The sequence below is a fragment of the Mixta mediterraneensis genome, assembly GCF_014946725.1.
Taxonomy (GTDB): domain Bacteria; phylum Pseudomonadota; class Gammaproteobacteria; order Enterobacterales; family Enterobacteriaceae; genus Pantoea; species Pantoea mediterraneensis.
This window is the reverse complement of record NZ_JACFXY010000002.1, coordinates 1-230,686: the sequence shown is the minus strand read 5'-3', so window position 1 is coordinate 230,686 and position 230,686 is coordinate 1. Positions and strand designations below refer to the sequence as shown.

Below are 230,686 nucleotides of genomic sequence, written 5' to 3'. Positions count from 1 at the left end.
GAGGAACAGCGGCGCAATTGTGAATAAATACACGTGGAGTGCGTATCCACATGCCAGTAAATCATCACGCCACGCCCGCCATAACGGGCATGCCATTCTGTCATCAGATTCTGATCATACGCACCAAACTTTCGGGAGTCGGCAGCACAGGATGTCGTCGCATTTCCCCAGATAGCGGGCTGACGAATACGGAAAATACCGTTCACAATATGTGAAATCGTTGAGCGTAAAGCATCTTTCTGAATAAACCGTCGTTTAACGTAGCGCAATTCATCATAGTTAACGCGGGGTTGCTGGCTGGCGATACGCTTCAGGCCTACATTGGTACCGAGGCCAAACAGACATAACAACAGGCGGCGTTGTAATACCCCGGGCTCAAGTACTTCCCGACTGGCAGATGTGCGAAATAACGACGAGAAATGTTCCCGTAAATCCACCTCCTTGAGTATGTCTATCAACTCCAGGTCGGCCCAGCGCTGGCCTATTTCCTGCTTCAGCGCTGCTGTGTTGGGTGGCTCCGCTTGTTTATCCAGCGGCGTCAGGTGGATACGATTTTTCCCCTGTTCCCTGATACGAAGTTTGGGATTATCCGGCAGTCCATTATTCAGCGTACCGAGCCAATAATGCATCCTGTCCTGGATTTGGTTAATAAAGGTTGTCGCATCAGTGGGTGCCTGCAACAGGGAATAATAATATGCGCGATTGGTGGCAAAATCGGCAGGGAGATCTTCTGCCGGATCACGATAACGATCAGCGCCGGTGACCCAGATTTCTTTGTTGCGCAGACTCTTGCGTAAGGCCCGTAACACACAGATTTCATAGTTGATACGATTAATACGCTCTTCACCGGACGGGCTCTGTACGATGACAACATCCCGCCATTTTTTCTGAATAATACCGTCAACAGGCACATCACCCACCGCATAGAAATGCTGATTGCTGGTCCTGTTTTCCTTAATAATCTGGATGGCATCAATCACAGGGCGATACAGAGCGTTGCCGGACTGAAACTCAAGCCGGTCCAGTACCGGCATCAACATCCGACGATAATGGCTACCGTAAGAAGAACGCATGGATTCATGTACTTCCTGTTCGGTATTTACCCCAAGTGTTTTGAATTCATCGACCAGATTTTGCAGCATTTTCTGTGAGACAACGGGATAGACAACGTCCTTTATGACGCCGTCCGGCTGATCAACAGTGGCCTCGGCCATGCGGAACAGCAGACGCGCCTTGCCCCTTACTTTTTTAAACGCCGCAAACTGCTTTTTATCGACCTTTTTTTCAGCCCGGGTGCCGAGGTTATGGATTAGCACCATCAACATCTCAATCAACGCATCGGTCAATTGCTGGCGGCGACGCCAGCAAAACATAGCGACCATGCTGTAACGGATCGCTGAAGGGTGGCGACGAAGATCCCTGATCGATTCACTGGCACACCGTTGTTGAAACTGCACGATGAATTTAGGGGATATTCCCTGAAAAATATTCGGCTGTAGCGCAACACTATCGAGACATTTTAGCTGGGCGATGACGGAAAGGACATTCTCCAGACTGGGCCTTCCCGGGTCAGCTTTGAGACCACTGAAGGTAACTTCGTTTATTCTGGCAGTGCCCGGTTCTTCGGCGGACAGTAAGTGATTGATGGCAACCTTACTGTCGAGTGAAAGTCGGGTAAATATGGTGTTTTGTTGTTTTATTTCAAACTGGTGTACGACTGAACGTATAATCCGATCCAGATGCTCGGCGGCGGGCCGTTCAATCTGCTGCTCCTGACACCAGTCAGTAACAAGTTCGCTGCCTTGTACAGCCTGCGGGTTTAACGGGAGGATAAATTCGGTTAACCAGGCGCTGAGCCTTGCTATATCAGCTTTATCTGGGAGCCTGACACCCAGATAGCGACGAATATTCTGGCGGTGCCGCTGAGCCTGCCGCCCCTGAAGCGGGTAGTTTTCAAGAGATACCGAAGTGCATCCGATCTGCCCGGCAATAGCATGCACAACACCTGAAGGGAAATCGTTTAATGATTCAGGGTAATGGCCCTGTACCTGTCGGAATTTTAGTTGAATGGCAAATCCCAGGCGCCCTGTATCGGTCATTCCTGGTAACAGGGAAAGTTCATCAGCAAGCAAACACCACTCGTCCCTGTTATCAAAAGTCTGCTCCGGTGACGACATCACAACTCCCTGGATCATCAGTGGTTAACCGCTATGGCAACCATTTCACAGGTGAGTAATTTTTACTCAGATCCAGTTCAAAAAAGTCAGATGTCGCATTTTGCAGCTTCGCTCCCACTAGGCCTTATTGCTGCGGCCCACGCCGCTTTGCAGTTCCGCTGCAAACTGCGCTTTGATCACCGCTTCCGAAAGTTCAGGACGATTATGAGACATAGCGGCTTACCTCTGTAATAGTCAAATCGCCGCTGGAACGATGGTAATAGCGGCGCAGCAAATTACGCGCAACCTGCAGGCGGTAATCGGCACTGGCCCGGAAATCGCTTAGCGGCTGAAAATCCAGCGCCAGCGCAGCGCAGGCTTGTGCAACCGTCACCGCATTCAGGGGTTGCCCCATTAATGTCTGTTCACAGGCACTGGCCCGCTTTGGCGTGGCTGCCATGCCGCCGAATGCGATACGCGCATCACTGACCACGCCGTGATGACACGTAATATTAAAGGCTGCAAAAACAGCAGATATGTCATCATCCAGCCGTTTGGAAACTTTCCAGGCCACAAAATCCGGTGACGCCGTCACTTTTGGCACTTTAATAGCACGGATAAATTCGCCTTCCTGCAAGACCGTTTGGCGATAACCGGTAAAAAATTCATCGAGCGCGACGTTCCGCTGCCGATCGCCCCGCTGCAATTGCAGCGAAGCATTGAGCGCTAAAAGCATGGGAGACGCATCACCAATTGGCGATGCATTGGCAATATTGCCGCCGAGCGTTCCCTGATGGCGAATTTGCAGCGAAGCGAAACGTTGCAGCATTTCACTCACGCCCGGAATGCGTGCAGCCAAAAACTCACTGACCTGGTTAAGGGAAGCCCCCGCCCCCAGTATGTAATGCTCGTCAGCTTCGCTGCACACCTTCAGCGCCTCAATGTGTTCGAGCGTAATGAGGATCGGCAGCGGTTTGTACTGCTGCGTAATATGCAAACTGAGATCGGTGCCGCCGGCCACCAGCCTGGCATTAGGGTGCTCAAGATAGATTTGAGCCAGCTGCTCTGGTGTTTTAGGCAGGAAACAGCGATGGCCGTTGCCGCTCAGCGCTTGCATCTCAGGCTGGATGAGCGCTTCAAGGCGTTGCACGACATTCGCAGCCGTTTGGTCGAATTTGTCGTGACATGGCTGAGAACAGACCTGCCTGGCCGCATCCATGATGGCGCGATAACCGATGCAGCGGCACAGGTTTCCCGCCAGTGCGATTTCTGCCTGATGACGGTCCCAGTCTTTTCTGTTTTTCTGCAGGCTAAACAGCGACATGACAAAACCCGGCGTACAGAAACCGCACTGAGAACCGTGGCATGCTACCATCGCCTGCTGAGCGGGATGCAGCTGGTTACCTTGCTTTAAATCTTCAACCGTAATCAGTTGTTTACCCTGCAATGTGCTAACCAGCGTCAGGCAACTGTTAACGGTTTCGTACTGCATTTTCCCCTCTACTGCTTTCCCCAGCGTCACACTACAGGCGCCACAATCCCCTGACGCACAACCTTCTTTGGTGCCGGTGCGTCGCAGACGGGTACGCAGATAATTCAATACGGTCAGATTCGGATCGATGTCATTTTCGGTAATCAGCGTATTATTGAGAAGAAACTGGATCATACGGTACTCTCCCCGGCGTCGCGTTGCCAGGCGGGGCGTCCATGTAGCCAGGTTTGAACAATATTGCGATCGTCTCCCAGCGTCATTAAGACAAATAGTTTTTCCCAGATGTCTTTGCTGTTGCCGATGCGCAACTTTTGTAGTGCCGAAGCTGCGGGATCGATTACCACAAAATCAGCTTCTTTACCGGCGGCAAAATTACCAATCACCTGGTCAAGATCCAGCGCATGTGCGCCGCCCAGCGTCGCATGATAGAAGGCTTCGGCGGCGTTGAGTTTGTAACCCTGTAGCTGACCGACCTTGTAGGCTTCGCCCAGCGTCTGCAACAGATTAAAGGTGGTTCCCGCTCCGACGTCCGTACCGATACCGACCTTAACGCCCTGCTGCCAGCTACGTTTGATATTAAACAGACCACTGCCAAGAAACAGATTGGATGTGGGGCAAAACGCAATGGATGAATCGGTATCGTGCAGGCATTGCCATTCATCATCTTCAAGGTGAATACAGTGCGCGAATACGCTGCGGCGGCCGGTAAGCTGATAATAATGATAAACATCCAGGTAACCGTCCCGTTCCGGGAACAGCTCTTTTACCCAGGCGGTTTCCTGCGCACTTTCACTGAGATGGGTATGTACCCAGGTATCCGGAAACTCTTTTCGCAGCTGACACACTTTTTCCAGCAAGGCATGTGAAGACGTCGGCGCAAAACGTGGCGTCAATGCATAGCTCAGACGACCGCGCTGATGCCAGCGCTCAATCAGTGCACGCGTTTGCTGGTAACTTTCTTCCGGCGTTTCGAGCAAATAATCGGGCGCGTTGCGATCCATCATCACTTTGCCTGCAATAAGGCGCATGTTCAGCGCTTCGGCGGCACTGAACAGTGCCTCAATCGATTGAGGATGCACCGTACCAAACACCAGCGCGCTGGTGGTGCCGTTGGCGAGCAATTGACGCAGGAAAAACGCTGACATCTGCGCCGCATGCTGCGGGCAGTGATACTGCGCTTCGATCGGAAAAGTATATTGATTCAGCCATTCAAGAAGCTGTTCGCCAAATGCACCTATCATTTCGGTCTGCGGATAATGAATATGGCTGTCGATAAACCCCGGCAGGATAAGCTTGCCGCGCAGATCGACAATATCCATGCCGTTTAACTGCTCGCTAATGTTTTGCCACTCATGCAAACCGACCACGCGCCCTGCACGCAGCAGCAGTACACCATCGTCTATAAAGCGGGCCTGAGCCAGAATGTCGTCTGGCTGGTCGGCTAAAGCTGTAAAGTCAAAAAAACTGGCGCGAATCGCCGTGTCTGTCATTAAAGGCATGTGATTTCCTTTTTGAGAAAATACCGAGCTTTCTCATTAATTATGCAGATGATTGTCTTAAAGCTAATTTGCAAAAGCTATGCTGTCAATACCGATCGAATTCTGACCCACCCTGCCAAAGTAAAACTGACCCACCCCCTTTGAATCATTCGAGCGTTGTTGCTTTCGTTTTCTTCTGGAGTTGACCGCTTTTCAGCTTATCTTTCAGTCGATAGCTTTGGCCGCTGATTTGGGCGATATGCGCATGGTTAAGCAGCCGATCCAGCATCGCTGCCGTCAGTGTCTCGTCATCACCAAACGTTCCGGACCACTGCGTAAACGGCAGGTTGCTGGTCAGGATCACGCTGCCTGACTCATACCGTTTAGCGACTACCTGGAAGAACAGGTTCGCCTCCATTTTACCGAACGGCAGATATCCCACTTCGTCGATGATCAACAGCTTAGGTTTACCTACGACGCGGTTCAGGTAGCCCTTCAGGTCACCCTGACGATGTGACGCCATCAGTTGCAGCATCATGTCGGCGGCGGTAATGAACCGAATGCTTAACCCCGCCATCGCGGCCTTATAGCCAATGGCGGTCGCCAGGTGCGTTTTGCCGACGCCAGAAGGCCCGAGCAGGACAACGTTCTCCTGACGTTCGATAAATGTCAGACCCGCCAACTCCTGGATCTGACTTCGTGGAACGCCACTGGCATAGGCGTAATCGAACTGCTCCAGTGTTTTTATCACCGGCAGGCCTGATAACCGCAAAATGGTCTGGCGACGCCGTTCGTTCTGGCCATCATGCTGGAGCTGCAAAACGGCTTCCAGGAAGTCGGCATGCGTGCCGCTGTTGTCGATGGTCGCCTGTGCCACACCCGGCCACTCTGCCGGCAGGCGGTCGAGCTTGAGTTGCTCGCAGAGCGCGGCAATACGATCATGTTGAAGGTTCATGCTGGCACCTCGAGCAAGGCCTGGTACGTTGCCAGAGGATGTTGCAGGCTCTCGGTCGGCACCGGACGCTGGCTGAGCGCTGGGACAGGTGCAGGCAATGCCAACGTGACCTTCGGTAACGGCAATAGCGCAGCACGCTCGCGCGGCATGCGCTGCTCAGGCGGTACGCCTGTGGTGCCATGCACTCGTGTGTTCGCGACGGTGACCAGCCACTCGCCGATGCGTGTGTTGGCAGCAGGTACATCCAGTACCAGCCCGGCCTGCCGGAAGGTCGCGGTAAGAGGCACGATAAAGCTGTTCTTGAGGTAATGGTTAAACCGCTCAACCTTACCCTTGGTCTTGGCGCGATAGGGTCGGCAGACCTTGGGAGTAAAGGCATACTTCTCGGCGACGTGCATCAACTGCGGGTTCCAGCGATGCTTACCGGGGCCGTAGACATCGCGCTCAATGATGATGGCCTTGGCGTTGTCGAACAGCAGCTGATGCGGCGTCCCGCCGAAGAACCTGAGCGCAGACTCAATGCCGTCACACCAGGCAGCGGAGTCCTGGTTGCTGTAAAACTTGACGAAAGTCGCGCGGCTCCAGCCCAGCGTGGCGACAAAGGCCAGCAATGGGTTATGACCGAGTCTGATGATGGTGAAATCAACTTGCATCTGAAAGCCAGGCTCGGTCTCGAAGCGTGTTACCTCTTCAGTGACGGGCTGCTTAATGGGGTGCAGGAAAGCGGTCAGCATGCTGTAACCACCCTCGTAACCACGCTGACGGATCTCGCGCAGCAGCACACTGGCGGGGATCCAGAGGGGCCTGGCAGCGGCCACGCGCTCAAGGATATAGGTCTTGAACGGGTCAAGCTTGCAGGGTCTGGGTGCGCGAGGCTTGTAGCGCATATCCGCTACGGGCAGCGGGCTACGAATATATCTGCGAACGGTCTCACGAGAGCATGAAAGCTGGCGCGCGATGGCGCGTATCGACATGCCCTGACGGTGTAAAACACTAATCTCCACTCTGGTCTCCAATGTCATCATTGGCAGTGCCTTAAAACTGCCATTTTTACCCTAGGTGGGTCAGATTTACATCGGCAGGTGGGCCAGTTTTACATCGGTAGCGACAAGCTGCTGCACGTTCCAGCGGCAACAGAGCGCGTCCCTGACTGCTGGTGACCATGAACGCTACGCTGTCAGCTTCACTGCCCACAAAGTCTTTACACTCAAGGCGTAGCGTGTAGCCTGCTTCCTGAGCCAGCTTTGCACCGTAATAGCGGTGATGGCCATCGATGATCTTAATGCCCTTCTCAGTGACCTTAACAGCCAGCGGAGGCACGTGCTCACCAGCGATAAAGGCGTCGCGGAACTCTTCGACATGGGTCTGATCAATATCACGAATGTTGTAATTGGTTTCGACATAGAGCTCATTAACCCCCAGCAGATAGGTTTTTCGGGTGGTGATGTCGGTATCGCTGTTTTTCTTATCGTCGTAAATGCGCGCTAAAGTACTCATGCTGTGGTCAGCTCCCATGTCAGGACAAAAATCAGGGCGGCAATCATCACTACTGCAGTAGGAATGGCCCGGTAGAAAATCTCATTGCGTTGGTAGTAGCTCTTCAGGTGCGCTTTCATAACAAATGCCTGTGCACGCTGGCTGAAATGATGCGACCTGTGTCGAGTCCACCGTAGCTGCCACAGTTGAGTGAGCCTTTTACGACGCAGCGGTCGCAATTCTCTTTGGCTTCGTTGCGTGATGCGTCGAACTTTGCCACCAGCATGGCTTCACGCCATACCTGTGCTGCACGTAGCCAGAACCCTTTGGCCTCAAGTTCGCTGGCCTGCTTCGCCAGGCGGGCAAATTTCTCGCTCTCAACTGGCAGCGGGTCAGTGTTGATCGAGTAGCTCCAGTCGCTTGCCCGCTTCAGCAGGCCCTTTGTGAACAGCGGTTTGATAAAGCGCTTCACAGAAGTTTCATGCAGGCCAGTGCGCTTGCAGAGTTCGCGGACCTTCAGCAGACCATTGCGGGTAATCAGTTCAAGAATTTTTGATTCGTGGTTAACCATGATTCTTCCATCCCTTATTGAAGCCTTCAGGAACTGTTGAGTAATCCACTTTGGAATAATCTGAAGCGAAACTCATTGCATCGCGCTGCCACTTGCCGTTGATGCACTTCGGGCGACCAGCCTTGTCCCATTTCTGAGCTGAGCCCAGATAACCCGGAAACTTACCCTGACGAAAAATGGTTTCCGGTCGTACGTACTCACGCATTTTGGTGTCTTCACCCCACTTAGCGATTGAGTAATCGACAGTGAGGATTAGCTCATCAGCAGTGAAATCTTCAGACAGGCGACCGCGAATAGGCCCCAGCGATGATTTTGATTTCTGGAAGCGCAGACCAGAAGCACGCACCAGATGTTCCAGCACAATGAAAGCATCCTGATTTGCGTCAGGGGCATGGTCGGGTTGCCCCGCAACCTGACAAGAAGGGGTTGTTGTAATCTCTGTAGTAATCTCTGTAGTAATCTCTGTTGTATTCTCTGTAACATTGGGACAATTTGACCCTATGGATTGGGACAAGTTGGCCTTATCCATAGGGACAGATTGACCTTTTCGATTGGGACAAATTGTCTCTCTCGATAGGGACAAATTGTCCTTATCGGTCAGCAAAGGGTTTACGTAGTTAATTGCGTAATAATTAGTCTGGTCATGCTGTCTTTTCTTAAGTTGCTCAACATGAATCAGACCCATCTTTTTCAATGAAGAAACTGTTCTTTGTATCGTCTTCCCGGTCCACCATGGAAACTGCTCATTCCAAGCATTAATGCTGTTATAAACCCATCTCTTGCCGTCATACTCAATGCCAGCTGTAGTGTCTTCCAGCCAGTAGCATATCTGCTGAAGCACAATGGCTTCATTCAAACCGATACGTTGCGCCAGCTCCGGGCTAATCACTAATGGTTTAACTTTCAGAAGTAGGCTCATGATCTACAGTGACCTCCCTGAAATATTGCTTGAACCGTTCGAGAGAGCTGAAACACTCGCCATGTTCGTAATTGTCACGCAGGTAGATAACGCGGTTTGTTTCGGGCTCCCAGCGAACGACACGGATGATAACGCCGCGCTTGTCTTTAAACCTTCGGTTGAGCTCGCGCATTTCGTTAACCCCAGTTGACGGTGTGACTCACCCACAGCCCACTCAACAAAGCTGTGGTTCACCTCTTCGCTGCATCCGGGTACATTAAGCACATACCGCAGCGGCTCCTGATTGAAATGGCCACCAGCCGATGGCAGGCATCTAAATTGCGGAACAGGATGGAATCTGTTTAAATTGACCATGCGATTATTTCTCCACACCAAGTGATTTGGTCGCAACTGAACGCTCCGGGCTGCAACCTGGGGCGTTCGCCTTATCTGGCGGGCAAAACACGCGATACAGCAGCGTCAGATGCTCCTGCCACTTAGCCATTACCTGATAGCTGTTCTCCTCAATCTGCTCCCTTTCGGCCGCATCAATCACGCCATCCTCTGTGGCTTTACGCAGATAGGCTGAATGCTTGCCGATCCACTCAACCGACTCCATCAGGCGCTCGTTGATGTCGGCATTATCAACATCTTCGATCTCCACCATCGGGACGTTTACGCTGTTCGACTGATGCGACACTGCGTCGGCGATATATTTAGTTCCGCTGGCCTGTTGAAGAACGATCGCCCAGCCCATAGGGAATATCTGGTCGCCCTCAAGACGCAGGCGGTTAAAGAGCGCGTTCTCTGTTATGCCAAGCCATTCAGCTGCTTCCGCATAACCGCCAGGCATACTGGTGATGGTTTTACGGATCGCAGCAACAAGCCAGGCTGGTTGCTTTTCTATTTGCCAGTCAGGTTTACCCACGGCTAAGCCCTCTCTACTGTGGTTTCGCTACGGGTGGCGTAGCTGTTAAAGTCTCGGTGCTGGTCAGGTAGCGCTGGGGATAAAGAATTTCCAGCTCGCTGATCTCGCCTTTAAAGAACAAAGCTAGGCGCTCTGCTACATCCAGTGATGCCACCTGCAGACCGCGTTCAATACGGCTCAGGTTGCCTACATCCAGATGGATGGCGCCGGCTACTTCACTTAGTGTTCTTCCTTGCGACTTGCGCAAGTTTCGTAACGGTGAAGACATTTTTAACCCCCTTAGTTGCGTAATTCGCATATTATTTCATGCTAGCGGATTGCGCAAGTTAATTTGCGTTTCATGCAAACCAGCCATTAAATAGGCACATGAACATAGGAAATCGAATCAGAGAACTGCGGCTTGCGCGCGGGCTGACAATGAATGATCTGGCTGATGCAGTAGGCGTCGACCAAGCGAACATTTCACGCCTTGAGACAGGAAAGCAAAAATCCTTTACCGAGCAATCGCTTAAAAAAATAGCGAATGAGCTAAATGTGAGCCTCGGTGAATTATTTATTCCCTCCGATCCAAAAAATACTGTATATAATAACAGTAATGATATGGTTAAGGTTATACAAGGGGGGGATGTGTATCGTGTGGATTTGCTTGATGTAAATGTAAGTGCGGGCCCAGGAGCGTTTGTTGGTAGTGACATAATCGATGTCATTCGCTCTATTGAGTACAACACAGAGCACGCCAAGAACTTCTTCGGCGGTAGGCCTGCGACTACGGTCAAGATGGTTAATGTCCGCGGTGACAGTATGTCAGGCACTATCGAGCCAGGAGATTTGGTTTTCGTGGATGTTTCAGTGAATCAGTTTGATGGTGATGGTATTTATGTGTTTGGTTTCGATGGGAAAATTCACATAAAGCGCTTACAGATGGTTCCCGATAAAATCGTCGTCATTTCTGACAATACCCGATATCGTGACTGGTTCATTGATGAATCGAATGAGCACCGCTTTTATATTTTCGGCAAGGTCATGATTAGCCAGTCGCAATCCTTCAAACGACACGGCTAAGCCCTCCTTACAAGCCCAATAAGCCCGGTTCTGCCGGGCTTTTTTGCGTCTTTAACATTTATAATTTGCATATAACGCATTTTACCACTTGCGTTATATGCATATCCGCATTATTGTTTCCCTCATCAGCGGTTACTTACGGATTTTGAGATGAGAATGGTCAAAAACATGAGCAACACCAAGTTTTGGGACCAGATTACCTTTCTGTACCTGTTCCCAGATGCCGATCTGATTTGTGATGGTGATGCGGGGATCGTGTTGTTGGAGTGCTGTGTAGATAGTCTGGCAGCCAAGCCGGTATTTTAAGGATGACGCTGTGTTGTTTGGCGGTTTCTTCAGTAACCCATTCTGATTAAACCGCCCTCTTTTTTCACAACGAAAAGGGCGTTTGCAAAGCGGGTGTTTTCGAACGCTTTAGAGACGTGGAGTAAATGCCCTTCTCGTTGTGATGAATGACGGATGATGACCGTCAAACGGTTGAGATTGATAAGCAGGCGAGACGTTCTAGGCGAGCATAAGGAATGATTGAACGCGGATGGAACGGGCGGCTACGATGGAAAACACCGCGCCACTGAGCTGGGTAATAGTCACCAGCCATCACAACTAATCTTCTGTAAGCCAAAAGCGAGACAGAGCCGGATCGGTAACCGGCACCCAACGTCTCGTTGAGAGAATTTTCACAAGTTCTTTGAACGAGACTGGATGGTTTACTACTTCAAGACGGTCTCCATAAATGTCCACCAAGTAGCGGTACTGCTACCGATAATAGCGGCGCCAAGATGATGCAAACGGCAAAGGGCGTAAAAACTCGTTAGGTGCTGGCGTGGCATACGCGACAACCGCGATAGAGCAGAGACGGCTCGGAGAGACGAGCACACAACGGTGAGAGCGTTGAGCGGTGATTGGCAAAGAACATCGCGCGCCTGGTTAGCCAGCGCTCTCAACCGTTGTGGTGAATGCGGCTAGCGCACGCGGAGAACTGGCATCGTAACTATCGTGCGATGCTGAAAGTCTAAAGGTCACCGCTCTGGAGTTTGCCAGTTCGGCCAGAGCACCGGGAGGCACCCGGCACCGCAGCAACCTTTCAAATGTGTGGAGTAATCGGGCTGTGGGTTATTGCAGTAGCTCACCAGCCAACTTAAACGAATCCCAAAAGTTTTTTATTGCCGTCACTGGCAAGGGATTCATGCAACCAAAAATCGTGTGTGGAGACAGAAATGAGTAACGAAAAAAATATAGCTAACAGCCTGGCAACAGCAATTGCAGCGCACTGCTCAGAGTTTGAAAAGTCACCTGAGTTTGCTGACATGGTACGCAAGCACGTCACCAGCCTGTATGAAGAAGCCATTAAAGACACGTTCCGCTGGGGCGAGTTCCCGCGAGCTGTGAAGAAAGCGCTGGAAGAGGCGCTGCCAGCCAACATCTCCGAACTGGTCGATCTACCACGCTACAACTTGCTGATGGCGAAGGAACTGGCCGCGACCTGGGAAGGCAACGCCGTTTCTGATCGACTAGTCACCTCGATGCGCGAACACGTTTTGGAGTTTGTGAAATCCCATGAGGTGCCTCAGTACATCAAGGCATCTGACCTATGGGCTGCGTTCGTCAAAGACCACGAGGAAGAAGCGGCGCAGCAAGGCTGGGAAGCCCCATCAGTACTTATGGCTTACAGCGACTATGGCTCATTCATGGTCGGACTGGAAAAGGCACCAAGCAGCTATAGCATCCGATCCCGTAGTAAAGACCACGCGTTCCAGTTCGACAACAACCTGTATTTCACTAAACAAACGGCCTACGAAGAGCGAGAGACGGTTGACGTGTTGCACGATGGAAAGCCCGTTTGGCAGCTCTTCTCCGGCGCGCTTGAGGGCGATGCGCTGGGCAAGAAGGTACACCAGTTCCGTGGCGACTTCGAAAGGCTGGTAGCGGCGCTTTACTACGGAGACAGCCTGCTTGTGCTGGACGCTGATGATGCAGACGAAATTGGTTATCCAGGAGTCTACTGAGATGCAAAAGCCAAACGACCATATCACCGTAGGCATTATCACCCTGCCCTACAGCCATATCCTCAACGGCTGGGTAATGCCTGACGGATCGGTAATCAGTAATCCGATTAAGGCGCAGCGTGAAGCTGAGCGCCTTAATAAAACCATCAACATCACCATTCACTGAGGCCGAAAATATGAAAACCGAAGCAACCAGCAAAGAACTGGTCTCGTCAGGACATCAACTGGCAAAAACACTCCGCTCATCACATAACATGCTGGATGTTGCAAACCTTATTTCTGACCTATCAACGCGTCTGGACTGTGCGTTCGTGCGTGGTAATGAGTTACAGCAGAAGTTGGACGAGCTGGCGGAGGAGAATGCTGTACTGCTGAAGTTGCTGACGGATATCAGTGAAAATCACGTCGAATATTTTTCTGAAGGTGAAGGATATATGTTTGCAGGCGTTCCGCTGGATTATGTTTCTGAAATCAACATGTATGCGAGCCGAGATGTAAACGCCGAAAACCCATTCCCGGCCACCGACTCATATATCAACTCTGTGCGGGCTGAGGGTGTGGAAATGCTGTCCGGAAAACTCCAACAACTGATTGATGAAGGGACGTTCGATGCGCGGGAAATTGGTGTCGCTGCTGGAGCTGTTTACACCGGCGATCAAATCTCCGCCCAACTCCGCGCCGGTAAGGATTGTGAGTGATGAAAACCACCATTTGCATCGACCAGATGAAACTCGTTGCTGCCATTAGCTTTGAACTTTCGCGTCAGTTCCCCGGTGTAACGGTTAATCCTGAACAGTTCAACGCCATCATCTCGGCGGCCAATAGCGTCAAGGCGGCCTACGATGGCACGGAAGTAGAGCATGTCGAGGAGGATGAAGAAGATGCATGAGCGTCCAATCATCTTTAACGCCGACATGGTGCGCAATACCAACACCAAATCTCGAATCTACCCAAGACGAGGAGCCGACCAAAATTCGCCGGAGCATTTGGCGCGCCGCCTTACAAATGGATGCAGCATCAATGAACAAACTGGATGCTGGGAATGGCAGCGGCACACCAATAATGCCGGTTACGGAAAACTAACCATCAATGGGCGTGGAGTTTATGCCCATCGGTTGGCTTATCAACTGGTGAAGGGGGAATTGCCTGAAGGTTTAGACGCTATGCATTCCTGCGACAATCCAAAATGCATTAATCCAGAACATCTCGTCGCAGGAACTCGATCGCAGAACATGAAGGACTGTAGCGCAAGAGGTCGTGCAAAAATTCCCACCTCAATAAAGCGCGGGGAAAGTAACGGCGCTGCGAAATTGCGCGAGGTCGATGTTCGTTCTATCAAGCGGCTTTTGGAAAAGGGATGCACGCAGCGTGAAATAGCTGATCGCTTTGGAATATCGCAAAGCCAAGTTAGCCACATAAAGCTTGGGAGGGCTTGGAAATGAAAGAGCGGCCGATCATTTTTAACCCTGAAATGATTAAAGCCATCATTGATGGACGCAAAACTATGACGCGCCGGATTATGAAGGTGCAGCCAGACTCGCCTAACTTTGGCTTGCTACGCATCACTGATTCGACTAAGCGCGCTGATATAGGCAAATACCATTGGGCAGAATCAAACGCGACTGGCACGCATACGCGTTCAGCGCTGTTCACCTGCCCATTCGGTGCAGTAGGTGATCGCCTGTGGGTGCGTGAGACGTGGCAAGCAATACACGACTCGCTTGATGAGTTTGGCAATGTCGATGAACGCACCTGGATGCCATCAATCCCCAAATCATCAGACAGCTACTGGCATGCGGTCTATGCCGAAACATCTGGGCAATCAAACCGAGAAGATAGGGGATTCCCTTGGCGGCCATCCACCCACATGCCGCGCTGGGCTTCACGCATAACGCTGGAGATTACCGGCGTTCGTGTGGAGCGGTTGCAGGATATTAGCCAGGCGGATGCGATTGCAGAAGGTGCGCCGCCGAGCCATCCATCCATTGATGCTGTTTCGCGTGACTACGGCTTTCCTGACTTTTCACGTTCATGGTTCGGTCAGACGTGGTGGAGCATCTACGGAGAGGAAAGCTGGCAGGCCAACCCGTGGGTGTGGGTCATTGAGTTTAAGCGCGTGGAGGGCTGACCATGAGCAACGTTCTCGCGCTGAAATTCAGTAATGCAGAGCCGGATCAGTTGCTCGGAACTCTGTCAGTTGAAGAGGTGATGGAGGTTCTTAAAGAAAGGGTTCGCTCTGAGGTTGAGGAAGAGGTGCGCGGCGACTATCAAGGGCAAATAGCTGACCTTGAAAGCCAGCTCGATGAGGAAGGCGACTGGAGAAGCGAAGCTGAAAGTTGGGAATGCGACGCTATCGGGCTCTATCGGACTATCGAAGCTGCTATTGAACTTCCTTGGACCGAAGGGTTACCACTTCTGCGCCAGGCGATGGCTGACTACGGGAAGGATATTGACTGATGCCTATCCGCCGCCGAACGAAAAGCCGCGCAGCGTGCCAGACAGGCCGCTGCCGGTGGTAAAAAGCTGGAGCTGGCGCTGGATAGTCAGGAACTGGAGATGCTGGCGCATAACTGCGCCGCACGCCGCCCCGGTCGTGAACCGTATGAGCTGAACGAGTACATCACCATGCTTATCCGCAAAGATAACGCGGAGCTGCAGCAGCAGCTTGCAGAGCTGGCAAAGCGCCAGTGCGGGAAGTGTGGCGATCGCCTGCCGGTCAGCGCCTGCCCGTGCCAGGGTGATTCGCAGTGCTGGGCCACCAGCGGTTGGCTTGAGACAAAATTAAATATCACGCCGTGACGTGTCACGGTTGCTTAACCTGTTGCAGCAGGAGTGGAGAAATAGCATGGCCAATACAGACTTGATTTCAGAAAAAGAGGTTATGGATAAGCTAAAGGTTTCATCCAGAATGACCATCTGGACTTACACGCATAAGATGGGGTTCCCTAAACCAGTAAGAAGCCGTCCAAAGCTTTACTTACTGGCCGAGGTTGATAGCTGGATACTTAACGGCGGCGTTAACCAGAAATCAGCTTAATTTGCTCAAAAATCTTTTCTGCATAGAGCTCATATGCCGCCTTCTGTTCTGCTAACCAGTCGTGCTTGTTATAAACGGCAAGCACGCCCCCTAAATCATGTCCAAGCATCTTCTCGATTACGTGCGGCGCAACGCCTTCCTCAGAAAGCCTGGTCGCCAGAGTTCGCCTGAAGTCATGAGCCGTAAAATCACCGATACCCAACTGATCACGCAATAGCCTGACATATCTTGTTGCCGAGCCAATCGACAAGGGAACATCGCGATCGTAAGCGCCCGGAAAAAGAATATCCTTTCCTGATGCTTTTGCCTCCTCAAGCAGTGGCAGCGCATGCTTGAAAATAGGACGCCTGATAATTTTATCTGTTTTGCTCTTTGCGGCCGGCAGAGTCCAAATGTTTTCTTCGAAATCGAATTCTTGCTTGAGAGCTTCGCGCATCTCACTATTTCGAGCGCCATAAAGTATGAGCAACTTAACCAGGCGCTTAGAGGAGGCGGTCGCCATGGTTTTTTCATTTTCCAGCCAAATTTGGGCCAGCTGGCGATAGGTCAGGACTGTTTCCCCTACCCTTGGTTTTTTGCCAAAGTCTTTAGGGTCAAGGCGAAGCAGGGTTGAATTGTCTATATATTGCCTTCGTGTACACCAGTCTACGGCACCACGCAGATTAACCAGAAGCCTCCGGGCCTTAACAGGATTTTCCTGCTCTTTTTTGGTAAAGAAATCTACCCATGTACTGACGTTTATATCCTCAAGAGGAATACCCTCAAACACGCCTTCCATTTCGTTCAGAACTACGCGGTTGTAAACTTCTTGCGTGCTTTCCCGGAGCGATTGCTGCACATAATTTTTCCACCAGTAGTTTATGCAGTCTTGAAGTGTTGGGCGGAATTTAACCTGTGGCTTATGGTGCTTAGGGTCTTTCCCTGCTCCAAGCGACTCCTTGAATTCTCCTACTTTTATTCTGGCATCCCTCAGCGAAATTTCCGGATACCGACCGATCCCGAGGCGATGTTGCTTGCCGTTAAATCGGTATCGGTACTGAAAGCTGATAATACCCTTTGGCGTGATGCGGATTCCCAGGCCATCTGCGTCAGTTAACTCAGGCGGTCCGTCATAGGGCTTGCCGTGCAAGCCTCTTAGCTTTGTATCACTGATGGCCATCTATGTACTCAACTTATTTTATTGGTACTCATATTGTACTTGATCATCGTTGGACAAAGAAATACGCCAAAGGACACGAAAATAACAAAGAATACAGACGGTCCATATTATCCATTTTAATTTCAATGACTTAAATACATTAATAGCCATATGAATACATAAAAATACCCATGGATACATGCAAGACAGAGCCGGCAAAATTATGGATAGAACAGGCAAAACTATGCGCAAGATTTACAACTGTCGGTGCGTGGTTTTGGTTCGCGCTCCACCTATGGCGTGCGCGGTTTGCGTATTTATGTCGATGGCATTCCCGCTACCATGCCCGATGGACAGGGGCAAACCTCGAATATCGACATTGGCTCGATCGATCATGTCGAAGTGCTACGCGGGCCGTTTTCGGCGCTGTACGGCAACGCGTCAGGTGGGGTGATCAACGTCAATACCCAAACCGGTCAGCAGCCCACCACCGTTGAAGCCGGGACCTGGTACGGCAGCTACGGTAGCTGGCGCAACAGCGTTAAAGTTAGCGGTGCAACGGGCGACGGGACCCACGTTGGCGACGTCAATTACACCGTGTCGGCCTCCCGCTTTACCACGCATGGCTATCGCGATCACAGCGCCGCACAGAAGAATCTGGGTAACGCCAAACTGGGTGTGCGGCTGGATGACGTCAGCACGCTGACGCTGCTGTTTAACAGTGTCCATATTGATGCGCAGGATCCGGGCGGTTTAACAGCGGATCAGTGGCGCGCTAACCCGCGTCAGGTCGTGAGCAATGTGTCGCTCTATAACACGCGCAAAACCGTTGATCAGACCCAGGGCGGCCTGCACTATCAGCGTCAGATGGGCGAGAACGATGATCTCAGCGTGATGATGTATGCAGGCATACGTGAAACCACGCAGTACCAGTCAATTCCAGCCAGCGTACAAAGCAGTGCGTCACATCCTGGCGGAGTCATTTCGCTGACGCGTCATTATCAGGGTATTGATACGCGCTGGACGCACCGCGATGCGCTGTTCTCAATTCCGGTGACGCTGACCGGCGGCCTCGACTATGAAACCATGACCGAATACCGTAAAGGCTTTGAAAATTTCACCGTCAGCAACGGGGGGTATGATTACGGTACGAAGGGCAATTTGCGTCGCAATGAGCGCAATTTGATGTGGAATCTCGATCCGTATCTGCAAACCTCCTGGCAACTCACCAATAAGCTGTCGCTGGATGCGGTCGTGCGTTTCAGTACCGTCAATTTCGATTCTAACGATCATTACATTACCGCCGGCAATGGCGATGACAGCGGCGATACGCGCTACCATAAATGGCTGCCAGCGGCCTCACTGAAATATGCGTTCGACAATAGCTGGAATGCCTATCTTTCCGCCGGTCGCGGTTTTGAAACGCCAACCATCAATGAGCTATCTTATCGCTCAGATGATCAATCGGGTTTGAACCTGCGCCTGAAACCCGCCACCAGCGACACCATTGAGTTGGGCACCAAAAAACGCATTGGCAATGGTTTGATCACCGCGTCGGTTTTCCAGACCGATACGCAGGATGAAATCGTGGCTGATACCAGTAGCGGCGGACGCACCACGTATAAAAATGCCGGAGAGACGCGTCGTCGTGGGCTGGAGTTAGGGCTGGATCAGCAATTCGCTTACGACTGGCATTTAAAAATGGCTTATACGTTGCTTGATGCGCGCTATCGGACCAATGCTTGTGGCGATGACAGCTGTGATGGCAATCGCATTCCGGGCATCGCACGCAATATGGCGTATGCCGGGCTGGAGTATGCGCCGGAACAAGGCTTCTATGCAGGTGCCGAGATGCGTTATATGAGCAATATTGCCGCCGATGATGAGAATGATGTGAAGGCTCCGTCTTACACGCTCACCGCATTGAATAGCGGTTATAAATGGCTGGTGCAAAACTGGACGCTGGATTTGTTTGGCCGCGTCGATAACCTGTTTGACCGCGATTACGTCGGTTCGGTCATCGTGAACGAAAGCAACGGACGCTATTTTGAACCTGCGCCGGGCCGCAATTACAGCGTTGGCCTGAATGTAAGTTACGCGTTTCAGTAAACGTGTCTCGCGGTAAAGGCTGAGGCGAGGCGCGTTCCAGTACTGGCTGGTTACTTTGTTCACGTCCAGGGTATCAGCCCCCCTTCTGCGTAGCAGGTGACAAAAAGGACGTTTGGCTTGCGTGCTTTACCCGTCAGCATCGCGGTAGCAGGTTATTGTGTTACCTGCGTGCCCAATAAAACGCTCTGAAACAGAGACGTTTATTGCGGCTACCGCGCTTTTTTCTGTGTCTCAATCCGAACAACGCTTACATTACAGACCCTTTACCAGCGCTACGATCGCTTCGGTGCTACCCGTTTCACCCAGGCGGGGGAAAATCAGTTTTACGCTATTGTTATGCGTATCACTATTCAAATCGGTCATAGCGTCAGTCGCCAGCGTGACGTTGTAACCTAACTCATAAGCCTGACGCGCCGTGGATTCCACACCAATACTGGTTGCAATACCGCAAATCACCACTTGCGTAATGCCGCGCTTTTGTAGCTCGTCGTGCAACGGCGTGTTATTAAACGCACCCCAGCTATGTTTGGTAATCGTGATATCCTCTTGCTGTGGCGTCATTTCTGCTACCAGCGTTGCCCAGTCAGCAGGCAGTTCACCACTGTGACGCGCCTGTTCATTACGGCCTGGCGCCCCTCCCGCCACATTTACCAATACTACCGGTAAGCCTTTGGCATGAAACGCGTCTTTAAGCTGTGCGCACAACGTGATTACCGGTTGCGGTTTATGCACAACCGGTAATGCGACAATACCCTGCTGCAGATCGATAATAAGCAGCGCGGTGTTTGCATCAAGGGTGGTTACAGCCATGTTGAGTCCTCTCAGGATTAGTCGTCAGCGAGACGTTGTAGTAAAGGAATAGCGTTGAGCAATTGCTGTTGTTCATCGCAGGAAAATTGCGTGTCGATAGTTTGCACCAGCCAGTCATCACGACGTGCCCGATTGGCGCTAATTAAATCTAAACAGGCTTGCGTGGCCGTGTAGCGTGTCTTACGCCCGTCATGGGCGTCTGGTTTTCCCTGCACCATGCCGGCATCCTGCAAACGGGCGACGGTTGCGCCCATCGACTGCGTTCGAACGCCTTCTGATCGCGCCAGTTCGGTAATGGTCATCGCGCCGTCACGCACCAGATAGCCGAGTACTGAAACCTGCGACCAGGTCAGATCTCCCGACGGAGCGGATTCACGCAAACGACGACCCAGCCTGCCAATCACACTGCGTAATTCTGCTGCGGATGCGTTCAAATCGCTCATTAGCCTGCTCCTTACCACGAAGGCGTTACTCTACAAACAGGAAGGCAGACTGTGTAGTTTACCTTCGTATCAAATTGTAATGTCAGGTACGCGCCAGATAATGGATCAGGCTATGGAAACGCAAGGGCGTTTTTAACGGATTGTGGTAGCTGTGCGCGACGTCGGCGGCAAACTGTATGGCTTCGCCGACCTGCAGTCGCCGCCAGATCCCGTCCAGACTCAGTAATAACTCTCCCTCCAGCACAACCACTTGCTCTATAACGCCCGCTTCATGTGCTGATGAATCACTTTGCGCGCCGGGTGCTAATTCGACAGCTAAAAAATCGAAGCGCAGTTTCGCGTCATAGGGCAACAGTGGACGCACACTCATCTGCGCATTCGGTTGGTTAAATGCCACCGTTTCGCCAGGCTGCAACCTACCGTCATGGATAAAAAACGAGAAAGGAACATTAAAGCCAGTCGCGATTTTCCATAATGTCGCCACTGTTGGGCTGGATTCGCCGCGCTCGATTTGGCCCAGCATCGCTTTGCTTACGCCGGTACGTTGCGCGGCTAACGTCAGGCTCCAGCCGTTGGCCTGTCTGAGTTGCTTCAACGCTTCACTAAGATGGTGGTGCAGATATTCCATAGTTCCTCCTGCTTGCTGACTAGCAGTGTATCACTTGTGCGTTATAGCGCATCATGCGACCATGTGCGCTATAACGCACAACGGGATATTTAACATGCTCATCGCTATTCCTTGCCCTCGCTTTACCTTACCGATGCTGGTCTCCGGTTTTGTCGCTGTGCTGGTAGGTTACAGCAGCACCGGCGCGATTATTTATCAGGTCGCGCAAGCGGCGGGAGCCAGCCCCGTCCAGGGTGGTGGCTGGCTGTCGATGATCGGCATTGCGATGGGCATAGGATCGCTTGGGCTTTCCCTGTTCTACCGCATGCCCATTCTTGCCGCCTGGTCAACGCCCGGCGCTGCACTGCTCGCCACCAGCTTTCACAGCATTTCCATCAACGAAGCGGTGGGCGTTTTTGTTTTTACTAACGCGTTAATCGTGCTAAGCGGCATAACCGGTTTGTTCGCCAGGCTGATGAACTCTATTCCGTCCTCGTTAGCGGCGGCGATGCTGGCCGGTATTTTATTGCGTTTTGGTCTGCAAACGTTTGCCGATCTACAAAGCAATTTCACGCTGTGCGGCAGTATGTGTCTTGCCTGGCTGCTGGCCCGCCGCTGGCTGGCGCGCTATGCCATTCTGGTGACATTGATCGCCGGCGTGGCTGTCGCGATGGCCCAGGGTGCGATCCATTTTCCGCCGCATCCCGTTGGCTTTACTTTGCCGGACGCGGTAATGCCGCACTTTACCTTAACGACTTTGATCGGCATCGGCTTACCCTATTTTCTGGTGACGATGGCTTCGCAAAATGCGCCTGGCATCGCTACGTTGCAGGCGCATGGCTATGCACCGTCCGTGTCATCGTTGATGAGCTGGACCGGTTTGATCGCTTTGGTATTGTCGCCGTTTGGCGGTTTTTCTGTCTGCGTCGCCGCGATTACCGCAGCGATTTGCATGGGCGAAGATGTGGACCCCGATCCGCGCCGCCGCTGGGTAGCGTCTGCCATTGCGGGCGTGTTCTATCTTATCGCGGGCTTCTCCGGCGCACTGATTGGCGTATTGTTTAGCGCCCTGCCAGCGGTGTTGATTCAGGCACTGGCTGGTCTTGCGCTGCTGGCAACGCTCGGAGGCAGTCTGCAACGCGCCCTGGCGCATCCTGCTGAGCGTGACAGCGCACTTATCACCTTCCTGATCACCGCGTCGGGCGTAGCGCTGCTCGGCATCGGTTCTGCCTTCTGGGGATTAGTGGGAGGCCTGATCGTTCATCTGCTGCTGGTAAGAAAGTCAGCCTGACCGCTTTACGCGCTGCTGTTTTTACGGCAGCGCGCGAAAAACCCACCCATTTATCCCCTTTTTCCACCGTTTGACTGGCCCTTGTTCCACGTAAAATTACCGTAATAGCCGATAACTCACGATTTTCTGCCTCAGACAACGACCGATAAGGGCCCAACAGGTGGCAAAAACTTTTCTGCGTAGCGGTAATCTCGACGCGGTGCTGGCTTTAGGTGAAAACGGCCAACCGGTCTATGCCTCTGCCCTGCAAATTCGCGAAACCCTGCGGCTGCGCCGCCAAAACGCACTGGCAAACTGCCTTGCCATTCCACAGGCCAACGAGCGTGGTGACCGCCTTGACTGGTATTCGCCCTTTTCCGGCAAGGTAAAATCCTGGCTGGGTGCCAGTGAGCACGAACGTCGTCAGGCGCTGCAACAGCTTACCGTTTATCAACAGGATATGAACGATCTGAGCGCACGCGCGCGCGAAGCTGAGAATCCGGCGATGCGCTTGTTTGGTGCCTTGCTGAGCAAAACCGTGCAATTTCCTGATCAGCAATATGTTTACCTGGTGGATGGCAAACCGGTCATTACCTTTTGGGGCTTTGTCAACGCACAGGCACGTAGCCGCGAAGATGCCCTTTCCTGCCTGCGCGACAGCATTGAAGCGTCGTTACCAAAAATACGGGTTGAACCGTCGTCAGAACCGGTGATTAAGAGCGAACCTGTGCCCGTTGAACAGATTGCCGCCGAGCCGGTTATCGCTGAACCCGTTCGCGTTGAACAAGCCATCTCGCGTCGTTCAACCTTCCGTCCAGGGTACGTGATCCTACCCGTTGCAGTGGCTGCAGCTATTGTCACGGCTGTTTTACTGCATACCTCGCCCTCGCCTGCGCCCGTCACACCGGCTACGTCTGTGACACAATCGCCGATCAAATCTCCGCCGATCGTCGCTTCAGCAGAAAAACTGGCCGCTACGCTGCCACAAAAAACAGCAACAGTAGCCGCTGCTGTATCAGTTGCGCCGTCAGCTACCCTCGCTAGTGTGATTACGCCACCTGTCCCGACGGTATCTACCCAAAGCAGCGAACTGGTGATAAGCAGCGATGATGTACGAACCGGCGCGGTAAAAGTGGTTGATGGCAGCTGGCGCGTAGTTATGCAAAATTCCCTGCCGGGTGGCGCTTCCCCCGTGTTGCATTATGCCTTCAATAACGGTAAAGGCAGCGCCATCGTTACGTTAGGCAATAATGTGCGCTGTGAAGCGGACGAGGTCAGTGCCGCGATGGTCAGCAGCGGACAAATGGTGATCCGCAGCCGTTATACCGCTAAGTGCAGTGACGGCTCGCGCTATCGTATGCCGCGATTGATATGTAAACCCGGCCTGGAGGCAGCGGTATGCGAAGCCCGGTTCAGTGGTGACAAAGCCTTTCCAATGACGATTAAGCGTGAGAATAAATAACCATGCTGGCTCCCCTGATCGATGACAAACAAAAAATCACGCTGATTCAAGACAGCGGCGTACAGTTCCTTGACTTTGGTCTGCAATTTTCGGCAACCCAGGCGCGCCGCCAGTTTGTGCGCCAGACGGCAAACGGTCCACTGCTGCGCCTTAATCTGGACGGTAACAGCGGCAAATTCCGGCTCTATCCCAAAGACGGAGGCGCCCCGGAGGTCGTGCGTCCTGAATCTGACATTGCGCTGGCCGATTCGCTGGCACTGCTGTCTGCCTGCTGGTTGCCGTTGCCAATACTGCGTTGTGCCAGCGGACGCCGCTTTATTGGCGGGCCAGAAAACTGGGCGCGCATGCGCCTGGTGGCGCTGGATACCCCTGACGCGGCAGGCAATACCCATCGCGTGAGCCTGGCGTTTGACACCCGCTGCGTGGCAGAGGAAGAAGGTGGCGAACAACTTGGCCTGTCCCCCGCTGACGCGCAAAACGGCGTAACCTTTGCGCTGGCGTGGCACAACTATGAGCTGGGTGAATTTCTCGATCATACCTGGGTTGATGGCTGGCTGCGTGAAGCGTTTACCGAGCGTGTTCAGGATCGCCGCGAACAGGCAATTAACCAGGCGCTGCGCGAATTTGAATATCAGGCGCACTATCTTAATCTGTTGGAAGTGCTCGGTGAGCAGCTGAATCTCACTGATATTCATATTCAGGCCACCACGCTGCAAACCCCGGCGGTGAATGTCGACATCATTCTCGACGTCGGTAATTCCCATACCTGTGGCATTCTGGTGGAAGATCACCCCGAAGAGACTAACGGCCTGAAACAGACCTATGAGCTGCAACTGCGCGATCTCACGCAGCCACATCGGGTCTATAACGAGCTATTCGACAGCCGCCTGGAGTTCGCCGAGGCGCGTTTCGGTAAAGCTAACTTTTCGCTGGAAAGCGGACGTGAATCGGCCTTTATGTGGCCCTCGTTGACCCGCGTTGGTCGTGAAGCCAGCCGCATGGCGCTGCAACGCGCCGGGCTGGAAGGCAGCACCGGATTATCCAGTCCGCGCCGTTACTTGTGGGATGAAGCGCGCTATCAGCCAGGCTGGCGCTTCAATCAGCAGAATGGTCAAGGCGAGCCGCTGGCCTGCGCTGCGCCTTTTACGCTGTTGCTTAATGATGAAGGCCAGCCGCTGCATACGCTGCCTGTTGATCAGCGCCTGCCGGTTTTTTCTGCTCATTACAGTCGCAGTTCTCTGATGACTTTTATGCTGTGTGAGCTGTTGGCACAGGCAATGATGCAAATGAACAGTGCCGCACAGCGGCAACGCATGCCGCAAAGCCACGCGCCGCGTCAACTGCGTCACGTCATTCTTACGCTGCCTTCGGCGATGCCAAAACCAGAACGTGAGATATTCCGTCGCCGGATGCAGGAAGCCATTGCGCTGGTGTGGAAGGCTGAAGGCTGGCATCCCGCCGACGAAGCCTTTTCGCCACAAAGCCTGGCGCAAAGCCGCAAACCTGTGCCAGATGTACAAATGGAGTGGGATGAAGCCACTTGTGGGCAAATGGTTTGGCTGTTTAACGAAACTCAGGTCAACTTCGCCGGTCGCGCCGGGGATTTTTTCAGCAGCATGGCGCGTCCGGACTGCCCGCGTGAAACCGATGAGCGGCCGGGCAAAAGCCTGCGCATCGCCTCCATCGACATTGGCGGCGGCACCACTGATTTAGCGATAACCCAATATCGTCTTGATGACGGCCAGGGCAATAATGTCAAAATCACCCCACGTCTGCTGTTCCGTGAAGGGTTTAAAGTGGCCGGCGACGACATTCTATTGGATGTGATCCAGCTATGGGTTTTACCTGCCTTACAGCAAAGCCTGCAAAAAGCTGGATTGACGCTGGCAGAGCCGCTGATAACGAAGTTATTTGGCCATGACAGTCGCATGGATGGACAAGCGACGCTGCGCCAGCAAGCCACGTTGCAGCTGTTCATTCCACTGGCACAGGCGGTTTTGGAACGCTACGAAAACTGGGACCCGCTGGGGAGCCACGCCGAGATTAACGCGTTGTTCGGTGAACTGGTGGGACAGCGGCCTGGCGATGCGGTACTGGCGTTTATAAATGGTGAGATTCAGCGTGAATTAGGCGGCAACAGCCGCTTCGATCTGCTCGATGTGCCGCTGGTGGTCAGCATGACGCAGCTACATGCAGAGTTCATGCAGCACCGCATGGCGATCATTCCCGCGCTGCGTTCAATGTGTGAAGTGGTTTCACTTTATCAGTGCGATGTGCTGCTGCTCACCGGACGTCCATCACGTTTCCCTGGCATTCAGGCACTGGTGCGTCACCTGCAACCGTTGCCGGGCAGCCGCATTTTGTCGCTGGAAGGCTATCATACCAGTGACTGGTATCCTTTTAACAAACATGGCCGCATTGACAACCCTAAATCCACCGCCGCCGTCGGCGCAATGCTCTGCCTGCTGGCACTGGATTTACGCCTCAGCAGCTTCTGGTTCCGCGCGGGTGACTTTGAGCCTTACTCAACGATTCGCTACCTTGGGATGCTCGACGAAAACCAGGCGCTGAGCGATGAAAATCTCTGTTACAGCGAGATTGACCTTGATGACAACAGTTTTGTGCTGGATCGCAAAAGCAGTTTCCGCATTCGCGGCAATGTCTGCCTTGGTTTCCGCCAACTGGACAATGACCGCTGGCCAGCATCGCCGCTGTATAGCCTGACGCTGAACGACGCCGCGCTTGCCCGTAAGGTTGCTGGTGAAAGCGTGTTGCGCGTGAAGCTTGCGGTCAAAGCAGGCGCGGATGCTCAAGGCCCGGAAAACCTGATATTGAGTGATGCGCAACTTGACGACGGCACACGCGTGCCGCTCGACCATTTGAGCCTGAAATTAAATACCCTCTCGGCCACTGGCAACGCCAATGCGCAATACTGGATTGATAGCGGGAGCGTATGTAAATCATGAAATCGGTAAAACCGCGCCAGCCACAAACGCTGGCAAAACGTCTTAGCCTGTTACAGGACGCGCTGAACGCCAGCCTTGACTGGATTGATAACAGCCGCCAGCATTCACCACGTCTGGCGCTGGAAGCTGAAACGCTGACGCTGCAACTACGCCAGGCGCGCGTGCAAACTGAAACGCTGGCCCAGCAAATAGCGCGACCGGTTACGCTGGCCCTGTTTGGGCAATCACAGGCAGGAAAAGCCTGGCTGCTACGTGAAATGGTTGCCGACGCGCAAGGCCAGTTAATGACTCGCCTGAACGATAAATCGCTGAACTATTTTCAGCATATCAATCCCGATAACCTCGATTTTGCCATTGCGACCCGTTTCAGCCACCAGCGTGAGCCGCTGTCTGGCGAATGGCCAGTGGAATTAGCTCTGCTGAGCGAAGCGGAAATTTTGCTTCTGGTCATCACCTGCGGCGGCGGTATTGCACAGCCGGATATTCCTCAGATCGACAGCGAACTACGCCGTTTGCAGCGTCATCGCCTGACCACGCCGCTGGCAGGATCAGAAACCGACGCGTTAGTCAGCGTATGGTCGTGGTGCCGTCGCCATCACTTATATGATGCATTGCTTGATCGCCATTTTTGGCCGCAGGCGATTGAACTGGCTCCCTGGCTCAGCGTTGACGATCGCGTGCAGCTATTTTCGCTGCTGTGGCCTGCCGAACCGGCATTAAATGAAGTGCTGCGCGACCTGCTGCATTTGCGTCATCAGCTGCGTAACAGCAACCGTGTGCTGGTGCCGCTGAGCGTATTGACCGATACCGCCTTTTTGCCTGCCGAACAGCTGATCGTACCGGCCAGCGAGCAAGACCAGCAACGGCTAATCGAAGTTTGTCCACTGAACGGAAATCGCATCGCCAAACCGCAAAGCGTGGCGCTGGGCCTGCTGGCGTTATTAACGCTGGAAGTGTCGATTCCGCTAAGTTCAACGCCGCGTACCGCGCTGTACGATGACGCCGACATGCTCGAACTGCCTGCGCCTGGTCTGCCAGCAGACCAGACAATTCGGGAAGAGCGTCTGCGCCTGCAACAGCAGGATCCGCTGCGAGCGCGGCTACTGGACCACAAACGCGCCCTGCTGCCCGGCTTTTATGCTGCACGTCAGGCTATCGATCTGTTACTGGTTTGCACCGCTGCCAGCCAGCGCCAGGATGCCAGCCTTGCCAGCCAGACGCTGCGTGAATGGCTGCGTTACCAGCCCGTGCATAAAAACGGTGAAAAGCCTCGGCTGATCTGGGCGATCACCCCTTACGATGCACGCCATCAGCAGATCAATGTAGATGAAGCGGTACAACGTCAGATTGGTCAGCCGGGACAGCACTGGGGTTCAATGCTGGCGCTGGATCGCGCAGGGGTTGATCGTATGGCCGCCTGGTTACAGGACGAGATGCAGCCGGAGGCGCGTCGCGATCGACTTGTCGCCCAACTGGCTCAGGTTCAGCATGCCGTAGTTGAGCGCCGCTTGCAGCCGTGGACGGAAGCCGAAGCCAGCCCGGAACAGGCGGCACGCAAACAGACTATCGCGGACACCCTGCTGAAGTGTCTGCAGCACCGCACCGGTTTGCACGGTGAACTGCTGGAACGTCTGCAACCCCCGCGTGAGACGTTACGTCAGCTCTGGCTGAATCAAACCGCCGTACCCGCCAGCAGCAGTCTCCCGGCGGCAGAAACGCAGTTTGGCATTGGGTTTGAGTTTGATCTGTTTAGCAGCACTGAAACAGCGCAAGCGCCGGTACAGCAAAGTCAATCGGGTCAGAGTGGTCAGCAATTTCCGCAGCAGGTATTCCGTTTATGGCTCGATCACTTACGTCAGCTGCCCGAAAACCGCAGCTTACTGGCGCTGCTGAATATCGATAAAGCTACAATGGAATGGTTGGTTGAAGAGTTGATCACCGCCAGTTTCCGCACCGATATGACGCAAAAATTGCAGCAGGCGCTGCATGAATCCGATTCGCATGCGGTGACGCATGGATCGCGCGCCGATCGGCAGGTAACGCGGGCAATGACGGTACTGGGCGATTTTGTCGCCTGGCTGGGTTTCTTGCAGCGCCCGGAGCCGGAGCGTCCACCAAGCCGCGTCAATCGCGGTCAACCTATTTTCTCGCGCCCCCCCGCGCCAAGCGTAAGCTTTGGTGCCGGGCAACGCCTGACCAGACTTGCTGCCGCGCCCGCTAATCATACGGCTTATTATATCTATGACTGGTTAGTCGGACTCAATACGGTGATTATCGAAAATAACGGCTACACCGGCGGCAGCGATTTACCCGCTGCTGCGCGTGAAGCGCTGATTGCTTTGCTGAAGCCGCTGCGCAGCTAATGTATTACCAGGCGCAGCTCTCCTTTTAGCGACTGCGCCGCTTCTTCTAACAGCGCCAATACCGGTACAAGCGCATCACGCTGCTTATCAATGTGGTGTAAGTGTATTTCCGCAGGCAGTGCCATTCCACCGGTCAGCCAGTCCCATAGCGCATCAAGGTTATTGCCAAACGGAAACGGGCAATGGCTTTGCTGTGCCAGCTGATGATAAAACGCATCGCGATCGGCTAACTGGCAAAAATCAAAGGTCAGAATCAGCATGCTTACGGCACCTGTTTAAAGCTGCGATAGTGATCGGTTGAGAGATAAACCAGGCCATCGGAAGAGTAGACCAGACGATCCGCTTCGCGATGACCGCAGCGATAATTTACGTCAGCCTCATACCACTGACGGTTTTTGCGTTGCGGCAGTCGCTTCTCGCGGTTTGAAAACCGATCGCCGCCTATGGCTTTACCCGGCAAGACTTGGCACAGATCCCCTTTAGCCGGGTTCCTGCCACGTTGCCGCGCTTCATTTTTAGTCAGGTAATAATCGGGCAATTGCTGATTTTGCAAAATATAACGGGCCACAAGGCGCGCATCGGTCAGCGAAGTAATGTCGCCAGCAGCAGGCGCCAGTGATGAGTTCAGATAAGGTTTAAGACCAGTCCAGCAGGCGGCAAGGACAAAAAAGAGTCCAATCCAGAGTTTTTTTGACATGATGACATCCGTGACGACAGGATGCTGATAATAACAGTTTTCATGCGCAGAAACAGCGCGGGCCAGTCAAGCTGGCCCCAGCGGCGTTAAGCAGCGTGTGAATGCGTGTTTGCGCTATGACGACGCCATGTCCCCGGCGCAACACCATATTGCCGTTTAAAGCTGCGGTTAAACGATTGCTGTGAATCGAAGCCTAACGAAATCGCCACGTTAAGGATCGGTTCATTGGTGCTGGTCAAACGATCAGCGGACTTTTTCAGCTTTTTCACGCGAATATATTCACCCAGCGGATAGCCGGTGTGTTCTTTGAACATCCGCTGCAAATGCCACTTCGAATAGCCTGCACGCTCAGAAACGGTATCCAGATCCAGACGTGCTTCGATGTTGTTATCAATCCAGTCGATTAGATCATGAATAAAGGCGTCGCTCATCATTCCAGTCTCTCCCGTCGCGGTGAAAAATAGTATCAGTATCAATTGCAGTTACACTTAAAGGGTGAGTGACTATGCCATTTAATGCAAGTTTTATTGGTACATTAAATGCCGCACAGCTTGTAGGGTTTTTATCGCCTGCTGACGAGTAAGGCAGGCAAAAAAGCTGTAACGCAGTGAAGTGCATAAACGGGAGAGCAATCTTCCGATTGCTCTCGATTCAGCGGGGATCAGAAATGAAAAAAAGCCACATCAGCGGCCTTTTTTGCAGCAATCATCCGCCTCGTCAAGTACAGGTACAGCGGTGCAATTGCTGGTGTCACGTTTTTTAAGCTCATTGAGCGCATCGGCGACAGTACGTTTAGCTAATACATTCAGCGAAGCCTGTTCAGCCTCATCTGCAATGGATTTAAAATACCAGCAGAGATTGGCGCTAACCAGACAACGCGGCGTAACATCAGGGCGGGAAGCCCAGATTTTTTTATCTTCGATGACGGAGATATAGATGTCACGAAGCGTGATTTCTGCGGCCGGACGGCCCAGATGAATCGATCCGGTGCGACCCAGCGTTGAGACAATAATGCCGTCGCGGGTTAAAGGGACCATCAATTTCCTGATAAAACTGGGATTCGCTTCAAGCCCATAAGCCAGAATCGCGCTGGTTGAGCGTTTTCCCGTTTGCTCCGCCATCGCTACGCTCAGAACCATCTGCAAAGCTGTCGGGAAGCGGTAATCAAGCATTTATTTATCCTGAGTTGCGGTGCATCTTGTTGTTTTATCGCCGCTTAAGAGAACAATGAATAAGCAATAAATATAATAAACACTGTTGCTTTTTAGAAGCAAGGCGACAGTGACAAGGCACGTTTTCCCCAAAGCCTACGGCACGATAGCACAAGGTGCTTAGCCGACTAACCGCCAGATTATTCTGCTATTAGCTGAAAGCGGCCGAAGGCGTGGGAAGTTTTTGTTTTAAAATAATCACCAGCAGCACGTTAATAATTGCCAGCACGCAAAGCAACCCTAACGTAGCGGGTGCGCCCATAGTTTCAAACACATATCCACCCACCAGCGGCGTCAGTGCCTGTCCGATGAGGGCCGGACGCGCCATTCGTCCTACCACAATGGCATAGACCTCCGGTTTGACCATCGCCAGCGGTAAAGTTCCACGTACGATGGCACGTAAACCGTTTCCGGCTCCGTAAAGCACCATGCTGAGCAGCGCCAGCTGTGGGAAAAAAAACAGCAGTAACAAGCCCGTTGCCACCAGTCCAACGGAGAAAAAAGTGGTCCAGATGGGATGCCCTCGCTTAAAGGCAATATCAACCAGCCGTGAAGCGACCTGACAAGGACCCAGTATGGCGCTTAACGCCAGCGCTGAGGTTAAGCTATGGCCGCTGGCTTGCAACAGGCTAATGAGTTGCACCGAAATCGCCGTCATAATCACCGATGCCAGGGTAAAAATGGCGCACAACAGCCAAAACAGCATCGGTGCGATATCGGCATCATTCTGCAATAAGGATTGAGGTTTTATAGTGTGGATCGGTTTACTCTGCGGTAACGCATAGCAGTACGCCGGTAAAACGCAGAGTACAAGCATGGCTGCAAGCGCAAAGCAAGTGCCGCGCCAGCCCAGCCAGTGAATTAATAGCGCCGTGCCGGGCCAGACCAGGGGGGTACAGAACCCTGAAATCAGCGTAATACCCGTAATTGCTGAACGTGCCTGGCTGCCATAACGCGTGCCGAGCGTAGCAAAAAGCGCATCATATAACCCCATCGCCATGCCCGTTCCGATAATCATCCATGCGCCTAAAAATAATGCCAGCGTGTGGCTTAGTCCCATAAGCACCAGTCCCAGCGCCATCACTGCCCCGCTTGATGCCAGTAACAGGCGCCCACCGGTTTTGGCGATAATGCGCCCACTGAGCGGAGCCAGCAATCCAGACACTAAAATACCCGTCGATAACGCACCGTAAACCCATTGCTGCGACCAACCGGTTTCGGCAACGATGGGATCTGCCATCACCGCCATTAAATAGAACGATCCACCCCAGGAGAGAATTTGCACGAAACCCAGCGTGATAATAGCGGCAGCGCCAGGTTTGTTTTTTTGATTCACGTTTGTAATCCATTCGCTAACAAAGCATTTTTATAACACGTTATGAGACAAGGAAAAACGTTGCCAGTCGTGAGGCCGTCCTTTTGTTCTGCTTTGCAAAACCGCGGGCCTGATTTTGGTTGATCACTAAAAGTATGTTGTAACTATAACCACGCTTGCGCCTCTGTTTTTCTTCTGCCACATTATGGATGTTGTAATTAAGGAGAAAAATTATGTCGCGTTACGATTTAGTGGCTGATTTACACCAGTGCATAAACGATTTAGAACGGGCGCTCGCTTCCTTAAGGCAGATGACTGAATCCCAACCGCTGCTGATTGCGCGCGTGTTTAGCTTGCCGCCAGTTGAAAAAGGCCGCGAACATGACGCCATCACCCAGATAGCCGTTGAGCAACATCTCGGTGAAACGGCGCGTGAAATGGCGCTGAACCATTACTGCCGCCTGTTTATGCAGCATCAGTCTGAAAAGCTCAGCACCAAAGCGGCAGTACGTTTGCCTGGCGCGATTTGCATTGAATGTGACGATGCAAGGCAACAGCAAATCACGCTGCAAATCGATGAGATTAATCAATTAAAAGCCCAGCTGGAGAAACTAATCACCGTGGATTCGGGCTTACCCAGTGAAGCGCGCTTTGAATTTGTCCATCAGCACTTACGTGGCCTAATCACGCTAAACGCTTACCGTACCATTACTTTGCTACAGGCACCGGACAGCCTGCGTTTTGGCTGGGCTAACAAACACATCATCAAAAATGTGACGCGCGAAGAGATCATGGCAAAACTGGAGAAAAGCCTGAAGGCTGGACGCTCGCAAGCGCCCTGGTCACGTGAGCAGTGGGCGCAGAAAGTGCAGGAAGAGTTAGAAAGTGTGCGGGCACTGCCTGCATCGGCACGTTTGAAAATTAAGCGCCCCGTAAAAGTACAGCCGATTGCCCGCGTCTGGCGCGCCGATGAAAAAAAGCAAACGCAGCTTGCCTGCCCTTCGCCGATTTTGGTGTTATGTCGTGACCGTACCCAGGTTCCGCTGCTGGGCGAACTGCTTAATTATGACGCCGATAACATCACTTATCGCCATAAACCTGCCGCTGAACCGCTTTATCTGCTGATTCCGCGCCTGCATCTTTGGGTCGATTCGCCGGTGTAGCACAGTAAAAAGGCCAGCTAATATAAGCTGGCCTCGTTGTGACGAATGACTTATTGCTTCATGCTGCCGACCATCTCTTCAGGACGGACCCATTCGTCAAACTGCTCCTCGGTCAGATAACCCAGTTTCAGCGCCGAACCTTTTAGCGTCAGCCCCTCTTTATGGGCCTTTTTGGCAATTTCCGCCGCTTTGTCGTAACCGATATGGGTGTTCAAAGCCGTAACCAGCATCAGTGATTCATTCAGTAACTGCTCGATACGTTCGTGCACAGGTTCAATACCGACTGCACAATGGTGATTAAAGCTGTCCATGCCATCTGCCAGCAGGCGTATCGATTGCAGGAAGTTATGGATCACCATCGGACGGAACACATTTAGTTCAAAGTTACCTGAAGCTCCTCCCATATTAATCGCCACGTCGTTGCCCATCACCTGGCAGCACAACATGGTCATGGCTTCACACTGTGTTGGATTGACCTTGCCCGGCATGATGGAGCTACCCGGCTCGTTTTCCGGGATCGCAATTTCGCCGATGCCGCAACGCGGGCCTGAAGATAACCAGCGCACGTCGTTGGCGATTTTCATTAAGGATGCGGCCAGCCCCTTCAACGCACCGTGTGCATGGACTAAGGCATCACAGGTTGCCAGCGCTTCGAATTTATTTGGCGCGGTGACAAAGGGCTGTTGGGTTAATTCGGCCAGGGCTTTTGCTACGCGAACCGCATATTCAGGATGGGTATTTAAACCGGTGCCAACTGCGGTGCCGCCCAGCGCCAGCTCGGCTACGTGCGGAATACTGTGTTCGATGTGCTTAAGGTTGTGCTCCAGCATTGCCACCCAGCCGGAAATTTCCTGACCCAGCGTCAACGGCGTCGCGTCTTGTAGATGGGTTCGGCCGATTTTCACGATGTCTTTAAAGGCTTCTGACTTCTCGCTCAGGGTCTTCTTCAGGACATGAATCTGCGGTATCAGCTGTTCGCGCAGAGCAATAACCGCAGCCACGTGCATGGCGGTTGGGAATACATCATTCGAACTTTGGCTTTTATTTACATCATCGTTCGGATGCACTAAGCGCGACATGCCGCGTTCGCCGCCAAGAATTTCATTGGCGCGATTTGCCAGCACTTCATTCATGTTCATGTTGGTCTGCGTACCGGAACCGGTCTGCCAGATGGCCAACGGGAACTCTTCGCTGTGTTTATCAGCAAGGACTTCGTCCGCTGCGTTAACGATCGCGTCTGCCCGCTCGGCCGGGAGTAAACCTAAATCACGGTTAACGCTGGCAGCAGCGCGTTTAGTCAATGCCAGCGCATGTACCAGCGCTGTCGGCATTTTTTCAGTAGAAATACGAAAATGTTCCAGCGAGCGCTGTGTTTGCGCGCCCCATAACTTATCTGCCGGTACATCGATGGGCCCCATTGAATCTTTTTCAATGCGATTGGCTGCCATGACTACTTCTCCTTTAGCACAGGTTTTGGGATTGAAACGCCCGACGAATTCATCTGGGCGGGCGAGATTCTTACATACAATAATTTAACATTATGCAAGCCTGCCATCCTTATTGCACTTGATATGTATTTTCATTAATACTTTCTGCTTTAATAAGCACATTAACTTCCCGTGAATAAGGGCAAATAATGTATAAACTGAACAATTCGCTGCAAAATTATGCATGGGGCAGCAAAACGGCCTTAACGGAGCTGTATGGCATTGCCAACCCCAAAGGTTTACCGATGGCCGAGATGTGGATGGGCGCGCATCCTAAAAGTCCTTCAACCCTGGACGACCAGGGTAAAACCCGCTCTTTACGCGATATAATTGCGGCTAATCCTGCTTCCGTCCTTGGTGCCGCCGTTGCGCAACGCTTTGGTGAATTGCCTTTCTTATTCAAAGTATTGTGTGCAGATCAGCCGCTCTCTATTCAGGTTCATCCCAGCAAAAGCGCAGCCGAAGAGGGTTATTCACGGGAAAACGCCGCGTCAATTCCGCTCAACGCTGCCGAACGCAATTATAAAGATGCTAATCACAAGCCCGAGCTGGTGTATGCGTTAACCCCTTTTCAGGCGATGAACGGTTTTCGTACCTGTTCGGAGATCGTTTCCTTACTGGAGCCGGTTGCCGGGGCGCATCCGCAAATTGCCCACTTTCTGCAACATCCTGATCAGGATAATCTGGCGAAACTGTTCCTCACGCTGCTGTCGCTGAAAGATGAAGCCAAATCACTGGCGCTCGGCGTATTGAAATCGGCCCTGAACACGAATGAAGGTGAACCGTGGCAGACGGTCAAAAACATTGCAGCCAGTTATCCTGACGACAGCGGTTTGTTTTCCCCTTTGCTGCTTAACGTGATTACGTTGCAGCCAGGCGAAGCGATGTTCCTGTTTGCCGAAACGCCGCATGCCTACTTAAAAGGCGTAGCGCTGGAAGTGATGGCCAATTCGGATAACGTATTGCGTGCCGGTTTAACGCCTAAATACATCGATATTCCTGTACTGACGGCGAACGTTAAATTTGTCGAGAAACCGGCGGATCAGTTACTGACGCAGCCCGAACAACAGGGTAATGAGCTGCGCTTCCCCATTCCGGTTGATGATTTTGCTTTCGCTATTCATACCCTGAATGCTGAGCCGCAATCGGTGAGCCAGGAAAGCGCTGCCCTGCTGTTTTGCATTGAAGGCCAGGCGATTATTGCCAGAGGCTCACAGCAGTTAACGCTGCGTCCGGGTGAGTCATGCTTTGTTGCTGCGAATGAGGCCCCGATTACCGTCGCCGGAACGGGCCGTCTGGCACGCGTGTTCAACGACTTACCGTGATGCGGCTGACGTTCTCGCGCGTAACTGCTATTATTTCAATCTATTAGCTAAAAAACACCTGCGGGTGTTTTTTCTTCACTCGCCGGATACGATAAGCGGCGTAGGCGGACTCAAGGATAAGGACGACTCAGTAATGAAAAAGACTAACGTTGCCGTGGGTGTAATTGTAGCCTTGGGCGTAATCTGGACTGGCGCAGCCTGGTTCACCGGCAAGCAACTGGAAACGCACATGGATCAGCTGGTGCAAAACGCCAATACCCAGCTGAACGCTTACGCACCAAACAGCCGACTGAAGATTAGCTATCAGGATTATCAACGCGGCGTGTTTAGCAGCCAGACAAAACTGGTGATCCAGGCAACCTCGCAGACGGAAGATAATTCGCTGTTGAAGCCCGGCCAAAGTATCGTCTTTAATGAAAAGATCAGCCACGGCCCTTTTCCGTTTGCCCAGCTGAAGCATGGCAATCTGATCCCCAGCATGGCGTCAGTTCATACCGAACTGGCGAATACCAATGCGGTGAAGAAACTGTTTGAACTGACCAATAATCACTCGCTGATCAATGCTGAAACGCGCATTGGCTACAGCGGTGCAACCGATACCGCGCTGAAAGTTTTACCGATCGATTATCAAAATGTGCAAAGCGGAGAACGTGCGGCTACCAATGGCGGCGTGCTGAACGTCAGCATTGACAGCAAAGGCGATAGCGTGTCGCTGGACAGTGATATTGGCAGCGTGGCATTGACCAGCAAAAATGAAATGGGCCAGCCGGTCTTGTTCACGCTGAATAACTTAAACGTCAGCGGCAAAACTCATCTCAGCCCTGAAGGCGTGCGTATCGGTGATCAAGCGATTGACGTCGAAAAAGTCAACGCAAGCATCAATGGTCAGGACGCCCTGACCCTGCTGAAGCTGAAAGGCACCTCCTCCTTTGATAATCATTCCGGCAAAATTGGCGGCAATATCGATTATCACGTCGCTAGCGTTCAGTTGCAGCAACAGGATTTCGGCCAGGCGACATTAAAGATGAAGCTGTCACAGTTTGATGCGCAGGCGGTGAAAACCTTCTCCGATAATTACAACGCGCAGTTGCAGGACCTGCTAAATCAACAGGGGCTGGCGGACGATCCTATCCGCTACCAGGCTGGCGTTCATACTATTTTGCTGAACAACTTACCTACCTTGCTGAAAGGCTCGCCTTCCATCAGCATTGCGCCGCTGAGCTGGAAAAATGATAAAGGCGAAAGCACATTTAATCTGACCGCTAACTTTAACGATCCGGCTACCGTGAGCGGTGAACCACAAAGTCTGAGCACAATGATTGATCGGATTCTGAAAACGCTGGATGGCAAATTAATTATTAATATGCCGATGGCGACTGAAACGATGCGCCATGTTGGTTTGGCAGAAGGTTATCAGGCTGAAGATGCACAAAAACTGGCTGACCAGCAGGTTAAAGGCCTGGCGGCAATGGGCCAGATGTTCCGTCTGACCCAGCAGCAAGACGATAATATTGTTACCACGCTGCAATACGCCAGGGGCCAGGTGAACATGAATGGCAATAAGATGACGCTTGAGCAATTTATGTCACGCTATATGCTGGGTATGCCAACCAGTGATGGGATGCCGCAATAGCGTTTTCGGTTTACCTCCCGCTACAGGTAAACAGTGCCAAAAGCGAACAGTGCCGACCCCGCCATAGGTCGGCATTTTTATTCAATACGCTAAAGTGAAACGATAAAACATCGCAACCCCTGTTTAAGCGCCCGCGTTCGGGCAATGTTTTCTCCCCTGAGCGATCACGCCGGGCAAGGTGTCTGCCTTTTACAGCGCGATCTTGCAGCAAACTTTCTTAAAGGCGCGGTTAAGCCACCATTCAACCAGTCAGCGGCGAACGCTCACGCCTAAATATGACGTTGTCACTTAAAGCGACCATGTTTGATTTTATCGAAACAGTGACTCGCCACGGCAGCAGGTAAATGCAACTGGAAAATGGCATGTCGCGTCAACGCGCGGTTATCCGATCGTAAACCGGGTAAGCGTCCAGACAGAAGCGGCGCCTTTTTCCGCACAATTAAGCAGCATCTGAAACGGTTGTTGCGCAAACCACTGGCACAGTTGCGTACGTTGTTTTTATACTACTCTGCACTCCCCGCCAACGCATACCGACAACTAAGCGAGTGCACCATGATTGATTCAAAGATCCCCCTCACTGATATTCATCGTCATCTTGACGGCAACATTCGTGCACAAACTATTCTCGATTTAGGCCGCCAGTTTAATTTTACCCTGCCTGCTGACACCTTATATTTGCTGCGCCCACACGTACAGGTCACACAAAGCCAGCCGGACCTGGTCAGCTTTTTACAAAAACTGGACTGGGGCGTAAAAGTCTTAGGTGATCTGAATGCCTGCCGACGTGTCGCCATGGAAAATGTTGAAGATGCCGCGCGCGCCGGTATCCACTATGCTGAACTGCGTTTCTCTCCTGGCTACATGGCGATGCACCACAATCTGCCCATTGCCGGTGTCGTTGAGGCGGTCATTGATGGCATCAAAGCAGGCTGTCAGCAGTACGATATTGAGGTGCGTTTGATTGGCATTATGAGCCGCACCTTTGGTGAAGAAGCTTGCCTGAATGAACTTGATGGCTTGCTGGCGCATCGCGACCATATCACAGCGGTAGATTTAGCAGGCGACGAGGCTGGTTTTCCTGGCAGCGAATTTCTCAGCCACTTTAACCGGGCACGTGATGCGGGTTTCCGCGTCACGGTGCATGCCGGAGAAGCCGCTGGTCCGGAAAGTATCTGGCAAGCCATTCGCGAACTGGGCGCTGAGCGCATCGGCCATGGCGTCAAGGCGATGGAAGATCGCGCACTAATGGATTTCCTTGCCGGGCACCGCATTGGCATTGAATCCTGTCTGACCTCCAATATCCAGACCAGCACCGTGCCATCACTGGCGCAGCATCCACTGAAAACCTTCCTTGAGCATGGCATCCTGGCCACCATTAACACCGACGACCCGGCGGTTCAGGGCATTGAGCTGGGGTATGAATATGAGCATGCCGCGCCAGCTGCGGGGCTGAGTCAGGCGCAAATGCGTCAGGCTAACCATCGCCTTTTTGAGCGAGGATGAAAAAGCCGCGATCAGGGCAAAAGTACAGTAATGGCAGGTAAAAAAACGGGCCATTCAGGCCCGTTTGCTTAAGCTTGTTATTTCAGCGACATTGTCTGGCGCTTTTCAGCTGATTGCAGGCCGAGCTCGATCAGCTCCATTACCTGAATCGCCTCTTCCGCTGTCACCGGATTGCTGCCCCGTCCGTTAATCGCGTCACGTACTGCCGCGTAGTAAGCCGGATAATTGCCTGGCTGCGTCATCAGGGGTTTTTCCGTCATGCTGTCACCTTCAGCCAGCGTCAGCGTGCCGTCGCGCATGTCATATCCCCAGTCTTCTTTTGGCGGAAAATCGCCTGCTTTCAGCCGATCTTCCTGCGGATCAAGGCCGTATTTCACATAGCTACCTGCGGTGCCATGTACCACATAACGGGGAGATTCTGCGGCCGCCAGCATGCTGCCGTGCAGCACCACACGGCGCTGCGGGTAGGTCAGCGTGGCATGGAAGTAATCGGTAGTTTGCGCACCTGGGCGCATTTCAGCCAGATCCACATTGATAGCAACCGGCGAACCAAACAGCTGTAATGTTTGATCCAGTAAATGCGGGCCTAAATCGTACCAGATACCGCTGCCTGCGCCTTTCATTTCACGCCAGCGCTGACGAACCTCCAGGCGGAAACGGTCATAATGCGATTCCAGATAGCGTACTTCGCCCAGCGTGCCATCCGACAGCAGCTGTTTTAACGTCAGAAAATCGCTATCCCAGCGGCGATTATGGAATACAGAAAGCAGTAACCCTTTTGCTTTCGCCAGCGCATCCAGCTCGCGCGCTTGTGACAACGTCACGGTAAACGGCTTATCAACCACCACATGTTTACCGGCATTAAGCGCTGCCTTCGCCAACGGAAAATGGGTGTCATTAGGGGTGGGGATCACTATCAGTTGCAGCGTAGGATCGTCCAGTAGCGCCTGAGGATCAGTCGCAACCTGGACGGATGGCCAGTCGGCGTGAACTTTGCTGGCGTCACTGCTGGAAATCGCCGCCAGCTCGACGTCAGGGGTACCCGCAATCAGCGGTGCATGGAACGTTTTACTGGCAAAGCCATAACCTATCAGACCAACACGAAGTTTATCGCTCATCTTTATTCCTCTTGTTCGCTAATCCGATTGATTTAAGACCATTAACCCGGCCAGAACAAGGTGGAATTTCCCTAAAAATCAGGAGATAGCACGTCGTGTCGCTGGCCAGGCCGTTTGCGCCGCCAGACTGTCAGGTACATCCAGATTGCGTCGACGGAAATCACTGGGGCTGATGCCAACCCGTTTACGGAATACGCGTGAGAAATAGAGTTGATCGTCGTAACCCACTTCACGTCCGATGGTGGCAATCGGTTCCTGCGTGGTTTGCAGCAGCAGTTTGGCACGGATAACGCGTTGATCTTCACGCCAGCGCAGCAAATTGACACCCATTTGTTCGCGAAACAGATGCGCCAGGCGCGATGGCGACAGACAAACATGACGGGCCACATCCTCAATTTTCACTTCGCTGGCTAAATGGTTTGTGACGTACTGGCAAGCTTCAATCACCCGCGGATCACGCACCTGCTGGTGGCTACGCGGATCTTCTTCCACTGCCCGTAATAACAGGCGTTCAAGCAAATTCATCGCCAGCTCTTCGGCAAAGCGCCGCCCCGACGTGTGCGTTTGTTCAATGCTGGCAAACAGGCGATCAAATTCACCGCGTAACGATTCCGGTAGCTGCAGCCGCCCGACGCCCTCTTTCTCATCCTGCCATTGCAGCCAGTCATTCCAGTAAGCGCGCGGGCGAAAATAGACCCAGCGGTGAAACCATTGCGGGCTTTCCGGTGAACGGCCATAATAATGCGCCGTTTTTGGCTGAAACAACAGCATCTCACCCGGCTCACAATCGAACGCCCTTTCGCCATCAAATACCCGCCCTTTTCCTTTGATGGTCAGATTCAGAATGTAGCCTTTCATGCCGTGCGGACGATCGATAAAGAAATCCAGCGGGCCTTCAGCAGTAATGGGCGTTAACCCCGCCACCAGCCAGGCATTAAACGCGTAACCCGGCAACAGGGGATTGTGTTGTTCCGCAGCTAATTCACGGTGATACATAATATCCTCACTCTGTCGATGTTTGATCAAACGCGGACGCCGACGTCCGCGTGGTTACTGCGACTTAATCAGGCTTTATGCTTTTGTTTGTAGCGGTCAAAAATTACCGCTGCTAACAGTATCAAACCGCGCACGACATACTGTGAGAATGGCGAGATATTCAATAAATTCATCGCATTTTCAACGGTGCCGAGAATCAAAACGCCAGCAACGACATAGGAGATTTTGCCAATGCCGCCCTTTAATGACACGCCGCCTAATACGCAGGCGGAGATGACGACCAGCTCATAGCCCAGCGAGGTCATTGGCTGTCCACTGGTCATACGCGACGCCAGTATGATACCCGCCGCCGCCGAGACTAACCCGGACAGGATAAAGATGATAATGCGGGTACGCACCACCGGCACACCGGCTAATCGCGCAGCTTCTTCATTACCGCCAATCGCTAACGTGTTGCGGCCAAACGTGGTTTTATTCAGCAGGAAACCAAAAATCGCCATGGTGGCGATGGTGAGCCAGATCGGCGCCGGCACCCCCAGCCAGTTGGTGAAACCCAACGCAAAGAAACGTTCATCCTCAATGCCCACGGCTTTACCGTCGGAAAAGATATAGGCCAGGCCACGCACGATTTGCATGGTCGCCAGCGTGGTTATCAGCGCATTAATTTTCAGTCGGGCGATAACAAAGCCATTGATAAACCCGGTCAGCATGCCCAGCACCAGGCCTGCCGCCACGCCAATCCACAGGCTTTCGGTCATATTGATCACCACAGCGGTGACCACGCCCGCGCAGGCAATCACTGACGCGACCGACAGGTCAAAATCGCCTGACGCCAGGCAGAACAGCATGCCACAGGCCACCATGCCGGACATGGACATCGCCAGCCCAAGCCCTTTCATATTGATGAACGAACCAAAGTTCGGCACGAAAACTGCACAGGCAACAAACAGCAGCGCAAACACTACCAGCATGCCGAAATTGTCCCAGATGCGACCAAACTGCAGCCCACTGCGTGATGTTGGCGGCGGCGTATTGGATGTCGTGGATGAAGCCATGATTGATCTCCTGTCAGGCCACGGCGGCCGCTTGAGTAGTTTTTGGCATCGCCAGGCTCAGCGTTTGCTGCTCCGTGGCGTCGTCATGCAGTAATTCACCGGCAATCGCCCCTTCTCGCATCACCACGATACGATCGGCAAGGCCCATCACTTCCGGTAAATCACTGGAAGCAAACAGCACGGCAATGCCTCTGTTTGCCAGCTGATAAATCAGGTTATAGATTTCGTGCTTAGCCCCTATATCGATGCCACGCGTCGGCTCGTCGAGCAGGATCACTTTCATCTCTTCCGATAACCAGCGGCCTAAAATGGCCTTTTGCTGATTACCGCCGGAAAGGTTCATGATTAGCTGTTCGGCGCCGGGGGTTTTGATATTCAGGGAACGAATATGGCTGTCAGCATTTTTCGCTTCCCAGCCATTTTTGATCAGGCATCCCGCCGTCAGGTTATGGCGTCGCGCGCTAATATTGATATTGTCACGCACCGAGTGCACCGGAATAATGCCCTCCGCTTTACGATCTTCCGGGCACAGCATGATGCCTGCGCGAATGGCATCAATCGGTTCCCGTAGCGTTAACGGTTTGCCATCCAGCAAAACCTGACCAGCACGCAGTCGTGTCGCGCCAAACAGCCCTTTAAGTAGCTCGCTGCGCCCTGCGCCCACTAAGCCAAACAAGCCAACGATCTCACCCGCATGCACATTCAGGGAGATCGGGGTGCGCACCCCCTTCGCTTCAACGTTGTCCAGCGTCAGGCGCACCGCACCTTTGGCACGCGGTGTATAGCCGTAAATATCCCCCAGATTGCGCCCCACCATCGCCTGCACCAGGTCGTCATGCTCAGTGGTTGCCATATCGGTAAAGGTGCGGACGTAACGGCCATCTTTGAATACCGTGATGGCATCGCTCAGGGCGAAAATTTCTTCCATCCGGTGTGACACATACAGCACCACGCGGCCTTCCGCACGCAGCTGACGGATGACGCGAAACAGATTGTCGATTTCACGTGCCGACAGCGAACTCGTTGGCTCATCAAAGGCGATAATATGGGCATCGCGTGTCAGCGCCTTGGCAATTTCCACCATTTGCCATTGCCCAAGCGACAGATATTTCAGCGGCATATCAGGATCAATATCTATACCGAGCTTTTTAAGCTGCAAACTGGCTTCGTGCCGCAGCAGTTTGCGATTCACCAGGCCGCGCTTGTGCGGAATCTGACCGAGAAAGATGTTCTCCGCCACGCTCATTTCAGGGATCAGATGCAGTTCCTGATAGATAATTGCCACGCCTGCATCAAGCGCATCCGTGGTGTGCTGGAAGTTGACCGGTTGGCCGTTGATACGAATTCCTCCGCCGCTCGGCTGGTAGCTGCCGCTGAGGATCTTTAACAGCGTCGATTTGCCGGCGCCATTTTCCCCCATCAACGCATGCACCTGGCCGCTGTGACAGTCAAACGAGATGTCCTGCAACGCTTTTACGCCGGGAAACGTTTTACTGATGCCATGAAACGACAGAAAGGCTTTATCAGTGTTCATGGAAGCTCCTTATCCTTCCTGTTTCGGCCCGCCGATAGAGAGGCTGCGTGCGTTGACTTCAGTAACTGACTGAAGGACGTTGCTGCGATCACGCGTTCGCCACTTTCATGCGGTCCGAACTATTTTGGCTATACGTCATTAAAATGCCGTTGTCGCAATGAACATCGGCACGCTCTGCGGGTTTACATCAACCCTTTCTTCGCCAGCTCAGTTTTGAAGTTATCGCGGGTGATCAGCACGACGTCAGTGACTTCGGTGAATTTTGGCGGTTCTTCCCCTTTGCTTACCCAGTTGTAGAGCATCTGGCTGCTCTTATAACCGTGCACATCTGGGCTTGGCAGCAGCGAGCCGTAGAACCCGGTGGCTTTGTCTTTCGACAATTCGCTGATCGCATCCACGCCATTAATACCAATGCCAATCACATCAGCGGCTTTAAAGTTCTGACCTTCAGTCGCACGCACGCCACCCAACACGGTGTTGTCGTTCATGCCGATAACCAGCCAGTGCTTCACCTCGGGATGCTGTACCAGCAGCGAATTACCCGCATCAAACGCGCCTGGGATGTCGTTGGATTTAGTCGGCACCTGATAGATTTGACCTGCCGGGAAGCCCGCCGCTTTGAGCGCTGCCATGGAACCACTGGTGCGACGACGCGCCGTATCCAGCTCATTCGCGGTAATCGCCATAACGCCCGTGGTTTTCACGTCCCAGCCACGTTTTTGCATCTCCTTATACAACTCCTGGCCCTGACGCTCGCCGATTTTCGTGGCGGCCATCATCACTAATGGCACGGTTTCCATCGGCTTACCTTTAGCGGTAACGAACTGATCATCGACAGCAATGACCTTTAAGTCGTAACCGCGCGCCTTCGCCACAATGGCAGAGCCAAGTTTGGGATCGGGCGTACAGATAACGAAACCTTTCGCGCCGTTGGCCGCCAGGCTGTCGATAGCGTTAAGGGTTTTTTCACCATCGGGGACGGCAATTTTGATCACTTCAAAGCCCAGATCCTTGCCCGCTTTATCGGCGAACTTCCACTCGGTCTGAAACCAGGGTTCTTCCGGCTGCTTGACTAAAAAGCCGAGCTTCATGGTCTCGGCGATAGCGGATTGTGACATAACCGCTGCCAGCCCAATGGCTGCGAACGCTTTAGTGAATTTATGCATGATGCTCTCCGGCGCTAGTTGTTTTATCGCTGTTAATAACGAATCGGTGTAAACGTTACCAATCAAATTTCTTTTTTAGGGTCAGATGTAAATCAGTACGTTAGAAAGCACGATAAGCCATGCCTGTTCAAACGCTGCGCTAGTTTTAGCTGGAATGAAGAAGAAAAATGTAGAGCGGTATCACAACTCACAATCACGACAAATTGGTCCATATATTTAGCAAATTTAACCGAGTTGTAACTTTTGCAATGGATCACAAAATCACTGCTGACGGCATAAAAGTGCATATTCTCAGCCAGCGATGACTAACCCTTCACGCACGCCAATTCCAGGATAGGAGCACTCACACACAACAGGAGATACCCGATGCGCGCCATCACCCTCGGACTGGATTTTGGCAGTGATTCGGTACGTGCGCTGGCGGTGGATTGTCAGAGTGGCAAAGAGCTTGAAAGCGCGGTAGTGAGCTATTCGCGCTGGCAGCAAGGTCTTTACAGCGATCCGCATGCCAACCGCTTTCGTCACCATCCGCAGGATTATATTGACGCTATGGAACAAGCGATGCTTGGCGTGCTAAATGCGCTGAGTGAAGAACAACGCGCCGCCGTCGTCGGGATTGGTGTGGATACCACCGGCTCAACCCCTGCCCCTGTCGATCGTGACGGCAACGTTTTAGCGCTGCGCCCTGAATTTGCCGATAACCCCAACGCGATGTTTGTGCTGTGGAAAGATCACACGGCCATAGAAGAAGCCGAAGAGATCAACCAACTTTGTCGCAGCGGACGCTTCCCGGATTACAGCCGTTATATTGGCGGAATTTACTCCTCTGAATGGTTTTGGGCCAAGATCCTTCATATATCCCGTGAAGATGCGGCAGTACGCGACGCGGCTGTTTCCTGGGTCGAATTGTGCGACTGGGTGCCTGCGCTGCTCAGCGCGACCACCGCCCCGGCGCAACTGCGCCGGGGTCGCTGTGCCGCCGGTCATAAAGCGTTATGGCATAGCGACTGGAGTGGCTTACCAGACACAGATTTCCTTAATGCACTTGACCCGTTGCTGACGCAGCAGCTTGATTCGCCCCTATTTAAACAGACCTGGACGGCGGATATTCCGGTTGGCACGCTCAGTGCGGCGTGGGCACAGCGCCTGGGTTTAACGCAACGGGTGACGATTTCTGGCGGCGCGTTTGATTGCCATATGGGCGCAGTCGGCGGCGGTGCCAAACCCTATACCTTAGTGAAAGTCATCGGTACATCCACCTGTGACATCCTGATCGCAGACAGCGAAAAGGTAGGCGATCGCGCAATCAAAGGCATTTGTGGTCAGGTTGACGGCAGCGTGATGCCGGGCGCGATTGGCTGTGAAGCCGGGCAATCTGCCTTCGGCGATATTTACGCCTGGTTTAGTCGCCTGCTTGGCTGGCCGTTAAAGCTGGCAGCAGAACAGCATCCTGAACTGAAACCACAGCTGGCAGACTTGCAAAAAGGGCTGATTAAAAATCTGACCGACGCCTGGGCCACCGATCCGCACCTGGATCACCTGCCCGTGGTGCTGGACTGGTTCAACGGCCGCCGCACGCCTAACGCGAATCAGCGACTGAAAGGGGTGATCGCCGATCTTAATCTTGGCACCGACGCGCCCGCGCTGTTCGGTGGGCTGATCGCCGCCACCGCTTTTGGTGCGCGCGCCATTATGGAGTGTTTCGAGCAGCAGCAGATCCCGGTGGAAAACATCCTGACGCTTGGCGGCATTGCGCGTAAGTCCCCCGCTATCATGCAAGCCTGCTGCGATGTGATGAATCGCCCGTTAGACATCGTCGCCTCTGACGAATGCTGTGCGCTGGGCGCAGCGATTTTTGCCGCCGTCGCCGCCGGTGTTTATGCCAGCGTTCCCGAGGCTCAACGCGTGATGGCCAGCCCGATTGCCGTCACTTTGCAACCCGACCCGGTGCGTGTCGCACGCTATCAGCAACTCTATCAACGCTATCAACAATGGTGCGTGACGGCAGAACCGCATTACGCCCCACGTCCCGCTTCCGCTCAATAATGGAGACATTTTATGGAACAGTTCAACACACACAGCGTGTGGTTTGTGATTGGTACACAACACCTTTACGGAGCGGAAACGTTACGTCAGGTAGAACAGCATGCACAGCAAGTGGTCGAGGGCCTGAATCAGCATGCAGCGTTACCCCTGCGTCTGGAGCTCAGGCCGCTGGTGAAATCACCAGATGAAGCGCTGGCGCTGTGTCGCGACGCGAATCACGACCCCAAATGTGTCGGCATCATTACCTGGTTGCACACTTTTTCTCCCGCCAGGATGTGGATCGGTGGTCTGAGCGTGCTAAACAAACCGCTGTTGCAGTTCCATACGCAGTTCAACGCTGAGATCCCGTGGAACAGTATGGACATGGATTTTATGAACCTGAATCAGACCGCGCACGGCGGCCGCGAATTCGGTTTTATTGGTGCACGCATGGGGCTGCAACATAGCGTAGTAACCGGTCACTGGCAGGATCAACAGAGCCAGCAGCGCATCGGCAACTGGATGCGCGCCGCAATCGCGAAACAGGCCAGCCAGCAACTTAAAGTTGCGCGTTTTGGTGACAATATGCGTGAAGTTGCGGTTACCGAAGGGGATAAAGTCGCGGCACAAATCCAGTTTGGTTATTCAGTTAACGGCTGGGGCGTGGGCGATTTGGTTGAGGTGATCAACAGCGTCAGCGATGGCGACGTTAATGCACTGATTGATGAGTATGAAAGTCAGTATCGCTTTACTGACGTGGCGGCAGTAGGCGGCGAAAAACGGCAAAACGTGCTGGATGCCGCACGGATCGAGCTGGGCCTGAAACGCTTCCTTGAAGCCGAAGATTGCCACGCCTTTTCAACCAACTTCCAGACACTGCACGGCATGAAACAACTGCCGGGCCTGGCCGTTCAGCGTTTGATGGGGCAAGGTTATGGGTTTGCTGGCGAAGGCGACTGGAAAACCGCCGCGCTGCTGCGTATTTTCAAAGTGTTAGCGGGCGATCGCCCAGGCGGCACTTCCTTTATGGAGGATTACACCTATCATTTCTCGCCGGGCAACGATTTGGTGCTGGGTTCCCATATGCTGGAAGTCTGTCCTTCCATCGCCATTGAAGAAAAACCGCTGATTGACGTGCAGTTCCTCGGTATCGGCGATAAAGCCGATCCGGCGCGGATGATTTTCTCAACGCCCGCAGGCCGTGCGATTAACGCCAGCGTGATTGATATGGGCGATCGCTTCCGTTTGCTGGTGAACGTGGTGGATGCCATTGAACAGCCGCAGCCCTTGCCGAAATTACCGGTGGCACGTGCGCTGTGGCGTGCCCAGCCTTCGCTGGCGACCGCATCAGAAGCCTGGATTCTGGCTGGTGGCGCGCATCATACCGTGTTCAGTCAGGCGTTGAGCCTTGATGATATGTATCTGTACGGCGAAATGAACGACACTGAGGTGTTAGTCATTGATGAACATACGCAGCTACCCGCCTTTAAAGATGCGCTGCGCTGGAATGAAGCTTATTACCGGATAACACGTTGACTTATTGTGTAATGATGCACGGATTCGTCAGGTTTAAAAACGGTGCTGTCCCGTCATAAATGATGGGCAGTTTCGTAAAAACGCGGTGAATCCTGACAGGCATCTTTCCGGCCAGCGCACTGTTTTTCAGTAAAAAGATACAGTAAAAAGAGAGGCAGAGAGCAACCTTCTGCCGGGTCGCCAGGGGGAGCGTTTAGGCTCCCCCGCTTGTTAACAGCCGTCAGGCAAGTTTTTAACACGCCCTCAGATGCCATCCCTTCGGTTTACTCAGTGTTTCTTATCTGCAACCTTACCTGCTTTGCCATTTTGCGGGCTTCACGTACCGCTGCCGGGCAATATGAAGCCCAGCCTGCTGAAAGCAGGCTGGGGAGCAAAGGAGGCATGATTTCGTTGATCCGGCAATAGCCTGATAAGACTGAATGAAAAACGCGGCGCTAACGAGCCGCCAGAGATTTACGAACTTAAGCGCTTAACCGGCGCGTTCTGCTGACGATCCCACATCACCGTTAATAAGCGTTGCAGAGCAATAAAAGCAAACAGCAGAATGCCGATGGCGATTTTGGTCCACCACGAACTCAGTGTGCCGTCAAAGTTGATCCAGGTTTGAATTAATCCCTGAATCAATACGCCAAACAGTGTGCCTAATACGGTGCCAACGCCGCGGGACAGCAACGTTCCGCCAATGACAACCGACGCAATGGCGTCCAGCTCCACGCCCAGACCCGCCAGCGCGTAACCCGCCGAGGTATAAATTGAAAAGACTATCCCTGCCAGCGTCGCTAACATAGTGGAGAGCATATAGATTTTGATGGTGGTCGCACGGGTCGAAATCCCCATTAACTGAGCCGAGGTCAGGCTGCCGCCAATGGCATAAACCTGATTACCAAAACGTGTCCGGTGCGCGAGAATAATCCCACCGACAACCACAACCAGCATAATGACGGCCAGCAAACTCAGCCGCCCCCCGCCTGGCACCTTCCAGGCGAGACTGGAAAGCATGCTGTAAAACGGATGATCAATAGGAATAGAATTTTCCGATACCAGATAACTACAACCGCGCAGAAAAAACATACCCGCCAGGGTGATGATAAATGCCGGGATTTTCAGCACATCAATCAGCCAGCCCATCATCGCGCCGAACAGCGCACCCAGCGCCAGGATCAGCGCGAACGCCAGCAGAGGATTCACATGGAGATCGCCAATCACGCGCGCCAGAAACACGCCGGTAAACGCGATCACCGCGCCAACGGATAAATCGATGCCACCAGACAAAATCACAAACGTCATGCCGACAGCAATAATGCCGAGGAAAGCGTTGTCGGTCAGGATATTGCAAATCACTCGCGTTGAAGCGAAGCCGGGAAACTGGCTCAGGCAGAACAGGTAGCCAGCGATAAACACCAGCAAAGTGATCATCAAAGGAAGATGACGTTTAATCATGATGGACGCCTCCGCTTAAACATTGCAATAAAGCGCGGCGATTGCAGTAACAGCACGCACATCACCACCACGGCTTTCACGACCTGATTCAGTTCAGGTTGAAAGCCGGAGAGCAAAATACCGGTATTCATTGACTGAATGATCAACGCGCCAATCAGCGACAGCACTAAATTGAACCGTCCGCCCATCAACGAAGCGCCGCCAATAACCACCGCCAGAATTGCGTCCAGCTCCAGCCACAAACCGGCATTATTGGCATCGGCACCACGAATATCGGCCGCGACAATTAAACCGGCAACCGCAGCACAAATGCCGCTGACCATATAGGTAGTCATCACCACCAGCCAGCCCGTCACGCCCGCGTTTCGTGCGGCACGCAGGTTAATTCCTACCGCTTCGATAAACAGGCCGAGCGCAGTTTTGCGTGTCAGCAGCCATACCAGCAGCGCCACAACCACGGTAATCCATACCGGCACTGGCAACATCCACAACGAACCATTACCAAACCAGCCTAAGCTGTCGCTATTGAAAGTGACAATCTGGCCCTGGGTAATTAACTGCGCAATACCGCGCCCGGCAACCATCAAAATCAGGGTGGCAACAAAGGGTTGAATACGCAAGAGCGCCACCAGCACGCCATTCCATAATCCACATAACAAACCGGTGCCCAGCGTGGCGAGGATAATAAACAGCAAACTGTGACCGGCGACCGTTAAGGTCGCGGCTGTAGCCCCGGCAATCGCCATGACCGCGCCAACGGATAAATCAATACCGCCAGTGGCAATCACCAGTGTCATACCGGTCGCCAGCAACGCCACCGGCGCGGCGCGATTAAGAATATCAATCGGGCTACCAAACAGACGGCCATCCTGCAGGTGCACGGCAAAAAAGTTATTCGCGACCAGACTATCCACCAGCAGGACCAGAATGAGCGCAGCAATTTGTGGCATACCCGGCGGTAGCTTCAGCTTACGCCGGTTCGATTTTTCAGGTGTCATATGGGATTCAAGCATGTTGTGCTCCTCCGTTAGCAATGGCGTTAACAATTGATGCCACCGAAAGCTGCTCCAGCGGGATTTCTGCCACCTGCTTCAGGTCGCGCATGATTAATACGCGGTCGGCATAACTCACCAGCTCTTCGAGTTCAGAGGAGATAACCAGCAGCGCAAGCCCATCCGCGCACAACGATTCGATTAAGCGAATGATTTCAGCATGAGCGCCCACGTCAATGCCGCGCGTGGGTTCGTCGAGGATCAAAAACTGCGGCCTGGTCACCAGCCAGCGCGACAGCAATACCTTTTGCTGGTTGCCACCGGATAACAGTTCAACCGGCTGATCGGCATGTGGCGTACGGATGCTCAGGCTTTTAATAAAGCGCTCGGCAATCGCCTGCTGCTCACGCTTTTTGATCGGTCTCAACCAGCCGCGCTGCGCCTGTAAGGCCAGGATAATATTTTCACGGACCGAAGCCGCGCCGATGATGCCGTCTGTTTTACGATCCTCCGGGCAAAAACCCATGCCCAGTCGCGAGGCTTTGGCGGGCGTGCGAATATGTTGCACTTTGCCTTTCAGCGTGGCCTTACCGCGATCGGCCCGGCGGATACCAAACAAAACTTCAGCGGTTTCTGTACGACCTGAACCTAACAAGCCCGCCAGGCCAACCACTTCACCGGGCCGCACGTGCAAGTTGAACGGCTCAATAGTGCCTTTTTTGCCATAATCTTCGAAAGAAACCACGGGCTGATCGCTGCGCAAGGTACTGCCCTGACGCTGCAAGGCGGTTTCCAGTAATTCCCGACCTAACATCAACTTAATCAGTTCAATCTGTGGCAGCGACGCGGTTTCACGCGTTGCGATAAACTGCCCGTTACGTAACACGGTGATACGATCGGTGATGCGATAAACCTGATCGAGAAAGTGCGTAACAAAAATCAGGCTCATCCCTTTGGCTTTCAGCTGCGCCATCAGGCTAAACAGCAGGTCCACTTCGCTGGCATCAAGGCTGGCGGTGGGCTCATCAAGGATCAATACCTGCGCGGAAAGATCGACAGCGCGGCAAATAGCAATAATTTGCTGCATCGCCACCGAGTAATGACCAAGCGGGCGCGTTACATCCAGCGCGAAGCCGTAATTGCGCATCAGTGCATCGGCATTGCGGACCATACGCTTGCGATCGATTATGCCGAAACGACGGGGTTCGCGCCCAATAAAGAGATTGTCGGCCACCGACATGCTAGGTAACAGGTTCACTTCCTGATAGACAGTACCAATGCCCATCGCCTGCGCATCGGCGGTATTATGTGGCGAGACGGCATGGCCGTTTAAGGTAATGGTGCCAGCATCGCGGGTGTAAACGCCGGTCAGCACTTTGATAAGGGTGGATTTACCCGCACCGTTTTCCCCCAGCAATGCCATAATTTCGCCTTTGCGAATGCTGAAAGAGACATTATCCAGCGCCTTTACGCCAGGAAATTCTTTGCTGACACCGCTGATGGTTAACAGCGAATCTTCATTGTGTGTGGTCATCCGGCTAACTCCGCCTCACGTCACGAAAAAACCGCCCTGAAGGGCGGTCTTCGAGTCAGTAACCCATGCCTTTTTTTGTCTGCAACTGCGCTTGCGCGTCAGCGGGTAAGTACAATTCCGATTCAGTTTTGATAATTTTTGGCGGTTTTGTGCCATCTTTTTTGAATTTTTCCAGCGCATCAAAAGCCGGGCCAGCCATGTTCGGGGTTAGCTCTACGTTGGCATTGGCTTCCCCCGCCAGCATGGCTTTATAGATGTCCGGCACGCCGTCAATAGAGCCGGTCAGAATGTCTTTCCCCGGCTTCAGACCGGCCTCTTTGATAGCCTGAATCGCGCCGATAGCCATGTCGTCGTTGTGTGCATAAACCATGCAAATGTTTTTGCCGTTATTTTCCGCTTTGATAAAGCTCTCCATCACCTCTTTCCCTTTGCTGCGGGTAAAGTCGCCAGACTGAGAGCGAATAACTTTGATGTTTTGATGGCCGTTAATCGCTTCGGCAAAGCCTTTTTTACGATCAATCGCTACGCTGGCGCCTACCGTGCCTTGCAGTTCCACCACGTTGCACTGCTTGTTGCCAACGGTTTTCACCAGCCAGTCGCCAATCAGCTTGCCTTCCAGTACGTTATCTGCCGTCACTACCGCCATATAGAGCGATTTATCTTTAACAACAATGGCGCGGTCCAGCAGGAATACCGGGATTTCGGCATCTTTAGCTTCTTCTAATACCGGTTCCCATCCGGTCTGTACCACAGGTGCGATAAAAATGGCGTCAACGCCCTGAGCGATAAAAGAGCGTACCGCTTTGATTTGGTTCTCTTGTTTCTGTTGACCATCCGCGATTTTCAACGTGATACCGCGTTTCTGTGCTTCACTTTTCGCGACATTGGTTTCCGCTGCGCGCCAGCCGGATTCGGAACCTACCTGCGAGAAGCCAACCGTCATGTTTGCCGCCAGCACCGGACCAGTCAACGCGGCGCTAACCAGCGTGGTCAGAAGTAAACGTTTCCACATAATTTTTATTCCTCTGAAGGGCGTTTGCTTTGTAGGGTAAAGAGCTTATTCAGCCTGGACTAAAACGTCAGCGATAATGGCGACGAACGTCACAAAACAGAGCAATTTAAAGGGGTTACGCAACGTAACTGGCATTTATTTTACAAGAGGCTATGGATAAATTTACTGAGTTTTTATCTGGCACTGGTTAAATAATTGTAATAAACAGAACCGCTTATGCGATAATTCACTGGAAGCGATTACAGAGATGCGTACAGAATGGTTATTTACAGCGTGGGCGGATAATTAATTGATTTTGTGATTATCCGCACAAAGTCATATCTGGCGATACAGACCTTGCCCTAAATCTTGTGAGCATGATCCGCAGAGCGACAGATTTTACGCGACCGTTAACGGTCGAAATGACGCTTTAACATCAGGCAATAGCGGCAGAAAATGCGCATAAATGCATAAAAAACGACATGTGCTGATTAATTCGGCCGGTTTTTATTCAGGCGTTCAGGCCGTGATAGCGGTCGCTGTCCTGCATAAATGTGATAAAGAATTCAATTCATCATCCATTAAAGTTTAAAAAAAAGCAGTTTTCGCGACACATGCTGTAAGAAAGTCTGATTTTACGCTTTTTTTCCGCATCGGATCTGGACAGGCAAAGGTTGCTCCCTATACTGAGCACTCCTTTGTATCTTCGACTGCTATGGCAATGATGACTGCGCACGATTACCTGCTTAAATTTCGCAAAGTGAATAACCTTGAGAGCCTGGAAAAACTTTACGATCATCTCAATTATTCGCTTACCGATGACAAGGATATTATCAATATGTACCGCGCCGCCGATCACCGTCGCGCTGAACTCGCTTCTGGCGGACGTTTATATGATTTAGGTTGTGTGCCGAAAACAGTCTGGCATTACGTGGTTTAGACGCCCTCCCTCCCTCTTTTTATTCATCCCCTTGTCCATGTCGGGCATCCCCCGTTTGGACATGCTATTCTGCTCCGCTTTCCTCCCCTGAAACAGGAACATCTGCTATGAATGAACAGGTTGCTGCGCCGCGTATTGGTGGCTGGTTACTGCTGCCACTGGCCTGGTTGATTATGACTCTATTGACCACAGCGCTGGTAACGGCAATGTATCTTACACCACTGTTTAATCCGCAATGGCGCGTTACGCTGTTTTCCCACGGCAGTACCTTATTACTCCAATGGGGAATTTCTTTGCTCACCGCTGCTGCGACCTGGCTTTATAGCCTGTGGATTTGCTGGATATTCTTTAAGCGCTCATACCGTTTGCCCCGCCATTATATCTTGTGGTTGCTGGTTACGGTTTTGCTGGCGATTAAAACTTTTGCCTTTACGCCGGTTTCAGATGCCAAAGCACTGCAAACTTTACTGCTTTCGTTACTGGCTGCTGCCGTTTTTGCTCCCTATTTCAAACGTTCTCAACGTGTAAAAGCCACGTTCACCCAGCCGTAAGCGGTGAGAATCGTCGGGAATTTAATTCTGAGTGCGGTCTTACCTGCCCGATGGGGTGTGGGAGTTGAGATAGATTGTCTTATCCCTGATAATAAGCCGCTTTCTGAATTCATGGCGAAAAAATGACCAATTATCTCCTTCTCTTTGTTGGCACAGTGCTGGTGAATAACTTCGTGTTAGTGAAGTTTCTCGGCCTCTGTCCCTTTATGGGCGTTTCCAAAAAACTGGAAACGGCAATTGGCATGGGACTCGCCACCACATTTGTTATTACGCTGGCGTCGATTTGTGCATGGCTGGTAAATCACCTTATTCTGGTGCCGCTCGATCTCGTTTATCTACGCACGATGGCGTATATCCTGGTGATCGCGGTGGTGGTGCAGTTCACTGAAATGGTGGTACGTAAAACCAGCCCGTCGCTGTATCGCCTGCTGGGTATTTTTCTGCCGCTGATCACCACCAACTGTGCAGTGCTTGGCGTTCCGCTATTGAGCGTTAACCTCAATCACACTTTTCTCCAGGCCGCGCTTTACGGCTTTAGCGCCTCGCTCGGCTTTTCGCTGGTGATGGTGCTGTTTGCGGGCATGCGCGAGCGTCTGGTGCTGGCTAATGTGCCCACGCCCTTTAAAGGCAGCTCGATTGCACTGATTACCGCAGGCCTGATGGCGCTGGCATTTATGGGCTTTACCGGGCTGGTGAAATTCTGATGACCGCGATTTGGATAGCAATTGCTGTATTAAGTGCTCTCAGTCTGGTTTTTGGCGCCCTGCTGGGCTATGCCTCGCGCCGTTTTGAGGTAGAAGAAGATCCGATTGTTGAACAAATTGACGCGGTCCTGCCACAGAGTCAGTGCGGCCAATGCGGTTATCCGGGCTGTCGTCCGTACGCAGATGCCGTGGGCAATAACGGTGAAGCCATCAATAAATGCGCACCTGGCGGCGAGCAGACCATGCTCAAACTGGCTGCGCTGCTTAACGTTGATCCTCAACCCATTGATGGCGATGAAGAAGCCAAAGCGCCGGTACGCACCGTCGCGTGGATTGATGAAGAAAACTGTATCGGCTGCACCAAATGTATACAGGCCTGCCCGGTTGATGCGATCGTTGGTGCCACGCGCGCTATGCATACCGTGTTAAGCGACGTCTGCACCGGCTGCGATCTGTGTGTCGCGCCCTGTCCTACCGACTGCATTGAAATTCGTCCAGTGGCCACCACTACCGCCAACTGGAAATGGGATCTCGACACCATTCCTGTTCGGGTGATCCCGGTTGAGAGTCATGCTTAATTTTCTGAATTTTTTTAAAAAAGATAAGGTCTGGGATTTTCAGGGTGGCATTCATCCACCTGAAATGAAAACCCAGTCCAATGGCACGCCGCTGAGCGAACTGCCCTTGCCGCACCGCTTTATCATTCCCCTGAAGCAGCACATTGGTCATGAAGGCGAAATTTGCGTTTCGCCCGGCGATAAGGTGCTGCGCGGCCAGCCGCTGACGTTTGGCAACGGGCGGATGTTACCGGTACATGCGCCGACATCGGGTGTCATTGAAGAGATTGGTCAGCATATGACCGCCCATCCATCCGGCTTGTCTGAGCTGTGCATTTTCATGACGCCGGATGGCGAAGATCGCTGGATGCCGCTCAATCCGTTGCCCGATTACCGGCAACACGAGCGAGCAGAAATTGTGCAGCGCATTCATGATGCAGGCGTTGCCGGGTTAGGTGGTGCGGGGTTTCCCACTGCCACCAAGCTGAAGGGCGGCCTGCGCGGGATCAACACGCTGATTATTAATGCTGCCGAGTGCGAGCCCTACATCACCGCCGACGACCGTTTGATGCAGGACTGCGCGACCGAAGTGCTGGAAGGCTGTCGCATACTGGCATGGGTGCTGCAGGCCGAGCGCGTGTTGATCGGGATTGAAGATAATAAACCGGAGGCGATTGCCGCGCTGAAAAAAGCCCTTGGTAACGAGCGTGATTTACAGATTCGCGTAATTCCAACCAAATATCCGTCGGGCGGCGCCAGGCAGTTAACGAAAATTCTGACCGGCATGGAAGTACCGCATGGCGGACGTTCAACCGATATTGGCGTGCTGATGCAAAACGTTGGCACCGCATGGGCGGTCAAACGCGCCATTATTAACGGCGAGCCCATTACCGAACGCGTGGTAACGCTGACCGGCGAAGCCATTGCGCAACCGCGCAATGTCTGGTGTCGCCTCGGCACGCCCATCAGCCATCTGTTGCACCAGGTTGGATTCTGCCCGGCGCCGCGTCAGATGGTCATCATGGGTGGGCCGCTGATGGGCTTTACCCTGTCATCGCTGGATGTGCCAGTCGTTAAAATGACTAACTGCCTGCTGGCTCCGTCCAGCCGTGAAATGGGCGATAACAGCGAAGAGCAATCCTGTATTCGCTGCTCGGCCTGCGCTGATGCCTGTCCCGCTAAGCTGCTACCGCAGCAGCTTTACTGGTACAGCCAGGGCGGCGATCACGATAAAGCCCGAGCTCATCATATTGATGACTGCATCGAGTGCGGTGCCTGTGCTTATGTCTGCCCAAGCAATATTCCGCTGGTGCAATATTACCGCCAGGAAAAGGCAGAGCTGCGCGCCATCGATCTTGAAGCGAAGCGTACGCTGGAAGCTAAGGCGCGCTTTGAGGCGCGTCAGGCACGGCTTGAGCGCGAAAAGCTGGCGCGTGAAGCCCGCCATGTTGAAGCCAAACAGCGTGTGGCACGTAGTGATAACGCCGAGCTGGCAGCGGCGAAAGCACGTATAAAAGCGAAGCAGGACACCGAAACAGATGACGCCGTGCTGGAAGCCCAGCGTGAAGCGCGTCATGCGCAGGCACGTCTGCGTCAGGCCGAAACGCAGGCAGAAACACAGGCGCTGAGTCGACAGGCCGACGATCCGCGCAAAGCCGCAGTCAAAGCGGCTATCGCTCGCGCAAAAGCGAAGAAAGCGGTGGCCTCTGACGCTCCGGCAGGAAAACCGGTCACGGCTGAACCGGCTGAAGCCGTAGCGGAAGATCCACGCAAAGCCGCAGTGGCCGCGGCTATCGCTCGCGCAAAAGCGAAGAAAGCGGTGGCCTCTGACGCTCCGGCAGGAAAACCGGTCACGGCTGAACCGGCTGAAGCCGTAGCGGAAGATCCACGCAAAGCCGCAGTGGCCGCGGCTATCGCTCGCGCAAAAGCGAAGAAAGCGGCGGTCTCTGACGCCCCGACAGAAAAACCGGTCACGGCTGAACCGGCTGAAGCCGTAGCGGAAGATCCACGCAAAGCCGCAGTGGCCGCGGCTATCGCTCGCGCAAAAGCGAAGAAAGCGGCGGTCTCTGACGCCCCGACAGAAAAACCAGTCGATGCTGAACCGGCTGAAGCCGCAGCGGAAGATCCGCGCAAAGCCGCAGTGGCCGCGGCTATCGCTCGCGCAAAAGCGAAGAAAGCGGTGGTCTCTGACGCCCCGGCAGAAAAACCAGTCGATGCTGAACCGGCTGAAGCCGTAGCGGAAGATCCACGCAAAGCCGCAGTGGCCGCGGCTATCGCTCGCGCAAAAGCGAAGAAAGCGGCGGTGCGACAAAATGCCGGGGAAGCAGCAACAGACGAAGCCGTTAGAGAAGCAGAGCAAGAGGTACGTGCCACTGCCGAAATGGCCACCCGCGCTCGTGCTAACGTCGAGCAAGCTGAGCAGGCAGAAGAACAAGCTAACAACGCTCATTCAGAACCTGAACAAGCGCCTGAACTTAATCAACCCGAAGATGCACGCAAAGCGGCTATTGCCGCTGCCATTGCTCGTGCCAAAGCGCGTAAAGCGCAGTCGACATCGACGTTTGAGGAATAAATGGCTTTTCGTATTGCAAGTTCCCCTTATACCCACAACCGCCGCAGCACGAGCAACATCATGCTGTTGGTGGTCCTGGCAGCTGTCCCCGGCTTTGCTGCTCAGTGGTATTTTTTTGGCTATGGCAGCCTGTTACAGGTCATTCTGGCTACGATCACCGCGTGGCTCACCGAATCAATCATTTTACGGTTACGCAAAGCGCCAGTTGCGACTCACCTGGCTGATAATTCAGCGTTGCTGACGGCGGTTTTGCTCGGTATCAGCCTGCCGCCGCTGGCCCCCTGGTGGTTAGTGGTCATTGGCACCGTATTTGCCATTGTGATTGCTAAGCAGCTTTATGGCGGTTTGGGGCAAAATCCCTTTAATCCAGCCATGGTTGGCTACGTGGTGCTGCTCATATCTTTCCCGGTACAGATGACCAGCTGGATGCCGCCCGATGCGCTGCAGGTTATCAAACCCAGCCTGCTTGATTCACTTAGCATGGTGTTTACCAGCCATACGTTAGCGGGCGATACCCTGCAACAGTTGCAGCTCGGGGCAGATGGCGTAAGCCAGGCCACGCCGCTTGATACCTTTAAAACAGGCTTGCGTGCCGGACATAGCGCCGATCAGCTGCTGGCACAACCGATTTATAGCGGCTTACTGGCAGGTCTTGGCTGGCAATGGATTAACCTTGGCTATCTGGCTGGTGGCCTGTTCCTGTTGTGGAAAAATGCCATTCGCTGGCATATTCCGGTGGCGATGTTGGCAGCGCTGGCATTCTGCGCCACCCTCGGTTGGATTTGTTCACCCGACTCACTTAACAGCCCAATGATTCATTTATTATCTGGCGCAACCATGCTGGGTGCATTTTTTATCGCAACCGATCCGGTTACCGCATCAACAACCAACCGGGGCCGACTGATTTATGGCGCGCTGATTGGCGTGCTGGTGTGGTTGATTCGGAGTTTTGGCGGTTATCCTGACGGCGTAGCCTTTGCGGTATTACTGGCTAATATCTGCGTACCGCTGATCGATTACTACACCCAGCCGCGCGTCTACGGCCATCACAAGGAATAAGCGATGCTGGAGACAATTCGTAAAAACGGCGTCACACTGGCAATCTTTGCGGCAATCACCACCGGCTTAACGGCCGTGGTTAATACTGTCACTAAACCAACCGTGGAGCAACAGGCCCAGTTGCAACAAAAGAACCTGCTTGATCAGGTGGTGCCAGCTGACATGTATGACAATGCCATTCAGCAAGAATGTTACGTTGTCACGAATAGCGCGCTTGGTAATGACAAACCTCATCGCCTCTATTTAGCCCGTAAAGGCGATCAGCCTGTTGCTGCCGCACTTGAGACCACTGCGCCAGACGGCTATTCTGGTGCTATTCAAATGCTGGTGGGTGCAGACTTTCATGGCAAGGTACTGGGCGTGCGCGTGGTGGAACACCATGAAACACCCGGTCTCGGCGATAAAATCGAACTGCGCATTTCAGACTGGATTAACAGCTTTAATGGCAAAGTCGTTCACGGTGCTGATGACAAAAATTTTGCCGTTAAAAAAGATGGTGGCGAGTTTGATCAGTTTACCGGTGCCACGATCACCCCACGTGCGGTGGTCAACGCGACCAAACGTACCGCCCTGTTGATTGAAACCCTTCCAGGGAAACTCTCTTCGCTACCCGACTGTGGAGATGCACATGAGTGAAGCTAAAAACCTGCTGGTTGGCGGGCTGTGGAAAAATAACTCGGCGCTGGTGCAACTGTTAGGGCTTTGTCCGCTGCTGGCGGTAACATCCACGGCGACGAATGCCCTCGGCCTTGGCCTGGCGACCACGCTGGTATTAACCATCACTAACAGCGCTATTTCTGCTTCACGCCGCTGGGTGCCATCAGAAATTCGTATTCCCATTTATGTCATGATCATCGCATCGGTCGTGAGCTGCGTTCAGATGTTGATCAACGCTTATGCATATGGCTTGTATCAGTCACTGGGTATTTTTATCCCACTGATTGTGACTAACTGCATCGTGGTAGGCCGCGCCGAAGCGGTCGCCTCGAAAAGCAGTATTCCGCTGGCGGCCCTGGATGGATTTGCCATTGGCATGGGCGCAACCTGCGCGATGGTGGTACTGGGTTCGATGCGTGAGATCATTGGCAACGGCACATTGTTCAACGGCGCCGATCAGTTGCTCGGTCCCTGGGCCAAATCGTTGCGTATTGAGGTCGTCCATTTCGATTCGCCCATGCTGCTGGCAATGCTGCCGCCGGGCGCTTTTATTGGCCTGGGTATGATGTTGGCGGCTAAATACGTCATTGACCAAAAAATGAAGCAGCGTGCAGCGCGTCGTGCGGAAGAAGCCGCACAGGCTGAACTGCAAGGCAATACCGGGAAAGTGGTGTGAATCAGACCAAACGCATACAAATTCTGAGTCGTTTGCAGGAAAACAATCCGCACCCGACCACTGAACTGAACTTTTCTTCGCCGTTTGAGCTGCTGATTGCGGTCTTATTATCAGCGCAAGCCACCGATGTGAGCGTCAATAAGGCTACCGCGAAGCTTTACCCGGTGGCAAACACCCCGGCAGCGATACTGGCGCTGGGCGTGGATGGCGTGAAGGAATACATTAAAACTATCGGCCTGTTTAACAGCAAGGCGGCGAACGTTATTAAGACCTGTCGTATTCTGCTTGAACAACACGGCGGTGAAGTACCTGAAGACCGTGCGGCGCTAGAAGCTTTGCCAGGCGTGGGACGGAAAACGGCCAATGTCGTTTTAAATACGGCTTTCGGCTGGCCGACCATTGCGGTAGATACACATATTTTCCGCGTGTGTAATCGCACCAATTTTGCCCCCGGTAAGAATGTCGAGCAGGTCGAGGATAAACTACTTAAAGTCGTACCCAGGGCATTTAAGGTGGATTGCCATCACTGGTTAATTTTGCATGGCCGCTATACGTGCGTCGCCCGTAAGCCTCGCTGCGGCTCGTGCCTGATTGAAGATCTATGCGAGTATTCAGAGAAAACTGAGACGTAAAACGAAAGCCAGCCGTGGCGCATTGTATTTGCCTCTTTTACCTTCCTCTCCTTTCCCGCCCCTGTTGCTTCTCCGCAGACCGTCGGTGGTTATTCCGGCGGCGTTCATCCATTCCGCTAACTACGGCACAATGCCCGTCGGTCCCCCCTAAACATTAAGCATTTTTTAGGCATAACAGAGATAAAGAGTAAAACATGACTTTTTTGGGGTTGTTACATCTTTGTTGATAATAGAAAATTGCCTTCCCAAAAATAAGAAAATGTTATGGATCGGTGAACGAGTAAATGAACGAACAACTGCATACGGGTTGGTTTAATAAAACCCGTCTCTTTTTAATGCGTCTCTGGCCCCATCCTTTGACGGTAAACAGGCAGCAAATTATCCTGGCCGGTATTGGCGCAGGCAGTGGCCTTGCGTTGACCAGCTTGTTGAGCCACTGGTTACTCGGCGAAGTGAATATATGGTTTGTCGCACCGGTTGGCGCATCGGCCGTGCTGCTGTTTGGCGTACCGGCCAGCCCACTGGCTCAGCCCTGGTCCGTGGTTGGTGGCAATACGCTTTCTGCGCTGGTTGGTATTAGCGTGAGCTTACTGGTGCCCAACTCTGCTATAGCCTGCGGTATCGCAGCCTGCGTAGCGATCGTACTGATGTTTCAGCTACGGTGTCTGCATCCGCCTGGTGGTGCGGTGGCCCTTACCGCTATCCTGGGTGGTCCGACAGTGCAGCATCTCGGTTATCAGTTTGTTCTGACACCGGTATTGTTAAACTCGGTCACCCTGGCGTTACTGGCGATTATTTTTAACAATCTTTCAGGACGGCGTTATCCACACCCGCTAGCTCCCCAGGAGAGTAAGCCGCAGCCCATCGCGTTGCCTGTCGCCCTGACGCAGAGCGATCTTCACGAGGCGCTGCAAAGCGGTGAATTACTGGATATTGATGAAGACGATCTGCAAGCGCTGGTGCAACGTGCCGAAATGATTGCCCTGCGGCGTCAGTTTAAACAGGCCAGCTAAACAACACGGCGCTATGCTGGCTTTTTAAGCCAGCATAGCGCGAGCGGCACCTGCATTCAGGCAATCATCCTTAGTGACAGCTTTGTGCTGTCGCGCGGGGCGTGCTGACTGAACCAGAATAAAGCACGGTGATCGGTCAGTTCAACGCCACCCGCTACGTAAATTTTTCCGCCTGCGCGTGGTGGCTGAATGTGGAGCTGCTGCCAAAATTGCCGTGAGAACCTTAATTCTGTTTAGTGGCGTATAGGCATTAACAACAGCATGTTCCGCTCCAGACACCGCCTCATCACGCAAACTGATACGATAAGCGTGCGAGCTGAGTAGGTTACGGATGCGTTAATTTTTTGTTCAAGGGAGAGAAATTTTGCCATTCACGCCTGTTAAAAACAGGTTTCATTAGCATCGACCGATCATTTTCCCCGCCAGGGGGGCCTTTCCGGTTTTTATCCTTTAAAACATGGTTAATCTGATTGTTTGACAGGCCGATGGCATCTGCGCAAACGCTTTCTTCTTTTTCTTTATTAATTAAATCATGGATTTGTGGCGTTGATCATGTAGAGCGTGATTTTCGAACAATGCCTGCCCATAACAGGTCATTATAAAGTCAAAATGTCTAATTATTGAGCTTATCCGTGTTTTTCTTTCTTTTAATAACCCATTTCTCACTCAATAAAACTGCCGGTCGCATGAATAGCAGTTAATTCCACTTAAATCCTACAAGTATCGTAATTTTCACTTTTTATCCTGATATAATGGCTTTTTATGGAATTAAAAACCGCTTAACAAAATACACTCGGCTTTTTAACCCCGAGCTGACAGATATTACAGCAGACAAAAATCTCTTGCCCTGCTGTCCTTAATCAGCCAAATTAGGCGCCGCTTTTCACTTCTAATAACAATGTTGCGCATGAACGTCGTTCATGACGCGGACTTAATTCCTGTCACGAAACAGGGTATGTAAAAACTGAGGTACACGTGTCAACTGCAAACAAACACACTGAAGAGGCTGTCAGCCTCAACGCGTTCAAACAGCCGAAAGCGTTCTATCTCATCTTCTCGATTGAGTTATGGGAACGTTTTGGCTTCTACGGCCTGCAAGCCATTATGGCTGTTTACCTGGTTAAGCAGCTGGGTATGTCCGAATCTGACTCCATCACCCTGTTCTCTTCTTTCAGCGCCCTGGTTTATGGCCTGGTAGCGATTGGTGGATGGTTAGGAGACAAAGTTCTCGGCACCAAGCGTGTCATTGTTTTAGGCGTGTTGGTTCTGGCGCTGGGTTACGCGCTGGTGGCGTTTTCGGGTCACCATGTAAGTACCGTCTATGTTGGTATGGCAACCATCGCCGTGGGTAGCGGACTGTTCAAGGCTAACCCGTCCTCGCTGCTTTCTACCTGTTATGAGAAAAACGATCCGCGCCTCGATGGTGCCTTCACCATGTTCTATATGTCGATCAACATCGGCTCGCTGTTCTCAATGATGCTGACACCGTGGCTGGCGGCTAAATATGGCTGGAGCGTAGCATTTTCGCTGTCGGTGGTAGGCCTGGTTATCACGCTGCTGAACTTCCTGTTTTGCAAACGTATGGTGAAAAATTTTGGTTCTAAGCCAGATTTTGCACCGTTACAGGTGGGCAAGCTGATAATGACGCTGGTTGGTGTAGTCTTGCTGATCGCCCTAGCCACCTGGCTGCTACATAACCAAAGTATCGCACGTCTGGTACTGGGCGTGGTGGCGCTGGGTATTGTCCTGATTTTTGCGAAGGAAGCGTTTTCACTACACGGGGCTGCACGCCGCAAAATGATTGTTGCCTTTATCTTAATGGTGCAGGCAATCGTCTTTTTTGTGCTGTATATGCAGATGCCCACCTCGCTGAATTTCTTCGCCATTCGCAATGTTGAACACACCATTTTCGGTCTGACATTTGAACCTGAGCAGTTTCAGGCATTGAATCCGTTCTGGATCATGCTGGCCAGCCCGGTTCTGGCCGCGGTATATAACAAGCTGGGTGATAAGCTGCCAATGCCGCATAAATTTGCTATTGGCATGGTGCTGTGTTCCGGTGCGTTTCTGGTACTGCCAGTCGGTGCGAAATTTGCCAATGATGCCGGTATCGTCTCAGTGAACTGGTTGATTTTGAGCTACGCGCTGCAAAGTATCGGTGAGTTGATGATTTCCGGTCTGGGTCTGGCCATGGTGGCGCAGCTGGTGCCACAACGTCTGATGGGCTTCATCATGGGTTCATGGTTCCTGACCACAGCCGGTGCAGCCGTTATCGCCGGTAAAGTCGCGAACCTGATGGCAGTGCCGGAAAATGTTACCGATCCTCTGATTTCGCTCGTCACCTACAGCAAAGTGTTCCAACAGATTGGTATGGCTACTGCGGTTATCGCGGTACTGATGCTGGTTACGGCTCCCCTGCTGAATCGTATGACGCAAACGCCGCCACCAAAAATGAAAAAAGCCGAAGCGTAATTGCTACTGCTTTTACTTAGCCGGGCGATGCCCGGCTTTTTTACTGGCGCTGAACATCCCTGCGCATCTTCACTGGCAATTCTGCACTGACGATTTATTATGCAATTATCCTGTCGTCCCAACCCAGAGGCCATATCATGAAACTCTATTGCAAAGCCGGCGCCTGTTCGCTTTCCCCCCATATTGTTATGCGTGAATGCGGACACGACTTTACCCAGGTCAATGTCGATTTAGCGAAGAAACTGACCGAGCGTGGAGAAGATTACTGGCAAATTAATCCAAAAGGTCAGGTTCCCGCGTTACAACTTAGCGATGAGACGATTCTGACCGAAGGCGTGGCGATTGTACAGTATCTGGCAGATTTAAAGCCTGATCGTCACTTACTGGCGCCGGTTGGCAGCCTGACGCGTATCACACGCTGGAATGGTTAAGCTATATCAGCAGTGAGTTACATAAAGGATTTTCGCCCTTATTCAAGCCTGATACGCCAGAGGATTATAAAACGCTGCTGCGTGCACAGCTGGAGAACAAATTCAGTTATGTTGATGATGCGCTGCGAGACAAACAGTGGTTGATGGGGTTACGTTTTAGCGTGGCCGATGCGTATCTGTTTGTCGTCACCCGCTGGGCGAAAGCGATCGCGTTAGATCTGTCTCAGCTGGATGCGCTGGAAGGATGGTTTAACCGGGTCAAAGAGCGCCCTGCGGTGCAGGCAGCATTAAAAGCAGAAGGTTTGAGCTAAGGATCAGGGCCGGAATTCGGCCCTGTATATTAACTTCTCTCGGCGGCAAAATGCTGCGTCGGTTGTGCAATCGCATCCTGCGCCGCCACCAGTTGCAGTTCATACTCACCCATTTCATGGGTTTTCAGCATGACCTCGTACACAGCGGCTGTCACGTGTTCCAGCGCATCCTGTAGCGATTTGCCATGCAACAGATCTACCAGCAGCAGGCCGCTGGTTAAGTCGCCCACGCCGACCGGCTGACGTACGCCAAAGTCCACCAGCGGACGGCTGATATGCCAGGCCTCATCGGCTGTCACCAGCAACATTTCAAAGCGATCGCTACGACGGCCTGCACGTGCCAGATGCTTGATCAGCACCACTTTCGGACCCTGTAGGATCAATGCCCGCGCGGCCTCTATAGCCGACTCCACACTGATGACAGTGCGTTCACTTAACATTTCAAGTTCAAGCAAATTGGGCGCGATAAGATCGCTGGCCGGTAAGGCTTTTTTGCAGTGAAATTCCGCTACGCCGGGCGCCACGATACAGCCTTTCTCCGGGTGACCCATTACCGGATCGCAGAAGTACCAGGCATCAGGATTGGCCGCTATTACCTGACGGACAATTTCCAGGATCTGCTCGCCCTGTTCGGCCGAGCCTAAATAGCCGCTCAGCACCGCGTCACAGGTTTTAAGCCGATCAATGTCGGCAATGCCTTTAACGATGTCGGTCAAATGTGTGGCTGGCATCACCGTGCCGGTCCAGTGACCGTACTGCGTATGGTTCGAGAACTGAACGGTATTTAAGGGCCAAACGTTTGCGCCCATACGACGCATCGGAAATTCAGCTGCCGCATTACCGGCATGACCAAAAACAACGTGTGACTGGATTGCAAGAATATTTTTCATTTTGACCTGTAAGCCCTGCCATAAAAAAGGGCCGAAAACCGGCCCTGCAAGCTTACTGCCAGTTAATCAGGCAGTAATGTTTTTTACCGCGACGCAGCAGCGTATAGCGGTTAAACAGTTTGTCAGTTTCGCTGAAGCGGTATTCGGCATCAGCCTGCTTTTCACCATTCAGCGCGACGGCATTGGAATTAATCATGGTGCGCGCCTGGCCGCGTGAGGGCACAAGCTCCGCTTTTACCAGCGCCTGCTGTAGATCGTCATCAGCGCCAAGCGTGACAGTTGGCATACCATCCTGCGCCAGCTGCTCGAAATCAGCCTCAGTCATGTCACTTACCGAGCCAGAGAAAAGGCTGGCGGTAATTCGTCTGGCAGCGGCCAGCCCTTCTTCGCCATGAACCAGACGGGTAACCTGCTCGGCCAGCACATACTGTGCGCGTGGCGCGATACCGCTGTTTTTGTCCTCTTCTTCCAGTGCATTGATCTCATCAATGCTCAGGAAGGTGAAGAATTTCAAAAAGCGATACACGTCAGAATCTGCCGTATTAATCCAGAACTGATAAAACTTGTACGGACTGGTTTTCTTCGCATCCAGCCATACCGCGCCGCCTTCGGTTTTACCGAACTTGGTGCCATCTGATTTAGTAATCAACGGAACGGTTAAACCGAACACCTGGTTCTGATGCAGGCGGCGCGTCAGATCGATACCAGAGGTGATGTTACCCCACTGATCGGAACCGCCGATTTGCAGTGACACACCGTGTAGTTCGTTCAGGCAGGCGAAATCATAGCCCTGCAACAGATTGTAAGAGAACTCGGTGAACGAGATCCCCTGATCGTCACGGTTCAGGCGCTGCTTTACCGCTTCCTTGTTGATCATCTGATTCACGGAGAAGTGTTTGCCAATATCACGCAGGAAAGTCAGTACGTTCATGCTGCCAAACCAGTCATAGTTATTGGCGGCGATGGCGCTGTTACTGCCACAGTCGAAGTCGAGGAATGGCGCGACCTGCTTACGAATTTTTTCAACCCATTCACCCACGGTGTCGCTGGTGTTGAGTTTACGCTCTGCGGCTTTAAAGCTCGGATCGCCAATTAGCCCGGTCGCCCCGCCGACTAACGCGACCGGCTTATGACCGGCGTCCTGAAAACGCTTCAGGCAGAGCAGCGGAACCAGATGGCCCAAATGCAAGCTGTCAGCAGTGGGATCAAAGCCGCAATAGAGCGAAATTGGCCCTTGCGCCAGCTTCTCTACTAACGCGTTTTCATCCGTCACCTGGGCGATTAGACCCCTCTCTTGCAATTGTTGTATCAGGTTACTGCTGGTCATCACTGACTCCAAATTGATCAGACTGCACCTATGCTGGTACACAGCTTTCCGCTGAGTTGCGGAACCAAAAAATGAGGGCTATAGCATAAAGCGCTGGCGACTTCTGTACCAGCGCTGAAAGGCGAGAAAAAGCCGTTTAAGGGGCGAGTCGGTCGATTTTCCAGCCATCGCCATCGCGATGATAGATGAAACGATCGTGAAGACGATGCTCGCCGCCCTGCCAGAACTCAACGGTATGAAATTTCACCCGGTAACCGCCCCAAAAACTGGGTAACGGCACTTCGCCCTGCTGGAACTTTTGCTTAAGTTCGAGAAATTTACCTTCCAGCACGCCACGCGCTGAAATACGGCTGGACTGCTTCGAAACCCAGGCGCCAATTTGGCTATCCCGCGGACGGCTGTGAAAGTATTTCAGCACCTCCACTGGCGACAGTTTTTCGGCTTCGCCTAACACCATCACCTGACGCTCAAGGAAGTGCCACGGAAAATGCAGCGCAATGCGGGGATTATTCGCTAGCTGCAACGCTTTGCGGCTGCCCAGATTGGTGTAAAACACCATCCCCTGCGCATCAAAATGTTTAAGCAGCACGATGCGTTGATAAGGTTGGCCGCCTTCATCTACCGTCGCGACCGTCATCGCAGTAGGATCGGGCAGCTGGGCTTCGCAAGCCTGTTTTAACCAACGTTCAAACAGCTCCAGGGGCGTGTCTGGCAAGTCCTTCCGGCGTAATCCGCCGCGCGTGTATTCACGACGCAGATGGGAAATAGCGTGAAAAGTAGCGTTATCGCTCATGATAATGACTCAAATTAATTGGCAGGTGATAGCTCACAATCGTTGACGACAATTTTATCATTACGTTCGATAAATGCGCCGTTACCCTTTGTCCAGAACACATAATTTCCGTCGCTATAGCGTGATCCCGAAGCGGAGACGGTCTGCTTCAGCGTTAACGGCTTGCCATCCATAATAAAGCTCACCTGCTGCTGAGCAGTATCCAGCGTGACGGTCAGTGGCATGGTGCCACAACGGTAATGCAGCGTTGTTTTTGGCTGCTCGCCCTGTTTGTGCATCAGGCTACAACCTGACAGAAGCAGCGCGGCGGCAACAGTTAACTTTTTCCACATAAAAGCATCTCCTTAGCGAGTGTAATGAGCATTATAAGTAGGAATTCTGTTGAAGTAAGTCAGAATCACGGTTAACAGGCCCAGCGTTGCAAAACGAAACGGAAAACATTAAGCAGGCAAAGCGGGACTGGACGGACTGTTTTCCTGCACGCTGGTGCCTTCCACCCTCACCGACGAACGCTTAAAAGTGCGGCCCTTTCACCGCGGTGCATCACTTCTTACGTAATAGACTATGATTTTTCTACCATCACCGGCACACGATCCGCGCGATGACGTCCATTATTCACTTCTGGGTCATTAAATGAGGCAAAAGAGTGGAATCCAAATCTTTTTTTAAAAGTTGGGGGGCGGAATATGTGTCCGATAACACCGTTCGCTTTCGTCTCTGGGCGCCTGGCCAGGACAGCGTGCAACTCCGGCTTTCCGGCAAAGACACCGAAATGCGCCCATGCGGTGAGGGCTGGTTCGAGCTGCGGGTAACGGAGGTTATGCCCTGTGCGGAGTATAATTTTGTTCTCGCCAACGGCACGGTAGTGCCGGATCCCGCCTCACGCGGACAAAAAACAGCGGTTAACGGCCCTTCTCTCGTCATCGATCCTACTCGCTACGTCTGGCAGAACAGTGAGTGGCGCGGGCGCCCCTGGGAAGAATCGGTCATCTATGAGATGCATTTTGGCACTTTCACGCCGCAAGGCACTTTTCAGGCGGCGATCAACAAACTCTCTTATCTCGCCGGACTCGGTATCACGATGATCGAGGTCATGCCTCTTGCGCAGTTTGGCGGCAGCCGCGGCTGGGGTTATGACGGCGTGCTACTTTACGCGCCGCACTCCGCCTATGGTACACCGGATGATTTTAAAGCTTTTGTCGATTCTGCACATGGTTATGGCCTCTCGGTCGTGCTTGATATTGTGCTTAATCATTTTGGCCCGGAAGGCAACTACCTGCCGCTTCTGGCACCGGATTTCTTTCATCAGGAGCGGATGACGCCCTGGGGTGCGGGCATTGCCTACGACGTTGATGCGACGCGCCGTTATATGGTCGAAGCGCCGCTGTACTGGCTGGAAGAGTTCAACCTTGACGGCCTGCGCTTCGACGCCATCGACCAGATTGAGGACAACGCCGACAAACATGTGCTGATCGAGATTGCCGAGCGCATTCGCGCCGGGATCACCAACCGACCAATCCATCTGACAACCGAGGACAGCCGCAACGTTACCTTTCTGCATCCGCGCGAAAAAGACGGCTCCGTGCCGCTTTTCACCGGCGAATGGAATGATGATTTCCACAATGCCGTTCATGTTTTCGCGACGGGCGAAACGCATGGCTATTATCAGGATTTTGCCCACCAGCCAGAAACACTGGTTGCGTGCACGTTGACAGAAGGTTTCGCCTATCAGAGCGAAGTTTCCGCACAGACAGGCGAAAAGCGCGGCGTAACAAGCACCCGCCAGCCGCCGGTTGCCTTTGTCGATTTCATCCAGAATCACGACCAGGTCGGCAACCGCGCTCAGGGTGAAAGGCTGATCGAACTGGCGGGCGCTGACCGCACCAAAGTTCTGCTCGCCTCGCTGCTGTTATCACCGCATATTCCGCTGCTTTTCATGGGTGAAGAGTATGGCGAGACACATCCTTTCCTGTTTTTTACCGATTTTCACGGCGAACTCGCCAACGCCGTGCGCGAGGGGCGCGCAAAGGAGTTCGCAGGCCACGCCGGTCATGAAGACGAAAGCGTGCCTGACCCGAATGCTAAAAGCACTTTTGAGATGTCAAAGCTTGACTGGAAAAAACAGGACAGCGATGACGGTAAAGCATGGCTGGCGCTCACCAGTGAGCTATTGGCGCTGCGTCAGATCTGTATCGTGCCGTTGCTTGCGACGGCGGGCGGAAATACAGGCCAGATTGTACAGAGCGCGGAAGGTTTCTTCGCTGTGACCTGGACTTTTCCACAAGGCACGCTGTCAATGGCGCTCAATATTGGCGAAACCACCCAGCCGCTTCCCGATCAGTCCGGTACAACAATTTTCGCCTGGCCAAAAGCGGGCCATGATCTGCCGCAGAATGCCATTATCGTCCGCCTTGCCGCAGGAGATGCAATGTGAAGATCCCAATCGCTACCTACCGTATTCAGTTTCGCAACGGCATGACCTTTGACCGCGCGGCTGGCCTTGTGCCTTATCTGAAGCGGCTTGGCGTCAGTCATCTTTATGCCTCGCCGATTTTCACCGCGACTTCTGGCTCGACACACGGGTATGACGTCACCGATGCCAACGAAATCGAGCCTGCCATTGGCGGCCGTGCCGGTTTTGATCGCATGGTGAAGGCACTGAAACAAGCAGGGCTCGGGTTGATCATCGACATCGTGCCGAACCATATGGCCGCTTCGCTGGAAAATGCGTGGTGGCACGACGTTGTTGAAAATGGAGCGAATAGCCGCTATGCCCGACATTTCGACATCGACTGGTCACGCCGACTGACGCTGCCTTTTCTCGGCGATAACTTTAAAAACGTGCTGGAAAATGGCGACATTGTCGTCAAGCCTGACCCGAAAACGGCCAGGCCAGCTTTCGCCTGTTTTGAAAGCTTCTACCCGCTGGCTCCCGAAACCTGGCAAGGCCGGGAGGATGCAATACTAAACATCACCGATAAGGCGGCGCTGGCTGAACTGCATGACCGCCAGCCCTATCGACTGATGTCCTGGCGGGATGCACCACGCGATCTTTCCTATCGTCGATTTTTTGAGATTACCGGTCTTGCTGGTATGCGGGTCGAGGACAACGCCGTTTTCGACGACACGCATCGGCTGATCCTTGAACTCGTTCATTCCGGCGCGGTTGATGGGCTGCGCGTGGATCATGTGGATGGACTCGCTGACCCGAAAGCTTACCTGGAACGTCTCCGTCAGCAAACCGGACCGGATTGCTATATCACGGTCGAGAAAATTCCTGGCGAAGGTGAGCATCTGCCTGCTGACTGGCCGGTTTCCGGCACCACCGGTTACGAGTTCATCGCGATGCTTTCCGATGCGCTGGTCGATGGCGAACGCATTACAGTTCTGCGCACGGCTTATAACAAGGTGGTGGGCAAACCGGTAGACAGGGCGGCTGAACTGCGGACAGCCAAACTTTTGATGACAGATAAACACTTCGAGGGAGAATTTACCACGCTCCTGAAGCTCGCCCTCTCTATCGCCAAAACCGAGGGCATCACGCTGGACGAACGCGCCATCCGGGCGGCTCTGCGCGAGTTGCTGGTCGCCTTTCCGGTTTACCGCACTTATGGCACGGTGGCGGGTTTGCCTGCTGCCGACCTTGAGAGGCTGAACGACATCACTGACAAAGTGCGGAGCAGCGCGAATGCCCCCGATCCCGCCGCGCTCGATTTTCTTATCCGCGTTCTCACTGGCGAATTATCTCCAGCCGCTGTCGGCGAAGCGGCAATTTTCCGTAGCCGATTCCAGCAGTTAACCGGGCCGTTGATGGCAAAATCCGTGGAAGATACGCTTTTTTTCCGTCAGCATATGGCGCTGGCGTTAAATGAAGTCGGTGCCGATCCCATGCCGCACGATTTCTCGCTGGCGCGTTTTCATACGGCGATGCAAATACGGCTTAAACAGCAGCCGGATGCCCTTTCTGGCACCTCAACCCACGATACCAAACGTGGCGAAGACGCCCGCGCACGCCTTTATACGCTCACCGAAGCGCCGGAGCACTGGGCCGGGTGTGTTACGCGCTGGCGTCAACTGAATCATTGCAGAGTGACGATCCTTGACGATGGCCCGGCACCCGAACCGGCGGTGGAATGGATGCTGTATCAGGCGCTGGCTGGCGTCTGGCCGCCAGCGCTCCAGCCAGAAAACGAGGCGGGACTAAAGGCGATTGAAGAGCGATTTCTTACGTATATAGAAAAAGCCCTGCGGGAAGCGAAGCTGCGTACTCACTGGGGGGACAGCAACGATGCCTATGAAAAGGCCGTGTTCGACTATGTCCGCTACCTGCTCTCGCCAGCTAATATGGCTTTTCTGGTGGATTTTACCGATGCACTGCAACGCTTTATCCGTGCGGGGTTAATCAATAGTCTGACGCAGACAATCATCAAACTGACCGCCCCAGGCGTACCGGATATTTATCAGGGCAGCGAGGCTTTGGATTTCAGCCTCGTCGATCCCGATAACCGACGTGAGCCAGATTTTGCCCTGCTCGCACAGCGACTGGATGGGCCAGGAAAGCCAGATTTCACCACCGAAGCGGACTGGCGGAACGGGCAGCTTAAGCAGCATGTCATCGCCGTGCTCCTGCATTGCCGTCAGGCAGCGCCACTCCTGTTTCGCCAGGGCGACTATTTGCCGCTTGCCGCTTCTGGCAAGAGAGCGAAAAATCTTATTGCCTTTGCACGGGTGTTAAACGACGAGATGCTGATTGTCATTGTTCCACGCCTCGTCCTCAACGTTATTGATGAGCATCTTATTACCGAGCCAACAAAATGCTGGACAGAGACGGAAATAGCGCTGCCAGAACGGCTCGCAAACCGCCGCTATCACGATATTCTCAGCGGAAATGAGGTGTGCCTGACTGACCGGATTAACGTCGCTGACATCGGGCATTTTTCGTCAGTCATACTCCGCAGTGGATGATGTTGCAGAATAATGAAAATCAGAAATCGCTGTAATCCGTATCAAACTGAGTTTTTGATGGAGAGGGATGCATGCCAAACGGTAATTCTTTTGTAATCACGAAGGGGTTTAACCAGCCTCTGGGCGCCAATTTTGATGGTGAAGGTGTCAATTTCGCAATTTTTTCGGCTCATGCTGAGCGCATCGAACTCTGCCTCTACGATCCAGGCGGCAAGGTTGAAATCGCAAGAATGGACCTGCCGGAATACACTGACGAAATCTGGCACGGCTACGTGCCTGGTCTGTTACCCGGCACGCTGTATGGCTTTCGCGTTCATGGTCCTTATGATCCTGAAAATGGGCATCGCTTCAATCCCAATAAACTTCTGATCGATCCCTATGCGCGCGAGCTGTCTGGCGATATTGAATGGAATGAGGCGCACTTTGCCTATGACCTCAGTCATGAAGATAAAGACCTGACGTTCGACACGCGCGACAGTGCCCCCTTTACACCAAAGTGCCGGGTGATCGATCCTTATGAATTTGACTGGCAGGACAAAAACCGTCCGGCTATTTCGTGGCCGGATACCATCATCTACGAAACTCACGTGAAGGGCTTCACGCAGCTTAATACCGCGCTGCCAGAAGAGTTGCGCGGCACGTTTGACGGCATGGGCCATAAAGCCAGCGTCGATTATATCAAGAGCCTTGGCATAACGTCGGTGGAACTTCTGCCGGTACACTGGTTTCCGAATGATCAGCATCTGCTCGACAAAGGGTTGAAAAATTACTGGGGCTACAACACGCTCGGCTTCTTTGCGCCCGCCACACGCTATTTTGGGCCAAGGGGTATTCAGGGTTTCCGCGATATGGTGCGTTCGTTCCATAATGCCGGGATCGAGGTCATTCTTGACGTGGTTTATAACCATACAGCGGAAGGCAACGAGCTTGGCCCTACGCTATCGTTTAAAGGCATCGATAATTTTTCTTATTACCGTACCATGCCCGATCAACACCGCTACTACATCAATGACACCGGTACGGGTAATACCGTTAATACCTCGCATCCGCGCGTGCTGCAAATGATTATGGATTCGCTGCGTTACTGGGCGGAATCGATGCATATCGATGGTTTCCGCTTCGATCTCGGCACAATTCTGGGTCGCGAACCGGAAGGATTTGATCAGCGCGGCGGCTTTTTTGACGCGATGATGCAGGACCCGGTACTTTCCCGTCTGAAATTGATTGGGGAACCCTGGGACATTGGACCGGGAGGCTATCAGGTTGGCGGCTTTCCCCCAGGCTGGGCTGAATGGAATGATAAGTACCGCGACACGGTGCGCGAATACTGGAAAGGTGACAATGTCTCAACTGATTTCGCTGCGCGTTTACTCGGCTCCGGCGATCTTTACGATCAGCGCGGCCGTCGTCCCTGGGCAAGCGTTAACTTTATTACCGCCCATGATGGTTTCACGCTGAACGATCTGGTTTGTAAGCGTCTCATCCAGACCGTATTGACGCTCAGACAAAAGTGAGATCGACCTTCCAGGGCAGCAGATCACGGACCCGGTTCACCGGCCAGTCCTGGATATGACCGATGACGTAACGCAGCCACGCCTCCGGTTCCACGCCGTTAAGCCGGCAGGTGCCGATCAGCGAGTACAGTACCGCAGCACGTTCCCCGCCCGCGTCTGAACCCGCGAACAGCCAGTTTTTCCGCCCCAGGGCAACGCCACGCAGCGCGTTCTCTGCGATGTTATTGTCTATCTCGGCCCAGCCGTTGCTGCAGTACAGGTTCAGCGCATCCCACTGCTTCAGCAGGTACGAGAACGCCTTCGCCGTATCCGAGTGGCGCGACAGCACCTTCATCTGTGCCTGTACCCAGTCGTACAGCGACTGCATCAGCGGGACCGTCTGCTCTTTCCGGACCGCCAGCCGCTCCTCTGCCGGGCTGCCGCTTCTCTCCGCCTCGATGGAATACAGTTTGCCGAGGCGTTTCAGCGCTTCGTTTGTGCCGTCGGTCGGTGTGCGGACGTGAACGTCATGGATTTTGCGCCGGGCGTGCGCCATGCGGGCCGCTGCGGCGATACGGCCGTCTTCGTCCGGGGCGTTGTAGCCGCCGTAAGCATCGGCCTGCAGGATACCGCTGTATCCGGCAAGGTGTTGCTGCGGATGTATCCCCTTACGGTCCGGCGAGTACGCGAACCACACCGCCGGGGGAAGCGGTGAGCCCGCGTTACGGTCGTCCCGCACGTAGACCCACAGCCGGGCCGTGCGGGTTTTACCGCTGCCCGGCTCCTGAACCGGCACAGGGATATCGTCGGTATGCACCTTGCCCGGAATCAGCACGTACTGGCGCAGCAGGTCATACAGCGGCTCCAGCAGTTCGCTGACCGCACCGGACCAGCGCCCCAGTGTGGCACGACTCAGCTCCACGCACTGACGCCGGTATATCTCTGACTGACGATAGTGAGGCGTGTGCTCTGCGAACTTTGCCGTGACGATGCGCGCCAGCAGCCCGGGACCCGCGTAGCTGCGCTCTATGGGTTTTGCCGGCATGGTCGCCTGAACGATGTGGTCACATCCACAGCAGGCCAGTTTTGGCCGCTGCGTTTCGATAACCTTAAAGGCGCTGCTGATGAGCTCCAGCTGCTCCGATACGTCGCAGCCCAGCGCGCTGAGCTCTCCGCCGCACGACGGGCAGGCGGTTTCTGCCGGCGACAGCGTGCGGGTTTCGCGGGGGAGTGTGGCCGGTAATGGTTTACGGGCAGAAGACTGGCGCAGCGGTTGCGGAACCACCGGGTCATGCTGCTCACCCAGCGCCTCAGCCATCTCCTCCTGCAGGGCGCCGATGCGCTCTTCAGCCTCGCGCACCTGGCGCTGCGTTTTCTCACGCAGCTTTTCGGAGCTTTTGCCGAACTGCATGCGCTGAAGCTTAGTGATCAGCGCCTTCAGCCGGTTGATTTCGCTGGCGTACGCCGCCACCCGCTGTGAGAGCAGGCGGTTATACTCCGCCATTTTGCGGATGGTGGTCTGCTGCTCCAGCAGCAGCGCCCTGAGCCGGGCGTTTTCATCGGGAAGGGATGCGTCCATAACCCCATTTTACAGCAGGTTATATCCGCAGGCCAGGCCGTTCAGTCCGCTGTGGGTGCTTCCAGTTAATGCCTTCCAGCAGCATGGAGAGCTGCGCAGGCGTCAGATGCACTTTTCCGTCACGGGTCACCGGCCAGACGAAGCGCCCCCGCTCCAGTCGTTTGGTGAACAGGCACAGGCCGTCCCGGTCGGCCCACAGCACCTTTATCATGTCGCCGCGACGACCGCGAAAGATAAACAGATGACCGCTGAACGGATCGGTGCGAAGCGTGTTCTGCACTTTCGCTGCCAGCCCGTTGAAGCTACAGCGCATATCTGTCACGCCAGCAACCAGCCAGATCCGCGAACCTGCCGGAAAGCTAATCATGACTCACCCTCCCTGAGTTCGCTGACCAGTGCGCGCAGAAGTTCAGGCGTCAGCGGGCCAGTCAGGTTGAGGCTTCCACCTGGCAACGTCAGCCTGCAGCTGATGACCGGTGGCAGGTCTGCTGATACGACGCCGTTTTGCCTGGGCGGAGGGACAACAGGCTCCATAGTAACCGGAATCAGAGTCGCTCTGTTGGCCGGATCCAGTAGCCCCTGACGATGCAGATTGCGCCAGTTGAACAGCAGATTATCGTTAATGCCATGCTCACGGGCAATTTGAGCCACACAGGCGTCCGGCTGCAGGGTCAGCTCCGCCATGCGAATTTTGAATTCCAGAGGCCAGGCCGGCCGGCGTTTTTTCACAGGAAGATTTGTCTCAAGATTGAAGGCATAGAGCTCTTCCTCCAGGCGTTCAGGCGTGTATTCTTCCGACAATGGCCAGTTAATTCCGGTTCGTCGAAAACGCGTGAACATTTTATGTATGGCAGATGAGCTAAGGTTCAGTTGTTCTGCTATTTCACGGTAAGTCAGAGCCTCATTAAAGCGCAGGCTCAGCGCTGTGAAGATCCATGGTCTTCTGGTGTAAGGCGTATTTTTGTCCACGGTAGTGTCCATGTTCGCGAAAGTGTCCATGGTAGGAAACGCGGGCAAAAATAAAAGACGGTCTGGATGAGACGCTTACTCTGGTTTCGTATAACGAAAAACACAACGAGGCCAACGGCGAAGACAATAACGACGGCAGTAATGACAACCGCTCTTACAATTACGGCGCCGAAGGCCCGACTGATGATCCGGGCATCAACGCAGAGCGTGACCGCCAGAAACGCAATTTCCTCGCAACGCTGCTGTTTTCTCACGGCACACCGATGCTGCTGGCCGGTGATGAGTTTGGCCGCAGCCAGATGGGCAATAACAACGGATATTGTCAGGACAGTGAGATCGCCTGGATCCGCTGAGACGAGCTGCCTGAATCCTGCGAGGCGCTACGCGACTTCACTCGCCAGGTTATTCAACTGCGGGCCAGCCAGCCGCTGCTGCGTCGTGAGAACTGGCGCGACGGCATGGATATTAAATGGTTCAATGCCGGCGGCGGCTTTCAACAGCCTGAACAGTGGGATGAAGGATCAACGCTCGGGGTTTATATCGGCCGCCCCGATCTTCAGACAGAAGACGAAGACGGCATCTGGTATGACGTACTGATGTTATTTAATCCCTTTGAAGGTAACGTGCCGTTCCGTATTCCACAATTCGGCGAAGGCGGCTGGGTGCTCGGACTCACCACCTCCGATACGGCAAAACGCGGCCTCGTCATTACCCGCGAACGGGATTTCGAGCTTGAAGGCCGCAGCATCGCCTTGTTCAGGAGACCATAGCGCTAAAATGTCATATGAGTAATACCTGATTTTGAGTACTCAGACCTGATAATTTGCCTGCTGTATCCAGTTCCGTTTGGCACAGCATACTTTTCATCAGGTCACGGTCGTGCTGTTTACGTCAGCGCGACCGTTTAATCAGGCCCTGTTTTGATATAGCCAGTGTTCAATTTCACTTGCCGGAAGGGGCTTTGAAAAGAAATAACCCTGAATTTGATCGCATCCATATTGTTTAAGCAAGTTCAACACGGCTTCTGTTTCTACCCCTTCCGCTAAGACGGTATAATTCAGTTCTTTCAGCATGTGAATAATACTGTTAACAATAATTCTTGATGAACCCTCTTCTGCCAGTCGTGTGATTAATGACAGATCAATTTTAATCACATCCAGCGGAATATCCTGAAGATAATTGATATTGCTGTAGCCCTTACCAAAGTCATCCAGCGAGATAAAAAAGCCATGTGATTTAAGTGATTTTAGCCCTTTGATAGCCACATCTTTTTCGGTAATCAGCTCATTTTCCAGACATTCAATCCCAATCAAAGCCGTTGACAGTTTGGCTTGTTTTACCCTGGCAGCAAGCCTGCTGGCAAAGTCTGGTTTCGCAAAATCTTTTTCACTGACATTAATTGAAACGGGGATAAGTGCATATTCTTTTTTCCAGCAAGCCAACTGCGCGATTAATCGATCAATAATCCATTCGGTCAGATCAGATAACAGATTCGTTTTTTTGGCTAACGGAATAAATTCAGCAGGATATAACTCGCCTCTTTCAGGATGGTTCCAGCGGATCAACGCTTCCAGCCCTACCGTTTTACCCGTCCTTAAACAAACCTTTGGCTGATAAACAAGATAGAAACCTTCATCTTTTTTTAAGGCGGCGGCCAGATCATTCATGATGAGAAAGTCTTCAGTACGGCGCGTATCATAATCTTCATGAAAAGGCGTTGCACCTTCCCCTTCCCCTATAGCTTCATGAAGCGCGCTAACCGCCTGACGAAGTATCTCATTTGCACTTAGCTTTTGTGGAATAAACGTCGTTTCGCCGATAAAAATATCCAGATCAATTAAAATATTTTCGCTCAGACTGGCATTCATGCCCGTTAAGACATCAACAATATTATGGGCCTGATATTTATCATTAACTCCCTGAATAATGGCGAAGCGGCCCGGCGCGAAACAATATAATTTTTTACCTTCATCCAGCCGCAGACGCTCAGCAACCAACAAAGCGATTTGCTTAAGAAGATTTTCTACGGGCACGACCCCGACGGTGCGCGACAATTCGTGGATACGAGGCATATCAATGCAGTCGATCACTATTAATCGGTAATTTTGAGCGGGTTCTACCCGCGCGAGTTGCTGAATATCGCGGATAAGGCACCTGCGGTCAGGCAAACGGGTCGTTACATCGGCAGAATCGGCAGAATCGGCAGAGTTCCATGCTTCAAGCAAAGAGGCAACCAGCTTTGCCAGCGAATTTAATGTGGTGATCTGAACCTGACTAAATTTATGAGGCCGTACATCAGCCACACAAAGCGTACCGAAAGCATTTCCTTTCTGATTCGTTAGCGAAACACCAGCATAAAACCGGATAAACGGCTCACCTTTGACAAAAGGGTAGGTAGAAAAACGTGCATCAAGTAGCGTATCTTCCACCACTAATTGGCCTTCGCCATCAGGGATATGACGGCAAAGAGTTTCCTCTCGGGCTGTCTGCTTAAGCGCGAAATTGCAGACTGCTTTAATGTCTTGATTGTCATCATCAACAATGGAAATAAAACGCGCGGGAATATTCAGTATTTGCCCGGTCAGTTGAACAAATTGTTCAAGCACCTGTTCTCTGCTTTCATCAGATGACAGAAGCGCCCGGACCGCTTTGAGACGATTTTTTCCATTGTCACTTTGATTATTCTGCACTAAAGCCTCCACCAACTATGGGCGAGAAAAAGAAGATAAAGACATTTTGCGTCTGAAGTACCTGAGACAAACCGCATCCAATTTTATTGGTTTCATATTGAAACTGCATCATACGCCAGCCAATTTTCCTCAATATTTACACGGTATCTAAACGGCTCTTTCTTAAGCGCCATTAAGATTGCATCTAAATAACCCTTAACCTGACAGATTACCCTATTGCCTGCCAGTTAATAACATTATTACGAGCCGGATTTAGCTCCTCTCCCATAACAATTCTGACAGAGATCACAAGACCTTCCGTGGCTATAAAACGAATGGACTGTGAATCTGTTGTTCGATGTATTCACTTTTCTCAATTATAGCGTTGCGGCTTTTCCGTTCTGAAACCCAAACCTATTAAACGTCCAAATACAAAGCGCAGGAACGGAAGATAACGCATAATCGTGGGCAGCGGACTTTCGCTTTGCCGTTTCGATTTGCCTTTATTACTGCTCATTTTTATCTGTAAAAATTGGGTCGCCACCGTTGGAAACTGACGTCGTTTCTGCACCTTTTCCAGATAGTGCAGTTGCAGGTTTTTTTTGAGTAAAGGCGCCGTTACACAGTTAGCCGTCGCGACGGCGTCCTGAATCGCCAGATTTACGCCAACGCCCCCAATCGGCGACATGGCATGTGCTGCATCACCAATGCAGAGCACACCGGGTTTCATCCATTTATCCAGTCGGTCAATACGAATTGACAGCAGCCTGAGTTGATCCCATTCAGTAATTTCAGCCATACGCGCCACAGAAAAAGGCGCGGATAAGGCAATTTCGTGCTTCAAAGCAGCCAGCCCGGCAGATTGCAGTGCAGTAAACTGACCTTTGAGGATGCTAAAACCACATTGCCAGTAATCGCCGCGATCGATCATGATCACCTTCTGACCAGGCCCTTTATGTCCTCCTCCCCAGGCGGGATCGTCATCGTGTTTGTTCAGCCGGAACCAAAGGACATCGCGCGATGAGCCAAATTCCCGGCTTGTCAGTCCGGTTTTTGCTCTTACAGCAGAGTGACGACCATCTGCGCCAATCACCACCTGACTGCGAATGGTCATTTGACAGGTGCCTTTCGTCGCTCGAACGCCGCACACGGCACCCTTTTCAAAGATGAAGTCATCAAATGAGGTGGATTTCAGCAGAGTAAAACCCGCGAACTGCGCGCTTTTATCTGCCAGGAAATTCAGAAAATCCCACTGCGGCATAAAGGCGATGAAACGACAGGTTACCGGCAAACGTGAAAAATCAGCCATTGTGATTTCCTGCCCGGCAATTTCTGCCTGAAGTTTCTCTGCCCGCTGGTGCGGCAACTGTAATAACTCATCCAGCAAACCGAGCTGATGCATAATTTCTAACGTAGAAGGATGGATCGTATCGCCGCGAAAGTCGCGCAGAAAGTCGGGATGCTTTTCAATGACCACCACACGCAGGCCAGCCCGTGCCAGAAGATAGCCCAGCATCAGGCCCGCCGGGCCTGCGCCAACGATACAGCAGTCTGAGGAAAAGAATTCAGTCGAGGATAGCTTCATGACGATTCCTTGTTTAGCATGAAGTCAGTTTATGATAATAATTATCATTTGTGTATGAATCCGTTCTTTTTGCCTCTCTGAATTGTGACCGGGTCCGCCCTCCGATGACCGTATTTACGTCGCTCTGCTGCTCAATGATGAGGGGGCGAAATACGCCCCCGGAAAGATCAGGCAGGCACAGTAAGGGCCTTCTGGCTGCGTGACCAAACGCGATGTGATGCCATCGCGTTGAGGAATTCACGCATAAAAGCATCCTCGGCTTTACTGTCTTCGACAATGCCTTCTTCAGCCTCATCATCATCCAGACCAAACTGCGCTTTAAAACGCCGTGCGTCGCCGCTCAGCCCGATAACTTTCAGGTGCTTATACGCCTCCAGCAGGTAATATCGCGCGTCACCACTTAACAGCAGGGCATCTACATTGCCGTCGGGCACAATAACCGCATCAAAAGTCAATGACGGCAAACCGCTGAAGGTGGCGTCTACTGGCAACACAGAGCCGTCATCCGCCCGCACCTGTCCCATATGTGCTGCCAGCAATTTTGCATGTACTCCCTGTACTTTTAGCGCTTGCAAAATACTCAACACATCAGCGGATTTCACCCCGTCGCTTAACAGTAGCGCGACCTGACGGCCTTTTATGCTGCCGCCGGGTGTGGCGTAAAGGCTGAGGCTACTGTCTTTGCTCAAGCCGTTGACATCTTTTGCCGGTGTCGTGTTACGTTGCTCATCGGTTAAAGCGATGCCCAGATTGTCAGCCACGCCCTGGGCGAGTTTCACGTCAATATGCAGTAAATGATCGACAATACGTTCGCGGATATAAGGGCGCGCCACTTTGCTCAGCTCGAACGAATAGGCATTGATAATATGCTGCTGCTCAACCGGCGTCTGGCTCTGCCAGAACAGGCGTGGCTGCGAGTAGTATTCGCCAAAGGACGGGCTGCGCTCGCGTACTTTATGCCCTTCAACGCGCTCCTGATAACTCTCAAACCCCCCCGCTTTCGCTGCAGGCGGCGTTTCGCGCGGCCAGTTGTCGTTGATTGAGTTGGGCTCATAGTTAGCAGGATTGGTGTCGATCTCCATCCGATGCATGCCCTGACGCTGGAAATTATGGTACGGGCAAACCGGGCGGTTAATCGGAATTTCATGGAAATTTGGTCCGCCAAGGCGGCTGATTTGCGTATCGGTGTAAGAGAACAGTCGTCCCTGCAACAGCGGATCGTTAGTGAAATCGAGGCCGGGTACGATATGACCAGGATGGAAGGCAACCTGCTCAGTTTCAGCGAAAAAGTTGTCTGGGTTGCGGTTCAAGACCATTTTCCCCACCCGCTGTACCGGCACCAGCTCTTCCGGGATCAGTTTGGTAGCATCCAGCAGATCAAAATCGAACTTAAACTCATCTTCTTCAGGGATCAGCTGTAGACCCAGTTCATATTCAGGATAATCGCCTGCCTCAATGGCTTCCCACAAATCACGGCGATGAAAATCAGGGTCGCGTCCCGTGAGCTTCTGCGATTCGTCCCACAGCAGCGAGGCTTTACCGGCTACCGGCTTCCAGTGAAAACGCACAAACGTGGCTTTGCCTTCGGCGTTTATCATGCGGAAAGTATGAATACCAAAGCCTTCCATGGTGCGATAACTGCGCGGGATACCGCGATCAGACATCGCCCAAATAACGTTATGCAGCGTCTCTGGTTGCAGCGAAACATAATCCCAGAAGGTATCATGCGCAGTCTGCCCTTGTGGCATTTCGTTGTGCGGTTCAGGTTTTACGGCGTGCACAAAATCAGGAAATTTATGCGCATCCTGAATAAAGAACACCGGGGTGTTATTCCCGACTAAATCAAACACGCCCTCTTCCGTATAAAACTTTGTGGCGAAACCGCGAATATCACGCACAGTATCCGCTGAACCTGCGCCGCCCTGAACGGTCGAGAAACGCACAAAGACTGGCGTTACTTGTCCGGGATCGCTAAGAAAATCCGCTTTGGTAATGTCTTTTAGCGAACGGTAAGGCTGAAAATAGCCGTGCGCGGCGGAACCGCGGGCGTGAACAATACGTTCCGGGATGCGCTCATGGTCAAAGTGGATGATTTTTTCACGCATGATGAAGTCTTCAAGCAGCGTCGGTCCACGAGTACCGGCGCGCAGTGAGTTCTGGTCATCAGCGATGCGCGTGCCCTGATTTGTGGTTAAGGCCGCGTTTTCACCGTTTTTACGGTTGGCTTCAAGCTGATCAAGTTTTGCATTGGATATACCTGGTGATTTCAGACTACCGGGCGCGGTGGGCTCTTTGCCCGGCGAAGTCGGCTGTGAGGAAGGTTTATGTGAGCCATCTTTCGGTGCCAGAGAACCCAGTCCGGGTTGTGCGGACTCCGGACCGGTTGATGGGGCGCGGTGGCTCAGGACTTTATTATCTTTTTCTTTCGACATTGCGCGTTTCTCCTGTTGTTATCGCTTTAATACGCTAACAACTATAGAACATCCTCCCGGTAATACTGATAAATCGCAGGGATTTAGAAGGACACTTATCAGGGACGCGACAGCGAGGGAAAACGTTGTTGGCCGTAACGCTGCTATCAAGAGTTTTGATACGTTATTCTTTAAAACTACAGTACATTTTGCTGGCGGGTTTAGTGCAAACAGGCGATTTCTGCGGGATCGCGCTCGCCTGTTTTCAGCATTGCGTTGACAGATCTGATGCGCCTTTAGCGCAGAAATAAAGGCGTAGCGGGATAAATGGCCCCCAATACGCTCTTTTCGCGTGCGCCAGTAACGGCAGGTAAATTGCCTGGCAATCCCGACAGGGTACGAAAGGCCAGCCAGGCGAAAGCCAGTGCTTCCATATCATCGCCGCTGATGCCTACCGTATCGGTAGAGGAGACTTCTGTGCCCGGCAAATGTGCGGCCAGGCGCGCCATCAGCAAGGGATTTTTGCCGCCGCCGCCACACACTAACAGACGATCACAGCCGTCATTCAACTGTACCTGATGTACGATAGTCACTGCGGTGAACTCAGTCAGCGTCGCCTGAACATCTTGCGCTGCGACGCCCGGAAACTGGCGGAGATGCTGCTCCAGCCAGCCCAGATTGAAATATTCCCGTCCAGTACTTTTAGGAGGAGGCAATGCAAGCCAGGGATCGCTTAATAACCTTTCCAGCAATGCCGGAATGCGTGTACCGGTACGCGCCCATTGCGCATCTTTATCGTAAGGTTTGCCCAGGTTACGCCAAATCCAGGCATCAAGCAGCATATTACCCGGCCCGGTATCAAAGCCACGCACCGGTTGACCCGGTATTAATAAAGAGAGATTGGCGATACCACCAATGTTTAACACCATGCGACGTTCGACTGCATCCATTAGCAATGCCTGATGAAAAGCAGGAACTAATGGCGCTCCTTGTCCACCCAGCGCCATATCACGGCGGCGAAAATCCCCTACGACGCTGACGCCAGTTGCCGCGACAATCTGATTATTATCGCCAATCTGCAACGTATTTGGCGCTGCGCCCAGCGGTTCGTGCCACACCGTTTGCCCGTGGCAACCAATGGCGACAATGTCGCTGGCTTCCAGCGTTTCACGCTTCATCAACGTCAGAACCGCTTCGGCAAACAGCAGCCCCAGCTGCGTGTCCAGCTGCCCTAGCTGTGACAGCGTTAAGGCCTGTCCCTGGCAAATCGCCAAAACGTCACAGCGCAAATTCTGCGGTATCGGATGGCAATAACTCGCCTGCTGAGCAACCATATTTTCATCGATAACCGCCAGTACCACGTCAACGCCATCAAGGCTGGTATCCGACATCACGCCAATATAGCGACCTGATTTCATTGCCGTTCCTTACTTCCAGTGGGAAGTTTATGTTCTACCGTTAGCCTGACAAATCCGGCTGTCTGATTCTGTGTTTAGATCATTCTTGCTATCGTGACACAGCCAGGATAGCGCATCGCACTATTTTTTCTTATCGATTGAACGCTTGTTGATACTCTTTAGGCTACGCTTCGCCAACCGCCTTTACTCAGACAAAGATTATATTGTCAGTTTTGTGGCTTATACTGTTTGCAGGATCTGGCGATATATGTGGCGCATTTTCGAATAAAGGAGTTTTCAAATGATTAAGCGTGTAATTGTGGTCGCGTTGACCGGTGTGATGCTGGCAGGTTGTAGCAACACAGATACCCTGTCGGGCGATACCTACAGCGCAAGCGAAGCCAAACAGGTACAGAGCGTTTCCTACGGTACGTTAGTTTCCGTTCGTCCGGTTAAGATTCAGGGCGGCGATGATAGCAATGTGATTGGCGCTATCGGTGGTGCGGTACTCGGTGGCTTTTTGGGTAATACCATTGGCGGCGGTGCGGGTCGTAGCCTGGCTACGGCGGGGGGCGCAGTTTTTGGCGGTGTAGCCGGCCAGGGCGGACAAAGCGCGGTGAACAAAAGCAACGGTGTTGAGCTGGAGATCCGTAAGGATGACGGCAACACCATCATGGTGGTGCAGAAGCAAGCCGCCAGCCGCTATTCTGTGGGCCAACGCGTTGTACTGGCTTCCAACGGAAGCCAGGTTACGGTTTCGCCCCGTTAAGCAATGCGATAAAAAAACCGACGCTAATCGTCGGTTTTTTTATTTCTCGCGGTTCTGAAGTTCAAGAATATTTTTCTCAAGTCGGATGACCAGGTTCATCAGCTGGCTGATTTCATCGCGGCTGATGCCGAAAAGAATATCATCGCGGGTCGCATCAATGACGCTCTCGACTTTTGCGATAATCGGCTCAGCCTGATGCGTCAGTTTAATGCGTTTGGCGCGACGATCGTTGGCACAAGTCGATCGGGTAATTAACCCTTTTTCTTCCAGCTGATCCAGGGTGCGTACCAACGAAGGCTGCTCAATACCAATCGCTTTCGCTAACTGAATTTGTGATTGCTCAGGGGGCAGTTGATGAATATTGTGCAACGTTACCCAGTGTGTTTGCGTCAATTCAAGCGGTTTTAAACGCTGATCAATTAATGCGCGCCAGAGGCGCACCAGGCGAGATAAATCCGTTCCGAGAGGCGTATCCATTTCATCTCCTTATAATTAGCTTGCTAGCAATCAAGCCTGATTTTACACTATTTTGCGAGTTTACAGGACAAATTACAAATCCCAGGCTGCCGCCACGCATCTATGCTTTTTGAGACAGTTGCCTGGGTTAACGAAGGATGATGAACGTGGCCATTCCCAACTTTGCCGCTGCCGAACCGCTTACCGACCTGATTTTTGGCGCATCGCTGTTTTTTCCCCCTCTCTTCAAAGCCGTACTGCTCGGCTTCTTTTTTTGGCTGCTGATTCATCCACTGATACGCGGTTGGATTTATTCAGGCGATGTCTGGCATCCCACTTTATTCGATCTCTCGTTGTTTGTGCTGTGCGTTACCGCCGCACTTTGGCTCATCGGTCATGGATAATCTTTATGAAATTTAACGCGGTAAAGTATTTCTCCACCCTGATTGTATTCGCCTTCGCTCTGCTGGCCGGTTGGTGGATCTGGAACTATTACATGCAGTCACCCTGGACGCGGGATGGAAAGGTGCGCGCCGAACTGGTGGACATCACGCCACAGATCTCCGGGCGCATTGTCAGTCTGGCGGTAAAAGATAATCAGTACGTGCGAAAAGGTCAGGTCTTGTTGAAGCTGGATACCGTGCCATGGGAAATCGCGCTACATAACGCTGAGGCGCAACTCAATAAAGCGCAGGCCGATCTTGCCAGAGCGCAACACGAATCTAACCGTCGGGCAAGCCTGCCGCGCAACGTCATATCGGCTGAAGATGTGGATGCTTATCGTCTTAGCGCCAATGCCATGGCCGCGAGTGCAAAAGCCGCGCAGGCAACGTTAGATCAGGCTCGCTGGAATTTACAGCAAACCACCGTGACGGCGCCGACCGATGGCTGGATCAGCAATCTCACTTTGCGCCCTGGCAATTACGCCACCGCCGGTACGCCGCTGTTTGCTCTTGTCGACAGCCATTCCTATTATGTAATGGGGTATTTTGAAGAAACCAAACTGCGTCATATCCGTCCCGGCGCGACGGCGCAAATCGTGCTTTACAGCACAGGCGTGCACCTGCAAGGCGTTGTCGAAAGTATTGGTCGCGCTATTTATGATCAAAGCGTTGATAGCGACAGCGGACTGGTGCCCGATATTAAACCTAACGTGCCGTGGGTACGTCTGGCGCAGCGCGTGCCGATACGCATTCGTCTCGCTCATATTCCTGATAACGTTCCGCTGGTCGCGGGCACCACCTGTACGATTAATATTCAGCGATGAATTTTAACTGGTTAGCCTGGGATCAACTGCCCTGGATAAAAGCCAATGCCAATCAGTGGCGCTATGCGTTGCGCAACACCCTCGCCATGTGTATGGCGCTGAGCATTGCTTATGGACTGGATCTGGATGAGCCTTACTGGGCAATGACCTCTGCCGCTGTCATTAGTTTCCCCACCGTTGGGGGCGCGATCAGTAAAAGTCTGGGCCGCATTGTTGGTAGCCTGCTGGGGGCTACCGCTGCGCTGCTGATTGCTGGTCATACGCTGAACGAACCCTGGCTTTTTACCTTTGCGATTGCGGGCTGGCTGACCTTTTGTACCTGGATTGCTAATCACTATCAAAATAATGTGGCTTATGCATTCTCACTGGCTGGTTATACGGCGGCAATCATTGCGTTTAGTAGCGTAGATATTACCGACGCGTCAGATTTATGGACCATTACCCAGGCACGGGTGTGCGAAGTGATATCAGGCATTTTATGTGCCGGATTCATGATGATGGTACTGCCGAGTACTTCTGACGGCGATGCACTGATGAATTCACTCAGGCAGATGCATACGCGCCTGCTGGAGCATGCCGTTTTGCTGTTGCAGCAAACCGATACTGACAACGTGCGCACCGCGCATGAAAACGTTATCAGTCAAATCCTGACTATGAATCTGTTGCGCATTCAGGCCTTTTGGAGCCATTACCGTTATCGCCGCCAAAATAATGTACTGAACTACGTTCTGCATCAACAGTTGCGCTTAACCAGCGTGCTGTCGAGCTTACGCCGTATGTTGTTGAACTGGTCTGATGCGCCACAAGCGCTTTACGATGCCATGCAGCAACTGATGCAAGAACTGGCAAAACCGCACTGCGATAAATACCGTCTGGCACAAATATTACGCAGCATCACGCCTGCCGCTGGGGGGGATTATCGTCAACGCGCTTTCTGTCAGCGCTTGCGCTACTTTTGCTGGATGTACCTGAATGTTTCGCGCTGGATCCGTCTACTGGAACGCGCCGATGCCGACACCTGTTTTCAGCCGCCGTCCGTGCCATCGCTGGCGCGGGAAAGCGACAGTGCTGAAGCTGGCTGGAGTGCGTTACGCACCTTTTGCGTTATCGTGTTGGGCTGCGCTTTTTGGATCAATTCGCAATGGTCATCCGGTGCTGCCGCGCTTACCTTAACGGCTATCGCCTGCGTATTGTATTCGTCTGCGCCTTCACCCAGCGGGAGCGTCAGCCTGCTACTGAAAACGCTGTTGTGGCTTTTTGTGTTTAGCTTTGTGATGAAGTTTGGCTTGATGGTGCAAATTAATCAGCTGTGGCAATTTCTGATATTTTTATTCCCGCTGCTTATTACGCTGCAACTTTTCAAACTTCAGCAGAAACAGCGTGCCGGTATGTGGGGGCAATTTATTGTTTTTATGGGATCGTTCATTGCGGTGACGAACCCACCCAGCTGGGATTATCAGGATTTTTTTAACGATAATATTGCCAAGGTTTGTGGCGTCTTACTGGCGTGGCTGGCGTTTCAAATTTTGCGACCCAGCTCGGATGCACGACGCAGCCGCCGTCATATCCGGGCATTACGCGTGGCGTTTCTCGATCAGTTACGTCAGCATCCACGTTTGAACGAAAACAGGTTTGAATCGCAGATTTATCATCACATTAACCAATTGAGTAGCAGTCGGGATGAGCAGGCGCGCGTCTGGTTGCTGCGCTGGGGAGTGGTGTTACTCAACTGTTCGCATATCGTCTGGCAGTTACGCGACTGGCAACCCACCTCCAGTACGCTGGCGCAGCTACGTGCGGGCAGTCTGCACAATCTACAGCAAATAATCAGCAGTCGCGGCGTGCGGCATAATTCGTTGCAAAGTACGCTGGATGAATTAGAAGCGACCATCAGTCAGTTACTGCATGATAACGACAGTGAAGCCAATACGTTAGCGGGCATTCTCTGGCGTTTACGCTGCTCGCTGGCACAGCTAAAACAGACCGTTCCTGGCTGATTACAGACAGTATTGCTGTTGCTGACGATGAAAATCATCCTTTAACTGCTGCAATGTTTTGTGTCCTTCGAAACGGGTTTTATCCACCTCGGTCATAGGCTGGATAACCAGGGCTTTTTCGTCGGGAGAGAAGATAAAGCGTCGCACAATATCCGTACCGGTAAAGCTTTTTCCAGTTATGCCACCGCATACCATCGTCATGCTGCGATGGGTGATGGTCGTGTCGGTAAAGTTGGTTTCTGTGGCGCTGCGCAACACGTCCTGACAGCCTTTCGCTTGCAGTTGACGGATTGTTTTTCGGCTCAACCATTCACGTCCTTTAGCGATGTTTTCGCAAATGGCACGCATCGGACTGGTGTCAATGGTGCGCTGCAGTTGACGTCCGGTTTCGGTCACCAACTGTGAATCGTTAGGTTGATCGCATCCCACCAGCAGCAGACACAGCAATAATGCGCCCGATCTTTTCATTCCTCCGCCCCTTCGCTTAACAAGCTTTCTTACCTGAATCAATAACATAGGGGGGAAATGTTTTCGAAGATAGTACTGAAGCATAAACAGCACTGAAGAAAGCAGGCGGCAAAGACATGCCGCCTGGAAAGTCAGAGTTTGATTAAAGAGGATTAAAAAAGAAAGGCAGGATAGCAGGAACGGGAAACACATCAGAACAGTGACGGTTGTTCCGGATCGGACATGTCGTTTTGTTTTTGCTGGCGCAGCATACGCAGACGGCGTTGCTGGCACAAACGCAGCACATCTCGCTTTTGCGCATCACTGAAGCGCATCCAGTTAAATCGCTCCTCGCGACTGCGTAAGCATCCCACACAGTAGCCACGCGCATCGGTTTGGCAGATACCACGGCAAGGGCTGGGAACAGGAAAAAATTCAAGTTGCTCCGCCACACGGTCTCCCAATAAAACTGATAATTTACAGAAAAAAGAGTCGCGCTGATGGATAAAAAGCCATCACGAAACCGGGCAATTAATGCCATATGCGCTTCCAACAAAGTAAACAGAATGTGCCAAAAGCGCAATCGGGCATTGCATTAGACCAGTTGGTCTACCAGAATGGCCGTCATGAATAAGACGCTACAACGCAACGAAACCCGGGAGCATCTGCTGATCACTGGTGAACAGCTCTGTTTACAGCGCGGTTTTACCGGGATGGGGTTAAGCGAGTTGCTGACTCTGGCGGAAGTGCCGAAAGGCTCTTTCTATTATTACTTCCGTTCTAAAGAAGCGTTTGGGGTCGCCCTGCTGGAACGCTACTTTGCGCGTTATTTACGCGACATTGAATTTCAGCTACAGCAGCAGTCAGGCAGCACCAGCCGTGAACGATTACTCTGTCACTTTCGTGCCGCAGAGCGCCTGTTTCGCGAACAGGGACACATTGTGGGTTGTTTAGGCGTTAAGTTATCTGCTGAAGTCTGCGATTTGTCCGAATCAATGCGGAACGCATTGCAGCATGGCGCCGGTAAAATCATCGTCGCATACGCTCAGGCCTTAGAGATGGCACAACAACAGGAAACGCTGCATTTGCCACAGCCACCTGCACAGATGGCAGAGCTGCTTTATCTTTTATGGTTAGGCGCCAGTTTGCAAAGCAAAATTTCCCGCGAAGTGCAGCCGATACAACTTGCACTCAGTACCATCGAACAGTGGCTTAAAGCTCACTAATTTTAAAATGATAGTTTATAGACGACTGGTCTACTAATGAGGAGTTAACATGGCGAGTACCCAGCTTTTTCGTCCGCTAAAAGTCGGTGCAATCACCGTACCGAACCGCGTTTTCATGGCGCCACTGACCCGTCTACGCAGCATTGAACCCGGCGATATTCCCACTCCGCTGATGGGCGAATATTATCGCCAGCGTGCCAGTGCCGGTTTAATTATCACTGAAGCTACCCAGATCTCTTTCCAGGCTAAAGGCTATGCCGGTGCGCCAGGTCTGCACACGCAGCAGCAAATCACGGCGTGGAAAGCGATCAATAACGGTATCCATCAGGCAGGCGGTCACAGCGCCGTTCAGCTGTGGCATACCGGCCGTATTTCACACCACAGCGTTCAGCCAGAAGGAAAAGCCCCGGTAGCCCCTTCTGCGCTACCCGCAGGGACACGCACCTCATTACGCGCCGAAGATGGCAGCGTTTATCGTGAAGAGACCTCAATGCCACGTGACCTGAGCGTGGCGGAAATTCAGCAGATCGTAAAAGATTTCGGTCAGGCTGCCGCTAATGCTCGTGAAGCCGATTTTGATTTGCTTGAGCTGCACTCGGCACACGGTTATTTGTTGCATCAATTTTTAGCGCCGGGTTCTAATACGCGCACCGACGAATATGGTGGCAGCATCGAAAAACGTGGACGTTTTGCGCTGGAAGTGGTTGATGCTGTCATTGCTAACTGGTCAGCTGAACGTATTGGTATTCGCGTGTCACCAATTGGCAGTTTCCAGAATCTGGACAATGGTCCGGATGAAGAGGCCGCCGCGCTGTGGTATATCGCTGAGCTGGCAAAGCGTAATATCGCTTATCTGCATATGTCTGAACCTGACTGGGCCGGCGGCACACCCTATACTGACGCGTTCCGTGAAAAAGTTCGGAAGCTGTTTCCTGGCGTTATCATTGGTGCCGGTGCGTACACGGTGGAAAAAGCGGATGATCTGATTGCGCGTGGCCTGATCGATGCTGTTGCCTTTGGTCGTGACTATATCGCTAACCCTGATCTGGTTGAACGTCTGCAGCAGGATGCTCCGCTCAATCCACAGCGCCCAGAAAGTTTCTATGGCGGCGGTGCGGAAGGTTATACCGATTACCCAACGCTGTAAGTTATCAATCTGCTGCAACTCGCTGTTGCAGCAGATATTATTATTAGGCGTTGTTCAACGCTATACTTAGCGCTTGTGTCATCAGACGATGACGTTTTGATTAAAGAGGATGTTATGCGTTTACTTCACACCATGCTGCGCGTTGGCGATCTGCAACGTTCAATTGATTTCTATACTCGCGTGCTGGGCATGCGTTTACTGCGCCAGAGCGAAAACACTGAATATAAATATACGCTGGCGTTTGTGGGTTACACCGAAGAAAGCGAAGGCGCGGTGCTTGAGCTGACCTACAACTGGGGCGTGGATAATTACGATTTAGGTAACGCTTACGGCCACATCGCACTGGGCGTAGATGACGTAGCTGCCGCCTGCGATCGCATTCGCAATGATGGTGGGAAAGTGACTCGTGAAGCGGGCCCGGTAAAAGGCGGTTCTACCATTATCGCCTTCGTTGAAGATCCGGATGGTTACAAGATCGAATTGATTGAAAACAAACATGCCGGTCACGGTCTCGGCAACTAAGCCTGACGATTCAGCCTGTCATTTCCGGCAGGCTGACGTTCTCTCCTTCCTCTGGTGACCTGCTGCACCCAACGCTGTTTTTTGCCATAATGCGCGCTGCCCTTTTTCTGCAATGAGATCCTGATGTCTGAATCGAATTCCCTAAACGCGCTCAACCAACGCTTCCGTGGCTTTTATCCGGTAGTGATCGATGTTGAAACTGCTGGCTTCAACGCACAAACCGATGCGCTACTGGAGATTGCCGCAACGACGCTGAAAATGGATGAAGATGGCTGGATCCACCTCGACCAGACAATGCATTTCCACGTTGAACCTTTTAAAGGGGCGTTATTACATCCCGAGGCGTTAGCGTTTACCGGCATTGACCCGCACAATCCTCTGCGTGGTGCCGTTAACGAATATGACGCACTGCATGCCATTTTTAAAATGGTGCGAAAAGGTATCAAAGATACCGGCTGCAATCGCGCCATTATGGTGGCGCATAATGCAACCTTTGACCTCAACTTTATGAACGCCGCCGCCGGGCGAGCGAGTCTGAAGCGCAACCCTTTCCATCCTTTTGCTACTTTTGATACCGCTGCGTTAAGCGGATTAGTCTTAGGTCAAACGGTATTAGCGAAAGCGTGTAAAGCGGCAGGCATGGATTTTGACAGTACCCAGGCGCATTCTGCGCTCTATGATACCGAACAAACCGCGACGCTGTTTTGTGAACTGGTTAATCGCTGGAAGCGGCTTGGCGGATGGCCTTTGCCGTTTGCGCAAGGAGATGTGGCAGAGAACACCGCTGACTAGCTGACAGTAAAAAGGCCGATTGTGGTCGGCCTTTCGTATTATTCCGCTTCTTTAAACTTCTCAGCGGTTTCTTTGATTAGCGATTGCAGTTCGCCACGCTGGAACATCTCAACAATAATGTCACAACCGCCGACCAGCTCGCCATCAATCCACAGCTGTGGGAAAGTTGGCCAGTTCGCGTATTTCGGCAGTTCCGCACGAATGTCTGGATTCTGCAGAATATCCACGTAAGCGAAACGCTCACCGCAGGCTGACAGCGCCTGCACCGCCTGAGCAGAGAAACCACAGCTCGGCAGTTTCGGCGAACCTTTCATATACAGCAGGATCGGGTTTTCTGCGATCTGGCGCTGAATTTTTTCTACAGTACTCATAATTGCCTTCCTTAATTCGTCACTTCGTGTTTGTTTATTGTAGCGACTTCGTCCCCGGACTGAAAACGGGATTTTGCAGCCGCTGAGGTTAAATCGCCACGCAGGTTGCTTCGTTTAGTCAGCGATAATTCTCTGTTTCACAGACTGGCATGGATACATTAATAATTAGCAATAATTTCGCTGATATAAACCACTGAAATTGCACATTTTAACCCCAAATTAACGCGGCGAACAGATTAATAGAAAAAGGACTTACTTTTTTAAAAAAAACTGGTCTAAAATTGCTTCGGCCCTGATCGCGGATCAGAATTTTCTAACTCTGTTATGGCCTTTTTAACCTGACAGCACAACTTATAACCGGACTATGCGTTTACTGATTACGCTTTTCATCCTGGCTTTTGCCCAACTGTTTTTTAACGTCGCCTCTGCTTCCCCGCAGATGCCGGTTAATGCCAGTCAGCATAAAGCAGAGAAAAAAAGTGCGCGTGAAGACGAGCGGCGCAAGCGTCGTCCGGTGAAAAGTACCGTGAAGAAATCTCGCCAGGTTACCGTTCAGAAACTTAAACTGAAAAAAAAGCGAGCGGCCGTAGCCGCAGTTAACGCCGCCACTCAAAAAAATACGCATAAACTTTCCAGCAAGCGTCACGGTCAATCTCGATCAACGAAAATCGTGAATGAAATTAATGACATCAGCACCCTCAGAATGAGCAAATCTCACCGTCAGCGTTATCAAAAAGCGCGCGCAACCGCGATGGCGAAATTAATGGGACAGCTGGGTAAACCGTATCAATGGGGTGGCGTATCGCCGCATACCGGCTTTGATTGCAGCGGCTTAGTCTGGTACGCCTACAAAGATTTACTGAAGTTCAAAATTCCCCGTACCGCGAACGAAATGTATCATCTGCGTGATGCAGCACCGGTTAAGCGCGAATTGCTGGAGAAAGGTGATCTGGTCTTTTTCCGTATTAACGGACGCGGCACCGCCGATCACGTTGGCGTCTATTTAGGCAACGGTAAATTTATTCAGTCGCCGCGCACCGGCAAAGACATACAGATTAGCGCATTGGGTGAAGATTACTGGCAGCGGCACTATATTGGTGCGCGTCGTATGATGACGCCAAAAACCATTCGCTGAGGTATTTGCCTTCGCAGGCAGAAGAAGCCGGATGACAGAGTGGCCCTCCCAGGCAGACGCTCCGTTATCCGGCTTTTGTATTAGTGCAGAATGGCGGTAAAGCTAAATGCCAGAATCATTAGCAGCGCTGCGCCGCTCGTCATCAACGCCAGTTTTATATCGGTACTCATCACCTCTCCTTAGCCACACAGATTGTAGGGATACTGCATTTTCCCATAAGGTCCGGTAAAAATCTCGTTTTATCCGCTCAGCCTTGTTAGAATCCTGTTGTTGTTGCGCAACATGCGCAACGTCGGTTCCGTTCACCGTCTTTTTTGGCATTTTTACCTATCCAGACGCCAGATCACAGGCAAAAAAATTGCATTTTGGTGGGCAAAAACCTCAGCCGACGCAATCGTTTAACATGATACTTATCAATAGGTTAAGATAAGTTCAGGAGTCTCTTTTTCATGGCAACAATTAAAGATGTGGCGAAACGAGCGGGAGTATCGACCACCACCGTCTCACACGTCATCAATAAAACGCGTTTTGTGGCAGAAGAAACACGCAATACCGTCTGGCAAGCCATCAAGGAGCTGCACTATTCGCCAAGCGCTGTGGCGCGTAGTCTGAAAGTTAATCACACCAAAACGCTGGGATTGCTTGCGACTTCCAGCGAGGCGCCTTACTTCGCAGAAATTATTGAAGCCATTGAAAATCACTGTTTTGAGAAAGGTTACACCCTGATTTTAGGTAACGCACACAATGATTTGCATAAGCAGCGTGCTTATTTATCAATGATGGCGCAAAAGCGCGTCGATGGTTTATTAGTGATGTGTTCCGAATATCCAGACGATCTGTTGAAGATGCTGGAAGAGAATCGAAATATTCCCATGGTGGTCATGGACTGGGGCGAATCACGCGCTGACTTTACCGATACCGTGTTGGATAACGCTTTCCAGGGCGGCTATCTTGCCGGGCGCTATTTGATTGAACGCGGCCATCGCGATATTGGAGCGATTCCCGGACAGTTAGAACGCAATACCGGCGGTGGGCGTCATGCAGGCTTCTTAAAAGCCCTTCAGGAAGCCAACATCCAACCGCGTGCTGAGTGGATAGTCCAGGGAGATTTTGAACCCGAATCAGGTTATCAGGCCATGCAGCAGATTCTCTCGCAAAAACAACGCCCGACAGCCGTATTTTGTGGCGGCGATATAATGGCGATGGGGGCCATTTGCGCAGCGGATGAAATGGGCCTGCGCGTACCGCAGGACATTTCCGTTATCGGCTATGACAACGTACGCAACGCGCGCTACTTCACCCCGGCGTTAACTACCGTACACCAACCCAAGGCGCAGCTAGGTGAAAAAGCGCTGGAAATGTTGTTGGATCGTATTACCAGCAAACGCGAAGAGTCACAAACCATTGAAGTCCATCCGACACTGATTGAACGCCGCTCGGTAGGCTACGGCCCTTTTCGCGATTATCGCCGTTAATTCTCGCTTAACCATTCCTGATTAAGTGTTTGCGCATCACCTAAATAGCTGAGCAACCAACCCAGCGCCGGTGATGCGCGATCTTCTGCCCAACTCACGCAGCACGGACTCTCTGGAAAAGCCATCGGTAGCGTTAGCTCGACAAGCTTACCGGCGTCAAGTAGTGGACGAGCCAGATGCCCTGGCACCATCGCTACACATAAACCTGCCAATACACAATCCAGCCCGGTTTGCCATTCCGGCACCACCACCCGACGCTGATTATCTAGCGTCCAGGTCATACGCCGCGGCAGCGCGCGCGACGTATCTTCCAGGACAAGTGACGGCCAGCTACGCAACGTATCATCATCCAGCTCACTGGCGAGCGTTAAAGGGTGATCGCGCTGAACCACGCAGCGCCAGTTAATTGCGCCCATATCCTGAAAGGCGAAACGTCCTCCCACGGGAATGGCCTGCGTAGCGCCAATCGCCACGTCGACGCGGCTATCTGCTAAGGCGTCCCATACCCCATTGAATACTTCATAACTGATGATCAGTTCCATATCGGGGAAATGGCGGTAAAAATCTTTCACCAGTTGTCCCGTTCGCTCAGGTTTTACAATGCAATCAATCGCAATGCTTAACTGGCCCCGCCAGCCATTTGCCAGCTGCTGACATTGACGCCGGGTCGCAACCATTTTTTTGATAACACTTCGCCCTTCCCGGACAAAATGTTCACCGGCTGGCGTTAAAACCACTTCACGATGATGACGTTCGAATAACGGCACCGCCAGCCAGGTTTCAAGCTGGCGTACCGTATAGCTAATGGCAGAAGGTACACGATGTAGCTCTTGCGCAGCGGCGCTAAAACTCCTGCCCCGTGCTACCGCGTCCACGACTTCAAGCGCATATTCGGACCACATAATCTGCCTTCAAAAATTTTAACAGGTTAAGACAAATATTAGCGTTTCACAGCGTTTAATGCACCTTCTACACTCTGCCGCGTTCACTCTGCAAAAATGAGAATCAGATGTTATCAAATAAAGGATTTATCCCTTACCTCGCCTTACTCAGCATGCTGGGCTTTCTGGCAACCGATATGTACCTTCCCGCTTTCGGCGTGATGCAGCAAACCTTTGCTACCTCGTCTGGCATCATTAGCGCCAGTATGAGCTTATTCCTTGCAGGCTTTGCCTGTGCGCAACTTTTCTGGGGCCCCATATCAGACAGGATCGGGCGAAAACCGGTTTTACTGGCAGGTCTGGCGATCTTCGCCTTTGGATGCGCAGGAATGTTGTGGGTTACGGACGTCATTTTTATGTTGGCGCTGCGTTTTATTCAGGCGGTGGGAGTGTGTGCTGCCGCAGTCAGCTGGCAGGCTTTGGTGGTTGATCGCTATCCGCAGGCGCGTGCGAATAAAGTCTTTGCCACCATTATGCCTTTAGTCGCGCTTTCGCCGGCATTAGCGCCCCTGTTTGGCGCATGGCTTATCAGCCATTTTCACTGGCGTTCAATTTTTTTAGTGTTAATGGTCATTGCTCTGGTCCTTATTGCCGTTACTTTGCGTTTACCCGCCAGATCGACAGACATCAGAGAAAAGCATCGCCAACCGGGCTTTCTTTCACTGCTTCGCTCGCGGGTGTTTAGCGGCAATATCCTGATCTATTCTGCCTGCTCAGCCAGCTTTTTTGCCTGGCTAACGGGTTCACCGTTTATCCTGGCTCATATCGGATTAACGCCAGCAGATATTGGTCTGAGCTATATTCCACAAACGCTCGCTTTCCTGACGGGTGGTTTTGGCTGCCGCGCGCTGCTGAATCGTTTTAACGGCGCGCGTTTGCTTCCCTGGCTGTTAGTGCTCTATAGCCTGAGCATAATGGTGCTGTTTGCCGTTGCTCTCGCCGAACTTAACAATTTGACTACGCTATTACTGCCTTTCTGCGGTATGGCGCTGGCAAACGGAGCTATTTACCCGATTGTGGTATCCAGCGCCCTGCTGCCTTTTCCCCATGCAACCGGTAAAGCCGCTGCACTCCAAAATACGCTCCAGTTAGGCTTATGTTTTATCGCCAGCCTGGCCGTTTCTGCCGGCTTACAGCACGCTTTACCTGCCACTACGCTGATTATGGCGCTGACCGTTGTGCTGGCGTGGCTGGGTTACAAGCTACAGCATCAGGCCAGCGCACAATCTGATATTGCTTCAGCAAAATCCGTTTGCCAGGATAATCACTAAGGCAATGATTTTTTAGATAGCGTCCTAACAATAAGTCGTTGAATATTGACTCACGTGAGAATATACTCATCTGGGTCAATAAATACGCAACAAATCAATAATATATGAGCCTGTTTTTTGGCGACTTTGTCGCTGGGATGGCGTCTGCACGGTTTTAATTTTGATGGTGCCAGACTGAAGTTGTTCTGTTTTCACGCCTCTGTAATACGTCGGATACTTGACGCACGGACCCTTCCGTGACTTTTCTCACAACTCTGGAGAAATTGACTATTCTTTTTCTCAGGTTCAGGTTGAACAGGTGATGGAGAAGCTATGAGTTCATCGTGTATAGAAGAAGTGAGCCTTGAAGAAAACCATTGGTATCGCATCGTCCACGAACTACTGGAACAAGCAGATATTGAAATCAATGGCTCTCGCCCTTGGGATATTCAGATAAACAACCCTGATTTTTTCAAGCGTGTTTTGCAGGAAGGCTCGCTCGGTTTGGGCGAAAGCTATATGGACGGCTGGTGGGAATGCGAAAGGCTGGATATGTTTTTCCATCACGTCCTTAAGCATAAGCTTGATCAAAAACTGCCTCACCATTTTACAGATACTTTACGTATCGCTGCCGCGCGCTTAACAAATCTGCAATCCAAAAAACGTGCGTGGATTGTTGGTAAAGAGCATTACGATTTAGGAAATGACCTGTTTTCGCTGATGCTCGATCCTTACATGCAATATTCTTGTGCTTACTGGAAAGAAGCTTCGACATTAGACGCGGCTCAGGAAGCCAAACTAGATATGATTTGCCGTAAACTGCAGCTTGAGCCGGGTATGTCGTTACTGGATATTGGTTGCGGATGGGGCGGTCTTGCTGCTTACGCGGCACGTCATTATGGCGTCAACGTACATGGCGTAACCATTTCGGGGCTTTGTTGAATAAATCGAACTTTTGCTGAGTTGAAGGATCAGATCACGCATCCTCCCGACAACACAGACCGTTCCGTGGCAAAGCAAAAGTTCAAAATCACCAACTGGCCCACCTACAACAAAGCCCTCATCAACCGTGGCTCCCTCACTTTCTGGCTGGACGATGAAGCGACTCATGCCTGGTATGAGTCGGCAACGCCTTCATCACGGGGAAGACCTCAGCGCTATTCTGACCTTGCCATCACCACCGTCCTGATGATTAAACGCCTGTTCCGGCTGACCCTGCGGGCTGCGCAGGGTTTTATTGATTCCATTTTTGCCCTGATGAACGTTCCGTTGCGCTGCCCGGATTACAGCAGTGTCAGCAAGCGGGCAAAGTCGGTTAATGTCTGTTTCAAAACACCCACCCGGGGTGAAATCGCACACCTGGTGATTGATTCCACCGGGCTGAAGGTTTTTGGTGAAGGCGAATGGAAAGTCAAAAATCACGGCAAAGAGCGCCGTCGTACCTGGCGGAAGCTGCATCTGGCCGTTGACAGCAGAACACATGAAGTCATCTGCGCGGACCTGTCTCTGAACAACGTCACGGACTCAGAAGCTTTCCCGGGTCTTATCCGGCAGACACACAGAAAAATCAGGGCAGCCGCAGCAGACGGCGCTTACGACACCCGACTCTGTCACGATGAACTGCGGCGCAAGAAAATCAGTGCCCTCATCCCGCCCCGAAAAGGAGCGGGTTACTGGCCCGTAGAGTACGCAGACCGTAACCGTGCAGTAGCGAATCAGCGGCTGACCGGGAGTAATGCCCGGTGGAAATGGACAACAGATTACAACCGTCGCTCGATAGCGGAGACGGCCATGTACAGGGTAAAGCAACTGTTCGGAGGTTCACTGACGCTGCGTGATTACGATGGTCAGGTAGCAGAGGCTTTGGGCATGGTGCGTGCGCTGAATAAAATAACGAAGGCTGGTATGCCAGAAAGCGTGCGTATTGCCTGAAAACCCGGTCAGCTACAGAGTCACTCGTCCTGAAGCTGATTTATTCAACAAAGCCGAGCCACGGTTGATGAGGGCTTTGTTGTAGGTGGGCCAGTTGGTGATTTTGAACTTTTGCTTTGCCACGGAACGGTCTGTGTTGTCGGGAGGATGCGTGATCTGATCCTTCAACTCAGCAAAAGTTCGATTTATTCAACAAAGCCCCGTGGCTCCCTCACTTTCTGGCTGGACGATGAAGCGACTCATGCCTGGTATGAGTCGGCAACGCCTTCATCACGGGGAAGACCTCAGCGCTATTCTGACCTTGCCATCACCACCGTCCTGATGATTAAACGCCTGTTCCGGCTGACCCTGCGGGCTGCGCAGGGTTTTATTGATTCCATTTTTGCCCTGATGAACGTTCCGTTGCGCTGCCCGGATTACAGCAGTGTCAGCAAGCGGGCAAAGTCGGTTAATGTCTGTTTCAAAACACCCACCCGGGGTGAAATCGCACACCTGGTGATTGATTCCACCGGGCTGAAGGTTTTTGGTGAAGGCGAATGGAAAGTCAAAAATCACGGCAAAGAGCGCCGTCGTACCTGGCGGAAGCTGCATCTGGCCGTTGACAGCAGAACACATGAAGTCATCTGCGCGGACCTGTCTCTGAACAACGTCACGGACTCAGAAGCTTTCCCGGGTCTTATCCGGCAGACACACAGAAAAATCAGGGCAGCCGCAGCAGACGGCGCTTACGACACCCGACTCTGTCACGATGAACTGCGGCGCAAGAAAATCAGTGCCCTCATCCCGCCCCGAAAAGGAGCGGGTTACTGGCCCGTAGAGTACGCAGACCGTAACCGTGCAGTAGCGAATCAGCGGCTGACCGGGAGTAATGCCCGGTGGAAATGGACAACAGATTACAACCGTCGCTCGATAGCGGAGACGGCCATGTACAGGGTAAAGCAACTGTTCGGAGGTTCACTGACGCTGCGTGATTACGATGGTCAGGTAGCAGAGGCTTTGGGCATGGTGCGTGCGCTGAATAAAATAACGAAGGCTGGTATGCCAGAAAGCGTGCGTATTGCCTGAAAACCCGGTCAGCTACAGAGTCACTCGTCCTGAAGCTGATTTATTCAACAAAGCCGTTAATAACCTGAGCCGCGCTAAAATTTTACTCGTAGGGTCAATAACATTTTGTATTTAACCACACGCTTTGCGAAGCCAGCCATACACTTCATCGCACGCATGTGGTTCAACCTTTTACATCATGAGACCTGCAGAGTCGCGACACGGATCTGTTTCTTGCCGGGCGATACCTGTCCGACTGGCCATAGCACCCTTATCCTTTGTGTCTTACCCGGACTTTTCCCCGATGCTTTATCGGTCATGGATAGAACGTCTGGCGCGATTGACAATAACGGATTGAAAGGGTGCGCTCCATAATGCCGACAGAGACAGCTTAAAACTTAGGACATCACCACATTGCACCACAAAGATTTAAACCTACCAAGAGCATAAGTTTAACGCTTTAACATTTTCAGGCGGTGTCACTGCTTTCAGTAACGCCTTTATCTTGTTTATTGTATGGCAACCGCCTACATGCCGGCAGGGGCAGGAACAGGCTTTGGCTGGGTTCATCTCTATACCCCAACATGGCAAAGATACGCTTCGGACTTTCTGCTTTTATGCTCCAGAAACAGCGGTAAATTGTCAATACCGATCGAATTCTGACCCACCCTGCCAAAGTAAAACTGACCCACCCCCTTTGAATCATTCGAGCGTTGTTGCTTTCGTTTTCTTCTGGAGTTGACCGCTTTTCAGCTTATCTTTCAGTCGATAGCTTTGGCCGCTGATTTGGGCGATATGCGCATGGTGAAGCAGCCGATCCAGCATCGCTGCCGTCAGTGTCTCGTCATCACCAAACGTTCCGGACCACTGCGTAAACGGCAGGTTGCTGGTCAGGATCACGCTGCCTGACTCATACCGTTTAGCGACTACCTGGAAGAACAGGTTCGCCTCCATTTTACCGAACGGCAGATATCCCACTTCGTCGATGATCAACAGCTTAGGTTTACCTACGACGCGGTTCAGGTAGCCCTTCAGGTCACCCTGACGATGTGACGCCATCAGTTGCAGCATCATGTCGGCGGCGGTAATGAACCGAATGCTTAAACCCGCCATCGCGGCCTTATAGCCAATGGCGGTCGCCAGGTGCGTTTTGCCGACGCCAGAAGGCCCGAGCAGGACAACGTTCTCCTGACGTTCGATAAATGTCAGACCCGCCAACTCCTGGATCTGACTTCGTGGAACGCCACTGGCATAGGCGTAATCGAACTGCTCCAGTGTTTTTATCACCGGCAGGCCTGATAACCGCAAAATGGTCTGGCGACGCCGTTCGTTCTGGCCATCATGCTGGAGCTGCAAAACGGCTTCCAGGAAGTCGGCATGCGTGCCGCTGTTGTCGATGGTCGCCTGTGCCACACCCGGCCACTCTGCCGGCAGGCGGTCGAGCTTGAGTTGCTCGCAGAGCGCGGCAATACGATCATGTTGAAGGTTCATGCTGGCACCTCGAGCAAGGCCTGGTACGTTGCCAGAGGATGTTGCAGGCTCTCGGTCGGCACCGGACGCTGGCTGAGCGCTGGGACAGGTGCAGGCAATGCCAACGTGACCTTCGGTAACGGCAATAGCGCAGCACGCTCGCGCGGCATGCGCTGCTCAGGCGGTACGCCTGTGGTGCCATGCACTCGTGTGTTCGCGACGGTGACCAGCCACTCGCCGATGCGTGTGTTGGCAGCAGGTACATCCAGTACCAGCCCGGCCTGCCGGAAGGTCGCGGTAAGAGGCACGATAAAGCTGTTCTTGAGGTAATGGTTAAACCGCTCAACCTTACCCTTGGTCTTGGCGCGATAGGGTCGGCAGACCTTGGGAGTAAAGGCATACTTCTCGGCGACGTGCATCAACTGCGGGTTCCAGCGATGCTTACCGGGGCCGTAGACATCGCGCTCAATGATGATGGCCTTGGCGTTGTCGAACAGCAGCTGATGCGGCGTCCCGCCGAAGAACCTGAGCGCAGACTCAATGCCGTCACACCAGGCAGCGGAGTCCTGGTTGCTGTAAAACTTGACGAAAGTCGCGCGGCTCCAGCCCAGCGTGGCGACAAAGGCCAGCAATGGGTTATGACCGAGTCTGATGATGGTGAAATCAACTTGCATCTGAAAGCCAGGCTCGGTCTCGAAGCGTGTTACCTCTTCAGTGACGGGCTGCTTAATGGGGTGCAGGAAAGCGGTCAGCATGCTGTAACCACCCTCGTAACCACGCTGACGGATCTCGCGCAGCAGCACACTGGCGGGTATCCAGAGGGGCCTGGCAGCGGCCACGCGCTCAAGGATATAGGTCTTGAACGGGTCAAGCTTGCAGGGGCTGGGTGCGCGAGGCTTGTAGCGCATATCCGCTACGGGCAGCGGGCTACGAATATATCTGCGAACGGTCTCACGAGAGCATGAAAGCTGGCGCGCGATGGCGCGTATCGACATGCCCTGACGGTGTAAAACACTAATCTCCACTCTGGTCTCCAATGTCATCATTGGCAGTGCCTTAAAACTGCCATTTTTACCCTAGGTGGGTCAGATTTACATCGGCAGGTGGGCCAGTTTTACATCGGTAGCGACACAATGGGATTTGTAGATACCATTATGGCCGGCGCGGTAAGCGCCACGGATATGGCCGCCGTCGCTGTCGGCACTTCCATTTGGCTTCCTGCCATTCTGTTTGGTCATGGTCTTCTCCTTGCATTGACGCCCACCGTTGCGCAACTCAACGGCTCAGGCCGCCGCGATCGCATTGCCGAGCAAATTCGTCAGGGATACTGGTTAGCCCTCTTTGTTGCCGTCCTGATCATGCTGGCGCTCTGGAATGCCGGTTATTTGATCCGGGCGATGCACGACATTGATCCGCTACTGGCGCTAAAAGCCGAAGGTTACCTTCATGCCCTGCTGTTCGGCGCACCGGGGTATCTGTTTTTCCAGGTAATGCGTAACCAGTGCGAAGGCATGTCGAAAACCAAACCGGGCATGGTATTGGGGTTCATCGGGCTGCTGGTAAATATTCCGTTAAATTATATTTTCATTTACGGCCATTTCGGTATGCCCGCATTGGGCGGCGTGGGTTGTGGCGTGGCGACGGCGTCGGTTTATTGGGTGATGTTTATCTGTATGCGCTTTTGGGTGCGCCGGATGGGCGGCATGCGCGATATTCGCATGGCTGGCCGTTTATCGCCGCCCTCACGCCCGATCCTGTCTCGCTTAGTGACGCTGGGTTTACCCGTAGCGTTGGCGCTGTTCTTTGAAGTAACGCTGTTTGCCGTTGTTGCTTTACTGGTTTCGCCACTGGGTATTGTGGACGTCGCGGGTCATCAGATCGCGCTGAACTTTAGCTCACTGATGTTCGTGCTGCCTTTATCGCTGGGGGTCGCCGCCACCATAAGGGTTGGTTACCGTCTGGGACAAGGCTCCACTGAGCAAGCTCGCATCGCGGCCTGGACGGCACAAGGCGTCGGACTCAGTATGGTGACAGTCACTGCCCTGTTTACCGTTATCTTCCGCCATCAAATTGCGCAGCTTTATACGGATAATCCTGCGGTTATTACGCTTGCCGCGCAACTAATGCTGCTGGCGGCAATTTATCAATTTTCTGATTCAATTCAGGTGATTGGCAGCGGAATTCTGCGTGGATATAAAGATACGCGATCAATCTTCTTCATTACTTTTATTGCCTACTGGCTGCTGGGCTTGCCTACCGGCTATATCCTGGCAATGACTGACTGGGTGTTTCCGCGTCTCGGTCCGGCTGGCTTCTGGTGTGGCTTTATTATCGGGCTGACCTCAGCAGCCATAATGATGTTATGGCGTATCCGCCGTTTGCAGCAAATACCGGATGAACTCATCTTGACCCGCGCCGCACGCTAAGTGGTTGAACGGGCCAGAAAAGGCCCGTTATGGCTAAAAAAACGACGCATAGCGCAGTTGCTCAACAGTCATGCCGGAAAAAGCGTTTTTCCGCTTGCCAGTTTCTCAACCTGCCGTTAATATTCGTCCCCGCTGTCGCCCTGACAGCATGTTGCGCTCTTAGCTCAGTTGGTTAGAGCACCACCTTGACATGGTGGGGGTCGATGGTTCGAGTCCATTAGAGCGCACCAAGTGCGTCCGTAGCTCAGTTGGTTAGAGCACCACCTTGACATGGTGGGGGTCGGTGGTTCGAGTCCACTCGGACGCACCAATATTGCAATGCGCTCTTAGCTCAGTTGGTTAGAGCACCACCTTGACATGGTGGGGGTCGATGGTTCGAGTCCATTAGAGCGCACCACATGCTGTTTTCTCCCGTTGCGCAACTCCCCTTTTTCCTGACCTGCTTCGCTTACCCGTACCGCTTTTTAATTGGTTTTCGCATACTTAGCGTCTATACTGTGCCGCGTTGTTTACTTGAAAGGTTTCAGCGAATACGTGCTTACTGCAATAACTCAGATTATTTGCGCAACAACAACGTGGCGGTTAACTTGCATAACCGCACAACTTCCCTGCACGCCTGACCTTCGTCACCTATTCTTACTCTGTATCGTCCTTTTCAGTTTCACTCAGAATTTTCATTTCGGTGCATTGCCATCGAAGCCCAACTTTTATCATCCATCACAACTTATAGATAATCTGTCATGAAAAAGACTAAGATCGTTTGTACTATCGGCCCAAAAACCGAATCTGAAGAGATGCTGACCCAACTGCTTGAAGCAGGCATGAACGTTATGCGTCTTAACTTTTCCCACGGCGACTACGCCGAACACGGCCAACGTATCACTAATATGCGTGCTGTGATGAAAAAAACCGGTCGTCAGGCGGCTATCCTGCTGGACACCAAAGGCCCTGAAATTCGCACCATGAAGCTGGAAGGTGGCAATGATGTCTCCCTGAAAGCGGGCCAGACATTTACTTTTACTACCGATCAAAGCGTTATTGGTAACAATGAACGTGTTGCTGTGACGTATGCTGGCATTACCACAGACCTGAAAATTGGCAATACGGTATTGGTTGATGATGGATTGATCGGCATGGAAGTCATTGAATTTACAGAAAATACCGTGGTATGTAAAGTGCTGAACAACGGTGATCTCGGTGAAAATAAAGGTGTGAACCTGCCAGGCGTCTCCATTCAGCTGCCTGCACTGGCCGAAAAAGACAAGCGCGACCTGATCTTCGGTTGTGAACAAGGCGTTGATTTCGTGGCCGCTTCCTTTATCCGTAAACGTTCTGACGTGCTGGAAATCCGTGAGCATCTGAAGCAGCACGGCGGCGAGAATATCCAGATCATCTCTAAGATCGAAAATCAGGAAGGTTTGAATAATTTCGATGAAATTCTTGATGCCTCTGACGGCATCATGGTTGCGCGCGGCGATTTAGGGGTGGAAATCCCGGTAGAAGAAGTTATCTTCGCGCAAAAGATGATGATCAAAAAATGCAATAAAGCCCGCAAAGTGGTTATTACCGCCACGCAGATGCTGGATTCGATGATCAAAAATCCACGCCCTACCCGCGCAGAAGCAGGCGATGTGGCTAACGCTATCCTGGATGGGACTGACGCGGTGATGCTGTCTGGTGAAAGCGCTAAGGGTAAATACCCGCTGGAATCGGTTACTATCATGGCGACCATCTGTGAGCGTACCGATCGCGTTATGAAGCCACGCATTGACAGCCAAAACGACACACGCAAACTGCGCATTACCGAAGCGGTATGTCGTGGTGCGGTGGAAACTGCCGAGAAGCTGGAAGCACCGCTGATTGTGGTGGCTACCGAAGGCGGTAAATCAGCTAAAGCGGTACGTAAATATTTCCCTAACGCCACTATTCTGGCATTGACCACTAACGCCACCACCGCACGTCAGCTGATCCTGAGTAAAGGTATTGAGACGCGCCTGGTGAACGAAATTGCTTCTACTGATGATTTTTATCGCCTGGGTAAAGAAGCGGCACTGGAAAGTGGTTATGCACAAAAAGGTGATGTCGTTGTCCTGGTATCTGGTGCGTTAGTACCAAGTGGAACCACAAATACAGCATCGGTTCACATGCTGTAATTATTTATTGGTTTTTTATTTAATAAGCGCCTTTTAAAGGCGCTTTTTTATTTTTCACTTAATACAAATGCTGGAAAATTCCAATCGAAAATAACTATTCAAATATGCGTTAAATTAAGGTTAATCCGATTAAATCTCTCTGTTTTCGCTAAATTTTTTTATCATATTCTGCTAACCGCTGTTTCTTTGAGCGAACGATCAAATTTAAGCATCTTCTCATCAAAAAATTATTCTCAACTTAAAAAGCTTTGTGTAATACTTGTAACGCTACATGGAGATTAACTCAATCTAGAGGGTATAAATAATGAATCGTACTAAACTGGTACTGGGCGCGGTAATCCTTGGTTCAACTCTGCTGGCTGGTTGCTCAAGCAACGCTAAAATCGACCAGCTGTCTTCAGACGTTCAGACTCTGAATGCTAAAGTTGACCAACTGAGCAATGACGTGAACGCAGTGCGTTCTGACGTTCAGGCTGCTAAAGATGACGCAGCTCGCGCTAACCAGCGTCTGGACAACCAGGCTCACTCTTACCGTAAGTAAGAGTTCTGGTTTAAAAATGGCGCCCTTGAGGCGCCATTTTTTTCTCTCCTTTATCCCTTCCCTGGGCTCGTGTTATGTCAACAACGGTATTTCCGCTTCTTACTGTGCCTGACTGCCCATCGCCTGGTTGATCGTTTTGCTCTGTCCTTCCTGTGACGTCTGGAGCACGGCTGGCAGTGGCGTATTGCCCTGCACCGCTTCCCCACCGTTTACCAGCACCGGCATGCCGGAACGACGCTCTATCGATGCTTTGATTAGCGCCGTGTCGCTGTTCTCGCTTTTCATAAATTTTTTGAAATTAGCGCTTAATGCAATCGGCATGGTCTGCGGATCGTCCTTGTCGTTGCGCGACAGCGGTTGGTGCACTTCAATATACCGTTTCCCGTCTGGCTCCACCGCGTACTTCACTGGCTGATTGATAATCTGTACCCGTGTTCCTTTCGGTACGCCATTAAACAGCGCTTCAATATCTTCAGAACGCAGGCGAATGCAGCCTGAACTGACACGCATGCCAATACCAAACTTCGCATTGGTCCCATGAATCAGATATTGTCCCGTACCGCGCGCCAGACGCAGCGCAAACAGCCCCATCGGATTATCCGGACCTGCAGGCACCACAGCCGGCAGCGTGACGCCCTCTTTCGCATAGCGCTTGCGAATATTCTGCGTTGGCGTCCAGGTTGGGTTGGGGATCTTCTGGCTGATGCGGGTGATCATGATGGGAGTGGCAGCGCCTAGCTGACCAATACCGATCGGATAAACGATGACCTTATCTTCACCTTTCGGATAATAGTAAAGACGCAGCTCCGCCAGATTCACCACAATACCTTCACGCGGCGTATCAGGCAGGATCATTTGCAACGGCACGGTCAGTTGTGTCCCGGCTTTAGGTAACCAGGGATCTGTCCCTGGGTTCGCTTCCAGCATACCCAGCAAACCAATCTTATATCTGGCGGCGATGTCCTCAAGCGGACGTTTGTTATCAGGAACCTGAGTAAGGACGTTTTCACCAATCAGGCGACTATCAGGCGGAGGTAGAGGATATTCCGTGGCAAAAGTGGGTGCAGAGAGCCCAAAACAGGACAGCAGCAGTGCACCGGCTAAACGTAAAGCAGGTTTCATGCAATTTTCTCGTCAGAAAAAAAAACAGACGCCGGTTGGCGTCTGTCGAGTTTAGCTTAGGAGAGGTTCTGAGCGGTATGGCGAATAGACCGAATCATCGCTTCCAGGCCCTGCGAACGCGTGGGCGTGAGATGCTGTAGCAGAGCTAATTCACCGAACCAGTGACGTACATCAAGCGCGACAATTTCGGTGGCAGACAGGTTTTGATAAAGGCTAAAGACTATTGCAATCAACCCTTTAACGATAGCCGCGTCACTGTCACCCTCAAAGTCAATATGCCCATCGGACTGCGGCGTCATGCGGATCCATACCTGGCTTTGACAACCAGAAATAACGTTCTCTGGTTGATGCAAGCTTTCAGAGGATTCTGGGAGTTTCGCTCCCAGCTCTATGATGTAAAGGTATTTCTCTTCCCAGTTAGCGCAACGATTAAAATTGCGAACCAGCTTCTCTTTTTCTGGCAAATTCGCCATTTATGACTCCCTTTACTCTACTCAACCGCCCAGCAGACGATGAATGCGCGTCAAGCCAGCCGCCAGACGATCCGCTTCTTCTTCGCTATTGTAGAAAGCAAAAGAGGCGCGACACATTGTCGGAACGTCGTAATGGCGCATCAGCGGCATAGCGCAATGATGACCGGTACGAATCGCAATGCCATATTGATCGAGGAAACTGCCCACATCAAAGGCATGATGCTTGCCGAGGTTAAAGGCGATCACGCCCGCTCGCGCCTGTGGACCGTAAATTTGAATATCCGGCACCGAAGCCAACTTATCCAGCGCGTAATTCATTAATGCACTTTCACGTTGATGAATGGTATCAAGCCCTAATGCCTGCATATACGCCAGCGCGGCACCTAAGCCGATAATGCCACCCGTATTCGGCGTACCCGCTTCAAAGCGCCAGGGCGATGAGTTCCATGTCGTACCGGTTGGCAGAACCACACTGGAAATCATCGAGCCGCCACCTTCCCAGGGAGGCATGTCATCAAGCAACGTTTTACGACCGTACAACACACCCGTCCCGGTTGGCCCATACAATTTATGGCCGGAAAAGATGTAAAAATCACAGTCGATGTCCTGCACGTCTACTTTGTCGTGCATTACCGCTTGCGCGCCATCAATCAGCGTGACAACACCCGCCGCTTTGGCCTGTGCCACAATCGCTTTAACCGGATTGACCGTTCCGAGCACGTTAGAAACATGCGTCACCGCCAGTAGGCGTGTACGGCTGTCAATCAGGTCAGCAAGCTGTGTCAGCGCCAGCTCACCGGTATCGGTTAAAGGCAGCACGCGGATTTCGGCACCGGTACGCTGCGCAACCATCTGCCACGGCACGATATTAGCGTGATGTTCCATTTCGGTAACGATAACATTAGCGCCGGGCTGCAATTGACTGCCGCCCCAGCTATTCGCAACCAGATTGATACCTTCGGTGGTCCCTTTAACAAACACAATCTCTTCTGGCGAAGACGCATTAAGAAAACGTGCCGCCTGATCGCGAACGTTTTCCATGTCGCTGGTTGCTTGTGCGCTAAGGGTATGAATACCACGATGCACGGCAGCATAGCCGTGCTGGTAAAAATGGCTTTCGGCGTTAATCACCGCCAGCGGACGTTGTGCGCTGGCCGCACTGTCAAGATAAGCCAGCGGATGACCGTTGACCTCACGCTTCAGGATCGGAAAGTCCGCCCTGATCCGCTCGAGATCGAAGTTCATCATGAGTCGCCTCCGGGAAAGCGTGCAGCAATACGTTGCAGCACTTCCTGACGCAGCACTTTATTATCCAGTGCTTCAGTCAGTTCTGCGGCAAAAGCATGAATAATCATGGACTGTGCCGCGTCCTGCTCAATACCGCGTGAACGCAGATAAAACATCTGTTCGTCGTCAATGCGGCCTACGGTTGCGCCGTGGCTACATTTAACATCATCAGCATAGATCTCAAGCTGCGGTTTAGTGTCCACTTCAGCCAGACGTCCCAGCAACAGGTTGTTGTTGGTCATCTGTCCGTCAGTTTTCAACGCGTGCTGAGCCACTTTGATGTGACCATTGAATACCGCACGCCCTTTGTCACGCACGATGGTTTTGTGCATCTGACGGCTAATGCAATACCCTTTATTGTGCTCCAGATAAGTACGGGTATCCGCGACTTCCTGTTTCACTGGCAATACCAGGCTATTAATTGCCAGCTGGGTATTTTCACCGTTTAGCTGCGTACTGGTGTTATGACGTGTCAGCCCGGCTCCCAGCAGAAAGCTGGTGCTGCTGACCTCGGCGTCACGTCCAATCACTATGTCATTGTGCGCGAAGTGATAGCTTTGGCTGTCTTCAAATGCCAGCTTGGTGTGCGTTAAACGGGCATTATCTGCAACGTCAAAGGTAAAACGTGCACCAGTGAAGTGTGAAGTCGCGTTCAGGGTCACGTAATGCTCAATGACTTCTGCTTCTGCGCTTTGTTCAAGTTGCAGATGATGACGATGATGCACAGTATTCATGCCATCCTGCTGACCGCTGATGATATGGAGCAAATACAGCGGACGAACCGCCGCTTTGCCACGCGCCAGGCGAATCATTGTCACCTCTTCCGCCAGGCTTTCGGTCAGATGCAAAAAGACTTCCGGTTGAACCGGCGCTGGCAGCGGACGACGTTCGGTCGCCAGGCTGTGTTGGATCTCAAACAGCTCAGTGTCAGACGCGCTCAGCGCGGGCTGGAAACGACCATCAACAAATACCAGGCGCACCGCATCCAACGGCAGCGCAAGCGCATCAACCTGTTCGGCACTGAGCGTCTGGGCCTGCGGCAGAACAAACTGCTGAGACAGTAATGACTCCAGCGGCGTGTATTTCCAGTTTTCATGCTTGCGGGTCGGTAAACCCACACGCATCAGTTGCTGCCAATGCTGCTGGGCCTGCAATGAGCGCACGTCGCCACGTGATTCAAACAGGTGATGCCACTGCTGCAGCGCATTATCACTCTTCGTCGGTAAGCCAGCCATAACCCTGCTCCTCCAGCTGTTTCACCAGCGAAAAGTCGCCAGTTTTCACAATTTTGCCTTGATACAGCACGTGCACGAAGTCTGGCTTGATGTAATCCAGAATACGTTGATAGTGCGTAACGATAATAAAGGCGCGCTTCTCATTACGCAGGCTGTTCACACCGTTTGCTACGATTTTCAGTGCATCAATATCCAGACCGGAATCGGTTTCATCAAGAATGCACAGTTCAGGTTCCAGCGCAGCCATTTGCAAAATATCGTTGCGCTTTTTCTCGCCGCCGGAGAAGCCAACGTTTACCGAACGGGTCAGCAAATCTTCCGGCATTTTCAGCAGATGAATTTTGTCTTCAATAAAATCCTGAAAATCAAACCGATCTAACTCTTCCTGCTGGCGATATTTACGTACTGCTTTAACAGAGGTTTGCAGGAAAAACTGGTTGCTAACGCCTGGAATTTCTACCGGGTATTGGAACGCCATGAAAATGCCTTCACCGGCGCGCTCTTCAGGCTCCAGTTCCAGCAGGTCTTTGCCTTTAAACGTGACGGAGCCACCGGTCACTTCATAATCTTCACGCCCTGCCAGGGTCGCAGACAAGGTACTTTTACCCGATCCGTTCGGCCCCATAATAGCGTGAACTTCACCCGGTTTAATTTCGAGGTTCAGGCCACGCAAAATGGCTTTATCTTCAACGCTAATCTGTAAATCTTTAATGCTTAACATACTTAATCCTTCACATTGCTTCCGGCAACGCGTGTGACGGCATCAGCCCACACTGTGCTCAAGGCTGATAGCTAATAGTTTTTGTGCTTCCACGGCGAATTCCAGCGGTAGCTCAGAGAATACATCTTTGCAGAAGCCGTTAACGATCATTGAGATCGCATCTTCTTCGCTGATGCCACGCTGCAGACAATAGAACATCTGATCTTCACCGATACGCGAAGTCGTTGCTTCGTGCTCCAGTTGTGCCGTGTTGTTGCGCGTTTCAACATAGGGGAACGTATGTGCGCCACAGTCCGGGCCAATCAGCATTGAGTCACATTGCGTGAAATTACGTGCATTGGTCGCGGTTGGCATGATTTTCACCAGACCACGGTAGGTGTTCTGGCTTTTACCCGCCGAAATCCCTTTGGAAATGATGGTCGATTTGGTGTTTTTGCCAATATGAACCATTTTGGTGCCGGTATCGGCTTGCTGACGGCCGCTGGTTAAGGCCACGGAATAGAATTCGCCGACCGAGTAATCGCCACGCAGAATACAGCTTGGGTATTTCCAGGTAATTGCCGAGCCGGTTTCGGATTGCGTCCATGACATTTTGCTGTGATCGCCTTCACACAGCGCACGTTTGGTGACGAAGTTCAGAATGCCGCCTTCGTTTTCACCACCGGGGAACCAGTTCTGCACGGTGGAATATTTCACTTCAGCATTTTTGTGGATAATGACTTCAACCACCGCTGCGTGCAGCTGGTAAGTATCCCGGACCGGAGCTGAACAACCTTCGATATAGCTGACGTAGCTGTCTTCATCAGCAATCAGGATAGTTCGTTCAAACTGACCGGTTTTCGCCGCATTAATACGGAAATAGGTAGAAAGCTCCATAGGGCAACGCACCCCTTTCGGGATGTACACAAAGGTACCGTCAGAAGCCGCAGCGGAGTTCAGCGCGGCAAAGAAGTTATCATTTGGCGGAACCACCGTACCCAGATACTTTTTCACCAGTTCCGGGTGATCGTGGATCGCCTCGCCAAATGAACAGAAGATAATGCCCTGCTCCGCCAGTTTGCTGCGGTAGGTCGTCGAAACGGAAACCGAGTCAAAAATGGCATCCACAGCCACTTCTTTACCTTCACGCACCGGAACGCCCAGCTGATTAAACGCGTTTTCCACTTCCTGCGTCAGGTAATCGCTGGCTGGCGTGTTCCCGGAAGCCTGGGTTGCCCCTGGCTCAGAGGCGCAGCTGTCATCGCAATTGCCGCAGGACGGTGCGGAATAATAGCTGTAATCCTGATAATCCAGTTTTTCGTAGTGCGCTTTCAGCCAGTGCGGCTCTTCCATTTCAAGCCAGGCACGGAAGGCTTTAAGACGAAACTCCAGCATCCACTCTGGCTCGTTACGCTTTGCCGAAATTGCGCGCACCACATCTTCATTGATGCCATGCGCAAATTCTTCGGTTTGCAACTGGGTAAAGAAGCCCTCTTTGTAATTGAGCTTGCCTTCCCACATTTGTACATCGTCAGATGCTTCGCTGTGTCGTGACATATTTCACTTACTCGACGCCAAAGCTTTCACCACACCCGCAGGCATGCTGAGCTTTAGGGTTATTAAATTTAAAGATCTGATTCAGGCCCTCGCGGACATAATCCACTTCGGTGCCATCGACAAACGGCATTGCCTGAAGCGGCACAAACAGCGTTGCGCCATGAAACGAGAATTGCAGATCGTCATCGACTGGCTGTTTAACCAGATCCATGACATAACCAAAACCGGCACAGCCGGATTGTTTCACACCCAGACGCAAGCCCTTGACTTCCGGGTCTTGTGCGACCAGATTGAGAATTTGTTGCGCTGCGGTTTCGGTCAGCGTCAGTCCTTTCCAGACGAAATCGTCGGGTGAGAAAGAGTCTGCGTTAACAGATGCCATGTTGATACCTCTTGAGTCTGGACCTTTTCAGGCTATCCCCCTATGGTAGTGATCTGTGAGATCACTTCAACCTCTTGTTTTGCAGGGATAATCATCTTGTGCTGTTTTTAATCGCTGATTTATTAAGCATAGTCTCTTCACGTCACTTTGCGGAAAGGCTGCGATTAGGGAAATGCATTATGTAACCTGTTAAGAAATAGGGAAATTTCGTTTCATCACTTTATGATGAAAAGCTTATTGACAGGTTACGCCTTTCTGTGAAGTAAACAGATTGTTATTTCCAATTGTACTAACAGGTAATGTTAATCGATAATTTTTTCTACCGAAGCAATTGCAATCCTGATTCAATTGAATATGATAATTATTATCATTCACCTTTCAGGGCAGTTTTATGACGCTTTCTGTCTCAGCCTGGCTTCAGCAGAAAATCGATGAATACACGTTTTCTGTGCGAGACATCACTGTCGACTTCTACCTGTCGCAGGCGAAACTTGACCGGGCCGACTGTTCCATCCAGCAGTTACGTCAATTCAACGATACCTGTGTAGATATGGCTGAAATCTGCCAGCTCAACGGTGATGATCACAGTTATCTGCATGCGATGGGTAAACTCCATCACCGGTTAGTGCAGGAAATGGGCAACAGCGATCGTGATCGCCTGTTCCGCATTCAGGCCTACCAACTGGCACGTTTATCCCTTACTCGCCTTTGCCATCAGCTCGCAATGGTGGGTGAGTGGAATAAAGCCACCGCGCTGCAAAGCGACTTTGTTCGTCACGCGGGCTGGATATTCTAATCCAGCCACGTCGTGACGTCGCGCACAATTTTTTTACAAAATTTCTAACAAGGCCTGAAGAGGATGGCGCATCCCATTGCCTTCCACGCGCTTTACCTGGCTACGGCAGGAGAAGCCGGTTGCCAGACAGCGTTGCCGTGGCAGCTTTTGCAATTGTGGATGCCAGGAAAGTGCATAAATTCCCAATGAATTTTCAAGATTTTTGCTTTCGTGGCCATAAGTGCCCGCCATGCCACAGCAACCGACATTAATATTTTCCAGCTTCGCGCCGAAACGAGAAAAAATGTCCTGCCATTGATTTGGCGTTGATGGCAATGCTGTCACTTCCGTGCAGTGCGCGAATAAATACCAGGCCTCGCCACTGGTGTTTTGCACTGCACGCTCAGTTACCACGGTTTGCAACCACTCCTGCACCAGCTGCACATTGAAATCGCCACGGGTATCGCCCAGCGTCTGGCGATATTCATCGCGGTAACACAACACCGTTGCCGGATCGACGCCGACCATCGGCATAGTCAGCTGCGCGACACGATTAAGGAAATCAGCGGTTTTACGGGCAGTACGCGCAAAACGTTGCAGGAAGCCTTTAACGTGCTGCGCCTTGCCGTTCGGTGAAAAGGGCAACAGTACCGGGTGATAGCCCAGCTTTTCAATCAGCTTCACGAAATCGTTAACCAGCTTAGCTTCGTAAAAGCTGGTAAAGGGATCCTGCACCACCAGCACATAATTTGCGCGCTGCGCTTCAGTCAATGCTTCCAGCTGTTCCAGTGTCATATTCATGGCCGGATGTCCGCTTAGCTGTTGCCTGAGCGTTGGCGAGGAAAGTAACGGCAAATCCACCATGCCGATGTGTTTTTTACTGATTTCGCGTATCCATGGCTGTTTAAGGAGGAAATTAAAGGTGTTAGGCGCTTTCGCCATCAGCGGCGCGTAATTTTCCACTGCCGCGACCAGATGATCGCTCATCGGACGGAGATAACGCGTGTGATAAAGTTGCAGAAAACGGGAGCGGAAATTCGGTACATCAATTTTGATCGGGCATTGCGTTGAGCAGGCTTTACACGCCAGGCAGCCCGACATCGCTTCTTTCACTTCATGTGAAAAATCATACTCACCTTTATTCGCATGCCAGCTATGGCGCGTGCGGCTGATAAACGTGCGCAAAGAGAGGCGATTCTCAGGTAGCTGCTTTTCCAGTTCGAGCGGATCAACGCCCTGCTCTGCCAGCAGACGCAGCCATTCGCGGGTCAGCGTCGCGCGTCCTTTTGGCGAATGAATGCGATTTCGGGTAATTTTCATTGACGGGCACATCGGACTGCGCACGTCAAAGTTAAAGCACAAGCCATTGCCATTGCACTCCATCGCGCCGCGCCAGTCGTTACGCACCGTTAAGGGAATTTGGCGATCGTATGTGCCGCGCTTGACCGCATCGATCTGCATCATTTCGGCCTGACTGTCGAAAGGCGTGCAAATTTTACCGGGGTTAAGACGATTATGCGGATCAAACGCCGCTTTAATGCGACGAAGCTCATCGAACAACGCTTCACCAAAAAATTCCGGGCTGTATTGCGCACGAAAACCTTTGCCGTGCTCGCCCCACAGCAGACCGCCATAGCGTGCCGTTAGCGCCACCACCTCGTCGGAGATCTGCTTCATCAGCATTTCCTGCTGCGGGTCTGTCATATCCAGCGCCGGACGCACATGCAATACACCCGCATCCACATGTCCAAACATGCCATAACTCAAGCCATGGCTGTCCAGCAGCGCGCGAAATTCGGCAATATAGTCAGCGAGATTTTCAGGAGGGACCGCGGTATCTTCAACGAAGGGGATGGGTTTTGCGCGACCTTTGGCATTTCCCAGCAATCCCACCGCTTTTTTACGCATGTTATAGATGCGTTCAATGCCATCCAGATCATCACACAGCTGATAGCCAATTACCCCACCCTGCTGCTGTGTCATTAACGTATCCAGTCGCTGACACAGGCTGCTGAGCTGATCTTCAATCAGCTCAGCATTGTCGCCCGCGAATTCAACGATGTTCAGCCCCTGCATATCTTTATCTGGCACATCCGTAATCAGCTCTTTTACTGAGTGCCAGACGATGTCCTCCCGCGCCAGGTTCAGGACTTTTGAATCGACGGTTTCAACCGATAGCGCTTTTGCCTCAACCATAAACGGTGCATTACGCAGCGCAGAATCGAAAGAGTCATATTTAATATTAACCAGCCGACGAACTTTGGGGATCGGCGTAATATCCAGCCGTGCTTCCGTAATAAAAGCTAACGTCCCTTCTGCGCCGCACAACAAACGTGTCAGATCGAATGTCTGCATATCGTCACTAAATACGTGGCGCAAATCATACCCGGTCAGAAAACGATTGAGCCGGGGGAACTTCTCCAGAATCAGTTTGCGCTGCTCGCGACACCGGCTTTTTACCTGCTGATAAATGCGCCCTTCCGGCGTCTGCGTTTGTCCCAGGTTTTCCGCCAGCGCGGTTGCCATTGGGCGCGTATCAAGAATCTCGCCGCCCAGTAACACCGCCCGCAAACCCATGACGTGATCGGAAGTTTTGCCATACACCAGCGAGCCTTGTCCTGAAGCATCGGTATTGATCATTCCGCCTAGCGTAGCGCGGTTGCTGGTTGATAACTCCGGCGAGAAAAAAAAGCCAAACGGCTTCAGATAAGCATTCAGTTGATCTTTAATGACGCCCGCTTCTACCCGCACCCAGCCTTGCTCTGGATTGATTTCCAGAATGCGGTTCATATGGCGTGACATATCAACGATAATGCCCTGATTCAGCGACTGTCCGTTGGTGCCCGTGCCTCCGCCGCGTGGGGTAAAGACCAGGCTGGTAAAACGTTCTTCACTGGCTAAACGGGCGATCAGCGCCACATCAGCAGTGGAACGGGGAAACAGCACCGCATCGGGCAGTAATTGATAAACACTGTTATCGGTGGAAAGGGAAAGACGATCGGCATAGCTGGTCGCAGTGTCGCCGGTAAAGCCTTGCTCTTTCAGCGACTCAAGGAATGTCAGCACCAGTTGAATAAGGCCTGGCGCCTGTGAAATCTGTGGGATCATGAGTGTGAGACCGAGATGTTGTAAACGTTTGCGTCTGTGTGATTTGCTTTAATCCCTCGTTTTATCACATTTTTACTGTGCCTGCCGTTTTTTCAGGAAACGTAAAAACCTTTCCCTTGTGCCCTGTTTAAACGCCATTAAATAGCTCATGATTAAACCGGGCGCGTAAAGCCCGGAATTGAAGGATGTCAACGAGGCCATATGTTAATTATGAAAAGTCAGTACCGGGACATGGATCTACCGCAGATACTGTTTACCTTAATGTTCATTTTACTGCTGATTATCGCCTGTTTATGGGTCGTTCAGCCATTTATTTTGGGCTTTTCCTGGGCCAGTATGGTGGTGATTGCCACCTGGCCGCTAATGCTTAAATTGCAGCGCCTCTTATGGGGACGACGATCGCTGGCAGTTATCGTTATGACGCTTCTGCTTCTGCTGCTGTTTATTATTCCCATCGCGCTATTGGTGAATAGCCTGATCGATAACAGCGCGCCAGTCATCGCCTGGGCAATGCAAGGTCACATGCTGCCTGAGCTGAACTGGCTCAATAGCATTCCGCTGATTGGCGAAAAGCTTTTCTCCAGCTATCAAAAGCTGGTAGCTGGCGGCGGCGCAGCGATTATGGCTAAATTGCAGCCCTATATCGGGCGCACAACGGGGTTTTTCGTGGCGCAGGCTGGCCATTTCGGTCGTTTTATGATCCACCTGGCGGTGATGTTGCTGTTCAGCGTGCTGCTTTACTGGCGTGGTGAACAAGCGGCACACGGCATCCGTCATTTTGCCTTTCGCATGGCGGGACGGCGTGGTGATGCGGCGGTATTACTGGCGGGACAGGCGATTCGTGCGGTGGCGCTGGGCGTCGTAGTGACCGCGCTGGTGCAGGGGGTGTTGGGCGGCATTGGCCTGGCGATTACCGGTATACCTTACGCCACGTTGTTGACGGTGTTAATGATCCTTTGCTGTCTGGTGCAAATCGGCCCGTTGCTGGTACTGGTGCCCGCCATCATCTATCTCTACTGGAGTGGCGACACAACATGGGGCACAGTTTTATTAGTCTGGAGTTGCGTGGTTGGCACTCTGGATAACGTGCTGCGGCCCATGTTGATCCGCATGGGGGCCGATTTACCCATGATTCTGATTCTGTCTGGCGTGATTGGTGGCTTGATCGCGTTTGGTATGATCGGTTTATTTATTGGTCCGGTCGTGCTGGCAGTTTCTTACCGCCTGGTTTCGGTATGGATGCACGAAGCACCTTCACCTAATGACGACCCCTTGACGGTGGTTGAGGAACTGGGTGAGCACGACGAAGAACCTCCCGCATCCTGACCTTTCAATGATTAGGGCGGTTAATGGTAATGAACCGCCCGTAATTAATTACGTCTCGTTACTCTTTTTTCCCATAAGCAGATTTTAATAAAAAAACCGGTTTATGACCGGAATCCCCTTCTCACGTTCAAAAAAGATTATTTTATACGCTGTTTCTTACCCCAAATGGCCCTGAGACCGTGACAAAAGGTTATTGGCTTTAAACTAATAAGAGGATTCTTAAAGACGCCAGCGGGCCGGGTGAATAACATGTTTCTTATGTTTTAGATCAACTCTCTGATTTTAAAACAACCTTTTTCCCCTGAGTAAGAAAAGAATTGCTGTGTGTAGTCTTTGCCCATCCCCTGCGGTGGGCTTTTTTTTTTACTGCTAAAAAGAGGAAAAGGCCAGCAATGCTGGCCTTTGGCTGATTGTGACGCGAATTTGACAGTTATGCCGGGCTGGATAACTCAGCCAGACTTAACCAGGTTTCAACCACGGTGTCAGGATTCAGCGACAAACTATCGATACCTTCTTCCATGAGCCAGGCAGCAAAATCCTGATGATCTGACGGTCCCTGGCCACAAATGCCCACATACTTGCCCTGCTTCTTCGCTGCGCGGATCGCCATCGAAAGCAGCGCTTTTACTGCCTCATTTCGCTCATCAAACAGGGCAGAAACCACCCCTGAATCACGATCGAGTCCCAGTGCCAGCTGTGTCATGTCATTAGAGCCGATGGAGAAGCCATCAAAGTGTTGCAGGAACTGATCGGCCAGCAAGGCATTAGATGGGATCTCACACATCATAATGATTTTCAGCCCATCCTGACCACGTTTCAGTCCCTGGCGTGCCAGCTCGTCAACTACCGCTTCGGCCTGGTCTACGGTACGAACAAAAGGAACCATGATTTCAACATTCGTCAGGCCCATGTCATTACGTACACGTTTAACCGCCTCACACTCCAGGGCAAAGCAGTCACGGAAGCTGTCAGCAACATAGCGCCCCGCCCCACGGAAGCCTAACATCGGATTTTCTTCTTCTGGTTCGTAACGCTCACCGCCGACCAGGTTGGCGTATTCGTTTGATTTAAAGTCAGACAGGCGCACAATCACGCGTTTCGGCGCAAAGGCTGCCCCCAGGGTCGCAATGCCTTCCGTTAGACGCGCAATATAAAACTCAACCGGATCGTCAAAACCTTTCATCATCTGGCGGATTTGCTGCTGCAGTTCTGGCGTTTGCTGATCAAACTCCAGTAACGCTTTTGGATGCACGCCAATCATGCGGTTGATGATAAATTCCAGTCGCGCCAGACCTACCCCTTCATTCGGCAAACAGGCGAAGTCGAATGCGCGATCCGGGTTGCCGACGTTCATCATGATCTTGAGAGACAGATCAGGCATCTCATCAACCTGAGAGCTGGTGACATCAAAATCCAGTAAATCATCGTAGACGTAGCCAGTATCGCCTTCCGAGCATGAAACCGTGACTTTGTGACCATCTTTTAGCAAGTCGGTGGCATTACCGCAGCCGACAACCGCCGGAATCCCCAGCTCACGCGCAATGATGGCTGCGTGGCAGGTACGGCCGCCGCGATTGGTCACAATAGCTGAAGCCTTCTTCATGATCGGTTCCCAGTCCGGGTCGGTCATGTCGGTCACCAGCACATCGCCTTTCTCGATGCGGTTCATTTCGCTAATATCGTGAATTACTTTCACTTCACCCGCACCGATACGATGGCCAATCGCCCGACCTTCTACCACCACTTTACCTTTTCCTTGCAGGCTGTAGCGTTCCATGACCTGGCCGTTTGAGCGAACCGTTTCCGGGCGCGCCTGCACGATGTACAGCTTGCCGGTATGGCCATCTTTTGCCCACTCAATATCCATTGGGCGTTTGTAGTGCTGCTCGATGAGTATCGCCTGGCGCGCAAGGGCCTGGATTTCGTCATCGGTCAGACAGAAGCGATCCCGTTCGGTTTCAGGCACATCTTCAATACGCACCTGCTCGCCATGCTCCCGTGAGTCAGCGTATACCATGCGAATTTTTTTCGAGCCCATATTGCGGCGCACAATCGCCGGACGATTCGCCGCCAGCGTTGGTTTATGCACATAGAATTCATCGGGGTTAACGGCACCCTGCACCACCATTTCGCCAAGGCCGTATGCTGCAGTGATAAACACAACCTGATCGAAACCGGATTCAGTATCAATGGTAAAAAGTACGCCTGATGAAGCGAGGTCAGAACGCACCATGCGCTGAATACCGGCTGACAATGCAACGCCACGGTGATCGTAACCCTGGTGCACGCGGTAAGAGATGGCGCGGTCGTTAAACAGTGATGCGTAAACATGCTTCACCGCGACCATTACCGCATCGATACCCTGTACGTTCAGAAAGGTTTCTTGTTGACCCGCAAATGACGCGTCGGGCATATCTTCTGCGGTAGCGGAAGAACGCACCGCAAAAGAGGCTTCTGCATCATCAGCAGAGAGCTGCTGATAGGCCTCAAGGATGGCAGCTTCCAGTTCCGGCTGGAATGGCGTATCCACCACCCACTGCCGAATTTGTTTGCCAGCTTTTGCCAGCTCATTAACATCATCAATATCGGTCTTATCCAGCAGTTCATAGATACGCTGGTTCAACCCGCTTTGATCGAGAAACTGATTAAATGCATAAGATGTGGTCGCATAACCATTCGGAACGGAAACACCCAGCGACGACAAGTTGGTAATCATTTCACCCAGAGAGGCATTTTTGCCCCCCACCCGATCAACATCATGCATACCAAGCTGATTATACCAGAGCACTAACGGCTGTTCGCCTTTATTGGACATTGAGCTTATCCTTTAAATATGAGTGGGCATATGGAACATCGTGCAATTCGCCAAAACAGCCTGGCACATTGCCCAAATAAAGACTAAGTGTTGAATCGTTAAAGCTTACGATATTTTTTAAATTCGGAATTGTACCTGTCTTTATTTGATGTTGCGCAAACGGACTATTTTTTGCTAAAGGGTTGATGGCACTATAATGGGACCGATTTCAGCGGCTTATGCCATGATTTTCGTTGCGCAACAAAAAAGCGCCTATTTTCACTTCATCCTGAACTGGATCGTAAAATAAAGGTTTAAGAAACGTCATTTCATTTATTATTTGCAGAGCGCTAACCGGTCTCATTATGGAAAAATAAAACCTTCACAGAAGAGAATGATGGATTTTTTTGTTTTAATCTCTCTTATACACCTCGTTGAGCTTCTTACATTCCCGACCAGAAACAGGTATCCCCTATGAGTACTGACAGAAGCGTATTTTATATTTCAGATGGCACCGCTATCACCGCCGAGGTGTTGGGGCACGCGGTGCTATCCCAGTTTCCGGTAAATACCAACAGCGTTACGTTACCTTTTGTGGAGAATGTGCAGCGCGCGCAAGCCGTTAAGGCACAGATTAATGCGATCTACCAGCAGAGCGGCGTTCGTCCGCTGGTGTTCTTCTCGATTGTCACACCTGAAGTACGCGACATCATTGTCCAGAGCGAAGGATTTTGTCAGGACATTGTGCAGGCGCTGGTGGCGCCGCTACAACAGGAGCTGGGTCTATCGCCTGCGCCTGTCGCGCATCGTACGCATGGTTTAGATGCCAGTAATCTGGGGAAATATGATGCGCGCATCGCCGCTATTGATTACACCCTGGCACACGATGACGGCATTTCATTGCGTGGTCTGGAAGAGGCCCAGGTGATTCTATTAGGCGTCTCGCGCTGTGGTAAAACCCCCACCAGCCTCTATTTAGCTATGCAGTTCGGTATTCGTGCGGCGAATTACCCCTTCATCGACGATGATATGGATAATCTGAAGTTGCCCCCTGCTTTGCGCCAGCTTCAACATAAACTGTTTGGTTTGACTATTGATCCTGAACGTCTGGCGGCGATTCGTCAGGAACGCGCGGAAAATACCCGTTACGCCTCAATGCGTCAGTGTCGGCTCGAAGTTGGCGAAGTTGAAGCGCTGTTTCGCACCCATCAAATTCGCTACCTCAATAGCACCAACTATTCCGTCGAAGAGATTGCCACCAAAATTCTCGACATCATGGGGCTGACGCGCCGCATGTACTGATTTCTTTCAGGGCGGCAGCGATGTAAAGCGGTGCTGCCGACAATTTTGTGCCCATTTCTGGTATCTGGGTTGAATTCGCAGACTAATGGTTTATTGTGACCCCCATCACTTCCCGGTATTTCACCGTTGCGAAGAATAGTTTTCGAGAAACCCATGAATAAAACTGACGAACTGCGTACGGCACGCATTGGTGGGCTGATTACGCCAGCCAGCCTGGCGGCAGAACATCCTGTTTCTGCGGCTATTGCTGATAACGTAACCGCCGCACGTAAACGCATTGCCCGTATTTTGACCGGGGAAGATCCCCGTTTGCTGGTGGTGATTGGCCCCTGCTCTCTGCACGATCCCAAAGCCGCCTTAGATTACGCTCAGCGCCTTAATGTTTTGCGCGAACGCTATCAGGATCGACTGGAAATTGTGATGCGCGCCTACTTTGAAAAACCGCGCACGGTGGTGGGCTGGAAAGGTCTGATTTCCGATCCCAGCCTTGATGGTAGCTTTGATGTCAATCGCGGTATTGGTATTGCACGTCAGTTGCTGATTGACATCAACGCCCTGGGTTTGCCAACCGCCACTGAATTTCTTGATATGGTGATCGGGCAGTTTATTGCTGATCTGATCAGCTGGGGCGCTATTGGCGCACGGACCACTGAAAGTCAGATTCACCGTGAAATGGCTTCCGCGCTCTCCTGTCCGGTAGGCTTTAAAAATGGTACGGATGGCAATGTGCGCATCGCGGTTGACGCCATCCGTGCCTCGCGCGTCAGCCATATGTTTTTATCGCCGGATAAAGAGGGTCAGATGACGATTTATCAGACCAGCGGTAATCCGTATAGTCATGTCATTTTACGCGGCGGCAAGCAGCCCAATTATTATGCTAATGATGTAGCAGAGGCGGCAGCAAACCTGCGCGAATTCCATTTGCCGGAGCAGTTGGTAATCGACTTCAGCCACGGCAACTGCCTGAAGCAGCATCGTCGTCAGCGTGACGTTGCCGTTGAGGTCGCGCAACAGATTCAGGCCGGTTCACGTGCGGTCGCGGGTGTGATGATTGAAAGCTTTATCGAGGAAGGCAATCAGAAAGTGGTAAGCGGCGAACCGCTGGTATACGGTCAGTCAATTACCGATCCTTGCCTCAGCTGGCAGGACAGCGAAGAAGTGCTGGCCCTGCTCGCCGAGGCTGTGTCGCATCGCTTTTAATTTAGCTCGAACAGCTGACTTCTAACGTTTTTCCCCAGTCTGGCGGCCGCTGTCGATATTCAGCGGCCGTTTCGTCACTAAACGGTTGCTGCAATGCCTGATGCAAATGTTCTAACGCACCTTTTTCGCCTTTTTCCGCCTCTTCAATGACCTGCTGCGCTAAATAGTTGCGTAACACCAGCGCCGGGTTAGCCGCCTTCATTGTGGCCTGTCGCGTTTCATCACTGGCTTCATCCTTCATTAAGCGTTCGCGATAGCGGCTATACCAGCGGTCAAACTCTTCGCGATCAATAAACTCATCACGCAAGGGCGAGCGCGCTTCATGTTGTTGTGTATGACTGAGCAAACGGAATGTCAGGGTGTAATCGCTGCGCTCCTTGCTCATTAACGCCAACAGACCGGTCAGAATTTCATTGTCATGGCTGTCTGCGCTAAGTAAACCGAGCCTGGCGCGCATACGCTCTCCCCAGACGCGCATCAGTTCCGGTTCATAGTGGCTTAACGCCTGTTTAAGCTGCTCGGTTTTCATTAAACCTGAAAGCGCATGTGCCAGCCGGTTGAGATTCCACAAACCTATCATCGGCTGATTTTCGAAGCTGTAGCGGCCCTGATAATCACTGTGATTACAAATGAAATCCGGCTGATAGTCATCAAGAAAACCAAACGGCCCGTAATCCAGCGTCAGCCCAAGAATTGACATGTTATCGGTATTCATCACCCCATGCGCAAAACCGACACTTTGCCATTGGGCGATTAAACCAGCGGTGCGTTTTACCACATCGGTAAACCAGAGCAGATAGCGATCTTTATCATCTGTTAAGTGCGGCCAATGGTGGCGAATAGCGTAATCCGCCAGCAGCTGTACTTTTTCTTGCTGGTTGCTGTAATAGAAATGCTCAAAATGGCCAAAGCGTAAATGACTTTCTGCAATACGCATTAGCATGGCGCCGCGTTCGGTAGTTTCACGCCGTACCGGTTCATCGCCAATGGCAATGGTTAGCGCACGTGAAGTAGGTATGCCCAAATGATGTAGCGCTTCGGATGCCAGAAACTCACGAACGGTAGAACGGATCACCGCCCTTCCGTCACCCATGCGTGAATAAGGCGTTAAGCCTGCCCCTTTTAAATGCCAGTCGAGTTTGCTGCCATTGGCCAGACGTTGCTCGCCCAGCAATATGCCGCGCCCGTCGCCAAGTTGACCGGCCCAGACGCCAAACTGATGGCCGCTGTAGACCTGCGCCAGCGGTTCCATTCCCGGTAATAAGGCTGCGCCGTACCAGACGCCATCCCCCTCACCGGTAAATAAGGCGGTATCCAGCGCCATATCGCTGGCCAACGGTGCATTGTGGTACAGCAAACGGCCGCCTTCCAGCGGAGTCGGTTTAAGGGCGGTGTAACATCCCTTCAGCTCATGGAACCAGCTGTTGTCAAAAAACATAGTTTCTCCCGAGCGGTAGTCATTATGCCCCGTCGTTGTAAAACTATCAGTGTAACGTTGAAAACCGGGATAAGACAGATTACTGCGGAAGCTGTGAGGTGGGCGAATGGGTATTGGCGTAAATCAACGCCTCAAGCGCATCGGATTTAGCCACCGGAAATAATGCCCCTTGCAAATGCACTCCCGACAGTTTGTTTATTTTATTCAGTAATAATTCATCATCAACACCGCAAATTATCATATGCTCACAGTGAGAACGGAAATTATCTAAAATACTCTGAATAAAAGGCTGGAAGGAATCCCGCTTTGCCAGCTCCTGAATAAAATACTTATCTAATTTAATGCAGCTAAACACGTTATCGTAAACCGCGTTAGCCGGAGAGTTTCCGGCGCCAAACTGTGAAAGAGATAAACGAAACTCACGATGAAGAGTAGCGAGCAGAGGATTATGAATACCCTGCGCTAAGTGCGGAAAGGTTTCGCTAAGATCTAATAACAGAAAAGGCAGTTGCTTTATTTTGCGCGTCAAAAATTCGCTCTCAAGTATGCGAACCGACAGTTGATGGTTAATACGCATTAACGCCAGTATACCCTGTTCCTCAAAAATAGAACGGTGCTGTTCAAGCAGAGAAATTTGGCTCTGTAGCAGGCGTAACTGCTGCTCTTTATCAAGCTGCGGCAATAGTAAGTCCTGCGGCAACGTAACAGGCGCACTTTCATGAACAAACTGACTGACCAGCTCAACAGCAATTAAGTGCCCGTTCGATGCGTAGACAGGATAAAACCAAATTTCCGACTCATAGTCGGCAGACAAGTGAATTTTCATTTCTGAAGCCAGAATATGCGGCAATATGTGCATCGTATATGATTGAAAACAAGCAGGCAATAGTTTCAAACGCATGAAGAAACGGTCAGTTTTGCGCTTCCATTAAGCTTTGTTTATTAAAGTATAAACCTTAAGCCAAATAAAGAGAAAGCAATGCATTAAAGTTTGAAAACTAATTTCATAACAATGATGATAATTAAAAGCGTTTCAGTTAAGGCAGACTGTTTAAAAACTTTTCCGCTAATTTAATTTTGGCCTAAGACACGCAACAGACATACTAATTAAATGCGTCTCACCTGCCAAAAGACTTTTCGCCAGTAGACATTATCCAGTGACGATCGAATAACACCCTGACTGGTTGATGCATGAATGAAAGCGTTATCAGCATCATAAATGCCCACATGCAATCCATTCTCGCCGCCGCCAGTTTTGAAGAACACCAGGTCCCCCGGCAGGAGATCCTCTTTATTGATACGCGTTCCCATATCGCTTTGTGCCCGTGTGGTACGGGGTAGCTGCAAAGCAAATTTATCGCGGAAGGTCAGATAGACAAAGCCAGAACAATCAACGCCGCGGCGGCTCATGCCACCATAACGATACGGCGTACCCCGCCAGTCCCCCAGCTGTTCGTTGAGCTGTGCGATGACGGTGATCGAATCGGAAAGACGTCCATTAATCGGTGGCGCATGATGGCTACATCCCACTAACAGCAGAACCAAAATCAGTAAGCCGATCCGCATCGCAGCATGTCCTTGATAAGTTGCAACTGTGCTAATGTAGCGGGAAAACAGTGAGCGTAGCAAGCCGGATGCCTCAGGGCATAACGGTTAGCAGCGTGTGTCCTTCCAGCTTCAGCTGGCGAAAAGCGATTTGATAGAGCGGAGATAAGCGTTCTGGCGTAAGAATGGCAGAGGGTTCGCCTTGCGCAATCATTTTACCCTGATGGAGCAACCAGGCCCTATCCGCATGCAGCAGGCTATGGTTAAGATCGTGACTGCTGGCGATCACGCAAACCCCAGCCCGGCACAGTTGGCTAATGACGTCATCAACGGCCTTCTGCTGTGCAATATCCAAAGCGGTCATGGGTTCATCCAGAATCAGCAGACGGCCTTGCGTATTGATTTGCGGATCAATTTGCGCGCAGCTTGCAGCCAGACGTACACGTTGCCATTCGCCGCCGGAAAGCTGGGTTAACGAACGTGTGAGTTTGTCGCTCAACTGGAACATGTTTAGCAAATCGCTAAGTCGCCGATCGGCTTGTGGCGCGTCAGATTGCAGATGCAGGCGGAGATAGTGATAAACCGGCATCTGACTCAGGGGATGTTGATGTTGCGGCAAGCAGGCTCGCAGCCGGGCTAACGCGGGGCCGCGCCATTCGTTCAACGGCTGCCCGAGTAATGTTGCCTCACCACTGTAATTTTGCAAACCAGCCAGGAGCGCTAATAAGGTGCTTTTTCCAGCGCCGTTTGGCCCAACCACATGAATCAATTTACCGGCGGTTAACCCGGCAGTAAAAGGCAGCAACCGCCCGGCGACGGCTGCGTCTTTCAGGCTAAAAAACATTTATTTCGCTAAAGTCATCTTAATACTTTCTAAAATAATCGGATCTTCCGGCGACATATCCGGCGCAAAACGCTGTACGACATGCCCATCACGATCAATAAGGAATTTTTCGAAATTCCACAAAATGTCGCCTGGCGCTTTTGGGGCTCGTCCTTTACTTACCTGGCGTTCATAAAAACCGCTGCCTTCAGGACGAACCGCGTCCGGCTTAGCGGCAACCAGCTGAGCATACAGAGGATGGCGTTCGGCACCATTCACGTCAGTTTTGGCAAACAACGGGAATGTCACGCCATAGGTGGTGCTACAGAAGGTTTTAATCTCTTCGCTGCTGCCCGGCTCCTGCTCAAGAAACTGATTGCAAGGAAAACCCAACACGCTGAATCCCTGATCCTGCCAGGCTTTTTGCAGCTTCTCCAGCTCTTCATACTGTGGCGTTAAACCGCATTTCGAGGCTACATTAACCACCAACAGTACCTTACCCTGCCATTGTGTCAGCGAGATTTTTTCCCCATCAAGCGTAACCAGTTCAGTTTGATAAATACTCATAACGAATTCCTGTTGTTGATGCATTAAAGCCAGCCGAAGCTAGCGCGAAGATCTTATTAATAACGCAATGAATAGTGGTGCGCCAAGTGTCGCCGTCACTACGCCAATTGGCAGTTCAGCGGAAGTTAACGCCAGACGCGCAATAATATCGGCACCTAACAGCACGCTGGCCCCGGCTAAAGCCGATGCAGGCAACAAATAGCGATGATCGTTGAGTCCGCTCAGACGTAACAAATGGGGAATCACCAGCCCCACGAAGCCTATCGCACCGGCCATGGCGACACTTACACCAACCAGCCATCCCATCGCCAGTACCAGGATATTTCGCCAGAAGAATAGTGATAATCCCAGCTGACGGGCCGACGTTTCGCCTAATGCCAGCAGATTGAGGACGCGTGAGGTTCGGGTCAAGGCTAATATCACCGGCAGCAGCGCCAGCATCATCCAGCCATAACGCCAGTCAATACCGCTAAAACCGCCCATCATCCAATACATCAACTGACGCAGATCCAGACTGGTACTGAAATACACCGCCCAGGTCATGATGGCGCTACAGATAATGCCCAGCGCGACACCGGTTAACAGCAAACGCGTGACGGATAATTGCCGATGTGCAAAATGCAGCAAAATTAAGGTGATGGTCAGCGCACCTGTCATTGCCGCCATGCTAAGGCTCCACAATGAGCCACTGCCCAGCAGTACGCCAAGCACTAAACCGATACCTGCACCATTGGATACGCCGAGCAATCCCGGTTCCGCGAGAGGGTTAGTAAACAGTGCCTGCATCACCACGCCACAAATGGCCAACGCAGCGCCAACCAGCATGACAGCTAAGGCTCGTGGCATACGTAATTGCCAGACAAATAGTCTGCCGCTTTCGCTCAACCATTGGGAGGGCGCGATCCAGCTGTCACCAGCGCACAGGCTAAGAAATAACAAAACAAGTAGCATAATAGCTAAACCGTATAACCATTTTTGGCTGTAACGATCGGCCTGGCGGGCGAGCTGGTCTGGCAGGAGCATAAGCAGGGCTGGCTGAGAAAACAGAGCATTGATTGTAGTGAGATTGCAGAAAAAAGAAAGGCGTGAAAAGCGGCGCCTTAAGACGCCGAATAAAATTTACTTATGTGGCGGGACCGGTTGTCCATTATCGTTGCCACGATTTTTATTGTCATGTTTCTGCTGCTCTTTGTGTGGTTGCTCGCGCTTTTGTGGCGCTTTCGCTGGCTGGCGATGTTCGGGACGCTGCGATTGCCAGCCATTACCGTTCCAGTAACCATGCGGGCCTTTCAGTCCGCCATGACGTCCCTGATGCTGCTTCCACCATGTCGGCTGACGCCAGTCGTAACCGTCCCAGTAATAGCCGCGCTTATCGCGATCGCCAATATGAATCGATACCCCCGGCGTATGAATATTTACTGAAACGTTTGCATTCGCTAACAGCGGCATACCTGACAGGATACCTAATAAAATAGCTGTCTTTTTCATCAGCCTGACCTCTTGTTATGTGTGGGCGCTGTTATAACAAAAGCCCTAAACAGATCACTATCGGCAGGGGCTGATTTGCCAGATACTTTCAATATACTGACAGAATCCTGACACACTGGAGAAATTGTGAAGGTTTATAATGCTGTTTGCAGCCGTCAGCAATGAAAAAGGCCACTTGCGCGGCCTTTTTTAAATACTGAAATCAGTCAGTTTCTTTAGGTGTTGCGTTCTCGACGCGGCTTTTCAGCTTCTGCCCTGGACGAAAGGTCACAACGCGACGCGCTGTGATCGGAATATCTTCTCCCGTCTTTGGGTTTCTGCCTGGACGCTGGTTTTTGTCGCGCAGGTCGAAATTGCCAAACCCAGACAGTTTTACCTGTTCTCCATTTTCCAAAGCGCGACGTACCTCTTCGAAAAACAGTTCCACCAACTCTTTTGCATCGCGTTTGCTCAGCCCGAGCTTCTCAAACAGGTACTCTGACATTTCAGCTTTTGTAAGCGCCATAGGTTCAATCCCTCAAGGTTGCCTGGAATCGCTCTTTTAATGCCGCAACACATTGACTAACGGTCGCGGCAATCTCCTCTTCTTCGAGTGTCCGGCTGGTATCCTGCAAAATCAGGCTAATAGCGAGGCTCTTAAAACCCTCGGAAACGCCCTTACCGCGGTACACGTCAAACAAGTTTACGCCAACTATATGATTTACGCCAACTTTCTTACACTCCGCAATGACATCTGCTGCCGGGACATTTTCAGCCACTACAACGGCAATATCACGACGGTTTGCCGGGAAGCGTGAAATCTCGCGCGCGTCAGGCAGGACGCGGTCTGCGACCTTATTCCAAAGCAGTTCAAAGACTAAGGTGCGGCCATTAAGATCCAGCTTACGTTCCAGCTCAGGATGAACCACTCCGATAAATCCGATTCGTTCATTCTGCAAATAAATGGCTGCACTTTGTCCTGGATGCAGTGCCGGATTCACTTCAGCACAGAAACGGACATCATCCAGTTTGCCGGTTAAATCGAGCAGCGCTTCTAAATCGCCTTTTAAATCATAGAAGTCAACCGTCTGACGCGCCAGATCCCAATGCTCCTCATAGCGATTTCCACTTAACACGCCAGCCAGCATAAGTTCCTGACGAATACCTAAATCAGCTTGCGTATCCGGTACAAAGCGCAACCCGCTCTCAAACAGGCGCACACGGCTTTGCTGGCGGTTCTGGGTATATACCACCGCGCTCAACAATCCTGTCCATAATGAGAGACGCATAGCCGACATCTCGCTTGAAATGGGGCTAGGCAGAATCAACGCCTCTTCGCCTGGATGCAGCAGTTGCTGCACTTTAGGATCAACGAAGCTGTAAGTAATCGCTTCCTGATAGCCTTTATCCACCAGCAAATTTTTCGCACGTTTCAATGACAGATCGGCTTCACGATGTTGGGTCATGACCAGGCCCGCCTGGACCGGCACATCTGGAATGTTGTTGTAGCCGTAAACGCGTGCGACTTCTTCAATCAGATCTTCTTCAATCGCCATATCGAAACGCCAGCCTGGCGCAACGGCTTTCCACTCACCGTCATTCACACTGACCTGACATCCCAGACGTGTCAGAATATCGGTTACCTGATCGTCCGCGATAACATGACCAATTAACCGGTCCAGCCTTTCGCGGCGCAAAGTAATGGTGGTCTGGGCGGGCAGGGTTTCCTGATGCGTCTGGTCAATAACCGGACCGGCTTCGCCGCCACAAATTTCCAAAAGTAACTGAGTGGCGCGTTCTAGCGCGGTGTGTTGCAGCGCCGGGTCAACGCCACGCTCGTAGCGGTGTGAAGCATCAGTGTGCAGGCCGTAACGACGCGCGCGACCGGTAATGGCCAGGGGATCGAAATAGGCACATTCAAACAGGATATTCTGCGTTTCGGTATTAACGCCTGAATGCTCACCACCAAAAATGCCCCCCATCGCCAGCGCTTTATGGTGATCGGCAATCACCAGCGTGTCGCTGGACAGCTTAACTTCGTTGCCATCCAGCAGCGTCAGGGCCTCGCCCTCTTTCGCCATCCGCACAACAATGCCGCCATCAATACGATCAAGGTCGAAAGCGTGCATCGGCTGGCCCAGCTCCAGCAACACGTAGTTCGTGATATCGACTACCGGATCGATTGAGCGAATTCCGCAGCGGCGCAGCTTCTCTTTCATCCACAGCGGCGTGGCGGCGGCCACGTTAATGCCTTTCACCACCCGACCTAAATAGCGCGGGCAGGCATGCGTGGCATCAACCCGGATCGGGAACGTGTCATTGATACTTGTCGCAACCGGCTGAATATCTGGGGCATTGAGCGGCAAACCATTCAATAGCGCCACATCACGAGCGATGCCAATTATCCCGAGGCAGTCTGCCCGGTTTGGTGTCACGCTGATTTCAATGGTGTTGTCATCAAGTTGCAGGTATTCACGGATGTCGGTTCCTACGGGCGCATCGGCAGGCAGCTCGATGATGCCGTTGTGATCGTCCGACATTCCCAACTCGGAAAATGAACACAGCATGCCTTCAGACGGCTCGCCGCGCAGTTTGGCTGCTTTGATTTTGAAGTCGCCCGGCAGCACCGCGCCAACGGTAGCCACTGCGACTTTCAGCCCCTGGCGGCAGTTTGGCGCGCCACAGACAATGTCCAGCAGACGCTCACCGCCGACGTTGATTTTGGTGACGCGCAGTTTATCGGCATTAGGATGCTGGCCGCATGACACCACTTCACCGACAACCACGCCATGAAACGCGCCAGCAACTGCGTCAACGCCATCAACTTCTAAGCCGGCCATGGTGATTTGCTCAGACAATGCAGCACTGTCCAGGGCTGGATTTACCCATTCGCGTAACCAGAGTTCACTGAATTTCATTGGATAACCTGCCCTTACTTAAATTGTTTGAGGAAACGTAAATCATTTTCGAAGAAAGCGCGCAGATCGGTTACGCCATAGCGCAACATGGTCAAACGCTCCATGCCCATACCAAACGCAAAGCCAGAATAGATTTCTGGATCGATGCCGACATTGCCCAGAACGTTCGGGTGCACCATGCCGCAACCCAATACTTCCAGCCATTTACCGTTTTTGCCCATAACATCCACTTCCGCTGACGGCTCGGTAAAGGGGAAATAAGAAGGACGGAAGCGGATCTGCAAATTTTCTTCAAAAAAGTTGTTCAGGAAATCGTGCAGCGTGCCTTTCAGATTGGTGAAGCTGATGTTCTTATCAACGATCAAACCTTCCATCTGGTGGAACATTGGCGTATGTGTCTGGTCGTAATCGTTACGATACACACGGCCTGGAGCGATGATACGAATGGGTGGCTGCTGATTTCTCATGGTGCGGATCTGCACGCCAGAGGTTTGCGTACGGAGCAAGCGTGTAGCATCAAACCAGAAGGTATCGTGATCGGCGCGAGCCGGGTGATGGCCAGGAATATTCAGGGCATCAAAATTATGGTAATCATCTTCAATTTCCGGGCCGGTTACGACCGCGAAACCCAATTCACCGAAAAAGTTTTCGATACGATCGATGGTACGGGTCACCGGATGCAAACCGCCATTTTCAATACGACGGCCAGGCAGTGACACATCAATAGTTTCAGCCGCCAGGCGCGCGTTCAGGGCCGCTGATTCCAGCGCATCTTTGCGCGCGTTCAGACGTTCCGTGACTTGCTGCTTAGCCTCATTAATCACCGCGCCTGCGGCTGGACGTTCTTCTGCCGGTAGCTCGCGCAACGTAGTCATCTGCAGCGTCAGATGCCCTTTCTTTCCCAGATATTCAACGCGTACCGCGTCAAGGGTGGCGGTATCCGTCGCCCCGTCAATAGCCGCCGTGGCTTTGGCCACCAGTTCTGCGAGTTGGGACATGTTTTCCTCTTCTTCCAGTCAGGCTGGTCAGTTCTCGTTGGGACCTGCCGGTCCAATATACTATCGCCAGAAACAAAAAAGCCTCCACGAGGGAAGCTTTCGGCGCGATTTTTCGTTTCTTTTCTTATGCGCAAAAGCCCCTGAATGTCAGGCGCTAAAGTAAAAAAAGAAACGGAAAATAGCAGCATTCATGCTTGCGGTTACCTTGTCATTAATTTAAGGCACTATTGAAATGCGCGGCGCTGAAAAAGTCAATCATTTGCGTAAGTTATAGATAATAAAAAAGGGAGCAAGCTCCCTTTTTCATCTGACTTACGCCAGCGCTGATTTCGCTTTTTCAACCAGTGCAGTGAATGCCACTTTGTCGAATACAGCGATGTCGGCCAGGATTTTACGGTCAATTTCAATGGCTGCTTTTTTCAGACCATTGATGAAACGGCTGTAAGACAGACCGTTCTGACGCGCCGCTGCGTTGATACGAGCGATCCACAGCTGACGGAACTGACGCTTACGTTGACGACGGTCACGGTAAGCATACTGACCAGCTTTGATAACAGCCTGGAAGGCAACGCGGTAAACACGTGAACGTGCACCGTAATAGCCTTTAGCTTGTTTTAAGATTTTTTTGTGACGTGCGCGAGCAACTACACCACGTTTAACGCGAGCCATGTGAGCTCTCCTGTTCTATATTCTGTTTAAAAAATGGACTTATGCGTATGGCAGGCAGGCAATAACCAGACCCAGATCGCCTTTAGACACCATGCCTTTAGGGCGCAGATGACGTTTACGCTTAGTAGATTTTTTGGTCAGAATATGACGCAGGTTTGCGTGTTTACGCTTGAAGCCGCCAGAAGCGGTCTTCTTGAAGCGCTTAGCCGCGCCACGTACAGTTTTAATCTTTGGCATTTTAAAAAATATCCACTTCGCATTGTTGATAACATGACCCAGACAGGCGAACAAACATCCGCACAGCGCGAACGCTGCGCGGTTGATGTTACTTGAAAGCCTACTGTTTCTTCTTAGGAGCGAGCACCATGATCATCTGGCGGCCTTCGATCTTCGAAGGGAAGGATTCGACAATGGCCAAATCCAGATCTTCACACAGATCCTTACGGACGCGGTTAAGCACTTCCATACCAATCTGCTGGTGCGCCATCTCACGACCGCGGAAACGCAGCGTGATTTTGGCTTTATCGCCTTCTTCCAGAAAGCGAATCAGGTTGCGTAGTTTGACCTGATAGTCGCCATCATCGGTTCCAGGACGGAATTTAATTTCCTTAACCTGAATAACTTTTTGCTTTTTCTTCTGTTCCTTAGAAGATTTGCTTTTCTCATAGAGGAACTTGCCGTAATCCATAATACGGCAAACCGGCGGTTCGGCGTTCGGGCTTATTTCTACTAAATCAACGCCCGATTCCTCAGCTTTTTCCAAAGCCTCGCGTAGACTGACAATACCAATCTGCTCGCCGTCAATGCCGGTTAAGCGCACTTCGGTCGCGCGGATTTCACTGTTGATTCGATTTGGACGCGTCGGTTGTACTCGTTTTCCGCCTTTAATACCTTATTCCTCCAATTGGTGAAGATTTCGGCTGCGAATCTCTTGTTGCAGCTTCTCAACAAACACATCGACATCCATCGACCCCAGGTCTTTACCACGGCGGGTGCGAACGGCCACTTTGCCAGCTTCCACCTCTTTATCACCACAGACCAACATATAAGGGACGCGACGTAATGTGTGCTCGCGGATTTTAAAGCCTATCTTCTCGTTTCTCAAGTCTGCTTTCACACGAATGCCTGCATTCTGCAATTTACGTGTCAAAGACTCAACATATTCTGCCTGCCCGTCGGTAATATTCATTACCACAGCCTGTACCGGAGCTAACCAGCTCGGGAAGAAACCGGCAAATTCTTCGGTCAGGATGCCGATAAAGCGCTCCATCGACCCAAGAATCGCACGGTGAATCATCACAGGCGTCTGGCGATCGTTGTTTTCACCAACATAAGTGGCATCTAAACGCTTCGGCAGCGAAAAGTCTAGCTGAACTGTCCCGCACTGCCAGGCACGGTCGAGACAATCGTACAAGGTAAATTCAATTTTCGGACCATAAAAAGCGCCTTCGCCAAGCTGGAATTCGAATTCAATATTGTTCTCATTCAGCGCGGCAGCCAGATCTTCTTCAGCACGATCCCACATCTTGTCGGTGCCAATGCGTTTTTCTGGACGGGTGGACAATTTCACCACGATCTTTTCAAAGCCGAAGGTGCTGTACATGTCATAAACCATGCGGATACAGCTGTTTACTTCGTCACGCACCTGCTCTTCTGTACAGAAAACGTGGGCATCATCCTGGGTAAAACCACGTACACGCATTAAGCCATGCAGCGCACCTGATGGTTCGTTGCGATGGCAACTACCAAACTCTGCCATACGCAACGGCAGGTCGCGGTACGATTTCAAACCCTGATTAAAGATCTGCACGTGACCTGGGCAGTTCATCGGCTTGATACAGTATTCACGATTCTCAGATGAGGTGGTGAACATCGCTTCTTTATAGTTTTCCCAGTGCCCGGTTTTTTCCCACAGCACGCGGTCCATCATAAACGGACCTTTAACTTCTTGATACTGATATTCTTTCAGTTTGCTGCGAACAAACACTTCCAGCTCACGGAAGATCGTCCAGCCGTCGTTATGCCAAAACACCATTCCTGGCGCTTCTTCTTGCATATGGTAGAGATCAAGCTGCTTACCAATCTTACGATGATCGCGTTTTGCTGCCTCTTCCAGACGTAGCAGATAGGCAGCAAGCTGCTTCTTATCTGCCCATGCGGTGCCATAAATACGCTGCAGCATTTTATTATTGCTGTCACCGCGCCAGTAGGCGCCGGAAATCTTCTGCAATTTAAAATGGTGGCAGAAACGCATGTTTGGCACGTGCGGACCGCGGCACATGTCAATGTATTCTTCATGATGATACAAGCCTGGACGGTCGTCATGGCTGATATTTTCATCAAGTATGGTGGTTTTATAGACTTCACCACGCGCAGCGAACACGTCGCGCGCTTCCTGCCAGCTGACTTTTTTCTTCACGACATCGTAATTGGACTCTGCCAACTGATGCATGCGTTTTTCCAGCAGGTCAATATCTTCCTGGGTCAGGGTGCGATCAATATCGACATCATAATAGAAGCCGTTATCAATCACCGGGCCAATCGCCATTTTGGTGTCTGGCCACAACTGCTTGATCGCATGACCTAACAGGTGCGCGCAGGAGTGACGGATAATTTCCAGACCGGCTTCGTCTTTCGCGGTAATGATGGCAACGGAGGCATCTTCATTGATGGGATCAACCGCATCCACCAGCTCACCATTTACCCGTCCAGCGATACAGGCTTTGGCTAAGCCTGGGCCAATGTCCAGCGCAATATCCATCACACTGACAGGGCGATCAAAAACACGCTGGCTGCCGTCAGGAAGCGTAATTACAGGCATTTCATATCCTTAATTGCAGTGGTAAGCCACACGAAAGCCTACATGCAACATTGAGTAAAGTTAATTACCTGGCGTAATGTCAGACCCACATTGTCGGAATGACGCCAGATTGCAGTGCGGCGCAAATAATAGCAGTTTTACACAACAAGCAAAACCCATGCACTTTCACCTAACCACCGGAGAGAACAAAAAAAACAGCCTGACATCATGCCAGGCTGCTTTAACCGGGGTAACAGAAATATGCTTACATTGCGTAAGTCAGCATAACGGAGGTTTTAGTGTCGGTGCGATCTGGCGCAGACTCTGGAGGATTGTTATTCCAGGTCACGTTGTAAGCCAGTTTCAGCGCGAAGTGATCGTTGATTGCAACCTGTAAACCGGTTTCTGAGTTCAGCGTCGTATCTTCACCAAAGCTGCTCAATACAGAAACGCCCTGCACGAATTTAGTGGTATCCGTCAGCTGCCACTGATAGCTAATTGCGCCGTAACCCAGCGCTTTGGTTTCATGCCCACCGCCCTGGAAATCATCGTAACGGACACCCGGACCGAATTCAGCACGCAGAGAATGTACCGGGCCATTTAACAGTTGGCGTCCGTAACCGGCGGTTAATACGTCGCGTGAATCATAACCGTTAAAGCGGTCGCTTAACCAGCTAGCCTGCCCAAACAGGTAATCGTAGTTACTCAAGTTATAGCGGGTACGCGCGCCAATGTTATAAGTCTCTGAAGAGCGTTCATCGTTAGATGATGTATTTGCCGCGTTGCCCCACAAGCTGTAAGCCATGGAACTTTGATACCACGTCATGTTGGTTTGAGCAGTCAACGATGCGCTGGTGGTATTACCGGTCTGAGCGAGATACCCCGCAGAAGCAGAACCTTCAAACGGTTTTTTAGCCGTAGAAGGATCATCCATAGATGTAAAAACGGCATTATCGGCCAATGCCTGATGACAAAATGCGCCGGCAGAGAGTAAAAGAACAGCAGACAGCTTGTTGAAGGCTTTCATTAAGTGTGATCCGTGCGACAGTTTAAAAAACGAAGATTTTGCAGCGTTTCCTTGAGCAATCAATGCTATTTACGGTAAGTTTTGTAAAAAAATATTAACGCCATAAAAGCGCCTGTACTCAGTTGGTAATTATTGAATTATGGGAACTTTCTTATTCACGCGGCGCATTATCCGGGGAAATTACCGTAGACACAGGCCAATAAACAGGAGAAATATCTTATCCTGTCTTTGTCGTCTTACGTCGCTTTGCGTAGATAATTAAAAAATCGTCTTCTCATCTCCTTAATAATTCGCCCATTTTTTTATCGTAGTCTACGCTGAGGACAGTCTAACCAGGCAGAGGTGAATGATGAGCAAGCAATCGTTAACCCGTTATATTGCTACGTTCCATTTTCAGGAATCCGGTCTAAGCGACATTCTCGAACTGACCAGCGCCATGACGTCGGCGGGCTTTACCACCGCGCTAATCGATGATGAAGGTCATTCTCATGAGCTGGGTACCAATAGTTTTGGCATTATCACTACCCTTGAAGAGGCTGAACTGCAACAGCAAGTCACCGCCGCAGGCGAAAGTGTGCTGGGGCAGCAGCCAGAAGTGACAATTACCACGCTGGAAGATTTCTTGCGTAGTGCGCCAGATAAAAATTCAACCGTCTGACCAGATAAGCCGTGCACCAGCACTGGTTTTGGTGAATATTTAAGCGTTACAATCGTTCTTACGCAGCGAATAAAGAGGATAGCCCGATGTGGTCAGCCATTAGTCGTCTGTTAAGCGAGCAGTTAGGCAACGCCGAAATCACACAACGCCATGAACTTCCCGGTGGAGACGTTCATCCTGCCTGGCATATTCGTTATGGCGATTATGACGTGTTCGTCAAATGTAATAGTCGGGAAATGTTATCGCTATTTACCTGGGAGGCCGATCAGCTAGCGCTGCTTGAACGCACGCAAACAGTTCGCGTGCCTAAAGTTTACGGCGTTGGCAATGATCGCAATGACAGCTTTCTGTTGCTGGAATATATCGCGCCACAGCCTCTGAATGAGCACAGCGCGTTTCAGCTCGGCCAGCAGCTGGCCTGTCTGCACCAGTGGAGCGAGCAGACGCAATTTGGCATCGACTTCGATAACAATATTACGACGACGCCGCAGCCAAACAGCTGGCTCCGGCGCTGGTCAGTTTTCTTCGCTGAACAACGCATTGGCTGGCAGCTCCAAATCGCCGCTGAGAAGGGTATTCAATATGGCGATACTGACTTGATTGTCGCCTGTGTACAGCGCGTTCTGGCGTCTCATCATCCGCAACCTTCTCTCCTTCATGGCGATCTCTGGCCGACAAACTGCGCGGGCAGCGCGCAAGGCCCATGGATTTTTGATCCCGCCTGTTACTGGGGCGATCGTGAATGTGATTTAGCGATGCTGAACTGGTTTGACCATCTGCCACGCCAGATTTTTGAGGGGTATCATACTGTCTGGCCGCTGCCGGATGGATTCTCCCAGCGGCAACCGGTTTATCAACTCTACTATTTACTTAATCGCGCCAATGTTTTTGGCGGTAACTGGCTTAGCGAAGCGCAATTCGCCATTGGCCAGTTATTAGATGAAGATGAAGCGGCACAGCGCCAGGCTAAACCGGCCTGAGTGCTTAAACCAATCCCAGCAGTGACAGCACAAAATACCCGACTACCGCAATCACTATGGGCAAAATATACAGCGGGAAGATTTGTAAAAAAATGGTATGGCGCGGCACACGTACTTTCTCTTCAAGTTGCTGACGTGAGCGCCCTTCGCTGCCTTTCGTTTGCTCCAGTATCATCTGATCTTCAATTCCTTCTTTAATATGGCGTGCCTGGCGCGCCATTCTTGCGCCTGATGCTTCCAGCGCCAGCCCAACGAAAATCAAAATATAGATAAGCCAAAAGCCGATATTCATCTGACCATTAAACTCTGGCACCGGCGAGTTGTGCCAGAAGAAGCCCAGAAACGGCGTATTAAAGCGCACCATATCGATCATCACATGGACAAAATCCAGCATTACAGCATCAATGCCAGGCTGCTTTTCGCTGTGCTTAAACATAAAACTCAGCACAGAAATCACCGTTGAAAGTAACGCCAGTAAAAAAATCACCCAGCCAGCCACACGCTTAAGGATGGCGATGCGGCCAGCCTGTTGATAGGTCATGGTATCTCCTGAACCCAAAATCCAATGTGCACTAAGTTTACCTGTGCATACGAAAATTTCCCAAAAAATGAGCGGGCTGCGACCGTCAGGAGCCGTCTACGCCGTCGTCGAACGTTTATGCTAAGGTAGCGCAAACTTCACAAGGAGACGCTGTATGCCATATCACCGCCCTGTTCTTGCCGCTTTGTTTGATATGGATGGATTAATTATCGATTCTGAACCGCTGTGGGATCAGGCCGAAATGGATATTTTTTCTACGCTTGATGTAGACCTGACTCGCCGCAGCGAACTGCCCGACACGCTGGGTTTACGCATCGACCAGGTAGTGCGAATGTGGTACGAAACGCTGCCATGGCGTGGCCCAGACCAACAGGAAGTCACCCATCGCATTATTACGCGTGCGCTGTCATTGATTGAAGAAGCTCGTCCGCTGCTGCCTGGCGTTGAAAACGCGCTGCAACTTTGCCAGCAGCAAGGGTTAAAGACTGGCCTCGTTTCTGCTTCTCCGTTATTTATGCTTGAGCGCGTTTTAGAAATTTTTAATCTGCGCCACTATTTTGAGGTGCTGGTTTCTGCCGAAGCATTGCCTTACAGCAAGCCGCATCCCCAGGTTTACCTTGATGCGGCTGCTAAGCTCGGCATCGATCCACTTAACTGCGTAACGCTTGAGGATTCATTCAACGGCATGATTGCCACCAAAGCGGCGCGTATGCGTTCTGTTGTGGTGCCTGCCGCTGAATACCGTCACGATCCGCGCTGGTCGTTAGCCAACGTCAGACTCGACGATCTGACGCAGCTTACCGTGGCACATCTGCAGGGTTAACTTTCCACCCGCCTGAATAAAGGCGGGTTTTTAATGCCTTCCTGGTGACAGTATTGACCTGCCCCACAAATAAATAAAACAATGTTTCATTTTTATTGAATTCAGGTATCACTCTGCCTAAGATGCGCAAAGACATCCCAGTCGGGGCGCGTAAAACTTTTGCAGAGAGGTCTGAGATGGACGTTCGTCAAAGCATTCACAGCGATCACGCCAGACAGCTGGACACCGCCGCACTACGTCGCGAATTTCTGATTGAGAAAATTTTCGAAGCCGATACGTATACGCTGACCTACAGCCATATTGACCGCATCATTATCGGCGGCGTGATGCCGGTAAATCATTCGGTGACCTTTGGGGATGAAATCGGCAAACAGTTTGGCGTGAGCTATCTTCTTGAACGACGCGAACTCGGTGTGATCAACATTGGCGGCCCTGGTGTGATCGATATAGACGGCAAAACCTGGGAAATCGGCAGTGAAGAAGCGTTATATATTGGCAAGGGCGCGCGTCATCTCACCTTCCGCAGCGCCAGTCCTGCTCAACCGGCTAAGTTTTATTACAACAGCGCCCCCGCCCATCACACTTTTCCTGATAAAAAAATCACGTTGCAGGATGCCTCTTCCGTCACGACAGGCAGTGCAGCTACCTCTAATCGTCGCACTATCAATAAATTTATTGTCCCGGATGTGCTGCCAACCTGCCAGCTCACGATGGGATTAACCAAACTGGAAGAGGGCAGCCTGTGGAACACCATGCCGTGCCATACCCACGAGCGTCGCATGGAGGTGTACTTCTATTTCGATATGCCTGATGAAGCTGCAGTCTTTCATATGATGGGCCAACCGCAGGAAACACGTCATTTGCTGATTCACAATGAGCAAGCGGTGATTTCACCCAACTGGTCCATTCACGCTGGGGTCGGCACACAACGCTATACCTTTATCTGGGGCATGGTCGGTGAAAATCAGGTCTTTGATGATATGGACCCTCTCAACATCAGCGAGCTGCGCTAAGCGAAGGAGAAACAAGATGGTACTGGATGCGTTTAATCTGGAAGGCAAAGTGGTGCTGATCACCGGCTGTAATACCGGCCTGGGGCAAGGGATGGCATTAGGACTGGCACAGGCTGGTTGCGATATTATCGGGGTTAACCGTACTGACCCTGCGGACACGCAAAGCAAAGTGGAAGCGCTTGGCCACCGGTTCTGCTCGCTACAGGCTGATCTTACCCACCCGGAAGTGGTGACACGGGTGGTCGAACAGGCTGTTGCCGCCTGCGGTAAGATCGATATTCTGATCAATAACGCTGGCATTATTCGCCATGACGATGCGCTGAATTTCAGCGAGCAGGACTGGGACGATGTGATGAACGTCAACAGCAAAAGTTTGTTTTTTCTGTCTCAGCAGGTTGCTCGCCAGTTTATCGCACAAGGTCACGGCGGCAAGATCATCAATATTGCTTCAATGCTGTCATTTCAGGGCGGAATTCGCGTGCCCTCTTATACGGCATCGAAAAGCGCGGTGATGGGTTTAACGCGTCTGATGGCAAATGAATGGGCCAGACATAACATCAACGTCAACGCCATTGCGCCGGGTTATATGGCCACCAATAACACAGAACAGTTACGTAACGATGAATCACGTCGTGAAGAAATCCTGGCACGCATTCCGGCCGGGCGCTGGGGCATCCCGGATGACATGATGGGACCCGTTGTTTTTCTCGCCTCTGCCGCTTCAGATTACGTCCACGGCTATACCCTTGCCGTGGACGGGGGCTGGCTGGCACGCTAACGTTCAGGACGGGCAAGATCCAATCGCCCGCCGCTTTTAAAAAAATTAATGCTTCGTTACAGCGTCACATGTTCTCATTTACTGGTTAAATCCCTATACTGGATGCATTGACAGTTTGTTGCAGCCAGGTTTTATCATGACGGCCGAAGGCCATATCATTTTTGCCATTGCCAGCGCTATTTTCGCTAAACGTGCCGAACTCACACCCGTGATGGCGCAGGCAGACTGGTGGCATTTGGTCCCGGCAACGTTATTAACCTGCCTGCTGCCCGACATCGATCATCCTAAATCCGTATTGGGCCAGCGCTTGCGATGGCTTTCTCAGCCCATTGCGCGCGCCTTTGGTCATCGTGGCTTTACACATAGCCTGCTTGCAGTCGCTGCGGCGCTGTGGCTATTTCAGATCAATGTTCCTAAAGACTGGCCGCTGCCTGCTGATGTGCTGCAAGGTATGACGTTAGGTTATCTCAGCCATATCGTTGCCGATATGCTGACACCCGCCGGGGTCCCATTATTGTGGCCGTGCCGCTGGCGCTTCCGCTTACCCATCCTGAATAGCCAAAAAGGTAACCAACTGGAGCGCGCCTTATGTCTGGGTTTAGTCGGCTACGCGCTGTGGTTTCCTGTTGGCCTGCCTTCTTTTGGGGCAAATGGCTGGCCCAGCCAGCTGTTTGATACGCTACAAAACGGCGTCAGCCGCCTTATCTCTGACCAGAGTGCACACTAAACAAACGAATTTAACCAGTAAGTTATATGCCATTCCATTTGGGTATAAGGCTGCACCATAACCTACTGCTACCATTACGGCACGCTTAATTCGTGATTAACATTATGCTGCCTGTCACCTCACTTAGCGCAGCATTATCCTGGAGTTTCAGTATGGGTCTTCCCCTTATCCTTAATATCGTGACCTTTGTCGTGCTACTCGTGCTGCTGTCACGTCTTGGCCGTGAAAAGTGGAGCCTGTCGAAAAAAGTGCTGTCTGGCTTAGTCATCGGCGTGCTTTTTGGCCTGGCATTGCAGCTCATTTATGGTGAAAACAGCGAGGTGGTAAAAACCTCCCTGAACTGGTTTAACATTGTCGGCAACGGTTATGTGCAACTGCTGCAAATGATCGTCATGCCGTTGGTATTTGTCTCGATTCTCAGCGCGGTGGCGCGTCTGCATAATGCCTCTTCTTTAGGTAAAATCAGCGTGCTGACCCTTGGCGTACTGCTGTTTACTACCGCGATTGCGGCCCTGGTTGGTGTGTTTGTTACCGGTCTGTTTGGTCTCAGCGCTGAAGGATTAGTCCAGGGTGCACAGGAAACCGCCCGCCTCAGCGCCCTTCAAAGTCACTACGTCAGCAAAGTCTCTGACCTGAGCGTGCCGCAGCTGCTGCTGTCATTTATCCCGAAAAATCCGTTTGCTGATCTGACATCCGACCTCAATCATCAGTGTCGTAATTTTTGCCGCCTTCCTCGGCGTTGCCGCGCTGCAACTGTTGAAAGACGATGAAATAAAGGGTCAGCGCGTACTTGTGGCGATTGAGACGCTGCAATTCTGGGTGAAGAAACTGGTGCGTCTGATCATGAAGCTGACGCCTTATGGTGTGCTGGCATTGATGACTAAAGTGGTGGCCGGTTCAAACCTGCAGGACATCATCAAACTAGGCAGTTTCGTGGTGGCCTCTTACCTTGGACTGGGAATCATGTTTGCCGTGCACGCGCTGCTACTGTCGGTCAATGGGATCAATCCGCTGCGCTACTTCCAGAAGGTCTGGCCGGTGATAACGTTTGCTTTTACCAGTCGCTCCAGCGCAGCCAGTATTCCTTTAAGTGTCGAGACACAAACCCGTCGTCTGGGCGTGCCGGAATCCATTGCCAGCTTCTCAGCTTCGTTTGGTGCGACTATCGGCCAAAATGGTTGTGCCGGACTTTATCCAGCCATGCTGGCCGTGATGGTTGCGCCTACGGTTGGCATCAATCCCTTTGATCCGCTGTGGATTGCAACGCTGGTCGGTATCGTTACGCTAAGCTCTGCAGGCGTGGCGGGCGTCGGGGGCGGTGCAACTTTTGCCGCGCTAATTGTACTGCCTGCAATGGGCCTGCCGGTTACGCTGGTTGCCCTGTTGATTTCCATCGAACCCCTGATTGATATGGGCCGCACTGCTCTGAACGTTAATGGCTCAATGACCGCCGGTTCACTGACCAGCCGTTGGTTAGGTTTAACCGACAAAAAACGTCTGGAAAGCGACGAACACGTTGAACTGGCGCATCGTTAATTTCCCCTGCAACCTGGCGTTTTTGCGCCAGGTTGGTTGCTTTTTTCCAGCGTAACCTCTCCACAATTCCCTGCCTTCATGGCGTCTCCGTTAAGAAAACGTTAAGCATGGTAAAGAGGCGAAAAAACGCCCTTTTTACGCTTGTCTTTACCCGCTAAAAGGAGAATCCTGCATCCAGTCTTTCCAGGAGAATGCTCATGAAAAAAGTTATCGCCTCGATGCTGGCGTTAACCCTGTTATCGCCCGCTTTTGCTTTTGCCCATGCCGATGGATGGGGCCCCGGTCCGGGACCACACCGGGGTGGACCTGGACCGCACTGGGGCGGGCCTGGCCGGCTGGGTTTTCTGCCCGACGCGGCTACCGCCGTGTTGATCGGTGGCCTGACGTATTACCTGCTGAACGGCAGTTATTACCAACGTCAGGGGGATAACTACGTGGTGGTTGAGCCGCCAGCAGAACCGTCAGGCAGCGCCATGCGTGTGCTTGATTTCAACGGCAAACGTTTTTATGTACAGGCAGGACATTACTACCAGCGAGAGATCAATGGCGATTATGTCGAAGTCCCTCGTCCTGCTGGGTTGTAACTTATCCAACGAAAAACGGCCCGTCATTGACGGGCCGTTCATTATTTTATTCTGTCTGCGATTTACTGACTGGCTTGCGGATCGGTATCGTAATCTGCACAGCTCTGGAAACCGTAGTTCATTACGCGACCGGTATCGTTATAGCTCACGAAATAGGTCTGCGGTTTACCGTTGCGCTCGCCCAGAACATAGGTCTGACATGTACCACGTGCGTGAACCATGGTAATTTCAGTCGACGGGGTTCCCGCAATCTGGCGAACCTGATCGCGCGTCATCCCTTTTTTAACGTCCTTCACTACCGGCTTAGTCACGTAGCTTTCAGCGCGATCGTAAGTCGTACAACCAGACAGAGCAGCCAGCGTCAGCGCCGCAGCGATACATCCCATAACTTTATTCATCTTGTTGTTCCTCATTTATTGTCCATGTGGAAAAAGCCTGGAGCATAAATCCAGATTTATCAAGTTAATGCCGAACTTTAAGTGAATTCTGAAGCGTCAGGTTTTAGTAAAGAAAGCTGATTTACCGGTATAGCATCCGTATAATCGCCAGCGAGAATAAGCACTCTCAAAACTATTATCTGGAGCTGGCATGAACCAACAGCGCGACACCCGCGAGGAGCGCCATCGTACCCGTCAGGATGAAATTATCATGGCGGCACGACAATGCTTTCGCCAGTACGGTTTTCACGCCGCCAGCATGGGACAGCTGGCAAGCCGCGCAAACCTCAGCGTAGGCCAGATCTATCGCTACTTTCCCAGCAAAGATGCGCTGATAGAAGAGATGGTAAAACGTATTGTCGACAACCGGGTTGCCGCAATGAGCGACCACGTTGACGCGCAACACATTGCCGCCATGCTCGCCTGGCGAGAAACGCTGAGCGAGGATGATGAAATGCTGATGCTGGAAGTAGCCGCAGAAGCCAGTCGCAACCCACGCGTGGCCGACATTTTACAAGCCGCCGATGCCCATATTTTCAGCAATGCCTGCCGCAAAATGCGCCTGAACTATCCCCATCTCAGCGATGAGCACATTACCGCCTGCGTTGAGGTGCTGGCAGTGCTGGTTGAAGGCACCGCATTTCGTCGACTGACGCCGCAGAAAGCTTCAGCGATCTCACTTCAGACCCTTTATCAACAATTGATCCATCACATCATTAAACATTCAGAGGATAAATGACACCTGCACATTCTAACCGGCTGGTCTATGCCATCACGCTGGGATTACTGGCGGCGCTTGGGCCGCTTTGTATCGATCTTTACTTACCCGCTTTGCCACAGCTGGCTCAGGATTTAAACACGGAAACGTCCACTGCACAGCTCAGCCTGACCACAGGATTACTGGGACTGGGCGCCGGGCAACTTTTGTTCGGTCCGATGAGTGACAAGTTTGGCCGTATTCGCCCGCTCATGTTATCGCTGGTACTGTTACTCATCGCCTCAATCGGTTGTGCGCTGGCCCAGAATATTAACCAACTGCTGCTGGCACGTCTGTTTGAGGGCTTAGCGGGTGCAGGCGGCGCGGTACTGTCACGTGCAGTGGCACGCGACATGTACAGCGGTCATGAACTTACTCGCTTCTTTGCCCTGCTGATGCTGGTTAATGGTTTAGCCCCGATAGCGGCTCCGGTGTTGGGTGGCGTATTAATGACGATGCTGAACTGGCGTGGCATTTTCGTGGTGCTGGGCTGCATCGCCGTATTGTTGATTTTTCTTGCTCGCTGGAAACTGCACGAAACGTTAGCGGAAGATCGTCGCAGTAAAGGATCGCTGTTCTCAGCTTATGCTGCGTTAGGGCAAGTGATCACCCATCGACCATTTATGGGCTTCTGCCTGACGCAGGGCTTTATGATGTCTGGGATGTTTGCCTATATTGGCGCTTCACCTTTCGTCTTGCAGCAGGTTTACGGTTTATCGCCCCAGGCATTCAGCTTTTATTTTGCCACCAACGGCATCGGCCTGGTTATCGCGTCACAAACCAGCGCCCGTCTTTGCCCTTTATGGGGCGAATATCGGGTGCTGAAAAGCGGTCTGACGCTGGCGTTTGTCGCCTCCAGTATGCTGCTGCTGGCAGCGCTGACCGCCGCACCGCTACCGTTGCTGCTGCTGGCACTGTTCTTTACCATCGCCAGTAATGGCGTCATTGCAACCACCGCGTCTTCACTGGCTATGCAAAGTCAGGGCCACCGCGCAGGTAGCGCCTCGGCGGTGATTGGCGTCACCATGTTTAGCCTTGGAGCGATTGCAGTACCGATCACCGGGATCGGTGGCACATCGGTGCTAAGCATGACGGCGACTATCTTTGGCTGCTTTATGTCGGCTATCGTGCTATTCATACTGCTGGCTAAAAAACCTGAGCCAAAGGTAAAAACTGCCTGATTTAGCAATGGTTAACCGAAAACAGCAGCCGCTTTAGCTTGTTGTTTTCGGTTATGCACGTTAGCTTTAATACACCGTTTGCATCGTGCCGACAGGCTACTGACTTGAGGAGATGTTCATGTCACAGCAGCAGGAAATCATTGAAGCCCTTGGCGTTCAGCCAACCATTGACGCTCAACAAGAAATTCGCACCAGCATTGATTTTTTAAAGTTCTATCTGAAGCGCTATCCCGGCATAAAAAGTCTGGTACTCGGCATCAGTGGCGGCCAGGATTCGACTCTGGCGGGTAAACTGTCGCAGCTGGCTATCAGCGAATTGCGCGAAGAAACCGGTGATAACGATTACGCCTTTATCGCGGTACGTTTGCCTTTTGGCGTTCAGTCTGATGAGCAGGATTGTCAGGATGCGCTGGCATTCATCAAACCTGATCGTTCATTGGTGGTGAATATTAAAGAGGCGGTTTTAGCCAGTGAACGTGCCCTGAGAGAAGCGGGTATTACGCTTTCAGACTTTATCCGCGGTAATGAAAAAGCCCGTGAACGCATGAAAGCACAATACAGCATCGCCGGAATGGCTAAAGGCGTGGTGGTTGGAACCGATCATGCTGCGGAGGCGGTTACTGGCTTCTTTACGAAGTACGGCGATGGCGGCACTGACATCAATCCCCTTTTCCGCCTCAACAAACGTCAGGGCAAAGCGCTGCTGAAAGCGCTGGGCTGCCCTGAGCATCTTTATCTGAAGCATCCCACCGCCGATCTGGAAGATGATCGTCCAGGCTTGCAGGATGAAGTCGCACTCGGCGTCACGTACGAAATGATTGATGATTACCTTGAAGGCAAAACGGTTGCGCCAGAAACCGCCCGTATTATCGAAGGCTGGTATCTGAAAACTGAGCATAAACGCCGTCCTCCCATCACCGTATTCGACGATTTCTGGAAATAAACCTTATTCTCCCTCGCTTTTTGTGCAGGGAGAATCCAGCCTGGGATTGCTTAACGCCCTCCCGCTTGCCCATGCCCGCTGACTGGTTTAACGGCAATCATGATGAGTCTGCCGGAATCGACAGGCTGCTGGCTGGCGATGCAGGGAGATCAAGCCGCTGGCGCACATTTCACCACCCTGTTATGCTGTATGGACAACCAGTAAATGGAGTCCATCTTGGTACGACGTGCAGCAACGCACCGCCTCGAATTTGACGCGGCTGCTATTTATCAATATCCCGAACACCTGCGTGAATGGCTGGAAGATCTGCCCAACGTGCCTGGTGTGTATACCTTTCATGGCGAAAGTGACACCTTACCGCTCTATATCGGCAAAAGCGTTAATTTACGATCGCGCGTTATGTCCCATTTTCGCACGCCAGATGAAGCCAAAATGCTGCGCCAGTCGCGGCGGGTGACATGGATCCCAACAGCGGGGGACCTTGGCGCGCTGCTGCTTGAAGCTCAGATGATAAAAATACAGCAGCCGCTGTTCAATAAGCGTTTACGTAAAAACCGCCAACTCTGCTCCCTGCAAATCACCGAGGGCAAACCGCAGGGGGTTTATGCGCGCGAACTTGATTTTACCCAGTCGCCCAACCTGTTTGGTCTTTATCGCAGCCGTTTTGCCGCGCTGGAAAGGCTTAAACAACTTGCCGATGAGTATCAGCTATGTCACGGATTGTTAGGACTGGAAGCCCTTAGCCCACAACGCGGCTGTTTCCGTTCGGCATTGCGTAAATGTGCCGGCGCCTGCTGTGGTAAAGAACCGCTCAGCGATCATCAGGATCGCCTGCTGACGGCGTTAGAACATGTGCGGATATTTTGCTGGCCGTGGCAAGGCGCGGTGGGGTTAGTGGAAAAAGGCGAAACCATGACGCAAATCCACGTCATTGATCACTGGTTCTATCTTGGATCGGTCAATACCCTTGAAGAGGCGAAGCAATTAAAGCGCGCACCCGATGGCTTTGACCATGATGGCTATAAAATTCTTTGTCGGCCGGTGCTTTCCGGTCATTATCCTATCCATCCGTTATAAAGCCTGAACGAAACCGCCGACGCTGCCCACAACATAAATGCGGTGGACAACGTCGGCGGTCTCAACGTCTTGCTTTAGCGCCAATTACTCTGCTGGCGGTGGCGGCATTTTACCGGCGTGTGGGCCTTTATCGGTCAAATGCTTCTCGAAATTGGCGTTGTACTGTTTTTTCTGCTCAGGCGTCAGTACGTTATACAGTTTGTTCTGGGTTTCCATCATCGCGACCGCATTCTCTTTCGCATTTGCGGTCATTTTTTCTGCCTGCGCTTTCGCTTTGGCTTTATCGAAGCTGTCAGAGGCAATAATGGCATGATTGGCGCGGCGCTCTTCCAGCGACGGACGTTTCATTTCTTTGCGGCTCTCTTTCATGATGTCACGCATTTGCGTTTTCTGCGCATCGGTCAGATTCAGACCTCTGAACATCATATGCATACCAGGGTGCATCGGCGGCTTATGCATCGGCTTTTCGCTACCGGCTGGCGGTGGCGTCAGATTGTCAGCCGCAGCGTGGACAGCGCTGGCTGCACCAAACGCCAGCGAGGAAGCCAGTAAAAGGGAAGTCAGTTTACGCATAATAGTGTCCTTATAATTCAGTTTGATGACGACAGCGCTCTGTCGCGTCTTCGGAAACAAGCATACGATGCTGAACGTCAACTACTCAGAGCCTGAGTAAAGCCGTGAAAGCATAAAAGACAGAAAACCGGCAATCATGAAGAGAATGCGAAGAATTACGTGAGGAATTGCAAAACAGTATGAATTTACAGAAGAATCGGTAGAAATCATGGAGGAGTGTAAGGGTTCTGGTAGGAAAGCGGAAGGGAAACTTCCGCTGTTTTATGAGAAAAACATGATTATTTAAAGCGGCAGGGCCTGAGTTTGTTCGCTTTCTTCAATCAGCATTAAACCTGCACGCAACCCCAGCGCGACATCAGGATTCGGGAATAACACATATTCTCGCGCCTGTTGCACGTAATAACGTGTGTCACTATCTTCTGCCAGTAAAGTCCCTTGCGGAAATGCGGTAAAATTCAGCGTGTCACTGCCCATGTGCAGGACAAAATCTTCACTCTGGCGAGTAATTTGCTGGGTGACACGATAATGTTTTGGCTGTGATGCTGAAGCGGATACAGCCTCACCGTACAACAACCCGGCCAGTGCCTGCTCAGCGGCAGCGAATTGTGATAAATCGTTTTTGCCAAATGGCCTGGCTTTGCCCAGCTCCAGCGTACAGCTGGCAGCCGCAAAGTGTTCGCAGCTAAAATGGGTAAAAGTGCCGCCTGGCGCACGATGAAACACCAACGCCTCCATCCCAGCTGCGGCCAGCCAGTGCATAAACTCTGGCGGCCATGGCCGCTCAGTATACGGCATCAATCCAAAGCGCGCATGATACGACCCGCGAATCGCGGTATGCAGATCCAAATGCCAGCGTGTCTCCTCCGTTTCGCAAGCCTGCCAGAACGTTTCTACCGCCTGTTCAAGCCGCAATACGCGATGCGCTTCATCACCATCAACGATCTGCTGCCAGCGTCCGCCAAACAGCCGGTTGATGTCGTAACGCAGATATCGCTTACCGGTTTTTAACGCAACCGGATTGCCTAAAATCACCAGCAACCGTTGCTGTAACGGCTTTTCTCCCCTGAGTAACGGCAACAGCAGGCGATTAACCATTTCGACCGGCGCGGTTTCGTTGCCGTGGATCCCCGCCGACAGCACCAGCGCGCGACGCGCTTTTTCTTTTGGCTCCATCAACAGAATGCCGTGATCCAGCCACTGCCAGCAAAGGAAGTCAGTTTCACCCTTGCGCTTTCGCGGCGCGCTACCAGACAGCGTCTGCTGCAAAAAATCCTGCATCGCTCCTCCTTTTCGCATGAAATAAAAGGCAGCCCGCAGCTGGCTGGCTTTTACTGCTGAAATGCATACACATTTCCTAAGTCTAGCAGCCGGGTTAAGGTATCCAGCGCTTCACGCCCTTCACGCAGCAGTTGCGGGTCGGCCAAATCGGCTTGCGTGAGGCGATCGCGATAATAACGATCAACCCAGTTATTCAGTGCGGCGAACAGGCGATCATTCATTAATACCGCCGGATTGACCGCGCTTTGCTCCTCCGGCGTCAAGACCACCCGCAAACGTAAACAGGCCGGGCCGCCGCCATTCGCCATGCTTTCACGCAGGTCAAATACCTTAAGCTCGCGCAGCGGCCCGCCTTTTTCAACTTCCTCGCAAAGAAAATCCCATACGCCCGCGTGTTGTCGGGACTCTTCAGGCAAAATCAGCATCATGCTGTCGTCAGATCGGCTCAGTAGCTGACTGTTAAACAGATACGTATTTACCGCCTCCTGGACGCTAACCCGGTTTTCAGGGACTTCGATGGCAATAAAACCCGGTACGCGCTGTTTCAGCTGCGCCAGCAGCGCGGCCTGGTTAACAAATGCGTGTTGATGGCAGAACAGAACCTGCCGGTTGCTGACGGCGATGACATCGTTATGAAATACGCCCTGATCGATAACCGCCGGATTCTGCTGCGCAAAGATCACGTTCTCAGGTGAAAGCTGATGCAGGCGCGCCACTGCTTCACTGGCTTCACGTGTTTGCCGGGCAGGATACCGCTGCGGCGCGCTGCCATCGTGACGGGCTTCACGGCCATAAACAAACATCTGCACGCCCGGTTCGCCATACTTACCAGCAAAACGATTATGGTTAGCGGCCCCTTCGTCACCCAACATCGCCACCTGCGGCAGCGCGTTATGCACGCAGAAGTGCTGCGGATCGCGAAAGATAGCCCCTAAAAGCTGGGCGGTTTCCGGTGCCTCAATGGCGCGATGAAACTTGTTATTGAGATTGGCAACGGTGAAATGCACCCGGCGATCGTCGCTGTCGACAGAAGGCGAAACCGTGGCGGCATTGGCCACCCACATCGCTGAAGCAGAACTGGCAGATGACAACAAACCTGGCGCGGTGTGTGCCGCTTTAGCCAGCACCTGTTCGTCGCTCCCGCTAAAGCCAAGCTGGCGCAAAACATGCAGACTAGGGCGCTCATGTGGCGGCATCACTCCCTGCACAAACCCCATATCGGCCAGCGCTTTCATTTTCAGCAGACCCTGTTTAGCCGCCAGGCGCGGGTTCGAAGGCTGCAATTGATTACGTGTCGAGGCCACGTTACCAAACGACAAGCCAGCGTAATGATGGGTCAGGCCCACCAGCCCGTCAAAGTTAGCTTCTAATGCTTTCATTTGGCTGCCTCCGAGAAATCCAGCCCCGGCGATAAAGATGCAGGCAGTGTCAGCTCTGTCGTTTCCAGTGACGCCATTGGCCATGCGCAATAATCAGCCGCATACCAGGCGCTGGCGCGATGATTCCCGGATGCGCCAATACCGCCAAACGGTGCCGTACTGGCCGCCCCGGTTAACGGTTTATTCCAGTTTACAATGCCGGCACGTGCTTCCAGCAGCAGCCGATCGAAATGAGCGCGCGACGGTGAGATCAATCCACACGACAAGCCGTAGCGCGTCTGGTTTGCCAGCCGAATCGCTTCGTCATAATTATCATAGCGAATCACACCGAGCAGCGGCCCAAACACCTCTTCATCCGCCAGGTTTTTGACCGCCGTCAGATCAATAATGCCAGGCGTTAATAACGCGCTCTGGCGATCGGGCCAGCGCATTTCCAGCAGCACGTTGCCCCCCGCCGTCACGCGATGCTGCCATTCATGGAAAATTTTTTCCGCTGCGCTACAGGAAATAACGCTGCCCATAAAGGGTTGCGGTTCCGCATTCCACGCAGCCGGTTGCAGGCGGGCGCTGACTTCGACTAATCGCTGCAAGAAGGCGTCACCCGCTACACCACGCTTCACCAACAGGCGACGCGCACAGGTGCAGCGCTGCCCGGCGGTAATAAAGGCCGATTGCAGCGCTATATGCACCGCTGCATCAATATCTGCCGGGTCTTCAACGATTAGGGCGTTGTTGCCGCCCATTTCCAGCGCCAGCATTTTTTCAGGCTGGCCGCCAAACTGGCGATGCAGCTGATAGCCGGTATGCGCGCTGCCGGTGAATAATAAGCCATCTATCTGCTGATCTGCAGCCAGCGCCTGCCCGGTTTCACGCCCGCCCTGCACCAGCGCCAGCACGCCTGCGGGCAAACCGGCGGCCAGCCATAAATGCACGGTTTTCTCGGCCGTCAGCGGCGTCAGTTCGCTGGGTTTAAATACGACGCAGTTTCCTGCTAACAGCGCCGGTACGATATGGCCATTCGGCAAATGGCCGGGAAAATTGTAAGGCCCGAATACCGCCAGTACGCCGTGTGGACGATGACGCAGTGAACTTTCGCCGTCTGTCTGTTCACCTGTGCGCGCGTGGTAGGCTTTGACAGAGATAGCGATTTTGTTAATCATCGCGCCCACTTCGGTCAACGCTTCCCAGCGCGGTTTACCGGTTTCGCGCGCGATAGTTTCGGCCAGATCAACTTTATTCGCGGTCAGCTGGGCCGCAAATTTCTCAACCCTGGCCTGACGCTCAGCAAAAGGTAACGCTGCCCACGCCGGAAACGCCGCTCGCGCGGCTTCACATGCGTTAGCGACCTGTGTCGCTGAGGCTGCCTGCCCTTGCCACAGCGTCTCCCCGCTGACCGGATCCTGTTTAGTGATTGTCTCCGCACCGCCCGTCAACCATTGTCCATTAATCATCTGCGTCATGCTTTTTTCTCCTCACGGCACAATGTCACCACGCGCAGGCTGTCGCCCGGCTGACATTTCAATGCCTGCATCTGTTCATCGGTTAACTGCACGCTGTCGCGCTGGCTATCGACAGGCAAAAGCGCCACGCGAAACTGACGATAATCGGTGTTAGCGACCAGGCAGAGTGGCGCATCCGCATTAGCCTGTCCTTTTTCCGCCGTACGCAAGCGGCTTTTCCGTACTGCACGAATGCGGTCGATTTCGCACTCCAGCGTCGGGCCGCCATCGAAAATATCGACATAGTTGAGATAGCGGAACCCTTCCGCTTCCAGAACAGCGCGCGCCGGGGCTGTTTTAGGGTGTACCTGACCAATCACCGCCTGCGCTTCAGGCGTGAGGTAATGTATATATAAAGGGTGCTTTGGCATCAGCTCGGCAATAAAGGCTTTCTGCCCGGTGCCGCTGAGGAAATCGGCCTTACTAAAGTCCATCGAGAAGAAGCGGCTGCCGACGCTGTCCCAAAAAGGTGAATAGCCGTTTTCATCGCTGACGCCGCGCATTTCTGCTACCACGCGATCCGTAAAGCATTCGCGGAAATTCGCCATAAACAGAAAGCGCGATTTCGACAGCAGATAACCATTTTTGCCATCACGATAATCGGGATCGAGAAACAGCGTACAGAGTTCGCTACTGCCGGTGTGATCGTTACTTAAATACAGCGTGGGCAACGCCGCATAGACGTTGAGCTCTTTCGAAGCATGCACATGGGTGCCAACGCGGAAGTTGTACCAGGGATCCTGCAGGCCTACCGCGACTTCGATGGCGCAAATACCCACTGCCCGGTTGTCTTTATCGTCGGCCAGGACAAAAACATAGCCCTGCTCGGCCTGCGGTAGCGTCCCCTCCCAGGTTTGCAACGAACGCTCAATGCGCGCATGCAGGGTGGCACTGTCAACAGGCAGTGAGGTTAGACCCCCTCCCGTTTTCCCCGCCAACACCATTAGCTGGCTGAGATCATCACGTTCAACCGGGCGGATCACCATCATGATGACGTTCCTCGCACAAAGGAGCCGCAAGCCTCAGCAAAGCGCGCCATCCCCGTTTTGAGCTCCTGTTCGCTGATATTTAGCGCCGGGGTAAAACGCACCACACTGGCGCCAGCAATTAATACCATTACGCCCAGCTCGGCCGCAGCGAGGTTGATCTGTTTGGCTTTTCCGGCAAACTCATCGCTGAGTACGGCCCCGATCAACAGGCCAAGCCCACGTATCTGTTTAAACAGCTGCAACTGCTGATTGATCTCCTCCAGCGCTTCAACAATCCACGCATGTCGCTGGGCAACCCCTGCCATCATGTCAGCCTGGTTGATCAGCTCCACAACTTTTCCCGCCACTGCCCCTGCCAGCGGATTACCACCATAAGTGGTTCCATGAGTGCCGACGCCCATCACTAAGGCCAGATCTTCACGCGTTAACATGGCGCCAATCGGGAAGCCGCCGCCGAGCGCTTTGGCGCTGGTCAGTACATCTGGCGTGACGCCGTAGTGCATGTAGGCATACAGCGATCCGGTACGTCCTACGCCACTCTGCACTTCATCAAAAATCAGCAGTGCCTGATGTTTATCACAGTGTTCACGCAAGCCGCGCAGAAAAGCCGGGTCAGCGGGCATCACGCCACCTTCACCCTGAATCGGCTCAACGATTACCGCACAGGTATTGTCATTAATTAACGCCGCAGCCGCGTCAAGATCGTTAAATGCAGCGTGTTGAATGTCCGGTGGTAGTGGCGTGAAATCTCTGGAGTAGGCGGGTTGCCCACCGGCAGAGACGGTAAACAGCGTACGTCCATGAAACGCATTGTTGAAGGCGACGATGCCACTTTTTTCCGCACCAAAGCGATCGTGCGCCACTTTACGCGCCAGTTTTAACGCAGCTTCGTTTGCTTCCGCGCCCGAGTTACAAAAAAATACGCGGTCGGCAAAGGTGGCATCAATCAGCTGTTTCGCCAGACGGAGAATAGGTTCATTGGTGTAGCCATTGCCGGTATGCCACAAGCGAGCAGCCTGTTCTTGCAGCGCCTGTTGCAACGCCGGATGCGCATGTCCTAAAGCATTAACGGCAATGCCTCCCGCAAAATCGATATAGTCTTTTCCATTCTGGTCCCAAACGGTGGAACCTTCGGCACGGACCGGCACAAAAGCAGCGGGAGCATAGACAGGCATCATCCATTGATCGAAATCGTGACGTGAAACTTGCAGTGACATAACCATCTCTCCTGCTTTCCCTGGCGGGTAAAGCGTTTGTTTTAAAATTGTTAAAGTCCGGGTTAACGCAGCTCTACTCTAGATTGCAGATAGCGTGCCAGCCAAGGACAAAAATGCATAAAACGGTTTGATTTATGGAATATCAAGGAGTTACGATAACACCTCATTCACTTAAAATGAATATTTAGTGAATAACAATCTTAACGGAGTGCTTACGGCGAGGATTAAATAGCGGAATTATGCAATTACGCTATGAAATAGCGCTTTTGTGATCGCCAGTAAATTGTTTGTCCAAAAATGCGCGTGTATTGCGCTTTTATCGGGCGGCTTGCATCTTGCCGGTGCAATTAACCCACACGAGCCGAAGAAAGGAATAAAAAGAAAGAAATAAAAGGCAGGCAGAAAATTTAATCCGGCTTACCTGATGGCCCGGCTTATCTCGCCGGGCTTTTCTTGAGGGAGTTTTAGTATTGCAGTCGTAAATAAAAAGCAGTCAGTGAAGGCGGCGTGAAAACAGTTTGCCTTTACGTCTGGCGCAACGGAAATATCACGTCAAACGATAATATTTATCCGGTCTCATTGGCTGCGGTAGGTCATGCTCACCGGCCATTTCACGTAAGTTGATTTCAATATTGGTGCAGATCGCATCCATGGGCAGATGGTTATTCTCATAACCGAACGGCATTTCCAGTTCTTCTGCCAGCGTATCCAGCGACAAGAAGGTATAGGCGATAAATACCGAAACCAGCGGCGTTATCGCATGCAGATCCGGAGCCAGTGCAAACGGCAGTAATGAGCAGAAAAGGTAGACGGTACGATGCAGCAGCAGGCCATAAGCAAACGGCACCGGCATACTGGCAAGGCGTTCACAGCCGCCTAATACTGCGGCAAGCTGGTTGAGGTTGTTATCAATATTGCCCCACACCAAATCACTGATTTTCCCTTGGCGACACTGTTCCGCCAGCCAATGGGACAGCTGTAATTGCAACACATTCGCGGGCGAATGTCGGCTCAGTACCCACCCGGCCTCCTCACCTAACAAACGCGTCAGATCTTCACGTGCATCGGTGCGGCGTAATTGATGTTTAAGACTGGCACAAAAGGCCAGTAGCAGCGTTTGTACACGTGGTACATCCGCCGGACACACCGCCATCACCTGGCGTTGAATCGTGCGGCAGGCGATCAGCAACGATCCTAAAAATTGTCTGGCTTCACTAAAGCGAGCAAAACATACGCTGTTGCGAAAACCGAGAAAGACAGCGATAGAAACGCCGAGCAGGCTAAACGGCGCAAGCGTCAGCTTAATCCCCAGTGTTTCATACCAACCTAACGATGCCAGTGCGATTAAGGACATCATTAAATTGAGTGATAAGCGAAACAGAATATCAGGCAGCACAGAGCCGTGCCAGGCGAACAAACGAATGAACCAGTGGCGTTGCGGACGAAGAATCATAGTGTGCAGGTGAACAGGAATTTTCGCCGATTCTGCGAGTTTCCTTAAAAACTTTCCACCAGAAAATTGTGACAATTGTCACAATTTTCTGCGCACCTTCTTAAAGATTTAAACCGGCAGATTTTTCATCGGGTGCCATCAAATCATAACGCTCATCGGCGTGCTCGCTTAACGTCATCGGCGGCTGCAATTTCAGGGTGATCCAGTTTGAAGTGACGCGTTGCTGCTTAGCATCTTCCAGCGTTACCGACAAATGATATTCATTGGTCGCGCCAGGAGAATTGTCCCATGGTGGAAGGATGACGCTCCAGCCCTGTGGATTGTTATTATTAGCGGGCGGCGTCAGGCTTAATGCCTGCGTGTCGCCCTGCCAGCTTACCGCTTTAATGGCATTACTGGCGCGTATTTGTAACTTCAGCGGCAAACTTTCACCGCCGTTTAATTGCCACGGCGGTGTCGCAAGAAACACAGATAATGTCTTGCGCTGGCGGAAAGATAAAACCGGCGTATCGCTACGCGTCACCCTGTCGTAACGGCTGCCCCGCAGCGAGTGTGCAACTGCCACATTACTGGCGTCCAGCTGTTTACGCAGCGCAACGCCAAAACGGTAGTTCAGTTTCAGTCCGAGCTGATCCTGGCTTTCGCCCGCACTGCTGGTTTTATGCGTTGCAGAGAATGTCACCAGCGGCACCGGCGTATAGGAAACGCCAAAGGTCATTGCCGAAGGATTGTGATAACGGTTGCCACTGTTGAACAGATCAACGTCTTCGCCAAGGTATTGCTCCCAGCTTAATGACATGCCTAGCTGACGGTAAAAGGGCAGATAACTTTGGCTGGTTACGTCATATCCGCGCGCCATACGCTGATGTTGCGTATCACCAAAGTTTTTCCAGCCGGAAAGCGGATGGTAATAGTTAGCCGACAGACGGAGATTATCGCTCCACGCTTCGGTGCCCACTGAGGCTCGTTGTAAACCGCTACTGAAGGTGCGATCAACAAAAGTGTTGTAACCAAGCAGCCAGTGCCCGGTCTCCCAGCGCTGGCCCAGCCCCGCATTCCCTACCAGACCGTCGGACGTATCGTGTAAGCCAACCTGACTGAAGGTAAGCGAGTTGCGTTCGTCTGCTAAGGTGCTAAACAGATCGCCGCCGGTGCCGGTAAAATTACCGTCCATATCCACCATCAAATCCAGCGATGCGTTGCCATAAGGTGACAACAGTGATTGCCCTTTATTTTCAACCCGCTCGGCAACTTCGTCACGCAGGTGATTGAATGCCCAGATTCCCGCCTGCTGGCTAAATGAGGCATCGCTATCGCTGTTTTTGCTGGCTTCGCCAATGCTTTTTGCAACCTCTGCCAGTTTCTTGCTCCACTCGCCGCTTTCATTATCATTCCCCAACGAAGGCAGGTTATCGAGTGACTGACGAAAGCGTGTAGGATCGTCAAACGGCGTAGCCGACACGCTGGGTTCGCTTTGTTGCGCAGCAACAGACGCAGCGCAGACGATGGCTAAAGCCACTAGCGAGAAAGCCAACGATTTCCGATTCAATAAAGCAAAAGTCATAGGCAATAAGTGAGTCTCTGCCAGGAAGATTTACAAAACCAATAACGATTACCTTAACATATTGTGATGATCATGCAGGACGCGTCCCGATTTTTGTGCCTGTGTGAGAGCATTCTGAAGAACTGCGGGGAAGAGGGTTTGCGGCTGAGCAAACCCTGATGTTAGATGATAAGCGATGGCGATCAGGAAAATATTAACCCGCCATCCACATTGATAGTTTGTCCGGTGATGTAACGCGCATCATCAGACGCGAGAAATGCCACCAGCCCCGCACACAGGCCGGAAAAAGCGTAGACAAATACTTTGACTTTAATAATTGGAACACCGGCAAGGCGCGCCGCCGATTCGTTACCGCCGGTAGCGTAGATATAACGCCCGAGCGGCGTTTTGCGCGTCAGATACAGTCCGAGCAGCAGAAAGCCCAGCATCAGCCAGATCGGCAGATAGACACCCAGCAGCGTACCTGAACCGAGAATGGCAAAACCGGTATTACCCAGCGCAGGCAGGCCGACCAGATTGGCGTAGGTGCTGCCGTCGTTAAACAGCAATGCGGCGCCACGGGCCACATACATCATGCCGAGCGTACAGATAAAAGGCGCTACACCGAGGCGGGTAATCACCGCGCCGTTTACTAATCCCACCAGCACGCCAAAGATCGCAACTACCACGATAACTTCCGGCACGTTCAGGAACAGCATATTGCCCCCCCAGAGCGGCACGCCATTGGTCAGTAGCGCGCCTGCAACCATGCCGCAAATGCCCGCCACCGCGCCCACCGACAAATCAATCCCGCCGGTCAGGATCACCAGCGTCATACCGATCGCCAGTAAGCCTGTAATAGCAACATGTTGCGTCATGATCAGCAGATTGGAGGTGGTGAGAAAGTTAGGCACCATCACGCTAAAAAAGCCGACGACAATCAGTAGCGCAATAAAGGTGCGTGCCTTCAGCAGATACATATAAAACAGATATTTTTGATTCATGGTATTCTCCGCCGATCTTAGGCTTGTGGTGTAGAAGCGCTGATCAATTTTTCCCGTGTCGCCTCGGCGCGTGGAAGATCGGCAGTAATGCGTCCGTCTGCCATCACCAAAATGCGATCGGCCAGCGCCATGACCTCATCCAGTTCGGATGAGGAAAACATCACCGCCAGCCCCTGTTTTGCCAGGTCGCCAATCAGGTGATACACATCCGTTTTTGCGCCCACATCAATGCCGCGCGTGGGTTCGTCCAGCAGCACCACCTGTGGCCCGGTCATTAGCGCTTTGCCCAGCACCACTTTTTGCTGATTTCCGCCGCTCAGTGAGGTGATCGGCAGCCCGGCATCGCTGACTTTGATTGCCAGATGACCAATCATTTCGTTAACCCGCTGATTCTCTTTAGCCGGACTCAGCATACGCAGCGCACGACGAAAGCCACGCAGGCTCAAATCAGAAAGCGTCATGTTGGCAGTGATCGACATCAGTGCCACGACCCCCTCGCCTTTACGGTCTTCTGGCACCAGCGCGATACCGCGCTTTAGCCGCTGTTGGAAGGTGCGTTTCTCCAGGCTTTGCCCGTCTAAATGAACCTTGCCGGACTGGCAGTGCATCAGGCCAATCAACCCCTTGAACAGCTCGGTGCGACCGGCCCCCAGCAAGCCATAAATTCCAATCACCTCGCCTTTACGTAGCGAAAAACTGACGTCGTTAAGCTTGTAGCCACCGTTTTGATGCAGTGCGGTCAGCCCTTCAACCTGTAACACCGTTTCACCCTGCGGCGCGGCCTGATAATCGAAATGCTTTTTCTTATCGCCGACCATCTGTTCGATGATCCACGGTACGCTGACATCGCGCACTTCGCGTTCGCTGATAAATCGCCCATCGCGGAAAATAGTGATGTGATCGCCAATCTCCATCAGCTCTTCCAGCCGATGCGAGATATAAATAATGGTGACTCCGCGCCGCTTCAGCTGGTCGATAACGTTGAATAGCACTTTGACTTCAGACTGACTCAGCGCGCTGGTTGGCTCATCCATAATCAGCACGCGCGTGTCTTTCGACAGCGCGCGGGCAATTTCCACCAACTGTTGATGACCAATGCCCAACTCGTTCAGCGGTGCGTAAGGGTCAACATCCAGCTCCAGCCGTTCCAGCAGTGATTTTGCCAGCGCGTATTGGTACTTTTCATTGATAACGCCGCGCTGAAAAAACTCATTGGCGATGAAAATATTGTCCATGACGTTCATGTTGGGAAACAGGTTCAGCTCCTGAAAAATAATGCTGATCCCCTGTTTTTCTGCCTGCTGAGTAGACGACAGCAATACCGCCTCGCCATCCAGTAGAATCTCGCCGGATGAGGGCGTTTCCCCCCCCGCCAGCATCTTCATCATGGTGGATTTGCCTGCGCCGTTTTCGCCAATCAGCACGTTCACTTTATTGCGATAAACGCGGTAATTGACCTGATCGAGCGCGATGACGCCGGGATAAATTCGCGATACGTTGCGTGTTTCGATAATCACGTCAGGGGCCTGCTGCGCCTGGGGATTTTGCATACTGCGCTCCTTACTGCCGCGTGATCTGCGCTGGCGTGATAACAGGCGGCTGTTGCGGAATATCCCAGGCGCTGAAGACCCCCGCCACCGTGACGTTGTCACCTAATTTCGGCTTGAACTGTTGCATCAAAGTGGAAGCCTGTTGGTTAATGGCTTTGCCGTAATCGCCAAACAGCACCTGATCGTTAAGATCCTGATAGCTGGCACCTTTATACCCATCGCGTAGCGCCGTACCGCGGATAATCGGTCCCATCTGGATAGTGACACTGTCACCTAAACGCGTATTGATTATCATTTTACCGCTGCGTGAGGTGGTGTTAACGGCGGTGACGGTGCCGCTCACGCTCACGCTGAACACACAAGGGTTTTCGACCTGGCTACGGTAGCCGTAAGTTTTACAGGCGGTGTCGAAATCCCCGGCTGACTGCAATGACTTCATCAATTCAGCCAGCGGTTTCGCTTCACGGACAATTTGTGGCACCAGCTTTTGCTGCCAGGTTTGTGCAATGTTAACCATCTTTGGATTGGGGGGATTTTTCAGGTCTGCCAGCTCTTGCTGCGACACAATGCGGCAACCACCGAGCAACACTACAGCCAGCGTCAGCCAGAGTCGTTTGTACATCTCATTCTCCCTGGCGCCCGTTTACACGGACGCTGCGGTGGTTAATTACGACTTATAATTGAAGTCCTGCACACCGTTAGCATTTTCCGGGGTGATTAAAATGCCGCGGAACATCACGCGCTGTTTTGCCGGTTTGGTTCCTTTCTGAATGTAGTTGTCGAGATCGCTCACGCCCTGCGCCGCAATGGCCTGCGCCTGAAGCATCACGGTAGCCTTCAGCGTACCGGCTTTCACCGCATCACGTTCATCATTGCTGCCGTCAATGCCTACAACGATAACGTCATCGCGTCCTGCCGCTTTCAAGGCAGCAATCGCACCTAACGCCACCGGACCATTACCACAAATCACGCCTTTCACATCCGGGTGCGCCTGTAAAATGCTGTCCATGATGCGCTTGCCGTCAATCAACGTGCCTTTCGCGTCCTGCCTGGCCACGCTTTGCATATCAGAATATTGATCAAGCACCTGATGGAAGGATTTGGAACGCGTCACACAGTTATTGTCCGCCAGGTTACACGTCAGTTCGGCGTATTGGCCTTTCTCGCCCATTTTTTCAACAAAGACATTGGCCACGTCTGAACCGGCCTGGAAATTGTTGTGCGTAATTTGCTCCAGGGCCACATCATCAACCGGAATTTCGCGGTTAATCAGCACGACCGGAATGCCCGCATCTTTGGCTTTTTTGATCGCGGCTACGCTGGCAGTGGAATCGGCGTTATCCAGAATAATGCCCTGCACTTTTTTACCGATAGCCGTATCAATTAGCTCACTCTGTTTTTTTACATCTTCACCATGTGACAGCACGGCGGTTTTGTAACCCAGCTGTTGCGCTTTAAGGTTAGCACCTTTGGCTTCCGAGGCGTAATAAGGATTATCAAGCGAGTTAACCAAAATCATGATGGTGCCTTTCCCGGCGGCAAAAGCCGCATGAGAAACCAGGCAGGCCGCCATTGCAGTGCACAGCAAAGTACGTTTTTTCATGGTGATGTTCTCTCTGTTTATCGTTATCGCAGGGTGATGTGTTGCACTTGCAGGGGTACAGCATTACCAAATGGTGAAACCACCATCGATCATCAAATCGGCACCGGTAATCATGTCGCTGCCGTTGCTGGCAAAAAACAGTACGGCGGCAGCAATTTCGTCGGTATAGGCAAACCGGCCTAAAGGGATCAGTTTTTTCATCTGTTCGCCTTTTTCACCGCGCCAGGCTTTTTCCCCCATTGGGGTGAGGACGACGGTAGGAGACAGGGTGTTGACGTTAATGCGATGCGGCGCGAACTCTTTTGCCATTACTTTAGTCATGCCAAGCAGACCGGCTTTCGCGGAGGTATAAGCAACGTGGCTATCGATCGCAATGGAGGCTGCCTGCGAAGCGATATTGATGATTTTGCCGCCGTTTCCGGCCTTGATCATATATTTCGCCGCCGCTTGCGAGCACAGAAACGGTCCTGTGAGGTTAACGGCTATCTGCTTCTGCCATTCGTCAAAAACGGTTTCCAGCACCGGTTGCAGCATCACATAACCCGCGCAGTTCACCAGAATATCGATATGGCCGTAATGCGCGTCAACCAGGGAAAATGCCTGCTCAACTGAAGCCGGATCGGTGACGTCGCAGCAGACAAACTGCACGCTTTCCGCTGCAAATTCACTGCTCATCCTCTCCACTTTTTCCGCTTCAAAGGGTGGATACAACAGCGCCAGGCGCGCGCCCTTTTCCAGTAGCATGGCATTGCTGGCCATAGCGATACCGCCCAGTCCACCGGTTATCACTGCCACCTTGCCGCTGAGATCCTGTGCCGTATCCACGCCGTAGCGCAGATTGACGTCATATTCACCACTCATCCGTCCCCCTCCTTCATATTTTAGCTTCCGCGGTTTCGCCCTTTCATTTTCGAACAAAAATATAAACTATCGAATTGAAATGATGTGTGGGTGAGATCAAATTTCATACAACTGGCATAAACTTATTTTTATTACGTTGAAATAGCGTGATTTGGGTTACAGAGTGGGAAAATGACGGTAATAAAGCCAGAAAGCAAAACGATAGAATTCAATAATCTGTTTATTATTTATTTTCTTTCGAAAATCATTGACACTTTTGGTCATCTCGCATTCGCCAAAGTGGCGCGGTAAACTCAGCGACAGATCCTTAATCGCCTGAAAAATTGCGACTGGAAAAGGGAGCATTTCGATTGAAAAGCAAGACTGAGCAGCTGGCCGATATGCAGCAACGCCGCGAAAAGATTCTGGAGATGATCCGTGAAGATGGCACGGTGACGGTGAAGGCCTTGACAGAAACTTTCGGTCTGACAGAAGCCACGCTAAGAACTGATTTGCGGATGCTGCAAAAACAAGGGTTTGTACAGCGCTACCACGGCGGCGCAACGCTAATGACCGGAAAACAGAATACCGGCGCATTACTGCTGGAGCGGCAAACCCATCTCGATGAGAAAGAAGCGATAGGCCGTCTGGCAGCGCAGCATATCGAAAACGGCGATACGGTGATTTTCGATTCGGGCACCACAACCACAGCGATCGCCGAAGCCATTAGTCATATTCGCCGTTTATCGGTCGTGACCACGGCAGTAAATATCGCGTTAAAACTGGGCGGCGAGCCGGGGATCAATATTCTGTTAACCGGCGGCACCTTTAAGTTTCCCACCTTATCAACCTCCGGCGAAAAGGCAGCGAACTTCTTCGAAAACGTGCTGGCAGAGAAGTTATTTCTTGCTACCGCCTGTATTTCCCCCCGACTGGGCTTGAGCTTTCCCAGTGAAACCGACATCAAAGTGAAAATGGCGATGATCCGCTCAGCCAACACCGTGTATGTGGTAGCGGATTCAAGCAAAATCGACAAAGTTTCGATGTTCGCGCTGCCGTGCGACTGGAGCAATATCCATTATCTAATTACCGATAACGGCATTAGTGCGGCGCAGGTGGCGGCATTTGAGGCGTTAGGCGTGAAGGTATTGGTGGCACCACTGCCGTTGAAGCGAGCAATGTAATACCCCGCTGAAAAAGCGGCTGAACTATAAAGATGATCAGCGCCCGCTGTAGTGGGCAGGTATCGCATTCGGTAATCGCCACTGCTGTTGCCAGTTGTTTGCGGCGTGCCCTGCCCGGCTAAAGCGGTGGCACTGGCCGTTCTTTATCCTGCATCAATTACGTCGCTTCCGCATGAAGTCTGCCGCTACGTCAACGTCTTTATCAGCGCTCTCCCTCTTTGCCGTAAACAGGATGCTCATACAAAAATCACGCCACTTTTAAGAACCGACTGTGACGGCGGTTGTCCAGGAAATTCTGATTTTAATGAGATTCTTAAACCAAACGGGTAAAATTTTATGGTAAAAAGTGATTAGGAAATCTTAATGGTTTCCCGTTATAAGTGTGGCATGACAGGAGGAGCGGTCCTTCCCTGCTGTCTCGGGTCGCCTTAATCATTTAATTCACTTTAACTATCACAAAGTAAAGCGCTTTCCCTGCGTCTTCTTTGCGCCTTCTCTGCGCGGAAAACCGCGTGCTATCACGCATCGACCAGAGGCGCAATGGTTTGAATTCTCAAAAGTCTTAGGTAGACTGAGCGCAGCATTATCTTAATGTAAATTGACCATTTCTCAGCCGGTCAATTTCAGGCATGACGCAAAACCCGCTTCTGCGAATAACTGCATGATGCCGGGCAATGTGCCGATACTTTGATGGGATCACGAGGAACATGGTGAAAAAGAGTTTCGCGTTAACGCTGCTGGCGGTGTTCGCTTTAGCAGGCTGTAAGGCCCCGCCACCGCCTGTCAATGATGATACGCTGGTCACCAGCGTGGTTAATAACGTCAAATTGGTACACCGCTATGCCGTTGTAGCACCCAAAGAATTTGAGCCGCTCAACCAGACCTGGCGCGCTTTATATAGCGCTTCGGTGATGACCACCCCCGATTACGGCGGCAAAGTAGTGCGTTATCTGGAAAGCGGTAAACCTTTTGAAGTCCTGGGTAAGGTTGAAAATAACTGGCTGGCAATTGCCGAAGACGCAGAAGGTCCAATGATCGGTTACGTCCCGCTGAAAGCCGGGGTTGAAAGTAGCCGTTATGAGGCAACCATTCGTAGCGATCGCCCACGTCCACGTAAGACGAAACAAGTTTGTGTTGCTGTTGGCGGCACAAGTAAAGCCTGTCGCACTAACGATACCGCGACCTGGATCTTAGACTAAATATGGAATCCGGCGCATATTGCCCGCAGCACCGTCCTGGGCTGCGGGTTCAGGGATTTGCCATTGGCTGGAAGAACACAAATTAATGACTGTGGAATCCCCTGCGCGTGAGGCATTATCCTCAGGCAATGAGAATCTATTACTTAACGCTGCAGCGCCTTTGCTGAATGCTGTGGTGCAAATTCGTCAGGCGGCTACGCATGACGATCCCGCTGGATTACGCCAGTCCCTTATCGATGAAATTCGTCAGTTTGAACAGCGTTGTAAACACGCCGGTTTGCCGTTTGAGATGATTATCGGTGCGCGTTACAGCTTATGCACCGCGTTGGATGAAGCCGCCGCGCAGACACCGTGGGGCACGCGCGGTGTCTGGTCCGGTAATGGCATGCTGGTGACTTTTCATAACGAAAGCTGGGGCGGCGAAAAATTTTTTCAGCTGCTGTCACGCATTTCACAAAGCCCACAGCAGCATCTCTGGTTGCTGGAAGTGGTGCATTACTGTTTGCTGCTCGGTTATGAAGGCCGTTATCGCGGGAGCGATAACGGTCGTGCGCAGTGTGAAGGCATTCGTAAACGTCTGGCAACGTTGATTGATGAGACGCGCGCGCAGCGGGACGCACCGCAGGCGCCAATGATTGAAGTGCATCCGCTGGCGAGCACGCTGGCGCGTCCGATGGTGCCGCTCTGGGCCTGTGCCATGCTGGTGGCACTGATTGCCTGTCTGATTTACAGCGGATTGAACTGGCGGCTGGGTAATGCGGCTGAGCCGCTGCTGCGTGCCATCTATCAAACCCCTCTTCCGCAAATTACCGCGGGCCGTCGTCCCTCTTCTCCACAAGCCCTGCTGGATTTACGTCAACGCCTGAATGATGTGATTGCGGCAGGCCAACTGGAAGTCAGCGATGGCGCATTTGGTAGCAAAGTGATTATCCCCGCCGATAAGCTGTTTGCTGCGGAAGGCACCGCCATTAATCCGGTGGGTCGAGCCCTGCTGGCGCGCGTTTCTGCGGCGATGAAAGGTGTGAAAGGCACGATTCTGGTGTCGGTGTTTACTGACGATCGTCCGGTCGATAATGGCCGTTTCGCCTCCAGTTATGAATTTTCTTTTGCCCGCGCCCGCGCTGTCACCCAGCTAATGCAGGTGCAGCTTGCAGACGGACATACGATTCGTTCGGAAGGCCGCGGTGACAGCGATCCGCTGCTGCCTAATGACAGCAGTGAAAACCGCACCCGCAATCGTCGTGTTGAAATCACTTTATTCGCTGCGCCCGAAGCCCTCAGTAACCACCAAGGAGCTCAATGATGCGCGCTTCCATGCGTTTGCTTTTAACTCATCGGCTGCTGTGGAGCTTTATTGGCGTCACGGCGCTGAGCTGTCTGCTGTGGATGCTTGGCCCACTGTGGGTCTGGGATGATTCTCGGCCGCTGGAGCTGGCACTGCATCGCCAGCTGGCTGTCGGCGTGCTGTTTTTCGTATGGGTATTGTTCCAGCTTATCCCGTCGTTATATCGCGCCTGGTTTAACAGCCGGTTGCTGACACAACTGCAATTATCCGATAGCGACGATCCCGCGTAACGACAGATCACCGAAGAATTGCTCAACCAACGCTTTAGCGATGCGGCAACGCAGCTAAAGCGCGCCCAGTTTGGCCGTCGCCCACAAAACGGCGGTTGGTTATCTCGCATCAGCGCCAATTATCTTTACCAGCTACCGTGGTATCTGGTGATGGGCGCACCGGGCGCGGGTAAAACCACGGCGCTGTTAAATGCCGGCCTTGAGTTTCCGCTCATCGACAGTTTTGGTAAAAACGCTATTCGCGGCTTCGGTGGCACGCGCAACTGTGACTGGTGGTTTACCAACAGCGCGGTATTAATCGATACCGCCGGGCGCTACGCATTGCAGGAAAGTCAGCGCGCGCGTGATGCCAGCGAATGGCGCAGTTTTATTAATTTACTGAAACGCTATCGCACCCGCCAACCGATTAATGGCGTGATCATGACCATCAGCGTCGCCGATCTGTTGAGTGATTCAGCCGAAGCGCGCATTGCCCAGGCTACAGCGCTGCGTGAACGCATGGTCGAGCTACATCACCATACCGGTATTCACTTCCCGGTTTACGTGATGGTAACCAAGACGGATTTGCTGAAGGGCTTTATGAGCTATTTCGCTGCGCTCGAAAAATCTCAGCGTGATGCGATATGGGGCTTTACCTTCAATTGGGATCTGGGCAAGCCACATAAGGACGACTGGCACCCTAATTTTTCTCAGCAGTTCCAGCGGCTTGAGCAACAGTTACAGCTACAGTTGGCGCAGCAGATGGCGCAAGAGCGCGACCTTAATCAACGCGCCGAAGCATTTTTGTTCCCACAGGAGTTCGCTTCACTACGGCCCCTGCTGAACGAATACCTCAATGTCGTCTTTTCCGATCATAAAGAGACGGTGGCCTGGAGTCCGCGTGGCCTGTTTTTCACCAGCGGCACGCAGGAAGGTTTACCGTTTGACCGGGTTATGGGCGAGCTGAGCCGTAAGCTGCAACTGCGTCAGGCGGGCGAGCACTCGATTGCCGCCTGGGATAGCGTCAATCGCAGCAGCCCTATTCCGGGTAATAAAGGACAAAGCTTTTTTATTCGTGATCTGCTCAGTTCATTGATCTTCAAAGAAAGTGGGCTGGCGGGCAGCAACCGTCACTGGGAATATCGCAACCAGCTTTTCCACTGGATTGGCTATGGCGTACTGGCAGGCGTACTGCTGATTTTATCGGGATTGTGGACCCTCAGCTATTACCAGAATCAGCGTTATTTGCAGCAGGTAGCCGCGCGCGTGCCGCCCATTATTGCGCAAAGCCAGCAGGTGATTCATCAGCCAGCCGATAATATTTTTGATCTGCTACCCTTTCTTAATAGACTGGTAAAACTGCCGCTCTCAGAGCGTTTTTCCCTGGATAATCCACCGCTTACTATGCGGGTTGGCTTATATCGCGGTACGCAAATCAGTGATGCGGCATGGATACTTTATCAAAATGCACTTAAGTCTTTGCTGTTACCGCGCGTGGCACAGCAGGTGACGAATCTGCTGCGTAGCGATCCGGGCGATGATAATCATTACAGTCGAAATGCATTACGCGCTTATCAGATGCTGTACGAACCGCGTAATTATGATGGCGAATTCCTGCGCGCCTGGCTGTTGCAGAATTTACAACGTACCCTGCCGGATAACGTCAGCGCACGCGATTTACAGCAGCTTGACTGGCATTTAAGCCAGTTACTGGATCAGCAGATCCAGTCTTCGCCTTATGCACGCGACAACGCATTGATGATGCGTAAACTTGCCGAGAACCTGAATAATGCGGGTCAGGATGGCACTACGTTCGCGGTAGCACCTGCACGTATTGCGCAGCAGTTGACGTCGCATAGCGAGTAATGAGCGAATAATGGGGAGGTGAATATGGCTGCGTATACTGCCCCCGGCTGGTATGGCAAACTGCCATCGACCGGCGATTTTCTGCACCATCGACTCAGCGAGAAGCAGATTTCCCCGTGGAATCACTGGTTTCAGCAAGGGTTAATGCACTGGCACCAGCAAGGGTTAATGCACTGGCACCAGCAAGGCAACGCCTCCACTGCGGCTTTTTTGCGTGCGCCGGTATGGAATTTTGTTTTGCCGATTGCCCCTGGCCGACAGCAGATACAAATGGGCTGCTTATTGCCCTCTTGCGATCGCGTGGGCCGCGCCTGGCCGCTGCTGGCGCTGCACAGCTTTTCGCTGAATCAATGGCATCCGGCACAGCTGACTATTTCCGGCGACTGGTTTCAGGACCTTGGCTCAACGTTACTTCAGGCCGTACAGATGCCGCTCAATGCCGAACAGCTTGAGCAGCGCATCCAGAAGCTGTTGCCGCTGCTGGTGCCGATGAAGCAGCAGTCCGACATCATGGATGTGATAGGTTTTCAGGATTTGCCCTGCACGCTCAGCTGGCGTGAAGTCGCAGATCGTTTTGACCCTCAGCAGCATATCAGCTACTGGTGGAGTAATCGCAGCGACGGTTTCGCTCATGCGACTCACAAACACAGCGGCAACCTTACAGCTCAACTGTTTTCGTTACTGTTTAACCCGGCGGCAGGTGCACAGCCGGGACGTAATGGCCTCTATCCACCTATGTTTGAGTGAGGCTGGTGCGTTTGCCCTTCAATACGGGATGACTCATGCAATTTACCATTGTGCAATGCACGACAGATGTTCCGGTGAAAACCGTGGCGTTTCAACCGCCCGGTGGCACCATTGGTCGCAGTCAGGATAACGATCTGGTATTACCCGACGAATCTCGGGCGATTTCGCGTTTGCAGGCGTTGGTGCATGTATCCAGCGAAGGCGATTGCCGCCTGACCAGCCAGGGCAGCGTGACGCCCGTTGAGCATAATGGTGTGAAGCTGGAGCGTGGGATGCAGGTGCTGCTTAAGCACGGCGACGCGCTGCGTATTGGTGAATATGCACTGGAAGTACGCGATCCCTCCCGCAGCGATGAGAGCAAAGACGATCCCCTCGCTTTGTTTACTGCCGAAACCGATCATCAGGCTAATCCGTTAGGCATTGACGATCGGCACGCTGCTGAAGCGTCGCTGCCCGACACGGAAAACCCTGCGCCACGCCAGGAACGTCATAACGATGCCCGGCTGGCGATCGATCCGCAGGCCAGTGAGCCGCAGCGTCTGCTCCAGAGCCAACCGCACGATCAGGATAAACTGGTCGCGGCGCTGCTTGAAGGCATGGGACTGAATAATGGTCATGTCACGCCGATTGATGAAGAACAGATGCGCATCACCGGACGTATGCTCAGCCTTTTTTCGCAAGGCACCGTGGCCTTGATGTCATCGCGTTCGATCCTGAAACGCGGTGTGAAAGCTGATATGACAATGATCCTTAACGAAGCCAATAACCCTTTTAAAATTTTACCGTCCGGCAAAACCGTTTTAATGCAGATGTATCAAAGCCAGATGCCAGGATTTATGCCGCCAGAGCAGGCGGTACGCGATGCGCTGGTCGATCTGCAAGCGCACCAGCTCGGTATGATTGCGGGTATACGCGCCATTATCGCTGCGATGCTGCAATCCTTTAACCCACAACGCCTTGAAGAACAGGCGCGTGCCGATGGCATGCTGCCCAGACAGCCCTTTTCGAGCATTAAAAAAGCGGCTTTGTGGGATTACTTTATGCGTAACTATCAACGCACCGCGGGTGAAATCGAAGACGACTTCCATACCTTATTCGGCGAAGCCTTCCTGCATGCCTATGACACGGAAGTAAATCAGTACAAAGATTCCCAAACGCGGGTGGATGACGTATGAAGATTGTTTTTGCCAGCCGTTCCCAGCAGGGTTTACGCAATGAAAATCAGGACCGAACCGGCGCTGAACTTGACCCCAGTAATGCCTGTTTTGTGGTGTGTGATGGCGTCGCGGGGTTACCGGGCGGTGACCAGGCGGCACAGCTGGTGCGCGACAGTCTGCTTCATCAGTTCAAGGATTGCCCGGCGTTTACCCCCGCGTTTACCCAGCAGGCGATTGAACAGTGCCGAACTCTCCTGTATGAAGCACAAGGAAAAAATCCGAAATTTTCGCGCATGAGCACGACGCTTGCGGCCCTGTTTATTAACCGTGAAACACAGCGTGCATGGTGGGCGCACGCAGGCGACAGCCGGGTTTATCACTTCCGGCGCGGCATACTGCATGAGGTGACGCGCGATCACAGCCTGGCCCAGCGACTTAAAGAAGCAGGCTATGAAAATACCGGCATTAACAGTAATTTACTTTATAATGCGCTCGGCGCAGAACCGTCACGTCCTGTCAGTTTCTCAGAACAGATCCTGCTGGAAGATGGCGATGCCTTTTTAGTCTGCACCGACGGGTTTTGGCTTAACCTGACCACTCACGAAATGGAGCAGGCATTGCGTATGGTTAACGCCTGCGAAGAGTGGTTAGCACTGATGGAAGATGCGGTTAACCGTAACGTAAAAAAAGATAATCTCAGTGCCCTGGCTGTTTGGATTGGTGAGCCGCAGGAAGCCACCTTGCTTTATTCACTGGCTGATTCGGCACGTTTTCTACCGCCTCGTTAATGATTCCAAGGATTCATATGAAATTGTGGTTGCCCGGCATTGCCACCTTGCTGATAGCTTTTAACGTGCAGGCCGACGATTATCGCGTAGTTTATTCGCCCAGCCTGGCGCTGGAAGTGTATATCGATAATGTAGTGAGCAAAGCGCCTGACGACTGGTGTAAAGAGACGCTACCGTTGCGTATTGTTTCAGGTAAGAGCAAAGACTCCGCAGTGCTGACCACTTTTTTACCGCGCGTAGGTACGCTGCTGGCCAATCAATGTGGCACGCTTGATGTACTGCCGTGGCAGATGACCGATAAAGATGGCAGTGTGTTAGCCAGCGGCAGCGCCAGCAAACTGCAAAACTGGCGCCCAATCGTCATGGCAGACGCCACCACCAGCGCCAATGAAAGCAATGCTGCTCCTCTGGATTTATCGCGGCCCGCTGACAGCACGCCGTTGCAACACTTTGATTTACCAAGCGGCTGCCATTTCCGTACCGCGTGGGATGATAATGCGGCGTCAATGTTTATTCCTGATGTCAGCAAGCAGCAATGCTCACCTGATGGCTGGCTAGAAGGAAAAAGCGAATTAACCCTCGCCAGCGCAGACAAACCCTCGTCTGTACCCGTGACTTTCTATCAGGGGTATCCCGTGGCTAACCTGGCGATTAACGACAGCAAGCTGGTTGTGGTTTCTGCTAATAACCAGCGCATGATTGTAACGCGCCCGGACGCAACCGATAGCTGGCTGGTATTGCCGTTTGATGCAAAACAGCATCTCTGGCGCTTTAACGGTACTTTATTAGTGAAGATGGATAAGAAAACAGCGCAGCAGGATGCTGACGCAGTAAAATCGCGCGTCGAAACCTTGCGCGGCCTTTGGGCACCGCATTTCATGCCACAGCAAAAAGTGAATGTGTTACTCATCGACACCCTGCACGCGGATCTGGTTGATCCGGCCATTGGTGCCTGGCGTAACATTAATTAATCACCGCGCAGCCTGGCGAACAGGCGTGTTCAGAGAGTTCACCATGTCGGCTAATGATAAACAAAATACGGTTCCGAATGCCCTGCCTGACGGGTACCGATTTAACGAGTTTGAGATCAAGGAAGTGATTGGCGGCGGCGGCTTCGGCATTGTTTACCGCGCCTGGGATCACCAACTTGAACGTACTATCGCAATCAAAGAGTACATGCCGGTTTCGCTGGCACAACGCACCCCGGATTTAACCCTTGAACTACGCGGTGAGCGTTTTCAGAAATTATTTAACGCCGGACTGAATAGCTTTATCCAGGAGGCGCGTCTGTTGGCGCGTTTTAATCACCCTGGACTGCTGCATGTGCTGCGTTTTTGGGAAGAAAACGGCACGGCCTATATGGGTACCCTGTATTATAGCGGTATGACGTTGAAAGAGTGGCAAATTACCAGCCCGGAACCGATTTCTGAAGTCTGGATCCGCCGCTTACTGCCACCGCTGTTGGGTGCTATCAGCACGATTCATCAGGCCGGGTATCTGCACCGTGACATCTCGCTTGATAATATCCAGATCCAGGACAATCAGTTGCCCGTGCTCCTCGACTTCGGCTCAGCACGCAAAGAGATTGGCAATCTGTCTGACGAAACGGAGATCATGCTCAAACCCGGCTTCACCCCCATTGAGCAATACAGCGAAGAAGGAGAAGTCGAACAGGGTCCATGGACGGATATTTACGCCCTTGGCGCAGTGTTACACAGCCTGATTACCGGCAATCCACCGCCAGTAAGCGTGGTACGTTGCATTGAGGATAATTATCAGCCGCTGGTTGAGCGCAAACCGGCGGGCTTTTCACTTCCGCTGCTACACGCGGTGGATTGTGCGCTGGCAATGAAGCCAGGCGATCGTCCACAAAGCATTGACGCCTTTGCTGCTCTGATTGATTTGCCGGTAAGCGACGTTGAAGCGATAGTCAACAGCCTGCAGGCTGCGGCGGAGATGCAGCCTGCGTCCATCCTCATGACCGAAGAGGCGGTTGAGGCCCCTGAACCCGTGGTGATGGCGGTGAATCACGGAGCCTCTACCATCGAACCGGTCACGCCACGCAACGTACGTCGCTTGTCGCCGGGCTTGCTGGGTATGGCTTTTGTCGCTTTGCTCGCTGTTATCACCGTCGTCTGGATGGTCAACAAGCGCAGCGTTGCGCCGAAAATGGAGAACACGCCTGCGGCCTCATCAGAAGCACCCGCCGCCCCTGGCGTTGTCACTACCCCTGCAACGCTGGCGACGGTTTATCTCAAGCTGGGAAATGGTCAAAACGTTGTGCTGAACGGTCAGCCGTTCGATGTTAAACCCGGCAGTAGCGGTTTCGCGGCACTCAGCCTGGCGGCCGGGCAATATCGCATTGAAGTGCATGCTGGCAGCGTCACGCATGTGCAGTCGCTGACCATTGATAAGCCCGGAACCTGGTTGATTAATCCGGGAAAGTAAGGGTTTACGTTTGAAGGGAAATAACGAGGCGTAAACGGGCGCGCCTATTGTCTCGTCTTTCTCTGGATTTTGAGCACAAGCAGTGGCGATGGGCAAGGTTCGCCTGGAAAGTACAACGTCGGGATAGCAAGGCCGGTTTATGATTGTGCTTTACCATCAGGTAAACCTTGCCTGACACGCACCCTCACGAAATGGGGTTATCCCTGCATCAGACTCACGCAGGATTGCAAAGCACGAACCTGATGCGCCAGCCGACTCAGATTCTCCTCTTCCATGCCGCGCCTTGCCAGCTCCTGCTCCAGTGAGAACAGGTATTGCGCATTGGAGCCGAGCGGACCGCTTGCTGCCGCAATCAATGGCGCAACGGCATCCGGGCAGGAGTCAGATTCATACAGCGGATGCCGTGGGTCCATAATAAACACCAGCGCCGTCACGCTTCGCCCGTCATCCAGCGTCAGTTCACACCAGGTTGGCAAATAGCAGCCGGTGACCATTTCGCGCTTCCACAATAGCTCAAGCTCCTCATGCAAACGCTCCTCTGGCAACCGAAAAGCCAGCCCGCTGGTTCTGCCGCCCTCTTTCAGCGCTAACATACGACCTGGATGACTTGAGGTGCCGCGCCCCGCAATCAGACGCAGACAAAAGGCGCGATGCCAGCCATCCAACGCACCTGCTGCAATTTCATCGGCTTCAAAAACAGGGTTCCACATCAGCGATCCGTAGCCGAAGATCCATACCGGGCTGTGATCGGGACGGCAGGCCAGCGTGGCCGCCAGCGAAGCTGCGCGCTGTTCGCAGCTCCATACCAACGTTTCTTCAATATCGCCGAATGACGTTTTGCAATCCGCTTTTAATAAAAATTCCCGGGTTAACAATCTGACCTCCTCAACGCCTGCGACATCCCGTCTGAAATATTCTCCTGGTACGCGCTCAGCTGATGTAGCGCTTCGTTCATTAAAACGACATTAATTCATTTTTATTGCGGGTTTCAAGGGTGATGGGATTCACAAGATGAAAAAAGCAGGCAAGTCGCGTAGGGAAACAAGAAAAGGGCCAGATTTTTCTGGCCCTCAGGGTTAATGTCAGTCAGTGTTTTGGATGCCACTTGTCATCTTCGCCCTTTTTGTACTCTTTTTTCACGGCCGACCAGGCGACTTTATGCGCCACTTCTTCCCGTGACTCATCACCACGACGATCGTCTTCGTCTTTGTACTGCGACCAGGCGCTGTTAAATGCTTTTTGATAAATATCTTGCGCGTGTGCTGGCAAAACATGTTTGACACTGTCCGGTAATGCGCTGCGGCTACGGTAAGGCATAATTTCTCCTTAGGTTAAGACTCCCTTTAAGTCTGGCTGAAGTTGGAAAAATCTCAAATACAGAATAATGAGGAACTAACAAATTTAGTTCAGTTAAGCTGCAATAAATGCCATTCATCAGAGTAGAATAACGCATAAAAACGAGGATTTATTGAAAATTATTGCTAACCACTTTATTGATTAATAATGAATATATTTTGATAAGTTCTTGTTAAAGCCATTATATGAAAATTATCAATAAAAGTAAAAAGTAGTAAATTTCTACCCTCGTTAACGCATGAAAGTTAAACTGTTTAAGATAATTACTTTCATACTACTTTACGGGAATAGTGATTTGTCCCGCCAACATAAACAGCCTGAGAGGATGGTGGATGCCGACACATGAAAAAACGCGTCACAAAGAATTTTCGCTGATTTTTCCCATTATTACGCCAGGCGTGCTTTATTTTTTTAGCGGGCAGATGGCAATGCCTGTCGTTATTGGTATTAACCTGCTAGCGCTGGTTGCTATTCTGTGTAGCGCATTTAGTGTGGTACGCCACGCCGATGTCCTCGCGCATCGCCTTGGCGAACCTTATGGCTCGCTTATTCTCAGCTTATCGGTAGTTATACTGGAAGTAAGCTTGATCTCAGCACTAATGGCAACCGGCGACGCCGCACCCGGCCTGATGCGCGATACCCTTTATTCAATCATTATGATTGTTACCGGCGGGCTGGTTGGCTTTGCCCTGTTGCTGGGGGGACGTAAGTTCGCCACACAATACGTCAACCTGGCGGGCGTTAAGCAGTATTTGATCGCTATATTCCCGCTGGCGATTTTAGCGCTGGTGTTTCCGAACGCGCTGCCGGGCAGTAATTTTACCCCCGCTCAGGCACTGATTATTGCGGCCATCTCAGCCGCGATGTACGGTGTGTTTCTGCTGATTCAAACCAAAACCCACCAAAGCCTGTTTGTTTATGAACATGAAGATGAAAGCGACGATGGCGACCCGCATCACGGTAAACCCTCGGCGCACAGCAGCGTATGGCATACGGTATGGTTGATCGTTCATTTAATTGCGGTTATTGCCGTGACCAAAATGAATGCCAGTACGCTGGAGCATTTGCTGTCAGAAATGAATGCACCACAGCAGTTTACCGGTTTTCTGGTCGCGCTGTTGATTTTGTCGCCGGAAGGATTAGGTGCGATTAGGGCGGTACTGATGAATCAGGTACAGCGCGCCATGAATCTGTTCTTCGGTTCAGTGCTGGCCACCATTTCTTTAACCGTGCCCGCGGTTACCCTTATTGCCACCCTGACCGGTCAGGAACTGATATTTGGTCTGGCGCCACCGCAAATGGTGATGATGATGACGGCACTGATTTTGTGTCAGCTCTCCTTCTCCACCGGCCGTACAAATGTTCTGAACGGTGCGGCGCATCTGGCTTTATTTGCGGGTTATTTGATGACTATTATGCTGTAACGAGGTTGTTTTATAGGCAAAAAAAGAGCGATTGCTCGCTCTTTTTTGTCAGGCGCATTACTTACTGGTATCAAGCTCAGGGAAGCTTTTCACCAGCTCATCAATAGCTTTCATCTGTACCAGGAACGGCTCAAGCTTGTCGAGCGGCAGCGCTGATGGACCATCGCACAGTGCATTAGCGGGATCCGGGTGCGCTTCAATGAACAAACCGGCAATACCTACCGCCATCCCAGCGCGTGCCAGTTCAGCAACCTGGGCTCGGCGCCCCCCTGAAGCAGCCCCAAACGGATCGCGCGTTTGCAGGGCATGAGTGACATCGAAAATCACCGGACTGTTGTTAGTCACTTTCTTCATCACGTTAAAGCCCAGCATATCGACCACAAGGTTGTCATAACCGAAGTTGCTGCCGCGATCGCACAGAATCACTTTATCATTGCCGCCCTCGGCGAATTTATCAACGATGTTGCCTATTTGGCTAGGGCTGACAAACTGGGGTTTTTTCACGTTGATGACAGCACCGGTTTTCGCCATGGCTTCAACCAGATCGGTCTGACGTGCCAAAAATGCAGGTAACTGAATCACATCAACCACATCCGCAACTGGCTGCGCCTGGGCAGATTCGTGTACATCAGTAATGATTTTCACGCCGAAGGTCTGCTTCAGTTCCTGAAAAATCTTCATGCCCTCTTCCAGACCAGGGCCACGATAAGAATGAATAGATGACCGGTTCGCTTTGTCAAAAGAGGCTTTGAACACATAAGGAATACCGAGTTTATCGGTCACCTTTACGTAGTGCTCGCAAATGCGCATGGCAAGATCACGCGATTCCAGCACGTTCATGCCGCCAAACAGAACAAACGGCAGATCGTTTGCTACCTTGATGTCACCAATACTCACGACTTTCTGTGTCATGCCCTTTCCTTAATTGTGAATGCGCTTAATGCAGCGTCACCTGTTTTTGTTCAATTGCGTGAATCTGAACTTTGATCATTTCACTGACCGGGTCCTCGGGACACTGCTCAACGAAGTAAGTTAAATCTGTTAAGGCGATATGTTCGCACTCAAGCTGCGCATAGATCAAACCACGATCGCGAATTTCATAAGGATCATCGGGGTCAATGCGTAACAGCACCTGGCTGACGTTAAGCGCCAGTTCCATCTGCTTCTCTTCCATCAATGCCGCTTTCAGCGTATCCAGCATTTTACGCATCACATTAATGGTTTTGGCGCCATCCAGATCGTCGTCATACAGACGGGCGGTTGGGCTGATATTGCCCTTCAACCACACTTCGAGCGTATGCTTATCAAGCGTTTCACCGTTGAACGGATTGATTAGCCATTTATCTCCATCAATCCAGTCAGCGCGCAGAATCAGCTGGGTGGGGAAAATCACCGGCATCAGCGGTAGTTCCAGCTCGGCTGCGATATGCAAAAAAATGATACCCAGCGACACGGCAGTGCCCTGGCGGGTTTTCAGCACATTATCCAGCCATAGCGCATCGGACAGATTATAAATACCGCTCGCGCCGCCAAATCCCCACTGGCGATAAAACAGCTCCAGCAATTTTTCGAGCTGCAGGTCGGCATCCTGTTCGCAGCTGACATAATCACGCGCTTCAGCAACTAAGGCAGACAACTGCTTCTCTACCGACAACGCCGGAAAATCGGCCCGGATAGCAAGCGTGGCGCCAATCACCGCTTTACATAGCGGCGTCTGGCTAAAATCTAATCGTTCAGTGGAGGTCATACTATCCCCAATAATGGCATTTTGCTCACCGCCAGCTTAATGACAATCACCAATGCAATCAACGCGATAAGAAAGGCAATCCAGCGGGTGCGGTCAGTTCGCGGGCGACGACTCAGTGCCACGGAAGCTAAGGCGATGTAGATAATAACCCCTAACAGCTTTTCAGTCAGCCAGCTTCCTTGTGGAGAAAATGGATAGAAGTGGGTGATCATCACCAACATGGCTCCGCTAACCAGCAGTAATGTGTCGTTAACGTGCGGCAGAATGCGCACCCAGCGGCGTGTCAGCATGGCTGAGCCGCTGCGTTGCCAGTAGAAACGCAGCAGGAAAAGCGTGATAGTGATCGCCACTGTGAGTAAGTGCAGTTGTTTGATCAAAGGATAATAAGCAAACATGTCAGGTCCTTGTTAATTTGCTATTTGACCGAAAGTCACACGCGGGTTGCCGCCATAATCACTGGCGGTTGCCACCGCCTGGTAGCCGTTTTTCAGCATCAGTTGACGCACCGCGTCATCCTGCTGCCAGCCATGTTCCAGTAGTAGCCAGCCGCTTGCTGTTAACCAGTCTGGCGCTTGCTCAATCAGCGTCCGTAAATCAGCTAAACCCGACTCATCGGCCACTAACGCACTGCGTGGTTCAAAACGTACATCACCCTGTCCGAGATGCACATCGTTGGCATCAATATAAGGTGGATTACTGACGATAAGCTCAAAGCGGTTGGGAGAGAGTTCACGGAACCAGTGGCTGAGCAAAAACGTGGCGTTAGAAAGATTGAGGGAGTCGGCATTGTGCTGTGCCAGCTCAACGGCGGCTTCGATGCGATCTACGCCCACCACTTGGCAATCGGGCCGTTCGCTGGCAATCGCCAGGGCAATGGCGCCCGTGCCGGTGCCAAGATCGAGGATACGGGAAGGTGTCGCGGGCAAGCGCGCCAGCGCCTGCTCAACCAGTATTTCGGTATCGGGGCGGGGAATTAACGTAGCATCGTTAACGCGCAGCGGTAGTGACCAGAATTCGCGTTCACCCACCAGATGCGCCACGGGTTCGCCTTGCGCGCGACGTGCCAGCAAGGCGTCAAGTTGTGCACGCTGTTCGTCGCTGAGCGGTATCTCATCAAAGGCCACCAGCCAGCTTCGCGACTTACCGGTGACAAAACTCAGCAGGATTTCTGCGTCACGCTTTGGGCTATCACCCCCGCATAAGAGGGCAACGGCTTGTTTCAGCCAGTGACGAATATCCATTAATCCTGACCAGCCAGCGCGGCCAACTGATCGGCCTGATATTCCTGCACGATAGGTTCAATCAGGCTTTCCAGCTTGCCTTCCATGGTCTCATCCAGACGGTAAATAGTCAGATTGATGCGATGATCGGTAACGCGCCCCTGCGGAAAGTTATAGGTGCGAATACGATCGGAACGATCGCCGCTGCCCAGCAAGTTGCGACGCGTACTGGCTTCTGCCGCCTGACGTTTCGCCATTTCGGCAGCATGAATACGCGCGCCTAATACGGCTAACGCTTTGGCTTTGTTTTTATGCTGCGAACGCTCATCCTGACACTCCACCACAATGCCGGTCGGCAGGTGGGTAATACGAATCGCCGAATCGGTGGTATTAACGTGCTGACCACCCGCGCCTGACGAACGGAAGGTGTCAATTTTCAGATCGCCCGCATTAATTTCTGGCATATCTGCTTCTGGCAATTCCGGCATTACCGCAACGGTGCAGGCAGACGTGTGGATACGCCCTTGCGATTCGGTCTCCGGCACACGCTGTACGCGATGGCCGCCCGATTCAAATTTCAGCCGACCATAAGCACCTTCACCGATGATACGGGCAATGACCTCTTTATAACCGCCATGTTCGCCATCACTGGCGCTGACGATTTCAACACGCCAGCGACGTGCTTCAGCGTAGCGGCTGTACATACGGAACAGATCGCCAGCAAAGATCGCGGCTTCATCACCGCCGGTTCCCGCCCGGACTTCAACAAAACAGGCGCGCTCATCGTCGGGATCTTTTGGCAGTAGCAACACTTGCAGCTGCTGTTCCAGCGTTTCACTTTGCTCCCGCGCCTGCTGTAACTCCTCCTGGGCCATATCTCGCATTTCAGGATCGTCGAGCAGCATTTTCGCGGTTTCGCTATCTTCCTGGACCTGCTGCCAGTCGCGGAAACAGCGTGTCACATCACTGAGCTGAGCATATTCACGCGAAAGTGCCCGAAAACGTTCCTGATCGGCAATGACAGCCGCATTACCCAGCATCGCTTCCACTTCTTCGTGGCGCTCCTGCAGCGCTTCTAGTTTGGCAACAATTGAGGTTTTCATTTAAATGTGGGATTCCCGTAACAGGTGGCAACAGCCAGAGGGTATCTACTCAAGACCCAGGCTGTCGCGTAAAATCTGCAGGCGTTCTGAGTCGCCGTCGCGGGCGGCCTGCTGAAGAGATTTGGTTGGTGCGTGAATTAAGCGGTTAGTCAGTTTATGCGCCAGATCCTGCATGACTTTTTGCGGATCGGCTCCCTGTTGCAGGGCCTGCAATGCGCGACCTTCCAGCTCGGCGCGAATATCGTCTGCCTGTGAACGGTATTCGCGAATGGTATTTACGGCTCCTTGCGCACGCAGCCACGCCATAAATTCGCTGCTTTCCTGTACCACAATACTTTCTGCCTGAATCGCTGCTGCTTTGCGCTGCGCCAGATTTTGTTCAATGATGGCCTGCAGGTCATCGACGCTATACAGATAGGCGTTGGCCAGTTTGCCGACTTCCGGCTCCACGTCGCGCGGAACCGCAATATCCACCAACAGCATCGGCTGATTACGGCGTGCTTTCAGAGCGCGTTCCACCATCCCTTTACCGATAATGGGTAACGGGCTGGAGGTTGAAGAGATAATAATGTCAGCTTCGGTCAGACGGGAATCAATATCCGCCAGGCTAATCACTTCCGCTCCGACTTCCGCCGCCAGCGCTTCGGCACGTTCGCGAGTACGGTTAGCGATGATCAGCTTTTTCACCTGGTGTTCACGCAGATGACGCGCCACCAGCTCAATGGTTTCACCCGCCCCGACCAGCAGCACGTTAACGGTAGAGAGAGATTCAAAAATTTGGCGCGCCAGCGTACAGGCAGCAAAGGCAACGGAAACGGCATTGGCCCCAATCTCTGTTTCGGTGCGCACGCGCTTGGCAACAGAGAAGGTTTTCTGGAACATGCGCTCCAGCTCACTGCTCAGGGCATGTCCGCGTTGTGAATCAGCAAACGCTTTTTTCACCTGGCCCAGAATCTGCGGCTCGCCCAGTACCAGCGAATCAAGACCGCTGGCAACACGCATTAAATGGCTGACCGCGTCGTTATCCTGATGCCAGTAAAGACTGTTGCGCACATCTTCTTCATTTAGCTGATGATATTCGCACAGCCAGCGTACCAAACGCTCTTGCAGATCAATCTGTTGTTCTACGCTCAGGTAAAGTTCGGTGCGATTACAGGTTGATAACACCACGCCACTCTGCACCATTGGCTGAGAGAGCAGGCTGTTTAAAGCCAGCTCCAGCGTCTCCGGCCCGAACGATACACGTTCGCGCAGAGCAACGGGGGCAGTTTTGTGATTGATTCCGAGTGCGAGCAGCGTCATGGTGATTTGAGTTGGGATGTCCCAATAATGTCAGGGTTTTGTGAAGCGCATTCTACAAGATGCGACAGATCAAGAAAAGCCATACAAAGGCTATGACTGTAATAAGATTAACCTGAACTCGCGCAATTTCGCGTATAACAGCATTGACTGCTTAAATGCGGATGGTTAGCGTTATCCGTTACGAATTAAAAATGTGTCTGAGGAGATGACCACTTGATGCTTAATTCCCCACGTAATCTGTTGCGCCTTTTGCCCTTTGCCAGCGTGTTGCTTGCTGCCTGTAGCGTGAACAAACCGCAAGGGCCAGGTCCAGACATTACCGCACCACAGTGGCAACAGCATCAACAAGCGGTTACTAAAGTGACGCATTACCAGACGCGCGGTGCGTTTGCTTACTTATCGGATAAGCAAAAAGTCTACGCACGCTTTAACTGGCAGCAAACTGCGCCTGATCGCTATCGTCTGCTGTTAACCAACCCACTGGGCAGCACCGAATTGCAGCTGGATGCCCAGGGATCGGTCGTTCAGCTGGTTGATAATAAAGGCAAGCGCTACGTCAGCAACGACGCTGAAAAAATGATTTCACAGCTAACCGGCATGGATATTCCGCTGGCTAATCTGCGGCAATGGATGATGGGGTTACCAGGCGATGCCAGCGACTACCAGCTGAACGATAAGTATCAGTTGCGTAGCCTGAACTACAGCCGCAACGGCCAGCAATGGCAGGTTACCCTCTCTGGCTATGACAACAACGTTACGCCCCCACTGCCCGCTAATCTGGAGCTGAAAGAGGGCGATCAGCGCATTAAGCTACGTATGGACAGCTGGACCGTTCAATGATTACAACCTGGCCCGCTCCGGCAAAACTGAATCTTTTTCTCTATATCACTGGCCGTCGCCCTGACGGCTACCATAATCTGCAGACGCTGTTTCAGTTTCTGGATTATGGCGACACGCTGCACATCACACCTGACCAGAGCGGCGTTATCAGCCTGTTAACGCCGGTTGCAGGTGTGCCTGACGCGCAAAACCTTATCGTCCGCGCGGCAGAACTGCTTAAAAATGCAGCCCAGCGCAGCCATTCGCTGCCGAAAAATGCCGGCGCACAGATCAGTATCGTGAAAAAATTGCCGATGGGTGGCGGATTAGGCGGTGGCTCCTCAAATGCAGCGACAATTTTGGTGGCGCTAAATTATTTATGGCAGTGCGGATTAACCCAGGATGAACTGGCAAACCTTGGCCTGCAATTAGGGGCCGACGTACCGGTTTTTGTTAAGGGTTTTGCCGCTTTTGCTGAAGGGGTCGGCGAGCAGCTACAGCCCGCTCTGCCTGACGAAAAGTGGTATCTGGTAGCCCATCCTGGGGTCAGCATTAGTACACCGGAAGTATTCAGCGATCCTGCCCTGACGTGGGACACACCGTTGCGTGATTTAGCGACACTTTTGCGTGCTCCATTCAGCAATGATTGTGAAGCAGTGGTAAGAAAACGTTTTCGCGAGGTTGATGCGCTTGTTTCCTGGCTGCTAGAATACGCGCCGTCGCGCCTGACGGGCACCGGCGCTTGTGTGTTTGCTGAATTCGACACCGAGTCCGCTGCACGTCAGGTGCTGGAACTTGCTCCGAAAGGAATACGCGGTTTTGTGGCAAGAGGCGTTAACGTCTCTCCGCTTCAGCGTACACTTTCTAAGCGACCCGCGACTGCGTGACAGTGTCACTCCGTTCCAGACATTGCACGTCTCGCATTAACACACCCGTGTGAACGCTCATGAACGTATTCGCCGGTTACTGTCATGACGTTCATTCTCTGGACGCAAAGCCTGAGGTTCTTCTCGTGCCTGATATGAAGCTATTTGCTGGTAACGCCACCCCGGAACTAGCACAACGTATTGCCAACCGCCTTTACACCAGCCTGGGAGACGCCGCAGTGGGTCGTTTCAGCGATGGTGAAGTAAGCGTACAGATCAATGAAAATGTACGTGGTGGTGATATTTTCATCATCCAGTCCACCTGTGCTCCCACCAATGATAATCTGATGGAACTGGTTGTGATGGTCGACGCGCTGCGTCGTGCTTCTGCTGGTCGTATTACCGCAGTCATTCCTTACTTTGGTTATGCCCGTCAGGATCGCCGCGTACGTTCTGCGCGTGTGCCGATTACTGCCAAAGTAGTGGCAGATTTCCTTTCCAGCGTCGGAGTTGACCGTGTTCTAACGGTTGATTTACACGCCGAGCAGATCCAGGGCTTCTTCGACGTCCCGGTTGATAACGTATTTGGCAGCCCGATTCTGTTGGAAGACATGTTGCAGATCGGTCTGGAAAACCCGATTGTCGTGTCTCCCGACATTGGCGGCGTAGTACGTGCTCGCGCTATCGCCAAACTGCTGAACGATACCGATATGGCCATCATTGATAAACGCCGCCCACGTGCGAACGTTTCTCAGGTAATGCATATTATTGGTGACGTTGCTGGCCGCGATTGCGTGCTGGTCGACGACATGATCGACACCGGCGGCACACTATGCAAAGCGGCTGAAGCCTTGAAAGAACGCGGAGCAAAACGCGTGTTCGCCTACGCCACTCACCCGATCTTCTCTGGTAACGCCGTTGAAAATCTGCGTAAGTCGGTCATCGATCAGGTCATCGTCTGCGACACCATTCCGCTGTCTGAAGAGATGAAATCTCTGCCAAACGTCCGCACGCTGACGCTGTCTGGCATGCTGGCTGAAGCAATTCGCCGTATCAGCAACGAAGAATCTATCTCGGCAATGTTCGAGCATTAATCTTCGCCAAACCGGGCCTCGTGCCCGGTTTTTTCATTCTCTTTTGGCAACATCTTTTTTTAATACCGATTAACCCGCTTCCTCATCCAATATTCCCGCGATAATTTTGCTCTAATACGGTCATTCTCAAAGCCAAATACTGTTTTGATTTAGGGCTGGCACTAATGCTTCTGCTGTAAATTAAATAATGGTATTTTGCTCGGCACTTTTTGATGAGAACGCCGACCACGATGAACCTCGATATTTACACACTGTTTATTTGCGAGCTTTACGTGCTGGGGTTTTTAAGCATCATTATGGTTTTTGCCTGGATGGGCGCGCAATACAATCGCGTGCTTGGCTTTACCTGCATTTCACTAACGCTAACGCTCGTCGCGGTTTTTCTCAGCAGTTTGCGCAGCAGCGGCTTGCAGTTTTTACCTGTAGCCGTCGGTAATATATTGATGATGTTAGCATATGGCGGACTATTGAATGCGTTTCGCCAGTTCTGTGGTAAACCATTTGGTGTCAGCTGGTTGCTCGGTGCGCTGCTCTGGGCAGTTTTGTGTTTATTCCCTACGTTTTATTATTCGATGCCAAAGCGCATTTTAGTGATGTGCATCGTCTGCATGTTATATATCAGCGCGTTAATCCAGTTATTATGGCTCAAGCGTGACATGCTCAAAGTAACGTTTTGGCCGGCCCAGTTATTATTGTGGATACATTTGTTGTTTAACGGGACGCGCATCTTTCTTGATAACGCTACCGCCAGCCCGTTAAAAGGTGCCATCGGCGGCTCCAGTTTTTCGGGCTATGTGATCCTGGAATCTATCCTGTTTGTGATTGGATTGACGTTTACTATTCTTGCGATGGTAAATGAACGCACGCAGATTGCGCACCTTAATGCTTCGATGCACGATCCTTTAACCAATGTCTGGAACCGACGCGCACTTTTCAACTATGCCGAACGCATGGTCGCGCACCGCTTACGCCAGCAGAAACCGTTCACTGCAGTCATATTCGATCTCGATCATTTTAAGAGCATCAACGACCGCTTTGGTCATCAACAAGGCGATCGCGTGCTGGTTGATTTTTGTGGTGTTGTGCAAACGTTATTGCCGAGAGAAGGACGTTTCGCCCGCCTGGGCGGGGAAGAGTTTGCTGCAATTATTCCGGCTCATGCCGCTGAGGCATGGTTGTGGTGTGAACGCATTCGGCTTGCCGCTCAGCTCTCTCAACCCGATAATATTGCGTACTCAGTCAGTATCGGCTTTGCTGCTTCAAACAACAGCGAACAACGCTTTGAAGCGCTGCTGGCGCTGGCCGATGAAGCGCTTTATCGCGCCAAATCCAGCGGCAGAAATCGCACTGAGCAGTATCTCGCCCTTTCTACTGCCGTTTAGTGATGGGAATGGTGTGAACGGCGGCAGCGCTTATCGCCATAATGGCGTAGCCAGTAATAACGATCTTCAACCTTTTCACGACCGCTTATACATGCGCCAGCCAGCCACAATAATGCGCCAATAAAGATACTGAACATCGCCCCATGAGCCAAAAATTGTGGCAGGTGAAGCGATGGCATCTGGTTAAGAATTGAATAGCCAACCCCCAGCACCATCGTAAGCAAACCCAGCACCATTAAGGTAATACCCGCTACACGAGAATGATGACGCTTCATTTTCCACCTCCATTGTTATGAACGATTGAAAACCGCACACAATGTTAACTGACCATAAGTCTAGGCAATGAATGGCATCCCGGTTGCGCCTGAGATCACACAATAGAAATAAACGCTGACACATCTTTACGGATACCCTGTTGATTTAGATGAAAAATGATTAATCACCTCACTTAATTACTTGCCTCGTGCGGTCTTTGTCATCTCGTTATCGGCGAAGTAAACTATCGCCCTTTCCGTACAACAGCAGGATATTCATCGTGAGCAGCATTAAACTGATTGTTGGCCTCGCCAATCCGGGCGCAGAGTATGCCGCCACGCGACACAATGCGGGTGCCTGGTATCTGGATTTGTTGGCTGATCGTCACAATCAGTCATTAAAGGAAGAGAGCAAATTCTTTGGCTACACGGCGCGACTGGCGATTGCCGGTGAAGATGTACGTTTACTGGTGCCGACAACTTTTATGAATTTAAGTGGTAAAGCGGTCGCCGCGATGGCGACTTTTTATCGCATTACGCCGGAAGAAATTCTGGTGGCGCATGATGAACTCGACTTACCCCCTGGTGTCGCTAAATTTAAGCAAGGCGGCGGTCATGGCGGCCACAATGGGCTAAAAGACATTATCAGCAAACTGGGGAATAATAATAATTTCCACCGGCTACGTATTGGCATTGGCCATCCCGGCGATCGCAATAAAGTGACCGGCTTTGTGTTAGGCAAACCACCAGCAAGCGAGCAAAAAATGATTGACGATGCGATTGACGAAGCCGTGCGCTGCACCGAATTGTGGCTAAAAGAGGATCGCATCAAAGCAATGAATCGTTTGCACGCCTTCAGACCAGACTAAAGGTCCAGATTCGTCGCAATTATGTGTATAATGCGCGAAATTTTTTATTTCGTTTCCGATAGAACATCCCGCGATGTTTTATTCATCCAGTTATAAAGGGTATCAAACCATGGGATTCAAATGCGGTATCGTGGGCCTGCCGAACGTCGGTAAATCCACTCTGTTCAACGCGCTGACTAAAGCGGGCATCGAAGCGGCTAACTTCCCTTTTTGCACCATTGAACCCAACACTGGTGTGGTGCCAATGCCGGATTTACGCCTCGATCAGCTGGCAGAGATTGTTAAGCCACAGCGTGTCGTGCCGACTACCATGGAATTTGTCGACATCGCCGGCCTGGTAAAAGGCGCCTCCAAAGGTGAAGGTCTGGGCAATCAATTCCTGACGAACATCCGTGAAACGGAAGCTATTGGTCACGTGGTGCGCTGCTTTGAAAACGACAACATCATTCACGTTGCGGGCAAAGTAAACCCGGCCGAAGATATTGACGTAATCAACACCGAGCTGGCGTTGTCTGATTTGGACACCTGTGAACGTGCGATTCAGCGTGTGCAAAAGAAAGCCAAGGGCGGCGATAAGGACGCTAAAGTCGAGCTGGCTGCGCTGGAAAAATGCCTGCCGCACCTGTCAAACGCAGGTATGCTGCGTGCCCTGGATCTGGATGCCGACGAAAAAGCGGCCCTCCGCTATCTGAGTTTTCTGACCCTGAAGCCTACCATGTACATCGCCAATGTTAACGAAGACGGCTTTGAAAATAATCCGTATCTGGATCAGGTTCGCGCTATTGCTGAAGCCGAAGGCTCGGTGGTAGTGCCGGTATGTGCCGCCGTTGAATCCGATATTGCTGAGCTGGAGGACGAAGATCGCGCTGAGTTTATGGCCGAGCTGGGTCTGGAAGAGCCAGGCCTGAACCGCGTAATCCGTGCCGGATATTCGCTGCTTAATCTGCAAACCTACTTCACCGCTGGTGTAAAAGAAGTACGCGCATGGACCATTCCGGTTGGCGCAACGGCTCCGCAGGCCGCTGGCAAAATCCATACCGATTTTGAAAAAGGTTTTATCCGTGCGCAAACCATCGCGTTCAATGACTTTATCACCTTCAAGGGCGAGCAAGGGGCTAAAGAAGCCGGTAAAATGCGTTCGGAAGGTAAAGAATATATTGTTAAAGATGGCGATGTGATGAACTTCTTGTTCAACGTCTAGTTTCTACTGCCTTACGTGGTTTCAGTAAAGCTCACGAATACTAAAAAACCTCCTAAAATCCACGCAATTGCGTGGATTTTTCGTTTCGAGGCGTCACACATGACCTTATGAACTCCAGGTCAAAAATGAGTACGATCAACTTCCATCTTCATTTCAGGCAAGCACAATGACTGTATAAAAAAACATAAAAAAATCGTTATGCTCACTGATACTTAATACCGTACTGCCTAACGTAAAGGTCTACCAGCTCAATGATTTCAACGGACTGTACCTCGAAGTGAAACCCAGCAACAAAAAGACGTGGCGCTATCTGTTTAAACTTAACGGCAAATCAAACATATTTGTATTGGGTGATTATCCAGCGGTGAAACTTGCTGAGGCGCGGGATAAATGTGAGTAAGCATGGTGCAGATGAGATGATTGTACTCAGCGTCGCCAGCAGACTAAGGACCCGCATTCTTCCCGCTGAGCGGCTAGAACTGGCTCGCAGACCGAACCCAAAGCAACAGATCACAAAACTTCTATGCCTGCCTTTTCTCATCCGCCCATTACTGGGGATTCCTCAGCGCTATTGCGGGTTGGTTGATGAGCTAAATGGATTTGACCCTATATATCCAGACGCCTTTACTCTCTTACGGTTGCGATAACTTCCTGCGTATATATTCCCGTGGTGAGCGGTATCCCAGCGCGCTGTGCGGATGATGCTCATTATAATGGCTGAACGCCACTGCCAGATTCATCACCGCTGCCTGACTGTCTGGTTTCGGCACGATGCTGATGTAGTCACGCTTTATCGTTTTTACGAAGCTTTCTGCTATACCGTTGCTTTCCGGGCTGCGCACTCTTGTCGTGCACGGTTCAAGCCCCAGCATTCGGGCGAATGCCCTGGTTTCATGCGCTTTGTAGGCTGAGCCGTTATCCGTCAGCCATTCCAGCGACTCTGTGGGCAACTCCCTGCCGAAGCGTTTTTCCACCGCGCCCAACATTACATCCTGCACCGTTTTTTTATCATAGCCTCCGGTGCTCGCCGCCCAGTCAATGATCTCCCTGTCGCAGCAGTCCTGTGCGAAGGTCATCCGCAGCTTTTCACCATTGTCACAGCGGAATCCAAACTTCATCGCCAGTCAGATGGGTCACGCAAATGCGCAGATGGTTTACCAGGTGTACGGATCCTGGATGAAGGAAAACGACGAGATGCAAAGGAGTCTGTTAAACGAAAAGTTTAATGATTTTGTCCCACTGATGTCCCATAACGAAGCGATCTAAATTAGATTAGCTTTATTATCATACATACGATACCTAAACCTGCATATTCATCACATCTGTATACGCCGACACCAATTTATTCCTGACCTGAATTCCCATCTGCATGGAAATCGATGATTTCTGCAGATCGACCATCACATCATTCAGCGCAACGCCAGGCTTACCCATTTCAAAATCCTGCGCCTGGGCGCGGGCGCTGGTTTGGGTTTCGCTGATCTTGTCCAGCGCCGCTTTCATGGTTGCGCCGAAATCAACCTGATTGCTGGTTTCGCTGCTTTTATTGCTCGCCTGCAGTGAAGCCGTTTGCAGCTGCTGCAGCACACCGTCGATTGCCTGAATGGTCATTGCCGATACCTTATTTGAAGACAGAGAATTTTCTACGTTCGGAAAGTTAGCACATTGTCAATGAGACAAAGGCGCTAAATGACCCCAAAAAACCCGGCTTATTCAGCCATCAAATTTTGGGTTTCATCAAATAATGCCAGGCACTGAAGTGGAAATTTTATTTACGCAGATCAGGGAGTCTGTTTTGCCATTACAACTAACCCGGTCAATTACGTCAGGCAGGAATCGGTCATGAATGCGAGTGCAGCCGCCACACAGGATCAAGAAAAGAAAGGGTTTAGTGATCTTCTCGCCCGCCTGCGCGCCAACCCGCGTATTCCTTTAATGATTGCTACCGCTGCGGCTATCGCGGTGGTTTTTGCATTGGTGTTATGGGCTAAAGCGCCAAATTACAGCGTGCTGTACAACAATCTGACCGATGAAGATGGCGGCGCGATTGTTACTCAACTGACCCAGATGAATATCCCTTATCGCTTCGCCGCGAACGGCGGTGCGCTGATGGTACCCGATGAAAAGGTACATGAGCTGCGTTTGCGTCTGGCCCAGCAAGGTTTGCCAAAAGGCGGTTCGGTTGGTTTTGAATTATTAGATAAAGAAAAATTTGGCATCAGCCAGTTCAGCGAACAGGTGAATTATCAGCGCGCACTGGAAGGTGAGCTGGCACGTACTATCGAAACGCTGGGTCCGGTAAAAACAGCGCGCATTCATCTGGCGATGCCAAAACCAACACTGTTCGTGCGCGAACAAAAAGCGCCGTCAGCATCAGTCACCTTAACGCTGCAACCAGGACGTGCGCTGGATGAGGGCCAAATTCAGGCCATCGTCCATATGGTGTCGAGTGCCGTTGCTGGTTTACCGCCGGGCAATGTCACCGTGGTCGATCAGACCGGTCGTCTGCTGACACGTTCTGATGCCGCCGGTCGTGATCTGAACGATGCACAGCTTAAATATGCCGCCGAAGTTGAAGCACGTTATCAGCAGCGTATCGAAGCGATCCTCAATCCCATTCTGGGACAGGGAAATGTTCACGCTCAGGTGACTGCGCAAATCAACTTTGATAGCCGCGAGCAGACTGACGAAAAATATCAGCCAAACGGACAACCGGATAACTCAGCGATCCGCTCACGTCAGACCAGCATCAGCGAACAGTCAGGTAGTCCTTATCCCGGCGGCGTGCCGGGCGCGCTGTCAAATCAACCTGCACCAGCCAATACCGCGCCGGTTAATGCACCCGTTAACAATGCGGCTAATGGTCAAAACGCCAATGGCCAAAATGCTAACGGACAAACTAACGCAGCGAACAGTGGGAAGGCACTCAGCACCGCTGCCAGTTCAGGCCCCACTAATTCTCATCATGAGGACACCGTTAACTACGAGCTGGACCGCACCATTCGTCACACCAAGATGAACGTGGGAGATGTGCAGCGTCTATCAGTCGCCGTGGTGGTGAATTATCGCACAGACGAAAAAGGCAAAGCGGTTGCGCTGAATGAACAACAGCTGAAGCAGATTGAAAATTTAACCCGCGAAGCGATGGGTTATTCGCAAACGCGCGGTGACAGCATCAACGTGGTGAATTCGCAGTTCAATACCACCGAGCCGACAGTGACCGATCTGCCCTTCTGGCAGCAGCAAGCCTTCTTTGATCAGCTGATAAGCGCCGGTAAATGGTTGTTGATTGCGCTAGTTGCCTTTGTTCTCTATCGCAAGCTGGTGCGTCCGCAGCTGATGCGTAAGCAGGATGCAGAGAAAGCGACCGCCGAAGCGGCAGCTGCCCAGCTCTCCGCCCAGAAAGATGAAGAAGCCTTTAACGTTCAGCTCAGTAAAGATGAACTGGATCAGGAACGTAAATCGAACAACCGTATGAGCGCTGAAGTTTTAAGCCAGCGCATCCGCGACATGTCTGAAAACGATCCGCGCGTCGTCGCGCTGGTTATTCGCGACTGGATGAGTAAAGAACTATGAGTCTGACCGGTACTGAAAAAAGCGCCATTTTGATGATGACTATTGGCGAAGAGCGCGCTGCGGAGGTGTTCAAACACCTGAGTCAACGTGAGGTGCAGCATCTCAGCGCCGCGATGGCCAATATGCGTCAGGTATCACACAAGCAGCTGACTGAAGTGTTGCGTGAGTTTGAAGCAGATGCCGAGCAGTTTGCCGCGCTCAGCCTTAACTCCAACGACTATCTGCGTGCGGTGCTGGTCAGGGCGCTGGGGGAAGAGCGTGCTTCCAGCCTGCTGGAAGATATTCTTGAAACGCGCGAAACCACCAGCGGCATGGAAACGCTCAACTTTATGGAACCGCAGGCAGCCGCCGACCTGATTCGCGATGAGCATCCACAGATTATCGCTACCATTCTGGTCCATCTCAAACGCAGTCAGGCAGCCGATATTCTGGCGTTTTTCGACGAACGCCTGCGCCACGATGTGATGCTGCGTATCGCCACTTTCGGCGGTGTTCAACCCGCAGCGCTGGCGGAACTGACCGAAGTGCTGAACGGCCTGCTGGATGGCACCAACCTCAAGCGCGCGAAGATGGGCGGCGTAAGAACCGCAGCAGAAATTATCAACCTGATGAAAACGCAGCAGGAAGAAGCGGTTATCGAAGCCGTTCGCGACTTCGATGGCGAGCTGGCCCAGAAAATTATCGACGAGATGTTCCTGTTCGAAAACCTGGTGGAAGTGGACGACCGCAGCATCCAGCGTCTGTTGCAGGAAATAGAATCTGAGCAGTTGCTGATCGCCCTGAAAGGGGCCGAGCAGCCGCTGCGCGAAAAGTTCCTCAAGAATATGTCGGCGCGTGCCGCCGACATTCTGCGCGACGACCTGACCAACCGGGGCCCCGTGCGTATGTCTGCGGTGGAGAACGAGCAGAAAGCCATTCTGCTGGTGGTACGCCGCCTGGCCGAAGCTGGCGAAATGATGATTGGCGGCGGCGAGGAAACCTATGTCTGATGCATTTTCCGCCCGCCCGTGGCAATTGTGGCAGCCGATGGATTTAGGCCGTGTTGACGAGCCGGAAGCGGAACCACAGCCGGAAATCGCTACCTTCGCAAGCGAAGCGGACGAGCAGCAGCAACAGCTTGAACGCCTGCAACAGCAGATGCGCAAAGAAGCACAGGGACAAGGCTATACCGAAGGCCATCAGCAGGGTTTTGCAGAAGGCCAGAAAGCCGGTTATGACGCTGGTTTTCAGCAAGGGTTAGCCGATGCCCAGCAGCAGCAGGCACCCTTGCAGGCACGAATGCAGCAGCTGGTAACGGAGTTCCAGAATACGCTGGAGTCGCTGGACAGCGTGATTGCGGCGCGTTTGATGCAGCTGGCGCTGGAAGCCGCACGTTCAGTCATTGGCCAGGCCACCACTGTGGATGGCAGCGCCCTGCTGCGTCAAATCCAGCAGCTGATACAACAGGAGCCGATGTTCAGCGGAAAACCACAGTTACGCGTACATCCTGACGATTTACAACGCATTGAGCAGACGCTCGGCCCGACGCTCGATCTACACGGCTGGCGCCTGCTGGCGGATAACACGCTGCATCCGGGCGGTTGCAAACTCAGCGCAGAAGATGGCGATCTCGACGCCAGCGTGGCGACGCGCTGGCAGGAATTATGCCGCCTTGCCGCGCCGGGAGAGCTGTAATGACCACGCGCCTCAATCGCTGGCTTGGTGCGCTCGACGCGTTTGAAAACCGCATTGCGCAAGTGCAGGCGGTTCGCCGTTATGGCCGTTTAACGCGCGCCACCGGTCTGGTACTGGAAGCGACCGGCTTGCAGTTGCCGCTTGGCGCCACCTGCGTTATTGAACGTAACAATGGCAAAAATATTACTGAAGTTGAAAGTGAAGTCGTGGGTTTTAACGGTCAGAAACTGTTTTTGATGCCACTGGAAGAGGTGGATGGCATTTTGCCCGGCGCCCGCGTTTATGCCCGCCAGACGAGCGAAAATCCGCAGGCCGGTAAGCAGTTATTGCTGGGCCCACAGTTGTTGGGTCGCGTGCTGGATGGCAGCGGACGTCCGTTGGATGGCTTACCCTCACCTGATACGGGCTATCGTGCGCCACTGATCACCCCACCGTTCAACCCGCTGCAACGCACCCCAATTACAGACGTGTTGGATACCGGCGTGCGCGCAATTAACGCCCTGCTCACCGTGGGACGCGGCCAGCGTATGGGCCTGTTTGCCGGTTCCGGCGTAGGTAAAAGCGTGCTGCTCGGCATGATGGCGCGTTACACCGAAGCGGATGTGATTGTTGTTGGCCTGATTGGTGAACGTGGCCGTGAAGTCAAAGATTTTATCGAGAATATCCTGGGTGCCGAAGGCCGTGCCCGCTCAGTGGTGATCGCAGCGCCTGCCGATGTGTCGCCTTTATTACGTATGCAGGGTGCCGCTTACGCCACCCGCATCGCCGAGGACTTTCGCGATCGCGGCCAGCATGTGCTGCTGATTATGGATTCCCTGACCCGCTATGCCATGGCACAGCGTGAAATCGCGCTGGCGATCGGCGAGCCACCGGCAACCAAAGGCTATCCACCTTCGGTATTCGCCAAACTGCCTGCACTGGTGGAACGTGCCGGTAACGGCATTGACGGCGGCGGCTCCATCACCGCCTTTTATACCGTTTTAACGGAAGGTGATGATCAGCAGGACCCGATTGCTGATTCGGCGCGTGCCATTCTCGATGGCCACATCGTGTTATCGCGCCGTCTGGCGGAAGCCGGTCACTATCCGGCCATTGACATCGAAGCTTCGATCAGCCGCGCCATGACGTCGTTGATTGATGAGAATCACTACGCCCAGGTTCGCCAGTACAAGCAATTGCTGTCCAGTTTCCAGCGCAACCGCGATCTGGTCAGCGTCGGCGCTTATGCGGCAGGCAGCGACCCCATGCTGGATAAAGCCATCAAACTCTATCCACAGATGGAAGCCTTTCTGCAACAAGGCATCTTTGAACGCAGCGATTACGACGACGCCTGCCTGCATCTGCATGCCCTGTTCGGTTAGTTAACGCGAGGTAACGGCAATGAAAACAGCGAATGCTATCGACACACTGCGCGATCTGGCGGAGCAAGATCTGGAAAAAGCCGCCATTTTTTTAGGCGACATGCGCCGCGGCCAGCAAGCCGCCGATCAGCAGCTCACCATGTTGCTCGATTACCAGGACGAATATCGCCACAAGCTCAACACCGATATGTCGAGCGGGATCGCCAGCACCCGCTGGACCAACTATCACCAGTTTATCCAGACGTTAGAAAAAGCCATTGAGCAGCACCGTAACCAACTCCAGCACTGGAACCAGCGCCTGGAGCAGGCGCTGGTGAACTGGCGCGAGAAACAGCAGCGCCTGAACGCTTATCAAACGTTAATTACGCGCGCGGCTGAAAATGCATTACGACAAGAAAACCGTCTCGATCAGAAACGGATGGATGAATTTGCCCAACGGGCCGCATTAAGGAGAGGCGAATGATTACGTTACCGAACATAAGCACCCAAACCGCTGCGAGCGGGAACACGGATGCGTCCGTTTCATCGGACATCTCACCGGGCGCTGATTCGCAGCCACAGGGCTTTGTGACAGCGTTGAGCCAACATTTATCGACGCTGGCAAAGCAGCAAGGCAGCGCAACGCAAATAGCTGATCAGACGACAGAAAATGATGCGGATAGTAAGTCAGACAGCCCGCGCGATGCCCTCCTGGCAGCGCTGGCAAATCCCGATGCGCTTAATGCCCTGCTGAAGCCGGAAAATATTAAAGCCGACACAAAATCAGCCGATGATAAAGATAAACAAGATGCCACTACCTTAAGCGCCAGTGACATGCAAAACATGCAGGCGCTTTTCGCGATGTTACCAGCAACTACGACCCGCGACGCCAGCCAGGTTGCCAGCAGCGCGTTAATACCGGGGGATGCGCGTCGCAGCGTCTTGTCAACGCTATCGCAGGCGGTGAACAGTGCGCTAGCCAGCCAGCACGACAAGCCGGAAGGAAAAGGCGCGAAAGCCAGCGATGCGGGCCTGGTAAACAGTACTGTTAATGCAACGGCCAGTAACAGCAGCCCGGCAGCAGCGAATAACAGCACGATGCAGGATCTTGACGGCAATTTTCAGCAGGCGTTGAACGGCTGGAGCAAGCAGGACGATCAGCCTGCGGCGAAGGACAGCGCCAGCGATAACGTGCTGCTAACCGGCGCGTCGCTCTCCAGCACCCGTTCGCTGGCTACGCCGTTGAATGCATCAGCAACCACTAACACGCCGTCAACGCCAATGCTGAATGCGCAGCTTGGCAGTAACGAATGGCAGCAGGCGCTGAGCCAGCAAATTGTAATGTTCAGCCGTAACGGTCAACAGAATGCAGAGCTGCGTTTGCATCCGGAAGATCTGGGGAGCATCCAGATCAGTCTGAAACTGGATAACGACACGGCCCAGATAAATATGGTTTCCAGCCACAGCCACGTTCGGGCCGCACTGGAAGCCGCGCTGCCTCAGCTGCGAACCGCGCTGGCTGACAGCGGCATCAACCTGGGCGAGAGTCAGGTGAGCAGTGACAGTTCCGCACAAGGCCAGAGCTTCCAGCAACCACAACAGGAGGCGCGGCGCGACGGACAGCACGGCAACTTCTCTTTCTCTCAGGACAGTGATAATGATATAACGCCCATTGCCGTACCGGCTGCCCTTCAGGCGCGTCTGGCGGGCAACGGTGCAGTCGACACTTTTGCCTGATAGCAACAAACGCTGAAGGTAAGCCTAAAACCCGCGTCTTTTCTTCCCATTGTTTGACTTAAGACGCGGGATAATCTGTCCAGGCGAGCCGAGAGGCTTGTTCATAATTCACAGGAAGTAACTGCAAAAATGTCTGATACAGCGAAAGCTAAAGGCCGCAAACGTTCAATTTTAATTCCGATGTTACTCATTGTAACTCTCGCCGCTTGCAGCGTAGCAGGCTATGCAGTCTGGCGAATGATGAATAAACACAAGGACGATAAGCCGGAAGTTGCGAAAGTCGAACCGCCTGCCGCCCCGGTCTTTTTTGCACTTGATACATTTACGGTTAACCTGGTCAATCCCGACAACGATCTTGATCGCGTGCTGTACGTAGGTTTTACCCTGCGTCTGCCGGATGAAGAAACCCGTCGTCGGATGAATGATTATCTGCCTGAGGTGCGCAGCCGTTTGCTGCTGCTGCTCTCGCGACAGAGCGCGGCTGCGCTAGCGTCGGAGCAAGGAAAGCAAGCGCTTATTGAGCAAATCAAACAGGTGCTGGCACCACCGCTGGTAAAAGGTCAACCTCCGCAGGTCGTAAGCGATGTGCTGTTTACTGCCTTCATTTTGAGGTGAATCAATGGGCGATAACATTCTCTCCCAGGCTGAAATTGACGCGCTGTTAAACGGCGACAGTGACAGCCCGGCAGATGAAAAGCAACAGAACGGGCCGGAAGGCGATATTCGCCCTTACGACCCGAATACGCAGCGTCGCGTCATCCGTGAACGTCTGCAGGCGCTGGAAATTATTAACGAGCGTTTTGCTCGTCAGTTCCGTATGGCGCTATTTAACCTGCTGCGCCGTAGCCCGGATATTTCCGTCGGTGCGATCAAGATTCAGCCCTATCATGAGTTTGCCCGCAATTTACCGGTGCCAACTAACCTGAACCTGATCCACCTGAAGCCGCTACGTGGTACAGCGTTGGTGGTGTTTTCGCCAAGCCTGGTCTTTATCGCAGTTGATAATCTGTTTGGTGGGGATGGCCGCTTCCCGACAAAAGTGGAAGGCCGTGAATTTACTCACACCGAACAACGCGTGATTCGTCGCATGCTGAAGCTGGCGCTGGAGGGCTACAGCGATGCATGGAAGGCCATTTATCCGCTGGAAGTGGAATATGTGCGTTCCGAGATGCAGGTAAAATTTACCAATATCACGACTTCACCCAACGACATTGTGGTTAACACGCCGTCCCAGGTGGAGTTTGGTACCCTGGTCGGTGAATTTAATTTTTGTATCCCGTTTTCGATGATTGAGCCGCTGCGCGACCTGCTGGTGACCCCGCCGCTGGAGAATTCCCGTCAGGAAGATAATCACTGGCGCGATACCCTGGTGAAGCAGGTACAGCACTCTGAACTGGAGCTGATTGCGCATTTTGCTGAGACTTCACTCCGTCTGTCACGCATTTTGCAGCTGAAACCAGGCGATGTGCTGCCCATTGAGAAGCCCGAACGCATTATCGCCCATGTGGATGGCGTTCCGGTATTGACCAGCCAATATGGCACGATGAATGGCCAATATGCCCTGCGTGTCGAACATCTGATTAACCCAATTTTGAATTCGCTGAACGAGGAACAGCCCAATGAGTGACAGCAAGAAACCGTCCGATGATAACATCTCTGCGGACGATCTGTGGGCTGAGGCAATGAACGAGCAAGCTGGCACCAGCGCGCCGCAAAGCGACGATGTGTTTAAAACGTTTGAGAGCGCTAACGTGACTGGCTCACTGCAGGACATTGACCTGATCATGGATATTCCGGTGAAGCTCACCGTGGAGCTGGGTCGCACTAAAATGACGATCAAAGAACTGCTGCGCCTGACGCAGGGTTCAGTGGTGGCGCTGGATGGCCTGGCGGGTGAACCGCTTGATATTTTGATCAACGGTTATTTAATCGCCCAGGGTGAAGTGGTGGTGGTAAACGACAAATATGGCGTGCGTATCACCGATATTATTACGCCTTCTGAACGTATGCGTCGTCTGAGTCGTTGATAATGAATACCTCGTCACAAACCCTGCATCCTGCAACGCCGCAAACGCAGGCAATCTCTGCCGGTTCGGTGTTAACTCAGGTCAGCGGCGTGTTAGTCGTAATTGTATTGTTGATTCTGGTCTGTGCCTGGCTGGCTCGCCGGCTCGGTTTTGCTCCCCAAAAGGTAAGCAGCCAGGAACTGAAAATGACCGCCAGCGTGCAGGTGGGGCAGCGTGAACGCGTAGTGATTGTTGATACTGCCGACGCGCGCCTGGTATTGGGCGTAACGGCACAGCAAATCACGCATCTGCACACGTTGCCGCCCAGCGGGCCGGATGAAAATCCACCGCAAAGCATTGCGCCACACGATTTTCGTCAGCTATTACAAAACCTGGTTAAACGTCCCGGAAAACCTCAATGATGCGTCGACTGTTTGCTCTTCTGCCGCTGCTGCTGGCACCGGTTGCTCATGCTCAGTTACCGGGCCTGGTCAGCCATCCTTTAGCGAATGGCGGCCAAAGCTGGTCACTGCCCGTACAGACGCTGGTGTTTATTACCGCTCTGACGTTTATTCCGGCGGTATTGCTGATGATGACCAGCTTTACCCGCATCATCATTGTTTTTGGACTGCTGCGGAATGCCCTGGGCACGCCTTCTGCTCCACCGAACCAGGTATTACTTGGCCTGTCGCTGTTCCTGACCTTCTTTATCATGGCGCCGACTTTCGACAAGATTTATCAGGATGCTTATCTGCCGTTTAGTCAGGATAAGATCAGCATGGACGTGGCGATTGAAAAAGGTGCGCAGCCGCTGCGTGATTTTATGCTGCGTCAGACGCGCGAAGCCGACCTTGCTTTATTTGCCCGCCTGGCGAATACGCCGCCTATTGCTGGCCCGGAAGCCGTGCCGATGCGTATTCTGCTGCCCGCCTATGTTACCAGCGAACTGAAAACGGCTTTCCAGATTGGTTTTACCGTCTTTATTCCGTTCCTGATTATCGACCTGGTTGTTGCCAGTGTTTTAATGGCGCTGGGTATGATGATGGTGCCACCCGCGACAATTTCTCTGCCGTTTAAGTTGATGCTGTTTGTTCTGGTGGATGGCTGGCAGTTGCTGGTCGGTTCACTGGCACAAAGTTTTTATTCCTGATTTCCCCTTCTCTGACAGGAGCGACATATGACACCCGAATCGGTAATGGTGATGGGGCAGGAAGCGATGCGCATCGCGCTGATGCTGGCCGCTCCGCTGCTGCTGTCTGCGCTGGTCAGCGGTCTGCTGATCAGCTTGCTACAGGCCGCCACCCAGATAAACGAACAAACCCTGTCGTTTATCCCGAAAATTCTTGCCGTTGCGACGACTGGCATTATCGCGGGACCATGGATGTTGAACCTGGCGCTGGATTATATTCGCACCGTCTTTACCAACCTGCCTTATATCATTGGCTGATGATTACTCTCGACAGTAGCCAACTTGTTCACTGGGTCAGTCAGTTTTACTGGCCGCTGGTGCGCTTGCTGGCGTTATTTGCCACCGCACCACTGCTAAGCGAACGCGCAATTAGTAAACGGGTCAAAATTGGCCTGGCGGTGATGATTACCTGGCTGTTAATGCCCATGCTGCCGCCGGTTGAGGTGACGCTCTTTTCACCTGCCGGATTTTGGTTACTCATCCAGCAGATGCTGATTGGTATTGCGCTCGGCTTTACTATGCAGTTTGCTTTTGCCGCCGTACGGGCGGCGGGCGAAGTGATTGGATTGCAGATGGGTTTGTCATTCGCCACTTTTTTCGATCCGGGCAGTCGGCTCAACATGCCGGTTCTTGCGCGTTTTCTCGACATGCTGGCGATGTTACTGTTCCTGACCTTCAACGGTCATTTATGGTTAATCTCGTTGCTGGCGGACAGTTTTCATACGTTACCCATCGGAGGACATCCACTTAATGCCCATGCTTTTATGGCATTAGTGAAATCGGGCGGGTTAATTTTCCTTAATGGCATGATGTTAGTACCCCTAATCGTTTTGCTGCTCATGTTAAATCTGGTACTAGGTTTGTTAAACCGTGTTTCACCACAGTTATCAATCTTCGCGATCGGTTTCCCGATTACCTTAACAGTAGGTATTTTGACCATTAGCCTGCTGATGCCCCTCCTTGCCCCGTTCTGTGAGCATTTATTCAGTGAAGTATTTGATTTACTCGCGCTGTTCTTATCGGAACTATCTCGTCCCTGAATATTAAGTATCTAACTACTCCGCGACAGTGATACTTAAACATTTTGATACCTTTAGTGCATTTTCTGAACCATGTTTTTCAGAAATCAACTAAGGAAATTCTGATAAATGTACCGGGAGTCTGAAAATAATTCTTATTAAACCCCGCTTCGCGTATTTTAGTTGGGCGGTTCACAAAAACTGTAACACTGTGGATTTATTGACAAAACCGGCAACACATTGAAATTGAACAAAAAAAATCCTTCAATGATTTTTCTTGTCAGAAATTGTTTTTTCCGGCATTGTCAATACTCGTTGAGATGTCACACTTTCGTGAAACATATGTTTTTAAGATTTGTCCTATCAGAAAACTCTGGGTTTTCAGCGATAGTGATCAAGCTCCCAAAAAAGCAGGTTTTACCCGTACTTCGGTAACTCGCCAGCAATTTCCCCTATTGCTGAGAGGTGTGTGACGTCAAAGCAGCACAATTTTTTTGCAGAACGGGTCAGGGAAGAAGACTTTTACAGGCGTTTGCCTGTTGCCACACTGCATAAGCAGAATAAAAAAGTATCTTAGAAATCTCTCTCGTACCGCAACGCGTAATTCATCGTTGATTTAAACGGATAACAAATTGGTGAGGGTCGCTAACATGCCAACGATTATTATGGATTCCTGCAACTACACACGCCTGGGATTAATGGACTATATGTCTTCTAAAGGAGTTAAAAGGAAAAATATTACTTCTGCCTCTGACATTGAACAATTACAGCAACGTTGTGAGCAATTAAAACCTGGTGTCGTTTTTATTAATGAAGATTGCTTTATTCATGAACCTGACTCCAGTGAGCGTATCCGCAGTATTATTATGCAGCACCCTGAGACCCTGTTTTTTATCTTTATGGCGATCAGCAATATCCATTTTGAGGAATATCTCTACGTTCGTAAGAACCTGATTATTACATCAAAATCGATAAAAACATCTACATTAGACTCGCTGCTGAGTACGTATTTGCAAAAGAAACTTAATCAATCTCCACGTATTTCCTCCGGGTTGGACATCCATCCTTTAACCCTGAGTCAGACTGAATCAAATATGTTGAAAATGTGGATGTCAGGTCATGACACCATTCAGATTTCCGACAAAATGCAAATAAAAGCAAAAACGGTTTCGTCACATAAAGGTAATATTAAACGCAAAATCAAAACCCATAATAAACAAGTTATCTATCATGTGGTGCGATTAACCGATAATGTTACCTCGGGCATTTATGTCAATGTGAGATAATAACACAGCTAAAACAACCGACCTTTATGGTCGGTTGTTTGTATTAAATTGCGAGCCAGATCTCACTTAACTGCCTAATCCTTTCTCAGAAATTGCCGATGTTAGCTCTATAACAACATCTTTATGAGAGCAAGGATATGAACACAGCGCAGGTGATTGATGGGCAATATAAACCGGGCATTTGGCAAAACACCCGACTCGTTCCCCTGTTTAGTATGATTTTTGGCTGCATTCTGTTGCTGTTCGCACTCTGTATCGGCCTCGCCAGCTATTTTCTTATTCAAAGTAACCAGTCTCTGCAAAATGCCACCGAAGAGATTCAGGTGCGCATGGGAATCTCCAACAGTTCAAATCATCTACGGACCGCACGGCTAGCGATAATCCAGGCGGGAGCAGCGGCGCGTATTGGTGAAATGGATACGTTTCGCGCTAACGTTGCGGCAACCGAGGCACGTATTCAGCAAGCGAAAGCGGGCTTTAAGCTATATATGAACCGTAAAGTGAAGACGCCAGCCGATATAGCGCTGGATGCGGCTTTAACTACACGTTTCACTGAATACGTTGATAAGGGCCTGATGCCGATGATTAACGCGGGCAAACAAGGCAGTTTTGAAGGCATTATCGCGCACGAAACGGACGTCACGCGTAAGCTCGATGCCGCTTATAATGATGTTCTGCTGAAAGCCATCAAGATTCGTACCGATCGGGCGCAGGCGATTAATGTCGATGCGGAGCATCAGTCGCGTATCGGCTTTATTGCCATGGCAGTCGCCTTCTCTGCCGCACTGGTATTGGTACTGTTGACCTTCGTCTTTCTTCGTCGGGTGGTGATTAATCCGCTTCGTCAGTCTGTGACACGCATTGAGCGCATCGCGCAGGGAGACTTGACCGCCCCTGCCCTGCCGCATGGTCGCAGTGAAATTGGTTCGTTGATTCATAATCTGCAACTGATGCAAGCGGCGCTGGTCAAAACCGTCGGCACGGTACGTGAAGGTGCTGTCGCGATTTATCAGGGCTCAAGTGAAATCTCAGCAGGCAATACCGATCTTTCATCACGTACCGAACAGCAAGCTGCGGCGCTGGAGCAAACTGCTGCCAGCATGGAGCAGTTAACAGCAACGGTAAAACAGAATGCCGAGAATGCGCATCATGCCAGCCAGCTGGCAGCCGATGCTTCCGGTAAAGCGCGTAGCGGTGGCAACCGGGTGAACGGCGTAGTAAAAACCATGACCGATATCTCCGGCAGTTCGAAGAAGATTGCTGAGATCACTAATGTTATTAACAGCATTGCCTTCCAGACCAATATTCTGGCATTGAACGCTGCTGTAGAAGCAGCGCGAGCCGGTGAGCAAGGCCGTGGCTTTGCCGTTGTCGCCAGCGAAGTGCGCAGCCTGGCCCAGCGTAGTGCACAGGCGGCAAAAGAGATTGAGACCCTGATTGCCGAGTCGGTTACGCTTATTAATGATGGTTCACAGCAGGTCGGCGAAGCGGGCACCACCATGGGCGAAATCGTTGAGGCGGTGCGCCGGGTGACCGACATCATGGCCGAGATTGCCGCCGCCTCGGACGAGCAAAGCCGTGGCATTCAACAGGTGAGTCAGGCCGTTACAGAGATGGATAACGTGACGCAGCAGAATGCAGCGCTGGTAGAAGAAGCGTCAGCGGCGGCCTCTTCCCTGGAAGATCAGGCGGGCAAACTGACACAGGCCGTTTCAGCCTTCCGCCTGCATGAAACGCCGCTACCAAAAGACGTTGTAAGTACGCCTGTACCTGCGTTGGAATCCTCTCATTTAACGCCGCGTCCGGCGCTGGCTTCAGCTAATGACAACTGGGAAACGTTTTAAGGCGCTATCGGAACAGTGAAAAGCATGGCTTCCAACGGCTTCATAGATAGCCTGACCGGTTAAAAGAAGCGCGAGCAGCTGAGGAAAATGACAGATGAGCCGGTAAAAAACGGATAACGTTCACATCCGCCATTCAAAGACAAAGCGCCTGATGCGGTTTATCAGGCGTTTTACAGGTAAAAACGTCAGGTACAGCATCGTGCGCTCAGGCTGATTCAAAAGGCTCGACGAAAATGCCGTCCGCATGTTCAGTTTCGTTGAAAAACCAGATCCCCAATGGATAATCATCTAACGCCACCAGAAACATAGTACCTTCGTTAAACGGCTCAACGGCAAGAATGACCCCAACACGACGTGGGCCACCATCGGTTTTTACCGTGACACGGTCACTTACTTTCATTCTCGTTTCTCCCGATAACGCTTTGTGGCACAGTTTAAACCAATAGCAGCCATGATCCAGAGTTTAGCGACGTGCAATAACCCAGACGGCATGTACGATGCCGGGAATATAGCCACATAGCGTTAACAAAATGTTCAGCCAGAAGGCTCCGCCAAAACCCACCTGCATGAATACGCCTAGCGGCGGCAGTAAAATAGCGATAATGATACGAATAATATCCATAAGTCTCTCCTTGAGACGTTGATAAAAAACAGCTTTATCGTTAACTTTAGTCATTTCTGCTGCTTTTAAAGAAAAAGCAGGTAAAGATGAGTCAATGCGGATTTTTCACTTTCTTAACGTTTATCAACAAGACTTCTGACGCAAAGACCTTTTACACTTCTCAGCACTGCACTAACCCCAAAGGCGCAGTCAACCTAAAAGTAACAAGGATTTTTGCCCGCGCAGCGCGGGCTTTTTTTTGCCTGTCTTCCCGCCCCTTATCCTTTTCCCGTCTCAGTCTATACTCAAATATCCTCTCGTCTTCAGGAGGCAGACTATGACAACGGCAAAAGAGTACAGCGACAATGCGCAGCGGGAAGTGAATATTGACGTGGACGCGTTGTTAGAAGCCATTCAGGCGAAAATAGCCGGTGACGTACGCGACGCTATAGCACCAGAACAGCCGCATCGGCTAACCGTGGAGGGTAAACGCGTCAAAACCTATACCGAACTGGCTGACGCGTTTGAACTGGATATTCGCGACTACGCTATTAGCGAAGTGAACCATTGAGTGGATTAGCAAAAAAATACCCGGCTGAGTGGCCGGGTAAAAAATTCAATTCGTTACATCAGGAAATTCTTAACACCTTTGCAGATTACGCTTCCCCTGTCTTAAGACAAGTCTCAACCCTGCGCGATTCTACTGCGTAGCGGCTATTCTGATGGCATGTATCACTGAAAAAACCTTGCGCATCAAGCCTTAAAGCCATGCTAAAACCATGCAGCAAAGATGAACTATCCGTTGCGTTTTAAGATTACTCCTGGAAGTTCACGGGTTAAGCATAAGAAAAAAATGTGACATAGATTCAACTATAATATTGAAAAATCGCTACTTTAGCGGCGAACGTGACGAAAGGAGCCAAATGATGCCCACGCTTCAACAGCCACTTATCGTTGTGACCGATCTTGATGGTTCTTTACTTGATCACCACAGCTATCGCTGGGACGCGGCCGAGGAGTGGCTTGAGCTGCTGCAGCAACACAATATTCCGCTGGTAATCTGTTCGAGTAAAACGGTGGCCGAAATTCTGCCGCTGCAAAAGAAACTCGGTATTGACGACGCTCCGTTTATTGCTGAGAACGGCGCGTTGGTTCAGCTTGATCCAACCGAGCGTATGCGCATTCCGGCTGACAGCATAGCTTATGCAGCGCTGTGCCAGACGTTATCGGTATTGCAAAGCAAATATCGTTTTACCGGCTTCCATGATTTTACCGACCGCGACGTCTCTGCCATGACCGGATTAAGCGAAGCCGATGCGGCATTATCCCGCCAGCGCGACGCCTCAGAAGTGTTGGTATGGCGCGACAGCGAAGAAGCCTTTGAAGCCTTTCGCGCAGAACTGGCCGCACTCAACCTGACGCTGACCCAGGGCGGTCGTTTTTGGCACGTGATGCCCGCAGGCAGCGGTAAAGGCGAAGCGCTACGCTGGCTTTTGCATCAGCTTGAAGGTGAACCGCGTATCACTGTCGGGCTTGGCGATGGCCCTAACGACGGTCCCATGCTGGACACCGTTGATTACGCAGTGGTGATCAAGGGATACAGCAAAACGCCAGTCAGCCTGCAGCGTCAGGATCTCTCTCACATTTATCACACTACGCATTACGGCCCCGAGGGCTGGTGTGAAGGTCTGGATTATTTTCTTACTTAGCCCTGATTAGCGGCAATGGCTGCAAAACGATAAGGATAATGCGATGAGTGACTTTTATCAGAATGGCGTAATAACCAATTTCCATAACCTCACCCACCGCAGCGTGACATCGCTGGAAAAAGAGCTGGTGCGTTTTTCCCGTAAACGGAAAATGGGTTTAATATTGCCGTCGCTGTTTTCGGAGCTTGAAGGGCCGGCATTGAGCAATATTGTCGATGAACTGGCTCAGGTTCCTTATCTCAATGAGATTGTTATTGGTCTGGACCGTGCCGATCGCGAACAGTTTCTTTATGCCCGCGAGTTTTTCTCTCGCCTGCCACAGCGTCACCGCATTTTGTGGAACGATGGTCCCCGCCTGAAAGCGATTGATGCCGAATTAGATAAAGAAGGATTATCACCGAGCCAGCCCGGCAAAGGTCGTAACGTATGGTTCTGTACCGGCTATACGCTGGCGTCCGATCGCACCAGCTGCGTGGCGCTACACGATTGTGATATTGTCACCTACGAACGCGGTATGCTGGCGCGCCTGCTTTATCCCCTGGCAAATCCCTCATTCCAGTATGAGTTTTGTAAAGGCTTCTATGCCCGGGTAGCTGACGGTAAGTTAAATGGTCGTGTCGGACGCTTGCTGGTAGGCCCGCTGCTGCGTTCGCTGCAAAAAGTTTACGGTCACTCCGAGTATATTGAATATCTTTCCAGCTTCCGCTATCCGCTCTCGGGTGAATTTGCTATGCGTACTCACGTGCTGAACGGCATCAAAATTCCGGGTGACTGGGGACTGGAGATTGGTGTGCTGTCGGAGATTTACCGTAACTACACGACCCGGCAAATTTGTCAGGTAGAAATTGCGGATAATTACGATCATAAGCATCAGCCGCTGGCTGAAGATGATGGTACCGGCGGGTTAAAACGTATGAGCAATGACATCGTAAAGTCACTGCTGCGTAAGCTTGCCACTATGGGCGTGCCGCTAACCAGCGATTCGTTCCGCGTCCTGAAAGCCACCTATTACCGCAATGCGCTTGATATGATGGAAATCTACAATCACGAAGCCACGATGAACGGTCTGAAATTCGAACAGCACGTTGAAGAAGCGGCGGTAGAGATGTTTACGCAGTCGATTCTCGAAGCGGGCCAGGCGTTTATTGAACGCCCAAACGACAAGCCATTTATTCCGAGCTGGAGTCGCGTTCAGTCTGCTTTCCCGGACATTCTACAGCGCATTTATCAGGCTGTTGAAGACGATAACGAAGGCAACGTTTAATGCCGACGCGGAAGCGGCCTGGGGTTTTCCAGCGAAAACCTGCGGTCCGCTTCCGTTTCCGACTGCCTGTAATAACGCAAGGCTGTCTTAACTCGCCCTCTGTTGAGGCGGCGTCGAATGACTGAGTTCGTCAGAACGGAAGGCTTCACTTCGTACCGCGTAACCGTCATACCAACGGCACTCTACCATGCCGCTGGCATGGCCGGTTACTACCATCATTTGTCCGTCTTCCTTATGCTGAACCTCATCACTGATTGCAAAAACCATGCTGCCCCCTCCTGAATGATTTTAATTAGACCGTTTTCTTTATAGCAGGAGAAAAAGAGTCTTGCCTGTTATGGCGCGCAGAAAATTGGCAAATTCAGAATTAAGCAGAAGGAAATATTGAAAATAAAAAAAGCGGATAAAAATTATTATCCGCTTTGAGGAAACATTACCCTGTTATATTAAATTTTGCAGCCTTCGCAATCGGCTTCGTCACCGAGATCGTCAGGCACTTCGCTGGCCTTCTTTTCCGCTTTGGCTTCAGCCTGCTCAAGCTGTGCATCAATATCAAATTCAAACATCTCATCCATTTTTCTGCTCCCGTTACGCAATTTCAGCGCGCTTTATACCGATTTCCCGCGCAGCTTCGCAATCAGATTCACACCTAACAGCACGATCGACCCAATGATAAAGCCGAGCACTAAATTGGCACCATTACTGAGTAAGGAGGAAATCAGCCCGCTAAAATCCGCGGTTACGGCTTCAATCAAATGGTGTAGCGGCGTAATACCATGGACCACAATGTTGCCGCCCACCAGAAACATCGCAATGGTGCCTACTACCGACAAAATTTTCATCAGCCAGGGGGCAGTCGCCAACAAAAAGCCGCCTACGTCCTGCGCCACGCTGGAGGATTTTTCTCGCAGCCAGTAACCAAAATCATCAATCTTCACGATGGCCGCCACAATGCCATAAACGCCGATGGTAACAAGAATGGCAATACCCGCCAGAATAATCACCTGATTCAGTAAGGGTGCCTTTGATACGATACCGAGCGTGATAGCAACGATCTCTGCCGACAAAATAAAATCGGTACGGATTGCGCCCTTCACCTTCTTTTGCTCATACTCGCGCGGGTTCTGCGTTGATAGCTTATCCAGACGTTGCTGACGCGCTTCAGGCGAATTTTGCTGTTTATCGTGTTGCAGGCTATGCAGTACTTTCTCTACGCCTTCATAGCAAAGATAAGCGCCGCCAATCATCAACAATGGCGTAATCAGCCAGGGAGCAAACGCTGAAATCACCAGCGCCAGCGGCACCAGAATCAGCTTATTAAGAAAAGAGCCTTTGGCGACACCCCACACGACCGGCAATTCGCGATTGGCTTTCACGCCGGCGACTTGCTGAGCATTCAACGACAGATCATCGCCTAACACACTCGCCGTTTTTTTTGCCGCCACTTTTCCCATGACAGAAATATCATCCAGGAGGGTGGCAATATCATCAAGCAAGGTCAGTAAACTTGTTCCTGCCAAAATGCACTCCTTATGCCGGTCTATTCCGGTTCGTTATGCTGACAACGCGGGCAACGCTCAATTTCAGCCACCGTCATTTCGGCGATGCCCTCACAATCCCACTCTACGCGTACCACTTGCCCTGCCTGTGTCTCTGCATGCAGATACTTACTCACCGGGCTCTCTGTTAACCCCGTAATCTCCTCCGTGGCCACAAGCGTAGCGCCTACATAAATCCGCGCTGTCGCTTTGGTGTTTACCATGCGCTCATCGCGTATCTGATAAAGGCGTTTAACGGTCAGTTTGATGCTGCTCATTGCAGGCTCCCGGTCACGGAGAAAGCAGAGATCTAACCAATTATGTTGCTGATTGGCAAGGCTACCAACTCAGGGCGCCCGATAATGATGAATACCCTGGTGATCGATTTCGGCGCTGTCGTTCATTACCAGCAGCCACTCTTCTACTCTTTCCTGTAAATCTTCATCGCTCAGACGCAGCTTTCCGCGCAACGCGCATTCCCACACAATCAGCACTTTCCAGCCGCCCTCCTGTAGCTGTTTAACATAGCGTTGATCACGTTCAACGTTGCTGTTGATTTTGCCCGTCCAGAACTCTGTGCGGGTGGCAGGAATTTTAAACAGATAGCAGTGATGACGGTGCCAGAAACAGCCATGAACGAAAATGATTGCCTGCTGCTCCAGCAGCACAAAATCAGGCCGTCCCGGCAGATTCTTATCCTGTACGCGATAGGTGAACCCACGATCTTTGAGCAATAACGCGATGCGTTGCTCAATTGAGGTGTCCTGCTGGCGGATAGCGCGCATATTTTTACTGCGTATGTCGCTGGAGTGAACATCGGCCATGGCGTCTCCTTTCTTAGCTGGTCCTTCAACTTTAGTCGGAAAAGCGAAAGCGATTCAGTAAACGTCAAAAGATGATGAATAAGCGCCAGGTAATCCGTCAAAGCGTAGCCTGGAGAAAACCCGCTGCTTAAAATGTGGCTTAACGGCCCGTTTACTGGGTCGGTATTATGGACGCTGAGCGCCTGATTAGGCAGGCTGACCCCTTCCACCAATTTCCTCATCGCGTCAGGAGTGTTAGCATAGGCGCTTCACTGTTAAGGAAAAATGCATGCACGCCGATGACGCCGCCGCGATCGCTGACCCTCTTCTTTCGCCTGTCCCACACGCCGATGAATCCGCCCTGTTAACCCAGGTGCTGGCGATCTATTCCGTACGCGATCTCGTGGCGCGTCTGCATCACGCAGGCTATCAGGACTGGACGCCCCCACAGCTTAATCGCATACGTCAGGGTAAGACTGCGCTGCCATCCCTTTCTGCCGGTGAAATGGCTTTGTTCCATAGCCTACTACCCACACGACCCGCACATTATACTGCGCCAGCGTTCCGCTTTATCGATCTGTTTGCCGGTATTGGCGGCATTCGCCGCGGGTTCGACGCAATCGGCGGTAAATGTGTGTTCACCAGCGAATGGAATAAAGAAGCGGTTCGCACTTATCGGGCAAATCACTACAGCGATCCGCTGGAACATACTTTTAACAGCGATATTCGCCAGATTACACAACCCGCCGATCTGTCCGGTGACGAAGCGATTTATCGCTATATTGATGCGGCGATCCCCGATCACCAGGTTCTGCTGGCTGGTTTCCCTTGTCAGCCCTTTTCGCTGGCGGGCGTAAGTAAAAAAAATGCGCTAGGCCGTGCGCACGGCTTTGAATGTCAGGTACAAGGCACGTTGTTTTTCGACGTAGCACGTATTCTGGCAGCGAAAAAGCCGCCGTTTTTTGTGCTGGAAAACGTCAAAAATTTAAAAAGTCATGACAAAGGCCGCACCTTCGCCATCATCATGGAAACGCTGGATGCGCTTGGATATGACGTTGCCGATGCGGAGGCTGATGCGCCTGACGTCAAAATTATTGATGCACGCCACTTCCTGCCCCAGCATCGTGAACGTATCGTCCTGGTGGGCATTCGTCGTGACATTGCAGGCAGTAAAACTTTTACGCTACGCGATATTCGTCAGCACTTTCCGTCACAGGTTCCCAGCCTGCAAAGCCTGCTGGAGACGCAGCCAGATGAGAAATACATCCTTTCTCCGCAGCTTTGGCGCTATCTGTATGAATATGCGAAAAAACACAAAGCGAAAGGCAATGGTTTTGGTTTTGGTCTCAACGATCCGCGTAATCTTCACGGTTGTGTGCGCACGCTATCGGCGCGCTATTACAAAGATGGCTCCGAAATTCTGATCGATCGCGGCTGGGATAGTGTGATCGGTGAAGCGGATTTTCACGACGCGGCGAATATGGCGCGTCGACCCCGCCGCCTTTCGCCCCGTGAATGCGCACGCCTGATGGGTTTTGACGTGCCGGGCAGCGAACCGTTTCGCATTCCGGTATCAGATACCCAGGCTTATAAACAGTTTGGTAATTCTGTGGTGGTGCCAGTATTTGCAGCGGTGGCCCAGTTGTTATTACCCTATATTCGCAACCTGAAACGCTAATTTCTATTCTTAATTTCCGTCAGGAAACACGATTCTGCTGTTTTCCCGCTTAACGGCGGGACTGTCACAAAGACGTCACGCAACCCGCTAATACTGCTGTTTTTATTTTTTGGGTTGGGCGATGTCTATCTTCACTTTATTACCGCTGCGTGTCCGTAAACCGCTGAATTATCCCTCTCTACCCGCCTGGCTGACCAGCCTGCGCGGCAACTTTGTTCTGTTCGTGGTGCTGTTTTGCCTGTTGCAGTCACTCGGTATTGTGCTGCTTACCGCACAGGTTGATCACACTAAAACCAGTCTGACCCAGGCCAGTGCACTGCGTGAACGTCTGGCCCTGCTGGATCGCGCGCGCATGGCGCTGCTCACCGCCAGCGACAACAGTCACCGTGCTGGGATTTATTTAATGCAAGACCAGCAAAGCGGTTCGGTAGACAGCTGGAAAAGCCTGGCAGATACCGCTGTAGCGTCATTAAATCAGGCTGAACAGCTTTTTGCCCGGTATCACGCTGAAGCAAACGGGGATTTACATCAGAGTTTTGCGCTGCTGACTCAGGGCCTGAATGAGCAGCTGAAAGGCTTAGCCGCCAGCAATATTGACGCTTTTTTTATGGTGCCAATGCAGGCGTATCAGCAACAATTCAATGACGCCTGGTTTAGCGAAATTACACAGGCGAATAAAAAGCTCAGTGCAGTGAATCACACTACGCTGACGACCTTAACCGATAGCCGCAAACTCTCCCTGCTGGTCACGGCTCTACTGTTCAGCTTGCTGCTGGTGGGCGGTATTTTGCTTTTTCATGGGGTGATTACGCCGCTACGCCAGGCAAGTTGTCAGTTGCAGGACATCGCCACCGGCGACCTGATCCCGTCATGTACGCCAGCGCGTATACAGTCGCGCGAGACGCTGCAACTGTTTAATGCGATGGAAGAGATGCGTCAAGGACTGCGCCATATCGTCAGTGAAATCAATACAATTGCTGCCAGCGTCGCAGCCGGGGCCAGTGAAATGCAGCAGCATAATGCGCAGGCTAGCGAGCAACACAAAACGCAAAACGCCAGCTTCAGTCATTTGTCTCAGCGCCTGCATCGTGTTTCACAAGAGGTAGAAACCAGCGCTAACGTCTCGCTGCAAGCCACACAGCAGGTTCAGGCTGCGGACTCCCTGGTGCAAAAATGCACACGTCAGGTTGAGGAGATGGAAACTCAGATGCGGCACATTGTCGATGCGTCCGGAAATATTGCTGGCATTGTAGAGATGCTGGATGGCTTGTCATTACAAACCCGGCTGCTGGCGTTGAATGCCGCAATTGAATCCGCTCATGCAGGTGTTTATGGCCGCAGCTTTTCGGTTGTGGCGAAGGAAATCGGTTTGCTGTCAAATAAAAGCGGCCATTCTACCCGCCAGATTAACGGGCTGATTCAACATACTCAGCAGCATGTCAGTCAGGGCTTTAACAAAGTAAAATCGCTGGAAACGCTCTTTGGGCAAATTAGTCAGGCGGTGAGCGCGGTAGTGACGCAGCTTGATAATTTGCAGCATAACGCTAAAGCTCAGAGCAATCGCGTCAGCCATATTGCTGCTGAAGTGGTGGCGCTCGACAGGCAATTGCAGACTAATGAAGAGTTGAGTCGCCAGCAGCAGCGCGCTGCCGATTCACTGCAATTGCAGGCGTCACGGCTGGGGGAAAGTGTACAGCAATTCCGCATTCGTCCAGCGTAACGCCATAACCTTTGTTCGGAAATCAAACCCGAAAAAAACCCGTCAAAGCGACGGGTTTTTATTCTCCGCTATTTCTTCTTCTTGCCCTGCTTTTTCAGCAGGGTACGAAGTTGTTTTACTTCTGCTGAAGTCAGCAGGCTGGGTACATCTTCTTCAGTGCCTTGATTATCAATGGCCGGATGCTGCTGGGTTTGCAGGCTAGCCTGCAGGCGTTGAACAATTTCCTGGCTCATTGAAATTTGATTTTCAAGCGCCAGTTGTTTGATATGCTCTTTGAGCGCAGGTTCTATTTTAATCGTCAAATTAACAGTTTCGGTCATTTCGTTACTCCCTTTTATTATGCGTACCACGCTACCGGATGACCGTTTCGATTAACATACTGTCATAAAAATTTAATATTAAGCGTTTAAGGGAGAGAAATCGCGTAACACCGACTCATCCAGACTGGTTAAATTGCCCTGCAATTCAGCGCACAGCTTCGCCATGTAACGCACCAGGAAATCAGCATTGTATTCAGCCAGGGTTCGCCCGGCTGCGGTTTGCATACTGTCTGGCAAACGCAGCAGTTTTTTCTGGAAGTGATCTAACGTCCATTGTATGTCGTTGAGTTCCCGCGTTTTGCCTAACGGATCGTCATTATCAAACAATGGCCGGTTCAGTGCGCCCGCCGTGTAAAACACCCGTGCCAGACCAATCGCGCCTAAAGACTCCAGACGATCGGCATCCTGGACAATTTTTGCTTCCAGCGTTTCCGGTGTAATTGCTGCGCTAAAGCTGTGTGCTTTTACGGCGTGTGCAACGGCATCAATTAACCCGGCAGGGAAATCGATAAAATCCTGCTGCAAAATTCGCTGCGTCTCTTTCGCTGCATAAGTCGAGGCCAGATGACGCTCAGGATGATTTTTCGGCAAATTAACCACGTCTTGAAAATAACATGCAGTCAATACCACCAGCGGGTTGGCCTCGCTGCCCGCCATAATGCGTTGTGCGCTCATCCATACACGTCGCAGATGGGCAATATCGTGGGCACCGTCATCATGGATCCAGTTAAGTTGAAACCAGCTTTCAAAGCGGGATTGCCAAAGTGTGAGTGACATATTCCATCTCCCTGTAATGATTAATGCGCGAACCTCCCAAAGATAAAGGTGCGCGAACGGCAAGCCATCATAGCGACTGGCTAATGACACTTTTTTACAGTGCTGTGGAAAAGAGCGACGCTGCCAGAAATGCGGGCAGGAAAGTGAGGTTACAATTATTTATATAGCACCGCTTACGCCTCATCGCCGTAAATCCCACCTTTTTCAGCACTTCCTTAAGCAATTGGGCTTAGGTAAATAAGATTAATATTAATAGTGCTTATCGACATGATGCTTTATCCAGGAATCACATTTTCCGCATAAATAAGCCGGTACTAGCACGAAATGCGCTTATAATCCTAGGTTAATCCGTCTTAAAAGCCCGCCACAATTGCCGGTTTTACGTACTATAGCCGGGTAATTAGCCGTTTTCGTCTGCTTTGCCAGAAAGTTGTGGTTCGTTTTTTGCTTTTTGGAATTTTTTACCTGCAAAATAGGCGATGGTAGTTTGATAATAAGGCGACAAATTATTAAGAAAAGTGATATATACGCTTTATCCTGGAGCGTTTTTAGCCATGATCGTTTATAGCAGTAACCGGGTTCTACTTATAAAAGAGGTACTCCATGAAAGAACGACCGATTCTTTTTTCTGAACAACGGGTTCGAGCCCTGTTGGTTGGTCAGCAAACGCAAACCCGGCGCATAATGAAGCCACAAACTTTTGGTCCTGGACAGGATCATCATGAAGGCGTACATGCTTTTGATGTCAGTGCAAACCATTTGCATGGTTACAAAATGATGTCGATGGCTGACATCAGTTATCAATGCCCTTATGGCAAACCCGGCGATATTTTATGGGTACGGGAAACCTGGCGTGGGCCGATTGTGCCTGAATGCGATCTGGCTGAATACGAGCGCGATCCTACACCGTTTCGCCTGCCCGCCTTTTGTCAGTATCGTGCCGACAGCAATGAATTAGGCCAGCACTCAATGAACAGCCCCGAAGGCGAGCAGTTTGGCTGGCAAACCGCCATTCATATGCCGCGCTGGGCGAGCCGCATTAATCTTGAGATCACAGATGTACGCGCTGAAAAGATTCAGGACATCAGTGAAGATGACATCATGGCCGAAGGCGTACAGACCGATTCGCACTTCCTTAATAACTTCTTCACCATGAACATGGACTCCGAGTCACCCAAAGAGGCCTACCGCAAAGCATGGCAAAAACAGTACGGCGCGACCAGCTGGGAAGTCAATCCCTGGGTCTGGGTCGTTGAGTTTCACCGCATTGACAGAGGCTAATTAAGCGCGCTTTGCGGGCGAAATCACAGACATGCCCGCTGCAAAGCGGTTGAATAGTTTTCCTGAGCCTGTCGCCAATCAAACCCTGCCAGCATGATGTTTCGATGCTGGCATTTTTATTTTTGCCGCGTCAGGATAGCGTGACCCTCTGATTCTGAGCGAGTGCTGTGATGTTTAACTGGCCCTGGAAAACACATGTAGAGCCATCTTTAGCTGCATTGCCGTGGCAGCAAGGTTTGGCACAACCGATCTTTACCCTCCTTACTGATGATGAGCGGCGTGCGTTAGTGCTGTTGGCGCAGCGTTTTTTATCGCAGAAAAAACTGGTGCCGCTGGATGGTGTGCAACTCGACGAACTGCATAAGTTGCGCATTGCCCTGCTGTTTTGTTTACCGGTGGTAAAGTTAGGATTCGACTGGCTGGACGGCTTTCATGACGTGCTGATCTATCCTGGCCCCTTTTTAACTGAAGATAACTGGCAGGATGAAGCGGGACTTGTGCACAATGCTCCTGCGGTACAGGCTGGCCAAAGCTGGACGCAAGGTCCGGTGGTGCTCAACATGTCAGATATTCAGGACTCGTTTGACCTTTCCGGCTATAACCTGGTGATTCACGAAGTGGCGCATAAGCTGGATGCACGCGGTAGCGGCTATACCAGCGGTATTCCGATGATGCCTCTGCGCGAGGTCGCGTTATGGGAAAGAGACTTACGTGCAGCCATGGATGAGATCACCAGTGAAGTTGAACTGGTCGGCGAACAGGCCTCAAGTATCGATCCTTATGCCGCCAGCGATCCCGCTGAGTGTTTTGCTGTGCTGTCCGAATATTTTTTCAGCGCACCTGATCTGCTGGTCGAGCGTTTTCCTGTTATGTATCAGCACTTACAGCGCTTTTATCAACAAGATCCATTAACGCGCATGATGGCAATCTCGTCAGAATCTGCTTAAATCGCGATCGCTTTGCGTTAAAGCTAGCCAGTTGAATGATAATGTATTTTTTGGAGTTGACACGCTCCTGCGGCGCCGCTAATATTCGCCTCGTTCCAACGATTCCTCTGTAGTTCAGTCGGTAGAACGGCGGACTGTTAATCCGTATGTCACTGGTTCGAGTCCAGTCAGAGGAGCCAATTTAAAGAAACCAGATGTCTACTGACATCTGGTTTTTTGCTTTTTATCAATTAGTTATTCCCTTCCCCATATCTATACACGTCGGTTAAAAACCACTCGAAGTTATAGCCTTTTGCTGGTAAAGCGGGTTCGTTTTTCTTTTTACCAGCATTCGGAGGGAACCCATGCCACTTACTGATACTAAAATAAAACATGCCAGGCCCTCAGAAAAAGCGGTGAAGCTCACAGACGGATTCGGTCTGTATCTGCTGGTACACCCAATGGCTCAAAATACTGGCAGTTAGGCTATCGCTTTGAGGGCAAGCAGAAAGTGTTTTCGATTGGTGTTTACCCCGCCGTTTCTCTTGCTGATGCCAGACAGCGCCGTGATGAAGCCAAAAAGCTGTTAGCTTCCGGAATTGATCCCAGCGCCAAAAAAAGTCTGACAACAAAGCGGTTCAGGAAAAGCGTAACAACATCCGTGCTTTTAAAACTGTTGCCAGAGGTTGGTTTGTCACTAAAACCACCTGGTCGGAAAATTATCAACGTTCTGTCTGGACGCAACTGGAAACTTACCGCATGAACCATGAACCATCCAGAGATAAAACCATCAGACTGGATAAAGGCAGGAAAACACGATTGTGTGGTCATGCAAATTCACCATCTGGAGTTTGTAAAGTAGTATTTAAAAAGTACAGCAACGACACATAATGTTGACTGGAATAGTAAGCAGTGTTTTTCCCAGAGCGTCCTGATTTTGGTAGATACGAAAATAACGATGACTCATTTGTAAGACAACTAAAAACAGGAAAATAATAAAACACCTGTCTCCTTTCGTGATAAAAATAACACTTTTAATGTTCATCACTTTTATTGTATTATAACAAACCATACCGGTAAAAACATTGCTGCTCCCGAATAACAATTTAAGCTGATATATAGACAACGCTATCTCATTTAAAAATAAATGCAATGAGAAGGCATAACAAAGAGCATGACAAAATACGATAGCTTTGCCCTTACTCAAAATAGAGGCAATAAAATAAGCGGTTACCCCAGGGTTAATACTATGGCAATCTTAGTAAGACGGGCTATGGGCATTTCATAACACGCATGCAAATTATGCGGGATAGCATCCTGGATGGAAAATAGTAAACTCTGGAATAACAATACAATTAATAATATATTTTATTATCTTGACAGTGATAGTTAACAATTAATTATATATTTGATTTATGATCCATACTAAATTAGTTTTTTTGTGAAATTAAACCGGCTGGTTTTTTGAAGGGATTATTAATTCTTTAATTAATTGGATTGTCGCTTTTTGCAACATTGTATGCGGTCGCCGCGTACTTGTAGCAAGCGAAAGACGAGCAAACAAACCATCCTGACCAATGCGTCTAAATTGTACTTCATTGGACTGAGCAAAATTTACGATTGCATTTTTGGGAAGAATTGCGCTACCAAGACCATGCGTCACGAGTTCAAGGATTGTACTTACACCATCAATATCAATAGCATAGGTCGGTGATAAATTACATGCACTCATCGCTTCTTCAAGAAGGAGACGGAACGCATGTTGACGACTAGGCATAACCAGCGGTAGAGATGCAAGTTCCTCTAGAGTCACCACTGTGTTCTGTGCATTATTAATCCGTTCTATGAGAAACAATTCTTCTTCATGAAATATTACAGCTTCTATATCTGGTGATGCATGGTTATGGTATAAAAGTGCTATATCAAGCCTTCCCCTAATCAACAGCTCCTGAATTTGGTTACTCAGTCCTTCAGTCACTGAAATCGTTGCGCCCTGCATTTGAGAGTTGAAGGTTGTGACTAGAGGAAGAGTGAGAAAGCGAGCTAGTGTCGGCGGCAAACCGACACTAATACTTTCATGTCGTATACCCCGCATTTGTTCTAGTTCACTACGTGCCCGATCCAACTGATGCAGAATCCCTCTGGCATGTTCCAGCAGCAGCTTACCGCTTTCGGTGCAATATACACCACGACCATTCCGTATCAATAAACTTTGACCAAGTTCCACCTCTAACTGGCGAATTTGCCGACTTAAAGCTGGTTGTGCAACACCAAGGGTAATCGAGGCTCGAGTAAAACTGCCTAGTTCTGCCACACATATGAAGTATTCTAGCTGTTTAATATCCAACTTTAGATCCATGTTAAATTCGAAAAACACCTGTATCGTAGTTGCCTAAATTAGTTAAGTAAACGAGTGAAAGTGCTAAATTTGATCAAGTGCAGCTGCCTTGCTCCCAATGAGCTGATAATTCTGCCCCGAATATGCTCAGTCATAATCAGGAATAACCGACTTCAGGTTAGTTACATATTCGGATAATCAGCAGATTTTACGGCGAATTCGGACGTGGGTGATTCCCAGTGTAGAATGAGGACACCTCTGGTTAATGTGTATGCACCAGGCTTCGATTTTGCACCTCACTTACTCTAGAGGCATAAACCAGTTCTCATCCAGGCACAGCCGCCGTGACCTGCTTCCCGGTTATTAAACGACCTACGGTGGCATTATTCGTCGGCATTCCTGGCGGGGAGTAGATAAAGATACAGCGTTCGTACACGCATTTATCCAGTATTTTCTAGGCCACTTCGGAGCAGTAAACCATTTTCAGCAACTGTGGCAGAGGACGCATCAGCGCGATACTGTTCAGTTGACCAACGCCGCAGCTTGGGTAGATGTTGCAAGATTAAACCAACCGCAATTGGCAGTGACGTTTAATGTGACAGTTTTTAAAAAGTTCGCCGTCATACGAGAAAGTAATCAGTCCATTGCAGGGGGATAAATATGGTTGCTCGAAAGTGTAGCAGGATTAGGCGCACCGGTAATTGTCGCGTCGTGGGAGAAATTTACAACCTGTACAAATAAGGAACGGATGGAACTAAGAAAATGACATGCTATATTATGAACGCAATCTGTTAATTATATTAATTATTTCACTGCACTTGCTGAGTAAATCATAAAGTGCAGTGAGAGATGCATCATCTTATACTATAGTGAATTGTTTCTATCAAATAGAAGAAATACACCTAAAATGAAAGAATAGCTTGGGTTCCTATTACCCAGGCATCTTTGATTTCGCTCACTCCACCCGGATTTGCTATTAACTGAATATTAGGATTGAAAGTAAACCATGGTGTGACTTTGGCGCTGTAACGTAATTCAGCTGCATATTCTGCGCTTCGCCCGGGCTGATATGCCGGATCATCATAGTCATAGACACCCTTAAGGCTATTAGCAATGCCAGCACGATGAGTTAATCGTTGGTTAATATGCATTTTACTGACGCCAAAACTGATGTAATCCTTCATTCTTGATGAGAAGGGGCCTTTGAAGATAGCTCCAAACTGGGCTTGATAATCTACAGTGGCTGTATCTTTATCGTTGACCGCTAAATGCAAAAATAGTGATAATCCGCGATTTACATCATTTCCAACCGTACTGACTTGCTGCATGAAGTATAAGTACCCGCCATAACGCCCATTGTGTATACGCGCCGGATTATGAGAAATGAGATAAGCATTGCCATTGCTATCGTTTAGTAAATCAGCAGCTTCGGCGCTATTATACCACCCGCCAACTTTATAACTTCCGGGTAGCTTATCCGCTCCCATGATGGTGAGATAACCAAACTCACCAATATACATGTTGCCGGTTCTACCGCTAAGGTTCATTTTAAAGCTCCCCCTACGCGTTAAATAGGAAGGATTGTGCAAAAATGCACCAAACTGAGCATAGTAGGATTTATTGAAGTTTATGCGGATCCGCCCGCCATACTGGCTAACGGGAGCATTATACCATACGCCCGAACCATGACCGGCCAGGGAGCCACATAAGGATAAATTTTGAAAATAACACCCATTATTATCGAAGTCTTCTCCGATAGCCATACGACCAAGTTTAATATCCAAACTATTATCAAACAGCTGTTGTTTGTACCATAATTGACCTATATGCCATGTTTCGCCGCGGCCATAGTTACTCTGCGCACCCGAGCCGACAACCGGCGCGCGTGAATCCTGGATCCTGTCGACGGTAATGTCCCTGCCATTACGCGTGTTGAGTGAAAACACAAATTGGGCATTGCTGATCCCTGCAATCTTCTCTAAATCAAGTTTTGTGCCAAAGGTGTATTGATCGCTGTAGCGGGCTGTTGTATCCGTGCGGTAACCACCTGCAATATTGGATGCCGCCATGGCGGAATAATCAAATGTGAAGTCATATCCCATCTGGGAAAGCGCCGTACGCTCTCCCGCCCAGTCACCTGTCAGGTACTTTCCGGTAGGTGAAAACCAGTCCTCCGCATGGGAAATGGATGGTAGCAGAGCGATAAAAATCAGCAACGTCCTGTATAGACGAAAATCTTTCATGGTGGCCGCCTGTAATTATTATTATTTAAGCCAGTGCTTGATTAACGTTTTTGATTTCAGAATTTAATTTTTTAAAATCAAGTTCTTTTTCCCATGCGGAGACGAGCAGGCATGCTACACCATTCCCCACTAAATTGGTCATGGCAAGACCTGTGCCCATAAATCGGTGAATGCCAAGAATCAAGACCATACCTTGAACGGGTACAATGGGTACGACTAATAATGTACTCGTGAGCATAATAAATGCTGCGCCAGCCACACCGGCGGCCCCTTTAGAGGTCAGCATGCCCACGCCAATAATAATCAACTGGTCCGTCAGGCTTAAATCGATATTCATTGCCTGAGAGATAAATACAACTGCCATTGTCAGATAAAGGTTGGTTCCGTCGAGATTGAAAGAATATCCAGTCGGTATAACCAGCCCAACAATGGTTTTTGAGCATCCCAGCTTTTCCATTTTTACAAGCATTTGTGGTAACACAACTTCTGTAGAACTGGTGCCAAGAACAACCAGCAACTCATCTTTAATGTAATTGATAAATTTAAAGATGTTAACATGGAACAGACGGCAGACCAGGCCCAGTATAACCAGCACGAAAAATAGACATACGAGATAGAATCCGCCCACCAGTTTTGCTAAGGGGCCTAACGAATGCGCTCCATATTGTCCAACGGTAAAAGCGATAGCACCAAAGGCGCCAATTGACGAAAAGCGAGTAATAAGATTTACAATTTTAAAAAAGACTTGTGAGAAGCTCTCTATAAGATTGAATACGGGGCGACCGGCTTCGCCTAATGCACTTAATGCCCAACCAAAAAGGACCGCCAGAAACAGAACGCTCAATATGTTTCCATGCACAAATGCACTGACTACAGTATCGGGAATAATATGCATTAAGAAGCTAACAAGATCAAGATGTTGCCCTTTTTCCACGTAGCCCTGAATCTGAGAAGCATCCAGACTTTCTGGGTTGATATTAAAACCTTTTCCGGGATTTAGGACATGCCCGCCAATTAAGCCAATCAGTAATGCTAATGTAGATATGATTTCAAAATACAAAAGGGCTTTGCCTCCCACGCGCCCAACTTTCTTCATATCTTGCATTCCTGCCACACCTGTTACGATAGAACAGAATATGACAACGCCAATCATCATTTTTATCAGTTTAATAAAAGCGTCTCCCAGAGGAGCCATCTTCACCGCAATAGCAGGCCAAAAAAGCCCTAATATTACCCCCAGTAAAATACCTATAAAAACCTCGAAGTAAATCGTTCGATAAAATGCTTTTTTGGCCCTGCGCATATTGACCTCACTTGTAGGGTTGTAATTTTTATAAAAATAATCAGATTTAGGGATTTTTAATTAAATTTATTAACGGTTAAATTTATCACCCTGATTTCACATTATTGGTAAAATAGTGGCAGTATTATTGTTCCCAATATAATTGCAATGGATTGTTCACCAGTAACTTTTCCTGCAATGCGGCAGTGGTTGCTATAAGCGGAATAAAATCGACCAGTAGTCCATCATCCGGCATATGGGCTTTCAAATTTGGGTGTGGCCAGTCGGTTCCCCATAACACTCTGTCTGGAAAATGTTCAACTATGTATCTGGCGAAGGGAATCACATCTTTATAAGGAGAGCGTTGCTCATTTACAGCTGCTGGACCGGTATGGCTCAGCCTTTCTGGACAGGTGACTTTACACCATATATTTTCATGCTTATATAACATTTTTATAAAAAGCTGAAATTCATCATCCTCAAAGGATTTTGAAACATCGGGACGTCCCATATGATCAATGACAATTTTGGTAGGGATGGAGGTAATGAAATCCCATAATTCGGGAAGATCGGCTATTTCAAAATATATCACTACGTGCCACCCCAAAGGAGCTATTCGATTCGCTATTTCAATTAATTCATCTTTTGGAGTAAAGTCAACAAGGCGTTTAATAAAATTAAACCGTACTGCTCGCACACCAGCTTGATGTAAAGCCTGTAATTCCTCATCGCTAATAGTTCGTCTTACCGTCGCCACACCACGAGCTAACCCCTTTGCCGCATACAGAGCATCTACTAATGCACTATTATCATCTCCGTGACATGTTGCTTGTACAATAACATTACGGCTAAAACCTAACTTATCTCGTAAAGCAAAAAGCTGCTCTTTTGATGCATCACAAGGTGTGTATTTACGTTGTGGCGCATAAGGGAATTCGTTACCGGGACCAAAAATATGACAGTGAGCATCCACCGCACCTTCAGGTAAAACAAAATGTGGAACTGATGGGGCTGGGTGAAAATCAAGCCAGCCAGCGGTTTTAGTAAACTCCATGACAATCTCCTATGAAATAAAAAATAGCACTTACATTAATATTTAAAAAATATATTTTTTCACCTTTATCTTAGCAATTAAAAATATAAATGACACTGATTGCACCATTAATATCAACCCCTTTAAAGTATTCATTTATTTCATGATTTATATGCATCGAAAACGCCGTTTTATTTGTAATTATATAAACCCACCCTTAAACAAAATTTAATTTCATATTCAGGTTGCCGTTTTCTTTGAACACAACACCTAGTTTTATAAGCATTACAAGATAAATGATTTTACGCTACAGGGACGGACGTCTAACTGATATGCCATTATGGTATTTCGTGACGAAGTACAGATATTGATCCCTCTGAAAACAGAGCCAGTATGAACTGAAGTATCCGGTCTTTCTTCCATCTCACAAAGAGACAAATGTCACCAACGATGCAAAACTGATCCAGGGGTTAATCTGCTCCTCTGAATACAGGGGAGCTTATGATCACTTTTGAGATTCGTATGGAAATTAAAGTCCTGCACAAGCGGGGAATGAGTATCCGGGCCATCGCCAGGGAACTCGGTATTTCGCGTAATACTGTTCGCCGCCACCTTAAAGCCAAACCTGAAAAGCCGCAGTATTCATCACGTCTTGCTGCGTCCTCACTGCTCGATGAATACTGTGATTACATATCTAAGCGAATTAGCGATGGGTTACGTGGCGGTACGTGCGGGCATCAAGGTTCGCTTCACAACGGCTGCGGATCTACTGCTGCAGCTGTCAACAGCGCAACGGCAGGGGCGTTATAAAACGACGCTTCTCCACGGAGTAATGACACCAAAGTTACTCATCATAGATGAAATAGGTTATCTGCCGTTCAGCCAGGAGGAAGCAAAGCTGTTCTTCCAGGTCGTAACCAAACGTTACGAAAAGAGCGCGATGATCCTGACGTCTAACCTGCCGTTCGGACAATGGGACCAGACATTCGCAGGAGATGCAGCCCTGACATCAGCGATGCTGGACCGGATCTTACATCACTCACACGTCATACAAATAAAAGGAGAAAGCTATCGACTGAAGCAAAACGGAAGCCGGAGTTATCGCGGAAGCTAATCCTAAATAAACAAGGTGGATCAATATTAGACCGCTGGTGGTGACGGTAAGTGGATCACTTTTTACCCGTTGTTGACACTTACCGCTATTACGGGTGAGAGTGGCAAGAGCAATTTCACACTAGACTCAATAGATGAGGACAGATCGCTATGGGGCGACGGTCTTCAGCCTGCCCATTCCAGCGCCCCAGGTACTGAGGCTTAACCCTATTTCCTGACAGGGGGGAAGCAGACGTGCACTGGCGTGTCGCTACCGATGTAAAACTGGCCCACCTGCCGATGTAAATCTGACCCACCTAGGGTAAAAATGGCAGTTTTAAGGCACTGCCAATGATGACATTGGAGACCAGAGTGGAGATTAGTGTTTTACA

The 230,686-nt window shown here is 51.6% G+C and carries 211 protein-coding genes, 4 tRNA genes, 1 other RNA gene, 18 pseudogenes and 1 other annotated feature (1 of these 235 cut by a window edge); of the genes and pseudogenes, 119 read left to right on the top strand and 115 right to left on the bottom strand.

The window, feature by feature from the left end:
* From H2P46_RS05240 to H2P46_RS05190, 12 genes are all read right to left on the bottom strand, one after another.
* Positions 1-2,195: the 5' portion of a Tn3 family transposase gene (locus H2P46_RS05240; RefSeq protein WP_193404141.1), read on the bottom strand. 757 nt of this gene lie to the left of the window's left edge; the window shows 2,195 of its 2,952 coding nt (coding positions 1-2,195); it begins with the start codon at positions 2,193-2,195; its stop codon lies beyond the left edge, outside the window.
* 184 nt (positions 2,196-2,379) lie between these two features.
* Positions 2,380-3,822, bottom strand: a complete 1,443-nt coding sequence (gene xdhA, locus H2P46_RS05235; RefSeq protein ID WP_193404140.1) for a xanthine dehydrogenase small subunit — start codon at positions 3,820-3,822, stop codon at positions 2,380-2,382.
* Positions 3,819-5,147, bottom strand: a complete 1,329-nt coding sequence (gene guaD / locus H2P46_RS05230) for a guanine deaminase (RefSeq protein ID WP_193404139.1) — start codon at positions 5,145-5,147, stop codon at positions 3,819-3,821. Before guaD ends, xdhA begins: the two co-directional genes overlap by 4 nt.
* A gap of 145 nt (positions 5,148-5,292) precedes the next feature.
* Positions 5,293-6,081, bottom strand: a complete 789-nt coding sequence (gene istB / locus H2P46_RS05225) for an IS21-like element helper ATPase IstB (RefSeq protein WP_193404138.1) — start codon at positions 6,079-6,081, stop codon at positions 5,293-5,295.
* Entirely contained in the window at positions 6,078-7,106 is a 1,029-nt protein-coding gene (gene istA / locus H2P46_RS05220; protein ID WP_193403243.1) for an IS21 family transposase, read from the bottom strand. Before istA (H2P46_RS05220) ends, istB (H2P46_RS05225) begins: the two co-directional genes overlap by 4 nt.
* A 25-nt stretch (positions 7,107-7,131) precedes the next feature.
* Positions 7,132-7,578, bottom strand: a complete 447-nt coding sequence (locus H2P46_RS05215; RefSeq protein WP_238938936.1) for a ParB N-terminal domain-containing protein — start codon at positions 7,576-7,578, stop codon at positions 7,132-7,134.
* Positions 7,575-7,697 (bottom strand): hypothetical protein, encoded by a 123-nt coding sequence (locus H2P46_RS23245; RefSeq protein ID WP_275092419.1) that lies wholly within the window; start codon positions 7,695-7,697, stop codon positions 7,575-7,577. Before H2P46_RS23245 ends, H2P46_RS05215 begins: the two co-directional genes overlap by 4 nt.
* Positions 7,694-8,128: a PerC family transcriptional regulator gene (locus tag H2P46_RS05210; protein ID WP_193404137.1), complete on the bottom strand. Its 435-nt coding sequence runs from the start codon at positions 8,126-8,128 to the stop codon at positions 7,694-7,696. Before H2P46_RS05210 ends, H2P46_RS23245 begins: the two co-directional genes overlap by 4 nt.
* The gene (locus tag H2P46_RS05205; RefSeq protein ID WP_193404136.1) at positions 8,121-9,047 is read right to left on the bottom strand and encodes a conserved phage C-terminal domain-containing protein; all 927 of its coding nucleotides are present in this window, start codon (positions 9,045-9,047) and stop codon (positions 8,121-8,123) included. The genes H2P46_RS05210 and H2P46_RS05205 overlap by 8 nt, the downstream gene beginning before the upstream one ends.
* Positions 9,025-9,219 (bottom strand): DUF4222 domain-containing protein, encoded by a 195-nt coding sequence (locus H2P46_RS05200; RefSeq protein WP_193404135.1) that lies wholly within the window; start codon positions 9,217-9,219, stop codon positions 9,025-9,027. Before H2P46_RS05200 ends, H2P46_RS05205 begins: the two co-directional genes overlap by 23 nt.
* 186 nt (positions 9,220-9,405) lie before the next feature.
* Positions 9,406-9,954 carry a YmfL family putative regulatory protein gene (locus tag H2P46_RS05195; protein ID WP_193404134.1) on the bottom strand — a complete coding sequence of 183 codons (549 nt, stop codon included), beginning with the start codon at positions 9,952-9,954 and terminating at the stop codon, positions 9,406-9,408.
* Positions 9,955-9,967: 13 nt separating this feature from the next.
* Positions 9,968-10,222, bottom strand: coding sequence for a helix-turn-helix domain-containing protein (locus tag H2P46_RS05190; protein WP_193404133.1), 255 nt, complete (start codon positions 10,220-10,222; stop codon positions 9,968-9,970).
* 98 nt (positions 10,223-10,320) lie between these two features.
* Between H2P46_RS05190 and H2P46_RS05185 the strand changes: the two genes are divergently transcribed.
* The 11 genes and pseudogenes from H2P46_RS05185 (at position 10,321) to H2P46_RS05135 (ending at position 16,059) form a co-directional block, all read left to right on the top strand.
* Positions 10,321-11,016: an XRE family transcriptional regulator gene (locus H2P46_RS05185; RefSeq protein WP_193404132.1), complete on the top strand. Its 696-nt coding sequence runs from the start codon at positions 10,321-10,323 to the stop codon at positions 11,014-11,016.
* A 150-nt stretch (positions 11,017-11,166) separates the two neighbouring features.
* Positions 11,167-11,322 (top strand): hypothetical protein, encoded by a 156-nt coding sequence (locus H2P46_RS05180; protein WP_193404131.1) that lies wholly within the window; start codon positions 11,167-11,169, stop codon positions 11,320-11,322.
* Positions 11,323-12,233: 911 nt separating this feature from the next.
* Positions 12,234-13,022 (top strand): hypothetical protein, encoded by a 789-nt coding sequence (locus tag H2P46_RS05175; protein ID WP_193404130.1) that lies wholly within the window; start codon positions 12,234-12,236, stop codon positions 13,020-13,022.
* A gap of 1 nt (position 13,023) precedes the next feature.
* On the top strand, positions 13,024-13,188 hold the full coding sequence (locus tag H2P46_RS05170; RefSeq protein ID WP_193404129.1) for a DUF1317 family protein: 165 nt from the start codon (positions 13,024-13,026) through the stop codon (positions 13,186-13,188).
* A 10-nt stretch (positions 13,189-13,198) separates the two neighbouring features.
* Positions 13,199-13,720 (top strand): hypothetical protein, encoded by a 522-nt coding sequence (locus H2P46_RS05165; protein ID WP_193404128.1) that lies wholly within the window; start codon positions 13,199-13,201, stop codon positions 13,718-13,720.
* Positions 13,720-13,911 (top strand): hypothetical protein, encoded by a 192-nt coding sequence (locus H2P46_RS05160; RefSeq protein WP_193404127.1) that lies wholly within the window; start codon positions 13,720-13,722, stop codon positions 13,909-13,911. The genes H2P46_RS05165 and H2P46_RS05160 overlap by 1 nt, the downstream gene beginning before the upstream one ends.
* Entirely contained in the window at positions 13,895-14,464 is a 570-nt protein-coding gene (locus H2P46_RS05155; protein ID WP_193404126.1) for an HNH endonuclease, read from the top strand. Before H2P46_RS05160 ends, H2P46_RS05155 begins: the two co-directional genes overlap by 17 nt.
* Complete coding sequence (locus tag H2P46_RS05150; RefSeq protein ID WP_193404125.1) at positions 14,461-15,150, top strand: ASCH domain-containing protein; 690 nt, start codon at positions 14,461-14,463, stop codon at positions 15,148-15,150. Before H2P46_RS05155 ends, H2P46_RS05150 begins: the two co-directional genes overlap by 4 nt.
* A gap of 2 nt (positions 15,151-15,152) precedes the next feature.
* On the top strand, positions 15,153-15,479 hold the full coding sequence (locus H2P46_RS05145; protein ID WP_193404124.1) for a hypothetical protein: 327 nt from the start codon (positions 15,153-15,155) through the stop codon (positions 15,477-15,479).
* A 6-nt stretch (positions 15,480-15,485) separates the two neighbouring features.
* Positions 15,486-15,821, top strand: a pseudogene (locus tag H2P46_RS05140) (hypothetical protein); the annotation flags it as partial.
* A 46-nt stretch (positions 15,822-15,867) separates the two neighbouring features.
* The gene (locus H2P46_RS05135; protein WP_193404123.1) at positions 15,868-16,059 is read left to right on the top strand and encodes a helix-turn-helix transcriptional regulator; all 192 of its coding nucleotides are present in this window, start codon (positions 15,868-15,870) and stop codon (positions 16,057-16,059) included.
* Here the strand turns inward: H2P46_RS05135 and H2P46_RS05130 are convergent.
* Complete coding sequence (locus H2P46_RS05130) at positions 16,040-17,218, bottom strand: tyrosine-type recombinase/integrase (RefSeq protein WP_193404122.1); 1,179 nt, start codon at positions 17,216-17,218, stop codon at positions 16,040-16,042. The genes H2P46_RS05135 and H2P46_RS05130 overlap by 20 nt on opposite strands.
* Before the next feature lie 210 nt (positions 17,219-17,428).
* Between H2P46_RS05130 and pqqU the strand changes: the two are divergent.
* Positions 17,429-19,306, top strand: a pseudogene (gene pqqU / locus H2P46_RS05125) (TonB-dependent receptor PqqU); the annotation flags it as partial.
* 252 nt (positions 19,307-19,558) lie between these two features.
* Here the strand turns inward: pqqU and H2P46_RS05120 are convergent.
* From H2P46_RS05120 to H2P46_RS05110, 3 genes are all read right to left on the bottom strand, one after another.
* Positions 19,559-20,116: an isochorismatase family protein gene (locus H2P46_RS05120; protein WP_193404120.1), complete on the bottom strand. Its 558-nt coding sequence runs from the start codon at positions 20,114-20,116 to the stop codon at positions 19,559-19,561.
* 17 nt (positions 20,117-20,133) lie between these two features.
* Positions 20,134-20,559, bottom strand: a complete 426-nt coding sequence (locus H2P46_RS05115) for a MarR family winged helix-turn-helix transcriptional regulator (RefSeq protein ID WP_193404119.1) — start codon at positions 20,557-20,559, stop codon at positions 20,134-20,136.
* An 82-nt stretch (positions 20,560-20,641) separates the two neighbouring features.
* Complete coding sequence (locus H2P46_RS05110) at positions 20,642-21,187, bottom strand: helix-turn-helix domain-containing protein (RefSeq protein ID WP_193404118.1); 546 nt, start codon at positions 21,185-21,187, stop codon at positions 20,642-20,644.
* Positions 21,188-21,281: 94 nt separating this feature from the next.
* Between H2P46_RS05110 and H2P46_RS05105 the strand changes: the two genes are divergently transcribed.
* The 4 genes from H2P46_RS05105 (at position 21,282) to H2P46_RS05090 (ending at position 29,227) form a co-directional block, all read left to right on the top strand.
* Positions 21,282-22,457 (top strand): benzoate/H(+) symporter BenE family transporter, encoded by a 1,176-nt coding sequence (locus H2P46_RS05105; protein ID WP_202987350.1) that lies wholly within the window; start codon positions 21,282-21,284, stop codon positions 22,455-22,457.
* Positions 22,458-22,617: 160 nt separating this feature from the next.
* On the top strand, positions 22,618-23,898 hold the full coding sequence (locus tag H2P46_RS05100; RefSeq protein WP_193404116.1) for an SrfA family protein: 1,281 nt from the start codon (positions 22,618-22,620) through the stop codon (positions 23,896-23,898).
* A gap of 2 nt (positions 23,899-23,900) precedes the next feature.
* Positions 23,901-26,864 carry a virulence factor SrfB gene (locus tag H2P46_RS05095; RefSeq protein WP_193404115.1) on the top strand — a complete coding sequence of 988 codons (2,964 nt, stop codon included), beginning with the start codon at positions 23,901-23,903 and terminating at the stop codon, positions 26,862-26,864.
* Positions 26,861-29,227 (top strand): virulence factor SrfC family protein, encoded by a 2,367-nt coding sequence (locus tag H2P46_RS05090; protein WP_193404114.1) that lies wholly within the window; start codon positions 26,861-26,863, stop codon positions 29,225-29,227. The genes H2P46_RS05095 and H2P46_RS05090 overlap by 4 nt, the downstream gene beginning before the upstream one ends.
* Here H2P46_RS05090 and H2P46_RS05085 read toward each other — a convergent pair.
* The 5 genes from H2P46_RS05085 to H2P46_RS05065 form a co-directional block, all read right to left on the bottom strand.
* Positions 29,224-29,487: a barstar family protein gene (locus H2P46_RS05085; RefSeq protein ID WP_193404113.1), complete on the bottom strand. Its 264-nt coding sequence runs from the start codon at positions 29,485-29,487 to the stop codon at positions 29,224-29,226. The genes H2P46_RS05090 and H2P46_RS05085 overlap by 4 nt on opposite strands.
* Positions 29,488-29,489: 2 nt before the next feature.
* A complete protein-coding gene (locus H2P46_RS05080; protein WP_193404112.1) occupies positions 29,490-29,924 on the bottom strand; it encodes a ribonuclease domain-containing protein in 435 nt (144 codons plus the stop codon).
* An 86-nt stretch (positions 29,925-30,010) separates the two neighbouring features.
* Positions 30,011-30,358 carry a helix-turn-helix domain-containing protein gene (locus H2P46_RS05075; RefSeq protein WP_193404111.1) on the bottom strand — a complete coding sequence of 116 codons (348 nt, stop codon included), beginning with the start codon at positions 30,356-30,358 and terminating at the stop codon, positions 30,011-30,013.
* A 249-nt stretch (positions 30,359-30,607) separates the two neighbouring features.
* Positions 30,608-31,096 carry an RrF2 family transcriptional regulator gene (locus tag H2P46_RS05070; RefSeq protein WP_193404110.1) on the bottom strand — a complete coding sequence of 163 codons (489 nt, stop codon included), beginning with the start codon at positions 31,094-31,096 and terminating at the stop codon, positions 30,608-30,610.
* Between the two features lie 190 nt (positions 31,097-31,286).
* Positions 31,287-32,471 carry an MFS transporter gene (locus H2P46_RS05065; RefSeq protein ID WP_193404109.1) on the bottom strand — a complete coding sequence of 395 codons (1,185 nt, stop codon included), beginning with the start codon at positions 32,469-32,471 and terminating at the stop codon, positions 31,287-31,289.
* A 212-nt stretch (positions 32,472-32,683) separates the two neighbouring features.
* Here H2P46_RS05065 and tus point away from each other — a divergent pair, with 212 nt between their 5' ends.
* A complete protein-coding gene (gene tus / locus H2P46_RS05060; protein WP_193404108.1) occupies positions 32,684-33,613 on the top strand; it encodes a DNA replication terminus site-binding protein in 930 nt (309 codons plus the stop codon).
* 50 nt (positions 33,614-33,663) lie between these two features.
* Here the strand turns inward: tus and fumC are convergent, their stop codons facing one another.
* Positions 33,664-35,061, bottom strand: a complete 1,398-nt coding sequence (gene fumC, locus H2P46_RS05055) for a class II fumarate hydratase (RefSeq protein ID WP_193404107.1) — start codon at positions 35,059-35,061, stop codon at positions 33,664-33,666.
* Positions 35,062-35,249: 188 nt separating this feature from the next.
* On the opposite strand from fumC, the gene manA reads away from it, so the two are divergent.
* From manA to add, 3 genes and pseudogenes are all read left to right on the top strand, one after another.
* The gene (gene manA / locus H2P46_RS05050) at positions 35,250-36,425 is read left to right on the top strand and encodes a mannose-6-phosphate isomerase (protein ID WP_193404106.1); all 1,176 of its coding nucleotides are present in this window, start codon (positions 35,250-35,252) and stop codon (positions 36,423-36,425) included.
* Between the two features lie 133 nt (positions 36,426-36,558).
* A complete protein-coding gene (locus tag H2P46_RS05045) occupies positions 36,559-38,058 on the top strand; it encodes a YdgA family protein (RefSeq protein ID WP_193404105.1) in 1,500 nt (499 codons plus the stop codon).
* Positions 38,059-38,610: 552 nt separating this feature from the next.
* Positions 38,611-39,592, top strand: a pseudogene (gene add / locus H2P46_RS05040) (adenosine deaminase).
* 46 nt (positions 39,593-39,638) lie between these two features.
* Here add and H2P46_RS05035 read toward each other — a convergent pair.
* The 5 genes from H2P46_RS05035 to H2P46_RS05015 all read right to left on the bottom strand — a co-directional run bounded on the left by H2P46_RS05035 (position 39,639) and on the right by H2P46_RS05015 (position 45,430).
* Positions 39,639-40,679 (bottom strand): oxidoreductase, encoded by a 1,041-nt coding sequence (locus tag H2P46_RS05035; RefSeq protein WP_193404104.1) that lies wholly within the window; start codon positions 40,677-40,679, stop codon positions 39,639-39,641.
* 78 nt (positions 40,680-40,757) lie between these two features.
* The gene (gene araC / locus H2P46_RS05030) at positions 40,758-41,675 is read right to left on the bottom strand and encodes an arabinose operon transcriptional regulator AraC (protein ID WP_193404103.1); all 918 of its coding nucleotides are present in this window, start codon (positions 41,673-41,675) and stop codon (positions 40,758-40,760) included.
* A 68-nt stretch (positions 41,676-41,743) separates the two neighbouring features.
* Positions 41,744-42,730 (bottom strand): L-arabinose ABC transporter permease AraH, encoded by a 987-nt coding sequence (araH, locus tag H2P46_RS05025; protein ID WP_193404102.1) that lies wholly within the window; start codon positions 42,728-42,730, stop codon positions 41,744-41,746.
* Between the two features lie 13 nt (positions 42,731-42,743).
* Positions 42,744-44,264, bottom strand: a complete 1,521-nt coding sequence (gene araG, locus H2P46_RS05020; protein ID WP_193404101.1) for an L-arabinose ABC transporter ATP-binding protein AraG — start codon at positions 44,262-44,264, stop codon at positions 42,744-42,746.
* A 182-nt stretch (positions 44,265-44,446) separates the two neighbouring features.
* Entirely contained in the window at positions 44,447-45,430 is a 984-nt protein-coding gene (locus H2P46_RS05015) for an arabinose ABC transporter substrate-binding protein (RefSeq protein ID WP_193404100.1), read from the bottom strand.
* A gap of 366 nt (positions 45,431-45,796) precedes the next feature.
* On the opposite strand from H2P46_RS05015, the gene H2P46_RS05010 reads away from it, so the two are divergent.
* Together H2P46_RS05010 and araA are read left to right on the top strand one after the other, a co-directional pair.
* Positions 45,797-47,476, top strand: coding sequence for a ribulokinase (locus H2P46_RS05010; protein ID WP_193404099.1), 1,680 nt, complete (start codon positions 45,797-45,799; stop codon positions 47,474-47,476).
* Positions 47,477-47,488: 12 nt separating this feature from the next.
* Positions 47,489-48,991 carry an L-arabinose isomerase gene (araA, locus tag H2P46_RS05005; RefSeq protein WP_193404098.1) on the top strand — a complete coding sequence of 501 codons (1,503 nt, stop codon included), beginning with the start codon at positions 47,489-47,491 and terminating at the stop codon, positions 48,989-48,991.
* 453 nt (positions 48,992-49,444) lie between these two features.
* Here araA and yjfF read toward each other — a convergent pair whose 3' ends face one another.
* The 4 genes from yjfF to ytfQ are packed head-to-tail and all read right to left on the bottom strand — an operon-like array spanning position 49,445 to position 53,969.
* A complete protein-coding gene (yjfF, locus tag H2P46_RS05000) occupies positions 49,445-50,431 on the bottom strand; it encodes a galactofuranose ABC transporter, permease protein YjfF (protein ID WP_193404097.1) in 987 nt (328 codons plus the stop codon).
* Positions 50,428-51,444 (bottom strand): galactofuranose ABC transporter, ATP-binding protein YtfT, encoded by a 1,017-nt coding sequence (ytfT, locus tag H2P46_RS04995; RefSeq protein WP_193404096.1) that lies wholly within the window; start codon positions 51,442-51,444, stop codon positions 50,428-50,430. The genes yjfF and ytfT overlap by 4 nt, the downstream gene beginning before the upstream one ends.
* Positions 51,437-52,957, bottom strand: a complete 1,521-nt coding sequence (locus H2P46_RS04990; protein WP_193404095.1) for a sugar ABC transporter ATP-binding protein — start codon at positions 52,955-52,957, stop codon at positions 51,437-51,439. Before H2P46_RS04990 ends, ytfT begins: the two co-directional genes overlap by 8 nt.
* Positions 52,958-53,012: 55 nt before the next feature.
* On the bottom strand, positions 53,013-53,969 hold the full coding sequence (ytfQ, locus tag H2P46_RS04985) for a galactofuranose ABC transporter, galactofuranose-binding protein YtfQ (protein ID WP_193404094.1): 957 nt from the start codon (positions 53,967-53,969) through the stop codon (positions 53,013-53,015).
* Positions 53,970-54,672: 703 nt separating this feature from the next.
* Between ytfQ and ydgT the strand changes: the two genes are divergently transcribed.
* From ydgT to gstA, 12 genes and pseudogenes are all read left to right on the top strand, one after another.
* On the top strand, positions 54,673-54,888 hold the full coding sequence (gene ydgT, locus H2P46_RS04980; RefSeq protein ID WP_193404364.1) for a transcription modulator YdgT: 216 nt from the start codon (positions 54,673-54,675) through the stop codon (positions 54,886-54,888).
* A gap of 107 nt (positions 54,889-54,995) precedes the next feature.
* On the top strand, positions 54,996-55,439 hold the full coding sequence (locus H2P46_RS04975; RefSeq protein WP_193404093.1) for a DUF2569 domain-containing protein: 444 nt from the start codon (positions 54,996-54,998) through the stop codon (positions 55,437-55,439).
* Positions 55,440-55,561: 122 nt separating this feature from the next.
* The gene (gene rsxA / locus H2P46_RS04970) at positions 55,562-56,143 is read left to right on the top strand and encodes an electron transport complex subunit RsxA (RefSeq protein WP_193404092.1); all 582 of its coding nucleotides are present in this window, start codon (positions 55,562-55,564) and stop codon (positions 56,141-56,143) included.
* Positions 56,143-56,721, top strand: coding sequence for an electron transport complex subunit RsxB (gene rsxB / locus H2P46_RS04965; RefSeq protein WP_193404091.1), 579 nt, complete (start codon positions 56,143-56,145; stop codon positions 56,719-56,721). The genes rsxA and rsxB overlap by 1 nt, the downstream gene beginning before the upstream one ends.
* Positions 56,714-59,272: an electron transport complex subunit RsxC gene (gene rsxC, locus H2P46_RS04960; protein WP_193404090.1), complete on the top strand. Its 2,559-nt coding sequence runs from the start codon at positions 56,714-56,716 to the stop codon at positions 59,270-59,272. The genes rsxB and rsxC overlap by 8 nt, the downstream gene beginning before the upstream one ends.
* Positions 59,273-60,331 carry an electron transport complex subunit RsxD gene (gene rsxD, locus H2P46_RS04955; RefSeq protein WP_193404089.1) on the top strand — a complete coding sequence of 353 codons (1,059 nt, stop codon included), beginning with the start codon at positions 59,273-59,275 and terminating at the stop codon, positions 60,329-60,331. It begins immediately after the preceding gene.
* 3 nt (positions 60,332-60,334) lie between these two features.
* Positions 60,335-60,967, top strand: a complete 633-nt coding sequence (gene rsxG / locus H2P46_RS04950; RefSeq protein WP_193404088.1) for an electron transport complex subunit RsxG — start codon at positions 60,335-60,337, stop codon at positions 60,965-60,967.
* Positions 60,960-61,664 carry an electron transport complex subunit E gene (locus H2P46_RS04945; RefSeq protein WP_193404087.1) on the top strand — a complete coding sequence of 235 codons (705 nt, stop codon included), beginning with the start codon at positions 60,960-60,962 and terminating at the stop codon, positions 61,662-61,664. The genes rsxG and H2P46_RS04945 overlap by 8 nt, the downstream gene beginning before the upstream one ends.
* Positions 61,661-62,296: an endonuclease III gene (gene nth / locus H2P46_RS04940; protein ID WP_193404086.1), complete on the top strand. Its 636-nt coding sequence runs from the start codon at positions 61,661-61,663 to the stop codon at positions 62,294-62,296. The genes H2P46_RS04945 and nth overlap by 4 nt, the downstream gene beginning before the upstream one ends.
* 284 nt (positions 62,297-62,580) lie before the next feature.
* On the top strand, positions 62,581-63,309 hold the full coding sequence (locus H2P46_RS04935) for an HPP family protein (protein ID WP_193404085.1): 729 nt from the start codon (positions 62,581-62,583) through the stop codon (positions 63,307-63,309).
* A gap of 975 nt (positions 63,310-64,284) precedes the next feature.
* Positions 64,285-65,781 carry a dipeptide/tripeptide permease DtpA gene (dtpA, locus tag H2P46_RS04930; protein WP_193404084.1) on the top strand — a complete coding sequence of 499 codons (1,497 nt, stop codon included), beginning with the start codon at positions 64,285-64,287 and terminating at the stop codon, positions 65,779-65,781.
* A 137-nt stretch (positions 65,782-65,918) separates the two neighbouring features.
* Positions 65,919-66,523 (top strand): annotated as a pseudogene (gene gstA / locus H2P46_RS04925) (glutathione transferase GstA).
* Positions 66,524-66,552: 29 nt separating this feature from the next.
* Here the strand turns inward: gstA and pdxY are convergent.
* From pdxY to H2P46_RS04905, 4 genes are all read right to left on the bottom strand, one after another.
* Complete coding sequence (gene pdxY / locus H2P46_RS04920) at positions 66,553-67,413, bottom strand: pyridoxal kinase PdxY (protein WP_193404083.1); 861 nt, start codon at positions 67,411-67,413, stop codon at positions 66,553-66,555.
* Positions 67,414-67,465: 52 nt separating this feature from the next.
* A complete protein-coding gene (gene tyrS, locus H2P46_RS04915; RefSeq protein ID WP_193404082.1) occupies positions 67,466-68,740 on the bottom strand; it encodes a tyrosine--tRNA ligase in 1,275 nt (424 codons plus the stop codon).
* Between the two features lie 136 nt (positions 68,741-68,876).
* Positions 68,877-69,533, bottom strand: a complete 657-nt coding sequence (pdxH, locus tag H2P46_RS04910) for a pyridoxamine 5'-phosphate oxidase (protein ID WP_193404081.1) — start codon at positions 69,531-69,533, stop codon at positions 68,877-68,879.
* Between the two features lie 14 nt (positions 69,534-69,547).
* Positions 69,548-69,865, bottom strand: coding sequence for an MliC family protein (locus H2P46_RS04905; RefSeq protein WP_193404080.1), 318 nt, complete (start codon positions 69,863-69,865; stop codon positions 69,548-69,550).
* A gap of 314 nt (positions 69,866-70,179) precedes the next feature.
* On the opposite strand from H2P46_RS04905, the gene treZ reads away from it, so the two are divergent.
* From treZ to glgX, 3 genes and pseudogenes are all read left to right on the top strand, one after another.
* Entirely contained in the window at positions 70,180-71,967 is a 1,788-nt protein-coding gene (gene treZ, locus H2P46_RS04900) for a malto-oligosyltrehalose trehalohydrolase (protein ID WP_193404079.1), read from the top strand.
* Positions 71,964-74,498, top strand: coding sequence for a malto-oligosyltrehalose synthase (treY, locus tag H2P46_RS04895; protein ID WP_193404078.1), 2,535 nt, complete (start codon positions 71,964-71,966; stop codon positions 74,496-74,498). The genes treZ and treY overlap by 4 nt, the downstream gene beginning before the upstream one ends.
* 71 nt (positions 74,499-74,569) lie before the next feature.
* Positions 74,570-75,967, top strand: a pseudogene (gene glgX, locus H2P46_RS04890) (glycogen debranching protein GlgX); the annotation flags it as partial.
* Between the two features lie 31 nt (positions 75,968-75,998).
* Here glgX and tnpC read toward each other — a convergent pair.
* Genes tnpC through tnpA form a run of 3 tightly spaced genes read right to left on the bottom strand, consistent with a single transcriptional unit; the run spans position 75,999 to position 78,569 of the window.
* Entirely contained in the window at positions 75,999-77,570 is a 1,572-nt protein-coding gene (tnpC, locus tag H2P46_RS04885; protein WP_193404077.1) for an IS66 family transposase, read from the bottom strand.
* 19 nt (positions 77,571-77,589) lie between these two features.
* A complete protein-coding gene (gene tnpB / locus H2P46_RS04880) occupies positions 77,590-77,937 on the bottom strand; it encodes an IS66 family insertion sequence element accessory protein TnpB (protein ID WP_193403484.1) in 348 nt (115 codons plus the stop codon).
* A complete protein-coding gene (gene tnpA / locus H2P46_RS04875) occupies positions 77,934-78,569 on the bottom strand; it encodes an IS66-like element accessory protein TnpA (RefSeq protein WP_193404076.1) in 636 nt (211 codons plus the stop codon). The genes tnpB and tnpA overlap by 4 nt, the downstream gene beginning before the upstream one ends.
* A 50-nt stretch (positions 78,570-78,619) precedes the next feature.
* On the opposite strand from tnpA, the pseudogene H2P46_RS04870 reads away from it, so the two are divergent.
* Positions 78,620-79,309, top strand: a pseudogene (locus tag H2P46_RS04870) (glycogen debranching protein GlgX); the annotation flags it as partial.
* A 138-nt stretch (positions 79,310-79,447) separates the two neighbouring features.
* Here the strand turns inward: H2P46_RS04870 and H2P46_RS04865 are convergent.
* The 4 genes from H2P46_RS04865 to anmK all read right to left on the bottom strand — a co-directional run bounded on the left by H2P46_RS04865 (position 79,448) and on the right by anmK (position 86,622).
* Entirely contained in the window at positions 79,448-81,229 is a 1,782-nt protein-coding gene (locus H2P46_RS04865) for an EAL domain-containing protein (RefSeq protein WP_193404075.1), read from the bottom strand.
* A 352-nt stretch (positions 81,230-81,581) separates the two neighbouring features.
* Positions 81,582-82,793 carry an FAD-dependent oxidoreductase gene (locus H2P46_RS04860; protein WP_193404074.1) on the bottom strand — a complete coding sequence of 404 codons (1,212 nt, stop codon included), beginning with the start codon at positions 82,791-82,793 and terminating at the stop codon, positions 81,582-81,584.
* Positions 82,794-82,960: 167 nt separating this feature from the next.
* Positions 82,961-85,225, bottom strand: coding sequence for a catalase HPII (gene katE / locus H2P46_RS04855; protein WP_193404073.1), 2,265 nt, complete (start codon positions 85,223-85,225; stop codon positions 82,961-82,963).
* Between the two features lie 275 nt (positions 85,226-85,500).
* Positions 85,501-86,622: an anhydro-N-acetylmuramic acid kinase gene (anmK, locus tag H2P46_RS04850; RefSeq protein WP_193404072.1), complete on the bottom strand. Its 1,122-nt coding sequence runs from the start codon at positions 86,620-86,622 to the stop codon at positions 85,501-85,503.
* A 280-nt stretch (positions 86,623-86,902) separates the two neighbouring features.
* On the opposite strand from anmK, the gene slyB reads away from it, so the two are divergent.
* Entirely contained in the window at positions 86,903-87,370 is a 468-nt protein-coding gene (gene slyB / locus H2P46_RS04845; protein ID WP_193404071.1) for an outer membrane lipoprotein SlyB, read from the top strand.
* 39 nt (positions 87,371-87,409) lie between these two features.
* Here the strand turns inward: slyB and slyA are convergent, their stop codons facing one another.
* Positions 87,410-87,847, bottom strand: a complete 438-nt coding sequence (gene slyA / locus H2P46_RS04840) for a transcriptional regulator SlyA (protein WP_193404070.1) — start codon at positions 87,845-87,847, stop codon at positions 87,410-87,412.
* Between the two features lie 146 nt (positions 87,848-87,993).
* Between slyA and H2P46_RS04835 the strand changes: the two genes are divergently transcribed.
* Genes H2P46_RS04835 through H2P46_RS04825 form a run of 3 tightly spaced genes read left to right on the top strand, consistent with a single transcriptional unit; the run spans position 87,994 to position 91,090 of the window.
* Complete coding sequence (locus H2P46_RS04835; protein WP_289777370.1) at positions 87,994-88,230, top strand: DUF1656 domain-containing protein; 237 nt, start codon at positions 87,994-87,996, stop codon at positions 88,228-88,230.
* 5 nt (positions 88,231-88,235) lie between these two features.
* Complete coding sequence (locus tag H2P46_RS04830; RefSeq protein ID WP_193404069.1) at positions 88,236-89,093, top strand: efflux RND transporter periplasmic adaptor subunit; 858 nt, start codon at positions 88,236-88,238, stop codon at positions 89,091-89,093.
* A complete protein-coding gene (locus tag H2P46_RS04825; protein ID WP_193404068.1) occupies positions 89,090-91,090 on the top strand; it encodes an FUSC family protein in 2,001 nt (666 codons plus the stop codon). Before H2P46_RS04830 ends, H2P46_RS04825 begins: the two co-directional genes overlap by 4 nt.
* On the opposite strand, the gene H2P46_RS04820 is transcribed toward H2P46_RS04825, so the two are convergent.
* Positions 91,091-91,558: a hypothetical protein gene (locus H2P46_RS04820; protein WP_193404067.1), complete on the bottom strand. Its 468-nt coding sequence runs from the start codon at positions 91,556-91,558 to the stop codon at positions 91,091-91,093.
* Positions 91,559-91,749: 191 nt separating this feature from the next.
* The gene (locus H2P46_RS04815; protein ID WP_193404066.1) at positions 91,750-91,989 is read right to left on the bottom strand and encodes a DUF1289 domain-containing protein; all 240 of its coding nucleotides are present in this window, start codon (positions 91,987-91,989) and stop codon (positions 91,750-91,752) included.
* A 174-nt stretch (positions 91,990-92,163) separates the two neighbouring features.
* On the opposite strand from H2P46_RS04815, the gene H2P46_RS04810 reads away from it, so the two are divergent.
* The 4 genes from H2P46_RS04810 to rnt all read left to right on the top strand — a co-directional run bounded on the left by H2P46_RS04810 (position 92,164) and on the right by rnt (position 95,224).
* On the top strand, positions 92,164-92,763 hold the full coding sequence (locus tag H2P46_RS04810; RefSeq protein ID WP_193404065.1) for a TetR/AcrR family transcriptional regulator: 600 nt from the start codon (positions 92,164-92,166) through the stop codon (positions 92,761-92,763).
* Between the two features lie 49 nt (positions 92,764-92,812).
* Entirely contained in the window at positions 92,813-93,910 is a 1,098-nt protein-coding gene (nemA, locus tag H2P46_RS04805) for an alkene reductase (RefSeq protein WP_193404064.1), read from the top strand.
* A 114-nt stretch (positions 93,911-94,024) separates the two neighbouring features.
* The gene (gene gloA / locus H2P46_RS04800; protein ID WP_193404063.1) at positions 94,025-94,432 is read left to right on the top strand and encodes a lactoylglutathione lyase; all 408 of its coding nucleotides are present in this window, start codon (positions 94,025-94,027) and stop codon (positions 94,430-94,432) included.
* Positions 94,433-94,555: 123 nt separating this feature from the next.
* Positions 94,556-95,224 (top strand): ribonuclease T, encoded by a 669-nt coding sequence (rnt, locus tag H2P46_RS04795; RefSeq protein WP_193404062.1) that lies wholly within the window; start codon positions 94,556-94,558, stop codon positions 95,222-95,224.
* 38 nt (positions 95,225-95,262) lie between these two features.
* Here rnt and H2P46_RS04790 read toward each other — a convergent pair whose 3' ends face one another.
* Positions 95,263-95,598: a Grx4 family monothiol glutaredoxin gene (locus H2P46_RS04790; RefSeq protein ID WP_176035873.1), complete on the bottom strand. Its 336-nt coding sequence runs from the start codon at positions 95,596-95,598 to the stop codon at positions 95,263-95,265.
* A gap of 361 nt (positions 95,599-95,959) precedes the next feature.
* Between H2P46_RS04790 and H2P46_RS04785 the strand changes: the two genes are divergently transcribed.
* A complete protein-coding gene (locus tag H2P46_RS04785; RefSeq protein WP_193404061.1) occupies positions 95,960-96,730 on the top strand; it encodes a C40 family peptidase in 771 nt (256 codons plus the stop codon).
* 80 nt (positions 96,731-96,810) lie between these two features.
* On the opposite strand, the gene cydH is transcribed toward H2P46_RS04785, so the two are convergent.
* Positions 96,811-96,900, bottom strand: coding sequence for a cytochrome bd-I oxidase subunit CydH (cydH, locus tag H2P46_RS04780; RefSeq protein ID WP_193404060.1), 90 nt, complete (start codon positions 96,898-96,900; stop codon positions 96,811-96,813).
* 279 nt (positions 96,901-97,179) lie between these two features.
* On the opposite strand from cydH, the gene purR reads away from it, so the two are divergent.
* Entirely contained in the window at positions 97,180-98,205 is a 1,026-nt protein-coding gene (purR, locus tag H2P46_RS04775) for an HTH-type transcriptional repressor PurR (protein WP_193404059.1), read from the top strand.
* Here purR and punR read toward each other — a convergent pair.
* Complete coding sequence (gene punR / locus H2P46_RS04770) at positions 98,202-99,107, bottom strand: DNA-binding transcriptional activator PunR (protein ID WP_193404058.1); 906 nt, start codon at positions 99,105-99,107, stop codon at positions 98,202-98,204. The genes purR and punR overlap by 4 nt on opposite strands.
* Positions 99,108-99,214: 107 nt before the next feature.
* On the opposite strand from punR, the gene punC reads away from it, so the two are divergent.
* From punC to H2P46_RS04755, 3 genes and pseudogenes are all read left to right on the top strand, one after another.
* Complete coding sequence (punC, locus tag H2P46_RS04765; RefSeq protein WP_193404057.1) at positions 99,215-100,417, top strand: purine nucleoside transporter PunC; 1,203 nt, start codon at positions 99,215-99,217, stop codon at positions 100,415-100,417.
* A gap of 312 nt (positions 100,418-100,729) precedes the next feature.
* A pseudogene (locus tag H2P46_RS04760) lies at positions 100,730-101,326 on the top strand (class I SAM-dependent methyltransferase); the annotation flags it as partial.
* Between the two features lie 33 nt (positions 101,327-101,359).
* Positions 101,360-102,328: an IS5 family transposase gene (locus H2P46_RS04755; RefSeq protein WP_193403199.1), complete on the top strand. Its 969-nt coding sequence runs from the start codon at positions 101,360-101,362 to the stop codon at positions 102,326-102,328.
* Between the two features lie 54 nt (positions 102,329-102,382).
* Here H2P46_RS04755 and H2P46_RS04750 read toward each other — a convergent pair.
* A pseudogene (locus H2P46_RS04750) lies at positions 102,383-102,496 on the bottom strand (IS5/IS1182 family transposase); the annotation flags it as partial.
* Here H2P46_RS04750 and H2P46_RS04745 point away from each other — a divergent pair.
* On the top strand, positions 102,476-103,393 hold the full coding sequence (locus H2P46_RS04745; protein ID WP_193404056.1) for an IS5 family transposase: 918 nt from the start codon (positions 102,476-102,478) through the stop codon (positions 103,391-103,393). The pseudogene H2P46_RS04750 and the gene H2P46_RS04745 sit on opposite strands and share 21 nt — an antisense overlap.
* 681 nt (positions 103,394-104,074) lie before the next feature.
* Here H2P46_RS04745 and istB (H2P46_RS04740) read toward each other — a convergent pair.
* Both istB (H2P46_RS04740) and istA (H2P46_RS04735) read right to left on the bottom strand, forming a co-directional pair.
* Complete coding sequence (gene istB, locus H2P46_RS04740; RefSeq protein WP_193403211.1) at positions 104,075-104,863, bottom strand: IS21-like element helper ATPase IstB; 789 nt, start codon at positions 104,861-104,863, stop codon at positions 104,075-104,077.
* Positions 104,860-105,888 carry an IS21 family transposase gene (istA, locus tag H2P46_RS04735; RefSeq protein ID WP_193403210.1) on the bottom strand — a complete coding sequence of 343 codons (1,029 nt, stop codon included), beginning with the start codon at positions 105,886-105,888 and terminating at the stop codon, positions 104,860-104,862. The genes istB (H2P46_RS04740) and istA (H2P46_RS04735) overlap by 4 nt, the downstream gene beginning before the upstream one ends.
* 84 nt (positions 105,889-105,972) lie before the next feature.
* On the opposite strand from istA (H2P46_RS04735), the pseudogene H2P46_RS04730 reads away from it, so the two are divergent.
* From H2P46_RS04730 to H2P46_RS04705, 6 genes and pseudogenes are all read left to right on the top strand, one after another.
* Positions 105,973-107,268, top strand: a pseudogene (locus H2P46_RS04730) (MATE family efflux transporter); the annotation flags it as partial.
* Between the two features lie 153 nt (positions 107,269-107,421).
* Positions 107,422-107,498, top strand: a tRNA-Val gene (locus H2P46_RS04725).
* A gap of 3 nt (positions 107,499-107,501) precedes the next feature.
* A tRNA-Val gene (locus H2P46_RS04720) sits at positions 107,502-107,578 on the top strand.
* Positions 107,579-107,588: 10 nt separating this feature from the next.
* A tRNA-Val gene (locus H2P46_RS04715) sits at positions 107,589-107,665 on the top strand.
* A gap of 343 nt (positions 107,666-108,008) precedes the next feature.
* A complete protein-coding gene (pykF, locus tag H2P46_RS04710) occupies positions 108,009-109,421 on the top strand; it encodes a pyruvate kinase PykF (protein ID WP_193404055.1) in 1,413 nt (470 codons plus the stop codon).
* Positions 109,422-109,725: 304 nt separating this feature from the next.
* Positions 109,726-109,962 carry a major outer membrane lipoprotein gene (locus H2P46_RS04705; protein WP_006118977.1) on the top strand — a complete coding sequence of 79 codons (237 nt, stop codon included), beginning with the start codon at positions 109,726-109,728 and terminating at the stop codon, positions 109,960-109,962.
* Positions 109,963-110,061: 99 nt separating this feature from the next.
* Here H2P46_RS04705 and H2P46_RS04700 read toward each other — a convergent pair whose 3' ends face one another.
* From H2P46_RS04700 to sufA, 7 genes are read right to left on the bottom strand one after another with little or no spacing between them, the layout of a single operon-like run.
* Positions 110,062-111,084 (bottom strand): L,D-transpeptidase family protein, encoded by a 1,023-nt coding sequence (locus tag H2P46_RS04700; protein WP_193404054.1) that lies wholly within the window; start codon positions 111,082-111,084, stop codon positions 110,062-110,064.
* A gap of 56 nt (positions 111,085-111,140) precedes the next feature.
* Entirely contained in the window at positions 111,141-111,557 is a 417-nt protein-coding gene (sufE, locus tag H2P46_RS04695; RefSeq protein WP_193404053.1) for a cysteine desulfuration protein SufE, read from the bottom strand.
* 21 nt (positions 111,558-111,578) lie between these two features.
* Entirely contained in the window at positions 111,579-112,802 is a 1,224-nt protein-coding gene (sufS, locus tag H2P46_RS04690) for a cysteine desulfurase SufS (protein ID WP_193404361.1), read from the bottom strand.
* Entirely contained in the window at positions 112,802-114,079 is a 1,278-nt protein-coding gene (gene sufD, locus H2P46_RS04685) for a Fe-S cluster assembly protein SufD (protein WP_193404052.1), read from the bottom strand. Before sufD ends, sufS begins: the two co-directional genes overlap by 1 nt.
* A complete protein-coding gene (gene sufC / locus H2P46_RS04680; RefSeq protein WP_193404051.1) occupies positions 114,054-114,800 on the bottom strand; it encodes a Fe-S cluster assembly ATPase SufC in 747 nt (248 codons plus the stop codon). The genes sufD and sufC overlap by 26 nt, the downstream gene beginning before the upstream one ends.
* A 42-nt stretch (positions 114,801-114,842) precedes the next feature.
* A complete protein-coding gene (sufB, locus tag H2P46_RS04675) occupies positions 114,843-116,336 on the bottom strand; it encodes a Fe-S cluster assembly protein SufB (protein WP_193404050.1) in 1,494 nt (497 codons plus the stop codon).
* 7 nt (positions 116,337-116,343) lie between these two features.
* Positions 116,344-116,718 (bottom strand): Fe-S cluster assembly scaffold SufA, encoded by a 375-nt coding sequence (sufA, locus tag H2P46_RS04670; RefSeq protein WP_193404049.1) that lies wholly within the window; start codon positions 116,716-116,718, stop codon positions 116,344-116,346.
* Between the two features lie 391 nt (positions 116,719-117,109).
* Here sufA and H2P46_RS04665 point away from each other — a divergent pair, with 391 nt between their 5' ends.
* A complete protein-coding gene (locus H2P46_RS04665; RefSeq protein WP_193404048.1) occupies positions 117,110-117,514 on the top strand; it encodes a hypothetical protein in 405 nt (134 codons plus the stop codon).
* 33 nt (positions 117,515-117,547) lie between these two features.
* Here the strand turns inward: H2P46_RS04665 and ydiJ are convergent, their stop codons facing one another.
* Positions 117,548-120,601: a D-2-hydroxyglutarate dehydrogenase YdiJ gene (gene ydiJ / locus H2P46_RS04660; RefSeq protein ID WP_193404047.1), complete on the bottom strand. Its 3,054-nt coding sequence runs from the start codon at positions 120,599-120,601 to the stop codon at positions 117,548-117,550.
* A gap of 210 nt (positions 120,602-120,811) precedes the next feature.
* Here ydiJ and ydiK point away from each other — a divergent pair, with 210 nt between their 5' ends.
* Both ydiK and rprA read left to right on the top strand, forming a co-directional pair.
* Positions 120,812-121,927 (top strand): AI-2E family transporter YdiK, encoded by a 1,116-nt coding sequence (ydiK, locus tag H2P46_RS04655; protein WP_193404046.1) that lies wholly within the window; start codon positions 120,812-120,814, stop codon positions 121,925-121,927.
* 258 nt (positions 121,928-122,185) lie between these two features.
* Positions 122,186-122,292, top strand: an RNA gene (gene rprA / locus H2P46_RS04650) — antisense sRNA RprA.
* 65 nt (positions 122,293-122,357) lie between these two features.
* On the opposite strand, the gene ppsA is transcribed toward rprA, so the two are convergent.
* Complete coding sequence (ppsA, locus tag H2P46_RS04645; protein ID WP_193404045.1) at positions 122,358-124,742, bottom strand: phosphoenolpyruvate synthase; 2,385 nt, start codon at positions 124,740-124,742, stop codon at positions 122,358-122,360.
* A gap of 453 nt (positions 124,743-125,195) precedes the next feature.
* On the opposite strand from ppsA, the gene ppsR reads away from it, so the two are divergent.
* Together ppsR and H2P46_RS04635 are read left to right on the top strand one after the other, a co-directional pair.
* Positions 125,196-126,023 carry a posphoenolpyruvate synthetase regulatory kinase/phosphorylase PpsR gene (ppsR, locus tag H2P46_RS04640; RefSeq protein ID WP_193404044.1) on the top strand — a complete coding sequence of 276 codons (828 nt, stop codon included), beginning with the start codon at positions 125,196-125,198 and terminating at the stop codon, positions 126,021-126,023.
* Positions 126,024-126,176: 153 nt separating this feature from the next.
* Complete coding sequence (locus tag H2P46_RS04635) at positions 126,177-127,223, top strand: 3-deoxy-7-phosphoheptulonate synthase (protein WP_193404043.1); 1,047 nt, start codon at positions 126,177-126,179, stop codon at positions 127,221-127,223.
* Between the two features lies 1 nt (position 127,224).
* On the opposite strand, the gene H2P46_RS04630 is transcribed toward H2P46_RS04635, so the two are convergent.
* The 16 genes from H2P46_RS04630 to H2P46_RS04555 form a co-directional block, all read right to left on the bottom strand.
* Positions 127,225-128,661, bottom strand: coding sequence for a protein adenylyltransferase SelO (locus H2P46_RS04630; RefSeq protein WP_193404042.1), 1,437 nt, complete (start codon positions 128,659-128,661; stop codon positions 127,225-127,227).
* A 79-nt stretch (positions 128,662-128,740) separates the two neighbouring features.
* Positions 128,741-129,487 carry an EAL domain-containing protein gene (locus H2P46_RS04625; protein WP_193404041.1) on the bottom strand — a complete coding sequence of 249 codons (747 nt, stop codon included), beginning with the start codon at positions 129,485-129,487 and terminating at the stop codon, positions 128,741-128,743.
* Between the two features lie 281 nt (positions 129,488-129,768).
* Positions 129,769-130,227: a C40 family peptidase gene (locus tag H2P46_RS04620; RefSeq protein WP_193404040.1), complete on the bottom strand. Its 459-nt coding sequence runs from the start codon at positions 130,225-130,227 to the stop codon at positions 129,769-129,771.
* 73 nt (positions 130,228-130,300) lie between these two features.
* A complete protein-coding gene (btuD, locus tag H2P46_RS04615; protein WP_193404039.1) occupies positions 130,301-131,050 on the bottom strand; it encodes a vitamin B12 ABC transporter ATP-binding protein BtuD in 750 nt (249 codons plus the stop codon).
* The gene (locus H2P46_RS04610; protein WP_193404038.1) at positions 131,051-131,596 is read right to left on the bottom strand and encodes a glutathione peroxidase; all 546 of its coding nucleotides are present in this window, start codon (positions 131,594-131,596) and stop codon (positions 131,051-131,053) included.
* A 39-nt stretch (positions 131,597-131,635) separates the two neighbouring features.
* Positions 131,636-132,619: a vitamin B12 ABC transporter permease BtuC gene (gene btuC, locus H2P46_RS04605; protein WP_193404037.1), complete on the bottom strand. Its 984-nt coding sequence runs from the start codon at positions 132,617-132,619 to the stop codon at positions 131,636-131,638.
* A gap of 96 nt (positions 132,620-132,715) precedes the next feature.
* Positions 132,716-133,084 carry a DUF2502 domain-containing protein gene (locus tag H2P46_RS04600; RefSeq protein WP_193404036.1) on the bottom strand — a complete coding sequence of 123 codons (369 nt, stop codon included), beginning with the start codon at positions 133,082-133,084 and terminating at the stop codon, positions 132,716-132,718.
* 202 nt (positions 133,085-133,286) lie between these two features.
* On the bottom strand, positions 133,287-133,589 hold the full coding sequence (ihfA, locus tag H2P46_RS04595; protein WP_003853259.1) for an integration host factor subunit alpha: 303 nt from the start codon (positions 133,587-133,589) through the stop codon (positions 133,287-133,289).
* A 4-nt stretch (positions 133,590-133,593) separates the two neighbouring features.
* Positions 133,594-135,981 (bottom strand): phenylalanine--tRNA ligase subunit beta, encoded by a 2,388-nt coding sequence (pheT, locus tag H2P46_RS04590; protein WP_193404035.1) that lies wholly within the window; start codon positions 135,979-135,981, stop codon positions 133,594-133,596.
* A gap of 14 nt (positions 135,982-135,995) precedes the next feature.
* Positions 135,996-136,979, bottom strand: coding sequence for a phenylalanine--tRNA ligase subunit alpha (pheS, locus tag H2P46_RS04585; protein WP_193404034.1), 984 nt, complete (start codon positions 136,977-136,979; stop codon positions 135,996-135,998).
* A 71-nt stretch (positions 136,980-137,050) separates the two neighbouring features.
* Positions 137,051-137,176, bottom strand: a sequence feature (Phe leader region).
* Positions 137,127-137,171, bottom strand: a complete 45-nt coding sequence (pheM, locus tag H2P46_RS04580; protein WP_106120997.1) for a pheST operon leader peptide PheM — start codon at positions 137,169-137,171, stop codon at positions 137,127-137,129. Its footprint overlaps the feature before it by 45 nt.
* 115 nt (positions 137,177-137,291) lie before the next feature.
* Positions 137,292-137,648, bottom strand: coding sequence for a 50S ribosomal protein L20 (gene rplT, locus H2P46_RS04575; protein ID WP_193404033.1), 357 nt, complete (start codon positions 137,646-137,648; stop codon positions 137,292-137,294).
* A 39-nt stretch (positions 137,649-137,687) separates the two neighbouring features.
* Positions 137,688-137,885: a 50S ribosomal protein L35 gene (gene rpmI / locus H2P46_RS04570; protein WP_004157374.1), complete on the bottom strand. Its 198-nt coding sequence runs from the start codon at positions 137,883-137,885 to the stop codon at positions 137,688-137,690.
* Between the two features lie 100 nt (positions 137,886-137,985).
* Positions 137,986-138,537: a translation initiation factor IF-3 gene (infC, locus tag H2P46_RS04565; RefSeq protein WP_193404360.1), complete on the bottom strand. Its 552-nt coding sequence runs from the start codon at positions 138,535-138,537 to the stop codon at positions 137,986-137,988.
* A 3-nt stretch (positions 138,538-138,540) separates the two neighbouring features.
* Entirely contained in the window at positions 138,541-140,469 is a 1,929-nt protein-coding gene (gene thrS / locus H2P46_RS04560; RefSeq protein ID WP_193404032.1) for a threonine--tRNA ligase, read from the bottom strand.
* Between the two features lie 244 nt (positions 140,470-140,713).
* Entirely contained in the window at positions 140,714-141,475 is a 762-nt protein-coding gene (locus H2P46_RS04555) for a DUF481 domain-containing protein (protein ID WP_193404031.1), read from the bottom strand.
* Positions 141,476-141,824: 349 nt separating this feature from the next.
* Here H2P46_RS04555 and ghoS point away from each other — a divergent pair, with 349 nt between their 5' ends.
* Together ghoS and H2P46_RS04545 are read left to right on the top strand one after the other, a co-directional pair.
* Positions 141,825-142,133: a type V toxin-antitoxin system endoribonuclease antitoxin GhoS gene (gene ghoS / locus H2P46_RS04550; protein ID WP_193404359.1), complete on the top strand. Its 309-nt coding sequence runs from the start codon at positions 141,825-141,827 to the stop codon at positions 142,131-142,133.
* 86 nt (positions 142,134-142,219) lie between these two features.
* Positions 142,220-143,113 carry a fructosamine kinase family protein gene (locus H2P46_RS04545; RefSeq protein ID WP_193404030.1) on the top strand — a complete coding sequence of 298 codons (894 nt, stop codon included), beginning with the start codon at positions 142,220-142,222 and terminating at the stop codon, positions 143,111-143,113.
* A 4-nt stretch (positions 143,114-143,117) separates the two neighbouring features.
* Here the strand turns inward: H2P46_RS04545 and H2P46_RS04540 are convergent, their stop codons facing one another.
* Positions 143,118-143,654: a YniB family protein gene (locus H2P46_RS04540; protein WP_193404029.1), complete on the bottom strand. Its 537-nt coding sequence runs from the start codon at positions 143,652-143,654 to the stop codon at positions 143,118-143,120.
* A 154-nt stretch (positions 143,655-143,808) separates the two neighbouring features.
* Between H2P46_RS04540 and hxpB the strand changes: the two genes are divergently transcribed.
* The 6 genes and pseudogenes from hxpB to H2P46_RS04510 all read left to right on the top strand — a co-directional run bounded on the left by hxpB (position 143,809) and on the right by H2P46_RS04510 (position 149,115).
* Positions 143,809-144,477, top strand: a complete 669-nt coding sequence (gene hxpB / locus H2P46_RS04535; protein ID WP_193404028.1) for a hexitol phosphatase HxpB — start codon at positions 143,809-143,811, stop codon at positions 144,475-144,477.
* Between the two features lie 176 nt (positions 144,478-144,653).
* Complete coding sequence (kduI, locus tag H2P46_RS04530) at positions 144,654-145,490, top strand: 5-dehydro-4-deoxy-D-glucuronate isomerase (protein WP_193404027.1); 837 nt, start codon at positions 144,654-144,656, stop codon at positions 145,488-145,490.
* Between the two features lie 16 nt (positions 145,491-145,506).
* The gene (kduD, locus tag H2P46_RS04525; RefSeq protein ID WP_193404026.1) at positions 145,507-146,268 is read left to right on the top strand and encodes a 2-dehydro-3-deoxy-D-gluconate 5-dehydrogenase KduD; all 762 of its coding nucleotides are present in this window, start codon (positions 145,507-145,509) and stop codon (positions 146,266-146,268) included.
* Positions 146,269-146,404: 136 nt separating this feature from the next.
* The gene (locus H2P46_RS04520) at positions 146,405-146,995 is read left to right on the top strand and encodes a metal-dependent hydrolase (RefSeq protein WP_193404025.1); all 591 of its coding nucleotides are present in this window, start codon (positions 146,405-146,407) and stop codon (positions 146,993-146,995) included.
* A 152-nt stretch (positions 146,996-147,147) separates the two neighbouring features.
* Positions 147,148-148,531, top strand: a pseudogene (locus tag H2P46_RS04515) (L-cystine transporter).
* Positions 148,532-148,728: 197 nt separating this feature from the next.
* Positions 148,729-149,115 (top strand): DUF6515 family protein, encoded by a 387-nt coding sequence (locus tag H2P46_RS04510; protein WP_193404024.1) that lies wholly within the window; start codon positions 148,729-148,731, stop codon positions 149,113-149,115.
* Between the two features lie 62 nt (positions 149,116-149,177).
* Here the strand turns inward: H2P46_RS04510 and osmE are convergent, their stop codons facing one another.
* On the bottom strand, positions 149,178-149,513 hold the full coding sequence (gene osmE, locus H2P46_RS04505) for an osmotically-inducible lipoprotein OsmE (RefSeq protein WP_193404023.1): 336 nt from the start codon (positions 149,511-149,513) through the stop codon (positions 149,178-149,180).
* A gap of 190 nt (positions 149,514-149,703) precedes the next feature.
* Here osmE and H2P46_RS04500 point away from each other — a divergent pair, with 190 nt between their 5' ends.
* The 4 genes from H2P46_RS04500 (at position 149,704) to cho (ending at position 153,510) form a co-directional block, all read left to right on the top strand.
* Complete coding sequence (locus H2P46_RS04500; protein ID WP_193404022.1) at positions 149,704-150,291, top strand: TetR/AcrR family transcriptional regulator; 588 nt, start codon at positions 149,704-149,706, stop codon at positions 150,289-150,291.
* The gene (locus tag H2P46_RS04495) at positions 150,288-151,490 is read left to right on the top strand and encodes a multidrug effflux MFS transporter (protein ID WP_193404021.1); all 1,203 of its coding nucleotides are present in this window, start codon (positions 150,288-150,290) and stop codon (positions 151,488-151,490) included. The genes H2P46_RS04500 and H2P46_RS04495 overlap by 4 nt, the downstream gene beginning before the upstream one ends.
* Positions 151,491-151,608: 118 nt before the next feature.
* Complete coding sequence (gene nadE / locus H2P46_RS04490; RefSeq protein WP_193404020.1) at positions 151,609-152,433, top strand: ammonia-dependent NAD(+) synthetase; 825 nt, start codon at positions 151,609-151,611, stop codon at positions 152,431-152,433.
* 216 nt (positions 152,434-152,649) lie between these two features.
* Positions 152,650-153,510, top strand: a complete 861-nt coding sequence (gene cho / locus H2P46_RS04485; RefSeq protein WP_193404019.1) for an excinuclease Cho — start codon at positions 152,650-152,652, stop codon at positions 153,508-153,510.
* A gap of 84 nt (positions 153,511-153,594) precedes the next feature.
* On the opposite strand, the gene spy is transcribed toward cho, so the two are convergent.
* The 13 genes and pseudogenes from spy to H2P46_RS04420 form a co-directional block, all read right to left on the bottom strand.
* Entirely contained in the window at positions 153,595-154,083 is a 489-nt protein-coding gene (gene spy / locus H2P46_RS04480; protein WP_193404018.1) for an ATP-independent periplasmic protein-refolding chaperone Spy, read from the bottom strand.
* Between the two features lie 282 nt (positions 154,084-154,365).
* On the bottom strand, positions 154,366-155,361 hold the full coding sequence (astE, locus tag H2P46_RS04475; protein ID WP_193404017.1) for a succinylglutamate desuccinylase: 996 nt from the start codon (positions 155,359-155,361) through the stop codon (positions 154,366-154,368).
* A 50-nt stretch (positions 155,362-155,411) separates the two neighbouring features.
* A complete protein-coding gene (gene astB / locus H2P46_RS04470; protein ID WP_193404016.1) occupies positions 155,412-156,740 on the bottom strand; it encodes an N-succinylarginine dihydrolase in 1,329 nt (442 codons plus the stop codon).
* The gene (astD, locus tag H2P46_RS04465; protein ID WP_193404015.1) at positions 156,737-158,200 is read right to left on the bottom strand and encodes a succinylglutamate-semialdehyde dehydrogenase; all 1,464 of its coding nucleotides are present in this window, start codon (positions 158,198-158,200) and stop codon (positions 156,737-156,739) included. The genes astB and astD overlap by 4 nt, the downstream gene beginning before the upstream one ends.
* A complete protein-coding gene (astA, locus tag H2P46_RS04460) occupies positions 158,197-159,228 on the bottom strand; it encodes an arginine N-succinyltransferase (RefSeq protein WP_193404014.1) in 1,032 nt (343 codons plus the stop codon). The genes astD and astA overlap by 4 nt, the downstream gene beginning before the upstream one ends.
* Positions 159,225-160,445 carry an aspartate aminotransferase family protein gene (locus H2P46_RS04455; RefSeq protein ID WP_193404013.1) on the bottom strand — a complete coding sequence of 407 codons (1,221 nt, stop codon included), beginning with the start codon at positions 160,443-160,445 and terminating at the stop codon, positions 159,225-159,227. Before H2P46_RS04455 ends, astA begins: the two co-directional genes overlap by 4 nt.
* 547 nt (positions 160,446-160,992) lie before the next feature.
* Entirely contained in the window at positions 160,993-161,898 is a 906-nt protein-coding gene (locus H2P46_RS04450; RefSeq protein WP_193404012.1) for a bestrophin family protein, read from the bottom strand.
* A 100-nt stretch (positions 161,899-161,998) separates the two neighbouring features.
* The gene (locus H2P46_RS04445; protein WP_193404011.1) at positions 161,999-163,462 is read right to left on the bottom strand and encodes a YchO/YchP family invasin; all 1,464 of its coding nucleotides are present in this window, start codon (positions 163,460-163,462) and stop codon (positions 161,999-162,001) included.
* Positions 163,463-163,665: 203 nt separating this feature from the next.
* Positions 163,666-164,445 (bottom strand): annotated as a pseudogene (locus H2P46_RS04440) (ABC transporter permease); the annotation flags it as partial.
* A 17-nt stretch (positions 164,446-164,462) separates the two neighbouring features.
* Entirely contained in the window at positions 164,463-165,995 is a 1,533-nt protein-coding gene (locus H2P46_RS04435; RefSeq protein ID WP_193404009.1) for a sugar ABC transporter ATP-binding protein, read from the bottom strand.
* 10 nt (positions 165,996-166,005) lie between these two features.
* Positions 166,006-166,617 (bottom strand): DUF2291 family protein, encoded by a 612-nt coding sequence (locus tag H2P46_RS04430; protein ID WP_193404008.1) that lies wholly within the window; start codon positions 166,615-166,617, stop codon positions 166,006-166,008.
* Between the two features lie 45 nt (positions 166,618-166,662).
* Positions 166,663-167,598 carry a D-ribose ABC transporter substrate-binding protein gene (locus tag H2P46_RS04425; RefSeq protein WP_193404007.1) on the bottom strand — a complete coding sequence of 312 codons (936 nt, stop codon included), beginning with the start codon at positions 167,596-167,598 and terminating at the stop codon, positions 166,663-166,665.
* Between the two features lie 63 nt (positions 167,599-167,661).
* A complete protein-coding gene (locus H2P46_RS04420; RefSeq protein WP_193404006.1) occupies positions 167,662-168,459 on the bottom strand; it encodes a GolD/DthD family dehydrogenase in 798 nt (265 codons plus the stop codon).
* Between the two features lie 350 nt (positions 168,460-168,809).
* Between H2P46_RS04420 and H2P46_RS04415 the strand changes: the two genes are divergently transcribed.
* The 9 genes and pseudogenes from H2P46_RS04415 to H2P46_RS04375 all read left to right on the top strand — a co-directional run bounded on the left by H2P46_RS04415 (position 168,810) and on the right by H2P46_RS04375 (position 179,381).
* Positions 168,810-169,622 (top strand): DeoR/GlpR family DNA-binding transcription regulator, encoded by an 813-nt coding sequence (locus H2P46_RS04415; RefSeq protein WP_193404005.1) that lies wholly within the window; start codon positions 168,810-168,812, stop codon positions 169,620-169,622.
* 707 nt (positions 169,623-170,329) lie between these two features.
* Positions 170,330-170,821 (top strand): SH3 domain-containing protein, encoded by a 492-nt coding sequence (locus tag H2P46_RS04410; protein ID WP_193404004.1) that lies wholly within the window; start codon positions 170,330-170,332, stop codon positions 170,819-170,821.
* Between the two features lie 85 nt (positions 170,822-170,906).
* A complete protein-coding gene (gene icmH / locus H2P46_RS04405; RefSeq protein WP_193404003.1) occupies positions 170,907-172,124 on the top strand; it encodes a type IVB secretion system protein IcmH/DotU in 1,218 nt (405 codons plus the stop codon).
* Positions 172,124-174,241, top strand: a pseudogene (gene tssM, locus H2P46_RS04400) (type VI secretion system membrane subunit TssM). The gene icmH and the pseudogene tssM overlap by 1 nt, the downstream one beginning before the upstream one ends.
* Before the next feature lie 24 nt (positions 174,242-174,265).
* Positions 174,266-174,988, top strand: coding sequence for a type VI secretion system-associated protein TagF (gene tagF / locus H2P46_RS04395; protein ID WP_193404002.1), 723 nt, complete (start codon positions 174,266-174,268; stop codon positions 174,986-174,988).
* A 35-nt stretch (positions 174,989-175,023) separates the two neighbouring features.
* Positions 175,024-176,163 (top strand): type VI secretion system-associated FHA domain protein TagH, encoded by a 1,140-nt coding sequence (tagH, locus tag H2P46_RS04390; RefSeq protein WP_193404001.1) that lies wholly within the window; start codon positions 175,024-175,026, stop codon positions 176,161-176,163.
* Positions 176,160-176,933, top strand: coding sequence for a PP2C family protein-serine/threonine phosphatase (locus H2P46_RS04385; RefSeq protein ID WP_193404000.1), 774 nt, complete (start codon positions 176,160-176,162; stop codon positions 176,931-176,933). The genes tagH and H2P46_RS04385 overlap by 4 nt, the downstream gene beginning before the upstream one ends.
* Before the next feature lie 17 nt (positions 176,934-176,950).
* Positions 176,951-177,904, top strand: coding sequence for a hypothetical protein (locus H2P46_RS04380; protein ID WP_193403999.1), 954 nt, complete (start codon positions 176,951-176,953; stop codon positions 177,902-177,904).
* 43 nt (positions 177,905-177,947) lie between these two features.
* The gene (locus H2P46_RS04375; protein ID WP_193403998.1) at positions 177,948-179,381 is read left to right on the top strand and encodes a serine/threonine protein kinase; all 1,434 of its coding nucleotides are present in this window, start codon (positions 177,948-177,950) and stop codon (positions 179,379-179,381) included.
* Positions 179,382-179,578: 197 nt separating this feature from the next.
* Here H2P46_RS04375 and H2P46_RS04370 read toward each other — a convergent pair whose 3' ends face one another.
* Positions 179,579-180,256, bottom strand: a complete 678-nt coding sequence (locus tag H2P46_RS04370) for a gamma-glutamylcyclotransferase (RefSeq protein ID WP_193403997.1) — start codon at positions 180,254-180,256, stop codon at positions 179,579-179,581.
* Between the two features lie 211 nt (positions 180,257-180,467).
* Entirely contained in the window at positions 180,468-180,698 is a 231-nt protein-coding gene (gene chaB / locus H2P46_RS04365; protein WP_193403996.1) for a putative cation transport regulator ChaB, read from the bottom strand.
* Positions 180,699-181,069: 371 nt separating this feature from the next.
* On the opposite strand from chaB, the gene chaA reads away from it, so the two are divergent.
* The gene (gene chaA / locus H2P46_RS04360) at positions 181,070-182,161 is read left to right on the top strand and encodes a sodium-potassium/proton antiporter ChaA (RefSeq protein WP_193403995.1); all 1,092 of its coding nucleotides are present in this window, start codon (positions 181,070-181,072) and stop codon (positions 182,159-182,161) included.
* Between the two features lie 57 nt (positions 182,162-182,218).
* Here chaA and kdsA read toward each other — a convergent pair whose 3' ends face one another.
* Genes kdsA through hemA form a run of 6 tightly spaced genes read right to left on the bottom strand, consistent with a single transcriptional unit; the run spans position 182,219 to position 187,533 of the window.
* Positions 182,219-183,073, bottom strand: a complete 855-nt coding sequence (kdsA, locus tag H2P46_RS04355) for a 3-deoxy-8-phosphooctulonate synthase (protein WP_193403994.1) — start codon at positions 183,071-183,073, stop codon at positions 182,219-182,221.
* Positions 183,074-183,098: 25 nt separating this feature from the next.
* On the bottom strand, positions 183,099-183,908 hold the full coding sequence (gene sirB1, locus H2P46_RS04350; RefSeq protein ID WP_193403993.1) for an invasion regulator SirB1: 810 nt from the start codon (positions 183,906-183,908) through the stop codon (positions 183,099-183,101).
* On the bottom strand, positions 183,905-184,303 hold the full coding sequence (locus tag H2P46_RS04345; protein WP_193403992.1) for a SirB2 family protein: 399 nt from the start codon (positions 184,301-184,303) through the stop codon (positions 183,905-183,907). Before H2P46_RS04345 ends, sirB1 begins: the two co-directional genes overlap by 4 nt.
* A gap of 12 nt (positions 184,304-184,315) precedes the next feature.
* On the bottom strand, positions 184,316-185,149 hold the full coding sequence (prmC, locus tag H2P46_RS04340; protein WP_193403991.1) for a peptide chain release factor N(5)-glutamine methyltransferase: 834 nt from the start codon (positions 185,147-185,149) through the stop codon (positions 184,316-184,318).
* Entirely contained in the window at positions 185,149-186,231 is a 1,083-nt protein-coding gene (gene prfA / locus H2P46_RS04335; protein WP_193403990.1) for a peptide chain release factor 1, read from the bottom strand. Before prfA ends, prmC begins: the two co-directional genes overlap by 1 nt.
* Before the next feature lie 45 nt (positions 186,232-186,276).
* Positions 186,277-187,533 carry a glutamyl-tRNA reductase gene (gene hemA / locus H2P46_RS04330; RefSeq protein ID WP_193403989.1) on the bottom strand — a complete coding sequence of 419 codons (1,257 nt, stop codon included), beginning with the start codon at positions 187,531-187,533 and terminating at the stop codon, positions 186,277-186,279.
* Between the two features lie 216 nt (positions 187,534-187,749).
* Between hemA and lolB the strand changes: the two genes are divergently transcribed.
* The 4 genes from lolB (at position 187,750) to H2P46_RS04310 (ending at position 191,694) form a co-directional block, all read left to right on the top strand.
* Positions 187,750-188,373, top strand: a complete 624-nt coding sequence (gene lolB / locus H2P46_RS04325; protein ID WP_193404358.1) for a lipoprotein insertase outer membrane protein LolB — start codon at positions 187,750-187,752, stop codon at positions 188,371-188,373.
* Complete coding sequence (ispE, locus tag H2P46_RS04320; RefSeq protein ID WP_193403988.1) at positions 188,370-189,239, top strand: 4-(cytidine 5'-diphospho)-2-C-methyl-D-erythritol kinase; 870 nt, start codon at positions 188,370-188,372, stop codon at positions 189,237-189,239. The genes lolB and ispE overlap by 4 nt, the downstream gene beginning before the upstream one ends.
* A 125-nt stretch (positions 189,240-189,364) precedes the next feature.
* Entirely contained in the window at positions 189,365-190,312 is a 948-nt protein-coding gene (gene prs, locus H2P46_RS04315) for a ribose-phosphate diphosphokinase (protein ID WP_006118899.1), read from the top strand.
* 230 nt (positions 190,313-190,542) lie between these two features.
* Complete coding sequence (locus H2P46_RS04310; RefSeq protein ID WP_193403987.1) at positions 190,543-191,694, top strand: GGDEF domain-containing protein; 1,152 nt, start codon at positions 190,543-190,545, stop codon at positions 191,692-191,694.
* Here the strand turns inward: H2P46_RS04310 and ychH are convergent.
* Positions 191,691-191,969: a stress-induced protein YchH gene (ychH, locus tag H2P46_RS04305; RefSeq protein WP_193403986.1), complete on the bottom strand. Its 279-nt coding sequence runs from the start codon at positions 191,967-191,969 to the stop codon at positions 191,691-191,693. The two genes, H2P46_RS04310 and ychH, sit on opposite strands and share 4 nt — an antisense overlap.
* Before the next feature lie 260 nt (positions 191,970-192,229).
* Between ychH and pth the strand changes: the two genes are divergently transcribed.
* The 3 genes and pseudogenes from pth to H2P46_RS04290 all read left to right on the top strand — a co-directional run.
* Positions 192,230-192,817: an aminoacyl-tRNA hydrolase gene (gene pth, locus H2P46_RS04300; RefSeq protein WP_193403985.1), complete on the top strand. Its 588-nt coding sequence runs from the start codon at positions 192,230-192,232 to the stop codon at positions 192,815-192,817.
* A gap of 109 nt (positions 192,818-192,926) precedes the next feature.
* Positions 192,927-194,018, top strand: a complete 1,092-nt coding sequence (ychF, locus tag H2P46_RS04295) for a redox-regulated ATPase YchF (RefSeq protein ID WP_193404357.1) — start codon at positions 192,927-192,929, stop codon at positions 194,016-194,018.
* A gap of 205 nt (positions 194,019-194,223) precedes the next feature.
* Positions 194,224-194,415 (top strand): annotated as a pseudogene (locus H2P46_RS04290) (Arm DNA-binding domain-containing protein); the annotation flags it as partial.
* A 235-nt stretch (positions 194,416-194,650) separates the two neighbouring features.
* Here H2P46_RS04290 and H2P46_RS04285 read toward each other — a convergent pair.
* Positions 194,651-195,130, bottom strand: a pseudogene (locus H2P46_RS04285) (integrase core domain-containing protein); the annotation flags it as partial.
* Here H2P46_RS04285 and H2P46_RS22890 point away from each other — a divergent pair.
* Positions 195,123-195,284 (top strand): annotated as a pseudogene (locus H2P46_RS22890) (site-specific integrase); the annotation flags it as partial. The pseudogenes H2P46_RS04285 and H2P46_RS22890 overlap by 8 nt on opposite strands.
* 33 nt (positions 195,285-195,317) lie before the next feature.
* On the opposite strand, the gene fliE reads toward H2P46_RS22890, so the two are convergent.
* On the bottom strand, positions 195,318-195,629 hold the full coding sequence (gene fliE / locus H2P46_RS04280) for a flagellar hook-basal body complex protein FliE (RefSeq protein ID WP_193403984.1): 312 nt from the start codon (positions 195,627-195,629) through the stop codon (positions 195,318-195,320).
* Between the two features lie 231 nt (positions 195,630-195,860).
* On the opposite strand from fliE, the gene fliF reads away from it, so the two are divergent.
* The 15 genes from fliF to H2P46_RS04205 all read left to right on the top strand — a co-directional run bounded on the left by fliF (position 195,861) and on the right by H2P46_RS04205 (position 209,689).
* The gene (fliF, locus tag H2P46_RS04275) at positions 195,861-197,594 is read left to right on the top strand and encodes a flagellar basal-body MS-ring/collar protein FliF (RefSeq protein ID WP_193403983.1); all 1,734 of its coding nucleotides are present in this window, start codon (positions 195,861-195,863) and stop codon (positions 197,592-197,594) included.
* Positions 197,591-198,583, top strand: a complete 993-nt coding sequence (gene fliG / locus H2P46_RS04270; protein ID WP_193403982.1) for a flagellar motor switch protein FliG — start codon at positions 197,591-197,593, stop codon at positions 198,581-198,583. The genes fliF and fliG overlap by 4 nt, the downstream gene beginning before the upstream one ends.
* On the top strand, positions 198,576-199,268 hold the full coding sequence (fliH, locus tag H2P46_RS04265) for a flagellar assembly protein FliH (RefSeq protein WP_193403981.1): 693 nt from the start codon (positions 198,576-198,578) through the stop codon (positions 199,266-199,268). Before fliG ends, fliH begins: the two co-directional genes overlap by 8 nt.
* Entirely contained in the window at positions 199,268-200,629 is a 1,362-nt protein-coding gene (fliI, locus tag H2P46_RS04260; protein ID WP_193403980.1) for a flagellar protein export ATPase FliI, read from the top strand. The genes fliH and fliI overlap by 1 nt, the downstream gene beginning before the upstream one ends.
* A 19-nt stretch (positions 200,630-200,648) precedes the next feature.
* Positions 200,649-201,092: a flagellar export protein FliJ gene (gene fliJ / locus H2P46_RS04255; RefSeq protein WP_193403979.1), complete on the top strand. Its 444-nt coding sequence runs from the start codon at positions 200,649-200,651 to the stop codon at positions 201,090-201,092.
* Entirely contained in the window at positions 201,089-202,345 is a 1,257-nt protein-coding gene (locus H2P46_RS04250) for a flagellar hook-length control protein FliK (protein ID WP_193403978.1), read from the top strand. The genes fliJ and H2P46_RS04250 overlap by 4 nt, the downstream gene beginning before the upstream one ends.
* Positions 202,346-202,474: 129 nt before the next feature.
* Positions 202,475-202,960, top strand: a complete 486-nt coding sequence (fliL, locus tag H2P46_RS04245) for a flagellar basal body-associated protein FliL (protein ID WP_193403977.1) — start codon at positions 202,475-202,477, stop codon at positions 202,958-202,960.
* A gap of 4 nt (positions 202,961-202,964) precedes the next feature.
* Positions 202,965-203,972, top strand: coding sequence for a flagellar motor switch protein FliM (gene fliM, locus H2P46_RS04240; RefSeq protein WP_193403976.1), 1,008 nt, complete (start codon positions 202,965-202,967; stop codon positions 203,970-203,972).
* Complete coding sequence (gene fliN / locus H2P46_RS04235) at positions 203,965-204,372, top strand: flagellar motor switch protein FliN (RefSeq protein WP_193403975.1); 408 nt, start codon at positions 203,965-203,967, stop codon at positions 204,370-204,372. The genes fliM and fliN overlap by 8 nt, the downstream gene beginning before the upstream one ends.
* 2 nt (positions 204,373-204,374) lie before the next feature.
* On the top strand, positions 204,375-204,773 hold the full coding sequence (gene fliO / locus H2P46_RS04230) for a flagellar biosynthetic protein FliO (protein ID WP_193403974.1): 399 nt from the start codon (positions 204,375-204,377) through the stop codon (positions 204,771-204,773).
* Positions 204,770-205,501, top strand: a complete 732-nt coding sequence (fliP, locus tag H2P46_RS04225; RefSeq protein WP_419776117.1) for a flagellar type III secretion system pore protein FliP — start codon at positions 204,770-204,772, stop codon at positions 205,499-205,501. The genes fliO and fliP overlap by 4 nt, the downstream gene beginning before the upstream one ends.
* A gap of 27 nt (positions 205,502-205,528) precedes the next feature.
* Complete coding sequence (fliQ, locus tag H2P46_RS04220) at positions 205,529-205,798, top strand: flagellar biosynthesis protein FliQ (RefSeq protein ID WP_193403973.1); 270 nt, start codon at positions 205,529-205,531, stop codon at positions 205,796-205,798.
* Positions 205,798-206,580, top strand: a complete 783-nt coding sequence (fliR, locus tag H2P46_RS04215; RefSeq protein WP_193403972.1) for a flagellar biosynthetic protein FliR — start codon at positions 205,798-205,800, stop codon at positions 206,578-206,580. Before fliQ ends, fliR begins: the two co-directional genes overlap by 1 nt.
* A 629-nt stretch (positions 206,581-207,209) precedes the next feature.
* Positions 207,210-207,845, top strand: coding sequence for a transcriptional regulator RcsA (rcsA, locus tag H2P46_RS04210; RefSeq protein WP_193403971.1), 636 nt, complete (start codon positions 207,210-207,212; stop codon positions 207,843-207,845).
* A gap of 137 nt (positions 207,846-207,982) precedes the next feature.
* A complete protein-coding gene (locus H2P46_RS04205) occupies positions 207,983-209,689 on the top strand; it encodes a methyl-accepting chemotaxis protein (RefSeq protein WP_193403970.1) in 1,707 nt (568 codons plus the stop codon).
* Between the two features lie 205 nt (positions 209,690-209,894).
* On the opposite strand, the gene dsrB is transcribed toward H2P46_RS04205, so the two are convergent.
* Together dsrB and H2P46_RS04195 are read right to left on the bottom strand one after the other, a co-directional pair.
* Positions 209,895-210,089, bottom strand: a complete 195-nt coding sequence (gene dsrB / locus H2P46_RS04200) for a protein DsrB (RefSeq protein WP_193403969.1) — start codon at positions 210,087-210,089, stop codon at positions 209,895-209,897.
* Between the two features lie 63 nt (positions 210,090-210,152).
* Positions 210,153-210,311, bottom strand: a complete 159-nt coding sequence (locus H2P46_RS04195) for a YqaE/Pmp3 family membrane protein (RefSeq protein WP_193403968.1) — start codon at positions 210,309-210,311, stop codon at positions 210,153-210,155.
* 316 nt (positions 210,312-210,627) lie between these two features.
* Between H2P46_RS04195 and H2P46_RS04190 the strand changes: the two genes are divergently transcribed.
* The 3 genes from H2P46_RS04190 to H2P46_RS04180 all read left to right on the top strand — a co-directional run bounded on the left by H2P46_RS04190 (position 210,628) and on the right by H2P46_RS04180 (position 213,263).
* Entirely contained in the window at positions 210,628-210,861 is a 234-nt protein-coding gene (locus H2P46_RS04190) for a DUF2525 domain-containing protein (protein ID WP_193403967.1), read from the top strand.
* A gap of 355 nt (positions 210,862-211,216) precedes the next feature.
* Positions 211,217-211,999, top strand: a complete 783-nt coding sequence (locus H2P46_RS04185; protein WP_193404354.1) for a mannosyl-3-phosphoglycerate phosphatase-related protein — start codon at positions 211,217-211,219, stop codon at positions 211,997-211,999.
* A gap of 43 nt (positions 212,000-212,042) precedes the next feature.
* Positions 212,043-213,263, top strand: a complete 1,221-nt coding sequence (locus H2P46_RS04180; protein ID WP_193403966.1) for a glycosyltransferase family protein — start codon at positions 212,043-212,045, stop codon at positions 213,261-213,263.
* A gap of 87 nt (positions 213,264-213,350) precedes the next feature.
* Here the strand turns inward: H2P46_RS04180 and H2P46_RS04175 are convergent, their stop codons facing one another.
* From H2P46_RS04175 to H2P46_RS04160, 5 genes are all read right to left on the bottom strand, one after another.
* A complete protein-coding gene (locus tag H2P46_RS04175) occupies positions 213,351-213,530 on the bottom strand; it encodes a YodC family protein (protein ID WP_193403965.1) in 180 nt (59 codons plus the stop codon).
* 179 nt (positions 213,531-213,709) lie between these two features.
* A complete protein-coding gene (locus H2P46_RS23240) occupies positions 213,710-213,838 on the bottom strand; it encodes a hypothetical protein (protein ID WP_275092418.1) in 129 nt (42 codons plus the stop codon).
* A 33-nt stretch (positions 213,839-213,871) separates the two neighbouring features.
* Complete coding sequence (locus H2P46_RS04170; RefSeq protein WP_193403964.1) at positions 213,872-214,783, bottom strand: DUF808 domain-containing protein; 912 nt, start codon at positions 214,781-214,783, stop codon at positions 213,872-213,874.
* 20 nt (positions 214,784-214,803) lie between these two features.
* Positions 214,804-215,079, bottom strand: coding sequence for a hypothetical protein (locus H2P46_RS04165; RefSeq protein WP_193403963.1), 276 nt, complete (start codon positions 215,077-215,079; stop codon positions 214,804-214,806).
* Between the two features lie 69 nt (positions 215,080-215,148).
* The gene (locus tag H2P46_RS04160) at positions 215,149-215,625 is read right to left on the bottom strand and encodes a very short patch repair endonuclease (protein ID WP_193403962.1); all 477 of its coding nucleotides are present in this window, start codon (positions 215,623-215,625) and stop codon (positions 215,149-215,151) included.
* 268 nt (positions 215,626-215,893) lie between these two features.
* Between H2P46_RS04160 and dcm the strand changes: the two genes are divergently transcribed.
* Both dcm and H2P46_RS04150 read left to right on the top strand, forming a co-directional pair.
* A complete protein-coding gene (gene dcm, locus H2P46_RS04155) occupies positions 215,894-217,282 on the top strand; it encodes a DNA (cytosine-5-)-methyltransferase (RefSeq protein ID WP_193403961.1) in 1,389 nt (462 codons plus the stop codon).
* 121 nt (positions 217,283-217,403) lie between these two features.
* Positions 217,404-219,002 carry a methyl-accepting chemotaxis protein gene (locus H2P46_RS04150; RefSeq protein WP_193403960.1) on the top strand — a complete coding sequence of 533 codons (1,599 nt, stop codon included), beginning with the start codon at positions 217,404-217,406 and terminating at the stop codon, positions 219,000-219,002.
* 68 nt (positions 219,003-219,070) lie between these two features.
* Here the strand turns inward: H2P46_RS04150 and H2P46_RS04145 are convergent, their stop codons facing one another.
* Both H2P46_RS04145 and H2P46_RS04140 read right to left on the bottom strand, forming a co-directional pair.
* Positions 219,071-219,322: a hypothetical protein gene (locus H2P46_RS04145; protein ID WP_193403959.1), complete on the bottom strand. Its 252-nt coding sequence runs from the start codon at positions 219,320-219,322 to the stop codon at positions 219,071-219,073.
* A gap of 78 nt (positions 219,323-219,400) precedes the next feature.
* Entirely contained in the window at positions 219,401-220,099 is a 699-nt protein-coding gene (locus H2P46_RS04140; protein WP_193403958.1) for a phosphohydrolase, read from the bottom strand.
* Positions 220,100-220,702: 603 nt separating this feature from the next.
* On the opposite strand from H2P46_RS04140, the gene H2P46_RS04135 reads away from it, so the two are divergent.
* The 4 genes and pseudogenes from H2P46_RS04135 to H2P46_RS04120 form a co-directional block, all read left to right on the top strand.
* On the top strand, positions 220,703-221,380 hold the full coding sequence (locus H2P46_RS04135; protein WP_193403957.1) for an ASCH domain-containing protein: 678 nt from the start codon (positions 220,703-220,705) through the stop codon (positions 221,378-221,380).
* Positions 221,381-221,550: 170 nt separating this feature from the next.
* Positions 221,551-222,327, top strand: a complete 777-nt coding sequence (gene mtfA, locus H2P46_RS04130; protein WP_193403956.1) for a DgsA anti-repressor MtfA — start codon at positions 221,551-221,553, stop codon at positions 222,325-222,327.
* A 103-nt stretch (positions 222,328-222,430) separates the two neighbouring features.
* Positions 222,431-222,506, top strand: a tRNA-Asn gene (locus tag H2P46_RS04125).
* Positions 222,507-222,671: 165 nt separating this feature from the next.
* A pseudogene (locus tag H2P46_RS04120) lies at positions 222,672-223,062 on the top strand (Arm DNA-binding domain-containing protein); the annotation flags it as partial.
* 691 nt (positions 223,063-223,753) lie between these two features.
* On the opposite strand, the gene H2P46_RS04115 reads toward H2P46_RS04120, so the two are convergent.
* From H2P46_RS04115 to H2P46_RS04100, 4 genes are all read right to left on the bottom strand, one after another.
* A complete protein-coding gene (locus H2P46_RS04115; protein ID WP_202987347.1) occupies positions 223,754-224,665 on the bottom strand; it encodes a LysR family transcriptional regulator in 912 nt (303 codons plus the stop codon).
* 881 nt (positions 224,666-225,546) lie between these two features.
* Positions 225,547-226,887: a carbohydrate porin gene (locus H2P46_RS04110; protein ID WP_193403955.1), complete on the bottom strand. Its 1,341-nt coding sequence runs from the start codon at positions 226,885-226,887 to the stop codon at positions 225,547-225,549.
* 25 nt (positions 226,888-226,912) lie between these two features.
* Complete coding sequence (gene dctA / locus H2P46_RS04105; protein ID WP_193403954.1) at positions 226,913-228,190, bottom strand: C4-dicarboxylate transporter DctA; 1,278 nt, start codon at positions 228,188-228,190, stop codon at positions 226,913-226,915.
* Positions 228,191-228,314: 124 nt separating this feature from the next.
* On the bottom strand, positions 228,315-229,223 hold the full coding sequence (locus H2P46_RS04100) for an amidohydrolase family protein (protein ID WP_193403953.1): 909 nt from the start codon (positions 229,221-229,223) through the stop codon (positions 228,315-228,317).
* A gap of 480 nt (positions 229,224-229,703) precedes the next feature.
* Here H2P46_RS04100 and H2P46_RS04095 point away from each other — a divergent pair.
* Positions 229,704-229,913: pseudogene (locus H2P46_RS04095) on the top strand (helix-turn-helix domain-containing protein); the annotation flags it as partial.
* Positions 229,906-230,326, top strand: a pseudogene (locus H2P46_RS04090) (ATP-binding protein); the annotation flags it as partial. The pseudogenes H2P46_RS04095 and H2P46_RS04090, both read left to right, overlap by 8 nt.
* Positions 230,327-230,686: the final 360 nt, after the last annotated feature.

What these genes read in the sequence shown, in the direction of transcription:
- H2P46_RS05130 (WP_193404122.1), bottom strand. Translation starts at nt 17,218, where the DNA reads ATGGCCATCAGTGATACAAAGCTAAGAGGCTTGCACGGCAAGCCCTAT.
- H2P46_RS04410 (WP_193404004.1), top strand. Translation starts at nt 170,330, where the DNA reads ATGGTGAAAAAGAGTTTCGCGTTAACGCTGCTGGCGGTGTTCGCTTTA.
- H2P46_RS04420 (WP_193404006.1), bottom strand. Translation starts at nt 168,459, where the DNA reads ATGAGTGGTGAATATGACGTCAATCTGCGCTACGGCGTGGATACGGCA.
- sufC (WP_193404051.1), bottom strand. Translation starts at nt 114,800, where the DNA reads ATGTTAAGCATTAAAGATTTACAGATTAGCGTTGAAGATAAAGCCATT.
- H2P46_RS04380 (WP_193403999.1), top strand. Translation starts at nt 176,951, where the DNA reads ATGAAATTGTGGTTGCCCGGCATTGCCACCTTGCTGATAGCTTTTAAC.
- rcsA (WP_193403971.1), top strand. Translation starts at nt 207,210, where the DNA reads ATGCCAACGATTATTATGGATTCCTGCAACTACACACGCCTGGGATTA.
- H2P46_RS04860 (WP_193404074.1), bottom strand. Translation starts at nt 82,793, where the DNA reads ATGAAGCTATCCTCGACTGAATTCTTTTCCTCAGACTGCTGTATCGTT.
- fliN (WP_193403975.1), top strand. Translation starts at nt 203,965, where the DNA reads ATGAGTGACAGCAAGAAACCGTCCGATGATAACATCTCTGCGGACGAT.
- prmC (WP_193403991.1), bottom strand. Translation starts at nt 185,149, where the DNA reads ATGGATATTCGTCACTGGCTGAAACAAGCCGTTGCCCTCTTATGCGGG.
- tus (WP_193404108.1), top strand. Translation starts at nt 32,684, where the DNA reads ATGTCGCGTTACGATTTAGTGGCTGATTTACACCAGTGCATAAACGAT.
- rnt (WP_193404062.1), top strand. Translation starts at nt 94,556, where the DNA reads ATGTCTGAATCGAATTCCCTAAACGCGCTCAACCAACGCTTCCGTGGC.
- H2P46_RS05185 (WP_193404132.1), top strand. Translation starts at nt 10,321, where the DNA reads ATGAACATAGGAAATCGAATCAGAGAACTGCGGCTTGCGCGCGGGCTG.
- H2P46_RS04160 (WP_193403962.1), bottom strand. Translation starts at nt 215,625, where the DNA reads ATGGCCGATGTTCACTCCAGCGACATACGCAGTAAAAATATGCGCGCT.
- H2P46_RS05170 (WP_193404129.1), top strand. Translation starts at nt 13,024, where the DNA reads ATGCAAAAGCCAAACGACCATATCACCGTAGGCATTATCACCCTGCCC.
- H2P46_RS04135 (WP_193403957.1), top strand. Translation starts at nt 220,703, where the DNA reads ATGAAAGAACGACCGATTCTTTTTTCTGAACAACGGGTTCGAGCCCTG.
- fliM (WP_193403976.1), top strand. Translation starts at nt 202,965, where the DNA reads ATGGGCGATAACATTCTCTCCCAGGCTGAAATTGACGCGCTGTTAAAC.
- H2P46_RS05175 (WP_193404130.1), top strand. Translation starts at nt 12,234, where the DNA reads ATGAGTAACGAAAAAAATATAGCTAACAGCCTGGCAACAGCAATTGCA.
- H2P46_RS04165 (WP_193403963.1), bottom strand. Translation starts at nt 215,079, where the DNA reads ATGAGCAGCATCAAACTGACCGTTAAACGCCTTTATCAGATACGCGAT.
- H2P46_RS05145 (WP_193404124.1), top strand. Translation starts at nt 15,153, where the DNA reads ATGAGCAACGTTCTCGCGCTGAAATTCAGTAATGCAGAGCCGGATCAG.
- H2P46_RS04785 (WP_193404061.1), top strand. Translation starts at nt 95,960, where the DNA reads ATGCGTTTACTGATTACGCTTTTCATCCTGGCTTTTGCCCAACTGTTT.
- H2P46_RS05070 (WP_193404110.1), bottom strand. Translation starts at nt 31,096, where the DNA reads ATGCTTGATTACCGCTTCCCGACAGCTTTGCAGATGGTTCTGAGCGTA.
- istB (WP_193404138.1), bottom strand. Translation starts at nt 6,081, where the DNA reads ATGAACCTTCAACATGATCGTATTGCCGCGCTCTGCGAGCAACTCAAG.
- ytfQ (WP_193404094.1), bottom strand. Translation starts at nt 53,969, where the DNA reads ATGTGGAAACGTTTACTTCTGACCACGCTGGTTAGCGCCGCGTTGACT.
- H2P46_RS05105 (WP_202987350.1), top strand. Translation starts at nt 21,282, where the DNA reads ATGCTCATCGCTATTCCTTGCCCTCGCTTTACCTTACCGATGCTGGTC.
- H2P46_RS05115 (WP_193404119.1), bottom strand. Translation starts at nt 20,559, where the DNA reads ATGAGCGATTTGAACGCATCCGCAGCAGAATTACGCAGTGTGATTGGC.
- fliH (WP_193403981.1), top strand. Translation starts at nt 198,576, where the DNA reads ATGTCTGATGCATTTTCCGCCCGCCCGTGGCAATTGTGGCAGCCGATG.
- H2P46_RS04385 (WP_193404000.1), top strand. Translation starts at nt 176,160, where the DNA reads ATGAAGATTGTTTTTGCCAGCCGTTCCCAGCAGGGTTTACGCAATGAA.
- dcm (WP_193403961.1), top strand. Translation starts at nt 215,894, where the DNA reads ATGCACGCCGATGACGCCGCCGCGATCGCTGACCCTCTTCTTTCGCCT.
- H2P46_RS05200 (WP_193404135.1), bottom strand. Translation starts at nt 9,219, where the DNA reads ATGCGCGAGCTCAACCGAAGGTTTAAAGACAAGCGCGGCGTTATCATC.
- H2P46_RS04555 (WP_193404031.1), bottom strand. Translation starts at nt 141,475, where the DNA reads ATGAAAGCCTTCAACAAGCTGTCTGCTGTTCTTTTACTCTCTGCCGGC.
- H2P46_RS05035 (WP_193404104.1), bottom strand. Translation starts at nt 40,679, where the DNA reads ATGAGCGATAAACTTCGTGTTGGTCTGATAGGTTATGGCTTTGCCAGT.
- sufS (WP_193404361.1), bottom strand. Translation starts at nt 112,802, where the DNA reads ATGAACTTCGATCTCGAGCGGATCAGGGCGGACTTTCCGATCCTGAAG.
- H2P46_RS04180 (WP_193403966.1), top strand. Translation starts at nt 212,043, where the DNA reads ATGAGTGACTTTTATCAGAATGGCGTAATAACCAATTTCCATAACCTC.
- fliF (WP_193403983.1), top strand. Translation starts at nt 195,861, where the DNA reads ATGAATGCGAGTGCAGCCGCCACACAGGATCAAGAAAAGAAAGGGTTT.
- fliO (WP_193403974.1), top strand. Translation starts at nt 204,375, where the DNA reads ATGAATACCTCGTCACAAACCCTGCATCCTGCAACGCCGCAAACGCAG.
- xdhA (WP_193404140.1), bottom strand. Translation starts at nt 3,822, where the DNA reads ATGATCCAGTTTCTTCTCAATAATACGCTGATTACCGAAAATGACATC.
- btuC (WP_193404037.1), bottom strand. Translation starts at nt 132,619, where the DNA reads ATGCTCCTGCCAGACCAGCTCGCCCGCCAGGCCGATCGTTACAGCCAA.
- ychH (WP_193403986.1), bottom strand. Translation starts at nt 191,969, where the DNA reads ATGAAGCGTCATCATTCTCGTGTAGCGGGTATTACCTTAATGGTGCTG.
- manA (WP_193404106.1), top strand. Translation starts at nt 35,250, where the DNA reads ATGTATAAACTGAACAATTCGCTGCAAAATTATGCATGGGGCAGCAAA.
- rplT (WP_193404033.1), bottom strand. Translation starts at nt 137,648, where the DNA reads ATGGCTCGCGTTAAACGTGGTGTAGTTGCTCGCGCACGTCACAAAAAA.
- astD (WP_193404015.1), bottom strand. Translation starts at nt 158,200, where the DNA reads ATGACGCAGATGATTAATGGACAATGGTTGACGGGCGGTGCGGAGACA.
- H2P46_RS04945 (WP_193404087.1), top strand. Translation starts at nt 60,960, where the DNA reads ATGAGTGAAGCTAAAAACCTGCTGGTTGGCGGGCTGTGGAAAAATAAC.
- araC (WP_193404103.1), bottom strand. Translation starts at nt 41,675, where the DNA reads ATGTATCACCGTGAATTAGCTGCGGAACAACACAATCCCCTGTTGCCG.
- ydiJ (WP_193404047.1), bottom strand. Translation starts at nt 120,601, where the DNA reads ATGATCCCACAGATTTCACAGGCGCCAGGCCTTATTCAACTGGTGCTG.
- hemA (WP_193403989.1), bottom strand. Translation starts at nt 187,533, where the DNA reads ATGACGCTGCTCGCACTCGGAATCAATCACAAAACTGCCCCCGTTGCT.
- nemA (WP_193404064.1), top strand. Translation starts at nt 92,813, where the DNA reads ATGGCGAGTACCCAGCTTTTTCGTCCGCTAAAAGTCGGTGCAATCACC.
- H2P46_RS04520 (WP_193404025.1), top strand. Translation starts at nt 146,405, where the DNA reads ATGACGGCCGAAGGCCATATCATTTTTGCCATTGCCAGCGCTATTTTC.
- H2P46_RS04610 (WP_193404038.1), bottom strand. Translation starts at nt 131,596, where the DNA reads ATGAGTATTTATCAAACTGAACTGGTTACGCTTGATGGGGAAAAAATC.
- fliP (WP_419776117.1), top strand. Translation starts at nt 204,770, where the DNA reads ATGATGCGTCGACTGTTTGCTCTTCTGCCGCTGCTGCTGGCACCGGTT.
- H2P46_RS04175 (WP_193403965.1), bottom strand. Translation starts at nt 213,530, where the DNA reads ATGGTTTTTGCAATCAGTGATGAGGTTCAGCATAAGGAAGACGGACAA.
- tyrS (WP_193404082.1), bottom strand. Translation starts at nt 68,740, where the DNA reads ATGACCAGCAGTAACCTGATACAACAATTGCAAGAGAGGGGTCTAATC.
- H2P46_RS04445 (WP_193404011.1), bottom strand. Translation starts at nt 163,462, where the DNA reads ATGACTTTTGCTTTATTGAATCGGAAATCGTTGGCTTTCTCGCTAGTG.
- icmH (WP_193404003.1), top strand. Translation starts at nt 170,907, where the DNA reads ATGACTGTGGAATCCCCTGCGCGTGAGGCATTATCCTCAGGCAATGAG.
- H2P46_RS04820 (WP_193404067.1), bottom strand. Translation starts at nt 91,558, where the DNA reads ATGAAAAGATCGGGCGCATTATTGCTGTGTCTGCTGCTGGTGGGATGC.
- rsxG (WP_193404088.1), top strand. Translation starts at nt 60,335, where the DNA reads ATGCTGGAGACAATTCGTAAAAACGGCGTCACACTGGCAATCTTTGCG.
- ppsR (WP_193404044.1), top strand. Translation starts at nt 125,196, where the DNA reads ATGAGTACTGACAGAAGCGTATTTTATATTTCAGATGGCACCGCTATC.
- H2P46_RS05010 (WP_193404099.1), top strand. Translation starts at nt 45,797, where the DNA reads ATGCGCGCCATCACCCTCGGACTGGATTTTGGCAGTGATTCGGTACGT.
- slyB (WP_193404071.1), top strand. Translation starts at nt 86,903, where the DNA reads ATGATTAAGCGTGTAATTGTGGTCGCGTTGACCGGTGTGATGCTGGCA.
- H2P46_RS23240 (WP_275092418.1), bottom strand. Translation starts at nt 213,838, where the DNA reads ATGGATGAGATGTTTGAATTTGATATTGATGCACAGCTTGAGCAGGCT.
- H2P46_RS04545 (WP_193404030.1), top strand. Translation starts at nt 142,220, where the DNA reads ATGTGGTCAGCCATTAGTCGTCTGTTAAGCGAGCAGTTAGGCAACGCC.
- fliI (WP_193403980.1), top strand. Translation starts at nt 199,268, where the DNA reads ATGACCACGCGCCTCAATCGCTGGCTTGGTGCGCTCGACGCGTTTGAA.
- lolB (WP_193404358.1), top strand. Translation starts at nt 187,750, where the DNA reads ATGCTTAATTCCCCACGTAATCTGTTGCGCCTTTTGCCCTTTGCCAGC.
- H2P46_RS04425 (WP_193404007.1), bottom strand. Translation starts at nt 167,598, where the DNA reads ATGAAAAAACGTACTTTGCTGTGCACTGCAATGGCGGCCTGCCTGGTT.
- H2P46_RS05075 (WP_193404111.1), bottom strand. Translation starts at nt 30,358, where the DNA reads ATGATGAGCGACGCCTTTATTCATGATCTAATCGACTGGATTGATAAC.
- istA (WP_193403210.1), bottom strand. Translation starts at nt 105,888, where the DNA reads ATGATGACATTGGAGACCAGAGTGGAGATTAGTGTTTTACACCGTCAG.
- istA (WP_193403243.1), bottom strand. Translation starts at nt 7,106, where the DNA reads ATGATGACATTGGAGACCAGAGTGGAGATTAGTGTTTTACACCGTCAG.
- H2P46_RS05135 (WP_193404123.1), top strand. Translation starts at nt 15,868, where the DNA reads ATGGCCAATACAGACTTGATTTCAGAAAAAGAGGTTATGGATAAGCTA.
- sufB (WP_193404050.1), bottom strand. Translation starts at nt 116,336, where the DNA reads ATGTCACGACACAGCGAAGCATCTGACGATGTACAAATGTGGGAAGGC.
- H2P46_RS04635 (WP_193404043.1), top strand. Translation starts at nt 126,177, where the DNA reads ATGAATAAAACTGACGAACTGCGTACGGCACGCATTGGTGGGCTGATT.
- sirB1 (WP_193403993.1), bottom strand. Translation starts at nt 183,908, where the DNA reads ATGACCTCCACTGAACGATTAGATTTTAGCCAGACGCCGCTATGTAAA.
- H2P46_RS04150 (WP_193403960.1), top strand. Translation starts at nt 217,404, where the DNA reads ATGTCTATCTTCACTTTATTACCGCTGCGTGTCCGTAAACCGCTGAAT.
- katE (WP_193404073.1), bottom strand. Translation starts at nt 85,225, where the DNA reads ATGTCGAAAGAAAAAGATAATAAAGTCCTGAGCCACCGCGCCCCATCA.
- spy (WP_193404018.1), bottom strand. Translation starts at nt 154,083, where the DNA reads ATGCGTAAACTGACTTCCCTTTTACTGGCTTCCTCGCTGGCGTTTGGT.
- istB (WP_193403211.1), bottom strand. Translation starts at nt 104,863, where the DNA reads ATGAACCTTCAACATGATCGTATTGCCGCGCTCTGCGAGCAACTCAAG.
- gloA (WP_193404063.1), top strand. Translation starts at nt 94,025, where the DNA reads ATGCGTTTACTTCACACCATGCTGCGCGTTGGCGATCTGCAACGTTCA.
- H2P46_RS05085 (WP_193404113.1), bottom strand. Translation starts at nt 29,487, where the DNA reads ATGCTGATTCTGACCTTTGATTTTTGCCAGTTAGCCGATCGCGATGCG.
- pykF (WP_193404055.1), top strand. Translation starts at nt 108,009, where the DNA reads ATGAAAAAGACTAAGATCGTTTGTACTATCGGCCCAAAAACCGAATCT.
- H2P46_RS04810 (WP_193404065.1), top strand. Translation starts at nt 92,164, where the DNA reads ATGAATAAGACGCTACAACGCAACGAAACCCGGGAGCATCTGCTGATC.
- dsrB (WP_193403969.1), bottom strand. Translation starts at nt 210,089, where the DNA reads ATGAAAGTAAGTGACCGTGTCACGGTAAAAACCGATGGTGGCCCACGT.
- tagF (WP_193404002.1), top strand. Translation starts at nt 174,266, where the DNA reads ATGGCTGCGTATACTGCCCCCGGCTGGTATGGCAAACTGCCATCGACC.
- punR (WP_193404058.1), bottom strand. Translation starts at nt 99,107, where the DNA reads ATGTGGTCCGAATATGCGCTTGAAGTCGTGGACGCGGTAGCACGGGGC.
- araG (WP_193404101.1), bottom strand. Translation starts at nt 44,264, where the DNA reads ATGAACACTGATAAAGCCTTTCTGTCGTTTCATGGCATCAGTAAAACG.
- tnpB (WP_193403484.1), bottom strand. Translation starts at nt 77,937, where the DNA reads ATGATTAGCTTTCCGGCAGGTTCGCGGATCTGGCTGGTTGCTGGCGTG.
- pdxH (WP_193404081.1), bottom strand. Translation starts at nt 69,533, where the DNA reads ATGAGCGATAACGCTACTTTTCACGCTATTTCCCATCTGCGTCGTGAA.
- astB (WP_193404016.1), bottom strand. Translation starts at nt 156,740, where the DNA reads ATGAAAGCATTAGAAGCTAACTTTGACGGGCTGGTGGGCCTGACCCAT.
- punC (WP_193404057.1), top strand. Translation starts at nt 99,215, where the DNA reads ATGTTATCAAATAAAGGATTTATCCCTTACCTCGCCTTACTCAGCATG.
- H2P46_RS04375 (WP_193403998.1), top strand. Translation starts at nt 177,948, where the DNA reads ATGTCGGCTAATGATAAACAAAATACGGTTCCGAATGCCCTGCCTGAC.
- slyA (WP_193404070.1), bottom strand. Translation starts at nt 87,847, where the DNA reads ATGGATACGCCTCTCGGAACGGATTTATCTCGCCTGGTGCGCCTCTGG.
- H2P46_RS04110 (WP_193403955.1), bottom strand. Translation starts at nt 226,887, where the DNA reads ATGAAAGATTTTCGTCTATACAGGACGTTGCTGATTTTTATCGCTCTG.
- H2P46_RS04620 (WP_193404040.1), bottom strand. Translation starts at nt 130,227, where the DNA reads ATGCGGATCGGCTTACTGATTTTGGTTCTGCTGTTAGTGGGATGTAGC.
- pheS (WP_193404034.1), bottom strand. Translation starts at nt 136,979, where the DNA reads ATGTCCCAACTCGCAGAACTGGTGGCCAAAGCCACGGCGGCTATTGAC.
- ihfA (WP_003853259.1), bottom strand. Translation starts at nt 133,589, where the DNA reads ATGGCGCTTACAAAAGCTGAAATGTCAGAGTACCTGTTTGAGAAGCTC.
- H2P46_RS04500 (WP_193404022.1), top strand. Translation starts at nt 149,704, where the DNA reads ATGAACCAACAGCGCGACACCCGCGAGGAGCGCCATCGTACCCGTCAG.
- H2P46_RS04250 (WP_193403978.1), top strand. Translation starts at nt 201,089, where the DNA reads ATGATTACGTTACCGAACATAAGCACCCAAACCGCTGCGAGCGGGAAC.
- H2P46_RS04510 (WP_193404024.1), top strand. Translation starts at nt 148,729, where the DNA reads ATGAAAAAAGTTATCGCCTCGATGCTGGCGTTAACCCTGTTATCGCCC.
- ppsA (WP_193404045.1), bottom strand. Translation starts at nt 124,742, where the DNA reads ATGTCCAATAAAGGCGAACAGCCGTTAGTGCTCTGGTATAATCAGCTT.
- dctA (WP_193403954.1), bottom strand. Translation starts at nt 228,190, where the DNA reads ATGCGCAGGGCCAAAAAAGCATTTTATCGAACGATTTACTTCGAGGTT.
- H2P46_RS04195 (WP_193403968.1), bottom strand. Translation starts at nt 210,311, where the DNA reads ATGGATATTATTCGTATCATTATCGCTATTTTACTGCCGCCGCTAGGC.
- H2P46_RS04700 (WP_193404054.1), bottom strand. Translation starts at nt 111,084, where the DNA reads ATGAAACCTGCTTTACGTTTAGCCGGTGCACTGCTGCTGTCCTGTTTT.
- osmE (WP_193404023.1), bottom strand. Translation starts at nt 149,513, where the DNA reads ATGAATAAAGTTATGGGATGTATCGCTGCGGCGCTGACGCTGGCTGCT.
- H2P46_RS04455 (WP_193404013.1), bottom strand. Translation starts at nt 160,445, where the DNA reads ATGTCACTGCAAGTTTCACGTCACGATTTCGATCAATGGATGATGCCT.
- yjfF (WP_193404097.1), bottom strand. Translation starts at nt 50,431, where the DNA reads ATGATTAAACGTCATCTTCCTTTGATGATCACTTTGCTGGTGTTTATC.
- H2P46_RS04140 (WP_193403958.1), bottom strand. Translation starts at nt 220,099, where the DNA reads ATGTCACTCACACTTTGGCAATCCCGCTTTGAAAGCTGGTTTCAACTT.
- H2P46_RS04825 (WP_193404068.1), top strand. Translation starts at nt 89,090, where the DNA reads ATGAATTTTAACTGGTTAGCCTGGGATCAACTGCCCTGGATAAAAGCC.
- H2P46_RS04630 (WP_193404042.1), bottom strand. Translation starts at nt 128,661, where the DNA reads ATGTTTTTTGACAACAGCTGGTTCCATGAGCTGAAGGGATGTTACACC.
- H2P46_RS04205 (WP_193403970.1), top strand. Translation starts at nt 207,983, where the DNA reads ATGAACACAGCGCAGGTGATTGATGGGCAATATAAACCGGGCATTTGG.
- H2P46_RS04185 (WP_193404354.1), top strand. Translation starts at nt 211,217, where the DNA reads ATGCCCACGCTTCAACAGCCACTTATCGTTGTGACCGATCTTGATGGT.
- kduI (WP_193404027.1), top strand. Translation starts at nt 144,654, where the DNA reads ATGGACGTTCGTCAAAGCATTCACAGCGATCACGCCAGACAGCTGGAC.
- astA (WP_193404014.1), bottom strand. Translation starts at nt 159,228, where the DNA reads ATGATGGTGATCCGCCCGGTTGAACGTGATGATCTCAGCCAGCTAATG.
- H2P46_RS05150 (WP_193404125.1), top strand. Translation starts at nt 14,461, where the DNA reads ATGAAAGAGCGGCCGATCATTTTTAACCCTGAAATGATTAAAGCCATC.
- H2P46_RS05110 (WP_193404118.1), bottom strand. Translation starts at nt 21,187, where the DNA reads ATGGAATATCTGCACCACCATCTTAGTGAAGCGTTGAAGCAACTCAGA.
- H2P46_RS04310 (WP_193403987.1), top strand. Translation starts at nt 190,543, where the DNA reads ATGAACCTCGATATTTACACACTGTTTATTTGCGAGCTTTACGTGCTG.
- H2P46_RS04345 (WP_193403992.1), bottom strand. Translation starts at nt 184,303, where the DNA reads ATGTTTGCTTATTATCCTTTGATCAAACAACTGCACTTACTCACAGTG.
- fliE (WP_193403984.1), bottom strand. Translation starts at nt 195,629, where the DNA reads ATGACCATTCAGGCAATCGACGGTGTGCTGCAGCAGCTGCAAACGGCT.
- chaA (WP_193403995.1), top strand. Translation starts at nt 181,070, where the DNA reads ATGCCGACACATGAAAAAACGCGTCACAAAGAATTTTCGCTGATTTTT.
- prfA (WP_193403990.1), bottom strand. Translation starts at nt 186,231, where the DNA reads ATGAAAACCTCAATTGTTGCCAAACTAGAAGCGCTGCAGGAGCGCCAC.
- tagH (WP_193404001.1), top strand. Translation starts at nt 175,024, where the DNA reads ATGCAATTTACCATTGTGCAATGCACGACAGATGTTCCGGTGAAAACC.
- tnpC (WP_193404077.1), bottom strand. Translation starts at nt 77,570, where the DNA reads ATGGACGCATCCCTTCCCGATGAAAACGCCCGGCTCAGGGCGCTGCTG.
- H2P46_RS04540 (WP_193404029.1), bottom strand. Translation starts at nt 143,654, where the DNA reads ATGACCTATCAACAGGCTGGCCGCATCGCCATCCTTAAGCGTGTGGCT.
- cydH (WP_193404060.1), bottom strand. Translation starts at nt 96,900, where the DNA reads ATGAGTACCGATATAAAACTGGCGTTGATGACGAGCGGCGCAGCGCTG.
- hxpB (WP_193404028.1), top strand. Translation starts at nt 143,809, where the DNA reads ATGCCATATCACCGCCCTGTTCTTGCCGCTTTGTTTGATATGGATGGA.
- H2P46_RS05090 (WP_193404114.1), top strand. Translation starts at nt 26,861, where the DNA reads ATGAAATCGGTAAAACCGCGCCAGCCACAAACGCTGGCAAAACGTCTT.
- H2P46_RS04830 (WP_193404069.1), top strand. Translation starts at nt 88,236, where the DNA reads ATGAAATTTAACGCGGTAAAGTATTTCTCCACCCTGATTGTATTCGCC.
- H2P46_RS23245 (WP_275092419.1), bottom strand. Translation starts at nt 7,697, where the DNA reads ATGAAAGCGCACCTGAAGAGCTACTACCAACGCAATGAGATTTTCTAC.
- H2P46_RS04665 (WP_193404048.1), top strand. Translation starts at nt 117,110, where the DNA reads ATGACGCTTTCTGTCTCAGCCTGGCTTCAGCAGAAAATCGATGAATAC.
- sufA (WP_193404049.1), bottom strand. Translation starts at nt 116,718, where the DNA reads ATGGCATCTGTTAACGCAGACTCTTTCTCACCCGACGATTTCGTCTGG.
- H2P46_RS05215 (WP_238938936.1), bottom strand. Translation starts at nt 7,578, where the DNA reads ATGAGTACTTTAGCGCGCATTTACGACGATAAGAAAAACAGCGATACC.
- H2P46_RS04435 (WP_193404009.1), bottom strand. Translation starts at nt 165,995, where the DNA reads ATGCAAAATCCCCAGGCGCAGCAGGCCCCTGACGTGATTATCGAAACA.
- pdxY (WP_193404083.1), bottom strand. Translation starts at nt 67,413, where the DNA reads ATGAAAAATATTCTTGCAATCCAGTCACACGTTGTTTTTGGTCATGCC.
- chaB (WP_193403996.1), bottom strand. Translation starts at nt 180,698, where the DNA reads ATGCCTTACCGTAGCCGCAGCGCATTACCGGACAGTGTCAAACATGTT.
- H2P46_RS05190 (WP_193404133.1), bottom strand. Translation starts at nt 10,222, where the DNA reads ATGTCTTCACCGTTACGAAACTTGCGCAAGTCGCAAGGAAGAACACTA.
- H2P46_RS04625 (WP_193404041.1), bottom strand. Translation starts at nt 129,487, where the DNA reads ATGAAAATTCACTTGTCTGCCGACTATGAGTCGGAAATTTGGTTTTAT.
- purR (WP_193404059.1), top strand. Translation starts at nt 97,180, where the DNA reads ATGGCAACAATTAAAGATGTGGCGAAACGAGCGGGAGTATCGACCACC.
- araA (WP_193404098.1), top strand. Translation starts at nt 47,489, where the DNA reads ATGGAACAGTTCAACACACACAGCGTGTGGTTTGTGATTGGTACACAA.
- ychF (WP_193404357.1), top strand. Translation starts at nt 192,927, where the DNA reads ATGGGATTCAAATGCGGTATCGTGGGCCTGCCGAACGTCGGTAAATCC.
- kduD (WP_193404026.1), top strand. Translation starts at nt 145,507, where the DNA reads ATGGTACTGGATGCGTTTAATCTGGAAGGCAAAGTGGTGCTGATCACC.
- rsxC (WP_193404090.1), top strand. Translation starts at nt 56,714, where the DNA reads ATGCTTAATTTTCTGAATTTTTTTAAAAAAGATAAGGTCTGGGATTTT.
- ydgT (WP_193404364.1), top strand. Translation starts at nt 54,673, where the DNA reads ATGACTGCGCACGATTACCTGCTTAAATTTCGCAAAGTGAATAACCTT.
- rpmI (WP_004157374.1), bottom strand. Translation starts at nt 137,885, where the DNA reads ATGCCAAAGATTAAAACTGTACGTGGCGCGGCTAAGCGCTTCAAGAAG.
- H2P46_RS05015 (WP_193404100.1), bottom strand. Translation starts at nt 45,430, where the DNA reads ATGCATAAATTCACTAAAGCGTTCGCAGCCATTGGGCTGGCAGCGGTT.
- sufD (WP_193404052.1), bottom strand. Translation starts at nt 114,079, where the DNA reads ATGGCTGGCTTACCGACGAAGAGTGATAATGCGCTGCAGCAGTGGCAT.
- H2P46_RS04975 (WP_193404093.1), top strand. Translation starts at nt 54,996, where the DNA reads ATGAATGAACAGGTTGCTGCGCCGCGTATTGGTGGCTGGTTACTGCTG.
- H2P46_RS04100 (WP_193403953.1), bottom strand. Translation starts at nt 229,223, where the DNA reads ATGGAGTTTACTAAAACCGCTGGCTGGCTTGATTTTCACCCAGCCCCA.
- ydiK (WP_193404046.1), top strand. Translation starts at nt 120,812, where the DNA reads ATGAAAAGTCAGTACCGGGACATGGATCTACCGCAGATACTGTTTACC.
- nadE (WP_193404020.1), top strand. Translation starts at nt 151,609, where the DNA reads ATGTCACAGCAGCAGGAAATCATTGAAGCCCTTGGCGTTCAGCCAACC.
- anmK (WP_193404072.1), bottom strand. Translation starts at nt 86,622, where the DNA reads ATGAAATCAGGTCGCTATATTGGCGTGATGTCGGATACCAGCCTTGAT.
- H2P46_RS04905 (WP_193404080.1), bottom strand. Translation starts at nt 69,865, where the DNA reads ATGTGGAAAAAGTTAACTGTTGCCGCCGCGCTGCTTCTGTCAGGTTGT.
- mtfA (WP_193403956.1), top strand. Translation starts at nt 221,551, where the DNA reads ATGTTTAACTGGCCCTGGAAAACACATGTAGAGCCATCTTTAGCTGCA.
- H2P46_RS05205 (WP_193404136.1), bottom strand. Translation starts at nt 9,047, where the DNA reads ATGAGCCTACTTCTGAAAGTTAAACCATTAGTGATTAGCCCGGAGCTG.
- kdsA (WP_193403994.1), bottom strand. Translation starts at nt 183,073, where the DNA reads ATGACACAGAAAGTCGTGAGTATTGGTGACATCAAGGTAGCAAACGAT.
- fliG (WP_193403982.1), top strand. Translation starts at nt 197,591, where the DNA reads ATGAGTCTGACCGGTACTGAAAAAAGCGCCATTTTGATGATGACTATT.
- H2P46_RS05155 (WP_193404126.1), top strand. Translation starts at nt 13,895, where the DNA reads ATGAAGAAGATGCATGAGCGTCCAATCATCTTTAACGCCGACATGGTG.
- H2P46_RS05080 (WP_193404112.1), bottom strand. Translation starts at nt 29,924, where the DNA reads ATGTCAAAAAAACTCTGGATTGGACTCTTTTTTGTCCTTGCCGCCTGC.
- H2P46_RS04745 (WP_193404056.1), top strand. Translation starts at nt 102,476, where the DNA reads ATGCGTGATCTGATCCTTCAACTCAGCAAAAGTTCGATTTATTCAACA.
- H2P46_RS05180 (WP_193404131.1), top strand. Translation starts at nt 11,167, where the DNA reads ATGAGAATGGTCAAAAACATGAGCAACACCAAGTTTTGGGACCAGATT.
- H2P46_RS04600 (WP_193404036.1), bottom strand. Translation starts at nt 133,084, where the DNA reads ATGAAAAAGACAGCTATTTTATTAGGTATCCTGTCAGGTATGCCGCTG.
- fliQ (WP_193403973.1), top strand. Translation starts at nt 205,529, where the DNA reads ATGACACCCGAATCGGTAATGGTGATGGGGCAGGAAGCGATGCGCATC.
- thrS (WP_193404032.1), bottom strand. Translation starts at nt 140,469, where the DNA reads ATGCCTGTAATTACGCTTCCTGACGGCAGCCAGCGTGTTTTTGATCGC.
- H2P46_RS04190 (WP_193403967.1), top strand. Translation starts at nt 210,628, where the DNA reads ATGACAACGGCAAAAGAGTACAGCGACAATGCGCAGCGGGAAGTGAAT.
- sufE (WP_193404053.1), bottom strand. Translation starts at nt 111,557, where the DNA reads ATGGCGAATTTGCCAGAAAAAGAGAAGCTGGTTCGCAATTTTAATCGT.
- H2P46_RS04495 (WP_193404021.1), top strand. Translation starts at nt 150,288, where the DNA reads ATGACACCTGCACATTCTAACCGGCTGGTCTATGCCATCACGCTGGGA.
- H2P46_RS04705 (WP_006118977.1), top strand. Translation starts at nt 109,726, where the DNA reads ATGAATCGTACTAAACTGGTACTGGGCGCGGTAATCCTTGGTTCAACT.
- btuD (WP_193404039.1), bottom strand. Translation starts at nt 131,050, where the DNA reads ATGTTTTTTAGCCTGAAAGACGCAGCCGTCGCCGGGCGGTTGCTGCCT.
- H2P46_RS05210 (WP_193404137.1), bottom strand. Translation starts at nt 8,128, where the DNA reads ATGGTTAACCACGAATCAAAAATTCTTGAACTGATTACCCGCAATGGT.
- H2P46_RS05045 (WP_193404105.1), top strand. Translation starts at nt 36,559, where the DNA reads ATGAAAAAGACTAACGTTGCCGTGGGTGTAATTGTAGCCTTGGGCGTA.
- fliJ (WP_193403979.1), top strand. Translation starts at nt 200,649, where the DNA reads ATGAAAACAGCGAATGCTATCGACACACTGCGCGATCTGGCGGAGCAA.
- H2P46_RS05120 (WP_193404120.1), bottom strand. Translation starts at nt 20,116, where the DNA reads ATGGCTGTAACCACCCTTGATGCAAACACCGCGCTGCTTATTATCGAT.
- rsxB (WP_193404091.1), top strand. Translation starts at nt 56,143, where the DNA reads ATGACCGCGATTTGGATAGCAATTGCTGTATTAAGTGCTCTCAGTCTG.
- guaD (WP_193404139.1), bottom strand. Translation starts at nt 5,147, where the DNA reads ATGCCTTTAATGACAGACACGGCGATTCGCGCCAGTTTTTTTGACTTT.
- astE (WP_193404017.1), bottom strand. Translation starts at nt 155,361, where the DNA reads ATGCAGGATTTTTTGCAGCAGACGCTGTCTGGTAGCGCGCCGCGAAAG.
- H2P46_RS04115 (WP_202987347.1), bottom strand. Translation starts at nt 224,665, where the DNA reads ATGGATCTAAAGTTGGATATTAAACAGCTAGAATACTTCATATGTGTG.
- fliL (WP_193403977.1), top strand. Translation starts at nt 202,475, where the DNA reads ATGTCTGATACAGCGAAAGCTAAAGGCCGCAAACGTTCAATTTTAATT.
- H2P46_RS05165 (WP_193404128.1), top strand. Translation starts at nt 13,199, where the DNA reads ATGAAAACCGAAGCAACCAGCAAAGAACTGGTCTCGTCAGGACATCAA.
- H2P46_RS04935 (WP_193404085.1), top strand. Translation starts at nt 62,581, where the DNA reads ATGAACGAACAACTGCATACGGGTTGGTTTAATAAAACCCGTCTCTTT.
- fumC (WP_193404107.1), bottom strand. Translation starts at nt 35,061, where the DNA reads ATGGCAGCCAATCGCATTGAAAAAGATTCAATGGGGCCCATCGATGTA.
- araH (WP_193404102.1), bottom strand. Translation starts at nt 42,730, where the DNA reads ATGGCTTCATCCACGACATCCAATACGCCGCCGCCAACATCACGCAGT.
- H2P46_RS05095 (WP_193404115.1), top strand. Translation starts at nt 23,901, where the DNA reads ATGCTGGCTCCCCTGATCGATGACAAACAAAAAATCACGCTGATTCAA.
- fliR (WP_193403972.1), top strand. Translation starts at nt 205,798, where the DNA reads ATGATTACTCTCGACAGTAGCCAACTTGTTCACTGGGTCAGTCAGTTT.
- ispE (WP_193403988.1), top strand. Translation starts at nt 188,370, where the DNA reads ATGATTACAACCTGGCCCGCTCCGGCAAAACTGAATCTTTTTCTCTAT.
- ytfT (WP_193404096.1), bottom strand. Translation starts at nt 51,444, where the DNA reads ATGCTTGAATCCCATATGACACCTGAAAAATCGAACCGGCGTAAGCTG.
- H2P46_RS04450 (WP_193404012.1), bottom strand. Translation starts at nt 161,898, where the DNA reads ATGATTCTTCGTCCGCAACGCCACTGGTTCATTCGTTTGTTCGCCTGG.
- pheT (WP_193404035.1), bottom strand. Translation starts at nt 135,981, where the DNA reads ATGAAATTCAGTGAACTCTGGTTACGCGAATGGGTAAATCCAGCCCTG.
- tnpA (WP_193404076.1), bottom strand. Translation starts at nt 78,569, where the DNA reads ATGGACACTTTCGCGAACATGGACACTACCGTGGACAAAAATACGCCT.
- H2P46_RS04990 (WP_193404095.1), bottom strand. Translation starts at nt 52,957, where the DNA reads ATGACCACACACAATGAAGATTCGCTGTTAACCATCAGCGGTGTCAGC.
- H2P46_RS04430 (WP_193404008.1), bottom strand. Translation starts at nt 166,617, where the DNA reads ATGTACAAACGACTCTGGCTGACGCTGGCTGTAGTGTTGCTCGGTGGT.
- rsxA (WP_193404092.1), top strand. Translation starts at nt 55,562, where the DNA reads ATGACCAATTATCTCCTTCTCTTTGTTGGCACAGTGCTGGTGAATAAC.
- ghoS (WP_193404359.1), top strand. Translation starts at nt 141,825, where the DNA reads ATGAGCAAGCAATCGTTAACCCGTTATATTGCTACGTTCCATTTTCAG.
- H2P46_RS05160 (WP_193404127.1), top strand. Translation starts at nt 13,720, where the DNA reads ATGAAAACCACCATTTGCATCGACCAGATGAAACTCGTTGCTGCCATT.
- rsxD (WP_193404089.1), top strand. Translation starts at nt 59,273, where the DNA reads ATGGCTTTTCGTATTGCAAGTTCCCCTTATACCCACAACCGCCGCAGC.
- H2P46_RS04145 (WP_193403959.1), bottom strand. Translation starts at nt 219,322, where the DNA reads ATGACCGAAACTGTTAATTTGACGATTAAAATAGAACCTGCGCTCAAA.